Consider the following 224,006-nt stretch of genomic DNA (forward strand, 5'->3'; position numbering starts at 1 on the left):
ATGAAGATGGTCACCAGGACCATCACCATGAACAGGGAGATCGTGAGGATCCGGTTGGAGTCGCTCATCTCCTGTGCGAGCGTGTTCACTTCGCGCCCCCGTTCATGATGTCGTCGCGCAGCTCGGCGGACTGCGTGTCGAACTTGCGGGCCGTGAAGCGGTTGTAGGCCCACGTGACGTAGAAGGTCACGGCGAACTGGCTCAGGCCCAGGACGAGACCCAGGTTGATGTTGCCGAACAGGACGATGCCCATGAAGTCGCGGGCGTAGGCCGACAGGAGCACGTAGACGAGGTACCAGGCCAGGGCGGCCAGCAGGACCGGGACGGTGAAGCGGAACAGGGTGCGCTTGAGTTCGACGAACCGGGGGTCGTCGTGCATCGCGGCGATGTCCGCTTCGCTGACCTCGGGCGGTGGTCCGTTGTCTTCGGGGGTTGTGGTCATCGAACCTTCCTCCTTGAAGGGCAATGCGTGTCGCGGTCGTGACCGGCTCGGGTCGACTCGGTGACGTGTGTCACCTGGGAATCTAGGGCCTTCGGGGGCCCGCGAGAAGCACCGTTGTCAGGCGTGTCGCCGGGAAGCCGCCGTCGTGCGGCGAACCGGCGCTGAGACGCCGGTGAACGGGCGGCGAGCGGTCGGCGAGCGGTCGGCGCGGGAATTCGGGCCCCGACGATGAATCCGGGCGCGCGGACTCGTCTGTAGTCAGTAGGCCCCGAGACTTGAAAGCAGCGTGAGCCCATGGCGAGCAAGATGATCTTCCTGAACCTGCCCGTCGCCGACCTGAAGCGCGCGCAGGACTTCTACACCGCCCTCGGCTGGCGCGTCAACGCCGACTTCTCCGACGAGAACGCCGCCTGCGTCGTGGTCGACGCCAACATCTGCCTCATGCTGCTCACCAAGGACTTCTTCACGACCTTCGCCGAACGCCCCATCGCCGACACGGTCGCCTACTCCTCCGCCGCCTACGCCCTGGCCCTCCCGAACAGGGACGCCGTGGACGACCTCACCGACGCCGCCCTCCTCGCCGGAGGCACCGAGGAGACGCCCATGAACGACCGCCGCGTCCAAGAGGCCGAGATCGGCATGTACGGCCGCACCTTCATCGACCCCGACGGCCACCAATGGGAGCCGTTCTACATGCCCTACCAATAAGAGCCACACAGGAAACCGGAAAACGCCGACGGCCGCCCCGCAGGACGCGGGGCGGCCGTCGGCGCGGCTAGGGCCGGTGGCGCCAGGCTTCGAGCAGCGCTTCGGGGCCGAGGCTCTGGAGGCCGCCGACCTCGCATCCGGACCGGGCGACCGCGAGCATCGGCGTGTCCTCGTCGGCGCCGGGCAGCTGGGAGCGATGGGCGATCAGCGCGGCGAAGTCCCGCTGGTCGAAGGGCTTGCGCTCCAGCCACTTGATCGAGCCGACGACGGTGACGCGCTTGGCCACCGGTTCGCGGTCGGCGCCGACGATGTCGATCTCCGGGTTGTTCGACCTGGTCCAGTAGCCGCCGACCGCGTCGGTGCCTTCGGGCAGCAGCTCCGGGGAGAGCCGCCACAGGGCGTCGCGGACGACCGGCTCGACCGCCCGTCCCCGCCACGAGGTCCAGCCCTGGCGGATCGACTTGAGCACCAGGTCCCCCCGCCCGCGCTCCACCTTCGAGATCGCCCCGGCCAGGAAGTACAGCCAGAAGCGCAGGTAGGGGTCCTCGATCCGGTACCGGGTCTCCTTGCTCGCCCGCGTCGAGAGGGGCACTTCCGCCTTCACGATGCGCCGCTCGGCCAGCACCTCCAGCGACCGCTTCAGCGTGGTCGGGGCCAGGTCTCCGGCGGCCCGCCCGATGAGCCCGAAACTGCGCTCGCCGCTCCCGATGGCCCGCAGCACTTGGCGCGCATGCGCTTCGGAGGGGAACTCCGCGGACAGCGAGCGCTCCGCGCTCACGAGCAGCGGCGAGGTCGGATGCCGCAGGGACGCCTCCAGGAACTCCCACAAGGAGGTGCCGGGCTCCCAGCGTTCGAGGACCAGCGGGAGCCCGCCGGTGACCAGGAACGCGTCGAACGCCTCGGCGGCTCCGAGGCCGGTCCGCTCGGCGATCTCGGCGGGATTGAACGGCGGGACGACCAGCTCGGTCCCCCGCTGGTAGAAGGGGCGGCCGTACGTGTTGACCTGCTCCATGACGGCCAGGTCGGACCCGATGAGGACGAGCAGCACCGGGAGCCGCGAGAACCGCCGGTCGAAGGCCCGCTGGAGCGCGCCCTCGAAGCCGGGGTCCTGGGCGATCAGATACGGCATCTCGTCGATGACGACGATGCTCGGGGAGTCCTCGGGCAGGATGTCGGCCAGGGAGTTCAGGGCGTCGGTCCACCGGTCCGGAATCCCCTCCGGCGCGAACTCCGCGGCCTCCGGGAGCGTCGACTCTCCGACGGCCTGCGCGAAGGACCGCAGGTCGGCGCCGTTCGAGAGGCCCTCGGCGGTGAAGAAGACATGCGGCACCCCGGAGCGCTCTGCGAACTCCTCCACGAGCCGGGACTTCCCGACGCGCCGCCGACCGCGCATGATGAGCGCCCGCCCGGGACGCCCGAGCCCGCCGCCGGACCGCACCAGTTCGAGCAGCTCGTCGAGATGGGACAGCTCCGACTGCCTGCCGATGAACCCGTTCGCCACCGCTCCTCCTCGCTTCGAGTGCAGAAGACTACCGGATATGACACTATCAGTTTCGGTAGTCTTCTCGACGGTAGTCTTCCCTCGACGACGTGTGCCCGGCGCCGAAAGCGCCGGGCACAGGCCGTCAGCGGCGTTCGCCTATTCGCGGTACTCGTTCGGGAGGCCGAAGAGTGGGAAGAGGCGGGCGGTGTCGAGGAAGTAGTTGAGGCCGGCGATGTGGCCGTCGCGGAGTTCGAGGACGGTGATGGACCAGGGGGTCCAGAGGCCGGGCTCGTCGGAGGGCTTGTAGTGGCCGAAGGCGGGGAGGCCGTTGGCGCCGACGGGGACCAGGCGGGAGTCGCGGCAGGCGGAGCCGGTGCCGAGCATGAACTCGGCGACGCCGGCGCGGCCCTCGACCCAGAGCGGGAACGGCGGCATGGAGAGGTTGACGTCCTGCGTGCAGAGCGCCGTGAGGGCCTCCATGTCGTACGCCTGGAAGGCCGAGACGTAGCCGTCGACGAGCTTGCGGACGTCGGCGTCGTCCATGGGCGGCGCGTCGGCGGCGGGGTCGGTGTTGACCTTCTCCATGGTGGCCTTGGCGCGCTGGAGGGCGCTGTTGACCGAGGCGGGGCTCAACTGGAGGGCCTCGGCGGTCTCGGCGGCGGAGAAGCGCAGGACCTCGCGCATGAGCATGACGGCGCGCTGCTTGGCGGGCAGGTGCTGGACGGCGGCGACGAACGCGAGGCGGAGCGTGTCCTTGGCCTCGGCGGCGGCGGCCGGGTCGGCGCCGAAGGCCATCGAGTCGGGGATGGGCTCGACCCACATGTAGTCGGGCTCGGGCGCCGGCAGGGGCGAGCCGGCGTCCGAGGCGGGGGCGAGGTCCATCGGCCGGGCCCGGCGCTGGGGGCCCTTGAGCATGTCGAGGCAGACGTTCGTGGTGATCTTGTACAGCCACGAGCGCAGCGAGGAGCGGCCTTCGAAGGACGCGTAGGACTTCCAGGCGCGCGTGAACGCGTCCTGGACGGCGTCCTCGGCCTCGAAGGAGGAGCCGAGCATCCGGTAGGCGTAGGCGCACAGCTCGCGCCGGTGCGGCTCGAACTCGGCCAGCACATCGTCTTGGACTGCGGTGTTCATGGAATCAGCCTCGCATACGGGACCGACATTCGCGACCACGGCCGCGCGATCGGCGGAGCAGGTCGGCGCGTGCGGACGGTCTCCCTTGTGGCCGTGGCGGGTTCAGGCGCGCTTCTGGTGGTCGGCCATCCAGCGCTCGAACGCGTCGGCGCTCATCGGCTTCGCGAAGTGCCAGCCCTGGCCCGCGTGGCAGCCCCAGCCTTCGAGCTGCTTGCGCACGGCCTCGTCCTCGACGCCCTCGGCGACGACCTCGACGTCCAGGGCCCGGCCCAGGTCGATCGTGGTGGAGACGATCGCGGCGTTGTCGGGGTCGTCGATGAGCGTGGTCACGAACGACTTGTCGATCTTGATCTCGGTGACCGGCAGGCGCCGCAGGTGCTGCATCGAGGAGAACCCGGTCCCGAAGTCGTCGAGGCTGATGCCCACGCCGAGGTCGGAGAGGCGCTGCACGTTCTGGAGGACGCGCCGCGGGTCGGCCATGAGCGCGGACTCGGTGATCTCCAGCTGGAGCTTCTCGGCGTCCACCCCGTAGGCGTCGATCCGCTCGGTGAGGAAGTCGGTGAACTCCGGGGACTGGAGGTCGCGGACGGAGACGTTCACGGCCATGCGCAGGTCGTAGCCGTGCTCCTTCCAGGCGCGGAGCTGGCGCAGGGCGATGTCCACGACGCGTTCGGTGAGCATACGCATGACCGAGGAGTGCTCGGCCGTCTCGATGATCTCGGCGGGGTTGACGACGCCGCGCTCGGGGTGGCTGTAGCGGAGCAGTGCCTCGGCGCCGATGACCGCGCCGTCGGCGAGGCGCACCTGCGGCTGGTAGAAGAGGTTCACACCGGGGGCGTCCGGGTGGTCGAGGGCGCGGCGCAGGTCGCCGAGGAGGTGGAGGCGCTCGGGCGAGTGGTGGTCGAACTCGGCGCCGTAGCGGGTGTAGGACCCGGCGCGCTGCTTGGACTCGTACATCGCGATGTCGGCGTGGCGGAACAGGGTCTGGAAGTCCGGGCCGTCGTCGGGGAAGACCGCGACGCCCACCGAGCCGTCCACCTCGATGCTGACGTCGGCGAGGACGATCGGCGCGTCGAGGCGGGCGCGGATCTCGCGGGCGCACTCCATCGGGTCGGTCATGCCGTCGAGCTCGGACCACACGAACGCGAACTCGTCGCCGCCGAGGTGGGCGATCTCCTTCCCCGGCGGCTTGTCGGTCGTGAAGCGCTTCGCGAGCTCCACGAGGAGCTGGTCGCCGACCTCGTGGCCGAGCGCGGAGTTGACGTCGGCGAAGCGGTCCAGGTCGAGGATGAGGACCGCGACGGCGGTCTTGGTCTCGGCGGCGTCGGCGAGCTTGCCGTCCACGACCTCCTGGAAGCCCTTGCGGTTGAGCAGGCCCGTGAGCGGGTCGTGGTCGGCCTCGCGCTCGCGGTCGGCGGCGGTCTGGAGGATGCGGTAGACGCTGAAGATCGGGATGGCCGAGGCGGCGACGAGCCACCAGGAGGACATCGCTGCTGTCGCCAGGATCGGCGCGATGGCGATCTGCGTGGCCCGCAGGGCCCATTCGCTCTTGAGCCAGTCCAAGGCCAGGTCGCTCCATCCGATGCCGGTGCGCAGGGTCTGTCGCCCGGCCACGAGGGACGTGGACGTGAGGGTCCAGGCGGTGCCGGCCGCGAAGACGGCGAGGAGTTCGAGGGCGGCCCCGGTCCAGGCCATGCCGCCGGAGATCGCGTTCCAGACGGTCCAGGCCACGCACAGGGCCAGGCCCTGCTGCGAGACGTTGAAGATCGTCCGCCACGAGGAGGAGTGGATCTGGAAGGAGAGGACGAGGATCGCGCCCGACTGGACCACCAGGGCGGGGAGGAAGCCCCAGGTGATCATCGTGGCGAGCACGTAGACGAGGTAGATCGAGGCGATCGGCGACATCCACAGGCCGCCCCAGCGGGTGGGGCGCAGCTCGGCGATGAGCGCGAGCCCGGCGGTGAGCCAGAACGCGAAGGGCACGTCGAACCAACCGCTGTCGAACGCGTTCGCGCGCACGGCGGTGAACCCGGCGCCGACGATCGCCAGCACGGCGACGGCCGACATGTAGCCGTAGTACCGGCCTGGATGCTCTTTAGGCGCAGTGTTGCGCATGAGCGTCGTGGCCATATCGCTCCTCCCACTGCCACACCGTTCCGAGGCGACGCGCCAGAATCACCGCGGCCCGGTCGTGGCCGACTCCTCTGTCATATCGCGATTTTCGCTCCCAGACAACGCTGGGGGCACATGCGGCACACTTGTGACCAGGCGCGACATGTCCGTGACAGAAACCGTTCTCCGCACGTCGGCGGCAGGGTACCCCGAGGTCGATTTCGGACCCGGCGGCCCCTTCGGGCGGACCGGTCCGTGCCGCGCACGCGGCGAGGGGCAAGCTTCCACGAGATGACTCTGCCTGGTTCTAACGAGCATCCCCCCCGACTGGAATACGGATCGTTACCGACTTGTGATCATTCCGGTTCGTTCTCGTCGCCGGAATCCTCGGACTGCGAGGAAAACTCGCCGACGCCGTGCTCCAGGAACCGGTCGAAGTCCTCCCCCGGAACCACGGTGACACCGAGTTGGACGGCTTTGTCGTATTTCGAGCCCGGCTTGTCGCCCGCGACGACCGCGCCGGTCTTCTTCGAGACCGAGGACGAGGGCTTCCCGCCGCGCGCCTTGACGGCCGCGGCGGCGCCCTCGCGGGTGTAGCCCTCGATGCCGCCGGTGATGACGACCGTGACGCCCTCCAGGGTCTGCGGGAGCGCCTCGGAGGGGTCGGGGGCCTCGTCCTGCATGCGCACGCCCGCCGCGCGCCAGCGCTCGACGATGTCGCGGTGCCAGTCGACGGCGAACCAGTCCTTGATGGCGGCGGCGATGGTCGGGCCGACGCCGTCGACGGCGGCCATCTCCTCCTCGTCGGCCTCGGCGATGCGGTCGAGGTCGCGGAAGTGCTCGGCGAGGGCCTGCGCGGAGACGGGGCCGACGTGGCGGATCGAGAGGGCGTTGACGACGCGCCACAGCGGCTGGGACTTGGCGGTCTCCAGGTTCTGGAGCATCTCCTCGGCGTTCTTGCGCGGGAGGACCTCGCCGGTCTTCTTGTCGGGCTGGCGGGCGAAGGGGGTGACGACCTTCTGCTCGCCGGTCTTCTCGTCGATCTTGGGGAGCCCGGAGTCGGGGTCGCGGACGACGACGCGGATCGGCAGGAGCTCGTCCATCTTCAGGTCGAAGACGCCGCCTTCGTCGGCGAGGACGGGGGCCGCGTCGAGGGGCTGCACGAGGGCCGCGCAGGCGATGTAGCCCATGCGGTCCACGTCGAAGCAGGAGCGGCCGGTGGCGAACGCGAGGCGCTCGCGCAGCTGGCCGGGGCAGGAGCGGGCGTTGGGGCAGCGCAGGTCGATGTCGCCTTCGGCGGCGGGCGCGAGGACGGCGTCGCATTCGGGGCAGCGCTCGGGCATCGCGAACTCGGTCTCGTCGCCGGTGCGGGCGGGGACGACGGGCGCGACGATCTCGGGGATGACGTCGCCGGCCTTGCGGACGACGACGATGTCGCCGATGAGGACGCCTTTGGCCTTGACCTGGTCGGCGTTGTGGAGGGTCGCGAACTCGACCTCGGAGCCGGCGACGCGGACCGGGTCGAGGACGGCGTAGGGGGTGGCGCGGCCGGTGCGGCCGATGGAGACCTTGATGTCGAGGAGGCGGGTGTTGACCTCCTCGGGCGGGAACTTGAACGCGACGGCCCAGCGGGGGGTGCGGCTGGTGGCGCCGAGGCGGCGCTGGACCCCGATGTCGTCGATCTTGACGACGATGCCGTCGATCTCGTGGACGAGCTTGTGGCGCTTGCCGCCGAACTCGTCGATGTAGGCGAACGCCTCGTCGATGGTGGGGACGACGCGCCAGTAGGGGCTGGTCGGCAGGCCCCAGGCGTCGAGGGCGGCGTAGGAGTGGGACTGGGAGTCGGGCTCGAAGCCCTGGAGGGCGCCGAGGCCGTGGGCGATGAAGGAGAGGGGCCGCTCGGCGGTCTTGGTGGCGTCCTTCTGGCGCAGGGACCCGGCGGCGGCGTTGCGGGGGTTGGCGAACGGGGCCTTCCCGGCGGCGGCCTGGGCCTCGTTGAGGCGCGCGAAGTCGGCGCTGGGGAAGTAGACCTCGCCGCGGACTTCGAGGAGGTCGGGGACGGGGAAGCCGTCTGCGGCGGTGAGGCGCTGGGGGACGGCGGCGATGGTGCGGACGTTCGCGGTGACGTCTTCGCCGGTGACGCCGTCGCCGCGGGTGGCGGCGCGGGTGAGGCGGCCGTTCTCGTAGACGAGGTCGACGGCGAGGCCGTCGATCTTGACCTCGCAGAGGTAGCGCTCGCCGGGGACCTCGGCGGTGATGCGGTCGGCCCAGGTCTGGACTTCTTCGAGGCTGAAGACGTCCTGGAGGCTGAGCATCTTCTCCAGGTGGACGACGGGCGTGAACGCCTCGGAGAAGGTGCCGACGATCTCGGACGGCGAGTCGGCGGTCTTGAGCTCGGGGAAGGCCGTCTCCAGGTCGACGAGTTCGTGCATGAGCTCGTCGAACTGGCTGTCGGAGACGATCGGCTCCTCGGTGTAGTACCGGCGCCGGTGCTCGGTGATCTCGTCGGCGAGCGCCTCGTGCCGGGCGCGGGCGCTCTCGAAGTCCTGGTTCGCGTCAGTCGTGCTCACGGCCCCATTGTGTCAGCCGGGTCCGACGTTTCGCGGAGGTCGAAGCCTTATGCAAGCGGTCACTTTCCGTTCACGTGCTGATTGCCTTCCACACCCTTTGGGCCGTGAGAATCAGGCCCGTGCCACCCGCCCGCCCCCGCCCCGTCCTCACGAAGGAGCCCAGGTCTTGGTGACTCTTCAAGGTTCCAACCGCCGCAGTTTCCTGCGCCGCGGCGCCGCGGACGGGGGCTTCGCGTCCGCCGCGGTGGCGGGCCTCGCGGCCCGGGCCGCGCGCGCCGAGGACGGCCTGCGGGCGCGCCCTGCGCCCGGGAACGGCGGCTACGGGCCGCTGCGGGAGCTGACGCGGACCGACGGGGCCTCGGGCTTCTCGCAGACGCTCAGGCTCCCTGAGGGCTTCGACTTCGCGGTGTTCTCGGTCGCGGGAGCCTTGATGGACGACGGCGGCGCGGTGCCGCCGGGGCACGGCGGTCTCGCGTGCTTCGCGACGGGCGCGCGCGGCGAGTGGCGGCTGGTGCGCGGCCACGGCGTGCGGGGCGTCCCGGAGCCTGCGGCGGGCGAGGCGAAGCACCGGTACGACGCGCTCGCGTCGGGCGGGACGACGACGCTCGCGGTGTCCTGGAAGGACGGCGTGTTCGCGTCGGAGGGGTCGCGGCAGTCGCTGTCGGGGGCGGTGGCGAGCCGCTCGGGCGGGGCGGCCCCGTGGGGCGCGTGGCTGGCGTGCGAGGAGACGGTGTCGGGGACGGGTGCGGGCTGGGAGGCCGCGCACGGGTACGTCTTCGAGGTCGCGGCCGGGGCCGACGAGGCGTCGGAGCCGGTGCCGCTGAAGGGCATGGGCCGCTTCGTGCACGGCGGGGCGGCGGTGGACCCGCGGTCCGGCGCGGTGTACCTGACGGAGGACCAGGCCACGGCCGGGTTCTACCGGTTCCTGCCGGAGGCGCTGGGGCGACCGGCCGAGGGCGGGCGGCTCCAGATGCTGAAGTTCGCGGACGAGTGGAACCGCGACACGCGGACCGGCCGCCGGGCCGGGCGCACCGCGTACGTCGAGTGGGTGGACGTGGACGAGCCCGACCCCTCGGGGGCCGAGGGCGACCCGTTCGCGGTGTTCGACCAGGGCTGGGCGAAGGGCGCGGCCGTGTTCGGGCGGCTCCAGGAGTGCTTCTACGCCGACGGCGCGGTGTACGCCGCGTCGGTCTCCGGCGGCGACGAGGGCGAGGGCCAGCTGTGGGAGTTCCGCCCGCGAGGCGAGCGCGGCGGCACGATCAGGCTGGTGTTCGAGTCCCCCGACGCGGCGCTGCTGCCGTTCCCGGGCGGGATCGCGGTGTCCCCGCGCCAGGGCCTGGTGCTGTGCGAGGGCACGCGCTCCTCGTCCGTGCTGCGGGGTCTGACGGGCGAGGGCGAGGTCCTCGACGTGGCGGCGCACGACGGCGCGGCCGAGTGGGGCGGGGCGGCGTTCTCCCCCGACGGGAGGGTGCTGTTCGCGAACCTGCGCGGGCGCGCCCGCGGCGACCGGGGGGAGCCGGGCCGGACCGTGGCGATCTGGGGCCCCTGGGAGCAGGGCGTGCTCTAGCGACGACTTGACCCTCCGATAGGGCCGGCCCCGCGGTGATGACCGCGGGGCCGGTCTTCGTTCCAGGCCGTGGGGGCGGTTCGGGGCGTAGCATTTCACCATGCGTTGAATTCTCGTGCTACGGTGAATTCATCAATCGTTGAATTACTTGGAGGCACCGATGCCGCCCGCCCCCGCGATAGCCGTCGCCGACCTCGTGGTCGACCGCGGCAGGAAACCCGTCCTCAAGGGCGTCTCCACCGAGATCGCCGCCGGGACCGTCACCGGCCTGCTCGGCCCCTCGGGCTCGGGCAAGACCACGTTCATCAGGGCCGTCGTCGGCACCCAGAAGGTCAAGGGCGGCACCGTGACCGTCCTCGGCGAGAGCGCGGGCGCCAAGCCCCTCCGCGGGCGCGTCGCGTACGTGACGCAGGACGCCTCGATCTACCGGGACCTGTCCGTCAAGGCCAACGTCGCCTACTTCGCCGCGCTCTACGGGCGCGACCGGCACGAGGCCATGCGCGCCATCGAGCGCGTCGGCATGGGCGACCACGCCGACAAGCTCGCCGGGAACCTCTCCGGCGGCCAGAAGACCCGCACCTCGCTCGCGTGCGCGCTCGTCATCGAACCGGAGGTGCTCGTCCTCGACGAGCCGACCGTGGGCCTCGACCCGGTCATCCGCGAGGAACTGTGGGACCAGTTCCGGGCCCTCGCCGCGGGCGGGGCCACGCTCCTGGTCTCCAGCCACGTCATGGACGAGGCCGACCGCTGCGACCGGCTCCTGCTGCTGCGCGAGGGCGCGTTCATCGCCGACGACACCCCCGCCGCGCTCCGCGAGTCCACCGGGACCGCGAACCTCGAAGCGGCGTTCCTCCACCTCATCCGCGAACTCGAAGGGGCGCGGTGACATGTCGCTGCGGATCACGTTCATCACCGCCGGGCGCATCCTGCGCCAGCTCCTCAACGACCACCGCACGGTCGGGCTCATCCTCGCCGTGCCCGCCCTCATCATCGCCCTGATCAGCGCCATCATGGACGACGCGCCGCAGGTGTTCGACAAGACCGGCCTGATCCTGCTGGCCGCGTTCCCCTTCATGCTCATGTTCATGATCACCTCGATCACGCTGCTGCGCGAGCGCACCGGCGGGACCCTGGAGCGGCTCATGACCACGCCGACGGGGAAGCTCGACCTGGTCGTGGGCTACGCGCTCGCGTTCGGGACGGCGGCCGCGACGCAGACGGCCGTCGCCGCCACCGTCGCGTTCGCGTTCCTCGGGCTCGACACCGCCGGGCCCGTGTGGGCGGTGTTCCTCATCTGCATCGTCACCTCGCTGTTCGGGATGGCCTTGGGGCTGTTCGTGTCCGCGTTCGCGACCACCGAGTTCCAGGCGATCCAGTTCATGCCCGTGTTCGTGGTGCCGCAGCTGTTCCTGTGCGGGCTGATCTGGCCGGCCGACCAGATGGCCGGGTGGCTCCAGGGCGTCTCCGACGCGCTGCCGCTCACCTACGCGGTCAAGGCGCTCGCGGAAGTGCAGGCGCACACCGAGGTCACCTCGAACATGTGGGCGGACCTCGCGGTCGTGCTCGGTGCGGTGGTCGTCGCAACCGTGCTCGGAGCCGCGACGCTCAGGCGGCGGACCGACTAAGGTCGTCCCGTGGCGAGAACGAAGCGGACCGGACGGCGCACCGGGAACCCCGACACCAGGTCGGAGATCCTGGGCGCCGCCCGGCGCCTGTTCGCCGACGAGGGCTTCGAGTCCGTGTCGATGCGGCGCATCGCGGGCGAGGCGGGCGTGGACCCGTCCCTGATCCACCACTACTTCGGGTCCAAGGACGACCTGTTCATGGCCGCCATCGAGATCCCGTTCGACCCGGCCCCGGAGGTCGCCGCGGTCCTGGAGAGCGGCGAGGTCGAGGACGCCGGCGAGCGGCTCATGACGGCGTTCGTGGCGATCTGGGAGGGCCCGCACCACGAGAAGCTCCTCGCGGTGCTGCGTTCCAGCCTCTCCAAGCCCGCCATGTCGTTCGTGCTCAAGCAGCTGTTCGAGCACCGGATCGTCAAGACCATCGAGCGGACCCTCGGCGACCGCGTCGACCACATCCCGGTGCGGGCCTCGTTCATCGCCAGCCAGGTGTTCGGCCTGGTCGTGGCCCGGTACATCTTGAAGCTCGAACCCGTGGCGTCGCTCGGGCCCGAGCAGCTGGCCGAGACGATCGGGCCGACCATCGACCGGTACCTGACGATGCCCGTGGCGCACCTGACCCGGGATTCTTGACGCCGAATTGACGTGACGGGCCCTCACGAGCCCTCGGCGGCCCGGCGGCCCGCCCCTAGACTGGCCGCATGCCGATCGTCGACAGCGCCGCTTCCGTCAGTCGTCTTGCCCGCCTTTGCTTTACGGGCCGGGGCTGACCACAGGCAATCCAGCGGTATCGGCGTATGCCGCAAGGCGACGGTCGTAGGTAACGAAGGCATGCAGTTCGTCGCGAAGCAGATCCGCGGTCGCGAGGTGCAGCGCGTCGAGCGACCGGAGCTGCGGGTACCGGTACTCGGCGGCCTTCGCGCGCACGGCCGCGGTCATGTCGAGGCGGTGAACTCGCCCGAGCACCTGCGGGAGGTCCTCCAGCAGATGCGGTGCATCGCGATGCAGCGCTCTCGCCATCTCGACTTCGAGCAGCGCACTTGACACCTTGGGTGCTTCGACTCGCTCGCCAAGCCATTTCACCAGCGCGGCGGACTCGGCCTCGAACTTGAGCAGCTTGATGACAGCGCAACTGTCGAGATAGATCACCAGCGCTCCTCGTCACGCGCGGCGATCATCCGTTCAGAGAGCGGCGGGTCGGCCGGGTCGCCGTCGGGAACCGTGAACGGAGTCTCGTCGACCGCCTGCACGACCGAGCCCTCCGCGATCCAGCGCGCCAGCAGCGAACTCGTCGCGGGCTCAGGCGTCATCCGCACCACGGGCTTGCCGTGGTCGGTCACGATGACCGTCTCGCCGTTCCGCACACGACGCACGATCTGCGCCGTGTGGTGGCTCAGCTCGCGCAATCCGATGGTGTCCATGCCAGAATGTTACCACATTTGTGACACGTTCATCCCGCCCAGACCCACGAGCAGGGCGACCAGGTCAAGAGGATCAGCTCATGGGCCGCGATCCTCTAGGCACTCACGTCGAAGAGGGAGCCGACCGCGTAGGTGACGACCATCGTCGCGGCGCCGACGGACATGATGCGGAGCATCGCCGGGCGCCGGGGCGCGCCGCCGAGGGTCGCGGAGGTCCAGCCGGTGACCGCCAGCGCGGCGACGACGGCGACGGCGCAGCCCCAGACGCGGACGCCGCCGGGCAGGAGCGTGATCGCCAGGAGCGGCAGGAGCGCGCCGCACGTGAAGCTGATGAACGACGAGAGCGCGGCGTGCCAGGGGTTGGTGAGGTCGTCGGGGTCGAGGCCGAACTCGACGGCGGCGTGGGCGCGCAGCGGGTTGCGAGCCGAGAGCTCGCGGGCGGCGGTGCGGGCGGTCGCGGCGGAGAGGCCGCGGCGCTCCAGGTTCTCGGCGAGCTCGTCCTCGGCGGCCTGCGGGTCCTTGGCGAGCTCGCGGCGCTCGGCGGCGACGAGGGTCGCCTCGGTGTCGCGCTGGGTGGAGACCGAGGTGTACTCGCCTCCGGCCATGGAGAAGGCGCCCGCGACGAGACCGGCGACGCCGGAGACGAGGATCGTGGAGCGGTCGGCGGTCGCGCCCGCGACGCCGATGACGATGCCCGCGGTCGAGACGATGCCGTCGTTCGCGCCGAGGACCCCCGCGCGGAGCCAGTTGAGCCGGTTGCCGATCGAGCCGATCGCTTCATCGCCGTGTGCTTCCACGCCCTCAGTGAACCACAAGGTTGCATGACGTGGGGCTGCTCACGGGATGCGTCAGAACGGGCCCCCGCGGGGTGTTACATGCGGGCCTCCTGGTCCGCAGTCCTACAAGGGATTCCCGTGCGGCGGGCCTCCGCTACCCTCGGGAATCCCCTCAGACGGAAGGGTCTCGATCATGAGCGAACCCGAAGGCGCCCCTGCGCCGCAGGAAGATCCGGCCGCCGGCGACTCCCCCGCCGCAGCGCCCGACGCGCCCGTTGAGACGCCGACGCCCCCGCAGCCGCGGGCCGAGTCGCAGGCCGAAGCGCCCGCGCCGGTGCAGCAGGCGGGCCCGGTGCAGCAGGGCGTGCTCGTCCCGGCCCCGCCGCCGCAGGCGCCGCACCAGCACCGCGGCGCCCCGTACCAGCAGCCGTACTACCCCGCGGCCCCTCCCCCGCCGCGCATGATCCTCCCGAACCCGCGCTGGCACCGGCCGGAGCTGAGCGCGTCGCAGGCCACCGTGATCCTCGTGTTCGCCGTGGCGCTGTTCGGCGCGTGGGCGGCGTTCCCCGGCGGCGGGGTCGGGATCGGGTTGGCGCTCACCGGGATCGCGCTGGTCGCGGTGCCGCTCCTGACGTCGGGCGGGGACCTCCTGCCGCGGCTGCCGGGCGCGGTCCTGGTGGCCCTGCTGTGGTCGGTCGCGGCGGTGCGGGACGCGGGCTGGGTCGTGGCCCTGTGCGCGCTCGCGGCGTTCGCGCTGACGCCGCTGGCCCTGGCGCCGCAGCGGCGCATCGGCGGGACGGCGCTGGCGATGTGCATGGCGTGGCTCGAAGGCATCGCCGAGTCGTTCAAGTGGGCGCGGCGCGGCGCGGCCGAGCGGGATTCGCGGAACCCCGGGACGGTGCGCGTCGCGTGGACCGCGGGAATCACCGTGGCGCTGCTGCTGGTCTTCGGCGGGCTGTTCGCGGCAGCGGACTCGACGTTCGCGGATCTCGTGGCGCGGCTCCTGCCGGACCTGAACCCGGTCGAGGTGTTCCTGCGGCTGCTGCTCGCGGCGATCCTGGTGCCGCTGGTCCTGGTGTGGGCGTACGCGGCGGCGGCGCGGCCGAGCTGGGACGCCGAGGGCGAGTCGGAGCACCGTGTGGTGTCGCGGTTCGAGCTGGCGATCCCCTTGGGCGCGTTGAACCTCCTGTTCGCGGTATTCATCGCGGTGCAGTTGCGCGTGTACTTCGGGGGCGAGGCGTACGTGATGGACACGGCCGGGCTGACGTTCGCGGAGTACGCGCGGCACGGCTTCTGGCAGTTGAGCGTCGTCGCGGTGCTGTCGCTGGGGCTCATCGCCGTCGCGGCGTGGCTGGCGCCGAAGCGGGCGCGGGCCGACCGGATGACGGTGCGGGTCCTGCTGGGCCTGCTGTCGCTCATGTCGATGGCCGTGGTGGCGTCGGCGACGTACCGGATGTTCACGTACACCGAGACGTACGGGCTGACGCGGCTGCGGATCTGGATCTTCACCGTGGAGTTCTGGCTCGCGGTCCTGTTCGCGCTGGTCCTGGTGGGCTGCTGGAAGCTGCGCGCGGCGTGGCTGCCGCGGGCGGTGCTCGCCTCGGGCGCGGTCGCGCTCCTGGGGCTCGCGGCCGTGAACCCCGACGCGCTCATCGCGCGGTACAACATCGACCACGACCACCAGCTGGACCTGAACTACCTCAGCGGCCTCTCGGCCGACGCCGCGCCGGAGTTCGCGGGCCTGTCGGACGAGGAGCGCGACTGCCTGCTGGGCGGCGACGAGTTCGACGACGACCGCGACGTCATGGCGTGGAACTGGGGCTACCAGCGCGCGGTCGAGGCCGCGAAGGGCGCCGGGGAGCCGGAGCCGTTCTGCACCTTCGCCGACCGCGGGACCGCGACCGAGGAGGCCGAGGTCGACCTGACCCAGCCGAACGCGGACCCGGCGGGGTTCTGGCACTGGAACACCTGCGCGGAGTACAACCTCGCGCAGATGACGGAGTTCTTCGGGACCTCGGCCACCGGGGACCGGGGGCTCGTGGCCGACGACCCGTCGCAGTACGCGGAGGACCTCGATCCGGCCGCGGGCCTGGGCGACCGGGTCCTGCACTGCGGCTACTACGGGCCGGGCTCGAAGTACCTGATGATCGAGACGTACCGGTGGCCGTCCGCCGCAGAGGCGGTCGCGGGCGTCGAGGGCATGCGGGCCGACCGGGAGGCGGACCCGCTGTACGAGGTGACGCCGTTCGAGGGCGAGTCCTCGGCGGGGTACACGACCGCGATCGGCCAGGACGACCTGGAGTACGCGACGGCGTACGACGAGCTGGTGGTCCTGGTGAGCATCTCCGACGCGGGCGTCGGCACGGACGCGACGGAGGCCGCCGGGCTCCTGTCCGTGCAGTCCTGGGAGCTGTTCACGGTCCGCGGCTGAACGTCCGGTCTGGACGTTTCGCGCAGCTCTGTTGCATGTGCGTAACATGTCTGGTTAGTTTCGTCCCATGCTCCGAGTGATCGGCGCGGGCCTGCCGCGCACCGGGACGATGACCCTCAAGCACGCCTTGGAGACGCTCCTCGGCGCGCCGTGCCACCACATGTCGGAGGTGTTCGCGCACGTGGACACCCACCCGGCGGGGTTCCTCGCGGCCGCCGAGTGCGGCCCGGCCGACTGGGACGGGCTGCTCGGCGGGTACGCGGCGGCCGTGGACTGGCCGACGTCGGCGTTCTACGCCGAACTGGCCGGGGCGTACCCGGACGCGGTGGTGGTGCTGTCGCGGCGCGACTCGTTCGACACGTGGTGGCGCAGCTGCAACGACACGATCTTCACGGGCATGGACTCCGACGGGTTCGCGACCCCGGAGTGGACGGCCATGATCGCCGCGCTGTGGGAGAAGACGTTCCCCGGCGCGCCGCGCACCGACCGGGAGGCCGTGGCGGCGGCGTACGAGCGGTACCACGAGCGGGTCCGGGAGGCCGTCCCCGCGGACCGGCTGGTGGAGTTCACGACCGGCGCGGGATGGGAGCCGCTGTGCGCGGCACTCGGCCTGCCGGTCCCCTCGGAGCCGTTCCCGTGCCTGAACACGGCGAAGGAGTGGCACGAGCGCACCGGGGCCGTGCCGCCGGGCGGCATCGGCAGGGAGTGAGCGGGGCGGGCAGGCGGGCCGGCGGGCGGGCCGACGGGCCGGACGGCCGCCTGGACGCTAGCCGTGGAGGCGCTTGGCGGCCTCGCGGCTCGCCTCCATCGCGAAGCGCGCGTAGTCGGGGCTGGCCCCGGCCATGCCGCAGGTCGTGGAGACGCTGACCTGGCGGGCGAGCTGCTCGGGCGCGAACCCGAGGCGGCTCCACAGGGCCTGGACGCGGTCGGCGGCGGCCTTGTCGACGTCCGGGCGCTCCTGCCCCAGCGGCGGGACGACGCCCGCGATGAGGAGCCCGCCGCCGTCGAGGTACTCCCCCAGGGCGTCGAGGCGCGGCACGTCGTCGAGGCCGAAGGACGTCAGGTCGATCGAGACCGCCCGGGCCCCGGCCTCCTGGAGCAGCGCGACCGGCGCGTCCGGGGCGCAGCAGTGGACCACGAGCGGCACGCCGACCGCGTCGGCGACCTCCCTGATCCGGTCCCGGGCCACCTCGACCGGCACGCGCCGGTAGAAGTCGAGCCCCGACTCGGTGTTGATCCGCGCGGCCAGCGCCGCGGGCAGGCTCGGCTCGTCGAGCTGGATCGACAACTCGGCCTTGGGCATCCGCGCCTGGGCCGCCGCGACGTAGCCGCGCAGGCCCTCGGCGAGCGATGAGGTGAGGTCGGCGACCGCGCCGTGGTCGGCGAGCATCGCGCCGCCGGTGCGGCGCCACAGGTTCGCGGCGAGCGTGAACGGGCCGACCGCGGTCAGGCGGACAGGGCCGTGGGCGTTGACCTCGTGGAGCGCGTCGAGATCGCGTTCGAGGAAGTCGGCGGCGCGGCGCGCGTCGATGCCGGGCAGGTCGGCGATCTCCCAGCGGAAGCCCCACCACTGGACGGGGAGCCCGGCGAGGAGTGACGCGCCGCGGCCGATCATGTCGGCGCCGAGGCCGCGGCCCGGCAGCTCGGGGAGGTAGGGCCATTCGGGGAGCTCCCCGAAGACGACGTTGACGGCCTCGGCGATGTCGGTCCCGGGCAGGGAGCCGACGCCGGTGGCGACCCCGGTGGGGAGCGCGCCGGACGGGACCTCAGACACGGGCCGCCTCAAGGGGCTGTGTTTCGGACGCGGCCTCGGAGGACGAGGAGGCGTCGATGGTGCCGGACGCGAGGACCGCGTCGCCTTCGGCCGCATCGGGGTCGTAGACGACGAGGGCCTGGCCGGCGGCGACGCCGAACGCGGGCTTGTGCAGGAGCGCGGTGAGGCCGCCGTCCTCCACGGTGACGGTGGCCGGGTAGACCTCGCCGTGGGCACGGAGCTGGACCTCGGCCTCGAAGGAGCCGGTGCGCACCGAGGCGAGCCACACGGGCGCGCCGGTGCGGATGCGGTCGACGCGCAGGGCCTCGCGGGGGCCGACCTCGACGCGGTTGTCCACGGGCGTGATGGAGAGGACGTAGCGGGGCTTGCCGTCGGCGGCGGGCCGCTTGAGGCCCAGGCCGTGGCGCTGGCCGACGGTGAACTGGTGGGAGCCGTCGTGGCTGCCGAGGACCTCGCCGGTGGCCTGGTCGACGATGTCGCCGGTGGCGCTGCCGAGCTTGTTCTTGAGGAACCCGGCGGTGTCGCCGTCGGCGATGAAGCAGATGTCGTGGCTGTCGGGCTTGCGTGCGACGGCGAGCCCGCGGGTCTCGGCCTCGACGCGGACCTGGTCCTTGGGGGTGTCGCCGAGGGGGAACATCGAGTGGGCGAGCTGCGCGGGGGTGAGCACGCCGAGCACGTACGACTGGTCCTTGCCGGGGTCGACGGCGCGGCGCAGGAGCCCGTCGTCGCCCTTGCGGGCGTAGTGGCCGGTGGCGACGGCGTCGAAGCCGAGGGCCATGGCGCGGTCGAGGACGGCCGCGAACTTGATCTTCTCGTTGCAGCGCAGGCACGGGTTCGGGGTGCGCCCGGCCGCGTACTCGCTGTAGAAGTCCTCCACGACGTCCTCGTGGAAGCGCTCGGCCATGTCCCACACGTAGAAGGGGATGCCGATGACGTCGGCGGCGCGGCGCGCGTCGCGGGAGTCCTCGATGGTGCAGCAGCCGCGGGCCCCGGTCCGGTAGGTCTGGGGGTTCTTCGACAGCGCCAGGTGGACGCCGGTGACGTCGTGCCCGGCCTCGACGGCGCGGGCCGCGGCCACGGCCGAGTCGACTCCGCCGCTCATGGCGGCCAGTACTCGCAGTTTCACGCTTCCCATGCTAGCTATGTGAGCCCGGCGGTCTTGGCGCGGCGGACGGCTTCGGGGAGGGCGGCTACAAGGGCGTCGACGTCGGCCTTCGTGGTGGGCCAGCCGAGCGTGAACCGCAGGGAGGAGCGGGCGTCGTCGGGGTCGGCGCCCATCGCGAGCAGCACGTGGGAGGGCTGGGCGATGCCCGCGGAGCACGCCGAGCCTGTGGCGCATTCGACACCGGCGGCGTCGAGGAGCATCAGGAGCGCGTCGCCTTCGCAGCCGGGAAACGACAGGTGGGCGTTGCCGGGGAGGCGGTCGGCGGGGTCGCCGTTGTAGACGGCGTCGGGGACGGCCTCGCGGATGCGGGCCACGAGGTCGTCGCGCAGCAGCGCGAGCCGCTCGGCCTCGACCTCGCGGGTGCGCACGGCGTGGGCGACGGCTTCGGCGAGCGCGGCGATCCCGGGCACGTCGAGGGTCCCGGAGCGGATCTCGCGCTCCTGGCCGCCGCCGTGGAGGAGCGGCACGGCGGTGACGTCGCGGCGCAGCAGGAGCGCGCCGGTGCCGGTGGGGCCGCCGAGTTTGTGGCCCGAGAGCGTCAGGGCGGCGGCGCCGGAGGCGGCGAAGTCGACGGGGACGTGGCCGACCGCTTGGATGGCGTCGGTGTGGACGGGGATGCCCTTGGCGGCGGCGAGGGCGGCGATCTCGGCGATCGGCTGGACGGTGCCGACCTCGTTGTTCGCCCACATGCAGGTGATGACGGTGATCTCGGCGGCGCGCTCGTCGAGGAGCGCGGCGAGGGCGGCCGTGTCGATGCGGCCGATCGCGTCCACCGGCAGCTCGGTGACGTCGGCCTTCTCGTGGTCGCCGAGCCAGGCGACCGCGTCGGCGACGGCGTGGTGCTCGATCGCGGTGGTGACGACCCGGTTGCGGCCGTCGGCGCGGCGGGCCCAGTGGATGCCTTTGACGGCGAGGTTGTCGGCCTCGGTGCCGGAGCCGGTGAAGATCACCTCCCCGGGTTTGGCGCCGAGGGCCTCCGCGATGCGTTCGCGGGCCTCCTCGACGGTGCGGCGGGCGGTGCGCCCGGAGCCGTGGAGGGAGGAGGCGTTCCCGAGGGACTGGGCGGTGCGCACGTAGGCGTCGAGCGCTTGGGGGAGCATCGGCGTTGTGGCGGCGTGATCGAGATAGGCCATGGCCTCTCTATCGTACGGCGCGTTCCGGGTCACGCCCTCCGGCAGCGGCGTCCGGTGGAAGCGTGTTCCGGTCCGTGAGAACGCTTGAGCCGGTCATGGGATGTCGCCCGCGGACCCGATGGTGGGCCCGCGATAGAATCTGACGAATCCTCCTACCTTTCCGGTATACAGGATTCGCCGCCCCGGACCGGGCTGTGAAGCGACCGCGCAGACCGTGTCGAGAGAAAGTGTGTGCCTATGACGCCAGAGCTCGCCGAAGCGCTCCGCGCAGGGCCGTTCCACACCGCGCTGCGCGTCGCCATTCAGACCAGCGGCCTCGGCCTCGACCGCATCCGCCACCGCCTCTCCATGCGCGGCATCACCGTCTCCACCACGAGCCTGAGCTACTGGCAGTCCGGCCGCTCCCGCCCCGAGCGCGCCGAGTCCCTCGCCGCCGTCACCGCGCTCGAAGACCTCCTGGAGCTCCCCGCCGGGTCCCTGCGCGTCCTCCTCGGCCCCAAGCGCGCCCGCGGCCCCCGCTCCATCCGCGGCCAGCTCCCCCGCCCCGACGCGGTCCTCGGCGGCGACGCGGTCCGCGAGCTGTGCGACAAGGTGCCCGCGTCCCGCGAGCACACCCTCGACATCCTCAGCCAGCAGGTCATCGTCCACGTCGACTCGCAGTGGCAGGAGTCGGTCTTCGAGCTGTCGATGCTCGTGCGCGCCAGGCGCGACGACGTGGACCGCTACATCCTGCTCTACCGCGGCGACACCGGCTGCGACATCGACGACATCGAGTTCAAGCCCGTCCGCGACTGCACGGTGCCCAACGTGCTGCGCCACGACGACGCCCCGGTCGCCTTGGCGGAGATCGTGTTCGACACGCCGCTGCCGAAGGGCGCGACCCATCTGTTCGAGATCGTCGTGCAGGGCAACGGCGGCGTCTCCAGCGGCCACGGCAACGCGTTCCGGTACCCGGTGGACCAGTACTCGCTCCAGGTCCGGTTCGCCTCCGACGCGATCCCGAAGCGGGTCTACCGCTTCGCCCAGTCGAGCCTCCAGCGTGAGAAGCGCGAGACCGGCGACCTCCAGCTGGGCCCGAACCGCACGGTGGCTCTCGCTGAGCCGGTGCCGCGCCCGGGCGCGCTGGGCATCGGCTGGGACATCAGCTGACCGGACTCCGAACCGTATATCCTATAGGATATATGATATAGGAAAAGGGCGCCTGCGGCTCGAAGCCGAAGGCGCCCTTGGAGTCTGTCGACTAATCCTGGTTGCGGAACTTCTGGACCGCCCACCAGGTGCCCGGGAGCAGGAGCGCCGCGAAGACGAGCTTCACGAAGTCGCCCGCGAGGAACGGGACCATCCCGGCGTCGAGGGCCTGCGAGGCGCTCAGGTCGAGGGCGAAAGCGAGGTAGGGGACGCCGAACGCGTACATGATGACGTTGCCGACGACCATGAGCCCCACGGTCTTCACGATGGTCCGGTCGCCGCCGCGCTTGGCGAGGAAGCCGACCGCGACCGCGGCGGCGAGGAAGCCGATGATGTAGCCGAAGGTCGGCATCGCGTACCCGGAGGTCCCCTCGGTGAACCACGGGACGCCCGCGGCGCCCGCCACGAGGTACACGCCGAGCGCGAGCGCCGCGCGCAGCGGGCCGTAGGCCGCGCCGACGAGGAGCACGGTGAACGTGGTGAGCACGAACGGCACCGGGCTGATCTGCGGGATCGTGAACGCGACCTGCGCGGAAGCGCCGACGGCCCCGGCGCCCGCGAGCACCAGCACGGCGTCCCGCACGACCGCAGCAGCCCGCGTCGAGGCGGGCAGGAGGTCGGCGAGCACGCTGGGAGCGGCGATCGTGCCAGTTGAGGCGACCATTGCGGATTCCTCCAACATCATATGTAGGTTCTCTATAACGAGGGGCTCCGGGAAGCCTAACTCACGACTGTTACGAACGAGTGACGGCCTTCCGGTCCACGGGACATCGCGACCCGGCAACACTCGGGAGGTTCGCGGCGATTGCCGCAAATCGGGCGCACCGAGTCGCCCCCGGCTTCAACGATGCCAGCGGGGTCCGACTGTCGCACCCACCGGGCACCTTTGAAGCCGGGGGTGACTGCGAACCCGAGAACCCTTCGCGCACAACGCGGCCGGTCCGCCCGAGAGGGCGGACCGGCCGCGCCGGTGGTCCCTTACTTGCGCTTCTCGATGTCGTCGAGGGCCTGCGGGAGGACCTGGAAGAGGTCGCCCACTACGCCGAAGTCGGCCATGCCGAAGATCGGGGCGTCGGCGTCCTTGTTGACGGCCACGATGACCCGCGAGGTCTGCATGCCCGCGCGGTGCTGGATCGCGCCCGAGATGCCCGCGGCGACGTAGAGCTGCGGGCTCACGGTGGTGCCGGTCTGGCCGACCTGGAACTTGTGCGGGTAGTACCCGGCGTCGGTGGCCGCGCGCGAGGCGCCGACCGCGCCGCCGAGGGCGTCGGCGACGCGCTCGATGAGCGCGAAGTCCTCCGCCGAGCCCACGCCGCGCCCGCCCGAGACGACGATGCGCGCCTCCGACAGGGCCGGGCGGTCCCCGGCGGGCTCGTCGACCCGCTGGACGACCCTGACGCGCTGGTCGTCGCTCGACACCGTCGCGTTCACGGCCTCGACCGCGGGCGAGCCCGGGGCCGGGGACGGCTCGGTCGCGCCGGACTTGACAGTCGCGAGCGTGAATCCCTTGGTGGGCTTGGACGTGACGATCACGGCGCCCGCGAAGGCGTCCTGGGTCGCGTTGCCGTCGGCGTCGAGGCCGGACACGTCGGTCATGAGCCCGTTGTCGAGCGCCACGGCCACGCGCGCGGCGAGGGCCTTGCCCTCGTCGGTGCTCGGCAGCAGGAAGACGCCGGGGTTCGCGCTGCGCGCGAGGTCGGTGAGGACGGTGGCCTTCGGGTCGACGAAGTAGTCGTCGGCCCCGGGGGCCTCCACGCGGTAGACCTTCGCGGCGCCGTACTCCCCCGCAAGCGCGGCGGCGGCGTCGTCGAAGGCGATCGCGGAGACGTCGCCGAGGGAGCGCGCGAGGGTGAGGACCTCGGCGGCGTGCTTGCCGGAGTTCGGTACGTACACGAGGATGTCGGTCATCACGGGCTCCTAAATGAACTTCTCGGCGGCGAGGAACTCGGCGAGGGCGGACCCGCCCTGGCCTTCGTCGGTGACGATCTGGCCCGCGGAGCGCTCGGGGCGCGCGGCGGCCGCGACGACCTCGTTCCAGGCGGCGGACGGACCGGCGGCCTCGACGCCCAGGTCGGCGAGGGTGAGGGTCTCGACCGGCTTGCGCTTGGCGGCCATGATGCCCTTGAGCGACGGGTAGCGCGGGGTGTTGATGGTGTCCCACACCGAGACGATCGCGGGCAGGGGCGCGTTGAGCACGTCGTACCCGTTGGCGCGCTGGTGCTCGACGGTGATCGAGGACCCGTCGGTCTCGATCTTGCGGGCGCCGGTCAGGGCCGGGGCGCCGGTGCGGGCGGCCAGGAGCTGGGGCATGACGCCCATGTTCGAGTCGGTGGACTCGGCTCCGGCGATGACGAGGTCCCACTCCAGGCGGCCGAGCGCGGCGGCGAGGATCGCGGAGGTGGTGAGGGCGTCGGACCCGCCGACGGCGTCGTCCTCGACGTGGACGGCCTTGTCGGCGCCCATCGCGAGGACCTTGCGCACGGTCTCGGTGGCCTGGCCGGGGCCGAGGGTGAGGACGGTGACCTCGCCGCCGTGGGCCTCCTTCAGCGCGAGCGCGGCTTCGACGGCGTATTCGTCGAGCTCGCCCATGACGTTGTTGGCGCCGTTGCGGTCCACCCGCAACTGGGCGTCCAGTTGTCTCGCGAGCCCCGAGTCGGGGACCTGCTTGACCAGAACCACGATGTTCATAGACCAACCTCCGAGGTCGTTCTTGGCGACTTGGCGACACAGTAAAGGGCCTTCACCCGACCCTGAGCCTAGGGCCGACTATATCCTACGAAGTTACCAACGAGTAACACCACGGAGGGCGCAACACCCCGAGCCGTTGTTGTACGGACGGCGGCAAGCAGGCATGATTGGGGACATGATCCGCGCGTTCGTCTTCCTGTTCTTGGCGCACCTGGCGCTGGTCATCGCCGCGCTCGCCGATTGCCTTGGGGGCGAGCACCAACCCAGGAAGCTCACCCGCGGATGGTGGGTCGTCATCATCCTGCTCGTGCCGGTCGCCGGCGGCATCCTGTGGTTCTCGATCGGCCGGGCGCGCCCGCCGCGCCCGCAGCCGGGCACGGGCCGCACCGGGAACACCGGCGGGCCCAGGAACCCCAAGGGCCCGGTGGCCCCCGACGACGACCCCGACTTCCTGCGGGACATCGACCGCCGCCTGCGCGACGAGAACAAGGAGGACTGAGCCCTCGGGCTCAGGCCGACTTCTCGCGGCGCGGGCGCATCGTCGTCCGCCGCGGCGTGGCCTTCGTGCGGGGCACGAGCGTCGGGTTCACGTTGCGGCGCACCACGTCGGCGGTGATCTCCACCTTCGCGACCTCGTCGGCGCGCGAGGGGATCTCGAACATGACGGGCTGGAGGACCTCCTCCATGATCGCCCGCAGGCCCCGCGCGCCGGTGCCGCGCAGGAGCGCGGACTCGACGATCGGTTCAAGGGCGTCGGGGGCGAACTCCAGCTCGACGCCGTCGAGTTCGAGGAGGCGCTGGTACTGCTTGACCAGGGCGTTCCGCGGCTCGGTGAGGATGCGCAGGAGCGCGGCCTTGTCGAGGTGGTCGACGGTGGTGAGGATCGGCAGGCGCCCGACCATCTCGGGGATGAGCCCGTACTTGAGCAGGTCGTCGGGCATGACCTGGGAGACGATCGCGTCCCCTTCGGCGTCCTCGGCGTGGAGCGGGGCGGTGAAGCCGACGGTGCGCTTCCCGATGCGGCTCTTGATGATCTCCTCGATCCCGGCGAACGCGCCGCCGCAGATGAAGAGGATGTTCGTGGTGTCGATCTGGATGTGGTCCTGCTGGGGGTGCTTGCGCCCGCCCTGCGGGGGGACCGAGGAGATCGTGCCTTCGAGGATCTTCAGGAGGGCCTGCTGGACGCCCTCGCCGGAGACGTCGCGGGTGATCGACGGGTTGTCGGCCTTGCGTCCGGCCTTGTCGATCTCGTCAATGTAGATGATCCCGGTCTCGGCGCGCTTGACGTCGAAGTCCGCGGCCTGGATGAGCTTGAGGAGGATGTTCTCCACGTCGTCGCCGACGTACCCGGCTTCGGTGAGGGCCGTGGCGTCCGCGATGGCGAACGGGACGTCGAGCATCCGGGCGAGGGTCTGCGCGAGGTGGGTCTTGCCGGAGCCGGTGGGGCCGACCATGAGGATGTTCGACTTCTGGAGCTCGACGTGGTCGCCGCCGCGGATCGAGCCGAGCTCGTCGAGCTGCACCCGTTTGTAGTGGTTGTAGACCGCGACCGCCAGCGCGCGCTTGGCGTGGTCCTGGCCGATCACCCACTGGTCGAGGAACTCGACGATCTCCTTGGGCTTCGGCAGGTCCTCCCAGACCACCTCGGCGTCCTCGGCGAACTCCTCTTCGATGATCTCGTTGCACAGGTCGATGCACTCGTCGCAGATGTACACGTTGTTCGGACCCGCGATGAGCTTGCGCACCTGCCGCTGCGACTTCGAGCAGAACGAGCACTTCAAGATCTCGCTGTCACCCAGGCGTGGGGCCATCGCGGTAACTCCCTCCCTCGGCGGCATGCGATCCAGGGCCGCCGAGCGTGCGTGCATTGCTCCGTTGATTCAGGACGAACCGGTGTCTCGATCCAGTATTTCGCATTTGCGGCCACGGCGCCAGGGCAGTCTCAGACCGTGATGGCGGGTCCGGTACCGGGCGGCGGGTGCGCCAGCGCCACGGTATCGCGGACGGGCAGGGCTCGGGGGCGATCGGCGGGAGACGGGGGTTCGGGGGCCGCGGGGAGGCGCGGCGGGCCGGGCGGGCCCGCCGCGCACTGCCTGCGGGTGCGCGTCCTACGCGGCGGCTTCGGCCGGCAGGGCGTTCTTCTTGCGGTAGGTCAGGACGTTGTCGACGATGCCGTACGCGACGGCCTCTTCGGCGGTGAAGATCTTGTCGCGCTCGATGTCGCGGCGGACCTTCGTGACGTCCTGGCCGGTGTGGCGGGCGAGGATCTTCTCCAGCTGGTCGCGCATGCGCATGATCTCGCGGGCCTGGATCTCCATGTCGGACGCCTGGCCGAAGGTGCCTTCGGTGGCGGGCTGGTGGATGATCACGCGGGAGTTCGGCAGCGCGGTGCGCTTGCCGGGGGTGCCGGCGGCGAGGAGCACGGCGGCGGCCGAGGCGGCCTGGCCCATGCACACGGTCTGGATGTCCGGGCGCACGTACTGCATGGTGTCGTAGATGGCCATGAGCGCGGTGAGCGAGCCGCCGGGCGAGTTGATGTACATGATGATGTCCCGGTCGGGGTCGTTGCCCTCAAGGACGATCAGCTGGCTCATGATGTCGTTCGCCGAGGTGTCGTCCACGGGGGACCCGAGGAAGATGATGCGGTCCTCGAACATCTTGTTGTACGGGTTCATCTCCTTGATCCCGTACGAGGTCTTCTCGGTGAACGACGGGACGATGTAGCGGGCCCGCGGGTCGAACGCTCCGGACTGGGCGTGGATGTCCATCATCAGGTTCCCCTCCTGGTTGGTCTAGTTGCCCTCGGCGGGGACTTCGGAAACCCGCTGGACGACGTGGTCGATGAAGCCGTAGTCCTTCGCCTCGGCGGCGGTGAACCAGCGGTCGCGGTCGGAGTCGCGCTCGATCTCGTCGATCGTGCGGCCGGTGTGGTGGGCGACGCGCTCCTGGAACATCTGCTTGGTGTAGAGCATCTGCTCGGCGAGGATGGCCACGTCGGAGGCGGTGCCGCCGATGCCGCCGGAGGGCTGGTGCATCATGATGCGCGCGTGCGGGAGCGCGTAGCGCTTGCCCGTGGTGCCGGCGCACAGGAGCAGCTGGCCCATGGAGGCTGCCATGCCCATGGCGATGGTCTGGACGTCGTTCTTGATGAACTGCATGGTGTCGTAGATGGCCATGCCGTCGTAGACCGAGCCGCCGGGCGAGTTGATGTAGAGCTTGATGTCGCGCTCGTCGTCCTCGGCCTCCAGCAGGATGAGCTGGGCGCAGAGGCGGTTGGCGAGCTCGGAGGTGACCTCGGAGCCGAGGAAGATGATGCGCTCCTTGAGCAACCGGTCGAAGACCATGGCGTCCAGACCGGGTTCGGCGGCGCCGCCACCGCCGCGGCGGGCGATCGCGTTGACGACGTCCTTCTCCAGCTGCGAGGAGAATGGAATCGAATGCTCCATGTCTTTGCACCTTCGTTCTGTCTCGGCGATATGGGCTCAGCTTTGCGGCTGCCAATCCAGACCTTAGCCCGTCGGGGCGACGATCGGACGCGCCTGGGCTCCGTGTTCGCTTCCAGCGGAGCGCGGCGGAGGACCAGTGTGGGGCATCGATGCGAGCGGATGCGCGGACCTGGTGTCCGTCGCGGCGGGGCGAGGTGTGCGGGCCCACGCGCGGAGGACCCGGCGCGGGGCCGGGTCCTCCTGGTCGTGCGGCTAGGCGGTGACGCGGAGCAGCAGGTTCGGGCTGCCTTGGGCGTCGGTGATGGCGCCGGTGGTGGCGGCGCCGGTGAGGGCGGCGGCGACCTGGGCGGGGGTTGCGGTCGGGTGGGCGGAGAGGTAGACGGCGGCGGCCCCGGCGACGTGCGGTGAGGCCATGGAGGTGCCGCTGAGCGCGGACGGGGTGCCGAGGAGGTAGGGCGAGGTGATGTCCTGGCCGGGGGCGAAGAGGTCGACGCAGGAGCCGAAGTTGGAGAAGTCGGCGCGGGCGTCGGCGTCGGTGGAGGCCGCGACGGTGATGGCGGCGGGGGTGCGGGCGGGCGAGACGCCGCAGGCGTCGGCGGTCTCGTTGCCCGCGGCGACGGCGTAGGTGACGCCGGAGGCGATGGAGGCGGCGACGGCCGCGTCGAGGGCGTCGCTGAGGCCGCCGCCGAGGCTCATGTTGGCGACGGCGGGTTTGACGGCGTTGGCGGTGACCCAGTCGACGCCTTGGATGACGCCGGCGGTGGTGCCGGAGCCGAGGCAGTTGAGGACCTGGACGGGGACGATGGTGGCCTGCTTGGCGACGCCGTAGGTGGTGCCGCCGACGGTTCCGGCGACGTGGGTGCCGTGGCCGTTGCAGTCGAGGCCCTGGAGGCCGGGGAGGATCGCGGAGTAGCCGGTGGCGGTGCGGCCGGAGAAGTCGGCGGTGGGGGCCCAGATGCCGGTGTCGATGATGTAGGCGTGGACGCCCGCTCCGGCGTTCGGGTAGGTGTAGGACGCGTCGAGCGGGAGGGTGGCCTGGTCGATGCGGTCGAGGCCCCAGGACGGCGGGTCGGTCTGGGTCGCTTGGAGTTCGATGGCCTGGTTCTGCTCGACGTAGGCGACGTCGGGGTCGGCGGCGAGGCGTTCGGCCTCGGAGGCGGTCATGGTGGCGAGGACGGCGTCGAGGGAGTCGAAGGCGGTCTCGACGTCGCCGCCGAAGTCGTCCACGACGTCGGCGGAGGCGCCGTCCTCGAAGGCGACGATGTAGGAGCCGGGGATGGCGTCGGGGCTGTCGGCGCCGAGGATCTCGGCGGTCTGGGCGGAGGCGGGGGCCGCGGCGAACCCGGCGGCGCCGAGGGCGGCGGCCGCGGCGGTGACGAGGAGGCGCCGTGCGGGGGAATGCATCACCATGAAAGGTCACCCTTCAGGAGAAAACGGGCTATGGCATCTGTCACAAGGTACCAAAATATTGATAGATTTGGTTACCTCGCAGTAACGGATTTCCGACGATCCCTCATACGTCCCCAATGGAGTCAATTGTGTCCGGTTCCCCTACCGCCCGTTTGCGTCTGCTCGGCATCCTCTTCTGGCTGGCCGGCGGCGCCGTCCTCACCCTCGGCTGGATGGGCATGGCCGAGCTGGCCTACGTCGACGGCCAGATGCCCTTCCTCGTCTCCGGCGGCGCCGCCGGGCTCGCGCTGGTGCTCATCGGCTCGACGCTCGTGGTCGTGTCCGCGCTCTTCGAGGCCGCCGAGCGCACCGCCCAGCGCACGGCCGAGCTGCTGAAGCAGGCGGCCGACGAGGCCGTGGAGGCCGCCGCGGCGGCAGAGCGCGCCGCGAGGACCGAGCCCGTGAAGACCGAGGAGAAGGCCGCCGCCGCGAAGGGCGACTGACACCGGGCTCTCGAAGAGCGCGGCATTCGAGTATCCAAGCACCGCAGCAGTGCCCGCGGGCCCCGGAAGAGCGCGTTCGGGGTCTACAAAAGCACTGGTGGGGACCTACTGTCGCGCGCTAGTCGAAAGTCTGGTAGTTTCGGGCAAGCGCTTGACCGAGTGACCTGTGGCACTCGCATCCCCTTACTCGAAATGAGAGCTCAATGAAGAGAAGACTCGTCCTCAGCGCCGGCACCGCCGGTGCGGCGGCCCTCCCCCTCAGCGCCTGCGGGTTCATCGGCGGGGGCGACGACGAAGGCGGCGCCGACAAGCTCAAGTTCTGGCTGTCGGGCGACGCCAACCAGGGCGGCGGCTTCCAGAAGATGGCCGACAAGTACTTCGAGGAGACCGGCGTCGAGATCGACATCGACGACATCCCCTACGACGACTTCGGCACCCGCCTGCGCAACGCGGCCCAGGCCGACGGCCTCCCCGACCTCGCCCGGGTCACCGCGATCGACCCGATCTGGATGGACCAGCTCGAAGACCTCTCCGACCTCGCCGCCGAGCGCGGCGTCATGGAGAGCCTCCTCGCCGAGAACGAGGAGGGCGCCGTCCCGACCTTCCTCACCGACCTCACCGCCGTGGGCCTCTACGTCAACAAGAGCCTCTTCGACCAGGCCGGCGTCGCGTACCCGACGACCGCGGACGGGCTGTGGACGTGGGATGAGTTCATCGCGGCGGTCAAGGAGGTGAAGGCCGCGACTGGAGCGCGCTACGGGCTCGTCATGGACCCGTCCTCGCACCGCCTTCGTTCCTTCATGTACCAGTTCGGGTCCGACGGGTTCACCCTCGGCGACGACTGCACGTACTCGACCAAGGAGGCCGAGACGACCGCGGCGCTCCAGTTCTTCGCCGACATCAACGACGACGACGTCATGCCCCGCTCCGTGTGGGTCTCCGGCGACGACGCGAACGCCCTCTTCAAGTCCGGCCAGGTCGCCGCCTACTACTCCGGGTCGTGGCAGGTCGCCGACTTCCAGGCGAACATCGCCGACTTCGAGTGGGCCTCGGCCCTCATGCCCGCCCAGACCCGCCGCGCCACCAACCTCGGCGGCGGCTACATCGTGGTCTACAGCGGCGAGAAGTCGCAGGCCGCCCTGGACTTCCTGAACTGGCTGTTCGCCCCCGAGAACTACACCGAGATCTCCGAGATCTCCGGGTTCCTCCCCGTCGTCCAGGGCCTCGACATCGACTACGGCGACGCCCAGGCGAGCTTCGACCTCTACAACGACGAGATCGCCAACTCCGCCGACGCCGCCGCCGCGCAGGAGCGCAGCGCCCTGGAGATGGTCTACAAGGGCCAGACCTCCGGGTCCGACGCCGACCCGCTCAAGGACGAGGCCGTGAAGCTCGCCAACGGGGAGCAGGACGTCGCCACCACCATCGCGAACATCATCGCTTCGCTCAACGAGAACATCACCTGCGAGTAGACCTTGACGGCCACCGCCATCGCGGACGAGCGCCGCACCGGACCGCGCAAGCGCCCCGGTGCGGCCCCCCGCCGCCCCCGCTACCGGTCCGCGCCCCTGGTGCTCGCCGGACTCAACATCGTCCTGTTCGGAGTGTTCTTCGTCTGGCCCGGCAGCCTGGGCCTGATCTACTCCTTCACCGACTACACCGGGATCGGGACGTACGACTTCATCGGCCTCGCCAACTACGAGAAGCTGTTCGGCGACCCGACCTTCTACCAGGCGCTCGTCAGGTCCCTGCTGTACACCGTGCTGTCCGTGCCGCTCGTGTACGTCATGTCCCTCACGGTCGCCTCGCTCCTGGTCTCCAAGTACGCCAAGGGCGGGTCGGTCGCGAAGATCGTGTTCTTCTTCCCGTGGCTCATCTCCCCCATCGTCGCGGGCGTGGTGTGGCGGTGGATGTTCGGCGAGAGCTTCGGCTTCGTCAACTACGTCGTCACCGAGCTGGGCAACGACCCGCTCGCATGGCAGACGAACGCCGACCTCGCGCTCATGGTCGTCGTCATGGCCGCGACCTGGGGCGGCACCGCGTTCAACATGCTCATCTTCATCGCGGCCCTCAAGAACGTGCCCCGCGCGTACTACGAGGCCGCCGAGATCGACGGCGCCAATGCCTGGCAGCGGTTCCGGCACATCACGCTCCCCTCGATCGCCCCCACCTCGTTCCTCGTGGTGCTCCTGTCCTCCCTCGGCGCCATGAAGGAGTTCGCGATGGTCCAGGCCCTCAACGGCGGCGGCCCCGGCACCTCCAACGTCATGCTCACGCAGTACATCTACGAGACCGGCTTCAAACGGGCCGACGTCGGATACGCCAGCGCCGTGTCCATGGTCCTCATGGTCATCCTGCTGTCCATCGCGCTGCTCCAGATGTGGGTCAACCGGAGGCGAGCCGAATGAGCACCCTGACGACCGCCCGCCCGAGCGCCCGCCGCGCCAAGAGGGCCCGCGAGGTCGGCGCGTCCGTGCCGCTGACGGCGTTCCTGTGGCTCCTCGCCGCCGTGTACGCGTTCCCGATGCTGTGGTTCCTGCTCAGCGCCTTCAAACCCGGCTCGGAGCTGTTCCGGTACCCGCTGTCGTTCCTGCCCGAGGACCCGACGGTCGCAGGGTTCGAGAAGGCGTGGGGACGCTTCGACTTCATGCTGTACTTCTCGAACACGCTCGCCGTCGCCCTGACCACCACGGTCCTGACGGTGATGGCGAGCGCGATGTGCGGGTACGCGCTCGCGAAGTACCGGGACCAGCGGTGGGTGCGGGTCTTCTTCGTCTGCATCCTCGCGACGACGATGCTCCCGACGGAGGTCATCCTCTCGCCGACGTTCATCGTCATCCGCGACCTCGGCATGTACGACTCGTTCGCCGGGCTCGTGGTGCCCTCGATCCTCACGGCCACCGGCGTGTTCATGTTCCGGCAGTTCTTCCTGTCGGTGCCCGACGACATCGTGGAGGCCGCGCGCATCGACGGCGCCCGGGAGGCCGGGATCTTCTTCCGGATCATGCTGCCGATGTCGCGGCCGATCATCATGACGCTGGCGATCTTCTCGTTCCAGTGGCGCTGGAACGACTACGTGTGGCCGCTCATCGTCGTGGGCGACGAGCGGAAGTTCACGCTCCAGATCGCGCTGCGCAGCATCGTGGGGGCCGAGAACATCGACTGGCCGCTGCTGCTCGCCGCGTCGGTGATGTCGATCCTGCCGCTGGTGCTCATCTTCATCGTGTTCCAGAAGTACGTCATGAACGAGGACATCAATGCCGGACTCAAGGACTGACTTCGCCGCGGCCGTGACCGCGGCCGCCGACGCGCACGCGCGGGAGGTGCTCGCCGGGGTGGACGCGCTGCTGGCGTCCGACCCGCACCACCGGCAGGTGATGGGCGCGGCGAAGGCGCTCGCGGCGTGCGCGGTGAACCCGGCGTCGGCGTTCTTCGCGTCGGCGCAGGCGCGGGAGGCGGCGCGACGGCTCGTGGACCATCTGGCCGGGATGCAGGCCGGGAACGGGCTGTTCGACGGCGAGAACTTCGCGTCCCCGCCGGACACGGCGTTCACGGTCAACGACCTGTGCGACACGTACGCGCTCTTGGCGATCGACCCCGGAGGGCTCGGGGGCCTCGGGGACGCTCTGGCGGATATCGCGGCCCGGGCCGCCGGTCCGCTGCGCCTGGGCGGGGTGCACACGCCGAACCACCGGTGGGAGCTGTCGTCTGCGCTCGCGAAGCTGCACCGGCATTGGCCGGACGGGCGGCTGGTCGCGCGGGTGGACGAGTGGCTGGCGGAGGGCGTGGACATCGACGCCGACGGCTGGTATTCGGAGCGGAGCCCGAACTACGCGCTGTGGGTGTCGAACCCGGCGCTCGTCGCGATCGGCGAGCATCTGGGGCGGCCGGAACTGCTGGATCTGGTCGAGCGGAGCCTGGAGGCGGTCGCGGCTGCGGCGCTGCCGGACGGGACCGTGGAGACGGTGCACTCGCGGCGGCAGGACCAGAAGGGGACGATTCCGCTGGCGCCGTTCCTGATGCAGTTCCGGCGCTTCGCGATCCGGGGCGGGCGCGGGGACTTCGCGGCCGTCGCGGAGGGGATCGCGGGGATCGCGGACCCGGCGAGCGCGCTGACGGAGATCCTGCTGGAGCCGGACTTGGCGGGGCCGCTGCCTGAGGCCGAGGCCCGGAAGGCGGGGACGGCGGTGTCCGCGGGGGCGGGCTTGGCCGTGGCGCGCGACGGGGACTTCGCGGTGACGGTGTACGGCGGTTCTGACTACGCCGCGCACGGGCGCATCCGCTCGGGGCTGGCGACGAACCCGACGTTCCTGCGGGTGTTCGCGGGCGGGGCGGTCCTGGACTCGGTGCGGCTGTCGCGGGACTTCTTCGGGCTGGGGCCGTTCCGGGCCGACGGGCTCGCCGCAGATGGGAACACGTTCCTGTTGCGGGAGAAGGCGAGTGCGGCGTACTACGGGCCGCTGCCGGAGGGGTTCCGGCGGGCGGACGCGGTCTACGCGCTGGCGGATGAGGGCCGGTTCTCGGCGGCGATGGACTTCGCGCGCCGGCCCGCCGAGCCGGTCGCACTGGAGACGCGGATCCAGGTGACCGTGGGCGAGCGCGAGGTGGCCGTGAGGATCGAGGCCGATCCGGGGCGGGTGCGGCAGGTCCTGGAGCTGGCGTTCCGCGAGGGCGGGGAGCTCGAAGGCGTGCGGCCTGTCGAGGGCGGGTTCGAGCCCGAGGGGAACGGGGCGGTCTACCGCGCCGGGGCGGACCGGATCTCGGTCGAGGTGGACGCGCGCGGGGTGTTCACGCGCGGGTACCACCCCGGGGAGGACTACACGCACCTCGGCGGTACCGATGCGGCCCAAGGGATGCGGCTGTACGTGCCGCTGCCGGGGTCGGGCCGGTGCACGCTGGTGCTGCGGGCCGGATGACGAGACGGAAGCGGCGCCCTCCCGGTGGGAAGAGCGCCGCTTCGTGTTCTGCGGGTCTACATTGCGCCGGTCATGTAGAGGGTCGTGCCGACGACCGTCATCAGCAGGGCCGATCCGGGGTGCATCCAGATGGAGGCGCGGATGTCGTGCTTGCCCCAGACGAACCAGATGCCCGGGAGCAGGAAGATGATCTTCGAGGGAACCGTCCAGATCGCCCAGAAGTGGTAGATCGAGAACAGCGCGGTGTTGAACAGCGGCGCCCAGCGGCCGAGCTGCGGGAGGCGGGGCAGGAGGAAGCCGCGGAAGTAGTACTCCTCGATCAGCGGCAGGAGGAACCCGGTGAAGCCGCCGAAGATGAGCATGGTGGTGACGATGGTGCCCTTGTCGTACGCGTCGAGGTAGGTGGTGCCGGAGCTGCCGGAGCCCTCGAAGGTCACCCAGGTGAAGAAGGTGTCGTAGGTCCAGGCGTCGAGCGGCGCGAGCGAGAGCGACACGACGGTCATGTACAGCAGGAACCCGATGCCGATGAGCGTGATCTTGCCGCGGGAGAACGGCTTGTCGCGGTAGCGGACCACGCCGCCGCGCATCGTGTACTTGCCGGTCGCCTGCTTGCCGAGCCAGAACAGGCCGAACCAGATCGGGAGGAGCACGACCATGAGGCCGATGGCCCAGGCCGCGAAGATCGGGAGGCCGACGGCCCGGGTGAAGGGCGCGCCGATCCAGGCGTAGGCGGCGACGATGAGCGCGCCGGGGACGAGGTGGAGGGCGATGGACAGGGGGACGGAGTGCTTGTCGGCGAGGAGCTTCGCGACGAAGCCGTTCTGCTTCGCGGGGGCCGCGTGCTGCGTTTCGTTCATGACAGGAATGTTCGCGGGCGGCGCTGACACGGCCCTGACACGCCGCTGACGGGATTAGGCGCCGAAGTACGCGGCCCTGACGGCGTCGTCGCCCAGGGTGTCGGACCCGGAGCCGGAGACGGTGATGCGGCCCTGCTGCATGACGAAGGCGGTGTCGGCCTGGGCGAGGACGCCGGCGTTCTGCTCGACCATGAGCACGGTGGTGCCGCGCTGGTTGATGAGCTTGACGGCGGCGAAGACCTGCTCGGTGAGCTTGGGCGAGAGGCCGAGCGAGGCCTCGTCGATGAGCAGGAGCCGCGGGGAGGACATCATGCCGCGCCCGATGGCGAGCATCTGCTGCTCGCCGCCGGAGAGGGTCCCGGCGAGCTGGTCGGCGCGCTCTTGGAGGCGCGGGAAGATCGCGTAGACCTCGCGGAGGTTCTCGCGCAGGCGGCGGGCGTCGCGGCGGATCGTCCACGCGCCGAGGCGGAGGTTCTGCTTGACGGTGAGCGCCGGGAAGACATGGCGCCCTTCGGGGACGAGCACGATCCCGGCCCGCACCCGGGCCCCGGGCGGTCCCTTGAGGACTTCGCCGTCGTAGCGGATCTCGCCGCCGGCGACCGGCAGGAGACCGGCGAGGGTCATGAGGGTGGTGGACTTCCCGGCCCCGTTCAGGCCCAGGAGGACCGCGTTGGAGCCCTCCTCGACGGCGAGGTCCACGCCGTGGAGGACCGGGACGGAGCCGTACCCGGCGCGCAGGTTCGCGACCTCAAGCAGTGCCATTGGACTTGCCTTCCGCCATGAGGGGCCATTCGGGGGGCTCGGAGGCGAACTGGACGGTGTCGTCGCCCGCGTCGTCCTCTGCGCCTTCGGGTTCCGCAGTGCCGCCGAGATAGGCGGCGATCACCTCGGGGTGGCGCTGGATCGCCTCGGGCTCGCCCTCGGTGAGGAGCTCGCCGAAGTTGAGGACGTACACGTAGTCGCAGACCTCGGCGACCAGCGGCACGTGGTGCTCGATCATGAGGATGGTGAGCCGCAGGCGGTCCCGCAGCTCGCGGAGGGTCGAGGCGAGGCCGAGGGCCTCCTCGGGGCTGAGGCCGGAGGCGGGCTCGTCGAGCATGAGGAGCTTCGGGTCGGTCGCGAGCGCCATCGCCATGTCGCAGGTCTTGCGCACGCCGTACGGGAGCTCCCCGGCGCGCTCGTGGGCGACCTCGTCGAGGCCGAAGTACTCGATGATCTCGGCGGCGTCGCGGCGCAGCTCGCGCTCGCGGTGCCAGGTCCCGGCCAGGCCGAGCATCCCGGCCAGCGCGGAGTACCCGGCCCGCTGGTGCTGGGCGAGCATGACGTTCTCGGTGACGGTGAGGGAGTCGATGACGCCGAGGTTCTGCCAGGTGCGGGCGATGCCGCGGCGGGCGCGGCGGTGGGTGGGCAGGTGGGAGACGTCGCGGCCGTCGAAGTAGACGCGGCCGCCCTGGGGCTGGTAGATCCCGGTGAGGCAGTTGAAGCAGGAGGTCTTGCCCGCGCCGTTGGGGCCGATGAGGCCGACGATCTGGCCTTCCCGGACGGTCAGCGACAGGTCGTTGAGGACCTGGAGCCCGCCGAAGCGCAGACGCAGTCCGTCCACTTTGAGGAGTTGCCTGCTCATCGGTTGCCTCCCTTCGTGAGCCAGCGGGTGGCGGGTCTGAGGAGCTGGCCGAGGCCGCCGGGGAAGAACCGGAGGACGATGAGGAGCATCACGACGACGATGAACGGCGGCGGCACGTGGTAGACCGCCTCGTTGAGGAACGGCGGCTGCCAGGGGAGCCCGGCGAGGAAGTTCGGGAGGGTCAGCGGCAGGAGCGCGAAGAACGCGGAGGCGAGGATGACGCCCAGGCGCGAGCGCAGGCCGCCGACGACGGTCATGAGGACCCACACGAGGGCCACCTGGAACTCGAAGTCCATGGCCTGGACGACCTGGTTCCAGTGGGCGAACAGGCCGCCCGCGAGGCCCGCGGCGAGGCCGGAGAGGCTGAACGCGGCGAGCTTGTAGCCGGTGACGTCGATGCCGAGGGTGGAGGCGATGCGCTCGTCGTTGCGGACGGCGGCGAGCGCGCGGCCGGCTTTGGTGGAGACGAGGCGCCAGTCCGCGTAGAGGACGAGGGCCAGGACGCCGAGGCACAGGAGCGCGAACGCGTGGTCGGAGGCGACGAGCGCGGGCCGGGGCGCGAATGCGCCCGCGCCGCCGCCGGTGAACTCGCGCCAGTTGAAGATCGTGGTCTCGGCGGTGAGGCCGAACGCGAGGGTGACGAGCGCAAGGTAGAGGCCGGTGACGCGGAGGGCGACCATGCCCACGACGGCGGCGGTGACCATCCCGGCGAGGGCCCCGGCGGCGAGGCCGAAGCCAAGGGGCGCGCCGAGGCGGGAGGCCATGAAGGCGGCGGCGAACGCGCCGATGCCGACGAACGCCTGGTGGCCGAGGGAGATCTGCCCGGCGTGCCCGGTGAGCGTGTTGATGGACAGGCCGATGATCGCGTAGATCGCGGCGCGGCTGATGCGCTGGGCCCACACGTCGCCGCCGAGGAGCAGCGGGAGCGCGGCGAGGGCGAGGAGCGCGATCACGATGGTGATGCGCAGGGCCAGGCCGAAGCGGCGGGCGGTCTTGATGCGGCCGAAGGTCATCGTGGCGGTCGCCATCATGCCTCCTTTCCGAGGAGGCCCTGCGGGCGGATGAGGAGGACGAGCATGAGGAGCGCGAAGACGCCGAGCTCGGCGGCGCCGGGGACCTTGAGCTGCTGTCCGAGGAGGTAGATGCCGAGGTTCTGGACGACGCCGATGGCGATGCCGCCGACGAACGCGCCGGGCAGGCTCGTCATGCCGCCGAGGACGGCGGCGGCGAAGGCGGGCACGAGCATCGTGAGGGTCATGAACCCGGGCGTGAAGATCCCGACGGGCGCGTACAGGAGCCCGGCGATGCCGCCGAGGAGCGCGGCCATGCCCCACACGAGCCGCGAGATCGCGACGGGGCTGATGCCGACGACCTGTGCGGCGCGGGTGTCCTGTGAGGACGCGAGGACGGCGAGTCCGAGGTCGGTCTTGAAGAACCAGGCCATCGCGGCCGCGAGCACGGCGAGGACGGCGAGGAGGATGAGCTGCTGCGGGAGGATGCCGGCGCCGAGGATGTTCACGCCGGTGCCTTCCATGAGGGGCGGCATGACGCGCGGGATGGGCTGTCCGAGGAGGACGATGATCGCGATCGTGAAGAGCGCGACGCCCACGAGCGCGACGAGCATGATCGTGCGGGACGCGGACTCCAAGGGCCGCACGATGACCCGTTCGACCGCCAGGCCCATGGCGACGGCGGCGGCGAGGCCGCCGACGATGCCGGTCCAGTACGGGAGGCCGAGGTTGACGACCAGGTAGAAGGCCGCGAACGCGGCGACGCCGCCGAACTCGCCCTGCGCGAAGTTGAAGACGCGCTTGGCCTTGTAGACGAGGACGATGCCCACGGCGAGCAGCCCGTAGACCGCGCCCTGGAAGATCCCCAGTGCGAAGAAGGCGCCCATCAGAATCCGTTCACGAAGGCGAAGTCGGTCTCGTAGTGGCCGCCGCCGGAGCAGACGTTGCGCAGGACGCTCACCTGGGTGGCGCCGAAGGGCCCGTTCTTGTAGTTCAGGTCCGGGAAGACGCCGGTGGAGAACGAGGACCCGGCGACGGCGTCGAGGAAGGCGCCCCGGTCGAGGTCCTCCCCCGCCTTCTCCAGCATCTGGTGCAGGACCTTCGACTGGCCCCACATCATCCACGTGACGTCGTCGGCCTCGATTCCGGCCGCGTCGACCGCCGCGAGGAACTCGGGGTCGTACTCGCCCGCGTCGGCGAACGCCGGGGTCGGGTTGAAGAACCGGGCGCCCTCGGTGGAACTGGCTGCGCTGCAACCGGTCGAGGCGACCTGGTCGAGGCCCATGGAGACGCCGACGCCCACGAACTGGGGGCGGCAGCCGGAGGCGGCGGCCATCTCCAGGTAGAACGTGGGGCTGGTGAGGACGAAGACCGCGTCGTAGTTGCCGACGGTGCCGGTGCAGAGGTTCCCGGCGGCGGAGGAGCCGCGCTCGTTCTTGTCGGGGCGGAAGACGTCCACGTCGCCGAACGCGTCGGTGAAGCCCTCGACGGCGTCGTCGAAGTTCGGGGTGTTCGTGACGACGGCGGCGACCCGGGACGGGTCGGTCACGCCCAGCTCGTTCTTGATGTACTCGGCGAGCATGGGGGTCTGCTGGTGGTAGGTCATCGAGGCCGCGAAGTACGTGTCGAGGGAGCCCATGCCGGTCTCGGTGACGCCGGTGGACAGGTACGGGACGTCCTCGCTCGCGGCGTACTGGGCGCACGCCTGGATCTGGTCGGTGCCGCCCGCGCCGATGAGCGCGAACGCCTTCTGCTCCTCGGCCATGGTCTGGCAGACCTGCCGGGCCGTGGAGGGCCGGTACTGGTCGTCGGCGAACACGGTCTCGACGGTGCGGCCGAAGATCTCGACGGGCTTGCCGTCGTTCCCGTACTGCCAGTACAGGTCCTTGCCGGTCTCGAAGGAGTCCTGGCGCAGCGGGGCCGCGCCCGTGAGGGGCGCGTGGATACCGATGGTGATAGTCGAGTCGGTGACGCCGGTGGTGTCGCCGTTCCCGGCGTTCCCGTTGTCGTTCCCGCCGCCGCCACCGCCGCCTCCCCCGCCGTCGTCGGCGTCGCCGCCGGTGCCGCCGCCGCCAGAGCCGCCGCTCTCGTCGGTGCCGCCGGTGCCGTCGGTCCCGGTGCCGTCCTCGCCGCCGAGGCCGGGGTTCTCGCCGCCGGCTTCCACGAAGTCGTCGTGGACGCCGTCGTACTGGCCGCACGCGGGCAGTGCGAGGAGCGCGGCGGCCGCCAGCGCGAGTGCGATGCGCCTGCGGCTCATGGGCGTTCACCCCGCCCGGTGAGGCGCTGCCAGAGGCCCGCGGGGACGGGCAGGGCCCAGCCGCGGCGGTCGAGGTTGTGGGCGCGGATGCGGTCGATGGCGCCGCTGCCGCCCGCGGCGGCCCCGGAGGCGCCCATGACGGCGTAGAGGAGGTAGGCGGCGACGAGGCCCGCGGGGATGAGGGTCCACACGTACCAGGGGGCGACGGGCTCGAACGGCTCGTACGCGGCCGGGGCCATCTCCTCCGCGGAGGTGGCCTCGGCGGTCGGGGACTCGTCGGCGCCCTCGCTGCCGCCGCCTCCCGAGCCGCCTCCGCCGCCGGAGGACCCGCCGCCGCCGGTGGCGCCGGAGCCGTCGGTCCCGGGATCGGCCGCGCCGTCGTCCTCGGGCGTGCCGGGGATGTAGGAGAAGGCCGCGCCGAGGCGGTAGGCGGTGGCCTCGTACTCGTCCACGGGGGTCTCGGTGTCGTCGCGCAGCGGGAGCTTGAGGTTGACCTGCCACGTGTCGATGGGGGTGGCGTCGTCCATGACGGGCATGAACATGACGCCGTAGTTCGCGAACGGGTCCTGGCCCCAGTCCTTCGCCATGGCGGTGAGGTCGAACGTCCAGGTCGGGAGCGGGACCTCGACGACCTCGGGGCTCTCGCCGCCGTTCTCGGCGGCCTCCTGGGCGGCGGCGAGGAGGGCTTCGGCCTCGGCGACCGCGTCGGGGTCGGGCTCCTCTCGCACGCCCTCAACGCAGCCGTCGCCGACGGGCGGCTGCACGTCCCACATCTCGGCCTCGCCGGTGGACCACGCCTCCGTGATGGGGCAGGCCTGGATGAGCTTGGCGAGGGGGTTGAAGGTGGGCGAGTCGCCCGCGTCGTTGCCTTCGGCGACGGTGAGGGTGAACGCGGTGACCTCGGAGCCTTCGGGGACGCCGCGCTCGGCGAGGTTGAAGGACAGGGACGAGACCTTGGTGTTCTCGCCGAGCTCGACGGCCACGGGCATCGTGGTGGCGGCCTGAGGGTTCGGGAGTTCGACCTGCTGGGCGAGCGGGCCGAGTTCGAGGGTCTGGTCGATCTGGCGGGTCCAGTACCAGGAGACGGCGTCCGCGCCGTAATCAAACTTAAGGTCCTCGCCTCCGGCGTCGTCCTGGGCGGCGGCCGGGGCGGGCCAGGCGAGGAGGGCCGCGGCGAGCGCTGCTGCGCCGAGTCTGGCCGCGATGGAACCCGATCGGGTGGGAATCATGGGGGGCACTCCCAGGGACGTTGCGTCGTTGCATCGAAGAGGTTAGATACACACCATAGGCGAAAGTGACGACCGTCTCTACCCGCGAGTAGCAAAAAATTCCGGCCAGACCCCTACCAAGCCGGTCCAATCATCTGAAAAGGACAAGGGGCCCAACGCTTTCGCGTTGGGCCCCAAGCAGTTCGGGTGCGGAGGTGCAGCTAGTTGCGGTCCTCGGCGTCGCGGTCGGCGGACTCGTCAGAGTCGCTCTCACCGGCGGTCTCGGCCTCGGCCTCGGCGGCGGCGCGGCCCGGGAAGAGGTCCTCCTCGGTCAGCTCCGCGCCGGACGCGTCGACGACCGACGCCTCCTTCACGACCTCTTCGAGGGCGAGCTGCTGGCGCAGCGACGCGGCGATCTGCTGGAGGCCGCCGTTCGTGCGCAGCTCGTCCACGAAGCGCTGGAACTGGTCCTGCGGGACGCCGCGCTGCTGGGCCTGGCGCACGACCTCGGCGGTCATGAGCTCGCCCGAGACCTCCAGCTCGCGCTCGCGCGCGATCTGGCCCAGGACGATCGACTGGCGCAGGTTCGACTCGACGTCGTCGCGCAGCTCCTGGTCGAACTCCTCGGCGGTCTTGCCGGTCATCTGGAGGTACTCCTCGAAGCCGCCCGCGACCTGCGCGACCTGCTCCAGCAGGTGCCCGCGGGTGTGGTCGACCTCGTCGGAGACGGTCTTCTCCGGCAGCGGCAGCTCGACGGCCTCAAGGAGGGCTTCGAGGGTCTTCGCGCGGGCCTCGTTGGCCTTCGCGGTCTTGCCCTGGGTCTCCAGGCGCTCGCGGGTCGCGCCGCGCAGCTCCTCCAGGGTGTCGAACGGGCTGGCCATCTCGGCGAAGTCGTCGTCCAGGTCGGGCAGCTCGCGCTCCTTGACCTGCGTGACCTTGACCTCGACCTGGGCGGTCTCGCCCTCCTGCTCGCCGGCGAGGGTCGACTCGATGGTCTTCTCGTCGCCCGCGGACATGCCGATGAGGGCCTCGTCCAGGCCGTCGAGCAGGTTGCCCGAGCCGACCTCGTGGCTCATGCCGGTGACGGAGCCGCCCTCGACCTCTTCACCGTTCTGGGTGGCGCGCAGGTCGATCTGCACGAAGTCGCCGTCCGCGGCGGCGCGCTCGACGGCCTTCAGCGACGAGAAGCGCAGGCGCTGGGACTCGATGTCCGCGTCCACGTCCTCCTCGGAGACGTCGCCGGCCTCGACGGTCACCTTGAGGGACGCGAAGTCGGGGAGCTCGAACTTGGGGGTGACGTCGGTCTCGACGGTGAACTCGAAGGGCTTGCCCTCCTCGATCGGCTTGACCTCGGTCAGCTCGGGGCGGCCCAGCGCGTTCACCTCGTTCTCGGTGACGGCCTTGTTCAGGTTCGCCTGCACGGCCGGGTCCATCGCCTGGGCGTAGACCGAGTCGCGGCCGACGCGCTGGTCGATCACCTGGCGGGGCGCCTTGCCGGGACGGAAGCCGGGGACCCGGATCTGCTGCCCGACGCTCTTGTACGCCTCGTTGATGTAAGGCGCCAGCTCCTCGAACGGCACCTCGACCGACAGCCGCACCCTGGTCGGGCTCAGGGTCTCGACAGTGCTCTTCACAGACGTACTCCTCGATCAGTTCTCACTCGATTGCTTTCGCGTCGGCCGGATGGCTGATCCGGACCGGTGGGCCGCCGGCAGCGCAGCACGAACCCCCGCTCCGATCGAGTCTAGGTCGTCGGGGGGTCGGGGCCCCGCCGGGTGTGGTCGATATCGCCGCGCGTCACTGTTGAGCTGCGGCGCGGCCGGCCCGGGCGGCGGAGGCCGAGATCGCCTAGACTACGGCCTGCAATCGTTCTCCCGAGGAGTTCAGCATGGCTACCCCTACGTTCCTGGTCTTCACGAAGACGACAGGTTTCCGGCACGACTCCATCCCCGCGGGCGTCGAGGCGCTGCGCGGCGTCGCCGCCGCGCTCGGCGGGGAGGTCGAGCACACCGAGGACGCGGCCGTCCACGACCCGGCCGAGCTGGCGAAGTTCGCGGCCGTCGTGTGGCTGTCGGCCTCCGGGGACGTCCTCGGGGAGCTGGAGCGGGCCGCGCTCGCCGACTACGTGACCGGGGGCGGCGGCTGGATGGGAATCCACGGCGCGTCCACGGCCGAGCGGTCGTGGCCGTTCTACAAGGAGCTGGTGGGCGCCCGGTTCATCGGCCACCCGCCGGGGTGCACTCTCGGCGAGATCGACGTGGTCGTCGCGGACCACCCGGCGACGGCCCACCTGCCGAAGCGGTGGTCGTGGACCGACGAGTGGTACAGCTTCGACGCGCGGCCCGAGGGCGTCGAGGTGCTCCTGGAGGCCGACGAGTCGACGTACGAGGCGGGCGACCTCGCCATGGGCGCGCCGCACCCGCTGGCGTGGCACCGGCGGCTCGAAGCGGGCCGGTGCTTCTACACGGCGCTGGGGCACGACGCGGCGGCGTACGAGGACCCCCGGTTCCTGGCGCACCTGACGGGCGGCCTGCGGAGTGTCGTTCACGGCGAGTGATCCGGCCCACGCGAGGGGATGCGCTACACTTGTGGCCGTTCCGCTTCGAGCGGACGCGCGGGTGTAGCTCAATGGTAGAGTCTCAGTCTTCCAAACTGATTGCGCGGGTTCGATTCCCGTCACCCGCTCCATAGTCCCGCAACTCGGTGCCGGCCCGCAAGGCGGGCATTTCGCGTATGCCGACAGAACGCCTCGGGCCCGATCGGGCCCGAGGCGTTCCGCGACTTTCAGCCCTTCCTGAACGCGGCGTTGCATTCGCGCTGGAGCGCCTCGTCCTCCCACATCGCGTGCTGCGGCGCGGCGTTCGAGCACACGATCGTCCCCCACGCCCCGACCCGCGCCGAATGCGCGACCGCGTCCCGGCAGATCCCGGCCCCGACCGGCCCCTCCTCGAAGCGGCCGTCCCGGGGCGTGTACCCGACCCAGCCCTCCCCGAAGTAGAAGGGCACGCCGAGGCGCTTCGCATGGTCGGCGGCGGCGTCGATCCAGTCGCGCAGGCGGTTCGCCATGGCGATGCGGTGCTCCCCGTAGTGGTCGTACAGGTAGCGGTCGAAGGCCGCCGGGTCGCACCAGTCGTGGACGTAGATCTCGGCGGGCTGCATGATCGAGGCCTTGAGCTTCCACCCGTTGGCTTCGGGCAGGGCCCAGTCCTTGAGGTCGGGCGCGCCTTCGCGCAGCAGGCGGGCCGCGGCGTCCTCCTGGGGGAACTCGGCGACGGGGCGGCGCAGGCCGAACTCGGCGATGAGGTCGTCGAGGACGCCGTACACGTAGGGATGGAATCCGAGCGCGGTCGCGTTGCGGGGTAGGCCGCGCATGGAGGCGACGGGCACGCCGCCGTAGTTCGGGGCGCACGGGACCTCCGGGTGCCGGGCGAGGAACGCGGCGATCCCGCGCTCAAGCCGGTCCCGCAGCTCCACGACCGCGTCCTCGACGCCGGGCAGCCCCGCGGTGAGGTGCCCGATCTGGACCTCGTTGTGCGGCTCGACGCAGGCGATCACGTGGGCGAGCCCGTGCTCCCCGAGGTAGTCGACCAGATCGGCCTGGGCCTGCGCGAGCACCGTGATCCGGTCCTCCGGCGCGACGGCGTGGAGGGCCTCGTACCAGGCGGGGCCGTCGGCGAACGCCGGGCTCTGCTGGTACTCCCAGGACGAGGCGATGACCTTGACGCCGTGGCGGTCCGCGGCCTGGAAGAACGCCAGCAGGTGCGCCTTCGCGTCGATCACCGTCGGCTCGCGCACGTCGTACCAGCGGACCCGCGCCCCGTACTCCCCGCCGAGCGGCTCCAGCCGGAGCGCCGACGTGTCGATCCCCGACCTGAAGATCAGGAACGGCATGGCGCAGATCCGGACGGCGTTGTACCCCAGCTCCACCGCCCGCGCGAACGCCGCGTCCAGGTCTTCGAACGGCTCGCCGGGACCGGTCCGCACATACCAGGAGAAGTCCCAGAGCGTCATCGAAAGCCGTTCGGGCAGGTCACCCGGGGTCGCATCATTCATGAATCCTCCTCAATGGTGAGTCGGGTCTCTTTGACCCGGATGACTGTCACAGATTCGACGGCTATCCCGTCCTCCCTTCGACGCAGCGCCGGATCGACCCAGACCCCGGCACTGCGGGCCCGGGGAAGGAGTTCGAGCCGGACGGAGCGAAGGGAGGTGACGTCGATGTCCCAAGGGCGGCCGTGCCAGAAGTGGTCGCTGATGAGTCGGCCGCCCGAGTAGGCGCGCGCCGTATCGCCGGTCCATTCGACGCGCAGCAGGGTCCGATCGGCGGTCGGCTCGGGCAGCTCGACGTGGACGACGGCCGCACCGGAGTAGTCCTCGGGAGCGCTGAGGCGCCCCATGGGCCCGCCGTACCGTGGAGCGGCCGCGGGCCCGTGGCCGGGGCGCAGGTCGGCGAGGAGCAGCTCCGAACCGGCGCCGGGGACGTTGAGTGCGTATGCGCGCCAGAGGGATGCGGGGTGGGTGGGGCGGGGGGTGGGGGGCCCGGAGAGGATCGCGAGGTCCACTCGCTCCCGGTCGGCGTGGACCACGAGGTCGTCGCCGTCGGCGTAGACCGGGGCGTCGGCGAGGACCAGGCGGGCGCGCCCGGCGACATGCAAGCGGTAGAGGCGGTTCGCGCTCGCGTCGTCCAGTACCAGGAGGCGCACGCCGTCGAGGTCGATGAAGCAGTCCGGCCCGGGAGGTCCGGGCAGGTCCGCCGTCGTGCCGTCGCCGAGGACGAGTTCGACCGGCACGCCGTCGGTCGCCGCGAAGACGACGAGGTCGCCCCCGCCTTCGGGGAGGGGGATTCGGGTGAGCAGTTGGACTGTGGCGCTTTGGAGTTCGAGGGCGTCGGTGAGGGGGTAGCGCAGGGGCCAGACGAGGGAGCGGCCCGCGGGGAGGTCGATCGGGGCGGTGGGCACCGTGATCGCGGCGTCGGGGAGCTGCACGGTGAACTGGACGCCTGGCTGGGCGGGGAGCCGGTGGTGGCGCGGCTGGTAGGTCGTGGCGAAGAGGTAGCCGCTGGTCCCGTCGGAGCGCACCGACCAGCGCAGGCCGCCGGGATCGTCGCCGATGTGCGGCGCCATGCGCGCGAGGCGGTGGCCGTCGGCGTCGAGCCACAGGTGCTGGCGGCGCAGCAGGTGGTGGTGCGGGCGGATCTGGCCGTGCTCGCCGATCGGAGCGCCGAAGTCGTACGTCAGGGACGGCACGTCGTTCGGGTACCCGGTCGCCTGCGACTCCTGCTGCGTCCCTTGGGGTCCCGTACGCTGGGTGCCGCCCGCGTACATGTAGTAGCCCTGCCAGGCCGAGCCGGACCCGAGCTTCGCGAGGGCGACCGCCGCGACGTCCTCGGGTTCGACCAGCGGACGCCGGTGGTACGCCACGTGCATGCCGCCGCCGAGTTCGCAGGTCGCGAAGGGCACGTCATCGCGGTCGGCGGCCGGGCCCGCGGCGACGCCGTCGAGGGCCTCGCGGAGGTCGGCGCCGACGGTGAGGTCGTCGCGCGTGGTGCTGTACCGGAAGTGGACCGGCGCGAACGCGGGCCACTCGGTCGTCGCCTCCTCCCAGAAGCCGTCGGCGTACGCGCCGAAGACGGGCAGGAGCGTGTCCGGGACCTGCGCGCCGCCCCAGCCCGTCGCGGTCCAGATCGGCACGCGCAGGCCGAGTTCCTCGGCCATGGCGCGGAGGGTCGCGAGGTGGCCGGGCTGGTCGTACAGTTCGTTGTCGACCTGGGCGGCGATGACCGGCCCGCCCGCGGCGTGCGTGAGGCCGCGGAGCCGCCCGATCGTCTCGGCGTAGAGCGCGCGCACGAGCGCGAGGTACGCCGGGTCGTCGGTGCGGGCCTTGAGGTCCCGTTCCAGGAGCCAGTCGGGGAACCCGCCGTTGCGGTACTCGCCGTGCGCCCACGGACCGAGACGGATCACGACGTCGAGCCCGTGACGGGCGGCGAGTTCCACGAACGCGCGCAGGTCGAGGTTCCCGGTCCAGTCGAAGCGGCCGGGCTCGGGCTCGTGCGCGGCCCAGAAGACGTACATCGCAACGGAGTCGAGGCCGCCCGCGCGGGCGTGGCCGAGGGTCTCGTCCCACCGCTCGCGCGGAAGCCGCGAGTAGTGGATCTCGCCGGTCCGCGGCATCCACGGGCGGCCGCCGCGCTCGATCCAGCGGCTCGTGACCTCGATGTCGCCGCCCCCGAACGGCAGGTGGCCGCGGATCGGCGGCGGCGGGGCGGAGACGCGGATGCTCCGGGTCATGATTCCTCCTCGTCGAGCTCCGCGAGTCGGGCGCGGAGTGCTGCGATGCGCTCGTCATGGGCGGCTTGGAGGTCGGTGGTGAAGAGGAGCATCTCCGGGAGCGACGTCGCGAAGTAGTCCACTGTGGCTTCAACGGCGGCCCGGGTTTCGATGTGCTCGGCGAGGCCGTCGCGGAGCGCTCGGGCGGCGGCGGTGTCGCCGAGGCGGCGCAGGGCCGTCACGGAGGCCGCGGTGTGCCCGGAGTACGCCTGGACGCGCATCCCCTGGAAGTCGCCTTCCTGGTGCGCCGCTTCACGCCAGGCCGCGCGGGCCGCTTCGGCGTCGCCCGCCGCGGCGAGAGCGTCGCCGAGGACGAGATGCAGGCTGGCGGTGTTCGCGAGCGGGTGGCGGGCCTCGCCGAGGTTCGCGGCCGGGGCCAAGGCGGCTCGCGCGTGGGCCACGGCGGGCGGGACGTCCCCGGCGGCGAGGGCCGTGCGGGCGAGGGCGAGGTGGGCGTCCTCCCAGGCGGCGAGGACGCGGCCTTCGCCGCCTTCCCAGGGCTGGAACGCGCGGCCCGCAAGCAGGTCGAGCGCGTCGGCGGGCCGGTCCGCGAGGGTGAGGAGTTCGGCGAGCTGCACGGTCAGGTCGTCGCGGGAGTCGATCAGGTCGCGGCGGTCTTCCAGGGCCGCAAGGCGTGTCGCGGGATCGACGCCGCGGCGGGCGTCGAGCTGGTCCGCTTCGTAGAGGAGGCGGGCGTCGTCGGGGGCGGCGGCGCGGGCGCGCGCGTACCACTCGGCGGCGCGCTCGGGGTCGCCCTGGACGTTGTGGGCGGCGACGCCGAGATTGCGCAGCACCACCGGGTCACCGGTGGGTGCGGCGGCCTCCCATGCGGTGACGGCCTCGGCGCGGCGGCCCGCGGCGTAGAGGCGGTGTCCGGCGAGCGCGGCGAGGACGGGGTCCCCGGGGCGGTGCGCGCGCAGGCGCGCGAGGGCGTCGTCTTCAGTGCGGGAGGGGAAGCACCAGGTGCGGTCGAGGTCGCGGACGCGTTGCAGCGCATGGTCGGCGGCGGCCTCGTCGCCGCGGGCGAGGGCGAGGTCGGCGCGGTGGAGCCAGGCGATGGGGGCGACGTTGACCTGGCCGGGGGCCGGGGCGAGGGTCGCGGCGGCTTCGAGGCAGTCAATGGCGGACTCGTCTTCGCGGATCGCGAGGTATTCGAGGGCGACGTCGAGGGCGATCGTGGGGTCGGCGGTGGGTTCGGCGTCGAGGCCGAGGCGGGCGGCGAGGTCGCGGGCCCAGGCGTCGAGGGGGTTGCCGCGGAGGGTGTCGGCGGTGACGGCGGCGGCGCGGTCGCGGTCGCCGCGGCGGAGGGCGGCGACGGCGAGGAGGTTGCGGGCCTGGGTGTGGCGGGGGCTGCGGGCGACGAGGTCGGCGAGCGCGGGTTCGGCGTCGAGGCCCGCGGCGAGGTCGAGGCGGGCGGCGGCGAGCGCGGCGGCGTCGGTCCAGGTCTGGTCCCAGGCGGCTGTGCCGAAGGCGGCCTTGGCTTCCGCGGTGCGGCCTTGGCGGGCGAGGACGAGGCCGAGGCGGTAGTGGGCCTCGCCGTCGCGCGGGTTGGGGTTGCGGCGGGTGAGGCGGGCGACGGCGGTGCGCAGGTGGGTCTCGGCGTCGGCGAGGCGGCCCGCGCGCATGAGGCGTGCGGCGAGCGCGGTGTTGCAGCGGGCGTCGCCGGGGTCGCGGCGCAGGGCTTCGCGCCAGTAGGGCTCGGGGGCGCGGGTGGCGTGGCGGTACTGGTCGAGGTGGAGGCCGGTGAGGTAGAGCTCGTCGGTGGAGGCGATCGCTTCGGGGGCAGGGGGTTCGGTGGCGGGGTGGGCGGTCGGGGGTTCGTCGGGGGTCGGGCGGGGGCGCCAGGTCACGAGGGTCCGGCCGTCGTGTTCGACGGCGAGTTCGAGGGCGGTGGCCTCGACGGGTTCGGGGAGGTTGATCTGTTCCGTGTAGGGGGTGCCGGGGGCGAGGTCCGCGGTGGTCTCGTGGAGCGTCCGGTCGGCGGTGCGCAGGAGGATTCGCGCGCCGGGCCGTGGGGCGGTCACGGCGGCGGCGATCCGGACCCGGGAGCCTTCGGCGTCGAGGCGGACGGCGGCGTCCAGTGTGGCCTGGTGGACGGGGCCGGTGTCCTGGATCGGGTACCAGTACTGGGAAAAGGTCTTGGTCTCGCCGGGCCGCAGGTGCGAGAAGTCGGGCTGGTTGTCGGTGAACACTCCGGCCATGAGCTCCACATAGGGCCCGTTCGTGTCGGTGAGGTGGGCGTCCCAGGCCCACCCGAAGGGCGCGTTGCCCCAGGTCCACTGCTTCTTGCCGGGGGCGGTGCGGTGGTCGGCCCAGTGGACGAATCCGGCGCGGGCGGCGTGGTCGTAGCCGCCGAAGAAGTCGTCGTCGGTGCCGAGGCACATGTAGGAGGTGGGGACGGGGATGTTCCGGTACCAGTCGAGGCGGTCGCGGCCGGGGCCGCGGGACGGGTAGTCGACGCCGTAGTAGCGGCCTCGGGCCGCGGGGAACGTGGTCGTGGCGCGCTTGGCGTGGTCGGCGACCACATGGACGTCGGTGGGGAAGAACGACTGGTAGTGGTCGCCCGCTTTTGCGGCGACGTTGGCCCACCACAGGAAGGTCTGCACGTCGTCGGTGCGGTTGGCGAGGTGGCCGCGCAGTTCGACCAGGGCGCTCCCGGGGCGCAGGCGCACGCCGTGCATTCCCTGCATGCGCGCGAAGGGGTCGTGGTCGGAGCACCAGGCGGTGACGGCCCCGTCCTCGTCCTCCTCGATCAGGGCCTCGACGGGGAGGTGGGTGGCGGGGCGGTGGTGCTGGGGCCAGTTGAACTCGACGCCGCCGGAGACCCAGGGCCCGGCGAGGCCGACGAGCGCGGGCTTGATGACGTCGTTGCGGTAGAAGAAGTCGTGGCCGCGGGTCTTGTCGAGTCCGATGTGGATGCGCCCGCCGAGGCCGGGGAGGATCATGAGCCGCACGTACTCGTTCTCCAGGTGGACCGCGTCCCACTCGCGCGGGGCCTTCTCGCGCGAGACGGCGTCGATGAACGGCAGCGGGTAGACCGCCCCGGAGGAGCCCTGGTAGACGCGCCGGTCGAGGTAGGCGGGGTACCGGTCGGGGGCGGCGGGCGCGTAGGTGTCGATCGCGACGGGTTCGCGCCAGGCGCGCACGGGGCGGCCGGCGAGGGCGGCGGGGGCCTCGGGTAGGACGATCCTCGACTCTGGTGCGGGCATGGTCTCGACCGTACGGGGCCTTGACGTGGTCGTCCATGGCCGATTCAATGAAGCGCATGGACGAATCGACGGCCGGTATCCGCGATGGCTTCGCCGGGCAGCGGATGCTCGTGGTGCCGCGCGGGACGGTGGCGAAGGCGCTGCGCCACCCGGTGGCGGGGAAGCTCCTGGTGACCGACGCGGGCTGCTACCCGCGCGCGGCCGGGCACCGGCGCTCGCGCCCGAACGGGGCGCGCGAGCACGTGCTGCTGGTGTGCACGGACGGCGCGGGCTGGTGCCGGGTCGGCGGCGAGGAGGTCGCGGTGGGGCGCGGCGGGACGGTGCTGCTCCCGGCGGACCGCAAGCACGTGTACGGTGCGGCGCAAGCGGACCCGTGGACGCTGTGGTGGTTCCACTTCACGGGCTCGGACGCGCCTGACCTGGTGCGGGCGGCGCACGCGGCGGCGGGCGGGCCGGTCACGCACCTGCGCGATCCCGCGCCGGTCGCGAGCCTGGTCTCCCAGGTCATCGACGCACTGGACGCGGGGCTGACGACGGCGGGCCTCATGCGGGCGGCGGGCGCGGCGTGGCACGCGCTCGCGCAGGTCGCGGCGACGGGCCGCCGCGAGCCGGGCCCGAGCCTGAGCCCGCTGGAGCGGGCGGTGGAGCACCTGCGCGAGACCGCGCCGCGGCGCACGTCGGTGACGGCGCTGGCGGCGATGGTGGGCTTGAGCGCCTCGCAGTTGAGCGCGCTGTTCCGGGAGCGGCTCGGGTTGTCGCCGTTGCGGTTCCAGGTGCAGTTGCGGATGGCGCGGGCCCGCGAGCTGCTGGACGGGACGTCGCTGCCGGTGGCGGCGGTGGCGCGGGAGGCGGGGTACGACGACCCGATGTACTTCTCGCGGCAGTTCGCGCGCCAGCACGGGTTGACGCCGACGGCGTTCCGCGAGCGCGGTCCGGTCGGCTAGGCGGTCCCCGGAGGCCCGGCCTCCGGGGACCGGGGGGCTAGACGCCGAGCCAGGACTGGGGGCCGGCGTACGTGTCGAGCAGCGTCGGCAGGGAGGCGGCGCTGTCGAGGGTGTACGAGTAGTAGTCGGACGGGTTGAACGCGGAGCCGCTGGTGATGCGGTCGCCGGTGCAGTCGACGCAGACGCTCCCGGACTGGCGCAGCTGCGCGGTCGAGTCGGGGTAGTACGGGTTGTTGACGTTGTCGAAGTAGGAGTTCTCCAGGACCATCTTGGTCGAGCCGCGGGAGTAGTTGCCGTACCCGGTGATGTCCTGGAGGTAGTTGTTGTACAGGTGCGCCAGCGCGACGTTGTCGGTGCTGGGGTTGCGCTGGTTGGTGCCGTGGATCCAGTTGTGGTGGATGGTGATCCGCGCGGTGACGTTCTCGGTCCAGCCGATGCCGAAGGACTTGTTGCCGGGGCCGAGCTCGTTCCAGGAGACGGTGAGGTTGGTGGTGTCCTTGCGGGAGTCGATGATGCCGTCGTTCATGTTGTAGATGCGGTTGTGGTCGATCCAGACGTTGGACGCGGTGTCCATCTGGATGCCGTCGTAGTCGTAGTCCTTGTCGTCGGGGTCGTCCTCGGGCATGAGGGTGTCGCGGATGGTGAGGTTGCGGATGATGACGTTGTTCGTGCCGGCGCCGAGGAAGAAGCCGCCGCCGACGATCTGGCCGGAGGTGCCGACGCCGATGACGGTCTTGTTGGAGCCGACGCTGATCTCTTTGCCCTTGGGGCTGATGTTGATGGCGGCGGCGACGCGGATGGTGTAGGCGCCGGAGGCGGCGGCGTAGCGTTCGAGGTCGGCTTGGGTGGTGACGGTGACGGTGGTGCCGCCTTGGCCGCCGGTGACGCCTTGGCCGAAGCCTTCGAGGCGGTCGACGTTGGCGGGGCGGGCGCCGACGGGGACGAGTGCGAACTGCTGGTTGGCGGCGCCGGTGGGGGCGTGCTGGGAGATCCTGCCGCCCTTGGCGGTGGACCATTCCCAGACGTCGAGGGCTTTGCCGGTGGCGCGGCTGACGAAGGTGGCGTAGCCGCCGCTCTCGGTGATGGCCCACTGCTGGTTGGTGGAGCCCGCGTCGCCCCACTGCTGGACCTTGGCGCCGTCGGCGGTGGAGCCGGACTCGACGTCGAGGACCTTGCCGGAGAGGCGGACCTGGATCTTGTAGTAGCCGCTTCCGGCGTCCACGAAGCGGAACTGCTGGTCCTGGGAGCCGTTGGCGTCCCATTGGACGAGTTCGGCGCCGTTGTCGAGGGAGGCGGCGCGGATGCCGAGGACGAGGCCGGAGCTGCGGGACTGGAGGTGGTACCAGGTGCCGGTCTCGAAGGCCTCGGCTCTGGCGGTCTGCCAGAAGTTGAGGGAGGCGGCGGCGAGTGCGGCGGCGAGGAGTGCGACGAGTGCGAGCGCGAGGCGGCGCGGGCGCGCGGACGTGATTGCCATGCGGGTGTCCTTGTCGGAGTCGGGTTCACGGCCTGCGACATGCCGGGAATCGAAGGTCGTGAGTATTTACTTTCATCAATTTACATAACCGGGGCGCGGGCACGCAAGAGCGGGCCGCTGGACGGGACCGCTGTTGCGAGAGGCATTCAGACTGATCTAAGGTAAGGCTTACCTAAACAAGGAGGAGCCCGTCTTGACCCCCCGTACCACCCTGCGCCCCAGGGCCGCCGCGATCCTGGCGGGCGCCGCCGGGCTGATGATGGCCGCCTCCTGCACCACCGACGCCCCCGCCGCCCCGGAGGACGCCGCCGAGCGCGAGGCCCAGGTGAGCGAGCAGTGCCAGGACGCCGTGGTCCCCGAGCTGCCCGAGCTCCCGCCCGTCGCCGAGGGCGCCGGCACCCAGACCGTGGCCACCGGCTTCGGCGACGTGGACCTGCCCGTCGCCCCCGAGGCCGCGCTGGGCATGTACACCACCGACGTCGACATCCTCATCTGGCTGCGCTACCCCCTCGCCGCGAGCCAGCCGATCCGCGGCGACGCCGGGTACACCACGTTCCCGTGCTTCTTCCCCCAAGAAGCGCTCGCCGACGTCGCCACGTTCGCGAACTACCCCGAGTACGACTACGAGTCGGTGCTCCTCGCCGAGCCCGACTTCATCCTCAACGGCCTCGGCTACGACCCCGACGTCGTCGCGCGCCTCCCCGAGATCGCCCCGACCTACAGCGTGGACGCGTTCGACGGCCGCCCGTGGATGGAGCATTTCGAGGAGACCGCCGCCGCCCTCGGCCGCACCGAGTACTTCGAGGAGTGGAAGGCCCTCTACGACGAGCGGGTCGCCGAGGTCCGCGCGAAGATCGAGGACCCGGCCGCGATCACCGTCGCCCCGGTCGGCTACTGGGAGGACCAGTTCCAGACCGGCTGCTACGCGGGCGTGGAGTGCCAGGTCTTCGAGGACCTCGGGCTCACCGTCGCCCCGACCTCCCTCGCGAACGACCGCGAGGGCGAGGCCCTCAGCGGCGAGACCGTCGGGCGGATGGACGGGATCGACTACGCGTTCATGATCCGCAACACCGGCGAGGAGGGCGACGCGCAGTTCCAGCAGCTCCTGGACGACGCCGCGCAGAACCCCCTCTGGGCCGACCTCGACTTCGTGCAGGGCGACGGGATCGTCGGCTACGAGATGGAGATGACCTTCGGCTCCCCCAGCGGCCAGCTCGCGTTCCTCGACGTCGTGGAGCGGGCGGTCCTCGGATGAGCATGCGGGTCATGCACACCGTGGCCGACGCCGACGAGGACCGGCTCACGGCGCCGGGGCCATGACCGCGACTGAGACCGAAGCCGTCGCGGCCCCGTCGCGACGGCGGCGGCGGGTCCTCGGGCTCGCCGCCGCCGCGGCCGCGCTCGCGGTCCTCGTCGTCCTCAGCCTCGTGTTCGGGTCGAAGCCGCTGCCGCTCATCGACGTCGTCACCGCGCTCGGGCGCGACAACGGCGACGCGCACGTCATCGTCGTCGGCCAGCGCCTCCCCCGCACCGTCCTCGCGGTCGTCGTGGGCCTCGCGCTCGCGGTCGCCGGGGCGCTCATGCAGGGCCTCACCAGGAACCCCCTCGCCGACCCCGGGCTGCTCGGGGTGTCGGCGGGCGCGGCGCTCGGCGTGGTCCTGGCCGTGCGGGCCGTCCCGGGCGCGGACGGGCTGCTCCAGACGTGGGCGGCGTTCCTCGGGGCGGTGGTCACCGCGTGCGCGGTGTTCGCGATCGGGTCGCTGGGCGGGCGCGGGCGCTCGCCCGTGACGCTCGTCCTCGGCGGCGTGGCGCTCGGCGCGGTCCTCCAGGGCATCGCGTCCACAGTGGTGCTCTTGAACGCGGACGCGTTCCTGACGATGCGGTCCTGGCAGGCCGGGTCGGTCGCCGACCTGGGGTGGCCCGCGGTGGGGACCGTGGCGCCGTTCGCCGCGGCCGGGCTGGTCCTCGCAGCGGTCGCCGCGCGGGGCCTGAACGCGACCGCGCTCGGCGAGGACCTCGCGACCGCGTTGGGCGGCAGCCAGTGGCTGACGCGCGTCGCGGTCGTCGGCGCGGTGACGCTGCTGTGCGGCTCGGCGACGGCCGCGGTCGGCGTCGTGTGGTTCCTCGGGATGATGGTCCCGCACCTCGCGCGGTGGATCGCGGGCCCGGACCAGCGGTGGATCCTCGCGTACAGCCTCCTCCTCGGGCCGTGCCTCATGGTCGCGGCCGACGTCCTCGGGCGGGTCGTCGTCGCGCCCGACGAGATCCCCGCGGGCGTGGTCACGGCCGTCATCGGTGCGCCCGTGCTCATCGGCATGGTGCGCAGGAAGAAAGCGAGCGGCCTGTGAGGCGCTATGTCGTGCTCCGCGCGGGCGGGGCGTACTCGTCCCGGTCGCTCCTGCGGGTCGCCGCCGTCACGGCCGTCCTCGCGGCGGTCACCGTGCTCGCGGCCGTGGTCGCGCTCGGCCTCGGCGAGATGCGGGTGTCCGCAGTGGACGTCGTCAGGGCGCTCATTGGGGACGCCGGGACCGCTGTCGAGACCGTCGTGGTCCAGTGGCGGCTCCCGCGGGTGCTCCTCGGCGTCGTCTTCGGGGCCGCCCTCGGGCTCTCGGGCGCGATCTTCCAGTCCCTCACCAGGAACCCGCTGGGGAGCCCCGACGTGATCGGCTTCGACTCCGGCGCGTACACCGGCGCGGTCGTGTCGATCATCGCCGTCGGCGGCACCGCCCTCGTCGTCCCCTCCGCGCTCGCCGGGGGCATCGCGACCGCGCTCGCGGTGTACCTGCTGGCGTACCGGCGCGGCGTCCACGGGTTCCGGCTGATCGTCGTCGGCATCGCCGTCACCGCGCTCCTCGGCTCGGTCAACACCTACCTGATCCTCAAGGCGAGCCTGTGGCAGGCGCAGATGGCCGCCGTGTGGGGCGCGGGGAGCCTCAACGGCCTCGACTGGGCCGACGCGCGCATCGGGACCGCCGTGGTTCTCGCGCTGGTCGTGCCGCTGCTGTGGCTCGGGCGGCGGCTGCGGATGCTCGAACTCGGCGACGACGCCGCCGCGGCCATGGGCGTCGCGGTGGAGCCGGTGCGGCTCGCGCTCGTCGTCGTCGGCGTGTCCCTCTCGGCGGTGGTCACCGCGCTCGCGGGCCCGATCCCGTTCGTGGCGCTCGTCGCCCCGCAGCTCGCGCGCCGCCTCGCCCGCGCGCCGGGCGTGCAGCTCGTGCCCTCCGCGGTCATGGGCGCGTTCCTGCTCCTCACCTGCGACATGGTCGCGCTCAACGTCCCGCCGATCGCGCTGCCGGTGGGGCTCATGACGATCATCCTCGGCGGCGCCTACCTCGTCTGGCTGCTCGTCGCGCAGTCGCGGAAGGAATTGCGATGACCCTCGAAGCCGCGAACGTGACGTTCGGCTACCGCGACCGGCCCGTCGGCACGGGCCTCGACCTCGCCGTCGAGCCGGGCTCGTTCACCGCGATCGTCGGCCCCAACGCGTGCGGCAAGTCCACGCTCCTGCGCGTCCTCTCCCGGCTCCTCAAGCCCACCGAGGGCGCGGTCCTCCTGGACGGCAAGGCGATCGCGCACCAGCCGTCGAAGCAGGTCGCCAAGCGGCTGGGATTGCTGCCGCAGTCCTCGACCGCGCCCGACGGGATCACCGCGCAGGACCTCGTCGCGCGCGGGCGCTACCCGCACCAGAGCGCCCTGCGGCAGTGGAGCCGCGCCGACGAGGCCGCCGTCCGGGAGGCCATGGCCGCCACCGGGACCGAGGACCTCGCCGACCGGCTCGTGGACGAGCTCTCCGGCGGCCAGCGCCAGCGGGTGTGGGTCGCGATGGTCCTCGCGCAGCAGACGGAGCTGCTCCTGCTCGACGAGCCGACGACGTTCCTCGACATCGCCCACCAGATCGAGCTGCTCGACATCTTCGCGGGCCTGAACGACCAGGGCCGCACCGTCATCGCGGTCCTGCACGACCTGAACCAGGCGGCGCGGTACGCGTCGCGGATCGTGGCGATGCGCGGCGGCGCCGTCTACGCGGAGGGCACCCCGGCGGAAGTCATCACCGAGGCGACCGTGGAGGCCGTGTTCGACCTGCCGTGCAAGGTGGTGCCCGACCCGGTGGCGGGGACGCCGCTGGTGGTCCCGCTCGGGCGGGCGCAGCGGGGCTGAGGTCTTGAGCGCGCTATACCGTTGAGGGGACCCGCCCCGCCGCCGCCCGGAGGACCCTCATGGACGAGCCCGCCCTCGCCGACCTGCCCGGATCGACCCGTGCCGCGGTGCTGACGCTGTCGGGCATGTGCGGGGTGGGGCTGGTGTGCGCGTTCGTCCTCGCTTTCGCGCTGGTGGCGCTCGCGCAGATGCGCGCGGGCGGGACGGCGGTGCCCGCGGGGGCGGGCCCGGCGCTGTACCGGTTCGCGGCGGGGACGGCGGCGTTCGCGGTGTGCCGGGGCGCGCTGGCGGCGATGATCCTGCGCCGCAGCAATACCGCGCGGAAGCTCGCGGGGCTGGTGGAGGCGGCGGCGATCGCGCTGGGGCTGCTGTCGTGGTACGGCGGGCCCGGGTTCGAGGGGCCGCGGGTGGGCTCGCTCGCGGTGGCCGCGGACGCGGCGTCGTGGTTCGGGGCGACGGCCGGGATCGGCGTGTCGCTGGCGGTGGTGCTGCTGCTGTGGTCGCGCGCGTCCGAGGCCTGGTGCAGCGCTTAGGGGATGATCGAGTCGACGTACCCGCCGTCGACGCGGACGGCCGCGCCGGTGGTGGCGGACGCGAGCGGCGAGGCGAGGTAGGCGACGAGGTTCGCGATCTCCTCGGGCTCGATGAGGCGGTGCAGGAGCGACTGCGGCCGGTGCAGGCGCATGAACTCGCGCTGGGCCTCGTCCCACGGCAGGTCCTTGTCGACGAGCTGGTACACGAAGTCCTCGACGCCGCCGGTGTGCGTGGGCCCGGCGATCACGGCGTTGACGGTGACGCCGGTCCCGGCGGCGGTCTTCGCGAAGCCGCGCGAGACGGCCAGGAGCGCGGTCTTGCTGGTGCCGTAGTGGATCATCTCCTCGGGGATGACGATCGCGGAGTCCGAGGCGATGTTGAGGACGCGGCCCCAGCCGCGGTCGGTCATGCCGGGCAGGTAGGTGCGGATGAGGCGCACGGCGGAGAGGACGTTGACCTCCCAGTACCGGCGCCATTCGTCGTCGGTGATCTGCAGGGCCGGGCGGGCGCCGAAGATCCCGAGGTTGTTGACGAGGACGTCGACGGCGGGGAGGGACTCGGCGAGGACGGCCGCGCCGTCCTCGGCGGCGAGGTCGCCGGGGGCCGCGAAGTAGTCGCCGCCGGTCTCGTCGGCGAGGCGCGCCACGGCCTGGTCGACGGTGGCGGGGTTGCGGCCGTTGACGCCGACGCGGGCGCCCGCGGCCGCGAGCTGCCTGGCGATGGCCTCCCCGATGCCCTGGGTGGAGCCGGTGACGAGTGCGGTCCTGCCGTCGAGGTCGATCGCGATCATGGCGCCGACTCTACCTGCGGGCCGGTGGGCTTGGGCCGGTTCGGAGTCAGCGGCCGGGGTCTTCGAGGCCGAGGTCGCGGCGGGGGTCGCCGACCATGGTCGCGGGGTCCACGATCCGGTCGAAGTCCGCGGCGTCCACGCCGAGGCCGATCGCGGCCTCGCGGAGCGTGGTGCCCTCGTGGTCGGCCTTGTGGGCGATCGCGGCGGCCTTGTCGTACCCGATGTGGGGGCTGAGGGCGGTGACGAGCATGAGCGAGCGGTCGACGTGCTCGGCGACGGCCTCCCGGTCGAGCTCGATGCCCTCGACGGAGTGGAGGCGCAGCGTCCCGCACACGTCGCCGAGGATGCGCGCCGAGTGGAGCACGTTCTGGATGACGATGGGCCGCATGGTGTTCAGCTCGAAGTTCCCCTGCGCGCCCGCGGCGGCGACGATGGAGTCCTCGCCGATGACCTGGAGGGCGACCATGACCGCGGCCTCCTGCTGGGTCGGGTTCACCTTCCCGGGCATGATCGAGGAGCCCGGCTCGTTCTCGGGCAGGCGCAGCTCGTGCAGGCCCGCGCGCGGGCCCGAGGAGAGCCAGCGCATGTCGTTGGCGGCCTTCATGAGCGCGACGGCGACGCCGCGGAGCGCGGCCGAGACGGCGACCATCCCGTCGAGGGAGCCCTGCGCGGCGAACTTGTTCCGGGCGGTCACCAGCGGGAGGCCGGTGAGCTCGGCGAGCTTCGCGGCGACGGCCTCCCCGAAGCCGTCTGGGGCGTTGATGCCGGTGCCGACGGCGGTGCCACCGGCGGCGAGTTCGCAGATTGCGTCAAGGGACTGCTCCAGGCGGGAGGCGGCGTCGCGGAGCTGCGCCTCCCAGCCGGACCACTCCTGGCCGACGGTGAGGGGCGTGGCGTCCTGGAGGTGGGTGCGGCCGATCTTGACGACGTCGGCCCAGCGGCGGGCCCGGTCGCCGATGGCGGCGGCGAGCGCGAGGACCTGCGGGAGGGTGCCGTCGCGGACTTCGAGGAGCGTGGCGACGTGCATCGCGGTCGGGAACGTGTCGTTCGTGGACTGCGCGAGGTTGACGTGGTCGTTGGGGTGGACGATCCGGTCGCGGCCGAGGCCGCCGGCGAGGAGCTGGCTGGCGCGGTTGGCGACGACCTCGTTGACGTTCATGTTCGACTGGGTGCCGGACCCGGACTGCCAGACGTACAGGGGGAACTCGTCGTCGAGGGAGCCTTCGGCGACCTCTTCGCAGGCGTGGACGATCGCGGCGGCGAGGTTCGGGTCGAGGCGGCCGGCCTCGGCGTTGACGAGCGCGGCGGCCTGCTTGACGATCCCGTAGGCGCGGTAGAGGGCCACGGGCATCCGGTCGTCGCCGATCGCGAAGTGCTGGAGGGCGCGCTGGGTCTGGGCGCCCCAGTAGTGCTCGGCGGGGACGTCGATCTCGCCCATGGCGTCGGTCTCGGCGCGGGTGCCGGTGGCGCCGGTGCCGATCGGGAGGTCGTGGTCGGCCTTGGGGAAGGGCATCGTGCACCTCGCGCTGACGGGTCGCCGCACGGGGCCCCGCACGGGGTGCCGATCCTACCCCGCGGCGGCGGCCTCGCACGTTGTGTATCGAAGTTGGTCAATGTATCCTGTTGGGACCCTCACGGAAGTTCCACTGGAAGTTTCGGCTTGAGCGGTCTCACCGTTGACGCCGGCCCGCCGGGCCGCCCCACACCGTCGATGATGGACTCGCCCTGGTCAGACAAGGACTGGCACCATGGCATCATCGATCGCACCCGGCTCCGCGCCGCCCTCCCCCGACCCCCACGTCCACCGCCCGGGGCGCTCCCGGCACCGCCGCAGGCTGCGGTTCGCACTCGTCGCCCTCGCGTCGGTCGCCCTCGCCTCGGCGCTCGCGCTCTCGACCCGGTTCAGCGCGGAGGCGCAAGTGCAGGCAATGTCCGAATGGGACGGCGAGGACTGCGCCGTCTCGATCCCCGGCACCTGGGCCTCCAGCGCCCTCCTCCCCGACCCGTTCACCAGGCTCGACGGCACCCGCGTCACCACCCGCGGCCAATGGGAGTGCCGCCGCTCCGAGATCAAGGAGCTCGCCGAGCGGACCGTCTACGGCGACAAGCCGCAGCCCGACTCGGTCACCGGCACCGTGACCTCCTCGCGGATCACCGTCAACGTCAGCGACGACGGCCGCAGCACCAGCTTCTCCGCCACGGTGCAGCTCCCGAGCGGGACCGGGCCGTTCCCGGCCGTCATCGTCTACGGCGGCTTCGGCGCCGACACGCAGACGATCCTCTCGTCCGGGGCCGCGGTCATCAACTACGACCCGGGCGCGGTCGGGGCGGAAGGCACGCCGCGCAACAACAAACAGGGCGCGTTCTACACGCTCTACGGCGCGACCAGCTCCACCGGCGTGCTCATGGCGCAGGCATGGGGGGTGAGCCGCATCATCGACGTCATCGAGCAGTCCGGCGGGTCGATCCTCAACAACTCGACCGGCGTCACCGGCTGCTCCCGCTACGGCAAGGGCGCGTTCGTCGCCGGGGCCTTCGACCAGCGCATCGACCTGACGATGCCCATCGAGTCCGGCTCGGGCGGCGTCGGGGCCATGCGCTCGATCGCCCAGGAAAGCGGTTCACAGCCGCTCAGCAGCGCCTACGGCGAGCAGCCGTGGCTCGGCGACGCGTTCAGCGCCTACACCGGCAACCCGGCCGGGCTCCCGGTCGACACCCACGAGATCGTCGGCATGATCGCCCCCCGGGGCCTGTTCATCATGGACAACCCGCACGTCGAATGGCTCGGCGCGCGCTCCGGCGCGGTCGCGGCCCTCGGCGGCGCGGAGGTGTACAAGGCCCTCGGGGCCGGCGCCAACATCTCGTACCACTCGAACGTCGCCGACGGCACCCACTGCGCCACCCGCAGCGAATGGCGCACCCCGCTCCAGCAGTCCATCAACGCCTTCCTCAAGGGCTCCGGCACCCCGCCCGGCGTCATCACCATGCACCCCAACAAGTCCGCCAACCTCTCCCAGTGGCGCACCTGGACCACCCCGACCCTCGGCACCGGCGACCCCGGCTCGACCACGACCCCCGCCGATACCACCACCCCGCCCGAGACGACCCCGCCGCCGACCGGCTCGGGCTGCACCGCCCGCGTCGAGACGGCGAGCACCTGGAACGGCGGCTGGCAGGGCAACGTCCACGTCACCGCCGGAAGCACCGCGATCACTGGCTGGCGCCTCACCTGGACCTGGCCCGGCGCCCAGCGCATCACCAGCTCCTGGAACGCCGCCGTCACCACCTCCGGAGCCGCCGTCACCGCCGACGACGTCGGCTGGAACGGCGCCATCCCCGCCGGCCAGACCCAGAACGCCTGGGGCTTCATAGCCTCCGGCACCACTTCCACCTCGACAGTGACCTGCACGGTCACCTGACCCGACACCCACGGAACACAGCGGGGGCCCGGGGCGAAAACCGCCCCGGGCCCCGCCCACCCCGCCGGGCGATGTCGTACCCAGCGGGCACGGTTGTAGCCGGGGGCGGCCAACCGCGCCTCGCCACTAGGCGTGCCCGAAAACCGCCGCTCACCCGCGCCTCGCCTCCGCTGTCACACCCACCAGGCATTGTTGAAGCCGGGGGCGCCTGGCGGCGCCGCCCGATCCGGCGCGCCCTCCGGCCGCCCACCCCCTCGCCCCACCTCACCGCGCCCCGGCTACTTACCGGCCGACCGGCTCGAATTCGTCACATCCGGCTCCCGCGATGTGAGCCGGGATCACCACTCCTTGGTACGTTCGCGAACGTGTCCGAGCCTGCCCAGTCGACGATCAGCATGCGGCGCCTGTTCGTGCCGATCTACGGCCCGACCGTCCTGATCTCCATCGGCATGGGGGCGGTCGTCCCGCTCATCGCGCTCTACGCGCTCGACCTCGGCGCCAGCGTCACCCAAGCCGCGATCATCGTCGGCCTCATCGGCTTCGGCCAGCTCACCGGCGACCTCCCCGCGGGCTCCCTCGCGCAGCGCTTCGGCGAGAAGCCCGTGCTCCTCGCCGCGTGCGTCGTCGAGGCCGTCGCGCTCCTCGTCGCCTCGCAGACCACGTCGCTGCTGGTCGTCTCCGCGTGCGTGTTCGCCATCGGCCTCGCCTCGGCCGTCTTCGGCCTCGCCCGCCACGCCTACCTCTCCGAAGCCGTCGCGATCGCCTACCGCGCCCGCGCGCTCTCGACGCTCGGCGGGACGTTCCGCATCGGCTCGTTCATCGGCCCGTTCGTGGCCGCGGCCCTCATCGCGCAGTTCTCGATCGGCGCGGCCTTCGCGTTCGCCGCCTGCACCAGCCTCGCGGGCGGCCTGCTCAGCCTCCTCCTCCCCGAACTCCCCGGGGACGGCGCGAGGCGCAAACCCGCGCCCGAGGCCGAACCCGAAGCGCGCCTGAGCCTCTGGCAGGTCATCCGCGACCACCGCAAGGTCCTCGCGCACCTCGGCTCCGGCGTCTTCCTCATCATGATCGCCCGCGCCTCGCGCACCGCGATCATCCCGCTCTGGGCCGCCTACCAGGGCCTCGACGCCACCACCACGAGCATCATCGTCGGTATCTCCGCGGGCGTCGACATCCTGCTCTTCTACCCCGGCGGCGCGATCATGGACCGCTTCGGCCGCATGTGGGTCGCCCTCCCCGCCATGCTCGTCATGGGTGTCGGCTTCCTGATCCTGCCGCTGGCGGACACGGCCATCCTCATCGGCGTCGTCGCCTGCGTCATGGGCCTGGGCAACGGCGTCTCCTCCGGCATCGTCCTCACCCTCGGCTCCGACGTCGCCCCCGACCAGGGCCGACGCCAGTTCCTCGGCGGCTGGCGCCTCTGCGCCGACCTCGGCAACGTCGCGGGCCCCGGCCTCATCAGCCTCGTCGCCCTCGCGTTCCCCCTCGGCGCCGCCGCCGTCGCCCTCGGCCTCATCTCCTGGTTCGGCGTCGGCTGGCTCGCCAAATGGGTCCCCGTCTACGACAAGTCCCGCGACGCCGTCCCCGCGAAGGTCTGAGCGGGCTCCGGGCCCGAAAACCGCTTCCGCCCGATGGGAGGATCGGGACATGCCAGCCGATCCGCTCACCGCACGCGCCAGAACGCTCTGGCAGACCATCGCCGCCGCGCCCGTGACGTTCCCCGACTCCGGCGTCCGGGTCGTCGCCTCCCCCGGGTCGCGGATGTGCCCGCCCGGATGGGTCGGGATCGTGGCGCTGGGCGGCTCGGCGATCGCGACCGTCCCCGCAGAAGACGCGGTCGCGCCCGTGCAGCACGCCCTCGACGGAATCGACACCGCATCGCTCACCCGGCCCGAGACCCTGCGGACCGCGCTCCCGGTCGCATCGGTCCTCGGCCCGGCGACCCTGGCCTACCTCGCGGAGGACTCCTTCGTCCTCCCCCGCTCCGACATCGCCGTCGAGCCGCTCGCCCCCGACCACCCCGACCTCCGCGCGCTGCTGGCGTCGGCCAGCGCCGACGACGCGGACGAGAGCGGGATCGACGAGATCACCTCCCCGGCGTTCACCGTGCGCGAGCACGGGAAGGTCGTCGCGGCCGCGGGCTACCGCACCTGGCCCGCCGCGACCGCGCACCTGTGCGTCCTCACCGCCGAGGCCGCCCGCGGCCGCGGCCTGGCGAAGCGGGTCGCCGCCGCCGCAGTGGGCGACGCGCTCGCCGCTTCCCTACTGCCCCAATGGCGTGCCCGCCCCGCGGCCTCCCGCCGCGTCGCGCGGGCGCTCGGCTTCCAGGAGCTGGGGAACCAGTTGAGCGTCGCCTTGGACCTCGACCGACTCGCCGAATCCGGCCCGGCCTGATCATCCGGTCTTCGTCGCCGCGCGGCGGACTGGCGTGCTCCCGCCGGAGCCTCGCACGGCTCGGTTCATCCGAAGCGGGCGGACGTCCACTCGCCGATCGACTGCTCGGTAAGCACCACGTCGAAGGCCGCTTCGGCCGCGCCGAGGAGGAACGCGTCCGGGCCGAGGGCCGAGGCGATCAGCTCGGGCGGGTCGTCGCGGCGGAAGCCCATGAGGCCGGCCTCGAACGCGGCGGCGAAGGGGCCGGGGGCCGCGCGGCGCAGCTCAGGGGCGAGGCCGCCGAAGGAGACCACTTCGGGGTCGAGGATGTTCGCGAGACCGGCCGCGCCGTGACCGAGCGAGGCGGAACACTGCTCCACGGCCGCACGGGAGGCGGGGTCCACGAGGGCGTCGATGAGGTAGGCGCGCGGGTCGTCGGGTTCGGGGCGGCCGAGGAGGCGCGCGACCGCACGGCCGTCGACCGCGACGTCCCAGCATCCCGTTGCGCCGCAAGGGCACGGCACCGCGGGGTCGCCGAAGGGCGCGTGGCCGAACTCGCCGCCCGCGCCCGTCGCGCCGGTCACGGCGAACGCGTGGTCGACGAACACGCCGCCGATGCCGACCTCGATCGTCAGGTACAGGACGGACTTGCCGGGGTGGGCGAGGCGGGCCTCCGCGAGCCCGGCAAGGGTCGCGTCGTTGCCGATCACCTGGGGCACACCGGGAAGCAGGGGCTCGACCTCGACGTCGCGCCAGCCGAGGACGCTGGACTGGCCGATGCGCCCGCGCCGGACCGTGGCCGCCGCCGAGACCGAGACGGCGCGGATGCGCGAGCCGTGCCGGGCCGCGATGCCCTCGACGGCTTCGCGGACGGCGGCGAAGACCGGTTCGGGGCGCTTGGAGCCGTGGCGGCCGGTGGCCGGTTCGCTCAGGGTCCCTTCGAGATCGGCGACGGCGACGCGCCATTCGGCCTGGCGGATGTCGACGACCGCGACGAGGGGGCCGTCCGGGTGGGCGTGGAGCGTGGTCGTGGGGCGGCCGCGGCCGGTCGGCGGGGCGGGCTGCTCGGCGATGAGGTCGAGGGCGCGCAGGCGCGAGCTGATCTCGGTGGCGGTGCCGCTGCCGACGCCGAGGACGCGGGCGGCCTCGGCGCGCGTGACGCCGGGCCGGGCGCGCACCAGGCGCAGGAGGTCGAGCGCGCCGCTCCAGCGGGCGGCCTCGGCACGTCCCACTTTGATGGGCCCGGAGTCCGGGTCTTGGGCTTGCGCCATGCCACCTCCAGCGTTTATCCTCGCGCTACGAGTTTAAATGATCCCCGGAGGGCTTCATGCGAAGCTACAGCAACCCCGCGGCCGTCCTGTTCGACATGGACGGCACCCTCGTCGATTCCGACGGCGCGGTCGTGCGCGCCTGGGCGGCCTGGGCCGCCGAGTACGGCGTCGATCCCCAGGTCGCGCTCGCCGACCCGCACGGCAACCCCGCCCCGACCACCGTTGCCAAGTTGCGGCCCGACCTCGACGCGCCCGGCGTCGCCGCCGCCGCGGCGCGGCAGCTTGAGTTCCAGTACGAGGACATCGCCGACGTCGTCCCCACCACGGGCGCAACGCGACTGCTCGCGGTCCTGGAGCGCTCCAGCATCCCGTGGGCCGTGGTCACCAGCGCCGACGACCGCCTCGCCAAGGCTCGCCTCGGCGCGGCCGGGATCCAGCCGCCGCTCCTGCTCACCATCGACGACGTGGAGCACGGCAAGCCCCACCCCGAGGGCTACCTCAAGGCCGCAGCGGCCCTCGGCTTCGCCCCCGCCGACTGCCTGGTGGTCGAGGACTCAACCCCGGGCCTGGCCGCCGGCCGCGCCGCCGGTGCGATGACCGCGGCGCTCAGAGGCCTCGACGGCGATGTATCTCTCGCAAACCTGGGCGAACTCGCAGACCTCCTGGAGCTGCGGGCCCTCGATGGGTCCTGAGATCGGCACCCGCGCAACGGATCAGGCAGACGACGGCACCGCGGACCGGCCATCCGGCGACACCGCCGCCGAGACATCGGCCAGCACGGCCGACAGCCTTGCCGGGGGTGCAGCCGACCAGCCTTCCCGCAGCACGGCCACCAGGCCCTCCGGCAGCACCGCCGAGGGTGCAGCCGGTCGGCCATCCGGCGGCACGACCGACAGGGCCGCGGGCCGCGCCGCTAGCGCATCCCCCGCCGACGCGGCCGACGGCACCGTCGCCGGTCCGGCCCGAGGCGCCGTCGAGAACGGGGCCGAGCGCCCCGCGGGCGGCCCCGTCGGCAGTGCGCCCGATCAGGCGGTCGGGCGCGTCGTGGCGTTCGCGCAGATCGGGCTCGGCTTTCTCGTCTCCTCGTTCGGGCCGTACCTCGCGGGGATCGCCGTGGAGCTCGACCGGCCGCGCGGGGAGCTGGTGTGGCTGACCATGATGTTCGGGGCGGGGCTCGTGCTCGCCGCCGTGATCGGTCCGGCCGTGCTCCGCAGCGGCGCAGGTCTGGTCATGCGGATCGCGTGCGGGGTCATCACCACGGGCGCGGTCGCCATGGCCGTGACGCCGGACCTGCGCATCGCAGGGCCCGGATCGGTGCTCGTCGGCGTCGGGTGCGCGGCGATCGCGCTCGCGACGCCCTCGCTGCTGCGCGGGCCGGGCGCGGCCAAGCGCATCGCGCTCGCGGTCGGGGTATCCAGTGCGGCCGGGGTGCTCGCGCCGCTCGCGTTCGGGGCCTTGGAGACCGCGGGGATCGCGGGCCGGTGGGCGCTGCTCGCCGCGGTCCCGGTGCTGCTGGCGGGGGCCGTGCACCGCACCGTCCGAGGCGTCGGCGACGCCGCGGAGGCGCGCGGGCGCGTGCCGGTCGGCCCGGCGTCGTTGGGGTGGCTGCGGATCGTGCTCAGTGTCGGATGCGAGTTCTGCTTCGTCGTCTGGGGCGTGGCGCGGCTGGTGGACACGGGCGTGGCGCTCGGCACCGCGTCAGCGCTCGGCGCGAGCTTCGGGATCGGGATGGCGGCGGGGCGGCTCGTCGGGACCAGATTCGTGGACCGGTCCTGGGCCGTTGGCGCCGCGGTCGCGGTCACCATGGCGGGCACCGTGATCGTCTACTTCGGGCAGGACCCGGCGACCGTCACGGCCGGGATCGCCGTGGCCAGCCTGGGCATCGCGCCGCTCTACCCGATCATGCTCGGGAGCCTCGTCAACATCCCGGACCTGACGTCGCGCCACTCCGCCTCCATCGGGTCCCTCGCCTCCGGCACAGCGATCCTCGCCGCGCCAGCGGCGCTCGGATGGCTCGACGGGCAGATCGGGCTGCGGGAGGCGTTCCTCCTGCCGATCCCGCTGCTGCTGGTGCTCCTGCTGCTGGCGAGACGGGCGCGCTGAGACGCCGAAGGCCCCGGATCGTGCATCCTATATCCTATAGGATGCACGATCCGGGGCCGGGCGTGCGATTACTGCTCGGGTTCCTTCTTCTTGGTCGCCGAGAGCGATCCGGCGTGCGCCTTCTCGTCGGGGTTGCCGCGGGTCTTTATGAGGCTCGCGACCGTGACGATCACGAGGACGCCGATCACGACGCCGAGGCTGACCGGGGTGGAGATCTCGGGGATCGACGTGTTCACGTCGACGTGCGCCCAGTGCATGATCAGCTTCGCGCCGATGAACAGCAGGATGAGCGAGAGCCCCAGCGACAGGTACACGAGGCGGTCGAGCAGGCCCTTCACGAGGAAGAACAGGGCGCGCAGACCCAGGAGCGCGAACGCGTTCGCGGTGAAGACGATGTACGCCTCCTGCGTGACGCCGAAGACCGCGGGGATCGAGTCGAGCGCGAACAGCAGATCGACCGAGCCGATCGCGATGAGCACGATGAACAGCGGCGTGACGACGCGGCGGGCGTTCTCCTTCGCGAAGAGCTTGCCGCCGATGTAGTCCGCGGAGACCGGCAGGAACCGGCGCGCGCCGCGGACCATGAGGTTCGACTCGACGTCGGGGTCCTCGTCCCTGTGCCGGAACAGCTGGATCGCGGTGTAGACCAGCAGCAGCCCGAAGATGAGGAACATGAACGAGAACGAGTTGATGAGCGCCGAGCCGAGCGCGATGAAGATGGCGCGCATGATGAGCGCGAGCACGATCCCGAACGTGAGGACCTTGTGCTGGTGGTGGTCGGGGACCGCGAACGTCGTCATGATGATGACGAACACGAACAGGTTGTCGACCGAGAGGCTCTTCTCGATGATGTAGCCGGCGAAGTACTCCGTCCCGGCGGCGTTGCCGTACTGCAAGCCGAACCAGACGCCGAACAGCACGGCGATGGCGATGTAGATCACCGACCAGGCGGTGGCCTCCTTGAACCCGACATGGTGCGGCCGCAGCGCCGCCAACAGCAGGTCCACCGCCAGCAGAACGACGATGAGTCCGATCGTCAATGCCCATGTGAGTGGGCTGATATCGAGCACGCTACCTCCGTCAGATTGCCATCATCACGACTGCGGGTTGACATCACGCGCAGTGCCCCGAATCCTAACGGCAAACCTTGCCATCGACCACGACTACCCCTCACGGGACGCGGTCACACGCGGCCGGCGCGGAACTCCTCCAGGGCGGCGGTCTGCTCGGCCGAGAGCGGGAAGTTCGCGTTGCGCGAGACGGGGTGGATCTCGGCCTGGTCCCAGTAGCGGGACGGGATGCTCGTGGCGACCCCGATGCGGCGCATCTCGGCGTGGAGCGTGTCGTACAGGCCCTGCGCGTCGAAGAGGTAGACGTGCTCGATGGACCAGGGCCGGTACGCGCCCGCGGAACCCGAAGGGCCCCCGCGCGGGCCGGTCATGACCAGGTACGTGTCGAGCTCCTCGGAGTCGGTCATGTCGAGCATGCCCTGGTTGCGGGTGTAGTGCTTGATGTTGACGCTGCGCCCGGCGAGCGGGCCGGAGCGGAAGAACCCGTCGACGACCTTGTTCGCGGCGGGCTCCAGCGCGATGTCGAAGACCTGCGCGGCGATCCAGTCGGAGAGGTGCCCGTGGACGACGGGGCGGCCGACCACGTCGGCGATGCGCTCGTCGATGGCGTTGCGCGCTCTGAGCAGCATGGCGATCGCTTTGATCTCGGCTGAGGACATCGGTGCTCCTTGTGACCCGTCCTCATCGTACCGAGCGCCCGCCGGGCCCGCCCGAATGCGGCCCCCGGACGATTGCCACCGGGCGCTTCCCCTGGCAGGCTATGGCGATGAGCGACTCCGGCGGTGCGACGCCGCCGACCCCCGACGGCGCTCCGCCCTCCGACGCGCCCGCGGGCCCGGCGGACCGGGCCTGGACGCTGTACTACATGACGGACCTCGAAGGGCTGGACCTCGCCTCGGCCGGCCCCGAGCCCCCCGCGGTCGGCATCGACCGCCTCGCCGACGAGCTGAAGGACCTGCTCACCGCGTCCACCGAGCCCCTCGACGGGCACGGGCACCTGGGCCACTTCGCGAAGGCCGCCGAGGAGGCCGCGAACGTGGCCGGGAACCCGAACCTCGTCGCCGGGACCGTCAGGTGGATCGTGACGGCCGGGTTCATGGCCGCCGGTGCGCCCCAGCCGTTCCCGCAGCTCGCCGGGTACTGCGCGTTCCGCACCGCCGAGCACCTCGCCGAAGCGCTCGCCACGGACGCGGAGACCATGCGCGCCAACGCGATCGCGGCGTTCAACGAGTCGCTGCACGTCGCCGACGCGCTCAGTTGCGCCAGCCGGGGCCTGCTCGACACGTGCGAGTCGCTGCGGGTCCTCCAGCAGCGGTACGACGACGGGCAGCTCGACGCGCTCGTGGACGGGTTCACCCCCGACGGGCCGCCGGAGATCGACCTGCCGTTCGCCCCGCACGACCCGGCCCCGGCCGAACCCGCGGAGCAGCCGTGGAGCCCGTTCCAGCGGCGCGCGGACTCCCCCTCGCGCGTCGTCAGACCCGTTGCGGTGCAGCAGGAGCACCGGGCGCCGAAGGAGGAGGCGGGGTTCCTGTTCTTCCGCGACCACGAGCGCACGCACGGCGGGCGGCTCGCGCCCGGGTGCCTCGACCAGTGGTGGCCCGCGCCGATCCGCGTGGGCGGCAGGCGGTTCGCGACGGCCGAGCACTACATGATGTGGTCCAAGGCGAAGCTGTTCGAGGACGAGCTGGCCGCGGCGGCGATCCTCGCCGAGGACGACCCCGAGCGGGCGAGGGCCCTGGGGCGCACCGTCACCGACTTCGACCTGCACGTGTGGGAGCGGCACCGGTTCCAGATCGCGGTGCGCGGCAGCATCGCCAAGTTCGGGCAGCGCGGGGAGCTGCGGAACTTCCTGCTGTCCACAGGGGAGCGGATGCTGGTGGAGGCGAGCCCGGACGACCCGGTGTGGGGCATCGGCCTGGAGGCCGACGACCCGCGCGCGGCCGACCCGCGGACCTGGCAGGGCCAGAACCTCCTCGGGTTCGCCCTGATGACGGCCCGGCGGCACCTGCGCGCGGCCGGATAGCGGAACGCCCGCTCCGACCGCATCGGAGCGGGCGCTGTGGTTGCGCTAGACGGCGTTCCAGCCGCCGTCGCTGGCGAGGACGACGCCGTTGGTGTTGCTGGCGTCGTCGCTGAGGAGCCAGGTGATCGCCGCGGCGAGCTGCTCGGGCTGGGCGGGCTGGCCCGCGTTGACGAAGTACGGCTGGAGGCGCTCGATGCCGAGCTGGGACTTCGGGGTCGCCTCGATGTTCGTGGCGACGCCGCCGGGCGCGACGGCGTTCGAGCGGATGCCGTCCTTGCCGTAGACGACCGCGACGTGCCGGGTGAGGCCGACGACCGCGTGCTTGGAGGCGGTGTAGGCCGCGCCCGCCGCGGAGCCGCGGATGCCCGCCTCGGAGGAGACGTTGACGATGGAGCCGCCGCCGGAGGCGGTCATGACCGGGAGCGCGGCGCGGATGAGGCGCAGCGGGGCGGTGAGGTTGACGCCGAAGACGCGGTCCCAGGTGGCGTCGTCGACCTCGCCCGCGGGCAGGAAGCCGTCCATGATGCCCGCGACGTTCGCGAGGCCGTCGATGCGGCCGCCCGCGGCGGCCACGACCTGGTCGATCACGGCCGCGGAGGTGAGGTCGCCCGCGACGGCGCGGATCTCGATCTCGGCGCCGAGCTTGTCGAGGCTCTCCTGGTTGACGTCGGCCGCGACGACGGCGGCGCCCTCGGCGGCGAGCCGCAGCGCGGTGGCGCGGCCGATGCCCGATCCGGCGCCGGTGACGATGACGGTCTTGCCGGTGAAGCGGTCGTTCGTTCCCATGAGTCCCCCTTTGGTCCCTGCCGCCCGGCGGGGCGGCCCGTGTCGCAGTATTCCTCCGGGCGGGGCCCGGAGGCGGCGTTTCACTCGATCCACTGCTTTAAGTCAAGTGACTGACTTAAGATTAGCTCGGTGGAGGCGGGGGTGCGCCAAGGGTGAAAGCTATGAAATCGGTCATCCTCCCGCCGGGACCTCGGCCGGGACGGGCTCCGGGAGCGGGGCCCGGCGGCGCTTGAGGTGCAGGTAGCCGAGGGCGAGGACCGCGATCCCCAAGGGCAGCAGGAGGTACCAGGCCAGGGCCGTGCCGATCAGGGCGGTGCAGGCCGTCGCGAAGACGGCGCGCTGCCGGGCCCGGCCCTGGAGGAGCTTCACGGCGGCGGCGCACGCGAGAACCGTGACCGCGGCCAGGACCGCGGACGTGGCGCGCATCTGCTGGTCCAGGCCCAGGCCGAGCGCGGTCGTCGTCGCGAACGCGGTGCCGGTGAAGGCCGCGAGCAGGAGCAGCGCCCGGTGCGGCGTGCGGCCCGGCTCGTGGCCCTTCGCGAGCGGCGCGGGCATCGCGCCGTCCCGGGCGAGCGCCGCGCCCAGGCGCGAGGCCCCGGCGATGAACGTGTTCATCGCGCCGAGGCTCAGCAGCGCCGCGCACACGGCGGTGAGCGGGGCCGCGGCCGGGCCGAACGCGTACGCGAGCAGGTCGGTGAGCGGCGTCGCCGAGGAGCCTGCGGAGGAACCGAGGACCCCGGCGGTCGCGGCGGCGAGGGCCAGGTAGATCGCGGCCACGACGGCCAGCGCGAGGGCCGTGACGCGGCGCAGCTGCCTTGCGGGGTCGCGGAACTCGCCGGAGAGGTGGCTGGCGGCCTCCCAGCCGGAGAACGCGTAGAACAGGACCGCGGCGGCCGAGAGGATGCCCGGGATGCCGTTGGGGGCGAAGGGGGTGAGGTTGGCGGGGTCGAAGTGCGGGAGCGCGGCGGCGCAGGCGGCGGCGAGGAGCGCGGCGAGGAGTCCCATGAGGACGAGCTGCGCACCGCCGGAGAGGCGCAGGCCGATGTGGTTGGCGGCGAACGCGGTCGCGAGGAGGACCGCGGCAATGGCGACGACGGCGGTGTGGCCGAGGCCGAGGGCGTCGGCGATGTAGGCGGCGCCGACGAGCGCGGCGGAGCTGGCGCCGACGGGGATGACGCTGAAGAACCACCAGCCGCAGACGGCGGCGGCGCGGTCGCCGAAGGCGGCGCGGGTGAAGGTGGCGACGCCCCCGGCGTCGGGGCGGCGGGCGGCGAGTTCGGCGAACGTGGCGGCCACGGGGATCGAGAGCAGCAGGAGCGCGACCCACGCGACGATCGCGGCGGGCCCGGCCGCGGCGGCGGCGAGGCCGGGGAGGGCGAGGACGCCGGGGCCGAGGATCGCGCCGAGGTAGAGGGCGGTCCCGCGGGCGGTGCCGAGGGAGCCGGTGGAACGGGTGGTCATGTCGGTCAACGCTAGACGCGCGGTCGGGCGTTCCGGGGTACGGCCGAACGGGCGGCCGGAATCGGGGCGATAATCCGTGGATGGACGAACTTGACGCGTCGATCGTGCGCCTCCTCCAGTCGGATGCGCGGCTGTCGAACCGGGAGCTGGCGCGGCGCCTGGGCGTGGCGCCCTCGACGGCGCTGGAGCGGGTGCGGGCGCTCACGCGCCGCGGGGTGATCCGCGGGTACGGCGCCGACGTGGACTTGAAGGCGCTGGGGCGCAACGCGGAGGCGCTGGTGTCGGTGCAGCTGGGCAAGCACCAGCGGGCGAAGTACGAGCAGTTCCGCGAGACCGTCGGGTCCTGGCCCGAGGTGGTGACGCTGTTCGTCGTCTCCGGCGGGAGCGACGTGGTGCTGCACGTGGCCGTGCGCGACGTCGAGCACCTCCACTCGTTCCTGGTCGACCGGCTCGGCACCCGGCCCGAGGTGGCCCGCTTCCAGACCTCGATGGTGTTCGGCCGCGACCACAACCGGGTCCTGGAGCCGATGCCGGAGGAGTGAGCACGCCCGGTCCAGAATGTGCGCATGAGCGAACTCCTGCCGCATGAGGACCCCGACCCCGCGCGACCCTGGCTGGACTACCGGGGCTCCCGTGAACTCGACCCGGCGCCGCGGCGCGGGTTCCCGTCCGCGAGGGCGTACGAGCCGGACCCGGACATGCCGGGGCACTGGGCGGCGGTGCGGGACGCCGCGGAGGCGGGGCTGCGGGACGCGGCCGGGTCGCCGGTGACCGAGCCCGCGATCGCGGCGGCGATGCGGTCCTATCTGGATGGCGGCGCGGACCCGCTGGGCGCGGCGGCCGCGCTGGAGATCGCCTCGGCCGTCACGAGCCTCTACGAGGTGTCGCGGCGGTACGCGCAGATCGAGGTGTGGACCGGGGAGCACGGTGCCGCGTTCGCGGCCGAGGCGCTCATGCGGCAGTGCGAGATCCGGGTCGTGAACCAGCACGGGAAGAACTACTCGCGGGTCGCGTGGCGGGGCGAGACCCCCGCGGTCGTGTGGGCGCCCGCGAAGCCGCTGGGCGCCGAGTGGGGCCGCGGCACCGAGTGCCGCCAGCTGCGGACCGTGCTGTCGGCCCTGCCGGAGGAGGAGTACCGGCCCTTCCGCGCGGTGCTGGAGCCGTACGGGCGCAACCACAGGCAGCGGCTGGTCCGCGCCTACCTCATGCCGACCGAGCGGGACTGGGCCGCCGAGGCGCTCGCCGAATGGCGCGAGCGCGACTCCAAGACGTGGCGGGACCAGAACCGCCTCGCCGGGATCGCGTCCTCTTTGGATGAACTGCGGGAGGCCGGGCTGGACCTGCTGTCGAACATCGGCGGCCACGCCCCGGCCGTGGCGGCCCTCGTGGAGGCGTTCGGCGCCGAGTGCGCGCCGCTGTTCGTCGCCTCCGTGGAGGCCGGGACCCGCGAGTACCAGGGCAAGGCCACGATCCACGAGGTCATCGCCGGACTCCCCCACGACGCGGCCGTCGCGTACCTGCTGGGGAACCTCGTGACCGAGCGGACCGGGCCGCTCGTCCGATCGGCCGCCGAGCGGTTCCCGCGCCGCACCCTCCGGGTGATCGCGCGGCTCGCCGCGGACGCGGACCCGTCGCTGCGGTCGCGGTTCGCGCACGTCGTCGCGTCGGTGCCCGCGCTCGGGGCCGCCCGCGAGGCCGCGCCCGCCGACGTCAGAGACGCGGTCGACCGGCTCACCGGCCTCGCCGACGCCCCGCCCGAGGCCGCCGAGCTGCACGCGTTCCTCGCGGGCCCGCCGTGGACGCGCAAGGCCCCCAAGCGGAAGAAGCTCATAGTGGACATCGCTCCGTCCGGTGAGGACGGACTGGTCTGGCGCGAGGGCGAACGGGACCGGTGGCGCGAGAGCCCCGACGCCGTGCAGCGGCGCCTCGCCGAGACCGGGGAGCCCGCGGAGGCCCTTGCGGCGCTGGCGAAGTCAGCGAACGGGCACCGCGCGCTCCCGCCGCTGGCCGGGCCCGCGGCGGCGCGCGTCGCGGCCGACTGGCTGGTGCGCCTGCGGTCCACGCGGCTGAGCGTCGGCGACTGGCTCGACCGTCACGGCCTCGACGCGGCCGTGTGGATCGCGCCCGACGCGGTCGGCAGGGCCGGGAAGCCGCGCAAGGCCGCCGAGGCGGTGCTCCGCGACGTCGCGCGCCGCTTCGGCGACGCGATGGTCCTGGAGGCGGTCGCGCGGTACGGGGAGGAGGCGGCCGCGTCGGTCGCCGAGATCCTCGCCGTCGACCCCCTGGACCTCGACGGCCGCAAGGCCCCGAAGGTCCCCGAGTGGGCCGAGCCGGTCCTGGGCATGCCGGTGCTCCTGCGCGGCGGGCGCGAACGGCTGCCGCGGGAGGCGCTCGCGCACGTCGTGGGCGCGATGGCCCTCGACTCGCCCGCGATCCCTTACGCGGGGCTCGACATTGTCAAGGAGCAGTGCGACCCGGCGAGCCTGAGCGCGTTCTCGTGGGCGGTCCTCGAATCCTGGGAGATCAACGACGCCCCCGCGAAGGACGCGTGGGCGCTGACGCAGCTCGCGCGCTTCGCCGACGCCGACGCGGTCGCGCGCCTGGAGGCGCTCGTGCGCGAATGGCCCGACCGGAGCCTCTCCAAGCGGGCCCTGAACGGCCTCGAAGTGCTCGGCGCCGTCGAGTCCGAGCACGCCCTGCGGGCCGTCCACCGCCTCACGCGCTTCCGCGGCTCCAAGGCCGTCAAGGCCGCCGCCGTCAACCAGCTCGAACTCGTCGCCGCCGGGCTCGGCCTCGACACGGAGCAGCTCGCCGACCGCCTCGTCCCCGACACGGGGACCGCGGCGGTCGCCGCCGAGCAGGCGACGCGGCTGGAGCGGGCCATGGCCGACGGCCGGACCTGGGCCGTCGCGGAGTTCCGGGAGCACCTCCTCGCGCACCCGCTCCTCGGAGAGCTGGCGCGGCGGCTGGTCTGGCAGGCCGACGGCACCGCGTTCCGGATCGCCGAGGACGACACGTTCGCCGACGCCGAGGACGACGCGGTCGAGCTCCCCGAGGGGGCCGCGGTCCGGCTCGCGCACCCCGTGCTCCTCGGCGGCGCACTGGACGCGTGGGTGCGCCAGCTCGCCGACTACGAAGTCCTCCAGCCGTTCAACCAGCTCGGCAGGCCCGCGCACACGGCGGCCGGGCTCGCCCCGCTCGAAGGCCGCAAGGCCCGGACCGGGCCGCTCCACGGCCTCGCCAAGAGCACCTGGAGCGCCGTCCGCGACGGGTCCACCACGGTCGCGATCGAGCGGCGCTTCCGCACCGGCACCGTCCGCGCCGACTTCTCCCCCGGCTACGGCGGCGGCCCGTACTTCGACGCCGACGCGGTCCAGGTCCTCGACGCCGTGCGCCTCCCCGCGGGCCTCGACCCGGTCTCGTTCAGCGAAGCCGTCGCCGACCTCGGGAAGGCCGCGAAGGCGTGACTACTCGGCGGCCTGCGCCGCCGCGCCCGGGAGATGCTCCAGGGCCGCGGTCAGCAGGCCGCCGACCGCCGTGATCCGGTCGGCCATCGCCTCGGGGTCGAGCGGGTCCTCCCCCTCGGTCACCCACAGGTACACCATCGCCCCGAACCCGCCGGTGATGAACGCCGCCAGATCGTCGTCGAGCCGCCCCGGCAGCACGTCCCCGAACCTCGCCCGGATCGACTCGCTCCGCAGCGGCGACAGCAGCCCGCTCACCTCCCGGTTGAGCGCGAACGCGCTCGCCGAGTTGAACATCGCCCGGTAGAACCCCCGATGCGCCGCGAAATGCCGCGCCAGCGCGAGCGACCTCGCCCGCCCCGTCGCCGTCTCGGGCGCGGCCCGCCACGGCTCGAACAGCTCCCTGCGCGCCAGGTCCAGCGCCGCCTCCAGCAGCAGCCGGTCCCGGTCGCCGTAGTGGAGGTACACGAGCTGGCGGCTGACGCCCGCGACGTCCGCGATGTCGGACACCGGCACGTTCGCCGTGCCGCGCTCGCTGACCAGCGCAATGGCCGCGCCCAGCAGCGCGGCGCGCGTTCGTCGCACCCGGCGGTCCTTGGCGGGTGAGGGAGGGTCGAATCTCACTCGACGAGGTTAGACACCTGTTAACAAATCGACAAGTATTCGATGATTTGAGCGGGCCCCGCTCCCGGAACGGTCAGATTCGATCCACGAATCGAAGCTGGGCGATCAGGTCGGAGAGCTTCGGTTCTCGCAGTTCCGTACGCCAGTACCGGCGAAGGCAATTCAGTACATATCCCCCGAAACGCTGCGTCAGATCGGCGTCTACGGAACTCGCACCGTGGGCCAGGACTGAGTCGTTGCGCGCCTCGACCATTCCCCGCAGATGGCGAAGCGCGTCCACCTCGCCGAGGCCCAGTCGTTTCATGACCTTCGCATCGACAGCGCTCAGCAGCAGCGCCGCGTCGATCAGCCCCACTCGCCACGGCAGTCCGCCCTCCTGCGGGTACACCTGACGGGACAGGTTCCGGTACCTGGATTCCAGCTCCGACGGGTCCCGGTGCAGCCGCGACCAGTCTGGGTTGCCGCACGAGAAACCCGGGGCGAGTCCTTCGAGATGTCGGCAGAGCAGATGCTCCAGCGTCCGGTAGTAGAGGAGGATCGCGAACTCGCGGCGGCCGTGGTGCTCGTAGTGCTTCCCGACCAGATAGAAATTGAGCGTGAGGTTCGGCCCCGACCGGTCGACGTCGAGTTCTCCGAGAAACCGCAATTGCGTGCGCAATCGGCCGATCACTTCGGAGGGCGGGCTGTAGAAGGGGTTCGACAATTGGGACGTGAGCCCCTCCATGTGCTCAGGCAGATGGTCCAGGTCGAAATCGCACCAGGCCTGGTAGCACTTGGCGAGGTCGCGGCCGAACCGCGCCTTCGCCGCGCGGTCCGTGGTGTTCGCAAGCTCGGAATAGCGCTCGTGGGCGGCAGCGAAGGCGCCGTGCCGGAGCAGGTGCTCCGCTTCATCCATCTCACGGTCGCCGAACAACCGCGTCGGGTTCGGCAGCAGCGCGAACCGGTCCGTTCCCGGTGCGGACTGCTTCAGCCACGGATCGGCAATGCCTTCGATGTAGCACATGGGAAGATCCAATTGCGACGCCGCGAGCGCCGCTGACGCGCTCATGACCTTCTTGCCCCCAGTGATGTCGACGAGGAACTTCAGCTCGTCCGATCCGCGGCGGTACTTCTCGACGACGGTCTTGATGCCGTTGTAGATCTCTAGAGGGTCACTCGGGTCCACTGAGAGCCATTCGAATCGCGATGCGGTGAGGCCAAGCGTGCTCTGAATGAAGTCGATCCCTTCGATCGCCTGCTTGGTGCCGATGACCAAGAGGCGCTTGGGCTGAACGTATTCGTACGCCATCACGGTCGTCTCCGGCGAGAATCCGGACAGGCTGATGAGCAGCTCCACCTCTCCCGCCGCTGATCGATCGGACGTTTCACGGATCTGCTCGATCATCCTGGGCAGCATCTCAACTCGCTTGTACTTCCGAGCCTGCTCGGCCGGAGCCCCTTCGCCGTCGTACGGCTCGACGCCCTGGATAATGCGCTGATATCGAAGATTCATGTGCTGCAACGAATCCGTCATCAAACCAGCGTAGCCAAGATGGAACCGGCGCGCATAGTCCTCGAATGTCGACGTTCACCCGATCGGGTGAACACGAAGCGTGGCATGCAAGCCGCGCCGAGTTCCGATACCGTAGACCGATGCAGTCTAGCGGTGGACGGACCGACACCGAGCGTGAATCCTTGCTGCGTAAGGCTTCCGCCGGCGAGACCGTCAAACTGGAAGTGAAGAAGCTCCTCGAACTCTGGGGCGCCGAGCGGCGCTCTCCCGATGTGGTGCGGCAGATCCGGTCCGATCTCCACCACCGTAACCTCACGACGGAGCCTCCGTTCACCGAGGTCTGGATCGGCAGCGAGGTGTCCCTCGTGCCGAGACCGGCCGGCGAAGCGCCGCCGGAACCCGCCGACGGCGATGAGGACGAAGAGTACGACCTGCCCACGGCCAGTTCACTTCAGATCAAGGCCCTGCCGCAGGCGAACAAGCATGTCGAGTGCGTCCACGTCGACGTTCCCATCCCCAACGTCGTCACGACGATGACCCACTCAGACTATTCGCAGCTCGGCGTCATCGATGGGGACGGCCGGTTGATCGGCGCGATCAGCGAACGGAGCATCGCCCAGGCCGCCGTTCGCGGCAGCCTCGGAACCGTCAAGGAAGCGTACGACGACACCATCCGGCATCTGCGCCCCGAAGCCCTCCTCTTCGATGTCGAAGGCGAGATCAGGAGTACCGGGTTCGGCATCGTCTGCAGCCCGGACGGCAGGCCCTGCGGCATCATCACCAGCGCCGACCTCGCCGAAGAATTCGCCTCCCGCCTCTTCCCACTCATGACGATCGAGAGCATCGAGCTCCGGGTCCGAAAGCGGGTGCTGTCGCGATTCACGCGGGAGCAGCTCCAAGCTGCAAATGCGATCCCGAAGCACCGCAACAGCAGCGACGTACCGACTCTCGGAGCCTATCGCCGGTTGCTGGACGGAGCCCATTGGGCGAAGCTCGATTGGCGGATCTCCAAGTCTTACTTCCTCAAGATGATCAAGAAGACCACCGACATGAGGAACCACCTCGCTCACTTCTCCCCCGATCCGCCCAATGAATCCGAACTCACCGAAGTCACCCGCTTCGAGGCCACCCTCCGGAAACTGACCTGATCCCCCGCCTCCAACCGAATACGCTCCGATCCCCCACCTCTCAGCATTCCCCCATCGCATCAGGAGCACCACCGATGAAAGAGACCCTTACCCAGCGCGACCGCGTTCTCCTCCTCGCTCTGCTCGTCCACGACCCCTCCTTCGACATCGCGAACACGCAACTACGCTCGGCCTTCGGAATCGGAGTCGAGAAGGCCAACCGCGAGCGGCTCTCTAGAGCCGGATACCTGAACTCCATCCAGGCCAAAGGCTCCACTGCGAAGCTCTACACCCTGACCCCCAAGGGACGCGAGCGTGCGATGTCGGAGCTCTCCAACGATGCCGACCCGAAGTCCACCGTCAACCTCCGAGTCGTCTACGCCGTCTTCAACTCCATGCATCGCTTCCTCCGCCGCAACCACCTCGATGCCGACGCAGTGTTCGAAGCGCAGGACGGCTCGTTCGACGACGCCATCGACGCGGAGCTCTCGAACTCGATCCAAGACGAGTACCGCCGACTCGCAGAAGGCCGGTCCATGTGGGTCCCGCTGCGGACGCTCCGAGCAGCCCTCCCAGACATCTCCCGTGAATCGCTCGACGAGACGCTCACCGCCCTCTGCAGCCACAGGATCGTCCACCTGACCAGCGAATCCAACCGCAAGTCCCTGCGAGACGCCGACCACGAGGCCGCGCTCAACATCGGCGGAGACGCCAAGCACTTCATTGCGATCGAGGCCGGATGACACCTGAAGAACGACGCGCGCTCGAACACCTCAGTCTCGACTTCACGGTCCATCGCGGTGCCATCTGGAGCGACGCGAAAACGCATGTTCACCTTCACAACTCGAAGACATATCAGTACCTCAACAGCGGCCTCGACAGGGCGGCGAAAGCCCGGTACACCAGCGCCCCGGGAGCCGTGATCTTCGGGGAGGACGGATCGGGCAAGACCCACCTCCTCAGGCAGCTTCGCATGTCCACCACCGACCGACATGGATTCTTCATCCAGTTCGACGCCGATTTCAAAGGCTCGTTCGAGCAGGCGGTACTTCATTCGTACTCGGCGAGCCTCATCCGACGAATAAACAACCGCCATACCCAGATTCACCTGTTTCTGCAACAGCTTCTCAAGTTGGCGCAGATCGACGAGTCCGACAAGATGCTCATCCTCGACGACGCACCGACGCGCGAGTCAGTCGATGCGGTCGTCCATTCGATCGGATCGAAGTACGACGAGATCGACGACATCTGCCGTGACGCGCTGAGAGTGCTCTGCCTACGCGCGTCTCAGAACGGCACCCACCGCATCCTCGCTGACAGGTGGCTGGCCACCGAGAAGGAATCCCGACGAGGCGAACGCGGGAGATGGGGCATCAGCGCCACCAGGCGCTCTCCACGTGAGATCGTTTTCGCGATCGCCCGAATCCTCGCCCTCTGCGGCCCGACCTTGTTCGCAGTGGACCAGCTCGACACCCTTGTGAAAGAAGTCGAGGGGCAGACCGACTCTGCATCACTCGATCGGAATCGGAAGCGTCTGAGCGAGCTCGCACACGGCCTGATGAATTTCAACGAATACTCGCGCCGGACCTTCACCGTGGTCTCGTGCTTGCCGAGCTCCTGGGAACAGCTCCAGGCATTCGGGGTCAAGTCGGTGGACGGACGGTTCCATACGGCGAAGATCCTCGATTCGAACCTCACCCCGGATGCCGCCCGCGCCATCGTGACCGCTCATGTGGAGCAGGGTCTGGTCGGAACTGGGTTCAAGCCGCCGCTCCAGACGTGGCCCGTGTCGAAGGAGGCGTTCACGGCGTCCGCCGGTATGAGGCCGCGTGAACTCCTCCGGGCGGTCGTCGACCACGTTCAGGCATGTCTCGATTCGGGCGAGTTCGAACTGCTCACCGAGTTCCCGGGACCGGAGACGACCACTGAATCGGACCCCGTCGCACCTTCACCGGATGCAGTCGAAGCTCGCTACCGGCATCTCCTCGCGGAAGCCAGCATCGACGACCTGACAGGCTCGGCCACTGAGGACGAAACAATGCCCGAAGTGCTCTCCTCAGCGTTCCGCTGCTTCGGCATGGAGCAGCAGAAAGACCTCGAAGCCGTTCCGGGATTGAGCGGGAGACAACAAGGCGTGCACGCAGAGGTCACGTTCGGAAAGCGCCGTCTTGCCGTGCGAGCCTTGGCCGCATCTGGCGGTATGCCGTTCAGGGGTCGTATCAACTGGCTCACGGAGCAGTCCGGCCTGACCGAGGCCGGTGGTGCCGAGGCGGTACTGATCAGGACCTCGGACCACCCGCTCCGCGCTGCCGGGCTGACAAGAATCGCGAAATTCACGAAGGACGGCGGCAGAGTCGTACAAGCCGATCCCAACGAACTGCGCGTCTTCAAAGCCCTCCACGCCCTGTACGACGAATCGCCTCCGGGCCTGCGAGACTGGCTCGCGCGCGCCCGACCCGCCGGTAGCACTCGGCTGATGCAGGGGATCTTCGACGAGCATGGGGGCCAACCTCCGCCTGCGGGGGCGCCAATGCTCCCTTTTCCGAATGAGGTCGAGGAAACCGCGCAGCGGATCGTTCTCGGCCGCTTCGAAGACGACACTGAAGCAGAGATCGAGCTTGAGGCACTCCGCAAGCACGTAGCCGTGTTCGCCGGTTCAGGGTCGGGGAAGACGGTCCTCCTGCGGCGACTGATCGAGGAGGCCGCGCTCCGCGGCGTCTCCTCGATCGTCCTGGACCCGAACAACGACCTGGCGAGACTGAAACTGCCCTGGGACGTCACTCCCCCGGCTTGGACCCCTGCCGACAAAGGCAAGGCGGCCGCGTACTTCGATGCCGTCGAGGTCGTGGTTTGGACGCCGCGAATCGAGAAGGGGCGCCCCATCAGCCTCCAGCCGCTTCCCGATTTCGGGGCGGTCCTCGACGACATCGACGAGTTCGGGGCGGCACTCGACACGGCGGTGGCGACGCTCGCGCCCCGCGCGAAGGTCGACGGCAACACCAACAAGCATGAGCAGGGCCGGGCCGTCCTCCGCGAGGCGCTCGCACATTATGCACGTCGGGGCGGCGAGGATCTCGGGGGTTTCCTGCAACTGCTCGCCGAGTTCCCCGGCGACGTGGTCGCGAGTCTGCCGAAGGCGCCCGACCTCGCCGCAGAGATGGCGCAGACCCTTGAAGCGAACCGCATCAACGATTCACTGTTCGGAGGGACCAATCCGCCGCTCGACCCGGGCGAGCTACTCTCCCCGTCCGAGGGATCACGTGCACGGATCTCGGTGATCAGCCTCGTGGGGCTTCCGGACACGCAGCAGCGTCAAGGCTTCGTCAATCAGCTCCAGATGGCACTGTTCGCGTGGATCAAACGGCACCCTGCGGTCGGACGGCCGCTCGGCGGGCTGTTCGTGATGGACGAGGCGCAGACCTTCGCGCCTTCGGGATCGATGACCCCCTGCACCGGAAGCACGCTCGCGCTCGCGTCCCAAGCGCGCAAATACGGGCTGGGACTGGTCTTCGCGACGCAGGCGCCGAGGGGCATCCACAACCAGATCGCCGGAAACTGCGCCACGCAGCTCATCGGCTATCTCAACAGCCCGACCCAGATCGCGGCGGTCAAGGAAATGGTGAGCGCCAGACAGGCGAGAGCCCTCACCAGCACGTCGCTCAGCGCCGGGGAGTTCTACCTCCGCACCGAAGGACAGCAGCTCCGGAGAGTCGTCGCGCCGATGTGCCTGAGCTTCCACCCGTCGAGCGCGCTGACTCCCGAGGAGGTCATCGCGCTGGCGAGGGAATGAGCTTCACTCGAAGCCGAGGGCGTCGACGTACAGCCAGGTGCCGCCGAGGCGTTCGAAGGCGCTGTTCTCGGTCTGGGAGTCGGGGCCGTCGGCGTCGGTGTAGCGGGCGCGGAAGCGGACGGTGCCGGTGGTGTGGAGCGGGGTGCCGCCGGTGGTGTCGAGGATGTCGAGGCCGGTCCAGGTGCGGGCGTCGGCGGCGAGGTCGAGGCGGTCGGGGCGCGTGCCGGGGTGCCAGGTGCGCAGGAGGTAGGGCTCGTCGCCGACGGCGAAGGCGCTGTAGCGCGAGCGCATGAGCGCCTCGGCGGTGGGGGCCGCGGCGGCGCCGGTGTGGAAGCGGCCGCAGCAGGCGGCGTAGGTCTCGCCGGAGCCGCAGGGGCACTGGGTCGGGCGGGCGGGCTTGCGGGTGCGTCGCGGCATACCGGGATTGTCCCGGAGGCGCCGGACCGGCCCGGAGGCCGGTCCGGCGGGAGGTCTAGCAGTCCTCCAGGTAGGGGGTCACGACCTCGGCGTACGCGGCCTGGCCGGCCGCGTTCGCGTGGAAGGACTCGACGTTCCCGGTGTAACCGAGGATCCACGGGTCGGCGGTGCAGACCTCGTGCCCGGCGAAGGCGTCGCGGACGTCGGCGAACGCGAAGCCGTGGTCGGCCGCGACGCCCGCGGTGGTCTCGGCGAGCAGGTCGGCGGTCTCGTTCAGGAGCGCCTGCTCGGCCGGGGTGATCGCGAGCGTCCCCGCGCAGGAGGTCTCGGCGAACAGGCGCGGGTTGCCGACGACGGTGACGTCGGCGCGCGGCGCCAGGTCCTCGACCTGCGCGTACAGGTCGTCGAGCTCGGCGGGGAGCGACGTGGTGATAATGTTCTGCGCGTTCGCGATCGCGGCCTCGCACAGGGCGGTGTCGGTCCCGGCGCACGCGCCGAGGACCGAGGAGAAGCCCGCGTCGTTGCCGCCGACGCCGATGGTGACCTCGCTGGTGCGCCAGGTCAGGTTGCCGAGCTGGTCGGCCACGACGTCCTCGACGCGGGCGCCGGAGCAGGCGTCGAACGAGAGCCGCGCGCCGGTCGCCTCCGCTGCGAGCACCGGGTAGGCGTTCGCGGAGCGGTAGCAGGTGGTGTCCTCGTAGTCCCCGGCGCCGACGCCGGAGACGTAGGAGTCGCCGAGGGCGGCGTACCGCGGGGTCCACCAGTCGGCCGAGGCCGGGCTCGCGAACGCGGCGGCGCCGATGCCGGCGGCCGCGGCGAGGGCAGCGGCGCGGACGAGGACGCCGCGGATCGTGCTGGGAGTTGCGGACATTGGTCTCCTTCTGGATGCCACGCGGCGGTTCACGGGTGGGGCCCCCGCCGCTGGTGCCGCCATTCTAAGGGCCGCGGTCCAATGTGTGTGTCCACGTTGGGGCGCAACGGGAACCGGCCCACGGGGGTCCCCCGCGGGCCGGTCCGGTGCAGCAGACTCGAACTAGTAGTCGAGCAGCGGGAGCACGACGCCGGTGTAGGCGTCCTGCCCGGCGGCGTTCGGGTGGAAGGACTCGACGTTGCCGGTGTAGCCGAGGATCCACGGGTCGGCCGAGCAGACGCCGTGGCCGTCGAAGGCGTCGCGGACGTCGGCGAAGTCGAAGCCGTGGTCGGCCGCGACGGCGGCGGTGGTCTCGGCGAGCAGGTCGGCGGCGTCGTTCAGGAGCGCCTGCTCGGCCGGGGTGATCGCCAGCGCGCCCGCGCACGCGGTCTCGGCGAACAGGCGCGGGTTGCCCACGACGACGATGTCGGCGTCGGGGGCCTTGGTCTCCACCTGGGTGTAGAGGTCGTCCAGTTCGGCGGGGAGCGAGGTGGTGATGATGTTGCGCGCGTTCGCGATCGCGTTCTCGCACAGGGCGGTGTCGGTCCCGGCGCAGGCGCCGAGGACCGAGGAGAAGCCCGCGTCGTTGCCGCCGACGCCGATGGTCACGTGCTCGGTGTTGACCGGGCGGAGGTGGCCCAGCTGGTTCGCGACGACGTCCTCGACGCGGGCGCCCGAGCAGGCCTCGAACCAGAGGCGCTCGCCGAGGGCGGCGGCCGACTGGCTGGCGTAGGCGTTGGCGGAGCGGTAGCAGCCGTCGTCGGCGAGGTAGTCGCCGGCGCCGACGCCCGAGGCGTACGAGTCGCCGAGCGCCGCGTACTGCTGGATCGTGACGTCGGCCGAGGCCGGGCCCGCGAGTCCGGCGACGCCGAGACCGGCGGCCGCCGCGACGGCGGCGATGCGGCCGAGCGCGCGGCGGGACTTGCCTTCCTTGAAGGACACAGGGTCTCCTTGTTGTCGACAGGGCCGACGGGAGGCGCCGTTCGGGCGGCCCCGCCGGAGGACCGCGTCATTATAAGCAGTGAAGTCCATTGTGTCGCAATAGAAACGGTGTGTGATGTAGCGTCCCCGGGGACGGGGCCCGGGTGCGGTCCTGGTGGCGGACGGGAGCCCGAAACGGTTTCCTGTCGCCGGAAACTGTTTCCGGTGAGCGGCTATCATGTCGGTACACGACATGGACGAGGTGCACCACATGAGCGATCCGGCCCGCCCCCGCGCGACGCTGTCCGAGGTCGCCGCGCGCGCCGGCGTCTCGAAGGCCACGGCCTCCAAGGTGCTCAACGCCCGCCCCGGCGTCGCCGAGGAGACGCGGCGGCTCGTGCGCGAGGCGATCACCGAGCTCGGGTACGTGCCGACCACCGGGCCGCGCGAGACCCCCGGCGGGCAGTCGATCCACGTCGTGTTCGACACCATCCTGAACATGTACGCCGTGTACGTCCTCGACGGGATCATCAGCGGCGCACGGGACCTCGGCGTCGCGGTGGTCACCAGCTCCCTTGAGGAGGGCGGGCCGGGGCATCCGGTGCCCTTGGGCGCGGACCGGATCAAGGAGATCGCCGCGCAGGGCGCCGCGGGCCTGGTCGTGGTCACCGCGGAGCTCACGGGCGAGGAGATGACGGCGTGCGAGCAGGCCGACCTGCCGCTGGTCGTCATCGACCCGGCGAACCCGCTCGACGAGCGCGTCACCAGCCTCGGCGCGACCAACTGGGCGGGGGGCGTGCAGGCCACGCGGCACCTGCTCGACCTGGGCCACAGGCGGATCGGCTTCGCGGGCGGGCCTGTGCAGTCGGTCCCTGCGCGCGAGCGCCTGCACGGCTACCGGGAGGCCCTGGAGTCGGCCGGGATCGAGCTCGACCCGGCGCTCATGGGCTCGGGCAAGTTCGAGGAGTCGACCGGCGCGGTGCTCACCGACCGGATGCTCGGCCTGGCCGACCCCCCGACCGCGATCTTCGCGGCCAGCGACAGCATCGCGGTGGGCGTGCTGCGCAGCGCCCGGCGCCACGGCCTCGCGATCCCCGGTGACCTCAGCGTCGTCGGCTTCGACGACACCTACAACGCGATGTGGATGGAGCCCCCGCTCACCACCGTCAAGCAGCCGCTGCGCCAGATGGGCCGCGTCGCCGCCCGCACGGTCATCGAACTCGCGGCGGGCAAGGTCCCCGACTCCCACCACGTCCAGCTCGCGACCACGATGGTCGTCCGAGACTCGACCGCCCCGCCGAGCCGCTGACGGGGAGAGAGCTTCGCCGGGCCACCGACAGCGCGAGCGCCCCGCCTGGCCGCTGACTGCACAACCGCCCCGACGACAGCGCGCGCCCCGTCCGGCCCCTGCAACCACGACCATCCCACCCGGCCGCTTACAGCGCGGGCGCTCCGCCCCGGTGCCCGGCGGGCTCCGCCGGACCTCCCCAGCGCGATCTTCCCAGCGCGCGGGCTAGTCGCCGTAGGAGTCTTCGAGTGCTTTCTCGTACGCGGCGAGCGTCTCCACGAACACGACCAGCTCGGTCGCGCTCAACGGCGCCAGCGCCTTCCGCCAGGCGGCGGCGCTCCCCGACAGCCACGACTCGATCTCCGGGCGCATCTCAGCGGTGATCGAGACGATGCGGCGGCGGCGGTCGGCGTCGTCCTCGCGCCGCTCCAGCACGCCCTTGCGGCTGAGGTCGCCGACCATGAGGCTCACAGTCGTGGGCGCGACTTCGAGGCGCGAGGCCAGGTCGTTGACCGTGGCGGGGCCGTCGAAGAGCAGCAGCGCGAGCAGTGACAGGTGGCGCGGGCTCAGGTCGAGCGAGCGCACGCTCTCAGGAACCGGGAGGCGCTTCGCGCGCCCGACCATCCGCGGCATGAGCAGCAGCAGTTCCCGGATCGCGTCATCGACGCCCCAACGCGCGGCCACGGTCGCACCCCCGAATTCCCCTTGAGGTCAAAATATCTTTGCTTTCAAAGCAAAGGTGTATTACCTTTGCTTTGAAAGCAAACAGTTCCCACCGTCATGCTACCCGAGCGCACGCCCCGTGCGCTGCGGTCGCATGCCCGAAACCAGGAGCGACACCCATGAACGACTTCGACGGCACGGCACTGGACGGCATGAATCTGGACAGTGCGATGCTCGACGGCACCGTGCTCGTGACCGGCGCCCGCGGCAACATCGGCTCGCGCGTCGCGAGCGCCCTCACCCGTGCGGGCCACGCGGTCCGGGCCTCCGGGCGCAGCATCGACGGCCTCGCGGTCCCCGAAGGGGCCGAGGCCGTCACGCTCGACCTCACCGAGCCCTCGGGGGCGGCCGCCGCGCTCGACGGCGTCCGCACCGTGTTCCTCTACCCGACGTTCGGCGACATCGGCGGCTTCCTCGCGGCCGCCGTCGAGGCCGGAGTGGAGCACGCGGTCCTGCTCTCCTCCCCCGCCGCGTACGACCCGGTCGAGCACGCCGGGCCGATCGGCGCCGCGCACCAGGCGATCGAGGGCGCGGTGCGGGCCTCGGGCCTGCCGCACACCGTGCTGTACCCGTCCTGGCTGGGCAGCAACGTCTTCCGCGACTGGGCCGGGCAGGTCCGCGCCGGGCGCGTCCCGATCGCGTTCCCCGAGTGGCAGATCAACCCGATCCACCTCGGCGACGTCGCCGAGGTGGCGGTGGACCTGCTGACGCGCCCCCAGTTCCGCGGGCGCAGCCTCGTCCTCACCGGGCCCGAGTCGCTGACGCAGCGCCAAGCGGTCGCCGCGGTCGCAGCCGAACTGGGGAGGCCGGTGGAGGTCGAGGAGCTGACCCGGGAGCAGGCCCTCGCCGGGCGGCCCGAGTGGTTCCCGGAGGCCATGTTCGACTCGCTGCTGGACGTCGCGGCGAACTTCGGCGACACCCCGGCGACGGTGAACAACAACGTCGAGCGCGTGCTCGGGCGACCGGCGCGCACGTTCGCGCAGTGGCTCCACGACGAGCGCGGCCGGTTCGACGCGAGCTAACGGAGGCGGGGCCGGGCCGCCGCACGGCGGGCCGCGTTCGACAAGCGGCCGGGGCCGGGCGGCGGGACGGCGGGCGGCGTTCGGCAGCGGCCGGGCAGCTGCACGATGGGCCGCGTCTGCCCCGCAGCAGGGGCCGGGCGGGCCGCGACGGGGATTGACTTCCCTCTATCGGACTCTACGATGTGGGAATGATCCTGGTCGAACGCGAGATCCGCACGGCCCCTGCCGAAGTGTGGGCCGTGATGAGCGAACTCGACCGCTGGGCGGAGCTCCTGCCCACGGTCGGCGGCGTCGAGAGGCTGAGCGGCCCCGGCCCGATCGACGTGGGCGCCCGGTTCCGGGTCGCCCAGCCGGGCCTGGCAACCGCCGTCTACGAGGTCACCGAGTGGCGGCCCGGCCAGGGCTTCACCTGGGCGGCGACGTCAGGGGGCGTGCGGACCGAAGCGGTCCACGAAGCGCGCGCCGACGGCGAGGGCCGCACCCGGCTCGCCCTGAGCATCACCTGGACGGGCTCAGGGGCGTGGATCGCGCGAATCCTGTTCTCCGGCAAGGCCCGCCGCTACATGGCCAAGGAGGCCGAAGCCTTCGCGGCGCTCGCCGAAGGCCGCTGAGCGGCCGCCGTAGGGAACGCTCCGAGATCTGAGTGCCCGGCGGGCCGAGCCCTCGGCCCGCCGACGGGCGGGCATTGCCATGTAAGCGCTCGCACGCTATGCTGACCCGACATCATTATATCGATTCAATTCGATGTGTCGATGGCATTGGAGACGGTCGCGGCTGCCCGGCACGCTGCGCCTCCGCCTCCGGCACCTCCGTACGGCCTTGCGCCCCTTCACCACCGATCACGCGGAGCACACATGCGCACCATCCACTCACGACCGACCAGGCACCGGCGCCTCCGCTGGGCCGCCCTCACCACGACCGCGCTCGCGGGCCTCGCCGCCCTCGTCGCGCTCCCCCAGGTCTCGGCCGACGCCGCGACCGTCCGCTACGAGGCCGAGACCTCCCCCGCGGTCTGCGAGGGCACCATCGACTCGAACCACACCGGGTACTCCGGCAGCGGGTTCTGCAACTCGAACAACGCCGTCGGCGCGGCCGCGCAGTTCACGGTCACCGCCTCGGCCGCCGGCACCGCCGGCCTGTCGATCCGGTACGCCCACGGCGCCACCGACACCCGCTCGGCGGACATCCTCGTCAACGGCGCGGCCGTCCAGACCGGCGGCGACTTCCCCGCCACGGGCGCGTGGACCACCTGGACCAACAAGACCGTGAACGTCCCGCTCAACGCCGGGAGCAACACCGTCCGCATCGCCGCGACCACCGCGGCGGGCCTGGCGAACATCGACTACGTCGAGGTCACCGACGGCACCGCCACGCAGACCGGGCCCATCATGGAGGACCTCGGCCGCGGCGTCACCGTCGTCCCGGCGAGCGGCGGCAACCTCGTCAGCTGGCGCCTCCTGGGCACCGACACCGCGAGCACCGCGTTCAACGTGTACCGCAACGGGACCCTCCTCAACAGCTCCCCGATCACCGGCGCCACCAACTACCTCGACACCGGCGGGTCCGGGACGTACACCGTCGCGCCCGTCAACGGCGGCAGCGTCGGCGCGCAGGCGGGCGCCGAGGCGGTCTTCAACTCCAGCGGCTACCGCGACATCCCCATCCAGGCGCCCAGCGGCGGCACCACCCCCGACGGCGTCGCGTACACGTACAGCGCCAACGACATGAGCGTCGGCGACCTCGACGGCGACGGGCAGTACGAGTACCTCGTCAAGTGGGACCCCTCGAACGCCAAGGACAACTCCCAGTCCGGCTACACCGGGAACGTCTACATCGACGCGTACGAGCTCAACGGCACCCGCCTGTGGCGCATCGACCTCGGCCGCAACATCCGCGCCGGGGCGCACTACACGCAGTTCCAGGTGTACGACTACGACTCCGACGGCGACGCCGAGATCGCCATGAAGACCGCCGACGCCACCGTCTCCGGCACCGGCCAGGTCATCGGCAGCTCCAGCGCCGACTACCGCAACTCCTCCGGGTACATCCTCAGTGGACCGGAATATCTGACGGTCTTCAACGGCGCCAACGGAGCGATCCTCGACACGATCAACTACCAGCCCGCCCGCGGCACCGTCTCCAGCTGGGGCGACAGCTACGGCAACCGGGTCGACCGCTTCCTCGCCGGGACGGCCTACCTCGACGGACAGCATCCGAGCATGGTGTTCGCCCGCGGCTACTACACCCGCAGCGTCATCTGGACCGTCGACTTCAACGGCACCGATCTCGTGTCGCGCTGGGTCTTCGACTCCAACAGCGCCGGGAGCCAGTACACCGGCCAAGGCGCGCACAGCCTCTCGATCGCCGACCTCAACGGCGACGGGAACCAGGACGTCGTCTACGGCGCCATGGCCGTGGGCTCCTCCGGGTCCGCGCTGTACACCACCGGGTTCGGGCACGGCGACGCGCTGCACGTGAGCGACTTCGTGCCCGGCCGCGCCGGGCAGGAGGTGTTCATGCCGCACGAGAGCACCTCGCAGCCCTCGTCGAGCCTCAACGGCGGCAACGGGGCGATCCTGTTCCAGACCCCCGCGTGCTGCGACAACGGCCGCGGCGTGGCCGCGAACGTCCTCGCGTCCAACGCGGGCGCCGAGTACTGGTCCTCCAGCGTCAGCGGCCTGCTCAACGCCTCCGGCGCGAACATCGGCGCCAAGCCCGCCTCGACCAACTTCGTGTCCTGGTGGGACGGCGACGGCGAGCGCGAGCTGCTCGACGGCACCGCGATCACGAACTACCCGTCCGGGACGCTGCTCTCGGGCTCGGGCGTCGCGTCCAACAACGGCACCAAGGCCACGCCGGGCCTGTCCGCGGACCTGTTCGGCGACTGGCGCGAGGAGGTCGTGTGGCGCACCAGCGACAGCTCGGCCCTGCGCATCTACGCGACCCCGTACACCACGAACCTGCGCATCGCGACGCTCATGCACAACCCGCAGTACCGCGTCGCGATCGCCTGGCAGAACACGGCCTACAACCAGCCGCCGCACCCGAGCTTCTACATCGGCAGCGACGTCACCAGCTACCCGTTCCCCTCGATCAGGGCGGCGTGAGGACCCTCCTCCCCCAGAAAACCGGGGCCCGGACGCGCGCGTCCGGGCCCCGGCCTGTGTCCGCCGTCTCCGCGGAACGGGCTTGCGGTTGACGTAGCGTCAACCCGTAACTTCGAGCGGGAAGGAGGCCGACATGCGGACCTGGACGACGACCGAGGTCACCCGCCTCACCGGCGTGACCTCGCGGACGCTGCGCCACTACGACGCCATCGGCATCCTCCAACCGGTCGCGACCGGCCACGGCGGCCTGCGCCGCTACGGCCAGGCCGAGCTGCTCCGCCTCCAGCGGATCCTGCTGCTCAAGCGCCTCGGGCTGCGCCTCGACGTGATCGCCGAGATCGTCGACGGCGCCCTCTCCGAGGCCGAGGCGCTCAAGCGCCACGCCGAGCAGCTCGACGAGGAGCGCGAGCGCCTCGACCGCCTGGCCGCCACGGTCGCCGCCACCATCCGCCAACTCGAAGGAGACCAGACCATGACACCCGAGACCTGGTTCGACGGCCTCGACGCGGGCAGGCACGCCGAGTACGAGGCCGAGGCCCGCCGCCGCTGGGGCGACGCGGTCGTCGACGCGGGCGACGCCGCCGTCAAGGCCATGAGCCCCGACGAGCGCCGCGCCATCCCCGCGAAGTTCGACGAACTCCACCACCGCCTCGCCGCCCTCCGCGAGGCCGGCGAACCCGCCGACTCCCCTGCGGCCCAAGCCGTCGCCGCCGAGCACTACGCCTTCATCGCCCGCCTCTGGGGCACCGTCCCCACCGCCGAGGCCTACACCGGCCTCGCCGCCCTCTACACCGACGACCCGTCCTTCAACGCCACCTACGACACCGTCGCCGAGGGCCTCGCCGCCTACCTCCGCGAGGCGATGGAGGCCTACGCGGCGGCGAATCTGTAGGTCACCGATGAATCCGGAGGCGACGCGTCGTCACCACTGGTGCAGACCGAGCGAACTGAGGAGCGAACGCACATGACCGAACCCGGTGCCGACTTCAAGCCCGTGACCGACCTGGTGGCCGGGCTGCTCGCGGGCGTCGAGGACGCCCAGTTGGCGGCCCCCACCCCGTGCGAGGAGTACCGGGTGGGCCACCTGGTGGACCACTTCCTCGGCCTGACGCTGGCGTTCACCGCCGCCGCCCGCGGCGAGCGGGGCCCGTACAACGACACCCCGCCCGCGGCGCCCTCCGCGGAGCCGCCCGCGGACTGGCGTCCCCTGCTGGCCGAGCGCCTCCAGACCCTCGCCGACGCCTGGGCCGAGCCCTCCGCCTGGGACGGCGACGCCACCGCCGGCGGCGTCACGTTCCCCGCCGCCATCATGGGCCTCGTCGGCCTCAACGAAGTCGCCGTCCACGGCTGGGACCTCGCCAAAGCCACCGGCCAGCCCTACGACCTCGACCCCGCCGCCATCACCACCCTCACCGCCTTCGTCGCCCAAGACGCCGACGACCAAGAGGCCCGCAACGGCATCTACGCCCCACCGGTACAACCCGCCCCCGACGCCACCCCGCAGGACCGCTTCATCGCCCTCACCGGCCGGAATCCTGGCTGGACGCCCTAACGGCGCGCGAGCACTGCATCGAGTGTGTCCGCGCCAACGACAGGAATGCCGTATTGCCGGGCTTTGGACGCCTTGCCTGACATCGAGTCGGGGTCGGCCGCCACCACGAGCGCGGTCTTCTTGGTGACGTTCGGGGCAACCGTGAGTCCGGCAGCCCGGAGCCGGTCGGCCCAGAACGACTTCGACTCGGCGAACGCCCCGGTGAGGACGGCGATGTCTCCGCGCCGGAGGCGGAACTCCGCTTGGGGCAGTGTTGGAGCCGAGCCGTCCTCTGCCGCACGGAGTGCCGCATCGACTTCCACTGCGGGTAGCGACAGGAGTGCGGCGACGCGATCCAGGTCGTCCCGCTCGGCGCTGGAGACGAATCCGTCCTCCAATGCGACCGTCGCGAGCGAGTGCAGGTAGCCGCGGTGGAGCCGGATCGCGGCATCGCGCCCGATGCCGAGGCCGGACGCCAACGCCACGAGCGAGTCCGCCTCGGTCGCCGAGATGTGCCGGTCCACCAGGGCACGGTCGAGGAGCGCGAGGTACATGTCCGCCTGCGGCGGGTCCGGGATTCGAGGGAGGTGGTCGACCAGCCTGGCGAGAAACGCCCCGCCGTCGGCGGCGCCGATGCCGCGGTGAACCGGCGCTGTCGCCTGCGCTGGGATCAGGGGCCACCGGGCCTCTGACAGGCCCGCGGCCCGCTGGTCCCACAGCGGCACCTGTCCCATGCTGTTCAGATAGAGGGCGAGGAGTTCCGTGGTGGCGAGGACATCCGACATGGCCTCGTGAGGGCGCTCGTTGGCGATTCCCGCGGCGGAGCAGCAGTCAGCGAGGCTGCGTCCCGCGTCGGGGAGGAAGTAGTCCGCCCACTGCATGGTGCAGACGCCGAAATGCCCGAGGTCCGGGATTTCGCAACCGATACGGAGGAACTCGTGTGAGAGCAGGCGGCCGTCAAATGCGAGATTGTGCGCGACCGGGACGCGGTCCCGGAGGAGCTCGACCACGTCTCCCGCGACCTGGTCGAACGTCGGGGCCTTCCGCACATCGGCGGCGCGGATGCCGTGCAGCTCTTGCGGTCCGAGGTCTCGTTGGGGGTTGACCAGCGTCTCCCAGGTGGCAGTGGCCCTGCCGTCGCGATCGAGCTGCGCTATAGCGATCTCCACGATCCGGTCCTTGTTGAACAGGCCGGTCGTCTCCACATCGATGACCGCGTACATCGGCTCTCCCGTCGTGTCACGAACCAGAGACACAATGTAGCCTCCCCCGGTCAAGCGCGGCTCCCCTGAACGGACGGGACCATCGGCCTGCGGGACAGCGCGAACCGTCCCACGGGCCGATGGTCTTTTTAAGACGGTGTGGCGCCGGTGATGGTGAGTTCGTAGGGGAACGGGTCCCCGACGCCGGTCTGCCACATCGTGTAGTTGCGGTGCACCGAGGGGGTGGCCGCGACGACGAGCATCATGTGGGTCTCGCCGGTCTGGAGCGAGAAGTTCGCGGTCTGGCCCGGGGAGTAGAACGGGCTGTAGCGGACCGAGAAGTCGGCCTTGACGGCGACGAGGCGGAAGCGCCAGTCGGCGCCCGCGAGGCTGGAGGCGCCGGTGAGGCCGACGCTGACGTTCGAGGTGGTCGGGTTGAGGCGGATCATGTTGTGGCCGTACTGGCGCGGGGCGTCCGTGGCGTTGATGCGGTAGCGGTTGGAGCCGAGGCTCGTGAGCGGGTCGGTGTGGAGCGGCCGGTAGCTGCCGCCGCCGCGCCACAGGTCGGAGCGCATGGCCGCGCCCTGGTCGAAGTCGTAGACGACCTGCCTGGAGGTCATCTCGCCGATGAGCGTGGCGAATTCCTGCTGGTCGAGTTGCAGCACGCGCTTGATCGTGTCGATCGGGTGCTCGCCCTGCCGGGCCTCGAACCAGAGCCGGTCGACGGCCGCGGCGCCGTACAGTTCGGCGATCGTGTCGAACATCAGCCAGTCGCCGTAGTAGGTCTCCTGCGCGAGCCAGCGGTACTGCTGCCGGTCCACGAAGTACCCGGACCCGACGACCACCTCGGGCCGCTGCAGCCGCGCCATGTAGTTCGCATGGGCCTCCCACACCGGCCCGGCGACTGGGTTGCCCGCGCCCCAGCCGCCGCCGTTCCCGTTGGCGATGTTGATGTCCACGGCGTAGGACTGGAGGATGTGGTTGAACTCGTGCGACTCGACCCAGTCGTCCCAGGTCTTGTCGTACGGCAGGCAGATGTGGCCCACCCCGATGTCGTCGGGCCCGGCCCAGTTCGCGGGCGGCAGGAAGCCGTTCGACCAGGTGCCGCACAGGTACAGGTTGATCCGGTAGCGCGACCCGACGCTGTGGTCGGCCGGGTCCACGAAGTCGACCTGGTTCACGTAGTAGTCGTAGATCTCCTCCATGTGGTTCGCGACCCACTGCGGGTAGTTCGCGTAGCCGTGCTGCTGTCCCCACGCGACGGCGTCGATCGCGTCGCCCCAGCGGACCGTGAAGTTCGCCGACTCGACGTAGCTGTCGGTCTCCGCACCGGCCTCGATGAGGAACGCCGGCGTGCGGGTCTGCTTCTGCTGCTGCGGGTTCCCGGTCGGCGTCTCCGTCGGCTCCCCGGCCGTCGGGGTCTGCGTGGGCGTCGAGGTCCCGCCGCACGCGATGCCGTTGACCTTGAAGCCGGTCGGGATCGTCCCCGTCCCGGTGACGGTCATCCCGAACACCTCGCGGGTCTGCCCCGCCGCGATCTGCGCATCGCAGGCGGCGGCCGATGCCGGGTCGGCCGCCACGAACGCCAGCGACGCCGCCAGCAGCGCCCCGCACGCCGCGAACACCGCGGCGGCCCTTCGCCGCAGCCGCACTCGCGCACGCCCGTCCTTGGGTATGACTTCCATCGGTTGAGCTCCTAAGAACCAGGGGGCTCAGCCGTCCCCGGTTGTCGAGGACCCGAACCCCCGCAACCGGAGAGCTCGTACGGACGACTACCCAAACATTCAAGTAGATCGATATGAAGGCAATCCCCCACCCAAAGCAACCCGAACCGCCCGCCGATCCCGGGAGCCTCGATCTTCGCAACACGACTCACGGAACGTGAGCCCTTGATACGTTCTGCTCATGGACATGAAACTGACAATCGAGTTCTTCACACTGGGCGTATTGATCGCAGCGCTCTCCTGGCCGCTCTCGTTCGCTTCAGGGGCAATGGCTCAGCGGTTCTCCATCACCTCAAGCATCGCGATGACCGAACAGAAACGGAGTTTGCCGTCGAGTCGCTCGAAGCGAATTCCGTCCAAGATCACTGCACGCATCGCAGTGTCGCTATTGTTCGCAATGCTGTCTGCGATCACTGCTCTTCCGTACTTCGCTTCAGCGATGTATCTCTACCGCAACGAGATCGAGCCGATTCCGTGGATCCTCGCAGTCCTCCTCGCATTGATGCTCATAGGAGTTCACGCCTACTCGGTCTCGCCATTTGCGGAGGATTTCAAGATCCAAGGCGTCGTGCCTCCCCTGTACGGATTCAATGTGTCTCGTAACGTTCGCAGGGCCATAAGCAGCTCAGGAGCACAGAAATTCGCTATCCGCATGTCGTGGCGGATCGCTGCCGACAAGACGACCACGCTCCTCGCCGCGCTGGTCATGGCCTCGATACTTCCGATCCTGTTCTACAACTTTCCGGACCTCGAATACCACCAACAGGCGTACATCACGGGGACGACGTTGAGCCTCATCGCCGTTGGCGTCCTCGGGTTCGTCTTCAAGCGTCGGACCGCTCTCGCCGGATGCGTTCAGCAATGCGTTCCGATTCTCACCCCCGCAGCAGGACGGAACGCGTTCACCGAATTCGCTCCGGATCAAACGCTGACATGGATCCGGAAATCGGCCGCGGAGATCGAGAGAACTGCGTGGCGGATCGACAAAGCCGACAGGGTCACGAACTCGGCTGATCGTCGATCCGACGCCTCTGCGCTACGCAATATCGCTGCGCAGCTCAACGCGATGGTCGGCGATCCCGGAGGGACCTCCGAGGCTGCGAGGCGAAGGGCCCGGCTGCTGATCTCCGACGCGGTCACCCTGATCATCGGCGCGGAGAACGGCGCAAAGCACGAAGAGATCACCAGGAGATACCCAGGGAGCGGCACGCCTTCACGGCGTCGCCCGCCCACCGGATTGGCACGGTTCTGGAGGTCTCTCAACGAGACCAATCCAGAGGTCATCACCACCGGTCGATGGGTTCTCCTGGTGATCGCCGTCGTGATCCTGATGGCGATCGGTCGGCTCAGTGTTGAAGGGCTGGCCTCGGTGTTCAACTGATCGCCTGTCCAGGCCCGGGATTCAGCCACGACCCCGATCAGTGACGCTCCGAATCCAGGCCAGGAGGCGGTTGAGTTCGGCCTCCTCGTCGTTGTACCAGTTGACGGACCAGGCGCGGTAGAGCTTCCAGCCGAGACCCTGGAGGACCTGTTGGCGGAGGATGTCGCGGTCGCGGGCAGAGCGGGAGGAGTAGTACTCCTCGCCGTCGCAGTCGATGCCGCAGAGGTAGCCGTGCGGCCAGTCGGGGTGGCGGATGGCCAGGTCGACGCGGTGGCCGGTGGTGCCGACCTCGTAGTCGACGGTGTAGCCGCGCTCGATGAGGCGGGCGCCGATGTGCTCGGCGAGGCGGGCACCCGGCTTCTCGTGGCCCGTGGCCTCGCCGTGGACACCGCCGTTCGTGCAGTACTCCAGCCAGCGGCGGAGCATGTAGCGGCCGGGATTGCCGTGCTCGTCCGCGGAGATGTCCCCGGGGAGCATCGAGGTGAAGGTGACGAGCTGCTCGCGGGCACGGGTGAACAGGACGTTCAGCCGTCGGCGCCCTGCCTTGCCGTTGACCGGTCCGAAATGCTGGTGGACGGGCCCGCCGGGCTCCTTCGGGCCGTACACGGTGGAGATGAAGATGACGTCGCGCTCGTCGCCCTGGACGTTCTCCAGGTTCTTCACGAACAGCGAGTCGATGCCGTCGCCCTCGACCTCCCAGCGGAGCTGATACGAGCGGAGTGCGTCGTCGGCGACGGCGCGCTCGTGGAGGAGGTCGTTGATGAGGTTGCGCTGCTGCACGTTCATCGCCACGACGCCGAGCGAACGATGGGCGTCCGTCCGGGCGAACCGGGCCACCGCGTCCACGATTGCCTCGGCCTCGACATGGTTGAGGCTCTTCTCGTAGAGGCCGTCGGCGAGGTGTTCGAGCCGCACCCCCATGCCGTCGCGGTCTTCCCACGCGGAGGGGAAGACCACGAGCTGGTCGTCGTAGATGATCCTGTTGGAAAACGCAATGAGGCTCGAATTGCGCGACCGGTAGTGCCAGCGCAGGCGGCGTGAGCGCGGGAGCGCGCGCCCCGCCATCTCCAGGACGGACTCGGCTTCCTCCGTGAAGTCCTCGTCGTCATCATCGGTGCTCGCGGCGGTGGAGCTGAAGAGGTCCGACGGCGGGAGCTGGTTGTTGTCGCCGACGATCATGACCTGTTTTGAGCGCAGGACGGCGCCGAGGGCGGCCCCGGGGAGCATCTGGGAGGCCTCGTCGATGATGCACAGGTCGAAGCGGGTGTCCCGGCTGAGGTACTGGGAGACGGCGAGCGGCGACATCATCCAGCAGGGTTTGAGTTCGAGCAGCGCTTGGGCGGCGCGCCGGGTCACGTCGCGGACCGAGTGCCGGTTGCGCTGGAGGTCCTTGACGTGGGCGAGGAGTCCCATCTCGGTGTAGTCGGATTTGCGGCCCCGGTTGACGCCGACCGGCGGCCGGGCGCCTTGGTAGAGCTTCGCGGCGAGCTGGGCCGCCGCGGTGCTCTGAAGGAGGTTGTCGGCCTGAGCGAGCCGGTCGCGCAGGTCGTCGAGCTCCGTGCCGAGGAACGCGCGCAGCAGTTCGCCGTGGGCGGTGAACACGTCGGTCGCGAGGCCGCGGTAGAGGTGGGCGAGCACGAGGGCGTGCGGGTGCGCGACGGCGTGGAGCCGGAGCCATGAGGCTACGGCGCCGAAGCCGAGTTCACTGAGGCGGACGGTGCGGTGGTGGACCATCGAGTGGGATTGCAGCCCTGCGCGGTCGGCCGCGAGTTCGGCCGCGTGGACGGCGCGGAGCTCGCAGTCCTGCGTGGCTGCGACCCAGCCGGAGTCGGCTCCGGTGGCGCGGTGCAGGTCGGCGATCACGTCGCGGCCGGACTCGGCGGCGTCGGCGTAGGCGGTGAGCCGTTCGGCGGTGTCGTCGAGGGTCCGTGCGGCGAGCAGTTCCGCGAAGACCCGGCTCAGTGCGGGCTCGGTCTCGCAGAGGTCCAGGGCGGTGAGTTCGCCGCGGAAGGAGGCGGTGTCGGTGTCGGGGCCGCGGAGTCGGGCGCCGAGGAGGTCGCGCAGGGGGTCGGCGTCGATGGAGGCGAGGTGGGCGAGCATCGCGTCGACGGACTCGGAGAGTTCCGTCGCCCGTTCAGGTGTGGTCGTCGCGGGATGCTTCAGCACGGTCGCGCAGGATGCCAGGACGGGCAGCAGTCCGTCCATCTCGGCGAGGGCGCTGCGGCGCGCGGCGACGGCGTTCGGGAGGTCGTCCACGGTGACGCGGTAGTCGGCGATGTCGATGCGCGCGAGCGTGGTGAGCAGGTCGGTGTCGCCTTCGAGCATGAGCCTCCGGAGGTTGCGGTACTGGATCCCGCCGAACCGGCTGTCGATGTCCTTGAGGTAGCCGACGAGTTCGCGGTGGAGGTCGAGCCGGGTGTCGAGCCCGGTGAAGACGGGGCCGAGGAGAGCGTGGACGCCGGGGTCGGCGATCAGGGCGTCGGTCGCGTCCCGCCAGGCGGCGAGGCGTTCGAGGCCCGCCGCCGCGCCGGGGGCGTCGAAGGGCTTGGGGACGAGTGCCACGCTGCGGTAGTGCTTCTTGGCGGCGCGGTAGGCGCTGCCGAGTTTGCCGATGGCGCCGGTGGACTCCAGGATCTGCGCGGCTTCGTGGGAGGCCCCGGGGTCGGCTTTGCGGTCGAGGCGGAAGAGCGCCGACAGCTCGTCGCGTTCGGCGCGGAGCGCTTCGATGCGGTCGATGACGGCCGACAGGTGCTGCCAGGCCCCTTCTGCGGTGTTCGCGGGGTTTCGCAGCCGGAGATAGGGGACGCAGTCGCCTTCGAGCGCTCGGGCGGCCGCGTCCAGGTCCGGGCAGTTGCTCGCGCCGATCCAGGGGAGGTCGGGCCGGAGCATCGCGAGGGACTCGGCTGCGGCCGCGCCCGCGTCGATCCTGGCCGATCTGCTGCGGCGTTCGTTCTGGTGGGCTTGGACGTCGAAGTTGCCGAGCTGGAGGCGGCGGGCGGCGTCCGCACCCAGGTCGAGCACGCGGTGCAGGGCGGCTGAGGCGGGTTCGCGCACCGACTTGGCGAGTTCGGCCCGTTCTCCGGCGGACTTTTCGCACGCGGTGAGGAGCGCCCGGAGCGCTTGACCGCGTCCGGTGCGGATGAGTTCGGTGACGAGTGCGGCGTCGAGCCCTGAGCGGAGCGCTTCGAGTTCGCGGGCTCGTGCGGCGAGGTCGCGCGGGGAACCGTCGGCGAGATCGGCGAGGGTGAACCCGCGGTCGGTGAGCACGCGCTGCTGGGCAGCGGCGGCCTCGAACCGCTCGGCGGCTCTCGCCGCGGCGCGCAGGTGCGTGTCGGTGGCGGACCTGTCGAGCGGGCCGGTGGCGATCCCCCGCCAGGACGATTCGGGGTCGGCGTTGGCCAGTGCCTGCTCGAACGAGGCCGCGGCCTCGACGATCGCGGTGATCTCGTGTCCGGCGAGGTCGCCGGTCCGGCAGGGGGCGGGCAGGTCATCGGCGGCGAGGCGGAAGTCGGCGGCGGAGGCGACCGCCTCGGACAGCACCTCGTGGACAGTGAGGCCGGTGCCGCCGAACGGGGTCGCGAGGAGGTCGAGGTACTCCTGGAGGCGTCCGCGGTGCCGGTTGAAGGTTTCGAGGTGGGCGCCGTAGCCGCGCGGTTCGGGGGAGCCGGGCATCTCGATGCGGGATTTGACCTGTTCGCGGAACGCCTGGCGTTCGGACCGGTCGGCTTGGAGGGTGAGCAGGAAGTCGAGGAGGCCGCGCTCGGTCAGGCGGGCCCGGACCACTTCGAGTGCGGCGGTCTTCTGCGCGACGAAGAGCACTTTCTTGCCCTGTTCGAGGGCGGCGGCGATGGCGTTGACGATGGTCTGGGACTTGCCGGAGCCGGGAGGTCCCTCCAGGGCGAAGCTCTCGCCCCGTGCGAGGTCGATGAGGGTGCTGACCTGGGAGGAGTCGGCGTCGGCGATGAGCAGTGGCGCGAGTTCGCGGAGTTCGGGACCGTCGACCGGGTACTCGGCGGCGAAGTCGCCGATGCCCGAGGCGCCGGCGGAGCTGATGAGCAGTTCGAGGGCCGGGCCGTCCTCCAGGGTCCAGCTCGCGGGGTCGAGGTCGTTGAAGACGGCGACCTGTGTGGAGTTGAAGGTACCGAAGGCGACGTATCGATGGAGTTTGGGTGAGAGCTGGCTCGGGACCGCCGCGGCGACGGCGGCGAGGTAGCGCTCGACGTCGCCGTCGAAGTCGTCGGGCAGTTGGACTTTGAGCTCCCGGCGGAGTTTCTCCGAGAGCACGAGGTTGGGTTCGGCCCGTTCTGCGATGCCCGCTGCCGTGTATCGCTGCGTGCGGCGGTCGAATTTCAGTGCGACGGGCAGGAGGAGGAGCGGGGACGTCGAGACCGCACCGGCTTTGGCCGGGTCGGACCATTCGAGGAATCCGAAGGCGCAGTAGAGGCTGTTGATGCCCGCTTCCTGCTGGGCGGTCCGATCGTCGTCGTAGACCTTGTCGAGGTTGCGCCGCATTTGCTCGGGCAGTGCGAGCGTTTGGATCTCGCGGTCGGTGTGCCTGCCGTCGGCGTGCGCCTTGTCGGGTCGGGGCAGTTCGAAGTCGGGGTCGACGCCGTTGTCCCTGGCGTGTCGCCGCAGGTCGTGGAGGGCGGGGTCGAACTGGTTGATGCGCTTGGAAAGTCCGAGGCGCTCGCGGAGGCGGTCCTTGAGTTCTCGTTCGGGGTCCTTGCGCATGGCGCGGCCGGCGGCTTCGCGTGCGAGCCTGGTCTCGACGTCGGCGAGGTACTGCTCGTCGGTGAACCTGGCTTCGTTGAAGGCGCTGAGGAACGGTTCGGACTGCTCGTCGGCGGGCGGGTCGGGGATCGGAGGGAGCGGGACGAACTCCATCGGGTTGCCGCCGGTGAGGTTGTCGTAGAGGACCTGAGGGAGTTCGTCCACGACGCGCAGGTAGCGGTTGTTCCTGCCGTCAAGGCGGGTGTTGACGAGCGGGTTGCGGCGGGAGAAGTTCAGCAGGTCTTCGCGGATGCGGTCGAGCTTGATCGCGGCGAGTTCGCGGTGGCCCAGCGGGCTCGGGGGAAGGGAGGGGTCCATGGCGCCTTCGGAGGTCGAGGGGTTGCTCAGGGGTGGCAATCGTACCGGAGTTCTCTTCGGACACACGCGCGCAGTCACCCGAAGGTGTCGGAGAGCGACCGTTTCGGCCGCTCTCCGACGGCGGGTCGGGCGTCAGCCGGAATGGGCGCCGTAGGCGTCGATGGCGGCGGCGGCTCGGGCGGCTCTGGATCGGAATCCCTGGTCGACAACCGCATCGAGGAGGTCGTCTCGGGTGGTGCGGCGGCGGTTCAGGGACTGGCGGAGCCAGTGCTGCCATTCCGGGTTCGCTTCGGCTTTCGCCACGGTCTTCGCCTTCCACAGCGGCATCGGGCGGAGCCCGGGCAGGTGCGGGTTCGTGCGGTAGTCCTCGGGCCTCGGCAGGAACTCGCGGATGGAGGCGTCGGTCCATCCGCGGACCTTGAGGATCGGCTGGGTGATCCAGACCGTGCCCGTCGGGATCGCCCGGGCATTGGATCGCGGCCTCGACTCGCTGCGGCGGTTGTCGTTGGTGTAGAAGCGGTCTCGTTCGGCCGGTGTGGAGGCTTCGGCGTAGCGTTCGGCCATTGTGGGGCGCTTGGGTCGGGTCGTGCGGCGCTGGATCTCGGATTCGTCCAGCACGACTCGGGTTCGGTGCTGCGGCTTGCACATGGTGTGTCCCCCGTTCAGGTGTTCCTGCGGGAGAGGTTAGTTACTGGTGAGTAGATGTTGGTGGCGACACGCCGGGTCAGTTGACGCGGTCGGGGTGGGTGTAGAGGTTCATGGTGTCGCCGCGGACGAAGCCGGCGAGGGTGAGGCCGGATTCGTCGGCGAGGTCGGCGGCGAGGGAGGAGGGGGCGGAGACGGCGGCGAGGATGGGGATGCCGGCCATGACGGCTTTCTGGACGAGCTCGAAGGAGGCGCGGCCGGAGACGGCGAGGACGTTGCCGCGCAGGGGGACGAGGTCGTGCTGGAGGGCCCAGCCGATGACCTTGTCGACGGCGTTGTGGCGGCCGACGTCCTCTTTGGCGGTGAGGAGTTCGCCGTCGGCGGTGAAGAGGGCGGCGGCGTGGAGGCCGCCGGTCTTGTCGAAGATCTTCTGGGACTTGCGCAGTCGCGCGGGGAGGTCGGCGAGGACGTCGGCGTCGACCACGGTGGCGTCCTCGGCGAGGTCCCAGACGGCCTTGGTGCGGACGTCGTCGAGGCTGTCCTTGCCGCAGACGCCGCACGCGGAGGTGACGGTGAAGTTGCGCTTGGCGGACTTCGCGGGCGGCTCGACGCCCTGGGCGAGGGCGATGTCGAGGAGGTTGTAGGTCTGCTCGCCGTCGGCGTCGACGCCCGCGCAGTAGCGCATGGTCAGGACGTCGGCGGGCCCGGTGATGACGCCTTCGGACAGGAGGAATCCGGTGGCGAGGTCGAAGTCGTCGCCGGGGGTGCGCATGGTGACCTGGAGGGATTCGCCGCCGACGCGCAGTTCGAGGGGCTCCTCCACGACGAGCGTGTCGATGCGTCCGGTGCGCTCGCCACCGGCGAGGCGGGTGGTCTTGCGGCGGACGGTCACGCGGCCCATGGTCGTTCCTTAAGTTGCCTTCAGGCGGCTTCAGCCTGGGTTCAGGTGGTCGGTGGTTCTCTTGCCTGCATAGCTCGACGGGGGCCGGGGCCGCAAGGGCCGCGGTCGAAGGTCACGGTGAGGAGGGAGCGGGGGTGTCGGCGGCGCTGTCGGGCTCGAAGCGGACGACGATGGACTTGGAAGTGGGGGTGTTGCTGAACTCGGCCACGGAGTCGAGCGGGACCAGCACGTTCGTCTCGGGGTAGTACGCGGCGGCGCAGCCGCGGGCGGTCGGGTAGTGGACGATCTTGAAGTGCGGGGCGCGGCGGTCTCCGTCGGACCATTCGCTGACGAGGTCGCGGTAGTCGCCGTCGGTCAGGCCGAGTTCGGCGGCGTCGTCGGGGTTGACGAGCACGACGCGGCGGCCGTCGTGGATGCCGCGGTAGCGGTCGTTGAGCCCGTAGATCGTGGTGTTGAACTGGTCGTGGCTGCGCAGGGTCTGGAGCAGCAGTCGGCCGGGGCCTGCTTCGGGCGAGGTGACCGGGTTGACGGTGAAGTTGGCTTTGCCGGTGGCCGTGGGGAAGACGCGCTCGTCGCGCGGCGCGTGCGGGAGGGCGAACCCGCCGGGGACGCGGGCGCGGGCGTTGTAGTCGGCGAAGCCGGGGACGACCCGTTCGATGCGGGCGCGGATGCGGTCGTAGTCGGCGGCGAAGTCCTCCCAGGGCGTGTCGTCGGCGTCGCCGAGGACGGCGCGGGCGAGGCCGGCGACGATGGCGACCTCGCTGCGCATGTGCGGGCTGAGCGGGGCGACGCGGCCGTGGGAGGAGTGGACGATGCCCATCGAGTCCTCGACCGTGACGAACTGCTCGCGGCCTCCGGGCGCGTCGACATCGGTGCGGCCGAGGGCAGGGAGGATGAGCGCGCGGGCGCCGGTGACGACGTGCGAGCGGTTGAGCTTCGTGGAGACGTGCACGGTGAGGCGGCAGCCGCGCATGGCGTCCTCGGTGGCGGCCGTGTCCGGGCTGGCGGAGACGAAGTTGCCGCCCATGGCGAAGAAGACCTTGACGCGGCCGTCGCGCATCGCGCGGATCGTGCCGACGGTGTCGAGGCCGTGGTCGCGGGGCGGCGCGAAGCCGAACTCGGCGCCGAGGGCGTCGAGGAACCGGTCGGGCATCCGCTCCCAGATGCCCATGGTGCGGTCGCCTTGGACGTTGGAGTGGCCGCGCACGGGGCACACGCCCGCGCCGGGGCGGCCGATGTTGCCGCGCAGGAGGAGGAAGGAGACGATCTCGCGGATCGTGGGAACCGCGTGCCTGTGCTGGGTCAGGCCCATCGCCCAGCAGACGACGATCTTGTCGGCGGCCAGGACCATGGCGAGGAGGCGTTCGATGTCGGCCGGGGACAGGCCGGTGCGGCGGACGGTCTCGGCGAGGGCGGCCGCGTCGTCGCCGCCCGCGTGGTGGGCGGCGAAGGCGTCGAAGCCGTGCGTGTACCGGTCGATGAAGTCGCGGTCGATCACGCCGGGCGCGGCGTCCTCGGCGCGCAGGAGCATCCGGTTGAGGTGGCTGAACAGGGCGAGGTCGCCGCCGACCTTGATCTGGAGAAACAGGTCGGTGAGGTCGGTGCCGCGCCCGGCGAGCCCGCGGGCGGTCTGCGGGTTCTTGAAGCGCTGGAGCCCGGCCTCGGGCAGGGGGTTGACCGTGGCGATCTTCGCCCCGGCGCGCTTGGCCTTCTCCAGGGCCGTGAGCATCCGCGGGTGGTTGGTGCCGGGGTTCTGGCCCGCGACGATGATGAGGTCGGCCTGGTACAGGTCGTCGAGGAGGACGCTGCCCTTGCCGATCCCGATGGTCTCGGCCAGCGCCGAGCCCGAGGACTCGTGGCACATGTTCGAGCAGTCGGGGAGGTTGTTCGTGCCGAGTTTGCGGGCGAGGAGCTGGTAGAGGAACGCGGCCTCGTTGCTCGTGCGCCCGGAGGTGTAGAACGCGGCCTCGTCGGGACTGTCGAGGGCGGTGAGTTCACCGGCGATGAGCGAGAAGGCCTCGTCCCAGGTGACGGGCGTGTAGTGGGCGGCGCCTTCGGCGAGGTACACGGGTTCGGTGAGGCGGCCCTGCTGGCCGAGCCAGTAGCCGGACTTGTCGGCGAGGTCGGCGACGGGGTGGGCGGCGAAGAAGTCGGGGCCGACGCGCAGGCGGGTGCCTTCTTCGGCGACGGCTTTGGCGCCGTTCTCGCAGAACTCGGCGGGGTGGCGGTGGAGGGGTTCGGGCCAGGCGCAGCCGGGGCAGTCGAAGCCGTCGGTCTGGTTGATCTTGCGCAGGAGGGGGAGTCCGCGTCTGATCCCGGCGGCGGAGCCGACGTGCCGGACGGAGTTGAGGACGGCGGGCAGGCCGACGGCGTGGTCTTTCGGGGGGTGGACGGTGGGCGCGTCCTGCGCGGGGTCGGTGTCGCGGGCCTTGCTCATCGGGCCAGTGTAGGCCGCGTGGTCGGGGCGTAGGCGGGAACGAGGCCGCGGCGGGCCCGTCGGGGACGGGGTGCGCCGCGGGGGCGTCTTCTCCCGGAAGGGGTGACGAATCGTCACGAGTGCGGATGAAGTCCCAGTTCATCGGGTATCGGGGCGAATCATCGCGGACCGTTCGGGCACTTGTGTGCAGGTAGGCTGAGCCGTGCGGATCGGCGCGCGTCCTCTACTGCGGACCCGCGAGGGCGTCCTCATTGGAAGGCGGTCGGATGCACAGGTCGGAAGCGGAGCCCCCGGGTCGCGGGCGGCTGCACGGGCGGCTGCTCCAGATCCTGGGGGCGTTCTCGGGCGTGGTCGCGCTGATCGCCATGTGGCAGCTCGGGGTGTTCGGCGGCGGTGCGGACCGCGAGCCGGTGAGCGCCGTGGACGGGCCGACGACGGCGTGGCCGTCGGCGGCGGAGGAGAGTTCGAGCGCTGCGGCGGTCGCGGAGACGGCGAGTTCGGCCCTGGAGACGCCGTCGGAGTCGGTGTCGGAGGCGGCGCCGTCCGAGTCGCCGTCGGGTGCGCCGACGACGGCCGCGGCTTCGTCGGATGCCGAAGCGCCGCATGAGGAGGAGTCGTCGGTGGAGGGGGCCGCGTGCGTCGCGTACCTCTCGGAGGACGGGTCGTGGCAGGACACGGTGGACGTCTCGGTCGCGGTGGTCAACGTCGGGGACGAGCGGCTGGCGTCGTGGGAGATCGACCTCGATCTGGACGATGTGGACATCTACCACTACTGGAACATGGACGACCTCGGGCGCGGCTGGTTCGGGTCGAAGAGCTGGAACGGGCGGCTGGACCCCGGCGAGGACGCGGTGACCGGCTTCCAGGCGGAGGTCGACGGGCGGTACGACCTGCCCGATTCGGTGCCCTGCACGGCGTACGAATAGCTTCCCGCGCGGCCGCTTCGGACGATACCCTCGTGCAAAGCGGTTTGGAGGCGGCTATGACCGAGTTCGAGCACGTCCAGGTGGTCACGACCACCGATTCTGCCGAGTCCGCGACCTTGTTGGCGCGCAATGCCGTCGAGGCCCGGCTCGCCGCCTGCGCGCAGGTCTTCGGGCCCCTGTGCAGCATCTACTGGTGGGAGGGGAAGGTGGACACCGCGCAGGAGTGGCGGGTGGTCCTCAAGACGACCGCCGCCGCCTACCCCGAGCTGGAGGCCCATATCAAGGCCGGTCACGGCTACGAGGTCCCCGAGGTCGTCATGCTCCCGATCACCGCCGGGAACCCCGAGTACCTGGAGTGGATCGACGCCGAGACCGCCCGCGCCTGAACTGTCGGACCCCGCGGGCACACTTGCCGCGACCGGTGGAAGCCGAGGCCGTGCCGCCGCCATGCGCCGGACGGCGGCACGGACGGAGGTCAGGCGGTCTGGAGTCCGAAGCCGAACGCGAAGAGGGGGTCATAGCCCGGGTCGCCGACGTTGAGCGGCTCGTCGTCGGTCTGGTGGGGCCAGGTCACGGGGAGGCGTCCGTTGTAGGGGGTGGCGCCGAAGAGCGGGTCCGCCACGCCGGCGCCTTCGCTGCCGGGGAGCCATGCGGCGACGAGTGCGTCGACGCCGCTGCCCGCACCGGTCGCGCCGAGGTGCGGTTCGATCTCGACGGGGCGTCCTGAGACGACGATGACGACGCATTCGACGGCGCCGCACACGGTCGCGATGGCGGCGGCGTCCGCTTCGGAGACGGCCATGTCGTGGTCCCCCGCGCCCGCGTCGCCGACGCCTTCCGCGTAGGGGTCCTCGGCGACGACGACGATGCCGACGTCGGCGCCTTCGACGGGCGCGGAGGCGTCCTCGCTGAAGGTGACCGCGGCGTCGGGGGCGACCTGTTGGATGCCCGCGAGGATCGTGGTGCCTTCGGTGGGCGGGTTGAGCGAGCCCTGCCAGGAGGCGGTCCAGCCGCCGGTCTGGCGGCCGATGGAGTCGGCGCCGGAGCCGGCGACGTAGATCGACTCCTGCCCGGTGAGCGGGAGGAGGTCGCCGTCGTTGCGCAGCAGGGTCTGCGAGGCGGCCGCGGCTTCGCGGGCGACCTCGCGGTGGGCGTCGGAGCCGATGTCGGCGGCGCCGGCGGTGTCGGCGTCGGGGTGCTCGAAGAGGCCGAGGGCGAACTTCTGGGCGAGGATGCGGGAGACGGCGTCGTCGATGCGCTCGACGCTGACGCCGCCGGACTCCACTTCGGCGAGCAGCGCGGCGATGAAGGCCTTGTACTCGAAGGGGACCATGACCATGTCGACGCCCGCGTTGATCGCGGTGCGGACGGCCTCGTTGTAGTCGTCGCTGAGCTGGTCGACCGCCTGCCAGTCGGAGACGACGAACCCGTCGAAGCCGAGTTCGCCCTTGAGGACCTCGGTGATGAGGTACTCGTCGGCGTGGGCCTTGACGGGGCCGCCGCCGATGTCGGTGGAGGAGAACGAGGCCATGACGGAGCCGACCCCGGCGTCGACGGCGGCCTGGAAGGGCGCCAGGTGGATCGAGCGGAGCTCGTCCTCGGTGAGGGTGGTGACGCCCTGGTCGAGGAGGTAGTCCTCGGTGGTGGAGGAGCCGTAGGCGGTGCCGCCGTCACCGACGTAGTGCTTGGCGGTGGCGAGGACGCTGGTGTTCGCGGCGAGGTCCTCGCCCTGGTAGCCCTGGACGACGGGCCCGGCGTACTCGAAGGCGAGGCCGGGGTCCTCGCCGTAGGACTCGTAGGTGCGGCCCCAGCGGCTGTCGCGGGCGACGCACACGCACGGCGCGAACGTCCAGTGGATCCCGGCGGCGCGGGTCTCGGCGGCGGTGACGGCGGCGGCGCGCCCGGCGAGGCCGGGGTCGTGGGCGGCGCCGAGGCCGATGTTGTGGGGGAAGACCACGGCGCCGGGGATCGCGGTGTTGCCGTGGACGGCGTCGATGCCGTACATGAGCGGGATGCCGAGGCGGGTGTCGAGGGCCTGGGCCTGGTGGCCGTCGATCATCGCGGCCCATTCCTCGGCGGTAGAGAAGAGGGCTTCGGAGCCGCCGTTGAGGAGGGAGCCGATGCCGTACTCGGCGACGTCGGTCGGGTACGGGTCGATCGCGCCGACGGTCACCTGCGTCATCTGGCCGACCTTCTCCTCGATCGTCATGCGGGAGAGGAGGTCGTCGACGCGCTCGTCGACGGGGAGGCTCGCGTCGAGGTAGTCGCCGTTTCCATCGGCGGGTCCGTCGTCGGTGCCGGGGACGACGAGCAGGACCGTGACGACGGCGGCCGCGAGCGCGGCGGCGAGCACCGACCACAGGATCGCGGGACGGCGGAAGAGTGTGGGCAGGCTCGCGCCCATGTGTCGGCTCCTAGAAGGGGTGAGCGGGTGGACAAGTCCCAACCGTGTTCCACAGTAACGGAAGAGCGCTCCCACGTCTATGGGCCGGACCGTTTGGAGGACGGGTGCGAGGTGCGGAGGCCGGGGTCAGGTGCGGAGGCCGTCGAGGACGATGTCGAGGTAGCGGGCGGTGGCGTCGCGGCTGGCCTCGGCGGTGAGCTCGGGCATGCGGCAGGACACGAGGCTGATGAAGTTGAGGAGGTCCGCGCCGTCGACGTCGGTGCGCATCGCGCCTTCCGCTTGGGCGCGGCGGACGGTCCGCTCGAAGCGGTCGAGCCAGGTCGTCGTGAGGTCGCGCAGCTCCTCGTCGGCGTCGCGGTGCTCGGCGAGCCAGGGGCGCAGGGCGGAGGCGAGCGCGCCGAGTTCGGGTTCGCCGCAGAAGCGCACGAGGCGCACGAGCGCGTCCCACCCGGTGAGGCCGCCGGGGTCGGACTCGGCGAGGGCGATGCCGCGGCGGAACATGTCGGCCGCCAGCGCGCGGATGAGGCTGTGCCGGTCGGGGAAGCGGCGGTAGAGGGTGCCGACGCCGACGCCCGCGTGCTGGGCGATCTCCTCCATGGGCACGTCGGGGCCGCGGGCGCTGATGAGGGCGGCGGCGCCCGCGAGGACGCGTTCGCGGTTGCGGCGGGCGTCGGCGCGCAGCGGCGCTTCTGGGTTCGCGGTCACCCCGCGATGGTACTGGACGATTTTCTTCCGCTTATGCTAGCGTCAGAAAACGGACGATATTCTTCCACTTGTATCGGAGACGGCACATGATCCTCGTGACCGGAGCGACGGGCTCCACCGGCAGGCACCTTGTCGCGCAGTTGAAAGCGCAGGGCGCGCGGTTCAGGGCGCTGGTGCGGGACGCCGCCAAGGGCGAGGCCCTCGGGGCCGATTACGCGGTCGGCGACTTCGACGACCCCGCGTCGCTCGCGGCGGCCATGGACGGCGTCGACCGGATGTTCCTCGCGTCCCCTGGGGCGCAGCCGGAGACGGAGGACGGCGAGCAGCCGATGGTCCGCTGGGAGCGGAACGCGATCGACGCGGCGAAGGGCGCGGGCGTGCGGTACGTGGTCAAGCTGTCGGTGCTGAACGCGCGCGTCGGGGGCCGGATGTCGGAGGGCGGGCACGGCGAGGCGGAGGCGCACCTGAAGGCCTCGGGTCTGGAGTGGACGATGCTGCGGCCCGGCGGGTTCATGCAGAACTTCCTGAGTCCCGCAACGGTCCTGTGGGACGAGCAGGGTGCGCTGATCGGTCCCGACGGTCCGGGGCGGATGGCGTTCGTCGACTGCCGCGACATCGCGGCGTGCGCCGCGGTCCTGCTCACGGGTGCGCCGGAGCCCGTTGGCACGCTTCAGATCACCGGACCCGAGGCGCTGTCGTACGCGGCGATCGCAGCGCACCTCAGCCGCGGCTGGGGCCGCCCGGTCGGGTTCAACCCGCACGCGGAGGAGGCCGTCGCGGCGCGGCTCCTCGGCTTCGGCCTCGCGCCGCAGCAGGCCGCGGAGCTGGCGTCCCTCTACGGTTCGATGGGCCGAGGGGACTTCCAGGAGGTCACCGGCGAGGTCGAACGGCTGACGGGCCGGCGGCCGCGCGCGTTCACCGAGTTCATGGCCGCAAACCCGGAGGACTTCCCGGGCCTGGAGGAGTAGGGTCCCCCGGTGACCTTCCAGACCCGCGCGCGACGCGTGCGCAACCCCGACCTGCCCATGGGCCAGCGGTACACGGCGCTGCGGTGCGCACTTGAGGAGTACCGGCAGATCGGGTTCCATGCGTCGTGGGCGTTCCTCACCGGGACGGACGGCCGGGCCGAGCTCGATGCCGAGACGCTCGTGCGGGCCCTGGACCGCCTGGAGGCCAGCCGGAACGCACGGATCGCCGAGAATGCGGTGTTCGCGCGGCGGCGGGCCGAAGCGAAGCGGGCCGGGCGGCGCGAGCCCGAGGCCGAGGAGGCCCGGTACCGGCGCGGGCGGCGCTGGCCGGGGCCCGACGCCCTTGAGGCGTCCAGGTTCGCGGTCGCCTTCGAGTGGCGTCGGATCGGACCGGGGGCGCGCGATCGGCTCGCCCCTCTCCACCGCCACTTGGAACAGGTCGTCGCCGCATTCCTCGACGGCCCCTTCGACCGGGCCGAGCGGCAGCTGCTCGCGCAGATGAGCGGGGACTTGGCGGCGATACGCAGGGAACTGCACGACCTCGGCCTGCGGTCGCCGGCGCTCAACGCGTGGCGGGTCCAAGAGATCATCAGCCTCGACACCTTCCCGCTGGTGCGGCGCGGGTGGGGCGGGGATGTGGAGGACGTGGCGCGGATCTTCTGGGCCACGAGGAGCGGGATGGCGTACCTGCCCGCGCTGTACACGCGGGAGCAGACCGACTGGTGGGTCAGGGAGGTCATGGTGCCGCAGTCGGAGGTGCTGGTGGCCGAGCACCGCGGCGTGCCGGTCGGGTTCGCGGCCTTGGAGGGAGACCTGCTGGCGCACTTGTACATCGAGCCGGGCGCGCAGGGCCGCGGGATCGGGGAGGCGCTGCTGGACCGGGCAAAGCGGCGGCGGCGAACACTGGACCTGCGGGTGTTCGCGGCGAACACCGGGGCGCGCGCTTTCTACGCGCGGCACGGGTTCAGTGAGATCAACGCCGACGACGGGTCGGGGAACGAGGAGGGCCTGCCGGACCTGCTCCTGCGGTGGCGCCGCTGAGCGGCCCCGTCGCCGGGGCCGCCCAACGTGATCCCTAGTAGACGCTCGATCCGATCCAGTCGTCGTGGCCGTAGCCGACGGGGTTCGCGTAGCTGCGAGCGGCGGCCGTGATCGCGCTGGCCGCCGTGCCGCACGCGGTCAGGACCAGGGACGATCCGGTCGCGGCGCCGTTGAACCCGATGCACAGGTTCGAGTGCCCGGCGGGGTGGATGCCGTTGGCGCCGAAGACGAACTCCTGGTTGAGGCCGCCGTGGCAGTCCCACAGGACCAGCGGGGTCCCGGCCTGCATGCGGCCCCCTTCGACGTCGACGCAGCGGTCGTGGGAGAGCTCGACGTGGAGCGAGCGCGCCGCCTCGTCGTACCAGAAGCCCTGGTTGCGGCCCCCGTGGCAGGTCCAGGAGACCAGGTCGGTGCCGTTGCGGGAGTCGTAGCCCTCGGCGTCGACGCACAGGCCCGTCGAGGTGTTCTTCAGGTCCTTGAACTCGAAGAGGCCCTCGTAGAGGACGGCGTTGTTCGTGCTCCCCGGGTCGACGCACGTCGAGGTCGCCCAGTCGGGGTGCTCGTAGAACTCGGTGATGCACTCCGCGAAGGCGCCGTGCCCCAGGTAGTTGGGGTGCAGCGACTGCCGGAAGGCGTTCTCGGAGGGCAGGACGCCGACCTCGACGTACACGCCGCGGGCCCAGGGCTGGGCCTCGCACACGCCGTGGCCGTCGAAGAGGCGCTGCGCGTTGAGGTACCGCGCGCCCTTGCCGAGGGCCGCGTCGCGGACGCCGTCCTCGAACAGGGGCACGGCCTTGTTGCGCGCGAAGGCCGCGTCGGCGAGGTAGAGGAGGCAGCCGCCGGAGTACCAGCCGGGGAAGTCCGGGTTGTCCTCGACGTCGGGGCCGCCGGGGCTCGGGTAGGACATGACGACCAGGTCGTAGTCCGTGCCGAGGTAGCCCGCGTCGGTCATGGTCTGGCGGACCGCGTCGATCGCGGTCTCGACGCCGTCCTGGGTGACCTCGACGCGCGCGGCCCAGTCATCGGTGTGCTCGTCCCAGCAGGGGCCGAGGAACAGGATGCGGTTCGTGACGCACTCGGTGGCGGTGGGGCCGAACTCGATGCCGCCCGCGTCGTTGGCGCCCACCACGATCCACACGAGCTCGACCTTGGTGTTGCGGGCCTTGATCGCGAGGTTGTCGCCCTGGTTGAGCTCGTCCCACTGGTGCTCGCCGGAGCCCTCGACGAGGTGCGGGGAGGCGCCGCCGGAGCAGGAGACGTTGTACTGGACGTCGCTCTCGATGCCGGTGCGGAACAGGGCCTGGTCGTAGGAGCGGTCGCACCAGTTGCCTTCGCGGTGCGTGTCCGGGTCGTAGTTGCCGACGCCTTCGCCGGAGATCTCGCTGTCCCCCATGGAGACCAGCGAGGTCTGGCGCTGGTCGAGGGGGCGGATGCCGGGGGCGCCGTAGAGGGCGGTGGCCTCGGCGGCACGGATCGCTTCGAGGTTCGCGGGGAGCGGGACGATGTCGGGGCGTTCCTGGGCTTGGGCGGGAACGGCCGCGGCGGACAGGGTGAGGGTGGTCAGCGCCGCAGCGAGGATCGCTGCGGCCCAACGTCTCCGGGGTGTGGACATGGCAGTCTCCTGTTCGGAAACATGGATGGCCGTCGATGGCCCGTAATCAGGAGACTACCGTTACCCGTCAGTAATGTGAAGCTTGTCTGCGTTGTCATACATCGGTGTCGTCAGAATTCGGCGCCGTCAGGCTTTTCGGGCCTTCAGTTCCGCACGGCCGCGGCCATCCGCTCGACCGCCTCGGCGAGGATCTCCGGGGACGTGCCGTAGTTCAGGCGCACATGGCCCTTGCCGCCGGTCCCGAACGGGAGCCCCGAGTTGAGCGCGACGCGCCCGCGCTCCAGGAACACCGCGGCAGGGTCGTCGCCGAGGCCGAGGGCCCGGCAGTCGAGCCACGCGAGGTACGTGCCCGGCTGCGGCCGGTACCGCACCTCGGGCAGGCGCTCGGCCAGCAGGTCCGCGAGCAGGCGCCGATTCTCCTCCAGGCCCGCCAGGAGCGCGTCGAGCCACGGCCCGCCCTCGCGGAACGCCGCGGCGTGCGCGATCGAGCCGAGGTGGCTGATGCTGCTCGACATCTTCTCGGGCATCCTCTCCAGGTCCGCGACGGCCGCGGTCCCGGCGATCGCGACGGCCCCGCGCAGCCCGGGGAGGTTCCAGCCCTTGGCCGCCGAGGTCAGCGCCAGGCCCGTCTCGGCGCCCTCCGCGGTCAGGTACGGCACGAAGACCGTGCCGGGCGCGACGAGCGGCCCGTGGGCCTCGTCGGAGACGACGCGCACGCCGTAGTCGGCGGCGAGGCGCGCCACCCGCTCCAGTTCGTCTCTGGTGTGGACGGTCCCGGTCGGGTTGTGCGGGTTGCACAGCAGGTACGCGGCCTTTCCGCCGCGCCCGAGCGCCAGCTCGAAGGCCGCCGCGAGGGCCGCGAAGTCGATGCGGTGGTCGGGGCCGAGCGGCGCCTCGATCACCTTGCGGTCGTTGAAGACCGGGAACGCGTGGAACGGCGGGTACACGGGGCTGTTGACGACGATCGCGTCGCCGGGCCCGGTGACGGCCTTGAGCATCTCGACCACGCCGAGCATGATGTCCGGCACCGTGCGGATGCGGCCGCGGTCCAGGTCGGTCCAGTGCCAGCGCTCGGCGGCGAAGGCCGCGACGGCGACGGCGTAGCCGGTGCCGGAGGGGTAGCCGGTGTCGCCCGCGGCGATGGCGTCCGTGACGGCCTTGGCGATGGGTTCGGCCAGGTGGACGTCGAGTTCGGCGACCCACAGGGGCAGCACGTCGGGGTCGTAGTGCCGCCATTTCTCGCTGGTGCGCTGGCGGAGCTGGTCGAGGGTGAGCTGCCGGAGCGGGTCGCCGGGCAGGTCGGTGGAGGCATTGGTGGTCGCGCTCATGCACAGAAGGTATCGGAGTTCTGTCGTCGTGTCACCTTGTGCGGCAGGGATCTCCGCCAGTGGCCGGGGTCACGTCCCGTCCGCTTGTAGTTCGTACTACGAACTATTATGGTTCGTAGTGCGAACTACTTTATCGGAAGAGGCGTGACCATGACAGAGCAAGGCAGGACCGTGGCGGTCGTCGGCGGCGGATACGGCGGCGCGGCCGTCGTGAAGGCCCTCGACGAGCACGCCGACGTGGTGCTCATCGAGCCCAAGGACGCGTTCGTCCACGCCGCGGGCGCACTCCGCGCCCTCACCCGGCCCGAGGAGTGGGCCGCGCAGATCTTCTTCCCCTACAGCGGGGTCCTCAAGCGCGGCAGCCACCTCCGCGAGTACGCCGCGGCGGTCGACGCCCGGGGCGTCACCCTCGCCTCCGGCGGGCGCGTCGAGGCCGACTACATCGTCCTCGCGACCGGCTCGGCCTACCCGTACCCGGCGAAGACCCGGACCGACTCGACCGCGGAGGCATTGGACCACTTCAAGGCGACCCACGCCGAGCTGGCAGGGGCCGAGCGGGTGCTCATCGCCGGGGCCGGGCCGGTGGGCCTGGAGCTGGCCGGGGAGATCCGGGACGTGTGGCCCGGCAAGCGGATCACCGTCGTGGACCCCGGCGCCGAGCTGGTCCCCGGGTACACCGCGGAGCTGCGCGCCGAGCTGGTGCGCCAGCTCGCGGAGCTCAAGGTCGAGGTGCGCCTGGGCGCGGCGTTCGACGCCGAGCCGGACGTGGAGCCCGGCCGGGCAGGTGACGTGCGCGCGACGGTGGGCGGCGAGCGCGTGGAGGCCGACATCTGGTTCCGCGCCTACGGTGCGAGCACCAACTCCGGGTACCTCGGCGACGGCCTCGCGCCGCTGAACGGGCGCGGGCAGGTGCCGGTCACCGAGCGGCTCAATGTGGACGGACACGCGAACGTGTACGCGGTCGGCGACCTCACCGACGTGGCCGAGGAGAAGCGGGCCGGGGCCGCCTCGAAGCACGCGGAGGTGGTGGCCGCCAACATCATCGCGCAGGTCAACGGGCAGGAGCCGAAGGAGGAGTACCGGCCGAGCCCGCTGCGGGCGATGCTGCTGCCGCTGGGGCCCGAGTACGGCGTGGGCCAGTTCCCCTCGCCGGAGGGGCCGGTGCTCATGCCGGCGGACCAGGTCGCGCAGTGGAAGGGCCGGGACCTGATGAACGGCCGGTTCGCCGACATGTTCGGCACCGCCTGAGACCCGGCCGCGGGCCCGTCCGATCGTCATCGGGCCGTGCGGCCGAGACCCCCGTCGCCGTCCGGCGGCGGGGGTTCCGCCGTGCCGGGCTCAGCCCTGGGCGGAGGGGCACTCGCCGTCGTTGAAGACGGCCGGGACCCGGTTGTCGATGACGACCCTGGTGAGGAGGGCGAGCAGCGTCTCGCGGTCGGCGGCCGCGAGGCCCAGCGGCAGCTCGGCGACGCGGCGGTCGATCACCTCGTGGAGCTCCTCGGCGAGCTGGGCGCCCTTGGCGGTCAGGGTGACGCGGGCGGCGCGGCCGTCGGCGGGGTCGGACTCGCGGGTCACGAGGTCGCGCTTCTCGCAGCGGTCGACGAGCCCGGAGATGCTGGACTTGGCGAGGCCGAAGGTCTTCGCCAGCTCGAACATGCCGTGCGGGCGGGACAGGAGCAGGCACAGCAGCGGCGCCTGGGCGCTGGTGAGGTCGAACTCGCGGGCGACCTCGGCGTAGACGGCGTCCACGAGGAACGCCGTGCGCACCAGGGCGGTGCCCATGCTCATCGCCTCGCCCGCGTACTCCTCCATCCCCCAAGCATACTGCGAGGCCAGGGCCGGTGCCGGTGTGCTCGGCCACCCTACGTCGGGGCTCCGACGGCCTCCGGTTCCGGGGCGGTGCGGCGGCGCGCGAGCCGGTCGACGACCGCCAGGCCCGGCGCGGTGAAGCAGGTGGTGGCGACCGCGACGACGACGACCATCGCGTACGCGGCCTGGTCGATGAGCCCCGCGCGCAGGCCGATGTCCAGGGCCACGAGCTGCATGAGGCCGCGCGCGTTCATGTAGCAGCCGATCCGGGCCGCGTCGGCCCACGACTCCCCCGCCGCGCGCGCCGCGGCCGTGCAGGCCCCGAGCTTGCCGAGGAACGCGAGCGCCACGAGCGCGGCGGCCCCGGCGGCCAGGCCCGCGCCGGTGATGAGCCCCAGGTCGGTGTTCATGCCGGAGTGGACGAAGAACAGCGGCAGGAACAGCACGGTGGTGAGCGGCCGGATGCGCTCGGAGAGGGCCTCGGCGGCGGCGCCGCGCGGGACGGCCGCGCCGAGGGCGAACGCGCCGAAGACCGCGTGGACGCCGATGAGCTCGGTGAACCCGGCCGAGGCGAGCAGCGCGAGCGCGGCGGCGACGAGGACGGCGTCCCGGCCCGGGTCGCGGGTGTCGAACCAGTGCCGGGCCCACCGGCGGACCAGGAGCAGGACCGCGGCCAGGGCGGCGAGGCCGCCGACGGCGATGAGCGCGGAGGCGCCGGCGCCGGTGCCGAACGCGGCGAGGACGGCCGCGAGGAGGACCCACGCGGCGGCGTCGTCCAGGGCGCCCGCGGTGAGCGAGACGGAGCCGAAGCGGGTGCTTACGTGGCCGTGGTCGGCGATCATGCGGGCCATCACCGGGAACGCCGTGATCGACAGGAGCAGCCCGATGAACAGGGCCCCGATCCAGGGCTCGACCCCGGAGGGGAACAGGCCGAGGCGGGGGCCGGCCCAGAGCGCGAACGTGAAGCCGAGCGCGAGCGGGACGACCATCCCCGCGCCGGAGACGGCCAGGCCGGTACGGGCGGTGCTGCGCAGCCGCCCGATCGGGAACTCCAGGCCGACGGTGAACATGAAGAGCACCAGACCGATCTGGCTGACCCCGTCGATGACGGCGAGGAGTCCGGGCCCGAACAGGGACGCGTGCGCCTCGGGTGCGAGCGCGCCGAACAGGCTGGGGCCCAGGACGATCCCGACGAGGATCTCCCCGATCACCGGCGGCTGGCCGATGCGGCGGCACACGGCGTGCGCGGCGCGGCAGGCGAGCACCACCAACAGGAGGGCCAGGAGCAGGACGGCGGTGGCACTCATCGGTCAGTCGCCCGCCTTGGCGGGGCTGGTCTCGACGATCTCCACGACGTCGGCGATGGTCTCGGCGTCGTTCATGCGGGTGTCGTCGATGGCGACGCGGAACTCCCGCTGGAGGCCGAGCGCGGCCTCCAGGCGGCTGAGGGAGTCGAGGTCGAGGTCCTCCAGGCGCGTGTCGGGGGTGAGGTCCTCGGGGTCGGCCTGGCACCACTTGGCGACGACGGCGGCGACTCGGGCGGCGTTGGTCATGTTGCGCTCCTTGGGTGTTGTGCGGTGCCGGGCCAGCGCAGCAGCGCCGAGCCCCAGGTGAACCCGCCGCCGAAGGCGGTCAGGAGGACGGTGTGGCCGGGTGTAAGGCGGCCTTCGCCGCGGGCGCGGTCGAGGGCGAGGGGGATCGACGCGGCGCCGGTGTTGCCGACGCGGTCGAGGTCGACCAGGAGGCGGTCGTGGTCGGCGCCGAGCTCGTCGGCGACGGCGCGGAGGATGCGGACGTTGGCCTGGTGGCCGCAGATGCGGTCCACTTCGGAGGGTTTGAGTCCGGCGCGGTCGAGGGCGGCCCGGGAGGACGCGCTCATGTGCGCGACGGCCTGGAGGAAGACCTCGCGGCCGTCCATGGCCATGTAGTAGGTCGCGGGGTCCGGTCGGGGGCGTTCGGTTCCGGTCCCGAGGCGGGCGCGGGAGGCGGAGCCGGGGGCGGCGAGGCTCGCGGCGCCGGTGCCGTCGGCGCCGAGGTCGAGGGAGAGGATCGCGCCTTCCTCGCCGGGGTCTCCGGCGCGCAGGAGCACCGCCCCGGCGCCGTCTCCGAAGAGCGGGTGGACGGTGCGGTCGGCGGGGTCGGTGAGGGTGGAGGCGGTCTCGGCCCCGGCGACGAGGACGCGGCGGGCGCCGGTGGCGATGAGCCCGGCGGCGGTGGCGAGCGCGTACACGAACCCCGAGCAGGCGGCGTTGACGTCGAAGGCCGGGCAGTTCAGGCCGAGCCGGGCGGCGGCGAGCGGCGCGGTAGCGGGGATCTGGTGGTCGGGCGTGTAGGTGGCGACCAGGAAGGCGTCCACTTCGGAGGGATCGGCGGCGGCGTCGGCGAGGGCGGCGCGGGCGGCCTCGGCGGCGAGACCTGAGGTGGGGGTGGTCGCGTCGGCGAAGCGGCGGGAGCGGATGCCGGTGCGCCGCTCGATCCACTCGGGGGTGACGCCGAGGCGCGCGGCGAGCTCGTCGTTGCCGACCTCCCGCTCCGGGAGGGCGCTGCCGAGTCCGATGAGGACGGCGGTCATCGGTCCTCCTCGGGGATGGGGAAGGTGGCGTACTGCCACGGGTAGTGCGGGAGGCGCACGAAGGAGGCGGTGTCGTCGAAGACCGCGGTCCAGTCGACGTCCTCGCCGTCGCAGAACGCGGCGCCGACGCCTTCGGGCGCGGGGGCGTCGCCCTCGGCGATGGCCAGGAGTGCGGCGGCGAGTCCGGCGCGGGTCTGGGCGTGGACGGCGGCGCGGTGCGCGTGGTGGGTGGTGCGGACGGCGGCGCTGTAGCAGACGTCGCGGAGGGCGTGCGTGTGCTCGGAGATCCATGCGGCGCAGTCGCGGGCGCGGTCGAGCAGGGCCGGGCCGGTGGCCGCGGAGAGCACGAACGGGTAGGCGCGGCCGTCGTCGGGGGCGGCCTCGCGGCGCGGGGCCTCGGCGAGGATCAGGTGCGCGTTGGCGGCGGAGATGCCCTGGCCGCTGACCCCGGCGAGGAGCGGGCGGCCCCGCCCGTCGAGGTCCACAGTGGCGGTGGGCACGGCGACGGGGAGTGCGGCCCAGTCGATCTTGGGGTTGGGGGTCTCGTAGTGGAGGCTCGCGGGGAGGCGGCGGTGCTTGAGCGACAGGGCGGTCTTGATGACCGCGGCGACCCCGGCGGCGCCCTCAGTGTGGCCGATGTTGGATTTCACGGAGCCGACGAGGACGGGCCGGTCGGCGGGGCGGTCCTTGCCGAGGACGTCGCCGATCGCGGCGAACTCGATGGGGTCGATCAGGGGCGTGCCGGTGCCGTGGGCCTCGATGAAGTCGACGTCGCAGGCGTCGATCCCGGCGTCCTCGTGGGCGAGGCGCAGCATCTCGGCGTGCGCGTCGATCGAGGGCGCGAGCAGGGACCCGGAGGCGCGGCCGTCGTTGCCGAGGTTCCCGCCGAGGACGAGGGCGTGGACGGGGTCGCCGTCGGCGAGGGCCTTGGCGAGGGGCTTGAGGACGACGGCGGCGGCGCCGTCGGAGGGCGCGAAGCCGTCGGCGCGGGCGTCGCCGAACTTGCAGCGGCCGTCGCGGGCGAACATGCGCGCCTGGGAGAGCAGCAGGTCCTCCTCGGCGTTGAGCTTGAGGTTGACGCCCGCGACGAGCGCGGTCTCGGTCTCCCCGGCGCGCAGCGACAGGCACGCGAGGTGGAGGGCGGTGAGGGAGGAGGAGCAGGCGGTGTCCACGGTGATGCTGGGGCCGCGCAGGTCGAACTCGTAGGCGAGGCGTCCGGAGAGGACGGACCGGAGGTTGTAGATGACGGAGGGCGTGATCGCCTCGGGGCCGCGGCGGGCGATGACGTCCCAGAAGTCGAGGTTCATGTTGCCGACGTACACGCCGGTGCGGGTCCCGGCGACGGCCTCGCGGGTGAGCCCGGCGTCGGCGAGCGCCTCGTAGGCGGCGTGGAGGAGCAGCCGCTGCTGCGGGTCCAGATAGGACGCCTGGGCGGGGGTCATGCCGAAGAACGGCGCGTCGAAGTCGAAGGCGCGCTCCAGGTATCCCGAGCGCTTCGCGATGACCTTTCCGAGCGCGGGCTCGGGCGAGTACATGGCCTCGGCGTCGTAGCGGTCCTCGGGGGTGGGCCCGGTGGCGTCGCCCCCGGCGAGCAGCAGCTCCCAGAGGGCGTCGGTGCCGTCGGCGCCGGGGAAGCGGCAGCCCATGCCGACGACGGCGATCGGTTCGCGGCGGTACTCCATGCGGCTCTCCATTAGGGATGGACGAAATGGGATTCTGGCGGGGCCCGGCCGGGCCGGGCCCCTGGGCGGTCTACGCGTTCAGGTAGATGAGGACCCCGGCCGCGGCGGCCAGGACCCCGAACAGCGGCGCCCCGGCGGCCTTGCCCGCCGGGTCCTTGACGCGCAGGTGCGTCAGGAGCGCGCCGACGGTGAGCGCGACGATCCCGGCCGCGGCGGCGGTGCCGACCCACCAGAAGTCGGTCACGAGCGCGCCGATCGCGAGGCCGGCGCCGCCGAGGAACTCCAGGACGCCGATCCCCTTGTAGGCGTTGTGCGAGATGCCGAAGCGGTCGGCGTCGGCCTTGGCCGGGGGCAGCGTGAGGATCTTGACGATCCCCGACGCCGCGAAGGCGACCGCCAGGACCAGGGCAAGGACGATGGTGGCGATGTTCATCAGTTCTCCGTGTTGTCGGTTGTTGCGTGCATTCGGGCGCCAAGGGGGCCCGCGGGGTCCGCGATGGACCCCGCTCCTTCCCAGGTCTTGAAGCGCCGCATGCCGTACAGGAGGGGGCGCGGCTCGCGGCGGGCGGTCACGCGCGCGACCGACCCGAAGACGACGACGTGGTCGCCGACGGTCTGGGCGCGGGCGACCCGGCAGTCGGCGGTGGAGTGGGCGTCGGCGGTGAGGTGCGGCCCGCAGGGGCCGGGGCGCCACCTGACGTGCGCGAACCGGTCCTCGGCGCCGGAGGCGAACAGCTCGGCGACGTGCCGGGCGCCGTCGTCGAGGAGGTTCACGGTGAACGCGCCGGAGGCGAGGACGGCCGCGGCGGTGGGGCCGTGCTCGCGCAGGCACACCAGGAGCGTCGGCGGGTCCAGGGCGACCGAGCACAGGGAGGAGCAGGTCATGCCGATCGGCTCCCCCGCGGGGTCGGCCGCGGCGACGACCGCGACCCCGGTGGGGAACGCGGCCATGAGGGTCCGCAGGTCGCCGGTGGCGGCGCAGGCGCCGTCGCAGGCGTGCGGGGCGGCGGGCGCGGCGCTCATCGCGGCCCGCCGGAAGGCTCGGTGCCGTACGGCGAGTCGGCGTCGAGTTCCTCGACGGTGAACCCGGCGGTGGACGCGTAGTCGTCGGAGATGCGTTGCAGCTCTTCGGGGGTGAACACGTCCTCGATGCGCTCGAAGCCTTCGGGGGCGCGCTGCCAGGCGAGGTCGATGACGCGCTCGGGGCCCATGCGGCGGTTGGCCTCCTGGACGCCGCGGGTGGCGGGGAGGCGCTCGGACTCGTAGCGGCGCAGCGCGGTCGCCACATCTGGTCCCTTGTGGAGATGCCAGGCGATGGCGCGGCCGTCGATGATCGCCTGGGTCGCGCCGTTGGAGCCGACGGGGTACATCGGGTGGGCGGCGTCGCCGATGAGCGTCACGGGCCCGTCGTTCCAGGTCGGCAGGGGCGCGCGGTCGAGCATCGGGTACTCGTGGATCTGCGCCGCGGCGGCCACGAGCCCGGGGACGTCGGCCCACGGGACCTTCCAGTCGCCGAACTGGGCGAGGACCTCCTTCTTGCGGTCGGCGAGGCTCTGCGCGGCCGAGGGGCCGTCGGCGGGGCGGCCGGTGACCCAGTTGACCAGGGCGTTCCCGGTGGCGTCCGCGGGGCGGATCGGGTAGACGACGAACTTGGCGCGGTCGTCGCCGAGGACGGCCATGGAAGCGCCGGTGAGGAACGGGGCGGCGCGGGTGGTGCCGCGCCACATCCACATCCCGTTCGTGTCGGGGTCGCCGTCGCCGGGGTGCATGGCGGCGCGCACGGCCGAGTGGAGGCCGTCGGCGCCGATGAGGAGGTCCGCTTCGACGTCGCCCGATCCGGTGTGGACGGTGACCTGGCTGCCGTTCACGGTGTAGCCGGTGACGGGGCGGCCGGTCTCCACCGTGCCGTGGCCGAGCCGGGCGGCGACGGCGTCGGCGAGGTCCTGCTGGAGGAGGCCCCGGTGCAGGGAGTACTGCGGGAAGCGGTGCCCGGCGAAGCGCCCGCGCGGCTCGGACCAGACGAGATCGCCTCGGCGCGTGTAGAACGCGAGTTCGGCGGTGGTCACGGCGTGGCCCTCGACGGCGGGTGCGAGGCCGAGCGCGTGGAGCTCGCGGACGGCGCTGGGCAGGATGTTCAGCCCGACGCCGAGGGGCCGCAGCTCGGGCGCGGCTTCGAGGACGCGCACATCGCGGTGTCCGGCGGCGTGGAGCGACAGCGCGGCGGTGAGCCCGCCGATGCCGCCCCCGGCGATCACGATCCTCATGCGGGCCTCCCGGCGGGGACGAGGGACTTGGCGGCGGCCGCGTTGTCGCGCGTCATGTCCAGGATGGACTGGAGGAGGCCGATGGAGCCGCCGCCGGAGCCGAGCTCGTAGAGGCGCACCTCCTCCTTGTAGGCCTTGCGGGCGATGCCGAGGTGGCGGCCGCGGAAGACCACGAGGCGGCGCATGACGCGGTGGAGCGCGGCGAGGTGCCGGGCCCACGGCTCGGGGTCGGGCTCCGCGGCCTCGCGCAGGCGCCGCACCAGCGAGGGCCGCTCGCGCCACTGGCCGACCAGGGCCCGCCACCTGGGGAGGGTGTGCTCGGCGGACTCCGCCAGGAACGCCTCGTACGCGGGGTCGTTGTCGTCGGCGGCCCACAGGGCGAGGTCGGCGAGGTAGAGCGGGACGTGCGCGGCGGCGGGGCCGAGCCAGTCGCGCCCGGCGACGGCGACCTCCTCGTAGTAGGGGCGCATCCGCTGCGCGAAGAACTCCGGGGAGACGCGGGCGACCACGTCGGCGATCGAGGTCTCGAAGGCGCCCAGAGCATCTGAGAGGTCGTCGAGGAGCGGCACGAACGCGGGGTCGGCGAGGTCGGTCCCGCCGAGGTCGTCGCAGCGCTCCAGGGCCCGGCCGAGCGCGGGGATCGAGGCGCGCGGTCCTCCCATGAGGACGGTCTCCTGCGGATCGCCGGTGTACATGCGCTGCCTGGGGCCCAGGGGGTTCCACTCGGTGTAGTGGTGGACGGTGTCGCGCGGGATCATGTCGGTGCGCCGGCCGAGCTCGGTGAGGACCGCCTCCAGGCCGGGGACGAGCGGCACGGGCTGCACGCCGTGGCGCTTGACCGAGCCGAGGAGGAGCCCCAGGTCGCGCATGGCGGCGAGGCATTCGCAGAAGTCGAACGCGGCGACCTCGGGGAGGCTGGGGGTGAGCCGCCGCAGGGCCGCGGTCAGGGCCGGGACGTCGGCGGCGGCGTTCATCGCGGGGACGGCGCGCAGGGGCGCGTCGGCCCCGAGCGGGTCCAGCGCGGCCGTGCGGGGCCCGTCGAAGCGGGGGTCGTCGAGGGTGGTGCCGTTGCGGTGCATGCGTTGTCGCCCTTCAGCGGACGGGCCCGGCGGTAGGGGCCGCCGGGCCCGGCGGCGGCTATTTCCCGTGCAGCTCGCGCAGGGACTCGTAAGCGGTCGGGAGGGTCGCCAGGAGCCGGTCGCGCTCCTCGGCGATGCCCGCGAAGACCTCGCGGGCGCCGTCGCCCGCGCGGAGGGCCTGCGTCGGGTAGACGTGGTCGGGCACGAGGTCGAGCCCGGAGAAGATGCAGTAGAAGCTGCCGTTGGTCCAGTAGTTGCGGAACTCGGCCTCGAAGTTCCCGTAGTACGTGGACTCGTCGGCGACCGGCAGGTTCACGGGCATCCCGGCCCGGTACATGTCGACCTTCTCCTGCATCCCCGCGTCGAGCACCAGGTTCTTGTTCTCCCTCCAGAAGGGAGTGTCGTTGCGGGGGGCGAACTTGAAGTGCGCCTGGATGAAGTCGCGGGAGTCGTCGAACATCGTCTCGATCTCGGCGTTGAAGCGCTTGGCGAGGACCGGGTCGAACCGCTTGTCCGGGAAGTGCTTCACCAGCTGGAAGATCGCCGCGTAGATGAAGTAGATGCCCGTGGATTCGAGCGGTTCGAGGAAGCAGGAGGCGAGGCCGACGGCGACGACGTTCTTCACCCAGGTGCGGCGGTTGCGGCCCACCCGGAACGAGATCTGGTTGAGCGCCGTGGTGTCGGGGTCGAGGCCCCACAGGCGGCAGAAGTCCTCGGAGGCGGTGTCGCGGTCGGTGAAGCGGCTGGAGAAGACGTACCCGGAGCCGAAGCGCCCGAGCATGGGGATCTTCCAGGTCCAGCCCGACTTCATGGCGATCGCGGAGGTGTACGGCTCGATGCCCCCGGCCTCGTCGTCGTGCGGGACGGCCGCGGCGACCGCGCTGTCGCACAGCAGGTAGTCGCTCATGTCGAGGAACGGCTCGCGCAGGGCCTGGTTGATGAGCAGGCCGCGGAAGCCCGAGCAGTCGACGAACAGGTCGCCTTCGAGGACCCGGCCGGTCTCGGTCTTCAGGGCGGTGACGAAGCCGCGCTCGTCCCGCACGGCCTCGGTGAAGCGGTCCTGGACGTGGGTGACCCCCAGGGACTTGACCGAGAAGCGGCACAGGAAGTCCGCGACGAGCTGCGCGTCGAAGTGCCACGCGTAGTTGGTCCAGCGGTTGCCGTCCCGGTCGCGCGGCGCGAGCTTGGCGTCCATCGCGGCCGGCTCGCGGTAGCACGCGTAGTCGAACTGCTCGTCGGTGCGCCCGGCGGCCTTGTCGGCGAACCAGTGGTGCGACAGCGGGAGCTGCTCGTGGTTCGGGAGGATGCCGAACGTGTGGTAGAAGTGGTCCGGCCGTCCATTGTGGGTGCGAGATGCGGCCTGGCCCTCGCCTTCGGTGCGCCAGTTGACGAACTTGACGGCCATCTTGTAGCTCGCGTTGCACTCGCGCATCCACTCGTCCTCCTCGATGCCGAGGAACGCGAAGAACGCCTTGTGCAGGTTGGGGACCGTGGCCTCGCCGACGCCGATCCGCGGCACCGCGGGCGCCTCCAGGACGGTCACGTTCACCGTGCCCTGGAACGCCTTGGCCACATAGGAGGCGGTCATCCACCCGGCGGTGCCCCCGCCGAGGACGACCACGTTCCGGATGCGGTGGTCGGTGGGAGAGGTGTCCATGCGCTGGCTCCTGTCCGGCGCACCGCAGCGCGATGCGTCCTGGTGTACGAAACGGGTTCCGGCACCGACGCTACGGAGGGTCACGATTGTTGACCACTCGCGCGATTGTTGCGCGACAACGCCTCCCGGACGGCGATCCGCGTCGGCCGCACCGGACCGGCGCGACCTGCCTCCGCGTGTTCGCCCCGCGAACATGGCCCCCGCTCGATACGATGAGGGTTGTTCACGCGGATGACCCGACCGGCACGGTTCCGAGGCGAAGAGCGAGGCCATGGGAAGACCTGAGCAACCGATCGACCCCGGGCGGGGGCCCCTGGAGCAGTTCGCGCAGCGCCTGCGCGAGCTCCGCGCCGCCGCGCCCGGGAGCACGTACCGGGCCATGGCGTCCCGGGCGCACTACTCGGCCTCGACCCTCGCGCGGGCCGCCTCCGGCCGCGAGATGCCGTCCCTGGAAGTCGTGCAGGCGTACGCCTCCGCGTGCGGCGCCGACCCCGAGGCGTGGGAGCGGCGGTGGCACCGGCTCCAGCGCGACGTCGCGGGCGCGCCCGCGCGGACCGCGCCGCGGGCCGCCCCGCTGCCGTACCAGCTCCCCGCCGACCTCCCCGACTTCGCCGGGCGCGAGGCCGAGACCGCGACGCTCCTGGAAGCCGTCCTGGACGCGCTCGACGAGCCGGACCGCCGCTCCCCCATCGTCATCGGCGTCACCGGTGGCCCCGGGCTCGGCAAGACCACGCTCGCCGTCCACCTCGCGCAGCGCCTCGCGCCCGAGTTCCCCGACGGGCAGCTGTTCATCAACATGCGCGGCTTCGACGAGCGGCGCCTCGCGCCCGAGACCGTGCTGCGCCAGTGCGTGCGCACCCTCGGGCACCCCGACGAGCGGGTCCCCGCCGACTTCGACGAGCTCGCCAGCGCCTACCGGTCGCTGCTGCGGCACCGGCGGTGCCTGCTCGTGTTCGACAACGCGCGGGGCGAGGCCGACCTGCGCCCGCTCCTGCCGGGAACGCCGGGGTGCGTGGTCATCGCCACGAGCCGGGGCAGCCTCATCGGCCTCGAAGGGGCGCGGACGCTCCGGCTGGAGCCGTTCAGCGCCGCGGAGTCTTTGGAGCTGCTCTCGCGGACGGCGGGGGCGGTGCGGGTGGCGGCCGAGCCGCAGGCGGCCGCGGAGCTGGCGGAGCAGTGCGGGAACCTGCCGCTGGCGCTGCGGATCGCGGGGGCGCGGCTGGCGTCGCGTCCGCAGTGGAAGGTGGGGACGCTGACGGAGCGGTTCCGCGACGAGCGGCGGCGCCTGAGCGAGCTGGAGGCCGGGGACCTCCAGCTCATGGAGGCGTTCTCGATGTCGTACCGGGCCCTGGAGGCGGGCGAGCGGCTCGTGTTCCGGCGCTTGGGAGCGCTGTTCCCGGGGCTGGACTTCGGGCCTCTGGTGGCGGCGCGGCTCGCGGGGATTCCGGAGGCCGACGCGGAGGAGCGGCTGGAGACCCTTGTGGACGCGAACCTGGTGGAGTCGCCGGGGCCGAGCCGGTACCAGATGCACGACCTGCTGCGGCTGTACGCGGCTACGAGGTGGATCGCGGAGGACGAGCCCGACGACGCGGCGCGGCGGCTCCTCGCCTGGTACACGGGGACGGCCGCGGCGGCGACGCGGCTGCTCATGCCCGACTGGTTCGGGCTCGACGTCCCGGCGCTGCCGGACGCCTCGGTGCGGACGGCGCGGGACGCCCTGCACTGGTACGAGCGGGAGCGGCACAACATCAACGCGCTGGTGCGGTTCGCGGCCGACGCGGGCGAGCACGACTACGCGTGGCGTCTGGCGTACGCGGCGGGCGGGCACTGCGTCCTGATGCGGCACTGGCAGTCCTACGCGGTCTCGGGAGAGACCGCGCTCGCGTCGGCGCGGCGGACCGGGGACGCGGCGGTGGCCGCGGCGCTCGCGGTGAACCTCGCGGAGGCGTACACGGAGCTGCGGCGCCCGGCCGAAGCGGTTGCGCTGCTGGAGGACGCGGTCGCCCACTACGAGGAGGTGCGGGACGCGGCGGGGCTGGTGCAGGCGCTGTGCGGGCTGAGCCACGCGTGCGTGCGGCGCGGGCGGGTCGACGAGGCGCTGGAGCACGCGCGGCGCGCGTACGACAACGCGGAGCGGGCCGGGACGCCGTGGGGCGAGGGGTCGAGCCTGTGCGCGATCGGGCGCGCGTACGCGGGCGAGGGCCGGTTCGAGATGGCGCTCAAGATGTTCCGGGCGGCGCTGGACCGCTCGGAGGTGATCGGGAACCGGTGGGCGCAGATGCGGTCGTTCCAGGTGATCGCGGAGACGTGCCTGGAGATGGGCGACCACCGGCGGGCCGCCGACGCGTACGGGAGCGCGCTGGCGCTCGCGGGTGAGATCGGCGACCAGTTGAGCGAGGGCCGGTTCCGGTACCGGCTGGGGAACCTGCGGTACGACATGGGGGACACGGCGGGGGCGCGGGAGGAGTGGCGGACGGCCGAGCCGGTGCTCGCGGCGCTGGGGGACCCGCTGGCGACGGCGGTGCGGTTGCGGCTCGCGGAGGGCGCGGTGCGGGTGCCGCGGCCGGTGGGGCGGCATCCGCGGCGGCTTCCGGCATAGCGGGCATTCCAGGTCGGGGGCGGTTGGATCGTCAACGACCCCTTGGGGAGCGTCCCTCGTGATCGCCGGTTCGATGGCGTAGGCTTTAGCCAGCCACGTCCCGCACCGGCGGCGGGACCCTCCGGGGCCGGGTGTCGACCGGCCCCACCGGAGACGCCGCGCGGCCCGGCGCGACGCCCCGGTCCCCCTGTGATCTGCCCATTCATCGCCGATTGGATTGCCGTGAACGAAGCAGCCCCCGAATGGCCTCCCAAGGGGATCGATCCCGACGTGCCCTCGACCGCCCGTGTCTACGACGCGATCCTCGGCGGCAGGGACAACTTCAAGTCCGACCGCGAGGCCGCGGAGGTCTTCGCCGCCCATATCCCCCAGGCCCGCGAGTGCGCGCTGCTCAACCGGGCCGCCCTGGTGCGGGGCGTGCAGTACATGGTGCGGACGGCCGGGATCGACCAGCTCCTCGACATCGGCTGCGGCCTGCCCACGAAGCAGAACACGCACGAGGCGGCGCAGGAGATCAACCCCGAGGCGCACGTGGTCTACGTGGACAACGACCCGATGGTGCTCTCGCACGGGCGGGCGCTGCTCGCCGACGACCGGACCACGACGGTGGTCACGGCGGACCTGCGCGACCCGGAGGGCATCCTCGCCAATCCCGAAGTGCGCGAGGCGATCGACTTCGACCGGCCGGTGGGGCTCATGCTCATCGGGATGATCATGCAGATCGCGGAGGACGAGCGGCCGGACGAGATCATCGCGTCCCTCATGGAGCCGCTCGCGTCCGGTTCGCACCTGTTCATCACGACCTGGCCCGACACGGGCGACCCGGCGCAGCACGCGCTGTCGCGGGCGTGCCTGGAGACCCTCGGGAACGGCTGGTGCCGTCCCGTGGAGCGGATCGAGCGGCACTTCCTCGGGATGCCGCTGGTCGCGCCGGGCCTGGAGTACGTCCCGCGGTGGTTCCCGGAGGACCCCGGGCGCGCCGTCCCCGAGGTCGCGGACATGGAGCCGTTCGAGCGGACCCAGATCGCGGCCATCGCCGTCAAGCCCTGAAACACGCCTGAAACCCTGGGGCGCAACCGGAACCGGTTCTTGACCTGGGTCACGCAGCCACCTTCGGCCCGGTTCGCCCCCGCCGCGTAGGCTCGATGCGGACCGCCGGCGCACCACACGCTCCACCCGCTTGCAGCGTGTTCGAGAAGAGAAGAGACCGCCCATGCCCATGCTTGAGATCCGACGGCACAGCAAGCGCAACGGCGACGAGGCCGTCCACCTCTCGCAGGAGGGGGTCGAACTGGCGCGCTGGTCCGGGACCCTCATGGGGCCCTTCGAGACCGTGGCGACGAGCGTCGCCCCGCGGGCGCGGGAGACGGCCATCGCGATGGGCTTCGCGGTCACGGTCGAGCTCCCGACCCTCCACAATGTGAACGCGTTCCTCAACGAGTCGCAGGCGGCCAACCACGACGTCGGCGCCCCGTTCACCCGCCTCGCGCGCCTGGTCGGGCGCCGCGGCAGCGCGGTCAGCGACTACTCGCACGCGCTGGCCCGGCAGTGGTCCGAGCTCCTCGCCCCGCTCGGCCCCGGGGACGCGGCCCTGGTCATCGGGCACGGCGGCCACATCGAGTGCGGTCTCGTGGCGCTGTTCCCCGAAGCGGAGCACGACGACTGGGGCCCGCTGTTCGGGTACATGGAGGGCGCGCGGCTCCACTACGACACCTCGGCGGGCCGCTTCCACGACATCGAGTTCGTCAGGAACTAGACGGGCGGACGGAGCGGGGGCCGAGGCAAGTCGGCCCCCGTTCCGCGTCTTCACGCGCGGCCGGTGCGGATCGCCAGGCGCGGCAGGTACCAGAGCGCGAACGCGACCGCGGCGACCGCGTAGGCGGCGAGGAGCGGCAGCGGGAACCCGTAGGTGATGCCGGTGTGCTCCAGGTCGAGGTTCGCGAGCGCGTAGGTCATCACGCCGGAGCTGAGCATGTCCTGGAACGTCAGCTGCGTCCAGAACAGGTCCTGCACGTGGACCAGGAGCAGCGCCAGCGCAGCCAGGAGCGCGAAGGGCCACGCGGCCTTGGCGAACGCCCCGTTGGCGCTCCCCCGGCGGCCTTGCGCGACGAACGCCCGGCGGCGGTCCTCCAGGCCCCAGCACAGGGCCGTGAACAGGAACAGCAGCGGGATCGCGATCCACGCCCGCGGCGGGAACGACCCGATCGCGACCCATTCCCCTTCGCCCGCGACGGCTTCGAGATGCGCGGCGGCCAGCGGCCCGGTCCCGACGAACAGCCACGGCGCGAACGGCAGCAGCAGCCACCTCGACGCGTCCCCGAGCGGCCGCAGCGCCCCGACCGCGAACCCGCCTACCCCGGCGGCGACCACCGCGATCCCGGTCGTCACCAGCGGCGGCCCCCACGTGCGCCGGATGACGAACCACAGATCCTGCGCCTCGGGCCCGCCTTCGGCGACCCGGGAGACCCACGGCAGCAGGTAATATCCGACGGCCCCGAGCGCCACGGCGAGCACGAGCAGCGCGACCACCACGGCACCGGCACTGCCCTTCGGTTCCCCGGACCGCCCCGCCTCCGGCCCCGCCCCGATCCCGAACGGCCCGGCACCCCCGGGCCCGCCTCGGTCCGGCACGGCAGCGCCTGGCGGCGACCCCGGCCCGCCTTGGCGCGGCACGGCGAACGCCGACCCCATGGCCCCCGGTCCGCCCTGACCCGGCACGGTCGCCCCGGGCGGCGGCGATCCCGGCCCGCCTTGGCCCGGCACTGTGAACGCGGACCCCACCGACCCCGGTCCGCCCTGGCCGGGCACTGCCGCGCCCGAGGGCGCGGACCCCGGTGCGGCCGAGCGGAACGCGGACGACCCGGGCACGACCGGGCCCGACGGCCCGAACCCGGCGGCCCCCGGCGTCGCCGGCCCGCCGCCGAGCGCCCCGGACCCCGACGACCCGAACCCGGGCGCCATCGGGCCCTGCGCACCCGGTCCGACTCCGGACGCGCCCGGCCGGGGCTCGGCCGCGCCGGACACCGCCGACCCGGGTCCGAACGCCGCCGATCCAGGCGCACCCGGCCGGACATCGGCCGACCCCGGGGCCGCCGGTCCCGTGCCGGGCGGGACCGACTCCGCGGCGGGCCGCGCCGCCCGCGGGAGGACGTCGATGCGGAACCGGGCGGCGGCGAACAGCACCGCGGCCCCGATGCCGAGGGCCGAGAGGATCGCCAAGAGCAGCATCGACTTCGCGGTCGCGCCGCCCACGTCGAGCCCGGCCCTGACGCCGTCGTAGATCTGGCGCAGGGGCATGGGCGCGTCGGGGGGCAGGCCGCTGATCGTGCCGTAGGCGAAGGTCTGGAGCCCGGCGGCGGCCAGGCCGATCGCGGTCAGGGCGGCGGTCGTCAGCACGGCCGCGGTGCGCCTGCCGTCGCCGCGCAGGGCCGCGAGCACGGCGAGCACGCCGGTGCCGATGACGACGCCGGACACCAGCAGCGGCCAGTCGTACACGGTCGCGTCCGAGCTGCGGCCGTCGAGGACGCCCGCGACGAGCCAGGCGACCGTCAGGGCCGCGGGCGCGAACGTGACCGCGGCAAGGGCCCACGCGACGCGCGAGACCGCGCGGACCTTCGCGCCGGCGCGGTGGACGAGCAGCGCCAGCAGCGGTGCGACGACGGCCCCGCCGAGCACCAGCAGCGCGGTCGGGCCGATCAGGTGCGCCATGCCGTTCCAGAACGCGCCTTCGTCGACCACCCGATCGTAGTTCGCACCCCCGACACTCTCGGGCTCGCCGAATCCGAGGCCGCCGAGGCGGCTGAACTCGAACGTGCGGATCGTCGGCAGCACGTACGCGACGACCAGCGCCGCGACCGGAATCGCCAGGAGCGCGAACCCGCCGACGGCGCGGGCCGCGTCGCTGCGCGGCTGCACCTGCGGCGGCGGGAACCCGGTCGCGGGAGGGGCGGGCAGGGGCCAGCGCGGCTGGAGGCGCTGGATCGCGAGGGTGGGGTCGTCTGGGGGCGGTGTCCCCGCCCCGGGCGGAAGGACCATGTGGGCTCCTGCAAGGAATGAGGGATGTGAAGAGAACTCTGTATCACGCGGATTTCCGCTGTGGACACCCGGCCATGTGACGGCGGAGGCGTCCGTGCACGGAGTGTCACGTGGAACCGGGGAGGCGTCGGTTCGGCAACGGCCCGGTCGCGCCCGGGAATCGTGTTGCCGCGCCGCCGCGCCGGTGCTTTGATCGGACCATGTCGGATACCGCGCACTTCCTGGCGTTCGTCGCCGCCTCGCTCATCCTGATCCTCATCCCGGGGCCCTCGGTCATGTTCACCGTCAGCCGGGCGCTGATCTACGGACGGCGGCAGGCGGTGCTCACGGCCTGGGGGAACGCCGCGGGCACGTTCTGCGCCTCGGCCCTGGCGGCGTTCGGGCTGGGGGCGCTCATCCAGGAGTCGGCGCTGGCGTTCGCGATCGTCAAGTACGCCGGGGCGGCGTACCTGATCTATTTGGGCGTCAAGGCGTTCCGTGACCGCAAGGGCCTGATGGCGACGCCGGAGGAGGAGTCGGCGGCGCCGAAGCGGGCGCTCGCGACGGTCGCTGAGGGCTTCATGGTGGGCCTGCTGAACCCGAAGACGATCCTGTTCTTCCTGGCGATCCTGCCGCAGTTCGTGGACCGGACCGCGGGCGCGGCGACGGCGCAGATGCTGATCCTGGGCGGCACGTTCGCGATGCTCGCGGCGCTGTGCGACACGGTGTGGGGCCTGGTGGCCTCGGCGGTCCGCGACGTCTTCAAGCGCCCGAAGCCGAAGCTCGTCCTGGCCCGCACGGGCGGCACGGCGATGATCGGCCTGGGCATCGCGGCCGCGGCGGGCGAGCGCGCCTGACCGGCTGGACCTGCGCCGCCCGGCGGTAGCGCCGGGCGGCGTTCCCGTGCCTCTTTGGGAGCGCTTGCCCATCGAAGGATGTGGATATATAGTGTGTGGACCCTCACCGCGATCCCCATCGGTTCCTCCGGCTCGCGCGGCCCGCTCCGAGGGCCGCAACGGCGCCCCCGGCAGCGTCAAGAGAGGTCTCCATGTCCACAATCTCCTTCCCCCGCATGCGCAGAGGACTGATGGCGGCCGCGACCGCCGTCTTCGTCGCGGCGGCCGCGCTCATCGCGGTCATGATCCCCAGGCCCGCCAGCGCGGCGAGCCTCACCGAGATCACGAACTTCGGGACGAACCCGAGCGCGCTCCAGATGTACCTGTACGTCCCCGACAACGTCGATCCCGAACCGGCCCTGGTGGTCGCGATCCACTACTGCACCGGGTCGGGCCCGGCCATGTACAGCGGCACCGAGTGGGCGCAACTGGCCGACCAGTACGGGTTCATCGTGCTGTACCCGTCGGTGACGCGGTCGAGCAAGTGCTGGGACGTGTCCTCGGCGGCGTCCCTCGCGGGCACCGGCAGCGACACCGTCGGCGTCAAGTCCATGATGGACTGGGTTGACGCGAGGTACAACGTGGACCCCGATCAGGTCTACTCCACCGGGATCTCCTCGGGCGCCATGATGACCAACGTGATGCTGGCGGTCTACCCGGAGGTCTTCGCCGCGGGCGCGTCCTTCTCGGGCGTGCCGTACACGTGCTTCGCCACCACCAACGGCTCGGAGTGGAACTCGGAGTGCTCGGGCGGGACGATCAACCGCACCCCGCAGCAGTGGGGCGACGCGGTGCGCGGCGCCAACCCCGGGTACTCGGGGCCGTGGCCGCGGATGCAGATCTGGCACGGCACGGCCGACGACACGCTGCGGTACCCGAACTTCCAGGAGCAGATCGACCAGTGGACCAACGTCCACGGCACCGACCAGACCGCTGACTACTCCGATGTGCCGCAGGCGAACTGGAACCGGACCCGCTACGGCGGCACCGGGGCGCAGGCCGCGGTCGAGGCGATCAGCCTCCAGGGGGTCGGGCACAACCTGTACTCGTGGGGCATGGCGTCGAAGGCGCTGGAGTTCTTCGGGTACGACACCGACGTCGACCCGACGACCTCCCCGACCGACCCGGTCACGACGCCCACGGGCGGCCCGGCGGGCGGGTGCTCGGCGGCAATCAAGGTCGTGAGCTCGTGGAACTCCGGCTGGCAGGCGAACGTCGACGTCACGGCCGGGTCCGCGGCGATCACCGGGTGGCGCCTGACATGGACGTGGACCGGCGGGCAGACGATCTCCAGCAGCTGGAACGCCACGGTGACCAGCAGCGGCACCGCGGTGACCGCCACCGACGTGGACTGGAACGGCGCGGTCGCCGCGGGCCAGACGAAGACCTCCGCATGGGGCTTCATCGGCACCGGCGCCCCGGCCACCCCGACGGTGACCTGCACCCCGATCTGATCCCCCACCCCCGGGGCGTTCGGGGGAGGGGGCCCCCCCCGAGGCACCCTTGATACCGGGGGCCCACCCGGCACCGCGACCGCGGTGTGCCCGGGACCGGTCCGCGGCGGAGCCGCGGGGGCGGCGCGGCCCGAACGGCACTGTCGGACCCCTGAGGCACCCTTGTACCGGGGGCCCATCGGGCGCTTCGGCATCTGGGTGCCCTCGGGGCGCCGGGGCCGAGTCCGGTCGGGCCGAGTGTCGGACCCGTCGGGCACAGTTGATCCGGGGGTGCCCGAGCGCTCGTCGGCATCGGCGTGCCCGGCGGCGGAGGCGATCGCCGAGCGGGCCGAGCCCGGCAGCGCAGCCGCCGAGACGGAGCGAGCGCCAGGCGCCGCGTCCTAGACTGGCGGGGCTCGCCGGTCGTGATGTTGCGGCCGGGCCGATGTCCGATTGGAGCCGCCCGACATGACCGAATTCCCGCCCGAGGTCCTCGACCGGTTCGCCGGTGAAGGGATGGACCTCCAGCAGTTGTTCTCCGCCGGGGAACTGGGCGCGCGCATGGGCATCGAGGTGCTGGAGGCGGCGCCCGAGCGCGTCGTCGCGCGCATGGGCGTCGAGGGGAACCGGCAGCCGTACGGGCTGCTGCACGGCGGCGCGTCGGCGGTCCTGGCCGAGACGCTCGGGTCGGTCGGCTCGATGCTGCACGCCGGGCCCGGGAAGATCGCGGTCGGCGTGGACCTGAACGTGACGCACCACCGGGCGGTCCGCTCCGGCACCGTCACCGGCGTCGCGACGCCGATCCACCGCGGGCGGTCCACCGCCACGTACGAGGTCGTCGTCAGCGACGAGGACGGCCGGCGCGTGTGCACCGGCCGCCTCACCTGCATGATCCGCGACGCGCCCGGCGCCTAAGGGCGGTCGAGGAGCGTCTGCATGGTCGCGAAGTCGATGCCGCCCTCGACGGCGTCGTAGGAGTCGGACTCCAGAAGGGACACCGTCGCGCGGCGGGCCGCCGCGTAGGCGGCCGAGGCGAGCTGGGGGCCGAGGCTGATGCGGGCCACGCCGAGGCTCGCCAGCGCGGAGGGCGCGGGGGCGCCGGGGCCCGCCATCACGTTGAGGGGCAGCAGGATCGCCTGCACGAGGTTGGCGATCGTGTCGGCGTCGGCGACGCCGGGGACGAAGATGCCGTTCGCGCCCGCCGCCGCGTACGCCGAGGCGCGTTCGATCACGGCCTCCAGGCGGGTCTCCGGGTCGCCGATGCCCGCGAGGTAGATGTCGATGCGGGCGTTGATGAACAGGTCCGGGCCCGCGCCTTCGCGGGCGGCCGCGAGGCGTTCGGCCTGGTCGGCGATCGGGCGGAGGACGCCGGGGGTCGCGGTGTCGGCGTCCTCGATGTTGACGCCGACCGCGCCCGCTTCCGCCACGGCCGCAAGGGTCTCGGCGACGTCCTTCGGGGTCGCGCCGAAGCCGGACTCCATGTCGGCGGTGACCGGCACGTCCACGGCGTGCGCGACGCGCTCGACGAGCGCGATGGCGGCGTCGCGGTCGAGGCGGTCGCCGTCGGGGCGGCCGAGGCTCCAGGCGACGCCCGCGCTGGTGGTGGCGACGGCGGCGGCGCCCGCGTCGGCGATGACCGCGGCGCTGGCGGCGTCCCAGCAGTTCGGCAGGAGCAGCGGCGGGGCGGTGTGGAGGGCGCGGAAGCGCGCGGCCTTCTCGATCGTCATGCGGCAATCAAAGCAGCCGTGTCGCCTCGTGTCTGGCCGAAAAACGACATGACCGTCAGGAGAAGGGGTCAACCGATCGGTTGACCGCGCGGATCAACCGCGGCCTCGGCTGCGCGGGCGATGGCGGCGGGCCCGGTTCCTGCGAGGGTGGTCCCATACCGAGCAGGGAGGAACCCCATGGCGATCATCGAAGTCGAGGACCTGGTCAAGCATTACGGGGACCAGCGCGCCGCCGACGGCGTCTCGTTCACAGTGGAGGAAGGGGAGGTCTTCGGCATCCTCGGCCCCAACGGGGCGGGGAAGACCACCACGGTCGAGTGCGTCGAGGGCCTGCGCGAGCGGGACGCGGGCCGCGTCTCGGTCATGGGCCTCGACCCGGCGAAGGACGCCGCCGAGCTGCGGCAGGTCCTCGGCATCCAGCTCCAGGAGAGCCGCCTGCCCGACCGGCTGCGCGTCGGCGAGGCCCTGGACCTGTACCGCTCGTTCTACCGCTCCCCCGCCGACCCCGACCGGCTGATCGACTCGCTCGGCCTGGGCGCCAAGCGGAAGACCCCGTTCGGGAAGCTCTCGGGCGGGCAGCAGCAGCGGCTGTCGATCGCGCTGGCGCTCATCGGGAACCCGCGCGTGGCGGTGCTCGACGAGCTGACGACCGGGCTCGACCCGCAGGCGCGGCGCGACACGTGGGACCTCATCGAGCAGGTCCGCGACTCGGGCGTCACGATCATCCTGGTCACGCACTTCATGGACGAGGCCGAGCGGCTGTGCGACCGCCTCGCCGTCATCGACGCGGGCAGGGTCGTCGCGGTGGACACGCCCGCCGGGCTGACCGCGCGCGTCAGCGCCGAGCAGCGGGTGCGGTTCCGGCCCTCCGCGGACTTCCCCGACGCGCTCCTGCTGGACCTGCCGGAGGTCGTCGCGGTCGAGCGCAGCGGCCCGCAGGTCGTGGTCTCGGGCACCGGGAACCTCCTCCAGGCCGTCGCGTCGGTCCTGGCCCGCGGCCACATCGTCGCCGCCGACCTGCGCGTGGAGCAGGTGAGCCTGGACGACGCGTTCGTGGCCCTCACCGGCAAGTCCGCACAGCACTGAGTCCACTCAGCACCGATACCGATCGCACTCCCCCGCAACAGAAGAGGAATCCCCCTGATGTCTTCGCTCGTGAAACTCGTCCAGACCGAGGCGCGGCTGTTCGTCCGCGACCCCACCTCGCTCCTCATCGGACTGCTCCTGCCGACGGTGATCCTCGTCGGGCTCGGGGCCGTCCCGATCCTGCGCGAGCCGTCCGCCGACATGGGCGGCGCGCGGTTCATCGACTACTTCGCGCCGTCGGTGATCGTCATGTCCGTGGCCGTCATCGGCCTCACCACCCTGCCCGCGGTGATGGCGGGCTACCGCGAGCGCGGCGTGCTGCGGCGCATGCGGACCACGCCGGTGCACCCGGGGAAGCTCCTTGTCGCGCAGCTGGTCGTGAACGTCGCGGCGGCCCTGGTCTCGGCGCTGCTCGTGGTCGTGGCGGGCCGCCTCGCCTACGGGGTGCCGCTGCCGCGGAACCCGCTGGGCTTCGCGCTCGCGTTCGTCCTCGGGATCACCGCGGTCTTCGCGATCGGTATGCTCGTGGCGGCCGTCGCGAGCACCGCGCGGGCCGCCTCCGGGATCTCGACGGTGCTGTTCATGTCGGTCATGTTCTTCGGCGGCGTGTACCTCCCCCGGTTCATGCTCCCCGAGGCGGTGGCCCGGGTCGGCGACTACGTGCCGCCGGGCGTGCAGACGCTGCTCGACAGCTGGAACGGCGAGAGCCCGGACGCCGTGCAGCTCCTCGTGATGGCGGTGGTCGCGGTCGCCGCGGGCGCGGCGTCGGCCCGGATCTTCAAGTGGGAGTGACGAACATGGGAGCCGAGGCGGCGGTGTCCGAGGTCAGGGCCCGACAGGCGGGGATCTTCGGGTTCTACGGCCGGTTCATGGACGTGGTCCCGTACCTGACGCTCGGCATCGCCGTCGGCCTCAGCTCGCTCATCACCGAGATGCCCCCGGCCGACCGGACCGCCGTCGCGGTCCTGTCGGCCGCGGCCGCGCTCTGGGTGTACTTCGGGTACTCGCGGATGCCCGCGGAGCCGCCGGTCCCGGCGGTGCGGATGACGGTGTACTTCGCGGGGCTCAGCGTCTTCGGGTTCACGTTGATGCGCTTCGACATGCTGTTCTTCGTCTTCGTCATCACCGGGTTCTTCCACGCCGGGCTGCTTCGTCCCCTGTGGATGATCGTCGCGGGGGTCGGCGCGACGTCGCTGGTGGTGAACTCGACGGTGACCGAGGAGCCGAGCGCCGAGGGGATCGCGGTGTACGCGGTGATCGTGTGCGTCCAGACCGCCGCGGTCAGCCTGGGCTTCGTGATGAACGACCGGATGGAGCGCCTCCGCGCCCAGCGGGAGGAGGCGTTCGCGGCCCGCGAGGCCGCCATGGAGGAGAACGCGGGCCTCCACATGCAGCTCATGACGCAGGCCCGCGAGGCCGGCGTCCTCGACGAGCGCCAGCGCGTGGCCCGCGAGATCCACGACACCGTCGCGCAGGGCCTGGCGGGGATCATCGCGCAGCTCCAGGCCGTGGACGCGGCCGACGACGAGCCCCGGCGCCGCCGCCACCTCGACAGCGCCGTGGAGCTGGCCCGCGAGAGCCTCGCGGAGGCGCGGCGCACCGTGCAGGCGATCGGGCCGCCGACGCTCGACACCGCGCAGCTCCCGGAGGCGCTCGCGGAGGTGTCGGCGAAGTGGTCGGCGGCCCACGGCGTCCCGGTGGAGCTGGTGACGACCGGGGACGCCAGGCCGATGCACCCGGAGGTGGAGGTGACGCTGCTGCGGGTGGTGCAGGAGGCGCTCACCAACGCCGCCAAGCACGCCGGGGCGGGCCGCGTCGGCATCACGCTGTCGTATATGGAGGACGAGTTGGCGCTGGACGTGCGCGACGACGGGGCCGGGTTCGCGCCCGGCCGGACCGAGGCGGGGGCGAAGGGCGGGTACGGGCTGTCGGCGATGCGCCAGCGCGTGGCCCGGATCGCCGGGAGCCTGTCGATCGAGTCGGAGCCGGGCCGGGGCACGGTGGTCTCGGCGATCGTCCCGGCGCTCGCGGCGGTGCCCGATGGCGCCTGAGCCGATCCGGGTGCTCATCGCCGACGACCATCCGGTGGTGCGGGACGGGCTGCGCGGGATGTTCGCGCGCGGCGGGGACATCGAGGTGGTCGGCGAGGCGGCGGACGGGCGCGAGGCGGTGGACCGGGCGCTGGCGCTGGAGCCGGACGTGGTGCTCATGGACCTGCGGATGCCGGGCACGGACGGGGTGGCGGCGATCCGGGAGCTGGGCGCGCGGGGCGCGGCGGCGCGGGTCCTGGTGCTGACGACGTACGACACGGACTCGGATGTGCTGCCCGCGATCGAGGCGGGGGCGGCGGGGTACCTGCTGAAGGACGCGTCGCCGGAGGAGCTGCGGCGGGCGATCCGGGCGGCGCACGAGGGCGGGACGGTGCTGGCGCCGTCGGTGGCGTCGGTGCTCATGGCGCGGGTGCGGCGGCCGGGGCCCGCGGCGGCGGGGCCGCTGAGCGAGCGGGAGCTGGAGGTGCTGGCGCTGATCGCGAAGGGCCGCAGCAACAGGGAGGCGGCGCAGGCGCTGTTCATCAGCGAGGCGACGGTGAAGACGCACCTGGTGCACGTGTACGCGAAGCTGGAGGTCAACGACCGGGCGGCGGCGGTGGCGGCCGCGTACGAGCGGGGGCTGCTGACGCCGAAGGGGCGGTGACCCGCCGCGGACCGGGGCGACCCGCGCGCGGTCAGAGAGCGCTCTCTGTCTGCGCGCGGCGATTCGGTCGCCCCGGTCCGCGGGGCCGTCAGGTGACGGTCAGGGTGAGCCTGGTCGGGTTGCCGTCGAAGGCGACGCCGGACTGGTCGGGGACGCCGTCGGGGGTGACGTCGTCGTAGGGGAACGCGTAGCCGATCGGCGAGTTGTCGTGGACGGCGCGCGCGTAGTGGTTGGTGACGTCGTTGGCGTAGAAGTCGGCGACGGGTGCGCCGTTCGGCTGGTCCGGGTGGTTGTGGACGGTGCTGCGGTTGAACGCGGCGGCGAGGCGCGCGAGCGCGGCCTTCTTGGCGTCGGAGTCGCTGGGCACGTTGGCGAACGGCCCGTGGTTGCAGGTGAAGATGTCGCGGTCGTCGGGCTTGGTGAAGGTGGAGCCGTCGTTGAAGACGAGGTTGTCGCCCTGGACGCGGCCGGTGAGGACGCCCCTCCCGCCCTGGAGGTCGATGCGGAGGTCGTTGCCGCGGTAGTGGTCCCAGACCTGGTTGACGTAGCCGCTCCAGTAGCCGTTGAAGGGCATGTCGGGCTGGCCGAAGTAGGGGGCCATGATGTTCTGCGGCGACATGACGCGGAGGATCTTGCCGCTCCCGTCGCGCATGACCAGGGTGTCCCAGGGCTGGCCGTCGGCGGCGGCCTGGGCTTCGAGGTCGGCGGCGATGCTCTCGACCGCGCCGCGGTCGAGGGCGGCCACCGAGTGGTCGCCGTCGCCTTGGAGGCGGAGGGCGATCGGGAGGGCGGTGACGAGGTCGACGTAGCTGACGTTCACGAACAGCTGCACGTCGTTGAAGGTGAACTCGCAGAACGAGGCGACCTTGCCGTAGTTGGCGTCGTTGACGTTCTGGAACGCGGGCTCGACGAGCGCGGGGCCGGGGTTCACGAAGAACTCCAGTTTGGACTCGCGCACGAAGTAGACGCGGGCGCCGTACATGCGCGGCAGCGTCACGACCACGGGCGCCGCGCCGGGCGCGTTGAGCGGGATCGCGCAGTCGACCGGGAGCGGCGTGTTGGTGCTCCCGGGCTGCTCGATGTAGTAGGGGCCCTGGCCGCCGGGGCGCAGGAGCATCATGCGGTCGGTGCCGAACTCGCGGCCGGTGACGTAGGCGTGGACGTTGGCCGTGTCGGTGTCGTTGGCGAGCGCGAGTTCGCAGGTGGCGGGAGCGGCGTCCGCCTCGGGGACGGCCCAGGTGCGCCACCAGGGCGAGCTGGCGGCGACGGCCCCTCCGGCCGCGGTCAGGGCGATCATGGTTCTTCTTGAGACCATCGCGAACCTCCGTGGTGCGGAAATCGAGGAATTCGCACATTAACATGGTTTGTTAAAAGATCAAAGGGGCGAACGCGGAAATACCAGTGTTTTACGGACAGGTCCGGGTCGTGCACCCGGGGTGAGCGCGATCGGGGCCGGGGCGGCGGGTATTGACCTGGGGGCGTTCGGGTTTGTAGAGTACCGATTAGATCGATGTATTGAAACGATTCATTCCCTGGGGGCCTCTTGTCCGCTCTCGAAACCGACCCCGCCCCGGCCGCCGCGCCGCCGCCCGCGCCTCCCGTCGCCTCCCTCAAGGGCGTCGCCAAGTCCTTCGGCGCCGTCCGGGCCCTGCGCGGCGCGCACCTGGACCTCTACGCCGGGGAAGCCCATGCGCTCGTGGGCGAGAACGGCGCCGGGAAGTCCACATTGATCAAGATCCTGGCGGGCCTGTACCGGCCCGACGCCGGGACCGTCGAGCTCGGCGGGGAACCGGTGGCCTTCGGCGACACCGCCGCCGCCATCGACGCCGGGATCGCCGTGATCTACCAGGAGCCCGCGCTCTTCGGGGACCTCTCCGTCGCCGAGAACCTGTTCATCGGGCGACAGCCCAAGGGCCGCTTCGGCCTCATCGACCGCGCCGCCATGCGCCGCGACGCCGCCGCGCTCTTCGCGCGCCTCGGCGTCCCCCTCGACCCCGACCGGCCCGCGAAGGGCCTGTCGATCGCCGACCAGCAGCTCGTCGAGATCGCCAAGGCCATCTCCCGCGACGCCCGCGTGCTCGTCATGGACGAGCCGACCGCCGCGCTCTCCGGCGTCGAGGTCGAGCGGCTCTTCGGGGTCGTGCGGGCCCTGCGCGAGGACGGTGCGGCGGTCCTGTTCATCTCCCACCGCTTCGACGAGGTCGAGGCGCTGTGCCAGCGCGTCACCGTGATGCGCGACGGCGCGCACGTCTCCACCGACCTCCTCGCCGACGTCACCGTGGAGGAGCTGGTGCGGCGCATGGTCGGGCGCGAGCTGGGCGCGATGTTCCCCAAGCAGGAGGTCGAGCCGGGCCGCCCGGTCCTGGAGGTCGCGGGGCTGACCCGGGAGGGATTGTGCCGGGACGTGCAGTTCACTGTGCGGGCCGGGGAGATCGTGGCGCTCGCGGGGCTCGTGGGCGCGGGCCGCAGCGAGGTCGTGCAGGCGGTCTTCGGGATCGCGCCGCGGGACGCCGGGACGGTCACCGTGGACGGCCGGGCGCTCCCGGCGGGGAGTCCGCGGGCGGCGATGCGCGCCGGGGTGGCGCTGGTGCCGGAGGACCGGCGGCAGCAGGGGCTGCTCCTCGACCTGTCCATTGTGCGCAATGCGACGATCACGCGCCGGAACCGCCTGTCGCGCTTCGGGTTCCTCACGGGGGGCGCGGAGCGGCGCGCGGCGGCGGACTGGAGCGCGCGACTGAACGTGAAGTTCGGTGACCTCGCGGACGCGGCCGGGACGCTTTCGGGCGGGAACCAGCAGAAGGTCGTGCTCGCGAAGTGGCTGGCCACGGACCCGAAGGTGCTCATCGTGGACGAGCCGACGCGCGGCATCGACGTGGGCACGAAGGCCGAGGTGCACCGGCTGCTGTCGTCCCTCGCGGCCGAGGGGGTCGCGGTGCTCATGGTCTCCTCGGAGCTGCCGGAGGTGCTGGGGATGGCCGACCGGGTCCTGGTGATGCGCGAGGGGCGGATCGCCGGGGAGCTGGCGCGGGGCGAGGCCACCGAGGAGTCGGTGATGGTGCTGGCGACGGGGGCGGCATGACGGCGATCGCGAAGGCGCGGACGGGGTCCGCGGGGCTCGACCTGGTGCTGCGGTTCCGGGCGCTCGGACTCGTGGTCGCGCTCGCGGTGCTCGTGGGGGCGACGACCGCGCTCAATCCTCGGTTCCTGTCCGCGCAGTCGGCGCGGGACCTGCTGTTCGCGGCGTCGGTGACGCTGCTGCTGGCGTGCGGGATGACCGTGGTGGTCCTGACGCGCGGCATCGACCTGTCGGTGGGCTCGGTGCTGGGACTGTCGGCGTACGTCACCGGGAGCGCGTTGAGCGCCACGGGGATGGGGACGGCGCTCGCGCTGGGGCTGGGCCTGGCGGTCGGCGCGGCGTGCGGGGCGCTCAACGGCGTCGTCATCCACTTCGGACGCGTGCCGCCGCTGGTGGCGACGCTGGGGACGCTGTACGTGCTGCGCGGCGTCGTGTACTTCGTCGCGGGCGGGTCGCGGATCAACGCCTCGGACCTGCCGCGCGGGTTCCTCGGCTTCGGGAGCGGGCACGTGCTCGGCGTGCCGTACCTGTTCGTGGTGTCCGTGCTGGTACTGGCCGCGGTCGGGGTGTTCCTGGGCCGGTACCGGGCCGGGCGGGACCTGTACGCGCTCGGGTCGAACCCGGAGGCGGCGCGCCTCGCGGGCGTCCCGGCGGGGCGGCGGCTGATGACGGCGTACGTGCTGTCGGGCGCCCTGGCGGGGCTCGGCGGGGTGCTGTACGCGGCCCGGTTCGGGACCGTGGACGCCTCGGCGGGGTACGGCATGGAGCTCGACGTGGTCGCCGCGGTCGTGGTCGGCGGCGTGGCGATCTTCGGCGGGTCGGGGACGGCGCTGGGCGCCGGGCTCGGGGCGCTGCTGCTCACCGTCATCGACAACGCCCTGCCGGTGCTGCGCATCGACCAGTTCTGGCAGCAGGCGATCGTCGGCGCTTTGATCCTCGCGGCCATCGCGCTCGACCGGCTCGTGAGCGTCAGGGCCGCGAGGGCACTGCGAACGAAGGGGTCCCATGTCCGCTGACCTGCGCCGCCTCGCGCGGCCCCTCATGACGTGGGACGCCGCGATCATCGCGGTCACCCTGGCGTTCCTGGTCGTCGCGTCGATGACGGTGGAGCACTTCGGGACCGCGCGCAACGCCGGGTACATCATTCTGGACCTGGCGCCGATCCTGCTGCTGGCCTTGACGATGACGCTCATCGTCACGACCGGGGAGATCGACCTGTCGGTGGCGAGCACCGTGGGCCTGACCGGGGCCGCGATGGGCGCGATGTGGAACGCCGGCATGGCGCTGGAGACGATCATGCCGGTGGCGGTGCTGCTCGGGGCGGTCCTCGGGGCGGTCAACGGCCTGTTCGTCACCGGGTTCGGGCTGCCGTCGCTGGCGGTCACGATCGGCACGCTCGCGCTGTACCGCGGCCTGGCGTACGTGGTCCTGGGCGACACGGCCGTGGCGGACTGGCCGCGGCTGTTCACCGGGTGGACGCTCGGGACGGTCGGCGGCGGGCCCGTGCCGAACGTGCTCATCCCGCTGCTGGTCCTGGCCCTGGCCTGCGGGGTCGTGCTCCACGCGACCCCGGCGGGCCGCTCGATCTACGCCGCGGGCGCCAACCCGGTCGCCGCCGCGTACGCGGGGATCGGCGTGGGGCGCTTGAAGTTCTGGCTGTACGTCGCGTCCGGGGCGATGGCCGGGCTCGTCGGCGTCCTGTGGACGCTGCGGTACTCCTCGGCGCGCGCCGACAACGCGGCCGGGCTCGAACTCACCGTCATCGCGGTCGTGCTCCTCGGCGGCGTCTCGATCTTCGGCGGGAAGGGGGCCCTGCCCGGGGTGCTCGCCGCCGTGGTCCTGCTGGTGTCGGTGCAGAACGCGCTGCGCCTGGCGCACGTCTCGACCGAGGCGCTCACCGTCGTCACCGGCTCCCTCCTCATCGCCGCCGTCCTCGCACCGAACGCCATGGGCGCCTTGCGGACCGCACTCCGCAGACGTCGCACCACCGCCACCGGCCGAACCGCATGAAAGGCAGCAACCCCATGAACCGCAGACGCCTGACCCTCCTCACCACCCCGATCCTGGCCGCGGCCCTCCTCGCCGGATGCGGCGGCACCACCCAGGGCGACGACGACTCGGGCGCCGGCCCCGCGGGCGACGCCAGCGCCGACCCGAACGCCGAGTTCGCGACCGGCCTGTCGTTCGCGATGCTCCCGAAGTCGGTGAACAACCCGTACTTCGACGCCTCCAGCACCGGCGCGGAGGCCGCGGCGACCGCCCTGGAGGGGACGTTCGAGTACACCGGGCCCTCGGACGCGTCGGCGTCCTCGCAGGTGTCCTACATCGACACGCTGAGCCAGCAGGCCACCGACGTGATCCTCCTGTCGGCCAACGACCCGAACGCGCTGTGCTCCTCGCTGGAGCAGGCCCGTGCGGGCGGGTCCGTCGTCGTCACGTTCGACTCCGATGTGGATCCCTCGTGCCGGGACCTGTTCGTGTCGCAGGTGGACAGCGACGAGGTCGGGCTGGCACTGCTGGAGATGGCCGCGGAGCAGATCGACGCCACCGGCGAGATCGCGATCCTCTCGGCGACCGCCAACGCCACCAACCAGAACGCGTGGATCGAGGTCATGCAGGCCGAGCTGGAGTCGAACCCCAGCTACGCCGACATGGAGCTGGTCGACGTCGTGTACGGCGACGACGAGGACGAGAAGTCGTTTTCCGAGACGCAGGGCCTCCTCCAGGCCCACCCGGACCTGAAGGCGATCATCTCCCCCACCACGGTGGGGATCGCCGCGGCGGCCCGGTACCTCTCGGGCTCGGAGTTCAAGGGCCAGGTGGCGCTGACCGGGCTCGGCACGCCGAACCAGATGCGCGAGTTCGTCACCGACGGCACGGTCACCGAGTTCGCCCTCTGGGACCCCACGGCCCTCGGCGAGCTCGCCGCCTACACGGGCGCGGCCGCCGCCTCGGGCATCGTCACCGGCGCCGAGGGCGAGGTGTTCACCGCGGGCGACCTCGGCGAGTACACCGTGGGCCCCGACGGCGTCGTGACCCTCGGCCCGCCCACGAGGTTCAACGCGGACAACATCGACGACTTCGACTTCTAATTCCGGCAAGCGCGCAGGCGTGATGGGAGCACGGGTCGAGCCGCCCCCGGATCAACTGTGCCCGCCGGGTACGACATCGCCCCCCGCCGGGCGGCCGCTCGCGCGGCCGCCCGGCCAAGGGGTTATTCGCGGGCGGCCTCGATTTCCGCGAGGGCTTCGCCGGGGACCCGGCGGGGCAGTTCGACCAGGACCTCCGTGCGGCCTCCGGCGAGGCGCTCGCGGAGTTCGCCGAGGCCCTTGGCGGTCACGCGGATCTGCGGCGGGTCGATGACGCGTCGGCCGGTCCGGGGGTGGGAGTGCGACTGGGGGATCTCGGAGAGCCTCCCGGCCGCGATGGCGGACTGGTAGACGCGCCACGAGTGGTCGCTCCGCTGGCGGTACGTCCACCCGAGGTCGCCGAGCGCGGCGAACAGGCGGTTCTGCCCGATCTCGATCGACGGGTCCCGAGAGAGGATCTTCGCGGAGTCGGCGACCGAGAAGTCGCCGCGCCCGGAGGCGAGCACCTCCCACGAGGCCGCCGCCGGGGCGATGTCGGCGAGCTTGATCTGCAAGCGGCGCTTGGCTTCCAGCGCGGCGAGGTAACGGCGGGCCACCTCGATCTCGTCGAGCTCGTCGGCGTCCACAGGGGTCGGCGCGACCGCGACGTCGGCGGCGATCCCGCGAAGGACCACGGCCGTCTGCGCGGCGTCCTGATAGCGCTGCCACGCGCGGTAACCGAGGTGCGGCATGGCGTCCCGCGCGGCGGGCTGCTGAACGGGGGCGGATTCGAGCATGTTCGGCTCCTCTCGGGAGGGCGTCCTCAGCGGCTTCCAAGGACCGTCCTACCTTCGATCATACGTTCGGGGTACGACATTTTCCCCGTCTGCGAGCACCCCGATTTCCGCAGTTCAGCGGGTGAATTTCGGCGCTCCGGGACACCGCCTCCGGCAGTCCTGCCCTACCCTTGGGGGCGACCATCCGCACCCCCCCGGGAGTGACCACTTGGACGACGCGGCCCCGACCCTCCAGGACATCCTGCGCCACCGCCAGCAGGACGACTTCGTCGGCCGCGAAGCGCGGCTCGCCGAGTTCCGCGGCAACCTCCACCTCCCGCCCGCCGACCCCGCCCGCCGCTACATCGTCAACGTCCACGGCATCGCCGGCGTCGGCAAGTCCTTCCTCCTCCAGCAGTTCCGCCGCATCGCCCAGGCCGAGGGCGCCGCCTGCGCGTACGCCGACGAGGAGTACTTCGAGGTCGTCGAGACCATGTCCGCCGTCGCCGCCGACCTCGCCGCCCAGGACGCCCGCCTCACCGAGTTCGAGGCCCGGCTCGCCACCTACCGCCAGCGCCGCACCGAACTCGAAGGCGATCCCAATGCGCCCCTTGGCGACATGCTCACCGCCTCGACGGTCCGCGCGGGCATGGCCCTCGCGAAGTCGGTGCCCGTGGCGGGCGCGATCACCGAGTTCGTGGACGCCGACGCCCTCGCCTCCCAGGCGAACCGCTTCCGCGCCTACCTGGTCCAGAAGTTCGGCAAGAAGGCCGACATCGACCTGCTGCTGTCCCCGGTGGACGTGCTCTCGCGCGCGTTCGTCCAGTCCCTCAACGACATCGCCGCACAGCGGCCCGTCGTGCTGTGCTTCGACACGTTCGAGCGCACCGCACCGTATCTTGAGGACTGGCTTCTCAACCTGTTCTCGGGCAAGTTCGGCGGGCTCTCCGCGAAGGTCGTCACGGTCGTCGCCGGACAGCTCGCGCTCGCCGACAACCGCTGGTCCCCGCTGCGCAGCCTCATCGCGTCGTTCCCCCTCGAACCGTTCACCGAGGAGGAGGCCCGCGCCCTCCTCGCCCAGCGCGGCGTCTCGGACGAATCCGTTGTGGCAGTGATCCTCTCGCTCTCGGGCCGCATCCCGATGTGGCTGGCGACCCTCGCCGAGAACAGCCCCCAGGAGCCCGGCGCGGTCCTCGACCCGACCGAGGACGCCGTCAAGCGCTTCCTCAAGTGGGAGCCCGACGAGGACCGGCGCCGACTCGCCGAGGCCGCCGCGCTCCCCCGCCGCTTCAACCGCGACCTGCTCCCCGCCGAACACGCCGACCTGTTCGACTGGCTCCGCCGCCTCCCCTTCGTCTCCCGCACCGGCGACTACTGGCGCTACCACGACGCGGTCCGCGACCCCATGCTCCGCTCGGCCCGCATCGCCTCCCCGCAGCGGTGGCGCGAACGCCACCAGGCCCTCGCCGACCACTTCGCCGACGAGCGCGACGCGCTCGGGATCGCAGTGGACCAGCGGTGGGACGACGAGCAGTGGCGGGCCCTCTACCTGGAGGAGGCGTACCACCGGCTCTGCGCGGCACCGGCGTCCACACTGCCGGAGGTCCTCGCCCGCGTCGCCTCGGCCGCCGACACGAGCACCGTGCTCGCCCGCCGCTGGGCCGCGATGCTCACCGAGGCCGGGAAGGCCACCGACACCGAGCGCCTGAAGTCGTGGGGGCCGCGCCTCACCGAGCTGCTCAAGGACGAGTCCGACGACACCGCGTTCCTGACCTCCCTGATCGACAGCGGCGACCTCGACCCGGACTCGCTGCGGCTCGCGCTGGTGAACCGCGCCTGGTCGCACCGGACGCACGCCCGGTACGAGGAGTCGCTCGCGGACTGGAACCGCCTGATCGAACTCGACCCCGAGCGCGCCGCCCACTACACCGACCGCGGCGTCGTCTTGCAGCTCATGGAGCGCTACGAGGAGGCGGTCGCCGACTTCGACCGCGCGCGGTCGCTGGCGCCGGAGGACGACAGGAACGTCGCGCAGCGCGGCTTCACCTTCCATCTTCAAGGCCTCCAGGAGAAGGCGCTGGCCGAACTCGACCGCGCGATCGGCATGAGCCCCGACGAGGGCTGGAGCTACGTGCTTCGCGCCTGGGTGCACGACGAGCGGGGCGACGAGGACGCCGCGCTGGCCGACTACGGCAGGGCCATCGAGCTCATCCCGGACGACAGCACCCCGTACGCGTTCCGCGGTTCGATGCACCGGTCGGCGGGGCGCCTGGAGGAGGCCTTGACCGACCTGGGCCGGGCGATCGCCCTCGACGCCGACTACGAATGGGCGTTGGAGCGGCACAGCGACACCTTGTTCGACCTGCGCAGATACGACCTTCTCGTCCCCGATGCCGAGCGGCTCATAGGGCTCGGCGTGGACAGCGAATGGGTCTACGTGCGGCGGGTCATGGGGTACCTGGCGTCGGGGGACGCCGCAGCGGCACTTGCGGAGACCGCCCGGATGACGGCCGAGTCGCCCGCGGACGGCACGCTGCGGTCGCTGCACGGGCTCGCACTGATGTCCGCGGGGCGGCGCGACGAGGCGCACCGCGAGTTCCTCGCCGCGATCGATCCGCTCCGGTCGGAGCCCGACCCCGACCCGATCGAGTCCGGGTTCGGCCGTGTGGTCGACCTGCTGCTCCTCGATCGGTCGGAGGAGGCGCGGGAGCTGCTCGGCGCGACCCTGCGGTTGCAGCCGGACGCCGATGCGATGGAGGGCTTCATGAGCGACCTGGACTTCCTGATCGCCTGCCCCGGGATCGAGGTCGCGGGGGTGGAGGAGTCCCGATCAGTTGCGGCCGAGTACAAGGACCGGCTCCCCGAGGCCGGGTGACCGCGGTGCCGCGAGCGGCACCGCGGTCGACGTGAACTACGCCTTGCCGACGGCCGAGACCAGGGCCTCAGCGAGCTCGACGGGCTTGGTGAACTGGGGCCAGTGGCCGGTCGGCAGGTCGATGTAGGTGACGTCCTTGACCGAGGCGGGCTCCTTGACGAACGGGACGCCCTGCTCGATCCAGGCGAGGACCATGGCCGAGCCGAACTCGCAGCAGATCATGGTGATGGGAACGTCGAAGCGGCGCTCGTCGGAGAGGACCTGCTTGTCGTAGGCGACGCCCTTGGGGGTGGGGATCGACCTGGCGCGGAAGGACTCCCGCAGTTCCGGGGTGAGGTCCACGAGGTCCTCGTCCTCGAAGACGTTCCAGTCGGGGAGCGGGATCTCGCCGTCCACGACCGGGAGTTCGTCGTTGACGACGCCGCCGGGGCCGAGCGGGGCCGAGTCGACGTAGACGACGCGGGCGATGCGGTCCGGGCGGGCGTCGGCGACCGCGTGCGCGACCGCGCCGCCGCCGGAGTGGCCGACGAGGACCACGGGGCCGTCGAGTTCGTCGACCTTGGCGACGACGTAGTCCACGTGGTCGCGCAGGCCGATGCCGGAGCGGTCGGCGTCGACCGACTCCATGCCCGGCAGCGTCAGCGCGTGGGTCCGGTGGCCGGCCTTCTCCAGGGACGGGGTGATCTCGTCCCACGAGGACGCGTCGAGCCAGAAGCCGGGGATCAGAATGATGTCCATGCCCCGACCCTAACGGCACCCGCCGACATTCCGTGCCGGTTCGCGAACCCGCAGGTCAGCGGCGGCAATCGTCCGCCAGGAGTCAACCAGCGCGGAGGGTCATGACGGTGATGTCCGCGTTTGCGCCGATGCGGATCGGGGGGCCGTTGGTTCCGGCTCCGTTGGTGACGTAGACCTGGGTGGCGTGGTGGGTTTCGAAGCCGGTGAGTTGGCCGCTGCGCAGGCGGGAGAGGACGTGGACGGGCCACATCTGGCCGCCGTGGGTGTGGCCGGAGAGCTGGAGGTCGACGCCGTAGCCGGCGAGGCGGTCGACGGCGCTGGGCTGGTGGGCGAGGAGGACGACGGGGCGGGCGGGGTCGCGGTCGCCCAGGGCCGCATCGAAGTCGGGGCCGGTCTCGGTGGCCTGCATGTGGCGCTGCTCCACGATGAGGTCGTTGACGCCCGCGAGGTCGAACCCGGCGAGTTCGACGCGCGTGTTGGGCAGGCCGGTCATGCCGAGCTCCTCGACGCGCTCGTACCAGGCGTCGGCGCCCACGTAGTGCTCGGCGTTGCCGGACACGAAGAACGCGCCGTCGCGGGAGGTGAGCCCGGCGAGGGGCTCGGTGGCCTCGCGGAGCTGGTCGGCCTCGTTGCTGGCGAGGTCGCCGACGAACGCGATGAGGTCGGCCTGCGTGCCGTTGATCCGCTCCACGACGCGGCGGCAGTAGCCGCTGCCGCGGATCGCCGAGAAGTGGGTGTCGCCGACGATCGCGATCCGGTACCCGTCGAACGCCCGGTCCAGGCGCGGCAGCGCCACCTCCACCGGTTTCAGGCGCGGCGTGCGGTAGCCCTCGTAGAGGCCGTCGCCGACCGTGCCGAGGGCGACGGCGGTCGCGCCCAGGCCGATCGCGCGGGAGACGACGCGCCGCCGCGACAGGCCCTCGGGGGTGCCCTCGGGTTCGGCGGTGATCCTCCTGATCGGACCCTTGTTGGACGCGACGCGGCTGCGGCGCAGCAGGAGCCAGCGCACCGGCTCGGCGACGAGAAGGACCCCGGCGAGGTACATGAGGACGCCGAACCAGATCCATCCCGGCCAGCCGACCGCCGCCTGGAACCGCATGGGGGCGTGGACGGACGGCGTGAAGACCACCGCGAGCATCCCGAGCGCCCCCAGGACGCCCAGCCCGGCCCCGCCCGCGAGCCGCCAGCGCGAGCCGCGGCGCGTGGTGTCGCGGACGAGGCGCAGCCACAGGTAGGCGTGGAGGAGGACGAACCCGACGGGGATGGCGATGTCGGGGACGGTCGACCAGAGTGCGTCCACGTCAGCGCCCGGCCAGGGCGCCGCCGTTGGACTGGATGATCTGGGCGGTCACGTGTCCGGCCGCGGGCGAGGCGAGCCAGGCCGCGAGGGCGGCGATGTCGCCGGGGTTGCCGGGCCGCTTGTTGTCGGTCTGTCCGATGAGCATGGTGCGGCGCTGCTCGGTCATGGCGGTGCCGAAGAACTCGGTGTCCTCGATGTAGCCGGGGGCGATGACGTTGGCGGTGATGCCGCGGGCGCCGAGTTCGGCGGAGAGGTCGATCGCGTAGGGGTGCAGGGCGGCCTTGGACGCGCCGTAGCTGCCGGTGCCGGAGCCGCGGTAGGCGGCGATGGAGCTGAACAGGAGGATGCGCCCGTCGTCGTTGAGGATCGGTTTGAGGCCCTCGACGAGGTGGACGGCGGTCATGACGTTGAGCCGCAGGTTCGCGGTCCACGCCCACGAGGTGCGTTGGAGCCCTTCGAGGTCGGCGGGGGCTTTGGCGGCGGTGTTGCCGCCCGCGGCGGCGGCGATGACGTCGATGCGCCCGGCGTGCTCGGAGGCGTGCTGGAGGACCGCGGCGGCCCCTTCGACGGTTTCGAGGTCGGCGGCCACATAGGACGCCTGCTTGCCGATCTTGTCGGCGGCGGCGGCGAGGACGTCCTCGCGGCGGCCGGTGAGGATGACGTCGTCGCCTGCGGCGGCGAGGTGTTCGGCGACGGCGAGGCCGATGCCCGTGCCGCCGCCGCTGACCACTGCGGTGCGTGCCATGCGGTGCTCCTTCGGTCGGGTCCGCCCGACTCTAGCGCGGCGCGGGCTCGGGCGAGGCGAGGCGCATCGTTCGGCGGTGTCGGTCGAGGTGACGTGGGTGTCGGTGGGGTGCGGCCTCGGTCAGGGGCGGGCGGTCTGGACGAGGTCGGGGGCGGCGCCGCGGCGGACGAGGAGGGCGCGGCCGGGCGGGAGCTGGCGGCTGGCGGTGCCGTGGAGGAGGCGTCCTTCGAGGCGGTCGCCGGAGAACATGAGGCCGGGGCTGGACATGTCGCAGAGCTGGCGCAGGAGCGGTTCGTAGACGGCGCGGCTCGCGCCGCCGGTGCGGCGGGCGAGGATGAGGTGGAGGCCGAGGTCGGCGCCGTGGGCGGCGAGTTCGGTGAGCGGCGCGAGGGGGTTGCCCGCGGAGGTGGGCACCAGGTCGTAGTCGTCCACGACGACGAACACTTCGGGGCCGGTCCACCAGGTGCGGTCGCGCAGCTGCCGCGCGGTGACTTCGGGGCCGGGCAGGCGCTTCTTCAGGGCCTCGGCGAGCTCGAACGCGTTCTGTGCGGTGTGCGGGCCGGTGTTGCAGTAGGTCACGAGGTTCCCTTCGGGGACCTCTTCGAGGTGGGAGCGGCGGTAGTCGACGAGGAAGATCCCGGCCTCGGCGCCGGGGCGGCGCACGATCTGGCGCATGATGGCGCGCAGGAGCGTGGTCTTGCCGGTCTGGGTGTCGCCGAAGACGACCAGGTGCGGGTCGGCGGTGAAGTCGATGGCGGCGGGCCGCAGGTCGCTCTCGGCGACGCCGACGACGGGCGCGAGCGCGTACGGGTCGCCGTCGGCCGGTTCGCGAAGGGGCGGAACTAGGTCGCTGAGGGCGAGGTCGGCGGGGAGGGCCTTGACGGGGGCGACGCCGGGTCCGGGCCAGCGGCGGCGCACCGCTTCGGCGAGGTCCGCGAAGCCTTCCGCGAGGTCCTCTGTGGAGTCCGCGCCGTCGATGCGGGGCAGGGCGATGTGCGCGAACCGCTTGTCGGCGGTGAGGACCCGGCCCGGGGCCTCCTTGGGGAGCTGTTCGATGAGCTTGCGGTCGATGCCGGAGTCGAAGGCGTCGGCGAGGCGCAGTTCGACGCGCCCGGAGATCGAGGCGGCGAGGCGGGAGCGGATCTGCGTGGAGTTCACGGCGGTGAGCACGGTGTGGACGCCGAGCGCCGGTCCGCGCGAGGCGATCTCCATGACGAGGTCGTTGGCGTCCTCTTTGGCCTCGGTGAGGCCGCCCCAGCCGTCGATGGCGAGGAGGAGGTCGCCGGGGACGTCCACGGCGCCGTCGGCCGCGGCCCGCCGCAGGCCCGCGGCCGAGTCGATGCCCTTGGCGCGCATGAGGTGCTCGCGGGCGTCGAGGAGCGTCCGGACCTCGGCGAGGGTGCGGGCGACGAGTTCGGGTTCGGCGCGTCCGGCGGCGACGGCGACGTGCGGGAGCCGCGCGAGGCCGCCGAGCGCGCCGCCGCCGAAGTCGATCACGTACGCGGCGAGCGCGTTCGGCGGGTACCGCAGCGCGAGCGAGGAGACGAGGGTCCGCAGGAGCGTGGACTTCCCGGAGGTGGGCGCGCCGAGGACGGCGAGGTTCGCGTCCGCGCCCGACAGGTCCCATTCGAGGGCGTCCTGGCGCTGCTCGCGCGGGTGGTCGGCGAGGCCGAGGACGGCGGCGATCCGGCCGCCGGGCTCGGCGGGCGCGGTGTCGAGCGCGTTGAGGGGCATGGACTCCGGCAGCGGCGGGAGCCACACCGGGCGGACGGGGGCGATGGCGTCGGCCCGCGCGGCGAGGGCGAGGGAGGCGACGAGGACGCGGAGCACCGAGTGCTCGGGGTCGGGCTGCTCCGGGCGCAGGGCCGCGGAGTTGACGAGCGCGTCGAGGACGTTCACCGCGGGCGGCACGGGCCACGGGAGCACCGGGAGGCTCCGCTGCTCGACCTCGCGCGGCGGCGTGTACTTGCCGGAGACCATGGCGGCCTTGAACCTCGTGAAGATCGTGGTGTCCACTTTGAGGTAGCCGGAGCCGGGCTCGGGCGGGAGCCGGTAGGCGTCGGGGACGCCGATGGCCTCGCGGCTCTCGGCCTCGGAGAAGGTCCGCAGGCCGATCCGGTACGACAGGTGCGATTCGAGGCCGCGCAGGTGCGCGGCTTCGAGGCGCTGGGTCGCCAGGAGCAGGTGGACGCCGATGGAGCGGCCGATGCGCCCGACCGCGACGAACAGGTCCGAGAAGTCGGGCTTGGCCGTCAGCAGCTCGGAGAACTCGTCGATGATGACCAGCAGGTGCGGCAGCGCCTCCATGTCGGGGTTCGACTCGCGAAGGCGCGCGTAGGCGTGCACGTTCGGGAGGTTCCCGGCGTCCTTGAGGATCTGCTGGCGCCGCGCCATCTCCCCGTAGAGGGCCTCGGCGAAGCGGTCGACCAGGCCGAGGTCGTCGGCCAGGTTCGTGATCGCGCCCGCGCTGTGCGGCAGGTCGTCGCAGTCCGCGAACGTCGCCCCGCCCTTGAAGTCCACAGTGAGCAGCGCGAGGCGGTCGGGCGGGTGGCGCACGGCGAGCGCGGCGACGAGGGTGCGCAGCGCCTCGGACTTCCCGGAGCCGGTGGCGCCCACGATGAGCCCGTGCGGGCCCATCCCGCCGAGCGCCGACTCCTTGAGGTCGAGTTCCACGGGGCGGCCGTCGGCGTCCACGGCGAACGGGACGCGCAGCAGCGAGGACTCCTCCCGGGGAGCCCAGGTCCGGCGCCAGTCCACATCGGCCGGATCGGCGACGCCGAGGATGTCGGTGAGGCCGTGGACCCCGGTGAGGGCGCGGGAGACGTCGTCGAGCGCGAGCCGCCACGGGCTGAGCGCGCGCGCGAGGGCGGCCAGGTCGGCGGGGTCGAGCCGGTCGGGGCGGCCGGCGGCGGTGGTCTCGGCGACCGCGCCGTCCGCTCTCACGATGCGGGTCACGGTGATCGCGTCGGCGTCCACTTTGATCCGGGCCGCGGTGTGCTCGGGTTCCTGGCGCTGCTCGGCGACGAGGGTCCAGACGTGGACGCCGAGGAGTTCGAGCCCTTCGGCGTCGGGCGCGATCCCCGGCAGGGACACCTGGTGCTCGCCGTCCACGACGACCAGGAGCCGTCGCGCGCCGGGCCCGGGCGGGCCGCCGCGGCGGCGGCGCAGCTCGGCGGCGCGCAGGGCCAGGTCGGCGGCGAGGAGTTCGGCGAGCTCGGCGGTGGTGGGGCAGATGAGCGGGACCGGGGCCTCCGCGGAGCCGGGGTCGGCGAGGAGGTGCGGCAGCCACGACAGCGACGTCCACTGGGGAGCGACCCGGGGGTGGGCGACGATCGCGATCCGCAGGTCCTCGGGCGCGACGAGGACGGCGAGCTGCGCGAGCATCGCCTGCGCGGCGGCGCGCGTGCGCGCGAACTCGCCGACGATCGCGGTCTCGCCGACCTCCCCGACGGGGACGGTGAGCGGCTGGTCGGCGAGGTCCGCATACTGCTCCACCAGTTCCTCTGCGCCCGAATGGCACACGGGGTCGTAGACCACGAGGGGGCTCTGCTCGTCGATCTTCAGCGACAGCGGCCGGCTCAGCGGCACCGAGGCGAGCCCGCACCTGACGTGCAGCAGGTCGGGGTCGGTGGCCCGCCGCTCCCAGCGGCGTCCGGGGTCGCACGCGAGGCCCAGGAGCAGGCCGGGGTGCGGGTGGCGGCGGGCGGCGTGGTCGCGCTGGGCCTTGACGGCCTCGCGGATGGTGCGGCGGGCGTCTTCGAGGTAGTCGAGGTAGCGTTCGCGCTCCTGCCGGAGCTTGCGCCGCGGCCCGGACCGCATGGCCGCGAACAGGACCACGCCCATGGCGACGCTCGCCACGAGCATGAGCAGCCCGGCCGTGGCGTACAGGGGCCGCTGGAGGTTCGACAGGACCATGATCATCGCGCCCGACCCGGACATGAGCGGCATCATGAGCATCGGCGCGCCCATCGCCGCCGACGGCGGATCGCCCAGGGCTGGAGGCGAGGCGAGCGTGATCGGGTCGGTGGCGACCTCGGGCGCGGGACGCCGCGCCGGGCGGCGGACGACCTCGGTGCCCATCAGATCCCGCCGATCATCGCGTACAGGCCCGACAGGTGCCCGGCGAGGGCGATCATCCCGGCGACCAGGAGCGTCTCGGCGACGGCGACCACGCGCCGCCACCACGCGGCCGAGACCGCCGAGCGGGACACGGAGGCCACCGAGACGTAGGCGAGCCCGGCGAGCACCGCGAGCGCGGGCAGCCACGACAGGAGCGGTTCGGAGTGGCCGATCCACAGCCATGCGGCCCAGGCGAGCGCGGCCATGCCGGTGAGGCGCAGCGGGGCGACGTGGCGCACCAGCTCGAAGATCCGGGAGCGGGTCAGGAGCGCGAGCGCGCCGCCCGCGCCCATGAGCGAGGCCCACGGGTCGGCTTGGGCGGCAAGGAGGACGGAGGCCCCGGCGGCGGTGGCGGCGAGGCCGCAGACGGCGCCGGTGAGGCGGGCGTCGGTGGCCCGGAGGCGGCGGGCCAGGTGCTCGTCGCTTGTGGGGTCGCCCGCGCGCACGTCGCGGTCGAGGGCGAACAGGCCCGCGGAGGACATGGCGAGGCGGGGCACGAGGGCGATCGTGAAGAGCGCGATGAGGAGTGCGAGGGTCTCGGCGCGGACGGCGGTGAGGCCCAGGCGGGACCACAGGGCCCAGGCGAGGGCGCCGAGGGCGAGCGCGGTGGCGATGCCGACGGCGTAGGCGGTGGCGAGGCGGGCCCCGGCGCGGGCGACGACGACGAACGCGAGGGCGGCGAGCCCGGCGCCGATCATGCGGGTCGCGGTGTGGGCGTGGCCGTCCGCGGCGAGGACCTCGACGGCGGTGTGGCCGGTGCGAGCGGCCCAGAGGGCGCCGCCGGTGAGCGCGAGGTGGGTCATGAGGTCGTGCTGGCGGGCGGACCACCAGGACATGAGGACGGCGAGGAGGCAGACGAGGCCGCCGGTGAGGAGGACGGCGGCGTCGGCGCCGGGGCTGAGCGCGGCGGCGGCGACGAGGAGCCCGGCGGTGCCGACGGCGAGGAGGCGGCCGGTGCCGGACTCCCAGCGGGCGCCTCCGGCGTCCACGGCGTCCTCGACGGCGTCGCGCACGTCCTCGACGGTGTCGGGGAGGGCCGCGGCGGTGGCGTCGTGGAGGAGGAGCACGCCGCCGTCGGGGACGCGGGCGGCGGCGAGGGTGTCGCCGGGCGCGAACGTCGATCCGTCCATGGTGGACAGGGCCCAGCCGGTGCCGTCCGGGTCGGGCTCGTCGGGCCCGGTGTGGCGCAGCAGCTGCGGGAGGAGTTCGGCGACCGGGAGGTCGTCGGGGAGCGCGAGGTCGCGGGTGGCGCGGGGGCCGACGATCGTGACGGTGCTGTATCGACCGGGCAAGGTGGGCCTTTTCAGTCTTGGTCGTGGGGCGCGGAGACCGCGGCGTCGCGCTCGGCCTGTTCCTGGGCGTCGCGCTCCTTCTGCTTCTGGAACGCTCCGGCCACGGCGATGGCGGCGACGATGAGGGCCACCGCGATCACGCCGATGAGCGCGGCGGGCCACAGGGGCTGTCGCTGCCGCCAGCTCCGGGCGGAGCCGTACAGGACGGCGGCGCGGAGCTGGCGGCGGCGCAGCGCGGCGGCCTGGAGCACGTAGCGCTCGCTCTGGCCGGTGCGCCGCATGACCATCGGCGCGAGTTCGGTGCCGGGGTCGGGCGCCGGTCGGGGGTCGGTCAAGAACCCCACCGGGCGTCGATGCGGGAGATCGCGCCGTTCCAGTTGGTCCCGGCGTCCTCGGTGGCGGTCGCGAGCTTGTTGAACGCGGCCTGGACGTCGGTGAACTCGGATTCGGTGGTGGTGTTGAAGGTCTGGAAGCCGGCGGTCCCGGCGCCGACCCACTTGGGGGTGACGGTGCCGACCGCCGACTGGATCTGCCCGAGGATCGCCTCGAAGCGGCCGCGGTAGGTGTGCTGGACCCCCGCGAGGTTCTGGAGCTCGCCGACGTTGCCGTACAGCTCGTATCCGGTGCCAGGCATGATGGACGGTCCCTTCTAGACGGCGATGTTGATCGGCTTGATTCCGGGGAGGCTCCCGCCCGCGGTGGTGAACCCGGCCTCGTTGGAGTCGTCGGTGGTGAAGCCGTCGGTGCTGGTGGCGCCCTGGGCCATCGAGGAGACCCCGTACTTGTCGGCGAGGGCGTTGTAGGCGGTGACGAACTCGGCCTTGGCGGTCCGGAACGCGGTGAGCGCGTTGCCGCCCTGGGCGTTGACGTCGTTCTCCATCTCCTGTATCAGGGCTTGGAGCTGCCCGAAGAGCTCTTCGACGGAGAGGGAGTGGTCGTTGGCGCTGACGTTGAGCGCATTGGCCTCGGTGAGACCGAACTCGTTTCCGGCCATGGGGGTTCCTCCTTATAGGCAAGGATGTGAATGGCCCGTGCTGGGGAGCGTATCGGTACATGTTGACACGCGCATGAAGCGGAAGTAAAGAGGCGAGGCGGCCCGCGGGCGGGTTCGGGAAGCGGTTCCACGACTCGCGCAACTTCCGTCACTTCCGTTGTGGCGCAAGCAAGACAGTTCATCCGATGTTATTCCAATCATCATGGGTTTCCGATACGCTCATCGCAGTCCACGTCCGCTCCCCCTCTGGAGGACCAATGGATTACATGGGCATGAACCCGGGCCCCGCGAACGCGAAGGGCGGCGAGACGATCGCCGCCGCCGACGCGTACGGCACGCTCCGGGGCGAGCTGCTGAGCATCGTCGACAAATGCGTCACCGCCGCGGGCGAGCCCGAGGTGGTCACCGGGTACGACGAGTTCGGCGCGACCTGGTCGACCGACCTGGCGAAGTCCGCCGAGCACGGCGAGTCGGTCGGCACGACCACGCACCTCACGGTCGGGGACGGCGTCGGCACCGACGCCGGGAACGCCGGCCTCCAGAGCGTCGACGCCCCCGCGCCGAGCGCGCCCGGCATCAACCTGGTCTGAACCGCTCCAAGGAGGACCCCATGGCGAGCATTCCCACCGCGGCCAGCCTCAGCATCCCCGAGTCCAAAGCGGACGTCGGTTCGCTGCGCGAAGGCGCCACGGCGCTCGACGCGAAGTCCGGGGCCATCATCGGCCGCGGCAGCGAGGTCATGGAGCGCATGAACTCCACGGCCGTCGAGTTCAGCGACCTGGTCTCCGGCCACCTGCGCAAGCGCGGGACCGAGGCGGTCGACGCCGCCCGCCGCGCCATGGAGGGCTCGGTGTGGGGCTCGGCCGTCACCGGCCAGTGGGCCGACGCCGCCGAGACGTACCAGAAGCTCGCCGCGAGCCTCCAGAGCCAGTGGTCCGAGGCCGTCGCGGGCGGCTTCGGCGTCACCGCCGCCTCCGCGGGCGTCACCGGCGGCATGCCGAACGACGTGGCCGCGAAGGTCATGGACAACGCCATGGCCGACGCCGGGGCCTCGCAGCTCGCAGGGCTCCAGAGCACCATCAGCGCGGCGTACGAGACGTACAAGGAGGAGGCCGGGAAGGCCGGGACCCGGCTCACGCAGGGCCCGACCCCCGCGAACCTCAAGTCCCTCGCCTCGGGCGGGGGCACCACGTGGGCGCTGTTCAACCTGTTCGGCGCGGCCGCGGGCGTCCCCCCGCTCACCGGCGCGCAGGGCAAGGAGTTCGCGGAGTGGCTGCGCGAGTTCATCAACGAGGACGAGGCGCTCCCGGCCGACAAGCGGCGCATGCTCGAAGCGATCCTGGCGCTGGCGCGGGACGCGCAGGACAAGCAGCGGCACGGCGGCCAGTTGACGGCGGGCCAGCTCGACTTCCTGGAGCAGTTCTTCAAGGGCATGGACCAGCCGTGGACGGAGCACAACCCGGTCCAGACCAGCGTGCTCTACCTGATCCCGGACATCCTCGACCACTCCAAGACCCCGCAGGCCGACCAGGACCTCATCATGGCCGCGATGGGCGGCGGGCTCCTCGCGCTGTCGGACCCGCGGATCGGCGGCGGCGGGACCCGCATGCCCGACTCGATGAAGACGCTCGTGGATCACTTCTTCGGCAAGGGCGACAAACCTCCCTACTCCCATGAGACCGCGGCGCAGCTGCGCGGCCTCGGCGAGTTCTTCGGGGCCATGAAGGGGCGGGGCCTCGACGACCTCGAAGGCGGCAAAGAGTACTCCGCGGCTCTGACACTCGCGATCGCCGACGCCGACCCGGCGTTCCGCCGCAGCGCCGAGGACCAGCTCATCGATATCCTGGAGGTCTCGACCCGCAACCGCGACGCCAACCACGGCCTGCTCACCGGGGGCCTCCAGCACCCCGACTACGGCAAGGACACCCCCGAGCACGTCCTCCGCGGCCTCTTCGGCCCGCAGTGGAAGGACGACGGGAAGGCCGCCGCGGGCCTCATCGACTGGATCGGCGACGACGCGTCCTCCAAGGACCGGGCCGTCGCCGACCGCGCGACCGAGGCCGCGTTCGCCCTGATCACGACCATGACGAACGAGGACAAGGCCGGGCACTGGGACCAGTCGGCCTACGAGTTCTTCACCGACTCCTACGGCGAGATGGGCGGCTTCGAGAACGCCCCGATCGGCGTCGCCAACCCCGAGGTCGCCTTCGCGATGGGCAAGAGCGCCGCCGCCTACCTCGACTACTTCGGGGCCGCCGACAACGGCGGCGACTCCGCGCTGAGCCTGTCGAACCCGGCCTCGCAGATGTACCTGTCGATGGACGACCGCCGCAACTTCGTCGAGATGATCATGGGCAGCCCCGCCGCGGGCGACAAGTTCGGGGAGGCCGTGTACAAGCACGTGCTCTCCGAGGCCGCCTACGCCGACCAGTGGCAGGACCCCACGGCCGCCAAGACCCAGGCCCTGGAGAACGGGATGCTCACCGGCCTGCTCGACCACGGCTTCAACAAGGTCTTCGAGGACGCCCAGGCCGACGCCGACCGCGCCACGTCCCTCGCGACCCAGCACGCGAACTGGACGCGCGCCGGGGCCGCCGCCGCCAAGGAGCTCATCCTGGAGCTCCCCGGCACCCGGTCCCTGGGGAAGATCTCGCAGCAGGCGATCCGCCAGCTCACCGAGACGTTCAAGTGGACGCCCGGCGTCGCCCAGTCCTACGACTTCATCTGGGAGTCCGGCACCAAGCCCGACCCCGCCGACTACAAGCAGACCTGGGACAACAGCAACGAGCAGTGGGACTTCGCCGTCAACCACGCCGTCGCCTCCCAGGCCCTCAAGGACCCCCACTCCGGGATCACCATCGCCGACATCGAGAAGGCCGACCCGCGCCTGGTCGAGAACGGGAAGCTCCGGTCGGCCGCGGACCTCCTGGGCGCCAACGACGCCCCCGTCAAGGGCAGCCCCAAGGAGAACCTCGACCACCGGCTCGCCCGCGAGGAGCTGCACCGCCTGTTCGACAAGGACCTCGCCGCCAAGGTCGAGCGGTACGTGGACGTCTTCAACGACCAGCGCAAGGACCAGTAGCGGCCCCGCGCCGCCGCCCGCCCCACCTCTCCCTTTAGGAAGCCCGACCCGTGACCCAGACCGATCCCCGTGCGCCGCAGCGCGACCTGCCCGACAAGATCCAGTCCTCGCTCGCGGGCCTGCGCGACCGCATCGGCGCCAACCGCGCCGTCGCCGCGACCGCGGCCGTCGTCGCCGTCGTGCTGCTGGTGGCGATCGTCGCCGCCGTCCTCGCCTCCGGCGGCGGAGGCGACGACCGGCCCGCCGCCGACCCCTCCGCCGACGAGACCGCCTCGGCCGCAACTGGAGGGGACGCGGCCCCGACGCTGCCCGCCGACGGCGCCTACCTCGTGCGCCAGGAGGCCACCGGCCTGTGCGCGACCGCCGGGCCCGAGCCGGGCAACGACTCGCGCACCGTCATGGTCCTCGGCGACTGCGCCGCCACCTACCCGGCGAGCTTCGGGTTCGTCTCCGAGGGCGCGGGCGTCTACACCGTGAAGCTCGACTTCGCCCAGGACGACTGGCAGGCGTGCTGGGGCGCCGACGACCCCGCCGACGAGCCCGGATACCTCAGCGCCGGTTACGAATGCGCCGACTCCGACCTCCAGCGGTTCCAGCTCACCGGCGCCGGGGCCGACTCCTACACCCTCGCCGTCCTCGCCTCGGGCCTGTGCCTGGGGCTGCTGGAGGGCGCCGCCGCCGAGGCGGGCGCGGCCCTCGCGACCGCCCCGTGCGCCCCCGACGACCCGAACCAGCGGTTCGCCCTGCTGGTCCCCTGACCCTCCTGTAAGGACCCCTCCTGTGGAACCCTGGCCGCCTCCCGCGCCCCGCGGGCCCCGGCACGCCTCGCAGCACGACCTGCCCGCGCGCCTCCGCGAACGATTCGAGCGGGCGCGGATGCGCCTGGGCACCAGCCAGACCCTCTCGGGGGTCGCCGCCGTCGTGGCCCTCGTCCTCACCGTCGCGGTCATCGCGGCGATCATGACGGCGGGCCGCGACTCCGAGCGCGAGGCGGCGGCGCAGCAGATCGAGACCTCCCTCGACTCCACACCGTCCCCTTCGGACACGCCGTCGGCGTCGCCCTCCCCGAGCCCCTCCCCCTCGCCGTCCGAGACCACCGCCGAGGAGGCCGCCGACGCCCCGCGCGACACCGCCGAGGAACCGGAGGCCGAAGCGCCCGAACCTGAACCGGAGTACCCGGCCGACGGCTGGTACCAGGTCAGGCAGGAGGCCAGCGGCCTGTGCCTGAGCACCGGCCCCGAGCCGTACAACGAGGGCCGCACGGTCGTCGTGCTCGCCTCGTGCGGCTCCGCGAACCCCTCGACGCTCCAGGTCGTCGCCTGGGACGAGGGCGTCTACGTCTTCAACATGCACTTCTCCGACTGGAGCGCCTGCATGGGCGCCGACGCCCCCGCCGATCAGGAGGGCTACCTCATGGCCGCCTACTCCTGCGAGTTCACCGAGACCCAGTTCTGGGAGCTCACCCCGCTCGGCGGCGGCGAGTACACGATCCAGACCTCGGCCTCCGGCCTGTGCGTCGGCATCCTCGACGGCCGATCGTCCACTTCGGGCGAACCGACCGCGACCGACTCCTGCGACTCGGGGAACACGGCCCAGCGCTTCACCCTCGTCTGACCAGGCCCTATATCCTATAGGATATAGGATGTACGATCCGGATCGTATATCGTATATCCTATAGGATGCACGATCCGCGTCAGTTCGCGTCGTGCTCGGTCTGGTTGGCGCAGATGTCCTCGGCGTTGGCCTTGATCCAGTCGAACATCTCCACGAGGCGGTCGCTGGTGCCGCGGCCGACCTCGTTGAGGCCGTAAGTGACCTTCGGCGGGGTGGACGGCTCGACCTCGCGCCAGACCAGGCCGTCGCGCACGAGGGTCCGCAGGGTCTGGGAGAGCATCTTCTCGCTGATGCCGTCGATGCGCTCGCGCAGCTCGAAGAAGCGGAGCTCCCCGTCGCGCAGGGCGAGCAGGACCCAGATGCCCCAGCGGCTCGTGATGTGGTCGAGCACCTGCCTTGCGGGGCAATCGGTGTGAAAGAGCCCACTGCCTTCCGGCGCCGCCCGTACCGCGGCCTGTTTTCCTCCCGGCATGTCATGAGCTTACCTCAAGGTACGTCCTTCCCAGAAGTAAGTTTCGCTCCTACCTTGGGATTCGCACCGTCTACGGAAGGAAACCAAGATGATCGTCGTCACCGGAGCCACCGGCAACGTGGGCCGCCCGCTCGTCGAGATCCTCGCCGCCCGCGGCGAGGACGTCACCGCCGTGTCCCGCGGCGAGGCCGAGCTCCCGCCCGGCGTCGCGCACCGCACCGCCGACTTCACGCGCCCCGAGACCCTCGACGCCGCCTTCGCCGGGGCCGACCGGCTGTTCCTGCTCACCCTCGACCACTCGCTCGACATCGCGGCGATCCTCAAGGCCGCCGACGCGGCCGGGATCGGGCGCATCGTGTTCCTCTCCTCCGAGCGGGCCGTCACCAGGCCGAGCGAGGAGGCCCAGGCCTTCGAGAACGCCGTCACCGCAAGCGGAATCGAGTGGACGATCCTGCGGCCGGGCGGCTTCGCCAGCAACGCCGTCGCATGGGCCGCCGAGACGATCCGCGCCCGCCGCGAGATGGTCATGCCGTTCGGGGACGTCGGGCTGCCGCTCATCGACCCCCGCGACATCGCGGAGGTCGCCGCCGCCGCGCTCACCGAGGACGGCCACACCGGCCGCGCGTACCTGCTCACCGGACCGGCCCTGGTCACGCCCCGGCAGCAGGCCGAGGCCATCGGGGCGGCGATCGGCGAGCCGGTCGCGTTCACCGAGCAGACCCGCGAGGCCGCCTTCGAGCAGCTCCTCCAGTACTGGCCCGCCCAGATCGTGGAGGGCTCGCTCGACGTAATCGGCTCCCCGAACCGGGCCGAGCTGCACGTCAGCCCGGAGGTGGAGCGGCTGCTCGGCCGCCCCGCGACCTCGTTCGCGCAGTGGGCGGAGCGGAACGCGGCGGCGTTCCGCTAGCGCGCACGCGACGAGGGGCCGGTCCACCGCGAAGCGGTACACCGGGCCTTTCACGTCCTCCGCGGCGGGCGCGGCCCTGCGCGCCCAGGGTCGCGGCCGAAGGCGCGGAAGGGAATTCTGCAACGTTGTAGATTTTCCTTGTGTTAGCGGTAATACTCGGTTAGGCTGCCCCTATACATCGATAGGCATGCATACCTCAATCCCATCGTTTTCGGGCGCGACGCCCGCGATCACCGAGAGCCCCCCGGCATCGCTCCCGGCCCGTCGATCCGACCGCCCCTCGCCGAGGAGGGGCAGAGGAGGCCAACCCATGACCACCGAGACCACCGGCCGCAGCAGGCGGCTCACCGCGGCGCTGGCGGTAGCCGTCGCCGCGTTCGTCAGCGCCGCGACCTTCCTGGCCGTCAACGCGAACGCGCAGGCCGACGACCCCGGAGAGGACGTCGCCGCCCGACAGGAGTGCGCCCCGGCGCAGCCGTCCTCCGTGGGCGGCAGCCTCGCCGCCCACGACCCCGCGCTGTGGGCCGGGTGCGCGGGCGAGCCGTGGTACGTCTTCGCCACCGGCGACGCGAACCGCGGCGGCGGCACCCCCTCGATCCGCCGCTCCACCGACGGCGGCCGCACCTGGCAGTCCATCGGCACGGTGTGGAACGCCAAGCCCGCGTGGATCACCCAGCAGATCCCCGGCGTCTCGAACCTCTGGGCGCCCGAGATCCACTACGACGCCGCGCAAGGCCTCTACTACCTCTACTACGCGGCCTCCACCTTCGGCTCGCAGCGCTCGGCGATCGGGCTCGCCACGAGCCCCACGCTCGACCCCTCCGCCCCCGGCTACGGCTGGACCGACAGGGGCGCGGTCTTCCAGTCCTACAACGGGAACGCCTACAACGCGATCGACCCGAACATCGTCGTGGACGACTCCGGCCGCCACTGGATGGTCTTCGGCTCCTGGTGGCAGGGCATCCACACGATCCAGCTCGACTGGCCCTCGGGCAGGCCCGCCGCGGGCGCGACCCCGATCCGCCTGGCCACCAAGGGCGGCGGCATCGAGGCGCCCTCGATGACCAAGCACGGCGACTACTACTACCTGTTCACCTCGATCGGCGCCTGCTGCGCCGGGGCGAACTCGACGTACAAGATCACCGTCGGCCGCTCCGCCTCCCCCACCGGGCCGTTCATCGACGCGTCCGGAGTGGACATGCGCAACGGCGGCGGCACCGTCGTCCTGGGCGCGTACGGAAACAACGTCGCCGCCGGCGGCCAGTCGATCCACCGCGGCGTCATGGCCTACCACGCCTACGGATCGAACGGCGGCTTCACGCTCGACATCGAGCGCATCGAATGGAACGCGGCGGGCTGGCCCGTCCTCAACGGAAGCTGATCGGAGCACCACCAATGACCACGACCCTCACACGCGGTCGCACCCTGCTCGCCACCCTCGTCATAGCGGCGCTCGCGGCCTTCGGCCTGTCGATCGCCACGGCGACGCCGGCCAAGGCCGCCGTCACCACGAACACCTGGTTCACCATCACCAGCGCCCACTCGGGCCTGGCCCTGGACATCCTCAACGCCTCCACCACGACCGGGACGATCCTCAACCAGTTCACCCCGAACCAGTGCACCTGCCAGCAGTTCCGCTTCGTGGACGCCGGATCGGGCTACTACAAGATCCAAGCGCGGCACTCGAACCAGGTCCTTGAGGTGTACGAGTGGAACGCCGCCGACGGCGCCACCATCGCCCAGTGGACCGACCTCGGCGGCACCAACCAGCAGTGGTCGGCCACCGAGCACGCCGACGGCACGTACAGCTTCATCAACCGCTTCTCCGGCAAGGCCCTCGACCTGTGGGAGTGGTCCACCTCGACCGGCGCCCGCATCTCGCAGTACACCTACAACGGCCTGAACGCCCAGAAGTGGCGCCTCGACCCCGTCCCCGCCTCCGGCGAGTCCACGGTCTCGAACCCGCTGCGCACCAACGGCGCCGACCCCTGGATCGAGTACTGGGACGGCTACTACTACATGTCCACGACCACCTGGGACTCCACGGTCACGATGCGCCGCGCCACGACGCTGAACGGCCTCAAGACGGCCGCCGACTCGGTCGTGTGGAACGACAGCGGCACCGCCGCCCGCTGCTGCTCCCACTGGGCGCCGGAGTTCCACCGCATCGGCGGCACCTGGTACCTGATGTACACCTCCGGCAACTCGCAGACGAACTTCGACGGCCAGAAGCTCCACGTGCTCCGCTCGACCTCCTCGACCCCGATGGGGCCGTACGAGTTCATGGGGACCCCGCTGCCGAACCAGTGGAACATCGACGGCTCCTACCTGGAGCTGAACGGCTCGCTCTACCTGATGTGGTCGGAGTGGGTCGGCGCCGACCAGTCGATCCGCATCGCCGCGATGTCGAACCCGTGGACGGTGACCGGCTCGCACGTCACCATCTCGAAGCCGACCTACAGCTGGGAGATCCAGGGCGGCAGGACGAACGAGGCCCCCGCGGTGCTCCAGCACAACGGCCGCACCTTCGTCGCGTTCTCCGCGTCCTCGTGCAACACCCCGGACTACAAGCTGGGCCTGCTCGAACTGACCGGCTCCAACCCGCTCTCGGCCTCCTCCTGGACCAAGACCTCCACGCCCGTGCTCCAGCAGGGCGGCGGCGTCTTCGGCCCGGGCCACAACGGCTTCTTCACCTCGCCCGACGGCACGGAGGAGTGGCTCGTCTACCACGGCAACACGACCTCGGCGCAGGGCTGCGGCTCCACCCGCCAGACCCGCCTCCAGCCCATCACCTGGAACGCGAACGGCACCCCGAACTTCGGGACCCCGCTCCCGAGCGGGGTGGTGATCGCGGCCCCCTCGGGCGAGTAGACAGGACCGGGTAGACAGGACATGGCAACGGCCCCTTCGCATCGCGAGGGGGCCGTCTTCTGCGGCTCAGTCGGCCAGGACCGGTTCGGGGAGGAGCGCCTCCACCACCTGCGCCACGCCGTCGTCCGTGTTCGACGCGGCCGCGAACCCGGCCGCCGCGGCGACCTCGGGAGGCGCGCCGGCCATCGCGTACGACCGGCCCGCCCAGGCGAGCATCGTCACGTCGTTGGGCATGTCGCCGAACGCCACCACCGCCTCGGCCCCGATCCCCCGCTCGGCGCACCAGGCGGCCAGCGCATCGCCCTTGTTCACGGTGTCGGCGTTGTACTCCAGGACCGGGAAGCTCCCCCAGTCCCACCGGACCATGCCGGGGGTCGCGATGCCGCCGAGCGCGTCGCGCATCGCCTGGCCGTGCATGGACCGGTGCTGGACGCGGTACTCCACGACCCCGTCGAGATCGGCGAGCACGTCTTCGAGCGCATCGACGTCGCGCCACGGCTCGCCGTAGTGCCCGCGCGCCCCCGGGGCCTCGCCTTCGGCGATGATCGCGGTCCCGGTCTCGATGGTGAACAGCGCGTCGGGGATTGCGGCGCGGGCGCGGGTGTGGAGTTCGGCCACGGCGGGAGCGGGGATGGTGCGGCGCACGTCGATCGCGCCGGTGGCGGGTTCGTAGAGGATCGCGCCGTTGTTGCAGATCGCGGCGTCCACGGTCTCGGCGAGGCCGGGCACGAAGTGCAGGCCGCGCGGGGTGCGGGCGGTCACGGCGAGCACGGTGACGCCCTGCGCGCGGGCGGCGAGCAGGGCGTGGCGGTTGCGTTCGGAGAGTTGCGTTCGGTCGTCGAGGAGGGTGCCGTCCAGGTCTGTCGCGATGACGCTGTAGTTCTGCACGCCCTGAGTATTCGGTCCGGCGGACCTTTTCCGCAACGGGTTTGGGGGTAGCCTGCGACTCGTCGCGAGCCGCGGGCCACCCCCGTCCAGGTCAGGTCAGGTCAAGTCGTCAGACGTTGTCGCTGCTGCAATAGGCCATGTAGACGTAGCTGGTGAAGGACTCGTCCACGGTCACCGGGGTGGCGTAGTAGCCCGAGCCTTCGCAGCCGCCGAGGGCGGTGGTGTAGTCGAAGCTGAGTTCGTCGATCGGCGGGTTGTAGACCTCGACGGCGTCGACCACGTACAGCGCCGAGGCGTTGGAGCAGTCGAAGGTGAGGAGGGTGCCGTCGGTGCAGTCGCCGGTGTCGGGGGTGACGGGGCGGCCGCCGTTGGCGTCCTCCTTGTCGATGGCCTCGACGCAGTAGAAGTAGTCGACCGGGCCGCCGAGGCCCTCGAACTCCTCGGTGTAGACGTACTGGTACGACTTCCACAGCTCACCGGGCGTCCAGCCGAGGTACTCCTCGCCGCAGACGGTGCCGCCCACCGATGAGTCGGTGAGGTCGCCGAACATGTCGACCTCGGCCCCGGAGTCGTCGGAGACGAGGGTGATGGTCCAGAACGCGGTCGGGTCGGAGCATTCCACGACCATGTCGCCGCTGCCGGTCACATCGGTCATGCAGTCGCCGACCTCGGCGGCCTCCGCGGCCTCCATCTGCTCGTCGGTGAGGACGGTGTCGGTGGCGGAGTCCGTGGTGGTGTCGTTGTTCGCGTCGTTGGAGTCGCCTGCATCGCGAATGAGGGCCTTCACGACCACGACGATGATGCCGACGACGATCACGCCGATGATGCTCAGCACCTTCGCTCCGATGCCGCCGCCGCGGTTCGGCGGGGGCATCGGGGGCGCGCCGTACGGGCCGGGCTGCTGCGGGGCGGGGAAGCCGGGCGGGGGCGGCGGGGTCGCGCCGTAGGGCGGGGGCGGGGCGCTGTAGCCGCCGGGCTGGGGCTGGGACCCGAACCCGGGCTGGGGTTGGGAGCCGTATTGGGGAGCGGAGCCGGGCTGGGGCTGGCCGTAGCCCTGGGCCTGGTTGGGGTCGTAGGGACTGGGGGGCGGGTAGGTCATGGGCTGACTCTCCGTGTTCCGGGCGGGGAGGGGTGGGGCAACAGGGGTTGGCGGTCATCATAAGGGCCGGGTGCGACAGCAAGAAGGCCCCCGCGCTGTGCGCGGGGGCCGTTCGATTCTGGGGGCCTAGCTGCGGCCCGTGGCGCGGAGGAGGCTCGTGAAGTCGGCAGCCCCGAGGTCGAAGACCGGGGAGTCGTGCCCGAGCTTGGAGTCCCGCACCTGGAATCCTGCGGCGGTGTTCCGGGCCTCAACACAGTCAGCGTTGGAAGTGTTGTTGCTCCGGGAACTCTTCCGCCAGGTCTGGCGGCACTCAACACAGTCAGAGTTCGCCGTGTTGCTACTCCGGGTGCTCTTTCGCCAGCCGGTGTATCCCACCATCTAGAAACCCTTCAATCCCTTGCGAGTCAGCCCGCAGGAGGCTGCGGCCTTGATCATACACGGCAAGGTGCTCGGGCTCGACCACGTGGCGGCTCTGGTCGAATGTCTCCACGTACACGAAATCCGGCCCCGCAATGCTCCGCTCATCGGCCTTGAACAGGTCAAATGCAAAAGGAACGATCAAAGGCGATCGGACTACGAGCACCTCACATCCAGGCATCGCGTTCACCTCGATCATCCGATCGATTTGCGCGATTCTGTCCTTTGCGGAGAGCTGATCGAACACGCCGAAGATGCTGGCCGGTACGTATATCTCCGCGGTCGGCGCTCCCGGGGCTCCGATTCGACTGAAGAAGTTGTCCTGGCGCTGCGCCTTCCGCAGCCAGTGCTTGATCTTGCTCGCCGCGCCTTCAAGCGGATCAGGCTGAAGCACCATGTGGAACGCTTCCGTCTGAACGAGTGAGGACGGCAAGACCGGGTCCCACTTGATGAAGGTCCCGTAAGTGCGCTCGGCACTTTCGACGACATACATGTTTCGCTGTTCCAGGTTCATGATCAGCTCGGACCCCCTCAGCAACTGGTGGCCCACATGAAGGATGAAATTCTTGCGGGACTCATCCACGCCTCCGAGATCGCAGATGAGCGACAGGTTGCCGATGTCCGGAAGTCGCGCCCTGTCCAGCCATGCCCGGATCGTGTTGCCGCTCTTGCCCATCACCCTTGCAAATTGGTTCGGAGTCCATCCGGCCGATTCCGCGATGGTGTGGACCTCAGCGAACAGATATGACCGTGCCAACTTCTGGTTCAGGACCGTTCCTGCCATCGCGGCCTCCCTTGCTGCGCGAATCACTGGTAGTAGCGATGATCGCACAAAGACGCCCAAGGACATTCATCACGACTCGTCGCAGTTTCGGGGCCCCGTAACGGGGTTCCATTTCGGTGTCCCGAAATTGAACACCCAGAACGGGACCCCATAATTGAACGCCGGAACTTCAAGGGAGACATAGCCATTGACCAGCCAAAACGTGGTTTATGGTGGTCTCATCGCAGGTTCGGTGGCCCGTCCTGCGACTGGTGGAAGGTCGGGGGGCCGTGCCTCCCAGCGACCAAATGCGGTCCCCCGGCCTCAGAAGTGTCGGGAATCCGACAATCTCTAATGGAGGAAGCGATGTCGTATCCGAGTACCCGTCCGAGGACCGCGCCCGTACCCGACCCGCTGGAGCGCGGGAGGTTCAGCGATGGGGTTCACCAGTACACCGTCTATGCCTCCAGCGCGGACGCGCCCGACTCGTTCCAGGTGTGCGCCAACAACAACCGTGCAGACCTGGTCCTGATCGTCTCGGGCCTCACCTCCCAAGACCTCCATGCCACCTGGGGAGACGAGTGGCGGACCCGCTCGGCGGAGTGGCGCGAGTGGGCGCGCTCGGCGGCGTTCCAGGTCTTCCACAACGGCAGCCTCCCGAAGCCCGCCAAGACGAGGTACTGCAATGGGTAACGGCGTGCGCCCCGACAACGACCCGTACAACCTCCGCTCCGACGGCAAGCCCGGCGTCGACGGCTACCTGGGCGACTTCCGGCGCGGGCCTGCGACGTTCACGCTGTACTCGATCGGCTCGCATCCGGCGCGCAAGCCCAAGATCATCGAGTACCTCCTGGACGTCGAAGACGGGGCCGGGGCCCGCGAGTGCTGCCGGTTCACCGACGACGCCGAGGACGTCCCCGAGTGGGCGCCCGCCTGGCGGCGCGACCAGTGGTGCCCCTGGATCCTCGAACAGTGCCGGGCCCTCATCGCCGAACCCGACACCGCGTAACCCCTGAAGCCGCTCGGCGGCCCGGCGATTGAACCTCGGGCGGGCCGTCGGGCTTCCCGGGCCGGTCGATCTTGGTGGAGGTCGGCCGGCCCTCTCACGTCCTCCGCGAAGCCACCGCCGTGACCGCGAGGGCTGCGAGGCCCATGGCGACGCCGATCCAGATGGGGGCGGTGAGACCCCAGTCGGCGTCGATGGCGAGGCCGCCGAACCAGGCGGAGAGGGCGATGCCGACGTTGAACGCGGAGGCGTTGACCGAGGAGGCGAGGGAGGGCGCGCCTTCGGCGGCGTCGAGCACGCGGGTCTGGAGGACCGGGACCATGGCGAACCCGGCGGCGCCGATGACGAAGACCATGATCGCGGCCGGGACCGGGGAGTGGACGGCGAACGCGAAGACGACGAGGGCGGCCGTGGCGGCGGTGAGGGTACCGTAGAGGGCGGGCATGACGGCGCGGTCGGCGAGGCGGCCGCCGAGGAGGTTCCCGGCGGTGAGGCCGACGCCGAAGAGGAGCATCAGCCATGGGACCGTTGAGGTCTCGAAGCCCGAGACGCGGGTGAGCAGCGGCTCCAGGAAGGTGATCGCGGCGTAGGCGGCGCCCCAGCCGAGCATGGTGATCGTCAGGACCACCCACACCTGCGGGCGGCGGAAGACCGCGATCTCGCCGCGCAGGCCCGCGCCCTTGTCCCCGGCGCGCGCCGGGACGAACGCGAGGATCGCGGCGAGCGCGACCGCGCCGATGACGGTGATCGCCCAGAAGGCGGCGCGCCAGCCGAGCTGCTGGCCGAGGGCGGTGCCGAAGGGCACGCCGATGACGTTGGCGAGGGTCAGGCCGGTCATCATGAGCGCGATGGCGCGCGAGCGCTTCTCGGGCGCGACGAGGCTCGCGGCCATGATCGGGCCGATGCCCATGAACGCGCCGTGGCACAGGGCCGAGACGATGCGGCCGGTCATGAGGGTGCCGTAGGTGGTGGCGACCGCGGCGAGCGCGTTGCCCGCGATGAACAGGGCCATGAGGACCACGAGCATGGTCTTGCGGGGCAGGTTCGCGCCGACCGCGGTCATGATCGGGGCGCCGATCGCCACGGACGCGGCGTAGCCGGTGACGAGGAGCCCGGCGGTGGGGATCGAGACCTTGAGGTCCTCGCCGAGCGGCCCGAGGAGGCCGACCACGACGAACTCGGTGAGGCCGATGCCGAAGGCGCCCAAGGCGAGTGCACCGAGGGCGAGGACGCGGCGGCGCTTGGCCTCCAGGTGGGCCGGGCGGGCCGGGGCGGCGGTGGTCACGGGGTTCCTTCCGGAGCGGGGCGCGGGACCGGGCGGGACCCCGGGGACGAGACGAGGTGTCCCCGGGGCACCGCGGACCAGTATTCCGCGCGTCCGATAATTAGTCCAGTGGTTTGTCCAACCATTCTGAAAACTCCTGGCCGAGTCGAGGCGCGCACGCCGCTGAGCGGGGGCGTCGTAGGCTCGGGGCACCGCAGAAGGAGGCACCGCCATCAGCGAATCACCACTGAACCTGAACGTCGACTGGCACGCGGGGTGGCCCTCGGCCAAGCACGACCCCGCGCCGGAGATCCAGGTGCACGCCGCCGAGCCGCGCACGATCATCATGCGGCAGAACATGTCCGTCAACTACGAGGCCCCGTTCATGTTCCTGCTCTTCGGGAACGACCGGGCGCTCCTGGTCGACACCGGGGCGACCCCCGAGCCGGTGTACTTCCCTCTGCGCCGCACCGTCGACGCGCTCATCGAGGCGTTCCTGGCCGAGCACCCGAACCCGGATTACGAACTGGTCGTGGCGCACACGCACGGGCACGGCGACCACAAGGCCGCGGACGCCCAGTTCGCCGACCGCGAGCGCACCGTCGTGGTCGGCCCCGACCTGGACGAGGTCGTGGCCCACTACGGCTTCGACGACTGGCCGCTGACCCCGCGCGCACTCGACCTCGGCGGCCGCACCGTGGACATCATCCCCGGGCCCGGCCACCACCGCTCGGCCACCGTCTTCTACGACCGGGCGACGCGCCTGCTGCTCACCGGCGACACGTTCTACCCGGGCCGCCTGTACGTGCAGGACTGGGAGGCGTTCGAGGCCACTGTGGACAAACTGGTGGCGTGGAGCGAGGCGCACCCCGTGTCGCACGTGCTCGGCTGCCACGTCGAGATGTCCACGCGCCCGGGCGTCTCCTACCCGCGCGGGTGGACCTACCAGCCCGACGAGGCCCCGCTCCCGATGACCGTGGCGCAGCTGCGCGACCTCCAGCGGGCCGTGAGAAGCCTCGGCGGCGCACCCGGCGAGCACGTCTTCGACGACTTCGAGATCTGGTGGAAGGGCGAATAGGGGGTCTTAGGACCTGCGGTGCAGGGAGAACCGGGACGCGGGACCGAGGGCGGTCGCCGATCCCGTTCCTAGCCTTGGGCGAGCGCGGACCGGAACCGGTCCGGGCCGAACCGAGGAGGACCTTATGACCATCGTGGTCACCGGAGCGACGGGCAATGTGGGCCGCAGCCTGGTCGAGGAGCTGGCGGCGGCGGGGCACCGGGTGCGGGCGGTGACCCGCGACCCGGCGGGCGCGCGGTTCCCCGAGGGCGTCGAGGCGGTCGCGGGCGACTTCGCCGACCCGGCGAGCCTGGAGCGGGCCCTCGACGGGGCGACCGCGCTGCACCTCATGACGACGTACGGGCCGAAGAACGAGACGGTCCCCGGCAGCGCGCAGCTCGCGTCGGCCGCCCTCGCGGCGGGCGTGAAGCGGGTGTCGCTGCTGTGGAACGGGTACCGGGGGGCGGTGGAGGAGGCGTTCGCGGCGCTGAACGCGGTGGAGCTCCAGCCCGGCGAGTTCATGTCGAACGCGCTGACGTGGGCCGAGGAGATCCGCGAGAGCGGCACCGTGAGCGAGCCGTTCGCGCACATCGGCCACGCGCCGGTCCACGAGGCCGACATCGCGGCCGTCGCCGCCGTCGCCCTGACCACCGATGCGCTTGCGGGGCAGCAGATCCCGCTCACCGGCCCCGGGGTGGTGACCGTCCCCGAGCAGGTCGCGGCCATCGCCGCCGCGGCCGGGCGCGACGTGGCCTTCACCGCCCTCAACGAGGACCAGGGCCGCCTCCGCATGCAGGCCCTCGGCTACGACGAAGGCGCCATCGACTACGTCATGGGCTGGCGAGCCGACCCGCCCGGATGGACCCTCCGCCCCTCCGACACGGTCGAACTCGTCACCGGCCGCCCCGCCCGGACCTTCGACGACTGGGCCCGCGAGCACGCCGACGCCTTCCGCTAGCCGCGACGGCGTCGCGGCCCGCGGGGGTGCTCCCCCGCGGGCCGCTTTCCGCTGTCCTGCGTTGCGCTACAGGGCCTTCGCGGCCTGGGCGATGGACTCGGCGATCGGGGTGGTCGGGCGGCCGATGAGGCGGGAGAGGTCGCCGCTGGTGCCGGCGAGGAGGCCGCGGGAGACGGCGTCGTCGATCCCGGCGATGACCGGGGCGAGCGTGGGCGGGAGGCCGACGCTTTCGAGGATGCCGCGGTGGACCTCGGGCGTGACGCGGTTGATCGGGAAGTCCTTGCCGATCGCGCGCGAGACCTCGGCGGCGTACTCCTCCAGGGACCAGGCCTCGTCGCCGCTGAGTTCGTACTCGGCGCCCTCGTGGCCCTCGCCGGTGAGCACCGCGACCCCGGCCGCCGCGTAGTCGGCGCGCGCGGCCGAGGCGACGCGCGAGCCCTCCGCGGCGCTCGTGAGCAGGCCGCCGTTCGCGAGGGACTGGCCGATCGCCTCGGTGTAGACCTCGTGGTACCAGCCGTTGCGCAGCAGCGCGTACGGCACGCCGGAGTCGATGAGGTACCGCTCGGTGATCTGGTGCTCGCGGGCCAGCTCGAAGTCGGCGGCCGGGCCGCCGAGGACGCTCGTGTACGCCAGGAGCGCCACGCCCGCGGCCTTGGCGGCGTCGATGACGGCCTTGTGCTGCGGCACGCGCTGCCCCACCTCGCTGCCGGAGATGAAGAAGACCCGGTCGCCCTCGCGGAACGCGTCCGCGAGCGAGGCCGGATCGCTGTAATCGCCCTGGCGGACCTCCACGCCCAGCTCGCCGAAGCGGGCGGCCTTGGCCGGGTCGCGGACGACGACGGCGATCTGCTCCACGGGGACCTGGTTGATGAGGCCCTCGACCGCGAGGGTCCCGAGCTTGCCGGTGGCACCGGTGACGACGTGCATGTGCTGCTCCTTCAGTGTCGATTGCGACGATCATTTCACTTTCTAAATGAAAGCACAATCAAAATGAAAGTACTATCGCGGAGGTAACATGAACGCATGACCACCCGTCCCGTCCCGCACGTCCTCGCCGAGTTCCAAGACCTCAGCGGTCGCCCCGACCTCGCCGAGTTCGAGGTCCTCGCCGAGGACTGCCCGTCACGACCGGTCCTCGACCACGTGACGGGGCGCTGGGGCACGCTCATTGTGCTGTCGCTCCACGACGGCCCGCGGCGGTTCAGCGAGATCCGCCGCGCCGTCGCCGGCATCAACGACAAGGCCCTCTCGCAGGGCCTGCGCCACCTCGAACGCGACGGCCTGGTGCTGCGCAACGCCTCCGACCGCTTCCCCTCCCGCGTGGAGTACCGCCTCACCGAGATCGGCGCGGGCATGGAGGCGCGGCTGCGCGAGATGGTGTCGTACCTGTACGCGAACATGGGCGAGGTCCTCGACGCCCAGGCCGGATACGACGGCGACCGCGCCGCGCACCGGCCCGCCGCGGCCGAGACCGACGCTTAGGCCGACGCCGAGTCCTACGCCGCAGTGTCCTAACGGTTCGCCCGAACTGCGCGAAACCGCAGGTGGCACCGCACCGGACCCCTAGACTCGGGCCATGGCTAGCGCGCGGGCCACGTTCCTGGGAGGACTGCGTCCGGCCACGGCTATCCCGCTGTGGGTCCGGCTGCTGCCGCTCGTCGCCCTCTTCGGCGCCTCGTTCTTCCTGCTCTTCCAGCCCGACCCGCTCCACGCGGGCATCGCCATGGCCGTCGTCCCCGTGCTCGCCGCGTTCGTGCTCGGGCCGGTCTGGACCGGCGCGATCGCGGTGATGGCGCTCGTCGTCGTGGCCGCCCCGATCCCGGTCGCGCGCCGCTTCGCGGTGGACGACATCGTCGTCGTCGGCATCGTCTTCGCCACGGCCATCGGCATCTCCTGGATCCGCCAGCGCTTCGAGAAGGGCCTGGTCACGGTCCTCTCGGTCTCCGAGGCCGCGCAGCGCGCGGTCCTGCCGGACCTGCCCGAGCGGGTCGGGGACCTCGCGTGCGCGGGCCTGTACCACTCGGCGCAGCAGGGCGCGAGCATCGGCGGGGACCTGTTCGACGTGCGGCCGAGCCCGTACGGGACGCGGCTGATCCTCGGCGACGTGCAGGGGCACGGGCTCGACGTGGTCGGCGCGGCCTCGATGCTCCTGTCGGTGTTCCACGAGGCGATCCTCGACGAGGCGGACCTCGGCGGGGTGGCGTGGCGGCTGGAGCGGCGCATCCTGGAGGACGGCGCGCACGGGTACATCCCGGAGCTGTTCGCGTCGGTGCTGCTCGCGGAGTTCTCCGACGAGTGCGACGAGGTGCGGCTCCTGTCGTGCGGGCACCCGCCGCCGCTGCTGCTGCGGGGCGAGCGGGTCGAGGAGGTCGAGCTGAAGACCGCGCCGGTGCTGGGGCTGCGGCTGGCCGAGCCGGTGCGGCACCGGGGCCCGGCGGCGGTGCCGTTCGAGATCGACGCGACGCTCCTGGCGTTCTCCGACGGCCTGGTGGAGGCGCGGGACGCGGAGGGGCGGTACTACCCGCTGGCGGAGCACCTCGACGGGCTGGTGACGCCGACGCCGCGGGCGCTGGTGGAGTTCGTGTGGGAGGACGCGTCGCGGTTCGCGGTGCGGATGGACGACGACGTGTCGATCCTGGCGGTGACGCGGGTGTACGGGAGCGGTCCCGGCGCGGAGTTATTCAATCGGTTATACGAAGGGTGTTTACAACCGTTCGGTTCTGTGTGAATATCCAAATGATTCGATTGGAACCCCCCGAAGGAGACGACGATGTCATCCCCCCGTCCCCCGCGTGCGCATCGCCCGCGCCGCAACGGCTTCAGACGCGGCGTCGCTGCCGTCGGGGCCGCCGGGCTCGCGGCGGCCGTCGCCGCGCCGAGCCTGCCCGCGCTCACCGCCAGCGCCGAGGAGGCCGACGCCGACGCGGTCACCGTCGTCCTCGACCCGTCCTACCGGCAGGCCGAGTTCGAGGGGTGGGGCACGAGCCTGGTGTGGTTCGCGAACGCCACCGGCGGCTACCCCGACGAGATCCGGAACGAACTGGCGGAGATGGTCTTCGGCGACGAGGGCCTGAACCTGAACATCGCCAGGTACAACATCGGCGGCGGCAATGCCCCGAACATCGACGACGAGTACCTGCGCGGCGGCGCCTCCGCCGTCCCCGGCTGGTGGGCCGCCCCCGAGGGCACCACGCAGGCCGACAAGGACTGGTGGGACCCCGAGAACCCTGAGCACTGGAACTGGGACGCCGACGCGAATCAGCGGTGGTGGATCGACGCCGTCAAGGACGACGTCACGCACTGGGAGGCGTTCTCGAACTCGCCGCCGTACTTCCAGACCGTCTCCGGGTACGTCTCGGGCGGGTTCGACGCGAACCAGGACCAGATTCGCGCCGACACCGTGGACGAGTTCGCGCTGTACCTGACCGAGGTCATGGAGCGCGTCGAGGCCGAGCACGGCATCGAGTTCGACACCGTGGACCCGCTCAACGAGCCGAACACGAACTACTGGAGTACCCAGCTGGGCCCCGACGGCGTGCAGCCCACGGGCGGACGCCAGGAGGGCGCGCACGCCGGGCCCGAGTCGCAGCAGCTGGTCATCAACGCGCTCGCCGAGCGGCTGTCGGCGTCCGAGCTCGACGCGGTCGTGTCGGCGATGGACGAGACGAACCCGGGCACGTTCGTGCGCAACTGGAACGCGTACACCGAACAGTCCCGGGCGAACGTGGAGCAGCTCAACGTCCACACGTACGGCACCGGCCAGCGCACCAGCGCCCGCGACCTCGCGAAGGCCGCGGACAAGCCGCTGTGGATGAGCGAGGTCGAGGGGTCGTGGACCTCCGGCCAGGACTACACGTCGATGGAGAACGGCATCGGGATCGCCTCGCGGATCACCGACGACCTGCGCGAGCTGGAACCCACGGCGTGGGTGCTGTGGCAGCCGGTCGAGGACGTGGCCGCGGGCCACAGCTGGGGCTCGATCCAGCTCCCGTTCGACTGCACCGCGGAGGACACGCTGGAGACGTGCCCGATCAAGGTGAACACGAAGTACTACACGATCCAGAACTTCACGCACTACATCGAGCCGGGCGACCACGTCATCGCCACCGACAGCGCGGCGGCGACCGCGGCGGTCGAGGCGGACGGCAAGGGCGCGAACGTGGTGTACACCAACAGCGCCGACGCGGCCGTGGAGGTCACGCTGGACTTGTCGGGGTTCGAGCGGATCGGGCGGGGCGCCTCGGTGACCCCGGTGGTCACGAGCGCGGACGGCGCGCTGGTCGAGGGCGACGCGGTGCGCGTGCGCGGCGGCGAGGCGACGCTGACGGTGCCCGCGAAGTCGGTGACGACGTTCGTGGTCGAGGGCGTCTCGGGCGTGGACTGCGACGCGGCGCTGTTCCAGGACGGGCACGTGTACCGCTTCGACGGCGTGCAGAGCGGCAAGTCGATCGCGCCGAGCGCGGACGGCGCCGGGATCGTGATCGAGACCGACGACGCCTCCGACGGGGAGCAGCTGTGGGAGGTCGAGCGGCTCACCGAGGGCTACACGAACATCGAGCGGTACTCGATCGTCAACGCGGCCACCGGTTCCCGCCTGGCGATCAGCGACGGGCTCGCGGTCCTGGAGCCCGGCGGGGGCGAGCCCTCCGCGGCGGCGACGTGGTACCTGTCGACCACCGGCGACGGCACGTACGTGCCGGTGAACGTGGGCACGGGCCTGGTCCTGGACGTGTGGGGTGAGGCGACCGCCGACGGGTCGCCGGTGCAGACGTACACGCCGACCTCGGCGCCCAACCAGCGCTGGGGCGTGGTGGACGAGACCGTGCTGCGGGCGCAGCAGGTGAGCGCGTACACCGTGCCCGGGTTCGTGCCGGTCCTGCCGGAGACGGTGCCGGGCGTGTTCCGCGACGGGGTGCGCGGGGCGCTGCCGGTCGAGTGGGACATGCCGCGCGAGTCCGCTTGGAACCGGGTGAAGACGGTGACGGTGTTCGGCGAGGCGGTGGACGCGCTCGGGAACACGTTCCGCGCCAAGGCGAAGGTCAGCGTCGACACGTTCTCCGAGACCGCCCCGGCCTCCGCGAAGACCTACCCGGGGTACTCACCGCCGCTGCCGGAGACGGTGACCGCGCTGGGCGACCACGGGACCGAGGCCGCGGTGCCGGTGATGTGGGAGGCGCCCGCGGAGGGCGCGTTCGACGACTACGGGACCGTGCGGATCGCGGGCACGGCGGTGCTCGTGGACGGGACGGAGCTGCCCGCGGTCGTGGACGTGGAGGTCACCGACCCGGTCGAGGCCAACGCGGCGCTCGCCGAGGGGACGACGGTCTCGGCGACGTACACCGAGCCGGGCTATTCGACCGCGGCGCTGCGCAACGGGGTCCTCACGGACAAGGCGTGGTCGAACTGGAAGTCCGGCCCGTTCAACACCGAGGACACGATCACGGTGGAGCTGCCGCAGGTGCGGGACGTGACCCGGGTCGTCTCCTACTTCTGGAGCGACGGCGGCCGGCCCTCGTACGCCGACACGCTCACCGTGCAGTACCTCGACGCGGACGGGAACTGGGTCGACGCGGGCTTCGCCGACGTGCCGACCGACGAGGTCCCGGTGATCGACGTGGAGGTGAACGCGAAGACGTCCGCCGTGCGGGTGGTCATGACCGCCGGTTCCGGCGGGACCGCGGGGTGGATCATCCTGAGCGAGATCGAGGTCTACGCGAAGGCCCCGGCCGCGTAGCGGGCGGGTGGCACACGGGCGGGGCCCTCATCGCAGGTCGGCGGTGGGGGTCCCGTCCCGTTCCGGGCCCGGATGTCGGACCCCGGATCTAGGCTTGCGCGGTCGCGACAGGGCGACCGAAGGGGGACGACGCCATGACCGACGACCCGGCCGTCGAGCAGACCGACGCACCGATCGCGATCGCGCCGCCGGTGCCGATCCTGCGGATCTTCTCCGTCGAGAAGGCCCGCGAGTTCTATGTGGGCTACCTGGGGTTCGCGGTGGCCTGGGAGCACCGCTTCGAGCCTGACCTGCCGCTGTACATGCAGGTCGAGCGCGGCGCCGCGGTGCTGCACCTGAGCGAGCACCACGGCGACGGGACCCCGGGGACGGCCTGCTTCGTGCCGATCCGCGGCATCGAGGCGTTCCACGCCGAACTCGCCGCGAAGGACTACCCGTACGCGCGGCCCGGAATCGAGGACGCCCCCTGGGGGTCGCGCACCCTGACGGTCGGCGACCCGTTCGGGAACACGCTCAGGTTCGACGAGGCGGCATGACCCCCGGGCCCCGCGGACCGCCTACGCGCCCACGGCGTCGGACAGCGCGGTCAGGGTGTCGAGCTCGTCCTGCGAGAGGTCGAGTTCGGCCGAGGCCAGGAGCGGGGCGAGCTGGTCCAGCTCGCGGGCGCCCGCGATCGGCCCGGCGATGCCCGGGCGGCTGCGGACCCACGCGAGCGCCACCGTGCCGACCGCGACGCCGTGGTCCCGCGCGATCGCCGCGAGCCCGTCGATGACCGCGAGACCGGTCGGGTTCAGGTACTTCGCGGCCGAGCCGCCGCGCACGCTCTGCTCCAGGTCGGCCTCCGTGCGGTACTTCCCGGTGAGGAAGCCGCTCGCCAGCGCGTGGTAGGGGAAGACGCTCAGGTCCTCGGCGACCGCGATGTCGCGCAGGCCCGGCTCGAACGTGGCCCGGCTGACCAGGCTGTACTTGGGCTGCAAGGCGACCGGGCGGGCCGCGCCGGTGCGCTCGGCGATGTCGAGCCACTCGCGCAGGCGCTCGGGGCTGTAGTTGGAGACGGCCACGTGCCTGACCTTGCCGTCGGTGACGAGCGCGTCGAACGCGGCGACGGTCTCCTCCAGCGGGGTGTCGGCGTCGTCGAAGTGCGCGTAGTACACGTCGATCGCCTCGGACTGGAGGCGCCGCAGCGACGCCTCCGCGGCGGCCTTGACGTTCGCGGCCGACAGGCCCTTGAACTCCGGGTGCTGCGAGACCTTCGTGGCGACCATGAGCCGCCCGGGGTGCTTGGCGAGCCACGAGCCGATCGCGGCCTCGGACTTCCCGCCCCCGTTGCCGGGGACCCACGCCGAGTACGAGTCCGCGGTGTCCACGAGCGTGCCGCCCGCGTCGGCGAACGCGTCGAGGATGCGGTGCGCCTCGGCCTCGTCGGTGGTCCATCCGAAGGTGTTGGTGCCCAATACGAGCGGGTAGACGTCGATGTCGGTCCTGCCGAGCTTGGTCATGGCGTGGCCTTCCGTGGTGGGCTCCCGGGGAGGCGCGGCGGCGCGGCCCCGGCCCGGCGCACGCCGGGCGATTTCCGAAGCGATCCTTTCACACGTTCCCGGCGCGCCTCTGCGGTATCCGGACGGCCGTCCGGGCCCGGGCCCTCAGTCGTCCAGCAGCCGCAGGTGGATGCGCATCTCCGTGCCCTGCTCCCCCGAGTAGGTGCGCAGCAGGTCCACGACGCTGTTGACCAGCAGCAGCCCCCGCCCGAACGGCTGCGTGGCGTCGATCGGGCGCCGCCCGGCCATGCGGTCGGTGATGCGGCCCGCGTCGGTCACGGCGCACACCAGCATGCGGTCGTCCGTCCAGATGTGGAGCGCGGCCGTGCCGCCGCCGTGGAAGACGCTGTTGATGAGCAGCTCCGTCACCGCGATCTCCAGGTCGATGAGCTGGATGCCCGTCAGGCCCGCCCGCCGCCCGAAGGCGACGACGAACCACCGGGCGTTGTCGACCGTGTCCACGGCCACGGCCCGCTCGACGGCGAACCTCGGCGGCGGCTTCAGCGGCGTGTTGTAGTCCTCGACGATCCGGCCCGGGTCGAACTCGGCGCTGGCGTGCTCCCCGGCCCGGTCGGTGTAGACCGGGTGGGACGCGCGGAGGTCGGACAGCGCCCTGGCGTCGAGGACGTCGGCGTCGTGCGGGCACAGCATGGCGACGTCGCGCCCGGCGAACGCGTAGTTGACGAGCGCCTCGTGCTGCGCGAACGCGGGGTAGTAGAGGTCGGTGCGGCCCGCCCAGTTCGACTCGCCCACGACCCAGGACCGCTGGCCCGCATGGATGTCGGTGAAGGCGCGCAGCACGCCGGGGATGATGCGGCCGGGGTTCGCCCCGACCTCCGACATGTTCAGCAGCCGGACGCGGTCGACCGAGACGCCCAGGGCCCTCCGCAGCAGGAGGAAGCGCTCCTCGGGGACGGCGATCGCGACGGGTGCGGAGCGGGCGAGCGCCTCCTCGATGAACGGGATCGTGCCGGTGAGGTACTCGTCGTCTCCCGAGTACGTGAGGGCGGTGTGCCTGAAGGGGTCGCCGGTCGCAGTACCGGCATCGGGGGCCAACGCGAGACTCCTTTGACCACAAGGATCTTCATGGAATATTCGCCGAAAGGCGATGCGGGATGACGAGAATCAGTCTAAACCTCCGGCGGCCCCGTTTCAACCACCACTCCACATTGGGGGCATAAGCCCCCGTGACAGACCTGCGGTCCGGGATTATCGTGGAAGCACAGTGGAGAATTTCGGGTACCCGCGTGGACCGGTGCTTGCGATGCCGGTCAGGTACGGGACAAGAGTCGTCTGACGTGCTCCAGCGGACATCGAACGGTGACGGGCCCCCGGGCCCGTCGCGGGAACGGACCCCTCCGCAGCGGGTCGCCCGCATCCCGCCGGCGTCCGCCTTGCCGCTCACGCGGTCCGCTCGTCGAAGCTCCGGTCCGCCCCGGAGGCCGATTCGACCGCTGTTAGGCGGTGACCGTCATGGTTCCACGACCCCCTGCTGCAATCTCCATGCTCGGACGCGGCGGCGACCGGGCGCGCAAAGCGCTGTTCGACCGGCTCGCGGCGCTCCCCGAATCCGACCCGAGGCGCACCGCGGTGCGCGACCGGCTCGTCATCGGCCACCTGGAATTGGCGATGCACATAGCGAAGTGCTACTCGGCCAAGGGAGCCGACGAAACGGAGCTGCTCCGCGCGGCCTTCACCGGACTCGTCCGGGCCGTCGACGGGTTCGACCCCGCGCAGGGCGACTTCCTCGCCTACGCGATCCCGTCCATGATGGACGAGGTCCGCCGGAGGCCCGAGGCCGAGACCGATCCGGTGCCGGTCTCCCGCGCCCTCGCGGCGGCACTGGAGGACCTCGACCGGCGCCTGCGCGAGGCACCCGAAGTCGGAGCCCTCCGGACCTCCCGCACCTGACCCCCTGATCGTCCCGGGGCGCGTGCCGCCCGCCCCGGGATCTCCTCCCGTGGAACCGCTTCCGCCGGAGATATCGAGTGTGATCTATCACTACGTTCGCCGGAATTGCCCGCACTGGTTATGATTCACGGCCATGACGTACATCTTCGACGTGTGGACCTGGGGCCGTGAGGGAAACACGCTCGACGGGACGCTCACGAGCCTCATCGGCGAAGACGTCCGGTTCGATCGCGGCAGCGGATTCGGGCTGCAACTGCTCATGGACGCGTGGTTCCAGGGCTTCGGGGCCACCGACATCGACCCGGCGACGGCCGCGGAGTTCGCGGAGTGCTTCGAGCTCATCCTCGGCAAGCGGGTGTGGATCGACGGCGAGGGCTTCGTGCTCGACGGCCGCACCAAGGAGCGCGTCGAGCCGGAGGTCAACGCCTACAACGAGTACGAGGGACGGATCGACGGGAGCGCGGGCAGCGCCGAGGGGCACGCGTACCTGCTGACCAAGCCCCAGGGCGAGGAATTCCGGCGGCGGGCCGACTCGGTGATCGCGTCGTTCGCGGTCGACCCGGAGGCCGACGGCGGGCAGGCGGGGTTCACGATCCGCGTCACCGACCCGAAGTACCTGGCGCACATGGCGAGCCACCGCAGTTTCCGGACCGCGTTCACCGGCGCGGCGGAGTGACCCGCCGGGGGGAAATGCGCTCGGACGGCGCACCGGACACCGGTAGCATCCCCGGGATGGACGCCTGGGAATGGGACGAGACGCTCTTCGCGGGCGCCGCCGCGCACTACGGGACCGGGCGGATGCCGTACCCGCCGGGCCTGGCCGACGCGGTGCGCGACGCGCTCGGCCTCGACGGGACCGGGCGGCTCCTCGACGTGGGCTGCGGGCCCGGCTCGCTGACCGTGCTCCTCGCGCCCCTGTTCGCCGAGGCCGTCGGCGTGGACGCCGACCCCGGGATGATCGCCGAGGCGCGGCTCAAGGCCCCCGGCATCGACTGGCGCCGCATGCGGGCCGAGGCCCTCCCCGCCGGGCTCGGGACGTTCCGGGTCGTCACGTTCGCGCAGTCGTTCCACTGGATGGAGCAGGAGCACGTCGCCGAGCGCGTGCGCGGCATGATCTGCCCCGAAGGCGCCTGGGTCCACATCGGCGCGACCACCCACCGCGGCGTCGAGACCGGCGAGCCGCTGCCGCTCCCGGCCCCGCCCTGGGACGGGATCGACGCGCTCGTCGCCCGCTACCTGGGGCCGGTGCGCCGCGCCGGCCAGGGCGTGCTCCCGGGCGGCACCAAGGGCTTCGAGGAGGACGTGCTCGCCCGGGCCGGGTACGCCGGGCCCGAGCGGATCGCCCTCGACGGGGGCCGCACCGTCGAGCGGAGCGAGGACGAAGTGGTGGCGGCCGTGCTCTCGCTGTCGAGCTCGGCCCCGCACCACTTCGGCGACCGGCTCGGCGACTTCGAGGCGGACCTGCGCGCGCTGCTGCGCGAGGCGGCCCCGGACGGGCGGTTCGCCGAGCGCATGCGCGGCGTCGAGATCGTGATCTGGCGGCCCTGAACGCGACGCGATAAGGTCTCGTGCCATGACCGAACCCGAATACCGGAGCGTCACGCGGACCCAGTACGACGAGTTCGCGCAGCTCTACTACGACATGTTCAAGGACTCCCTGCGCGAGCACCACTTCGACCGGGCGATGATCGACGCGTTCGCCGAGTTGGCCAAGGGGGCCGACGCCGGTCCCGTGGCCGACATCGGCTGCGGCCCAGGGCATGTCACCGGGTACCTGCACGCGCTCGGACTGGACGTGCGCGGCATCGACCTCTCGCCGGAGATGGTCGCGCTCGCGAAGCGCGAGCACCCCGGGATCGGGTTCGCGACCGGCGACATGAGCGCGCTCGACCTGCCGGACGGCGGCCTCGGCGGCGTGCTGTCGCGGGCCTCGATCATCCACACCCCGCCCGAGCGGATCGGCGGGGTCTTCGCCGAGTTCCACCGGGTGCTCGCCCCCGGCGGGCTGCTGTCGCTCAGCTTCCAGGCCACCGACCGGACCGACGCGCTCGCCCTGCCGTTCGACCACCGCGTCGCGCCCGCCTGGCAGTGGTCGTACCAGCGGGTGTCGGACCTGCTGGCGGACACCGGGTTCGCGGAGGTCGCGCGGCTCGTGGAGGCGCCCGAGGAGGACCCGGTGCGCGGGTTCCACTTCTGCCACCTCGTGATGCGCAAACCGGTCCCGGAGAATTCGTAGGCGCGCTCCCACGCACGGGTAAATCATGATATTTATTAGTATCGATAGATAAGCCTGTCCGCCGTCGGGTTGGGGTGAAGCGGATCCGAGCAGAGGAGTACCTGCATGGCATCCATGCCAACCCGGCCGCGGCGCCTCGCCGCGGCCGTCGCCCTGGCGGCGGCGGTGGCCGCCGCGACGCTGGGCATCGTGACGGCGGGCCCGGCGCACGCCGTCGGCTGCCAAGCGCTCGACTACAAGGTGGTGAGCGACTGGGGCACGGGCCACCAGGCCGCCGTCTCCCTCACCGCCGCCGACGGCGCCGTGGACGGCTGGGAGATCGGGTTCCAGCTCAAGCCCGGCGCGCAGGTGCAGAGCGCCTGGAACGTCGCGTGGTCCCAGTCCGGGACCGCCTTCACCGGATCGGACGTCGGCTGGAACGCCGCCGTCGCCGCCGGGCAGACCCGCGAGCTGTTCGGGCTCGTCGTCTCCGGCTCCGGGGCCGCCCCGGCCTCCTTCACGCTCAACGGGGTCGAGTGCGGCACGGTCGAGCAGCCCACCGACACCCCGAGCGAGGACCCGACCGACGATCCCACTGAGGAGCCCACCGACGAGCCCACCGAGGAGCCGACCGACCCGCCCGGGGACTGCCCGGCCGGGGCCGTCTGCGACGGCTTCGAGGACCAGGCCGGGACCGTCCCGGGCGGCGCGTGGAGCGTCGGGGCGCAGGACTGCACCGGCACCGGTACTGCCACAGTGGACACCGCGGTTGCGAACGGCGGCGGGAAGTCCGTGCGCGTCGACGGCGGCGCGACCTACTGCAACCACGTCTTCGTCGGCCGGGCCCTGCCCGCCGACGCCGAGTGGTTCCGGGTCTACATGCGCCACTCGACGGCCCAGCCGCAGAACCACACCACCATGATCGCCATGCAGGACCGAAACGACGCGAACTCGGACCTGCGCCTCGGCGGCCAGAACTCGATGCTCCAGTGGAACCGCGAGTCCGACGACGCGACCCTGCCCGCCCAGAGCCCCGCCGGGGTCGCGCTCAGCGCGCCGTTCCCCGTGAACACCTGGGTGTGCGTGGAGTACCAGATCAGCGGCGGGAACCTCGCGACCTGGATCGACGGCGAAGCCGTCACCGGCCTCACCGTGGACGGGGTCCCCACCCACGACGTGGACGAGCAGTGGCTCTCCAAGTCCGGGTGGAACCCCGACCTCGCGGACCTGCGGCTCGGCTGGGAGAGCTACGGGAACGACGCCGACACCGTCTGGTACGACGACGTCGCGTTCGGGCCGAGCAGGATCGGCTGCTGAAGCGGGGCCGCCCCGCTCCTGAGGAGAGGCGGGGCGGCCCTCACCGCCGCCGGGCCCACGGCGCGAGCTGCACGACGCCCCAGGCGACCTCGACGGCCAGGAACCCCCACAGGAGGTCCGGGCCGCCGTGCGCGAGCGCGTACGCCATCCACAGCGAGAACAGCACCCGTGCGGCCCCGTCGAACAGGCCGTGGACGCGCTGCGTGCGCAGCAGCCGCAGCAGGGACCACACGAGGACGACCGAGCCCATGAGGTTCGCGTACAGGACCTGCATCGGGTCGAGCGCGGGGAACGCGCCGAGGCCGAGCGCGCCGCTGAGGCCGTCGAGGGCGGCGTGGACGAGGGCGAGGGTCCACGGCGTGGCGAACCCGGCGGTCACCACGAGGTCGTAGACGGCGCTGGCGCGGACCAAGTTGAGGTACGGGGATCGTTGCGACGCAACGGTGTCGGTGGCGGTGGTGTCGTGGACGGCGGTCATGGGGTCGCTCCGTTCGTTCGGGTCGGGCTACCGTAAACGGTGGAGTGCACTCCAAGGTCAAATCGCGAGGGAGCGGTCATGCGAATCGGGGAGCTGTCGGAGCGGTCGGGGCTGAGCCGGGACGCGATCCGGTTCTACGAGCGGATCGGGCTGGTCGAGTCGCACCGGTCCCCCAACGGGTACCGGGACTTCCCCGAGGAGGCCGTGCCGTGGCTCGACTACGTGCGCACGGCGCAGCGCCTCGGGTTCTCGCTCGCCGAGATCGGCAGGCACGGCGCGGAGCTGCGCGAGGCCCCCGACTCGGCGGCGGCGCTGTCGGCGCTGTTCGCGGAGCGGATCACCGCGGTGGACGCGAAGATCGCGGAGCTGGCGTCCCTGCGCGCCGAGCTGGCCGCGCGGGCGGGCACGGGATGCCCGCTGGAGCCGGACCGGGCCCGGCGGCCGGGCCTCAGGCGACGGTGAGCACGGTCTTGCCGCGGGACTTCCCGGCCTTGAGCCGGTCGAGCGCGGCCGCGGCGTCCCCAAGGGGCGCTTCATGGTCGATGAGGAACCGGATCTGTCCCCTCTGGACGGACTCGGCGAGGGACGCGAGCGTCGCGGGCCGGGCGTTGGCGTAGAGGTTCCAGCCGCGCAGGCCCTTGCCGGAGAGCAGCTCGGCGTCGACCGCTCCGTTGGAGGAGACGATCGCGCCGTTCGGCTTGAGCAGCAGGGCGATCGGCTCGATGGTGTCGGCGTCGGAGACGAGGTCCACGACCGCGTCGATGCCGTCGGGGTGCGCCTCGCGCACCTGGTCGGCGGTGGGGCCCGCGGTGAAGTCGACGGTCTCGGCCGCGCCGAGCTCGCGCAGGAGGTCCGCGGTGGCGGGGTCGGCGGTGGCGATCACGCGGATGCCCTGGGCGGCGGCGAGCTGCACGGCGGCCTGCCCGACGCCCCCGGACGCGCCGTTGACCAGGAGCGTCTGACCGGGCCCGGCCCCGGTGCCCTCCACGAAGTCGTGGGCGGCGGCCCCGGCGGTGGGGATCGCGGCGGCGGTGGCGAAGTCGAGCGCGTCGGGGAGGCGGGCGAGCTTGGCGGCCTTGGTGATCGCGTACTCGGCGTAGGAGCCGCGGCCGAGCTGCACGTCCATGAACTGCCCGAACACGCGGTCCCCGGGCTCGAAGCGGGCGTCGGTCGGGCCGGGCTCCCCGGCGCTGACGACCGTGCCCGCGCCGTCGGAGCCGAGGACCAGCGGGAACTCGTGGTGGACCGACCCGCGCATGGCGCCCTCGACGACCTTCCAGTCGAACGGGTTCACGCCCGCGGCCGCGATCTTGACGAGCACTTCGCCGGGGCCCGGCTCTGGGACGGGCAGGTCCGCGACGGTCGGCTCGGTGTGGAAGTCGGTGGCGACGACGGCGCGCATAAGGGGTCCCCTTCGGTCCTGACCGGCGGACGCCCGGCTGCGCCCGGCCTGAATCTACACCGGTGCGTACCCGATCGACGCGGATCGAACGCCTCGCGCACGTATTACCATCCCTAGCCCCCACCCACCCCGGGGAAGATAGCGGCGATCCTCCCGCGCGGGTCCGACAGAACCGGCGCCCCGCGACCCGCGCGTCCCCCGGACGAGGGACACGGGTGAGACGGGAACGACACCGGCGCAACGGGATCGACTCGCATGAATCGGGGCGTTTCGCCAGCGCACAAGGGCCTTGTACGCTTCTCCGTGGACACGGCACCCCCTCTCGCCGGCCTCTGCGCGCGGCCCGTCCGCCCCTGCCCCGACCCCTCCGGAGGTGCCCCCATGCGTGCTTGGATGGATCGCGGTGTGCTGCGCGGCCGGATACACGGGCGTTCGCTCCTGGTCCTCGTCGCCGTGGCGGCGCTCGTGTCGGTGGCGGCGGTGTGGCAGTTCGGGTCGCTGCGCGATGAGCACGACCCGGACCTGGCCGACCCGGACACGCCCGGGGGCCCGCAGTTCACGGCCGCGGCGGAGGCGACGAGCGAGAGCGCCGCGGCGTCGGCCCCGGAGTCCCCCGAGTCCTCCCCCGCTTCGACGGCCGCTGAGCCGACGTCGTCGGCCGCGGCCGAGTCCTCGTCGGCGAGCGCGGCGGACGCCGGGCCGCGGTGCACGGCGTCGCTGTCGCTGGACGAGGAGTGGTCGTCGTCGATCTCGGTGGCGGTGTCCGTGGCGAACACGGGCGCGGAGCCGATCGACGGCTGGGAGGTGCTGCTGGCCCTCGACGGCGTGGAGGTCACCGCCGCGTGGGGCCTGGAGCACCTCGACGGGGACCGCTACGGCGACATCATGTTCAACGCGGCGATCGCGCCCGGCGAGAGCGTGGAGCCGAGCTTCTCGGCGGCCGTCGAGGACGGCTGGACGCTGCCCGCGACGGTCCCCTGCACCCCCGCTTAAGCCTCGGTGCGGATCTCCACCTTGTGGAGCACCGGGAAGTTCACGGACTTGGCGATGAAGCAGTCGCGGTTGGCGTCGTGGTGGAGCGCGGCGGCGCGCTCGGCCTTGGCGGGGTCGGCGATGGTGACGACGGGGTGGAGGACGACCTCGGTGAAGCGGCCGCTGTTGCCCTTCTCCTCGGTCATGGTGCCGGTCGCGGCGTCGGTGTAGGCGGTCACGGCGATCCGCTCGCGCGCGCACAGCGAGAAGTAGGTGAGCATGTGGCATTCGGAGAGCGAGGCGAGGAGCAGCTCCTCGGGGTTCCAGCGCTCCTTCTGGCCGAGGAACGCGGGATCGGCGCTGCCGCGGATGAGGGGCTTGCCGGGGGCGGTGATGTCGTGGTCGCGTCCGTAGTCGAAGTACTTGGCGGTGCCGTTGCCGGTGTTGCCGGTCCATTCGACGGTGACCTCGTAGTGGTGCTCGCGGCCGCTCATGGCGTGCTCCTTCCGTTGCGGTGAACCGAATCGTATCCGGGCCCAGGGCGGTCCTGGCGGGTCATTTCCCGGGGAGGAGGACGGTCTGGCGGTCGGGGACGGCGGCGGCGAGCTTGTCCCACCAGTGGTGGTGCCTGCGGTAGACGTCGGGTTCGCGGTCGGCGAGGAGCGCGGTGAGGCCCGCGGCCTCCTCGGCGAGGGCGGTCCAGACGTCGTCGGGGAGGGGGTGGAACGCGGTGGCCTCGATGCGGCGCTCGCCCGAGTCGTCCGCGACGGTGCGCCACACGCCCGCGGCGAGGCCGTCGACCAGGAGCATCGGGAGGACGTCGCCGTTGTTGCGGATGAGGGTGGTGCGGTACTCGGGCGGGACGGTGCGGGCGCGGTCGTGGAAGGCGAGGAACACGTTGTCCCACATGGCCATCAGGCGCGGGGGCGCGGGCGTGTCCGCGTCGGGGATTGCGGCGCCGGGCAGGTCGTAGAGGACCTCGCCGTTGGGGCCCTGGTGGAGTTCGAGGTCGAGAGGGACGAGGGCCTTCTTGACGCGGCCGCGCTGGACCATCGCGAACTGGGCGACGTCTGCGACGGAGACGGGCCCGAAGCCCTCGATGTGCCGCAGGATGAGGGCGGCGAGCGCGGTGTCTGCGGCGGTGTCGTCGCGGAGGGCGGGCCGGTCGGGGGCGGCGGTGTACTCGACCTTGTCGGTGAAGCTCCAGGGCCCCGCGCCGGGGGCGCGGAGCACGGGCGCGTACTGGCGGATGCCGGGCCACACGGCCTTGGCGGTCTCGGGGTCGAGGCGGTCGGCGAGCCAGGTCTCGCATTCGCGGGCGGTGCGGACCTCGCCTGCGGCGAACAGGGCCTCGTAGAGCGCTTCGGCGAGGGCGTACGCCTCGGCGCCGGTGATCCCGGCGGCGGCGATGCGGCCGCCGAGCTTGGCGGCGTAGAGGGACGGCTCGGTGGCCTCGCGGAACGTGCGGTACTCGTCGGCGGCGACGGTGTGGAGGGTCATGCGGACGGGGTTGCCGCGCAGGACCCGGCCCGCCTTGTAGGCGGCGTCGAGGTCGGCGGGGTCGAACCCGGCGACGCGGTTCCACAGGCCGATGTACCCGGAGACGGGCGACTGGGTCTGGAGGGCGACCGCGCCGCGGACCGCGGACTCGACGTCGGCGGCGGCGCGGTGCAGGAGGGACTGCCGGTCGAGGGTCGCGCGGTTCAACCGCCGGGTCGTGAGCTGCATGAGCCGAGGCTAGCTGGGCCCACCGACACCGGGCCGCGGACCGGATCGGGACAGGGCGCGGGAAGGGCCCGGGACCGGACCCTGGCCGGTCCGGTCCCAGATGGGGGGCGTCAGATCGTGAGGACGTACGCGGAGCAGGAGTCGAGGAGCATCTGGCTGCCCTCCTTGGCCATGTCGTGCTCCTCCTGCGTGGCGCAGTTCTGGGAGATCACGAGGCGGGTGCGGCCCTCGCCGAGGTCGGTGAGGTCGAGGCGCATGACCTCTTCGCCGCCGCCGGGGGTGTCCATGCCCATGACCAGCAGCTTGTCCTCGACGACCTCGATGTAGCGGCCCGTGATCGGGAACTCCTGGCCGTCGGGGGTGACGACGACCGAGGTGTACTTGCCGCCGGGCGACACGTCGAGCTCGACGGACCCGGGCTTGGAGTAGCTCCACGCCTCGTAGTGCGGGTTCTCGGTCCAGGCGCGCCAGACGGTGGCGACGGGGACGTCGACCTCGCCGGTGAGCGTGTAGGGGAAGCCTGCGGTGTTCTCGTTGGCGGTCATCTCGATCCTCCGTGTTCGGGGTTTTCGGTGTATGCACGTGTAGACGGGGCGGCGCGCGGGGATTCATCGCGCCCGCCGAGGCTTTTCCGGAATTTCTTCCGCGGGCTCGGGAGCGGCGGCGGTGGCGGCGGTCTGGGAGAATCGGGCGATGGACGCCGAACTCACCGTGACCGGTTCCGACGACCCCCGTGGGGAACTGGTGCTGCTGCGGAAGTGGCTCAGCCGCGAGGACGACTACCGGGGCCGGGTCGACTTCAAGCCCGCCGAGCCGCGCGAGGGCGAGCTGGGCTTCGCGACGGACGTGCTGCTGGCGGGCATCGCCGCCGGGGGCCTGGACGCGCTCGGGCGGACGATCGCGGTGTGGATCGATTCGCGCCGCTCCCAGATCGAGGTCGAGGTGAGCGCCGCCGACGGCACGCACTGGCGGATCTCCGCGAAGGGCCCGGTGGCGAAGTCGGTCGCGAAGCGGCTCGAAACGCCGCCCGAAAAGCCGCTCGAAAAGCCGCTCGAACCCGGGGAATAGCGATGCGCCTGCCCGACGGCGCGCGCTCGCGCGCCCTCCTCATCGGCACGACCGACTACGAGCACGAGAGCCTCGACCGCGTCCCGGCCGCGCGCAACAACGTGGAGGGCCTGCGGGAGTCCCTGGCGCGGGACGCCGGGATCACGGGCGACGACTGCCGCGCGCTGGTGAACCCGCGCGACCTGGCCGAGGTCGGCGCGGCCGTCGAGGACGCGGCGCGCACGGCCGAGGACCTGCTGCTGGTGTACTACGGCGGGCACGGGCTCGTGGACGGCGACGGGCTGCTCAACCTCGCGCTGCCGCAGTCGTCCCCCTCGCTCCTGCCGTGGAGCGCCATCCCGTTCCGCTTCCTGCACAAGGCGATCCAGAACGCGCGGGCCGCCACGAAGGTCGTCGTCCTCGACTCCTGCTACTCCGGCATCGCGATCGAGCCGCTGCTCGGCCCCGACCTCACCGGGCAGCTGCGGATCAGGGGCAGCTTCACGCTGACCTCCTCCCCCGCGAACTCGCCGTCCTACGCGTTCGAGGGGCGGTACACCGCGTTCACCGGGCTGCTCCTGGACGTGCTGAACGAGGGCGTCGCCGGCGCAGGGGACCTGTTGACGCTCAACGACATCTACACGGAGCTGCTGCACCGCGCCCGGGTTCGCGGCCTCCCCGAGCCGCAGAAGACCGGCACCCACCAGGCCGACACGCTCGCGCTCGCGCCGAACCGGCACCAGGGGCCGCCGCAGCAGGTGCAGGTCGCGGTGCCCGAACCGCGTGCGCGCCAGGCGGTCCCGGCGCCCGCGCCGTCCGCCGACGCGGTGGTCACGGCCGACGAGGTGCGCAGCGTCAAGTTCACGGCGGTGCAGCTTGCCGAGGGGTACGACCAGGACGAGGTGGACGCGTTCCTGGACAGGGTGGTGCTCGCGCTCGTCGAGCCCGCGGCCGGGCCGCAGCGGCTCACCCCCGACGACGTGCGGACCTCGATGTTCACCTCCACGCGCCTGCGCGAGGGCTACGACGTCAAGGAGGTCGACGCGTTCCTGGACCGCATCGAGGCCGAACTCGAACGGCGCCAGGCGGTCGCGGGGGGCCGGGTCTAGCTTTCGAGCGCGGCGACCATCGCGGCCACGCGGGCGCGCACCCGCTCGGGGTCGGCCTCGGGGAGCACGGGTGAGCCGACGACGGCGCGCATGACGCCCATGCCGAGGAGGAGCGCGCCGACGAGTTCGGCGCGCAGCGCGGCGTCCTCGCCGTCGAAGCGGTCCGCCAGGTCGGCGAGGTAGCCGTCGCAGACCTCCTCGTGGAGGCGGGCGCGCACCTCGGGGCGGCCGGCCGAGCGGAGCATGAGCAGCAGCGGATGCTCGCCGCCGTCCCCGGCCCGCTCGCTCAGGACGACGTTCAGGAGCGCGTCGGCGAACGCCACCGGCCCGGTCTCCTTCGCCCCCAGCCCCTCCGGGACCTCGGAGGTGAGCGCCGCCTCGAAGAGGTCCTGTTTGGACCCGAAGTAGCGGAAGATGAGCGTCGCGTCGACCCCGGCGTCGGCGGCGATCTCGCGCACCCCGGTGCCGTCGAAGCCGTGCTCGGCGAAGCGGCGGCGGGCGGCGTCGAGGAGGGCGGAGCGGGTGGCCGCGCGGTCGCGGCGCTTGGGCGCGTTCATGAAGTCAGCATAAGTCCTCACTTGTTGACATATCGCGCGGCCCGGACTAGTCTTTGTCATCGATCGATGACATACGACGAGAGGCGGCACCCCTGTGCGCACCTACCTGATCACCGGCGGCACCGACGGCATGGGCCGCGGCCTGGGCCTGCACTTCCTGGGACGGGGCGACCGCGTCGTCGCCGTCGCCAGCGGCGAGGCCAAGGGCCGGGCCTTCACCGAGGCCGCCGCGCGGCTCGGCGCGGCCGACCGGGCCCGGTTCCTGCGGGCCGACCTGAGCACCGTCGCCGGGATGCGCGCGGTCACCGCCGAGATCGAGTCCTCGGAGGAGCGGCTCGACGGCCTGGTGTTCGCGACCCAGCGGTTCCAGCAGCGGCGCACGCTCACCGCCGACGGCCTGGAGTACACGTTCGCGCTGTCCTACCTGAGCCGCTTCGTGATCGGCCACGGCCTCGTGCCGCTCCTGGACCGGGCCGAGGCCCCCGTGGTCTTCAACCTCGGCGCGCCCGGCGGGTTCCCGGGGCGGATCTTCTGGGACGACACGTCGTTCGAGCGCGAGCCGTACAAGGGCATGAAGGCCGCCACGCAGGCGTCCCGCTCCATCGACCTGCTCGCCGTGGACTTCCCGCGCCGCCATCCCCTCACCCGCGCCAAGTACGTCGTCTACAACCCGATGTTCGTCAAGACCGGCATGGCCGACCCGCTCCCCCAGCCCAAGAAGGCCCTCACCAACGCCATGGCCGCCCTCTTCGCCCAGAGGGTCGAGAAGGCCATCGTCCCCATGGCCGCCCTCATCGACGCCCCGCCCGCCGCCCCCGTCACCGCCTGGCGCCGCACCACCCCGCTCCCCTTGACCGGCAAGGACTTCGACCCGGAGGCGGCGAACCGCCTCCACCGGCTCACCGAGCAGATCCTGGAGCGGGTGGAGGCGGGGAGCGCCTGAGCTAGTCGACGAGGGCGTCGAGGTCGATCGCGTTCTTGACGGCGTCGAGGCGCTGCGTGGAGACCTCGGGGTCGACCCTGGTGCGGTCGATGTGGGCGAGCTCCTGGTTGGCCTCGGCGAAGGGGCGCATGCGGCGCTCGTAGCGGGCGAAGGCCAGCGCGTGGTCGGCGGTGCGGCCCAGCTCGAAGGCGAGGACGTACGCGCCGACGAGGGCGAGGCTGGTGCCCTGGCCGGAGAGGGGCGCGGCGCAGTGGGCGGCGTCGCCGAGGAGGACGGTGCGCCCGGCGGACCAGGCGTCCATCTTGATCTGCGCCATGGAGTCGAAGTAGAAGTCGTCGGCGGTCTTCATGCGCTCCAGGAATTCCGGGACCTTCCAGCCGAACCCGGTGAGGTGCTCGGCGACGAGGGCCTTCTGGGCCTCGGTGTCGCGGTGGTCGTACTCGATGGGGTCGGAGCCGAAGCCGAGGAAGATGCGCAGTTCGCTGTTGTCGCGGACGGTCATGGCGCAGCCGCCGAGGTTGGCGCCGTCGTTGAACCAGGTCTGCCACCGGTCGAGGCCGAGGAAGTTGTCCTGGCTGAAGACCGAGAGGTAGGTGCCGAGGTGGTGGATGTAGTCGGCTTCGGGGCCGAAGGCGAGGCGGCGGGTGTTGGAGTGGAGGCCGTCGGCGCCGACGACGAGGTCGAAGCGGCGCGGGGCGGCGTGCTCGAACTCGACGGTGACGCCGTCGGATTCGTCGCGGATCGCGGTGATGGAGTCGCCGTAGAGGTACTCGACGCCGTCGAGCTTCGCGTGGACGAGGTCCACGAGGTCTTCGCGGAGGATCTCGACGTCCTCGGAGTCGAGGGCGCCGGAGGAGAGCGCGAACTCCTCGGAGCGCATGAGCTCGTTGCCTTCGGGGTCGAGGACGTTCATGCCCTTGGACTCGTTCTTGAGGGCGCGGGCCGCGGCTTCGAGGCCCATGCGGCGAAGGACGTGGAGGGCCGCGCCGCGGACGTCGACGGCCTGGCCGCCGCGGCGCAGGGCCGGGGCGCGCTCGACGACGACGGGGGTGAGGCCCTGCTCGCGGAGCCAGTAGGCGAGGGCGGTGCCGGCGACGGAGGAACCGGAGATGAGGACGGTGGTCATGGCGTGCTCCTGGGATACGTTGTACTGCGCTGACTGGGACCACCGTAGAAAATTCGGCTCTGACCTGCAAATACGCCCGTGATCTGCCCTAGTACAGAGGGGGCGGGGAGGGCCGGGGCGCACTAGGATCTGTCGTAGGACAGCACGAGGGAGGGGCCGCCGTGGCCGCATCGATCGAACCGCCGTACGCACGTATAGCCGGGGAGCTGAGCAGGCGCATCGCCGACCGGGAGCTGCTGCCGGGCGACCGGGTGCCCTCGACGCGGCAGGTCGCCCAGGAATTCGGTGTGGCTCTCGCCACAGCGACGAAGGCGCTGGACGTGCTGCGGTCGGAGGGCCTGGTGGTGACCCGGCCGCGGTCGGGGACGGTGGTGGCGCCGCGGCGCGGGGCGAAGGGGGGCGAGCCCGCGGCGGAGCTGACGCGGGCGCGCGTGGTCGAGGAGGCCGTGGCGATCGCCGACGTCGAAGGGCTGGAGGCGGTCTCGATGCGCGCGGTGGCGGGGCGGTGCGGGGTGGCGCCGATGTCCTTGTACCGCTTCGTGGAGGACAAGGAGCAGCTCGTGGAGCTCATGGGCGACACCGTGTACGGCTCGCGCGAGTTCACTGTGGAGGAGTCCGATCCGTGGCGGGCGCAGGTCGAGTCGATCGCGCGGGAGCTGTGGCGGCTGCACCGCGCGCACCCGTGGCTGGGGCGCATCCAGCCGCTGACCCGGCCGCTGCCGCTGCCGGGGATCATCCGGCTCGGGGACCGGCTCCTCGGCGCGCTGGAGCCTCTCGGACTGCCGCCGCGGCGGCAGTTCGACGTGCACCTGCTGCTGTACACCCACGTGGTGGGCCTGGCGGTGAACGTGGAGCGCGAGGACGAGGCGATGTCGCTCTCGGGCGTCTCCTCGGAGGAGTGGACCGACCTCCAGTACCTGCCGAAGTTCGGCGACGACGCGTTCATGTCCTCGGTGCCGCACTTCGCCCGCCTCTTCGGGCCCGCGGGGTCCATGTCGGACGGTTACGATATGGACCTCGACGCGCTGTTCGAGCTCGGCCTCGGGGTGATCCTCGACGGCGTGGAGGCCCTCGCGGCCCGCTCGGAGTAGCACTTGCGTGCGATTACCCGAACTCGTATACTCGGAATCGAGTAATCGATCCGAGGAGGTCGCATGTCCGGCAGACGCGGCAACCTGACGGCGCTCGCGGTGCTCTCCGTGGCGGCGTCGAAACCCATGCACCCCTACGAGATGGGCCAGGCCATCCGCGGGTGGGGCAAGGACCGCGACATGAAGGTCAAGTGGGGCTCGCTCTACTCGGTCGTCGCGGCCCTGGAGAAACGCGGCCTCCTGGAGGCCGCCGGGACCGCCCGCGAGGGCAACCGGCCCGAGCGCACCGTCTACCGCGTCACCGCCGAAGGCCGCGCCGAACTCGCCGACTGGACGCGCGAGCTCCTCGCCACCGCCGACGGCGACCACACCCGCTTCCGCGCCGGGCTCTCCGTCGCGGTCGTCCTCCCGCCCGACGAGGTCGTGGAGATCCTGCGCGGGCGGCTGCGGGCCCTGGAGACCGGCCTCGCCTCCGACGAGGGCGAACTCCACCGCGTCAAGGGGACCGTCCCGCGCATGTTCCTCATCGAGGACGAGTACGCGCTCGCCACGGCCCGCGCCGAGATCAAGTGGATCTACGCGCTCGTCGCGGAACTCGCCACCGGCACGTTCCCCGAACTCGACCGGTGGCGGGCCTTCCACGAGCAAGGCGGCCTCGACGGCGGCGCCGCCGTATGGGAGCCCGCAGCAGACCGCTCCGGCGACCGCGCCTGACACCCCGCGAGGAGACCACCATGACGAAGAAGGCGACGACCGCGGTCGTCATCGGCGGCGGCGTGGCCGGGCCGGTCACCGCCGCGGCCCTGGCCAAGGCCGGGATCGAGGCCACCGTGTACGAGGCGTACCCCGGGCGGCCCGAAGGGGTCGGCGGGACGCTCGCGCTGGCCGCGAACGGCAAGCGGGCCTTGGGCGTCCTCGGCGCCGACGAGGCCATCGCCGAGATCGGCGATCCGGTCTCGGCCCAGGACCTCACCGTCCGGAACCGGCGCTTCTCCGTGCCGCAGCTCCCCGACGTCGGGCCGATGTGGACGGTCCACCGGGCGGACCTGCACCGGGTGCTCCACGAGCGGGCCGAGGCCATGGGCGTGCGGTTCGCGTTCGGGAAGCGCCTGGAGTCGATCCGCGAGGACGGGGACGGCGCGACCGCCGTGTTCAGCGACGGGAGCGAGGCGGGGGCCGACGTCGTCGTGGGCGCCGACGGCCTGTACTCGACCGTGCGGAGCCTCATCGACCCCGCGAACCCCGGCCCGAGGTACACGGGGATGCTCTCGTTCGAGGCGGTCTCCGACCACGAGGTGCCGGTGGGCCCCGAGGTCATGAACTTCGCGTTCGGCAGGCGCGGGTACTACCTGTACTGGCGCCTGGCGCAGGGCGGCACCCGGTGGGGCGTCAACCTGCCGCACCCGGACCCCATGTCGATCAAGGAGGTCCGCGCGAGGGCGAACGAGGCGTGGCTGGCGCGGCTGCTGGAGCTGTACGGGGACGACGACCCCGGGGCCGAGCTGCTGCGCCGCACCCCGCCGGAGCGGCTCCTCGGGCACGGCTCGCTGTGGATCATGCCGAGCGTGCCGGTGTGGCACCGCGGGCGCGCGGTCCTGGTGGGCGACAGCGTCCACGCGCCGTCGAACAGCTCCGGGCAGGGTGCCTCGCTCGCCGTCGAGAGCGGCATCGAGCTGGCGCGGTGCCTGCGGGACCTCCCGGTGCCCGAGGCGTTCGCCGCGTACGTGCGGCTGCGGCGCGCCCGCGTCGAGGGCATCGCCGCGAACGCCGCGAAGATCAACCGCGCGAAGGCCCCCGGCCCGTTCGCGCAGGCCGTCATGCCGCTCCTCATGCCGCTCGTGCTCAAGACCGCGATGGACCCGGAGAAGACCCTCGGTCCGATCCAGCGCCACCGCCTCGACTGGGACGCCAGGGTCGCGGCAGGGGTATAAACGGTTCCATCCACGACGAACCGGGAGTCCCCATGACCGATCTTCACGTCGTCCTCGGCGCGACCGGCGCCATCGGCGGCGCCGTCGCCGACGAGCTGCGGGCCCGCGGCCACCGCGTGCGGGCCGTGAGCCGCGGCGGCGCCGGCCCCGACGGGCTCGCCGCCGACGTCACCACCCCCGACGGCGCGGCCGCCGCGTGCGAGGGCGCCGCCGTCGTCTACCAGTGCGCGCAGCCGCCGTACGCGCGGTGGGCCGCGGAGTTCCCCGGGTTCACCGACGCGGTCCTCAGCGCCGTCGAGCGGGCCGGGTCCCGCCTCGTCATGGCCGACAACCTGTACATGTACGGACCCGTCAAGGGCCCCATGGGAGAAGACCTCCCGTACGCGGCCGCCAACCCGAAGGGCCGGGCCCGCGCGAAGGTCGCGGAGATGATCCTCGCCGCCCACCGCGAGGGCCGCGTGCGCGCCAGCCTCGGCCGCGCCTCCGACTACTTCGGACCCCGCGGGGTCAACACCATCCTCGGGCCGACGATCTTCGCCGCCGCCGCGGCCGGGAAGACGGCCCGCTGGATCGGCGACCCCGACGTGCTCCACACCGTCTCCTACCTGCCCGACATCGCCGCCGGGCTCGTCACCCTCGGCGAGCGCCCCGAGGCCGACGGGCAGGCGTGGCACCTGCCGGTCCTCGCCGCGCCCACCGGGACGGAGTTCCTGGACATGGTGTGGGACGCCGCGGGCGGCCGGGCGCGCAACGCCGCGCTGCGCCGCGGCATGCAGCGGGTCCTCGGCCTGGTCAACCCGGTCGTCAAGGAGCTCGGCGAGACCTGGTACCAGCGCGACCGCGACTGGGTCGTGGACGACACCGCGTTCCGGGCCGCGTTCGGCGACCCGCCCCTGACCCCGCACGAGGAGGCCGTGGCCGCGACCCTCAAGTGGTTCCGCGCCCAGGCCTGATTCCGCGAAAAGGGAGAAACCGGGCACCGGGGCTTCGTACACTGCGCACATTTCCGTCTTCAATGGAGGGCACCATGACGCAGGAATACGGACAGGCCGGCGCACCGGCGCGGGCGCCCCGGGAGATGAACGGGCTCGCGATCGCGGCGTTCGTCCTCGCGATCGTCGGCTGGTGCAGCCCGATCGGCATCCTCGGGCTGATCTTCGGCTACGTCGCCAAGGGCCAGATCACGCGCCGCAACAACTCCGGCGAGGGGCTCGCGAAGGCCGCGATCATCCTCGGGTGGATCTCGATCATCGCGTTCATCCTGCTCATCGTCATCGGCATCGCCGGAGGCATCTTCGCGAACTGGGACGAGTGGCGCCAGGACTGGAACGAGCACTACAACTAGGAGTCCCGGGCGGGGCCGCGGCCCCGCCCGATTTCCCCGATCCCCCGCCGCCGCCGCGGCGTTCGCCTACGCTTCGGGGCCATGGCATCGAACAGGACGAAAAGGACAGTGCTCGCCTTCGCGGCGGGCACTGTCGCTGCGGCGGCCGTGCTCGCCGCGGCCCCGGCCCAGGCCGCCCCGCAGTACCGGGCCGACCAGATCGCGCGCGTCTCCCCGGTCGCCGTCGCCGTCCAGGCGGGCGTCCGGCAGCAGATCGCCCACGACGACGCCGCGTTCATCAAGGTCCACTTCGAGGACGTCGTCCTCGGCGAGCGCGACACCATCACCGTCGAGCGCCCCGACGGCGGCGAGTCCCGCCGCTACGGCCCGGCCGACGTCCGCGACGGCGGCCTGTGGGCGCTCTCGGTCGAAGGGGACGCCGCCGAAGTCGTGCTCGACGACCGGCCCGACGGGACGACCGCCGCGGCGCGCGTCGCCGAGTACTCGCGGGGCCTGACCGACGCGGAGCTGGACACGCGGCCCGTCGCCGACGAGCCGTCCCCCGAGAGCGTCTGCGGGCGCGACGACTCCCGCAGCGCGCCCTGCTACAAGGACTCCGAGCCGCTCATGTACGACGCGGCGCAGTCCGTCGCCCGGCTCATCATCGGCGGCGAGGCGTACTGCACCGGCTGGAAGGCCGGGTACAACCGCTTCCTCACCAACAACCACTGCTTCAGCACCGACGCGCAGGCCCGGGGCACCGAGGTCCAGTTCGGCTTCGAGTGCGTCGCGTGCGGCGACCGCGAGACGCACGACCCGATCAAGGTGAGCGGCGCGAGCGTCCTCGCCACCGACTACACGCTGGACTTCACGCTGTTCACCGTGGACGACCCCGAGGCGCTCGCCGACCTCCCGGCCCTGCCGATCGCGACCGGCGGCGCGCAGGCGAACGAGAAGGTCTTCATCCCCGGCCACCCGGCCGGGAAGCCGCGCCGCATCGCCGCCGACAGCTCCTCGGAGCCGCAGGGCTCGCGCTGCCAGGTCCTCGACCCGTCGGTGCACGGCCGCGGCTGGAACACCGACCTCGACTACCTGTGCGACACCGAGGGCGGGTCCTCCGGCTCGCCCGTGATCGACCGGTCCACGGGGAAGGTGATCGGCCTGCACCACCTGGGCGGGTGCCCGAACCAGGCGGTCCGCATGGACCGCGTGTACCCGTACATCCGGGCGCACCTGGACGACGACTACTGACGGACGTTTCGCGGACGCGGGCGGCGGGGCACTCCCCCGGCCGCCCGTTCCGTTTCCCGGCGCCGCACGTTTGCGCTGGTTATGGTGATGATCAGTCGATGTGGAGGTTCCCGTGAGCGAGACGCCGACCGAAGAGCCCGCGGCCGCGGCCGCGGATGAGGACGCCGGGGGCGGCGTGCGGCGCGGGGTGTGGGGCGCGGTCCGGTGGGTCGTGGCGATGCTCGCGTGCGTGCTCGCCGTCGTCGCCGTGACCGGCGCGGTCGCCGCCTACTACGCGCGGCTGGAGCTGCTGACGACCGACCGGTTCGTGGAGCGCACCGACGTCATCGCCGAGGACGAGCAGGTCCAGGCCGCCATCGCCACGATGGTCACGAACGAGATCGCGAACGCCATCGACGTTGATTCGATCACGCAGCAGGCGTCGGGCTGGGTCGGCGTCGAGAACCCGCCCGCGTACGTCAAGGACCTCATCGCCTCCGCCGCCGAGAGCCTGCGCGCCTACATCGAGACCGAGGTCAACGAGTTCGTGGCGAGCCCGGCGTTCCTGAAGGTGTGGGACGCGGCCGTGACCGAGGCGCACTCCTCGCTCGTGTCGGCCCTCGAAGGGGACAACACCGGTTCGCTTGTGGCCGAAGGGAACACGCTGACGCTGGACCTGGGGAAGGTCGTGGAGGTCGTCAAGGAGCGCCTGGCGGAGAACGACTTCGCCTATGCCGCCGACATCCCCGCCATCGACGCGCAGTACGTCCTCGTCGACTCCGACCAGGTGCCCGAGCTCCAGGAGCGCACCGACCAGCTCAAGTGGGCCGCCACGTGGCTGCCGTGGATCGCGCTGGCGCTCTTGGTGGTCGCGGTGCTCGTGGCGCCGCGCCGGTGGGTGGCGGCGCTCGTGGTGGGCCTGCTCGCCGCGGTCCTCGCGGGGACGGCGCTGTTCGCGCTCTCGAAGGTGCGCGAGGAGTTCGTGAAGCAGGCCGGGGACGCCTCGTTCGCGCCGCTCACATACGACGCGTTCACCTCGGGCCTCAAGGGGTCCTACCTGGTGATGCTCATCGCGGCGATCGTCGTCGTGGTGGCCGCGGTCGGGGCGATGGTCCTGCGCCGCGAACGGGCGCAAGCGGAAACGGCCTAACGGGGCGAGGTCGCGGCCGCGCCTGGCGGCCGCGCCGACCGCGCGCTTGACGGTGTCGTCCACGGCCGCCGCGTTGAGGACGTCCAGTGCGGCGGCGGTGGTCCCGCCGGGCGTGGTGATGTCGTCCAGCAGCTCGGCCGCGGGCCGGTCGCTCGACTGCAAGTGCAGGCACGCGCCCAGGAGCATCTGGTCGACCATGACGCGCGCGGCGTGCGGGTCCATGCCGCCCTCGACGGCCGCGGTGGTCATCGCGTCGGCGAGGTAGAACAGGAACGCCGGGCCCGAGCCGCCCACGGCGGTGATCAGGTCCATCATCGGCTCCTCGACCGTGACGGTGACGCCGACGCGGTCGAACAGGTCCTCGATCTCGGTCAGGTCGGTGCCGTCGGCGGCGGTCAGCGCGGTCGCGGCCTCGCGGGCGCGGGCGGCGATGTTCGTCATGGCGCGCACGGCGGTCACGCCCTCGGGGAGGTGCCGGGCCATGGTCCGCAGCGGGACGCCCGCGGCGAGGGACACGACGACCGCGTCCCCTTCGAGGGCCGGGGCGATCTCGTCCAGGACGCCCTCGACGGCCCCGGGGCGGACGGCCAGGAGCACCACGTCGGCTTCGGCGACGGCGCTCGCGTTGTCGGTGCCGACCTCGACACCGTACGCGTCGGCGAGCACCGCGGCCCGCTCGGCGGGCAGCGCGGTCGCCCAGATCTGCGCGGGCGGCATCCCCGATTCGAGCAGGCCGATGAGCACGGCCTCCCCGAGATGGCCGACGCCCAGTATCGCAATGTCCATGACGCACCTCCTCCCAGAGCCGCAATGTAACGGGCCCGCCCCACCGCGCTCAGCGTTTCGGACGAATCAGGCCGAACGGAGCGCTTCCGCCATCGCCGTCAGCCACCGGTCGGTGGCGCGGGCCTGGATCGCGCGGGCCGCGGGCGCCGCGAGGCGGCTGGCGAGCGTCCCGGGCACCGAGAACGAGCGGACCGTGAACCGCGTGCGGTCTCCCTCCGCTTCGAGCACGAACGCGGCCTCGCCGCGCTCGGGGTGGCCCGGGAGCGAACCGTGCCCGAAGCCGGTGAACGCCGGCGACTCCTCGGCCCACACCACCCGGCACGGGATCTTCAGGACCCCGGCGAAGCGGAGCGCGACCTCGACGCCGACGGCCGCGCGCGGCCCGGTCGCCTCCGGGTGCAGGCCGCAGCGCTCGTGCAGGCCCCAGGTCATGAGGATCTCGGCGGGCTCCGCGAGCGGCGCGTCCAGGACGGCCGTGCGTTCGAGGTGGCGGTAGCCGGGCGGCATCGGGCCGGCGCGGGTGGCGCCCACCTCGGGGTAGTTCAGTTCCATCGGGGCTCCGATCGGGGGTTGGGGGCCTCGAACAGCACGTGGTCGCGCAGGCGGCCCGTCGCCAGCGAGTAGCAGGGGGTGATGCCCAGTCGGCGGAAGCCGTTGCGGGCCAATACCTTCTGCGAGGCCAGATTGTCGGGAAGCGTCTCGGCGCGGACCTGGTCGAGCCCGAGCTCCTCGAACGCGATCGTCTTCGCGAGCCGCACGGCCTCCGTGGCGATCCCCCGCCCCGTCTCGGCCGCGGCCACCCAGTACCCCACCGAGCACGTGCGGATGTACGGCCCTTGCACGATCGTGTTGAGCAGCAGCCCGCCGACGGGCCGCCCCCGGTCGAGGATCACATACGACCGCCCGGTCCCCGCCGCCGTCCGCGCCAGCGCCGCCTCGATCGCGTCCCGCACCCCCGCCAGCGTGTACGACGCATCGTCCTCATCGGGCTCCCACCGCGACAACAACCCCCGACTCGCCGTCCGCAACGCGGCCACCACCTCCGCGTCCTCCGGCGCAATGGGCCTCAGACTGATCGCAGGCGCAGCAGGCGGCCGTCCCAGCATGATCCCCCTCCCGCACAGACCCCGACCGCCCGAGCCTAACCCCCCACCCAAAACCCGGCGCGACCTTCGGATGGGGTGGGGCGACTTCGGTATGGGATCGGGGGTGGAGCGTTGGAGGGGGCGGGTGGGGCGGATAGGTTCGGGCGATGGCGAGGGAGCGGCGCGGGGCGCGGGGGTGGGCGGCGGATACGGCGCTGTTCGCGGTGGGGGTGCTGGCGTGGCTGTACATCAGCGGGGACCGGGTGCGGCTGGGGGTGCCGTCGCCGGCGTGGCTGTTCGAGGCGGACCAGGTGGCGGGGATCGCGGGGCTGGGGCTGCTGTGGCTGCGGCGGCGGTGGCCGGTGCAGGCGGGGCTCGCGGCGGCGGCGCTGTCGACGTTCTCGGAGACGATCGCGTTCCCGCTGCTGGTCCTGCTGTTCGCGGTGGTGGTGCGGCGGCCGCTGAAGACGGCGGTGTGGGTCTTCGGGGCGGCGTTCGCGGGCTCGGCGGTGTACGCGCTGGTGCGCCCGCAGGAGCTCGGGATCGTCGGGAACCTGGTGTTCGCGGCGGCCCTGTACGGGGGCGTCGCGGGCTGGGGCATGGTCACGCGGTACCGGCGGGCGCTGCGGGCGCGGGCGGCCGAGCAGGAGCGGGACGAGCGCGAGCGGGCCCGCCAGCGGGCGCGGGAGGAGCTGGCGCGGGAGCTGCACGACCTGCTGGGGCACCGGTTGTCGCTGCTGAGCCTGCACGCGGGGGCGATGGAGTACCGCTCGGACCTCTCCCCCGACGAGCTCAAGGGCGCGGCGGGCGTGGTGCGGGAGCAGTCGCACCTGGCGATGCGGGACCTGCGGGAGGTGATCGCGGTGCTGCGCGCGCCCATCGGGGAGCTGCCGCAGCCGTCGATGGCGGACCTGCGGGCGCTCGTGGAGGAGGCGCGGCCGGGCTCGCGGATCGCGTTCTCGTCCACCGCGGAGGGCGAGGCGCCGGAGCGGTCGGGGCGGACGGCGTACCGGGTGGTGCAGGAGGCGCTGACGAACGCGCGCAAGCACGCCGAGGGCGCGGCGGTCGAAGTCGCGGTCTCGGGCGGGCCCGGCGAGGGGCTGGAGGTCGCGGTGGTGAACGGGCCGGGGCGCGACACCGGGCCGGGCTCGGGGCACGGGCTCATCGGGCTGGAGGAGCGGATCGCTCTGGCGGGCGGGCGGCTGGAGTACGGGCCGGTCGGCGAAGGCGGATGGAAGGTGCGGGCGTGGCTACCCTGGACGGCATGAGCGAGCGCGTGAAGGTCCTGGTCGTTGACGACGATCCGCTGGTGCGGGCCGGGCTGCGGCTGATCCTCGGCGGGGCCGGGGACGTCGAGGTCGTCGGCGAGGCCGGGTCGGGCGCGGGGGTCCCGGGCCTGGTGGCCGAGGTGCGGCCGGACGTGGTGCTCATGGACCTGCACATGCCCGGGGTGGACGGGCTGGCGGCGACGGAGCGGCTGCGGGCCGTCCCGGGCGCGCCGGAGGTCCTGGTGCTCACGGCGTTCGAGGCGGACGGGCACGTGCGGCGGGCGCTGCGCGCGGGCGCGGGCGGGTTCCTGCTCAAGGACACGCCGCCCGCCGAGATCGTCGCGGCCGTGCGGAAGGTGGCGGCCGGGGAGCCGGTCCTGTCGCCGGAGGTGACGCGGCGGCTCATCGGGCTGGCGGTCGGCGGCGGCGCCGGCGACCGGCGGGGCCCGGCGCGCGAGCGGCTGCGGGCGTTGAACAACCGCGAGGCCGAGGTGGCCGCGGAGGTGGGCCGGGGCCGGTCGAACGCGGAGATCGCGGCGGCCCTGCACCTGAGCGTGCCGACGGTGAAGACGCACGTGTCGGCGGCGCTCGCGAAGCTGGGGCTGAACAACCGGGTGCAGCTCGCGCTGCTGGTCAGCGATGCCGGGCTGGTGGACTGAGTCCGCTTCTTCCAACCGTTGGAAAATCGCTTCCGGTTCGTGATGGACGGGGCGTAGGGTGCCTGTCGTTGCCTCGACGCAGCCGCAGCACACCTTGAAAGGCGCAGCCGCATGGCACGCTTCACTCCCCCGCGCGACCCCGGCGGGCCGCTCGCGCACCCCAACGACGCCGCCGCCGTCATCGGGTGGCTCTTCAAGTCCCAGTGGCGCACCCTCCTGACGAGCACGCTCGTGTCGTTCGCGTTCCTGGGCTGCCAGCAGTTCGTGCCGTACGTGGTCGGCCGGGCCATCGACGACGGGCTCGTCGGCGGCGACCGGGAGGCCCTGTACTGGTGGTCGGGCGCGCTCGCGGTGTGCATCGGGATCGCGACGGCCACGGGCGTCGCGAGCTTCGTGTACATGATGTACAACCAGATGGACTCGGACTTCCGGGTGCAGCGGCGCCTGGTGGACACCGTCGTCGCGGTCGGCTCGCGGCTGCGGGCCCGGGCGGACGCGGGCGAGCTGGTGGCGATCTCCGCGGCCGACTCGCACGCGCTCGCGGCGCTGTCGATGATGTTCGGGCGCCTCGCGTCCGCGCTGCTGGCGTTCGCCCTCGCGCTCACGATCCTGGCGGGCATGTCGTGGTGGTTCGTGCTCGCGGTGGGCGTGGGCGTCCCGGCGATGTTCGCGTCGCTGCGGCCGCTGTTCTTCCGGCTCGAAGCGCGCGGGCGCGAGCTGCGGTCGCGCATCGGCGAGCAGACCGGGATCGGCACCGACGCCGTCGCGGGCCTGCGGGTCCTGCGCGGCATCGGCGGCGAGGCGCACTTCGCCGGCCGCTACCGGGCGGCCTCGCGCGCGTCGATGGAGGCGGGCATCGCGGTGCGCCGGACCGCGGCGCTCCTGGAGCTGGCGCGGCTCGCGCTGCCGGGGACGCTGCTGGTGGCCGTGCTGTGGCTGGGCGCGGTCCTGACGCTGGAGGGGACGGTCACGGCCGGGGAGTTCGCGGCCCTGTTCGGGTACCTCATCGCCCTGACCAGGCCGCTGGGGTACACGATCCAGGGCGTGGACGCGTTCACGAAGGCCGTGGTGGCCTCGTCGCGGTTCCGGCGGCTCCAGGACGAGCACCCCGAGCCGTCCGAGGGGAGCGGCGTCCCCTGGCCCGCGGGCGCGGCGCTGGAGGACCCGGTCAGCGGGGCGCGGATCGAACCGGGCCTGACCACCGGGATCGCGACCGCCGACGGGCTCGGCGCGACCGGGGTCCTCGACCGGCTCGGCGGGTACGGCGACGAGCCCGCGCTCATCGGCGCGGTCCCCCTGGCGGCCTTCGACACCGCGGAGGTCCGCGCCCGCGTCCACCTCATGGAGGCGCGCGCCCAGCTCTTCAGCGGGCCGCTGCGCGACCAGCTCGACGTCGACGGGAAGCGCACCGACGCCGACATCATGCGGGCCCTGCACACCGCCTCGGCGGTGGACATCGTCGGCGTGGACCCCTCGCTCCTGGAGCGCGACGAGGTCCCCGCCGCCGGGTACGACCTGGGCACCGTCGCGGGCGAGCGGGGCCGGAACTTCTCCGGCGGCGAGCGCCAGCGCCTCATCCTCGCGCGGGCGCTCCTGGCCGACCCGGAGATCCTCATCCTCGACGACCCCGCCAGCGCGTGCGACGCCCAGACCGAGGCGCGAATCGCCGAACGCCTCGCGAGGCACAGGAAAGGACGGACGACGGTGATCGTCACGAACGCGCCGCAGCTGCTGGCGGTGTGCGACCGGGTCGTGTTCCTCCGGGAAGGGCGCGGCACCGGAGCGGACGCGGCCTCGGGGACGCACGCCGATCTCCTTGAGCGCGAGGACTACCGGGCGGCGGTCGCCCGGTGAGCGCGCTGCCGATCGCCTCCCCGGCCGAGACCCGCGCGTACCTGCGGCTCCTCATCGGGCGCCACCGCGCCCGCTTCCTCCTCGTCACCGCCCTCATCGTCACGGCGGCCCTGGCGGGGATGGCCACGCCCTACACCGTGGGCGCGATGACCGACGCGTTCGCCGCGTGGGCGCGCGGCGGCGGCGGGGACCCCGGCGCGGACCTGGTGTGGCAGATCCCGCTGATCCTCGTCTCGGTGCTGGCGCAGGCGGTCCTGACGTGGGCGTCGTACCGGAACCTCGCGGTCCTGTCGGAGCGGATCGTCGCCGACGTGCGCGAGGAGTTCATGGAGCGCACGCTCGCGCTCCCGCCCGCGCAGGTCGAGGCCGCCGGGACCGGGGAGCTGCTGTCGCGCACGAGCCTGGACGTGGGGCAGGTGCAGCACTCGCTGGTGCAGGCCGCGCCGCAGTTCTTCACCGGGTTCGTGACGGTGGCCGTGTACGTCGCGGGCGCGTTCGCCGTCTCGCCGGTGCTCGGGGCCGCGATCCTGGTCGCGGTGCCGCCCATCGTGATCGTGATGCGCTGGTACTTCAGGCGGGCGTTCCGGATCTTCCACGCCGTGCAGGCCGCACGCGCGGACCTGACGTCGGCGGTGGCCGAGACCATCGACGGCGTCAAGACCGTGGAGGCGCTCGGCTGGCAGCGGCGGCGCATCGCGCACACCGACCGGGCCATCGACCGGCTGCTCGACGCCCAGTTCGACTCGATGCGCCTGCGCGGCAAGCTGTTCCCGGTGCTCGACTTCTCGGCGTTCCTGCCGTGCCTGACGACGCTGCTCCTGGGCGGCATCCTGACCGCGAACGGGCAGTTGACGATCGCGCAGACCACGACGGTGGTGCTCGTCATGCAGATGGCGGTGGCGCCGTCGATCGAGATGATCCTGTCGCTGGAGTGGGTCCAGAACGGCAGCATCTCGCTCGCGCGGCTCATCGGGGTGCGCGGGGAGCGGGCGGCGGGCGGGACGGCCGAGCCGGAGCGGGACTCGGACGAGATCGTGGAGCTCAAGGGCGTCACGTTCGGGTACGACCCGCAGAAGCCGGTGCTCACCGGCGTGGACCTGGCGCTGCGGCGCGGCGAGCGGCTCGCGCTCGTGGGCCCGACCGGCGCCGGGAAGTCCACGCTGGCGCGGATCATGGCGGGCATCCACCGGCCCGACCGGGGGGCCGTGCGCATCGGCGGGGCCGAGGCCGACGGGATCGGCGAGGCGGCCCTGCGGCGCTTCGTCATCCTCGCGACGCAGGAGTACCACCTGTTCAACGACACGCTCGCGTCGAACCTGCGCCTCGGCGCGCCCGGCGCGAGCGACGACCAGCTGCGGGAGGCCCTCACGGTCGTCGGCGCGGGCGGCCTGCCGGGGCGGCTCGCCGAGGGCCTGGACACGAAGGTCGGCGGGCGCGACCACGCGCTCACCCCCGCCGAGGTGCAGCAGGTGGCGCTCGCGCGGGTGATCCTCGCGGCCCCGGAGGTGATCGTCCTCGACGAGGCCACCTCGATGCTCAGCCCCAACGCGGCCAGCGACATCGAGCAGGGTCTCAACCGGATCTTGAAGGGCCGCACGGTGGTGAGCATCGCGCACCGGCTCAACACCGCGCACGACGCCGACCGCGTCGCGGTCGTGGAGCGGGGCCGGATCACCGAGCTGGGCTCGCACGACGAGCTCATCGCCGCGGGCGGGTCCTATGCGGCGCTGTGGCGGCGCTGGCACGGCTGAGGACGGGCGAGGGCCGAGGCCACGGGTGGGTCACGGGGCGCACACTGGCAGACTGCTGGCACCGACGATTCTCGACATGACGGAAGCCCCATGACCGACACTGACGCACTGCGCAAGCGCCTCAACGAGATCCGATGGCAGCTCCGGGGCGAGGCCCGCCTCGCCGCCCTGGAGGAGCACCTGGCGGCCGTCGAGGCCGACGGGGACCGGCCGCTGCTGAACGCCGTCCTCGCGGCCCTGGTCGACTGCTACGAGTACTCGACCGACTCGACGCGGCTCCTCGTCCCCTACGCGCGCCTCCTCCACAACCTCGACACCGAGCCCGAGCACTTCGACGCCTCGCTGCTGCGCTCGGTGTACTGGCAGTTCAAGTGGATCGTGTACAAGCTGCGCGACCACCCCGACGTGCCGCTGGCGTCCGTGGAGGACGCCCTCGTGCAGTTCCGCACCCGCTACGCCGAGGCCGGGCACTCGCTGCACCCGTACTACGAGGCCGAGCACTGGGTGGCCTACCACCTCGGCGACGACGAGCGGGCCGCCCGCGCCGCCGCGCTCGTCGACGCCACCGAGCCCGACGACATGAGCGACTGCGAAGCGTGCCGCGTCAACGACATCGGCGACATGGCCGCGTGCGCCGGGGACGACGAGGGCGCCGTGGCCGCCTGGGCGCCGCTCCTGGAAGGCGGCCTGCACTGCGCCCACGAGCCGCACAACACGCTCGCCGACTCGCTGCTGCCGCTCGCGCGCCTCGGCCGCCTCGACGCCGCCCGCGCCAACCACCACCACGGGTACCGCATCAGCCGCGACAAGGACGACATGCTCGGGTTCATCGCCCGGCACCTGCGGTTCTGCGCGCTCACCGGCAACGAGGCCCGCGGCGTCGAGATCCTCGCGGCCGACCGCCGCGCCTTCGCGCTGCCGCTGGAGCCGTCCGTGCGCCTCCAGTGGCTCGAAGGCGTCCAGTGCCTCGCCGGGGCCCTGCGCGCCCGCGGGATGGGCGACACGCCGCTGGCCGGGCCCGAGGACCGCGACTGGACCGCCGACGACCTGCACGCGTGGGCCGACGCCGAGCGGCGCGCGATGTGCGCCCGCTACGACCGGCGCAACGGCTCCACCGTCCACTCCGACCGGTCCCAGGCCCGTGTGGAGCCGGCCGAGCCGTACCCGCACGTGCCGCTGGGCCTCAAGGCGCTCCCGCAGGTCGTCCCGGCCGTCGCCCCCGAGGCCGCCGAAGAGTCGTCCCTTGAGGACGCCCTCGTGCGGGCCAGGCGGGCCGTCGCCGACGCCGAGGAGGACCGCCAGGACCGGTGGCTCGCCGTCGCCCGGATCGCCGAAGCCCAAGGCGCGCAGCTCGAAGCGGCCGACGAGGCCGAGGTGCTCCTCGCGAAGGCCGACCCCGACGGGGCCCTCGAAGCGGCCCAGGACCTCGCCGCACTCGCGGCGGCCCTGTTCGCCGAGGCCGGGATGCCCGGCCGGGCGCTCCTGTGCCGCATCGCGAAAGCGGGCTGGGCGCTCCGGTCCGAACCCGCCGCGTTCCGCGAGGCCGCCCCCGGGTTCCTCGCCGAGGCGGCCGCCATCGCCGACGCCGATCCCGCCGGCGCCTCCTACGTCGACGCCTCCCGCGCGCGCAGCCAGGTCCTCATGGCGCTGCTCCAGGCCGGGCTCATGCTCGGCGAGCGGCCCGGACCGGACCTCGCCGCCGCGTTCGAAGAGGCGGACACCGACCTCGCGTCGCTGGCCCCGGACCGGCGCGCGCTCCTCTCGCGCGCCCAGCTCGCCCGGATGCTCCCCGAGTTCGAGACCGAGCCCGAGGGCCGCATCGAGTCGCTGCGCCGGGCGTTCGAGCTTGCCTGCGCCAACGGGTTCCGCTTCGAGACGTTCATCGGCGCGTTCCAGTACAGCGCCATGCTCAACCAGGCCGGGCGCCTCGACGAGGCGTTCGCGGTCGCCGAGACCGGCCTCGCCGCCGTCAAGCACGACGACCCGCCGTTCCCCGTGGCCGCGCTCAACCTCACCGCCACCGAGTGCGCGATCAACCTCGGCGACGCGCGCACCGCCGAGCACTACGCCGTGCAGGCCGCCCACTGGTACGACCGCGCGGGCGAGACCGGCTGCGCGGGCGTGGCCAGGCACCTCCTCGGCAAGGCCCTCGCGATGCAGGAGCGCGGCGAGGAGGCCGTGGTCATCCTCGAAGCGGCCCTTGCGGACCTGCCGGAGATGCACGAGGACGAGCACTGGCGCCTGCTGGACGCCCGGCGCCTCCTCGCCGAGAGCAGCCAGCGCACCGTCGACGCCCAGGCCGGGCTCACGCACATCCTGGAGGCCCTGCGCCTCATGGACGGGGGGCTCGCGCACCCCAGCCCCGTGTTCTACGCCCAGTCGGCGCACCTCGCAGGGGAGCTGCTCGAACGCACCGGCGAAGCGAAGTCCGCAGTGGACGCCTACGGGCGGTCCGCGGCAGCGTGGCGCGAGCTCGGCTCGCTCTCGGCCGCCGCCAACCCGATCCGGGCGGCCCTGTGGGCGCGCCTGCGCACCGACGACGCGGACCTGGAGGCGACCCTGTCCGAGATGGTGGCGCTCGCGGCCGAGCTCGAAGCCGACTGGCGCGACGCCGGGCACCATGAGCGGTACCGGGACTCGTGCCGCCAGGAGTACGCGAAGACGCTGCTCCAGGAGGCCCGCATGCGCGGCAACGAGGTAGAGGAGACCGACGAGCGGTGGGCCGCGCGGACTCTCGACGTCGGGACCACGGTGCTCGCCGTGGCCGAGGACGGGGAGTACCTCGTCGAGGTCGCTGTGCAGGCCGCGCACAACATGATCGCCGCCCACGAGGACCTGGGCGACCTCGCCGCCGCGCAGGCCGTGGTGGACCGCGTCCTCGCGCGCCTCAGCGACGAGCACGAGGGTCCCGCGAACTCGCTGACCGGGCACCTCGCGAACGTCAAGGAGCGCTTCGAGGAAGAGGACGGCGAGGCAGGCGAGGAGTAGCGGCGGCGCGGGCGATCCGGAGCCGGGCCGGACCCGGACCGCCCGCGCCGCCCCTGTCATTTGCGCGGGAGCGTCTCTGCGAAGGCGATGCCCCGGTCGATCCAGGCGCGCAGGTCCACGTCGGACGCGCAGATGTCGTCGCCGAGCTTGATCCAGCCGGTGACGGTGCGACCGCCCATGACCATGGGCTCGGCGCCGTCCTCGGCGAGCAGGTCCTCGTAGTCGTCCTTGGGGACGCGGACCATCGCGCCGCCCTGGCCGAGGACGGCCGCGGCCATGTTGCCGTGGACCATCCATCCGAGCCCGCCGAACATCTTCCGCTCGAACACGTACGGCCGGTTGTCGATAACGTCGCGGATGCGCTCGGCCAGCCCCTCGTCGTAAGCCATCGGGCCATGGTGCCACCGGGGTCCGACAGAACACCGCCGTTCCAGGTCAGGGGGCAGTGCGGAAGCGGTTGCGGTACTCGGTGGGGGTGGTGCCGAGCTGGCGGCGGAACGCCCGGATGAGCGTGTCGATCGTGTTGAAGCCGCAAGCGGTCGCGATGCGGTCGAGGGTGTCGTCGCCGCCTTCGAGGCGGTGCCGGGCGGCCTCGACGCGCGCGGCCTCCACGTACGCGGCGGGCGTGCGGCCCAGCTCGGCCTTGAACACGCGCGTGAGCTGGCGTTCCGAGAGGTGCGCGAGGCGGGCGAGGTCGCCGATGGCCAGCGGGTCGGCGAGGTGCCCGGCGATGTGGTGGCGCAGGTCCTCGACCCGGCGGGTCGTGGAGACCGGTTCGAGGGGGACGCTGAACTGGCTCTGGCCGCTGGGCCGCTTGAGGTACATGACGAGCTGGCGGGCCACGCGCAGCGCCGCGGCCTCCCCGTGGTCCTCGGCGACCAGCGCGAGCGTGAGGTCGAGGCAGGCGGTGATGCCCGCGCCGGTCCACACGTGCCCGTCGCGGATGAAGATCGGGTCGGCGTCCACCGCGACGGCGGGGTGCTCGGCGGCGAGCTGGGACGCGGTGGACCAGTGGGTGGTGGCGCGGCGGCCGTCGAGGAGCCCGGCCTCGGCGAGGATGTGGGCGCCGACGCACACCGAGGCGACGCGGGCGGTGCGGGCGGCGAGGTCCTTGACACGGGCGACGACCTCGGGGTCGGCGGCGGCGCGCAGGCGCCCGTCGGGGCCGGGCTCGACGCGGCCGGGCACGATGAGCGTGTCGATCGGCCCGGTGAGGGCGTCGAACGTCGTGTCGGGGAGGACGCGCACGCCCGCGAACGTGGCGACGGGCGCGTCGGTCTCGGCCGCCAGGAGCACCCGGTACTCGGCGTCCGCGCCGAGTTCGCGCTTGAGCAGGGCGAACACCTCGGGCGGGCCGGTGACGTCGAGGAGGTCGACGCCGTCGAAGAGCACGATGACGACGAGGCGCTGGTTCACGGGACCCACCCTAACCAGGGCGTGTCCGTATCTGCAAGTCGCACGACATTGCAGACACGCCCGGGCGGTCGTAGCGTGGGTGCCGGGCCGCCACGAGGCGGCCGGAACTCAAGGAGGAACCCATGGGCGCCATCACGTTGCGCGAGGTCATCGGCCTGGACCGGACCCCGGCGAAGCTGGCGGAGTCGACGCTGGTGCTGATCGACTACCAGAACACGTACACCCGCGGCGTCATGGAGCTGGAGGGCTGGGAGGCCGCGCTCGACGCCGCCGCGGACCTCCTCGACCGGGCCCGCCGGGCCGGGACCCGCGTCGTCCACGTCGCGAACGACGGCGGCCCCGGGCCGTACGACTACAGTGCCGAGATCGGGCAGATCCACCCCGCGGTCGCGCCGATCGCGGGCGAGGCGGTCGTGGTGAAGACCGCCCCGGACTCATTTCTCGGCACCGACCTGGGCGGCCTCGTGGACGCCGCGGGGAATACGGACCTGGTCGTCGCCGGGTTCATGACGCACATGTGCGTGGCGTTCACCGCGCAGGGCGCGTTCCTGCGCGGGAACCGGCCCACCGTCGTCGCCGACGCGTGCGCGACCCGGCCGCTGGGCACCGCCGCCGGGGACGCGACCGCGAAGGAGCTGCACACCGCGGCGCTCGCCACGGTCGCGGACCTGTACGGGGTCGTCGTCGTGACCGCCGGCGACCTCGGTTAGGCCTGCTCCCACGCGAAGCCGTCGGGGTCGGTGAACGCCCCGCCGGTGCCGCCGATGGCGATGCGGTGCGAGCCCGAGCCCTCGGGGTCGACGAACGCGGTCTTCTTGAACGCCTTGCGCGGGTAGAGCGCGAACTTGACGCCGCCCTCGGAGGCGAACTCGGTGTACTTGCCGCCGTAGCTCTTCTCCACGACGAGGCCCCGGTCCACGTAGAAGCTCTTGGACGCCTTCATGTCGGTGGTGCCCAGCAGCAGCACCACGTCGGTGTACTTCTTCTCCGCGGGCGCGGTGTCCTTCTTCGAGGAGGACGCGAACTTCAGGACCGTGCCGTCGGGCGCGCGCAGCACCCCGCCGTAGCCCCAGAAGGACTTCTCGGCGGCCTTGACCACCGTGGCGCCGGCGTCGATCGCGGCCTGGAACAGCAGGTCCACGTTCGCGGGCTGGGCGGCGATCAGGTCGATCGTGAAGCCCCGGAACCCGGAGGTGGGCGCGTCGGAGGCGCGGAACCGCAGCGGCAGGTCGGGCCCGAAGGCGGTCGTGTAGAAGTCCTCGGCGGCCTTCGGGTCGGCGGCCTCGATGGTGATCTCTTCGATGTAGGTCATGCTCAAAGGCTATTTCCGGGGCGGGCCCCCGCGCTTCTCGATTCGTGATCGCTTTCGGGGCCCGCCCCGCGAGGGGCTCAGGTGGTGACGCGGAACGTCGCGTCCGACCGTTCTGTGGCGGTCGCGACCGGGTCGAGCCGCAGCAGGTAGTCGTAGTGCCTGATGTACCGGGTCGGGTAGTTGTAGGAGGTGAAGGAGCTCCACGACGAGTCGGCGAGGCCCGCGACCCTGTTGAACGTGGCGTCGGCGCTGAACTGGGACGTCGCCTCGCGCGGGGCGAGCACGAAGTCGTAGTTCACGTGCCGCAGGAAGTATCCGGGGAAGTTCACCGACTCGAACGAGACGGCGCCGGAGGACGCCAGGCCCGGGACCAGGCGGAACTGGGAGTCGGCGGCGGGGCTGACCCCGGCGTCGATGCGCACGTCGAAGTTCGAGTGGCGCACGTACCGGTCCTGGAAGTTGTAGGACTGGAGCCGGTTGAACACCGGCGACTGGAAGCGGCCCAGGACCCGGGACTTCTCGGCGGCGGTGACGTTGAGGACGAAGCCGTGGCGCTTCAGGTTCGCGCCGAGGCTGTACCCCGAGGTCGTGCGGTACCCCGAGACGGCCGCGGGGTTGGTGGTGAGGACCGGCATGTAGCCGCGGCCGGTGGCGTACTGGTCGAGCCACAGCGCCCATTCGGTGCGGTCGTTGAACTTGGCCCACATGGGGCCCTCGACGCCGCCGCCGGTGAGGTTCGCGAGGTCGCCCAGGCGCGTCCAGGCGCCGGTCAGGGAGTTCGCGCCCTCGATGACGATCTGCGAGGTCTTGGAGGCGCGGCAGTAGCGGTAGCCGCCGGTGGAGGCGGGGACCTCGACGATCTGGGTGTCGATGAGCCCTTCGGAGCCCGCGAGGTTGATGTACACCTGCGGGGTGGTGATGGTGCGGAAGTCGGTGGTGCGGGCGCTCCAGATGCGGTGCTTCTTGATCCCGTTGAGGGTCGAGTTGGTGGCCCAGTAGAGCAGGTAGTTCCCGGCGGCGGCGTCCCAGATCGCCTCGGGGGCCCAGGCGTTCCCGGCGTCCCCGATGGAGTTCGCGACGCCGAGGAGCCACGGGAGGGACCAGGTGACCAGGTCGGCGGACTCCCACACGACGAGGTTGCGGCTGCCGCGGTTGGCGGCGTCGTCCCAGGAGGTGCCCGAGCCGATGCGCAGGTCGGTGGCGACGATCCAGTACCGGTTCCCGGCCTGGTTGCGGATGAGCACGGGGTCGCGCACGCCCTGGGTGCCGATCGGGCTGCGGAGCACGATCTGGCTCCGGTTGAGGTCGGTCCAGTTGAGGCCGTTGTCGCTGGCGGCGAAGTAGATCTGCTCGCCGCCGGCGCCCTCGCCGATGAAGTGGACCATGAGGTAGCCGGTGTAGGCGGTCTGGGCCGCGGCGGTGCCGGGGAGCGCGGCGGCGAGCGGCAGCGCGGCGGCCGCGGTGAACAGTCCGCGGCGGCTGAGCCGCGCGGGACGGGATGCTGACATGGCCACTCCAAGTGGGGTTAGGCAGCCGGAACAAGTGATGTGAAGGCTAACATCAACACATTGAGACAGTCAACATCATCTATTTAGTTGACTCTCGGAGGACCCCGTCCATGACATTCGTCAGGGGCAGATCGTGACGCGCGGTCGAGGCGCGGGAGCCCTTCCGGGGCGAAGCTCTACCCATGAGCAACACGAGCAGTCCCCCAGCGGTCGCCCTCGGCGGCCTGCGGAAGCACTACGGCGAGGTCGCCGCCGTCGACGGGATCGACCTCGACATCCGCCCCGGCGAGGTCGTGGCCCTCCTGGGCCCCAACGGCGCCGGGAAGTCCACCGCCATCGACATGATCCTGGGCCTCACCGCCCCCGACGCCGGGAGCGTCCGGGTCTTCGGCCGCTCCCCCGCCGAGGCCGTGCGCGACGGGGCCATCGGGGCGATGCTCCAGAACGGCACGCTCCTGGCCGACCTCACCGTCGCCGAGACCGTCCGCCTCGTCGCCTCCCTGCACCGCAAGCCGATCCCCGTCGAGCAGGCCCTGCGCCGCGCCGGATGCGAGGACCTCGCCGCCCGCCGCGCCAATCGCCTCTCCGGCGGCCAGGCCCAGCGCGTGCGCTTCGCCGTCGCCCTCGTCTCCGACCCCGCGCTCCTCGTCCTCGACGAACCGACCGCCGCCATGGACCCGGCCACCCGCCGCGACTTCTGGAAGGCCATGTACGAGGACACCGCGGGCGGGCGCACCGTCCTGTTCGCCACCCACTACCTCGAAGAGGCCGAGGAGTACGCCGACCGCGTGGTCCTCATGAACGGCGGCCGCATCGCCGCGGACGGCACGGTCGCCGAGGTCAGGGCCGTCGCGGGCGGGCGCACCATCCGCGCCGCCGTCCCCGGCGCCGACGCCGCCGCGCTCCTGGCGCTGCCCGCGGTCACCGCGTGCGAGCTGCGCGAGGGCCGCGCCCAGATCGCCACCGCCGACTCCGACGCCACCCTCCGGGCGCTCCTGGCCGCCCACCCCGGCGCACACGACATCGAGATCGCCGCCGCCGGACTCGAATCCGCCTTCCTTTCCCTCGTCAACGCCTGAGGAGCCTGCGATGAACCCGACCTACACGCGCCTGGAGATCGTGCGGATGCTCCGCAACCCGCGCTTCCTGATCTTCGCGTTCTTCTTCCCGGTCCTGCTGTTCCTGTTGCAGGCCAACGTGTTCGTCACCGGCTCCGGGGCGGAGAAGTCCTCGGCGGTCGCGGTGGTCATGGTGAACATGATCGCGTTCGGGGCCGTGTTCGCGGCCATGAACAACGGCGCCCGCCTCGCCGTCGAGCGGGCCGCGGGCTGGCAGCGGCAGCTGCGCCTCACCCCGCTGTCGGGCCGCGGCTACATGTTCGGCAAGGGCCTCACGGGGATGCTGCTGGCCCTGCCGGTGGTCGTCGCCATCCCGGTCCTCGCGGTCCTCGCCGAAGGCGTGCGCCTCGGCGGCGGCGAATGGACCCGCGTCATCCTCGGCATCTGGATCGGCGCGATCCCGTTCGTGCTGCTGGGCCTGCTCATCGGCCAACTGGTCACCCCGGACACGCTCCAGCCGGTGAACATGGGCGTCTCGCTGGCGATGGGCTTCCTCGGGGGCCTGTGGATTCCCGTGGACGCCATGCCCGACTGGCTGCGCACCGTCTCGCCGTTCCTGCCGAGCTACTGGCTCACCCAGATCGGACGCGGCGCGGTCACCACCGACCTGACGCGGAGCCTGGGCCTGTCGGCCGCGGTGCTCGCGGCCTGGGCGATCGTCCTGGGCGCCCTCGTGGTCTGGCGGTACCGTAAGGACTCGGCCCGGGCCTGACCGGGGAAGACGTGGAGAGGCGAGGGCCCGTGCGACAGGGGAACGGGACCGGCGAGGGCTGGTGGAGCGGCGACTCCACCGGCCCGTTCGCCGGACGCGGCAACCACCGGTGGCTGCTGCTGGCCGTGGTGTTCCTGGCGCCGTTCGTGATCCCGGTGGTCGCGAACGCCGCCAGGGAAGCGGACTGGGCCGTCATCGCGGTGGTCCTGCTCTACGCGGCCTGCTACGCGGTGTTCCCGTGGGCGGTGTCCATGCGCGGCATGGCCTCGCGGGTCGGGTTCGGCGCGGTGATCCTGGGGCTCGGGTGGACGCTGTTCGCCGTGCTCGACACCGGGGGCGTGTACGGCCTGCTGTACGCGATCATCCCGATCGCGATGGGCCTGCCGCTGGGCTGGATGCTCGTCCTCGACGGCGGCACGGTCCTCGCGCTTGGAGTCATCGAGGCCGCGGGCGCGGACGTGGGCGGCGGGTTCGCCTACAGCGACCTGTGGGCGATGTTCGGGATCACGACCACGCTGTTCTTCGTGGTGCGGCTCATCAGGACCGTGCGGAGCCTGCGGGCCGCCAACGAGCAGATCGCGGCGCTCGCCGTCGGCGCCGAGCGCGAACGGCTCGCGCGGGACCTGCACGACATCCTCGGGCACAGCCTGACCACGATCGCCGTCAAGGCCGGGGCGGCCCGGCGGCTGCTGGAGACCGGGCAGGGCGAGGCGCGCGCGATCGAGGAGATCCGCGACGTCGAGTCGCTGTCGAGGTCCGCGCTGTCGGACGTGCGCGCTACGGTCTCAGAGTACCGGGAGGTGTCCCTCGCGGGCGAGCTGGCCGGGGCCCGCGCTGCGCTGCGGGCGGCCGACATCGACGCGGAACTGCCGCGCGCCGTGGACGACGTCGACCCCGCGCACCAGGCCGTGTTCGGGTACGTGGTCCGCGAGGCGGTCACGAACGCGATCCGCCACTCGGACGCGTCCCGCGTGACGGTGACGCTGGGCCGCGACTGGATCCGCGTCGCCGACGACGGGCGCGGCGGCAGCGGCGGCGCCCCGGGGACGGGCCTGCGCGGCCTCGCAGAGAGGCTCGCCGCCGTCGGCGGCGTGCTCGACGCCGGACCGGACCCGGACGGCGGTTTCACCGTGAAGGCGGAGGTCCGATGATCAAGGTGCTGCTCGCCGACGACCAGGCGATGGTGCGCGGCGCGCTCGCGACGGTGCTCGGCCTGGAGCCGGACATCGAGGTGGTCGCGCAGGTCGGCTCCGGGGACGAGGCCCTCGACGCGGCCGCGCGCACCGCGCCCGACGTGGCGCTCCTCGACGTGCAGATGCCCGGCAAAGACGGCCTGACCGTCGCCGCCGAGCTGCACCGGGCCCGGCCCGGGTGCCGGATCATCATCTGCACCACGTTCGGCCGACCCGGGTACCTGGCTCGCGCGATGACCGCGGGCGCGGTCGGCTTCGTCGTCAAGGACGCCCCGCCGGAGCAGCTCGTGGAGGCCGTCCGCAGAGTCCACAGCGGACTGCGCGTGGTCGATCCGGCGCTCGCCGCCGAGTCCCTGGCGACCGGGAAGGGCCCGCTGACCGCCCGCGAGCGAGAGGCCCTGCGCCTGGCCCTCGACGGCGGCACCGTCGCCGACATGGCCGCCTCGCTCCACCTCACCGAGGGGACCGTGCGGAACCACTTGTCAACGGCGATCGGCAAACTCGGGGCGAGGAACCGCGC

199 protein-coding genes, 1 tRNA gene and 2 pseudogenes (3 of these 202 only partly in view) are annotated in these 224,006 nt (G+C 72.0%); 102 read left to right on the forward strand and 100 right to left on the reverse strand.

Features of this window, described 5'->3' with window-relative positions:
* On the reverse strand, positions 1-68 hold the 5' end (the start) of the coding sequence (locus tag ACFFXY_RS18445; RefSeq protein WP_382355506.1) for a monocarboxylic acid transporter. Its footprint begins 1,594 nt before the window's first position; only the first 68 of its 1,662 coding nucleotides appear in the window; the start codon lies at positions 66-68; its stop codon lies off the left edge, out of view.
* Positions 69-85: 17 nt separating this feature from the next.
* Positions 86-442, reverse strand: a complete 357-nt coding sequence (locus tag ACFFXY_RS18450) for a DUF485 domain-containing protein (RefSeq protein WP_382353775.1) — start codon at positions 440-442, stop codon at positions 86-88.
* 294 nt (positions 443-736) lie between these two features.
* Between ACFFXY_RS18450 and ACFFXY_RS18455 the strand changes: the two genes are divergently transcribed.
* Entirely contained in the window at positions 737-1,150 is a 414-nt protein-coding gene (locus ACFFXY_RS18455; protein ID WP_382353778.1) for a VOC family protein, read from the forward strand.
* A 67-nt stretch (positions 1,151-1,217) separates the two neighbouring features.
* Here the strand turns inward: ACFFXY_RS18455 and ACFFXY_RS18460 are convergent, their stop codons facing one another.
* The 4 genes from ACFFXY_RS18460 to ligA form a co-directional block, all read right to left on the reverse strand.
* Complete coding sequence (locus ACFFXY_RS18460; RefSeq protein WP_382353781.1) at positions 1,218-2,651, reverse strand: ATP-binding protein; 1,434 nt, start codon at positions 2,649-2,651, stop codon at positions 1,218-1,220.
* Positions 2,652-2,789: 138 nt separating this feature from the next.
* Positions 2,790-3,764 carry a sigma-70 family RNA polymerase sigma factor gene (locus ACFFXY_RS18465; RefSeq protein ID WP_382353784.1) on the reverse strand — a complete coding sequence of 325 codons (975 nt, stop codon included), beginning with the start codon at positions 3,762-3,764 and terminating at the stop codon, positions 2,790-2,792.
* Between the two features lie 102 nt (positions 3,765-3,866).
* The gene (locus ACFFXY_RS18470; RefSeq protein ID WP_382353787.1) at positions 3,867-5,894 is read right to left on the reverse strand and encodes a putative bifunctional diguanylate cyclase/phosphodiesterase; all 2,028 of its coding nucleotides are present in this window, start codon (positions 5,892-5,894) and stop codon (positions 3,867-3,869) included.
* A gap of 338 nt (positions 5,895-6,232) precedes the next feature.
* Positions 6,233-8,446 (reverse strand): NAD-dependent DNA ligase LigA, encoded by a 2,214-nt coding sequence (ligA, locus tag ACFFXY_RS18475; RefSeq protein WP_382353790.1) that lies wholly within the window; start codon positions 8,444-8,446, stop codon positions 6,233-6,235.
* Positions 8,447-8,615: 169 nt separating this feature from the next.
* Here ligA and ACFFXY_RS18480 point away from each other — a divergent pair, with 169 nt between their 5' ends.
* From ACFFXY_RS18480 to ACFFXY_RS18495, 4 genes are all read left to right on the forward strand, one after another.
* Positions 8,616-10,013 carry an alkaline phosphatase PhoX gene (locus ACFFXY_RS18480; RefSeq protein WP_382353793.1) on the forward strand — a complete coding sequence of 466 codons (1,398 nt, stop codon included), beginning with the start codon at positions 8,616-8,618 and terminating at the stop codon, positions 10,011-10,013.
* A 160-nt stretch (positions 10,014-10,173) separates the two neighbouring features.
* Complete coding sequence (locus tag ACFFXY_RS18485; RefSeq protein WP_382353796.1) at positions 10,174-10,899, forward strand: ABC transporter ATP-binding protein; 726 nt, start codon at positions 10,174-10,176, stop codon at positions 10,897-10,899.
* Between the two features lies 1 nt (position 10,900).
* A complete protein-coding gene (locus ACFFXY_RS18490; RefSeq protein WP_382353799.1) occupies positions 10,901-11,638 on the forward strand; it encodes an ABC transporter permease in 738 nt (245 codons plus the stop codon).
* Between the two features lie 9 nt (positions 11,639-11,647).
* Positions 11,648-12,268 (forward strand): TetR/AcrR family transcriptional regulator, encoded by a 621-nt coding sequence (locus tag ACFFXY_RS18495; protein ID WP_382353802.1) that lies wholly within the window; start codon positions 11,648-11,650, stop codon positions 12,266-12,268.
* Positions 12,269-12,388: 120 nt separating this feature from the next.
* Here the strand turns inward: ACFFXY_RS18495 and ACFFXY_RS18500 are convergent, their stop codons facing one another.
* The 3 genes from ACFFXY_RS18500 to ACFFXY_RS18510 all read right to left on the reverse strand — a co-directional run bounded on the left by ACFFXY_RS18500 (position 12,389) and on the right by ACFFXY_RS18510 (position 13,853).
* Positions 12,389-12,784 carry a type II toxin-antitoxin system VapC family toxin gene (locus ACFFXY_RS18500; protein ID WP_382353805.1) on the reverse strand — a complete coding sequence of 132 codons (396 nt, stop codon included), beginning with the start codon at positions 12,782-12,784 and terminating at the stop codon, positions 12,389-12,391.
* On the reverse strand, positions 12,781-13,056 hold the full coding sequence (locus ACFFXY_RS18505) for a type II toxin-antitoxin system Phd/YefM family antitoxin (protein WP_382353808.1): 276 nt from the start codon (positions 13,054-13,056) through the stop codon (positions 12,781-12,783). The genes ACFFXY_RS18500 and ACFFXY_RS18505 overlap by 4 nt, the downstream gene beginning before the upstream one ends.
* A 95-nt stretch (positions 13,057-13,151) precedes the next feature.
* Positions 13,152-13,853: a VIT1/CCC1 transporter family protein gene (locus tag ACFFXY_RS18510; protein ID WP_382353811.1), complete on the reverse strand. Its 702-nt coding sequence runs from the start codon at positions 13,851-13,853 to the stop codon at positions 13,152-13,154.
* A 172-nt stretch (positions 13,854-14,025) separates the two neighbouring features.
* Here ACFFXY_RS18510 and ACFFXY_RS18515 point away from each other — a divergent pair, with 172 nt between their 5' ends.
* The gene (locus ACFFXY_RS18515; protein ID WP_382353814.1) at positions 14,026-16,263 is read left to right on the forward strand and encodes a DUF4153 domain-containing protein; all 2,238 of its coding nucleotides are present in this window, start codon (positions 14,026-14,028) and stop codon (positions 16,261-16,263) included.
* A gap of 67 nt (positions 16,264-16,330) precedes the next feature.
* Positions 16,331-16,972, forward strand: a complete 642-nt coding sequence (locus tag ACFFXY_RS18520) for a sulfotransferase family protein (RefSeq protein WP_382353817.1) — start codon at positions 16,331-16,333, stop codon at positions 16,970-16,972.
* A gap of 57 nt (positions 16,973-17,029) precedes the next feature.
* Here ACFFXY_RS18520 and ACFFXY_RS18525 read toward each other — a convergent pair whose 3' ends face one another.
* Genes ACFFXY_RS18525 through ACFFXY_RS18535 form a run of 3 tightly spaced genes read right to left on the reverse strand, consistent with a single transcriptional unit; the run spans position 17,030 to position 20,335 of the window.
* The gene (locus ACFFXY_RS18525) at positions 17,030-18,037 is read right to left on the reverse strand and encodes a uroporphyrinogen decarboxylase/cobalamine-independent methonine synthase family protein (protein ID WP_382353820.1); all 1,008 of its coding nucleotides are present in this window, start codon (positions 18,035-18,037) and stop codon (positions 17,030-17,032) included.
* Positions 18,030-19,157 (reverse strand): tRNA 2-thiouridine(34) synthase MnmA, encoded by a 1,128-nt coding sequence (gene mnmA, locus ACFFXY_RS18530; protein ID WP_382355508.1) that lies wholly within the window; start codon positions 19,155-19,157, stop codon positions 18,030-18,032. The genes ACFFXY_RS18525 and mnmA overlap by 8 nt, the downstream gene beginning before the upstream one ends.
* A gap of 20 nt (positions 19,158-19,177) precedes the next feature.
* The gene (locus ACFFXY_RS18535; protein WP_382353823.1) at positions 19,178-20,335 is read right to left on the reverse strand and encodes a cysteine desulfurase family protein; all 1,158 of its coding nucleotides are present in this window, start codon (positions 20,333-20,335) and stop codon (positions 19,178-19,180) included.
* Positions 20,336-20,572: 237 nt separating this feature from the next.
* Here ACFFXY_RS18535 and ACFFXY_RS18540 point away from each other — a divergent pair, with 237 nt between their 5' ends.
* Entirely contained in the window at positions 20,573-21,484 is a 912-nt protein-coding gene (locus tag ACFFXY_RS18540; RefSeq protein WP_382353826.1) for a hypothetical protein, read from the forward strand.
* Between the two features lie 91 nt (positions 21,485-21,575).
* On the opposite strand, the gene ACFFXY_RS18545 is transcribed toward ACFFXY_RS18540, so the two are convergent.
* The 3 genes from ACFFXY_RS18545 to ACFFXY_RS18555 all read right to left on the reverse strand — a co-directional run bounded on the left by ACFFXY_RS18545 (position 21,576) and on the right by ACFFXY_RS18555 (position 24,211).
* Positions 21,576-22,187 carry a biotin transporter BioY gene (locus tag ACFFXY_RS18545; RefSeq protein WP_382353829.1) on the reverse strand — a complete coding sequence of 204 codons (612 nt, stop codon included), beginning with the start codon at positions 22,185-22,187 and terminating at the stop codon, positions 21,576-21,578.
* 314 nt (positions 22,188-22,501) lie between these two features.
* Positions 22,502-23,431: an electron transfer flavoprotein subunit alpha/FixB family protein gene (locus tag ACFFXY_RS18550; RefSeq protein ID WP_382353832.1), complete on the reverse strand. Its 930-nt coding sequence runs from the start codon at positions 23,429-23,431 to the stop codon at positions 22,502-22,504.
* Positions 23,432-23,440: 9 nt separating this feature from the next.
* Complete coding sequence (locus ACFFXY_RS18555) at positions 23,441-24,211, reverse strand: electron transfer flavoprotein subunit beta/FixA family protein (RefSeq protein ID WP_382353835.1); 771 nt, start codon at positions 24,209-24,211, stop codon at positions 23,441-23,443.
* A gap of 175 nt (positions 24,212-24,386) precedes the next feature.
* Here ACFFXY_RS18555 and ACFFXY_RS18560 point away from each other — a divergent pair, with 175 nt between their 5' ends.
* Entirely contained in the window at positions 24,387-24,710 is a 324-nt protein-coding gene (locus ACFFXY_RS18560) for a PLD nuclease N-terminal domain-containing protein (protein WP_382353838.1), read from the forward strand.
* Positions 24,711-24,720: 10 nt separating this feature from the next.
* Here the strand turns inward: ACFFXY_RS18560 and clpX are convergent, their stop codons facing one another.
* The 4 genes from clpX to ACFFXY_RS18580 all read right to left on the reverse strand — a co-directional run bounded on the left by clpX (position 24,721) and on the right by ACFFXY_RS18580 (position 29,067).
* Positions 24,721-26,022 carry an ATP-dependent Clp protease ATP-binding subunit ClpX gene (gene clpX, locus ACFFXY_RS18565; protein ID WP_382353840.1) on the reverse strand — a complete coding sequence of 434 codons (1,302 nt, stop codon included), beginning with the start codon at positions 26,020-26,022 and terminating at the stop codon, positions 24,721-24,723.
* Positions 26,023-26,319: 297 nt separating this feature from the next.
* Positions 26,320-26,982: an ATP-dependent Clp protease proteolytic subunit gene (locus tag ACFFXY_RS18570; RefSeq protein WP_382353843.1), complete on the reverse strand. Its 663-nt coding sequence runs from the start codon at positions 26,980-26,982 to the stop codon at positions 26,320-26,322.
* Positions 26,983-27,003: 21 nt separating this feature from the next.
* Entirely contained in the window at positions 27,004-27,657 is a 654-nt protein-coding gene (locus ACFFXY_RS18575; RefSeq protein ID WP_382353846.1) for an ATP-dependent Clp protease proteolytic subunit, read from the reverse strand.
* Positions 27,658-27,909: 252 nt separating this feature from the next.
* On the reverse strand, positions 27,910-29,067 hold the full coding sequence (locus tag ACFFXY_RS18580; protein ID WP_382353849.1) for a S8 family peptidase: 1,158 nt from the start codon (positions 29,065-29,067) through the stop codon (positions 27,910-27,912).
* Positions 29,068-29,195: 128 nt separating this feature from the next.
* On the opposite strand from ACFFXY_RS18580, the gene ACFFXY_RS18585 reads away from it, so the two are divergent.
* From ACFFXY_RS18585 to ACFFXY_RS18605, 5 genes are all read left to right on the forward strand, one after another.
* Positions 29,196-29,549, forward strand: coding sequence for a hypothetical protein (locus ACFFXY_RS18585; RefSeq protein ID WP_382353852.1), 354 nt, complete (start codon positions 29,196-29,198; stop codon positions 29,547-29,549).
* A 203-nt stretch (positions 29,550-29,752) separates the two neighbouring features.
* Positions 29,753-31,021, forward strand: a complete 1,269-nt coding sequence (locus ACFFXY_RS18590; RefSeq protein WP_382353855.1) for an ABC transporter substrate-binding protein — start codon at positions 29,753-29,755, stop codon at positions 31,019-31,021.
* 18 nt (positions 31,022-31,039) lie between these two features.
* Complete coding sequence (locus tag ACFFXY_RS18595; protein ID WP_382355511.1) at positions 31,040-31,957, forward strand: carbohydrate ABC transporter permease; 918 nt, start codon at positions 31,040-31,042, stop codon at positions 31,955-31,957.
* Positions 31,954-32,826, forward strand: coding sequence for a carbohydrate ABC transporter permease (locus tag ACFFXY_RS18600; RefSeq protein ID WP_382353858.1), 873 nt, complete (start codon positions 31,954-31,956; stop codon positions 32,824-32,826). Before ACFFXY_RS18595 ends, ACFFXY_RS18600 begins: the two co-directional genes overlap by 4 nt.
* Positions 32,807-34,465 carry a hypothetical protein gene (locus ACFFXY_RS18605; protein WP_382353861.1) on the forward strand — a complete coding sequence of 553 codons (1,659 nt, stop codon included), beginning with the start codon at positions 32,807-32,809 and terminating at the stop codon, positions 34,463-34,465. The genes ACFFXY_RS18600 and ACFFXY_RS18605 overlap by 20 nt, the downstream gene beginning before the upstream one ends.
* A 56-nt stretch (positions 34,466-34,521) precedes the next feature.
* Here the strand turns inward: ACFFXY_RS18605 and ACFFXY_RS18610 are convergent, their stop codons facing one another.
* From ACFFXY_RS18610 to tig, 8 genes are all read right to left on the reverse strand, one after another.
* Complete coding sequence (locus tag ACFFXY_RS18610; RefSeq protein WP_382353864.1) at positions 34,522-35,322, reverse strand: CPBP family glutamic-type intramembrane protease; 801 nt, start codon at positions 35,320-35,322, stop codon at positions 34,522-34,524.
* 54 nt (positions 35,323-35,376) lie between these two features.
* Positions 35,377-36,084, reverse strand: a complete 708-nt coding sequence (locus ACFFXY_RS18615; protein ID WP_382353867.1) for an ABC transporter ATP-binding protein — start codon at positions 36,082-36,084, stop codon at positions 35,377-35,379.
* Positions 36,071-36,946, reverse strand: a complete 876-nt coding sequence (locus tag ACFFXY_RS18620; RefSeq protein WP_382353870.1) for an ABC transporter ATP-binding protein — start codon at positions 36,944-36,946, stop codon at positions 36,071-36,073. Before ACFFXY_RS18620 ends, ACFFXY_RS18615 begins: the two co-directional genes overlap by 14 nt.
* Positions 36,943-37,974 (reverse strand): branched-chain amino acid ABC transporter permease, encoded by a 1,032-nt coding sequence (locus ACFFXY_RS18625; RefSeq protein WP_382353873.1) that lies wholly within the window; start codon positions 37,972-37,974, stop codon positions 36,943-36,945. Before ACFFXY_RS18625 ends, ACFFXY_RS18620 begins: the two co-directional genes overlap by 4 nt.
* Positions 37,974-38,843: a branched-chain amino acid ABC transporter permease gene (locus ACFFXY_RS18630; RefSeq protein ID WP_382353876.1), complete on the reverse strand. Its 870-nt coding sequence runs from the start codon at positions 38,841-38,843 to the stop codon at positions 37,974-37,976. Before ACFFXY_RS18630 ends, ACFFXY_RS18625 begins: the two co-directional genes overlap by 1 nt.
* Complete coding sequence (locus tag ACFFXY_RS18635; protein ID WP_382353879.1) at positions 38,843-40,213, reverse strand: ABC transporter substrate-binding protein; 1,371 nt, start codon at positions 40,211-40,213, stop codon at positions 38,843-38,845. Before ACFFXY_RS18635 ends, ACFFXY_RS18630 begins: the two co-directional genes overlap by 1 nt.
* Entirely contained in the window at positions 40,210-41,442 is a 1,233-nt protein-coding gene (locus tag ACFFXY_RS18640; protein ID WP_382353881.1) for a hypothetical protein, read from the reverse strand. Before ACFFXY_RS18640 ends, ACFFXY_RS18635 begins: the two co-directional genes overlap by 4 nt.
* Positions 41,443-41,642: 200 nt before the next feature.
* On the reverse strand, positions 41,643-43,055 hold the full coding sequence (tig, locus tag ACFFXY_RS18645) for a trigger factor (protein ID WP_382353884.1): 1,413 nt from the start codon (positions 43,053-43,055) through the stop codon (positions 41,643-41,645).
* 254 nt (positions 43,056-43,309) lie between these two features.
* Here tig and ACFFXY_RS18650 point away from each other — a divergent pair, with 254 nt between their 5' ends.
* Together ACFFXY_RS18650 and ACFFXY_RS18655 are read left to right on the forward strand one after the other, a co-directional pair.
* Positions 43,310-43,978: a ThuA domain-containing protein gene (locus ACFFXY_RS18650; RefSeq protein ID WP_382353887.1), complete on the forward strand. Its 669-nt coding sequence runs from the start codon at positions 43,310-43,312 to the stop codon at positions 43,976-43,978.
* A gap of 57 nt (positions 43,979-44,035) precedes the next feature.
* A tRNA-Gly gene (locus ACFFXY_RS18655) sits at positions 44,036-44,109 on the forward strand.
* Positions 44,110-44,205: 96 nt separating this feature from the next.
* Here the strand turns inward: ACFFXY_RS18655 and ACFFXY_RS18660 are convergent.
* Genes ACFFXY_RS18660 through ACFFXY_RS18670 form a run of 3 tightly spaced genes read right to left on the reverse strand, consistent with a single transcriptional unit; the run spans position 44,206 to position 50,956 of the window.
* A complete protein-coding gene (locus ACFFXY_RS18660) occupies positions 44,206-45,474 on the reverse strand; it encodes a cellulase-like family protein (RefSeq protein WP_382353890.1) in 1,269 nt (422 codons plus the stop codon).
* Positions 45,471-47,708, reverse strand: coding sequence for a beta-galactosidase (locus ACFFXY_RS18665; RefSeq protein ID WP_382353893.1), 2,238 nt, complete (start codon positions 47,706-47,708; stop codon positions 45,471-45,473). Before ACFFXY_RS18665 ends, ACFFXY_RS18660 begins: the two co-directional genes overlap by 4 nt.
* Positions 47,705-50,956 (reverse strand): DUF5107 domain-containing protein, encoded by a 3,252-nt coding sequence (locus tag ACFFXY_RS18670; protein ID WP_382353896.1) that lies wholly within the window; start codon positions 50,954-50,956, stop codon positions 47,705-47,707. The genes ACFFXY_RS18665 and ACFFXY_RS18670 overlap by 4 nt, the downstream gene beginning before the upstream one ends.
* 56 nt (positions 50,957-51,012) lie before the next feature.
* Here ACFFXY_RS18670 and ACFFXY_RS18675 point away from each other — a divergent pair, with 56 nt between their 5' ends.
* Complete coding sequence (locus tag ACFFXY_RS18675) at positions 51,013-51,900, forward strand: helix-turn-helix domain-containing protein (RefSeq protein ID WP_382353899.1); 888 nt, start codon at positions 51,013-51,015, stop codon at positions 51,898-51,900.
* Between the two features lie 37 nt (positions 51,901-51,937).
* Here the strand turns inward: ACFFXY_RS18675 and ACFFXY_RS18680 are convergent, their stop codons facing one another.
* Positions 51,938-53,374, reverse strand: a complete 1,437-nt coding sequence (locus ACFFXY_RS18680; RefSeq protein WP_382353902.1) for an RICIN domain-containing protein — start codon at positions 53,372-53,374, stop codon at positions 51,938-51,940.
* Between the two features lie 193 nt (positions 53,375-53,567).
* Here ACFFXY_RS18680 and ACFFXY_RS18685 point away from each other — a divergent pair, with 193 nt between their 5' ends.
* The 5 genes from ACFFXY_RS18685 (at position 53,568) to ACFFXY_RS18705 (ending at position 58,065) form a co-directional block, all read left to right on the forward strand.
* Positions 53,568-54,629 carry an ABC transporter substrate-binding protein gene (locus ACFFXY_RS18685; protein WP_382353905.1) on the forward strand — a complete coding sequence of 354 codons (1,062 nt, stop codon included), beginning with the start codon at positions 53,568-53,570 and terminating at the stop codon, positions 54,627-54,629.
* Positions 54,630-54,690: 61 nt separating this feature from the next.
* Positions 54,691-55,722: a FecCD family ABC transporter permease gene (locus ACFFXY_RS18690; RefSeq protein WP_382353908.1), complete on the forward strand. Its 1,032-nt coding sequence runs from the start codon at positions 54,691-54,693 to the stop codon at positions 55,720-55,722.
* Positions 55,719-56,750: a FecCD family ABC transporter permease gene (locus ACFFXY_RS18695; protein WP_382353910.1), complete on the forward strand. Its 1,032-nt coding sequence runs from the start codon at positions 55,719-55,721 to the stop codon at positions 56,748-56,750. Before ACFFXY_RS18690 ends, ACFFXY_RS18695 begins: the two co-directional genes overlap by 4 nt.
* Positions 56,747-57,532: an ABC transporter ATP-binding protein gene (locus ACFFXY_RS18700; RefSeq protein WP_382353913.1), complete on the forward strand. Its 786-nt coding sequence runs from the start codon at positions 56,747-56,749 to the stop codon at positions 57,530-57,532. The genes ACFFXY_RS18695 and ACFFXY_RS18700 overlap by 4 nt, the downstream gene beginning before the upstream one ends.
* A 59-nt stretch (positions 57,533-57,591) precedes the next feature.
* Positions 57,592-58,065, forward strand: a complete 474-nt coding sequence (locus ACFFXY_RS18705; protein ID WP_382353916.1) for a hypothetical protein — start codon at positions 57,592-57,594, stop codon at positions 58,063-58,065.
* Here the strand turns inward: ACFFXY_RS18705 and ACFFXY_RS18710 are convergent.
* On the reverse strand, positions 58,062-58,853 hold the full coding sequence (locus ACFFXY_RS18710; protein ID WP_382355514.1) for an SDR family NAD(P)-dependent oxidoreductase: 792 nt from the start codon (positions 58,851-58,853) through the stop codon (positions 58,062-58,064). The two genes, ACFFXY_RS18705 and ACFFXY_RS18710, sit on opposite strands and share 4 nt — an antisense overlap.
* Before the next feature lie 49 nt (positions 58,854-58,902).
* Entirely contained in the window at positions 58,903-60,369 is a 1,467-nt protein-coding gene (locus tag ACFFXY_RS18715) for a class II fumarate hydratase (protein WP_382353919.1), read from the reverse strand.
* 235 nt (positions 60,370-60,604) lie between these two features.
* Here ACFFXY_RS18715 and ACFFXY_RS18720 point away from each other — a divergent pair, with 235 nt between their 5' ends.
* The 3 genes from ACFFXY_RS18720 to ACFFXY_RS18730 all read left to right on the forward strand — a co-directional run bounded on the left by ACFFXY_RS18720 (position 60,605) and on the right by ACFFXY_RS18730 (position 64,666).
* Positions 60,605-62,275: a glucuronyl esterase domain-containing protein gene (locus ACFFXY_RS18720; protein ID WP_382353922.1), complete on the forward strand. Its 1,671-nt coding sequence runs from the start codon at positions 60,605-60,607 to the stop codon at positions 62,273-62,275.
* Positions 62,276-62,640: 365 nt separating this feature from the next.
* Entirely contained in the window at positions 62,641-63,870 is a 1,230-nt protein-coding gene (locus tag ACFFXY_RS18725) for an MFS transporter (protein WP_382353925.1), read from the forward strand.
* Between the two features lie 49 nt (positions 63,871-63,919).
* Positions 63,920-64,666 carry a GNAT family N-acetyltransferase gene (locus tag ACFFXY_RS18730; protein ID WP_382353928.1) on the forward strand — a complete coding sequence of 249 codons (747 nt, stop codon included), beginning with the start codon at positions 63,920-63,922 and terminating at the stop codon, positions 64,664-64,666.
* A 65-nt stretch (positions 64,667-64,731) separates the two neighbouring features.
* On the opposite strand, the gene ACFFXY_RS18735 is transcribed toward ACFFXY_RS18730, so the two are convergent.
* Positions 64,732-65,916, reverse strand: a complete 1,185-nt coding sequence (locus tag ACFFXY_RS18735; RefSeq protein WP_382353931.1) for an ROK family transcriptional regulator — start codon at positions 65,914-65,916, stop codon at positions 64,732-64,734.
* Between the two features lie 56 nt (positions 65,917-65,972).
* Here ACFFXY_RS18735 and ACFFXY_RS18740 point away from each other — a divergent pair, with 56 nt between their 5' ends.
* Both ACFFXY_RS18740 and ACFFXY_RS18745 read left to right on the forward strand, forming a co-directional pair.
* Positions 65,973-66,608, forward strand: a complete 636-nt coding sequence (locus tag ACFFXY_RS18740; protein WP_382353934.1) for an HAD-IA family hydrolase — start codon at positions 65,973-65,975, stop codon at positions 66,606-66,608.
* Positions 66,598-68,019, forward strand: coding sequence for an MFS transporter (locus ACFFXY_RS18745; protein ID WP_382353937.1), 1,422 nt, complete (start codon positions 66,598-66,600; stop codon positions 68,017-68,019). Before ACFFXY_RS18740 ends, ACFFXY_RS18745 begins: the two co-directional genes overlap by 11 nt.
* Before the next feature lie 68 nt (positions 68,020-68,087).
* Here ACFFXY_RS18745 and ACFFXY_RS18750 read toward each other — a convergent pair whose 3' ends face one another.
* Positions 68,088-69,089, reverse strand: a complete 1,002-nt coding sequence (locus tag ACFFXY_RS18750) for a TerC/Alx family metal homeostasis membrane protein (protein ID WP_382353940.1) — start codon at positions 69,087-69,089, stop codon at positions 68,088-68,090.
* A gap of 113 nt (positions 69,090-69,202) precedes the next feature.
* On the reverse strand, positions 69,203-69,748 hold the full coding sequence (locus ACFFXY_RS18755; protein ID WP_382353943.1) for a hypothetical protein: 546 nt from the start codon (positions 69,746-69,748) through the stop codon (positions 69,203-69,205).
* Between the two features lie 107 nt (positions 69,749-69,855).
* On the opposite strand from ACFFXY_RS18755, the gene ybiA reads away from it, so the two are divergent.
* On the forward strand, positions 69,856-71,115 hold the full coding sequence (gene ybiA, locus ACFFXY_RS18760; RefSeq protein WP_382353946.1) for a riboflavin biosynthesis intermediates N-glycosidase: 1,260 nt from the start codon (positions 69,856-69,858) through the stop codon (positions 71,113-71,115).
* Between the two features lie 45 nt (positions 71,116-71,160).
* Here ybiA and ACFFXY_RS18765 read toward each other — a convergent pair whose 3' ends face one another.
* Together ACFFXY_RS18765 and ACFFXY_RS18770 are read right to left on the reverse strand one after the other, a co-directional pair.
* Positions 71,161-71,901, reverse strand: coding sequence for an SDR family NAD(P)-dependent oxidoreductase (locus ACFFXY_RS18765; protein ID WP_382353949.1), 741 nt, complete (start codon positions 71,899-71,901; stop codon positions 71,161-71,163).
* Positions 71,902-72,072: 171 nt separating this feature from the next.
* A complete protein-coding gene (locus tag ACFFXY_RS18770) occupies positions 72,073-73,362 on the reverse strand; it encodes an APC family permease (RefSeq protein ID WP_382353952.1) in 1,290 nt (429 codons plus the stop codon).
* Positions 73,363-73,442: 80 nt separating this feature from the next.
* On the opposite strand from ACFFXY_RS18770, the gene ACFFXY_RS18775 reads away from it, so the two are divergent.
* Together ACFFXY_RS18775 and ACFFXY_RS18780 are read left to right on the forward strand one after the other, a co-directional pair.
* A complete protein-coding gene (locus ACFFXY_RS18775) occupies positions 73,443-73,904 on the forward strand; it encodes an Lrp/AsnC family transcriptional regulator (RefSeq protein ID WP_382353955.1) in 462 nt (153 codons plus the stop codon).
* Positions 73,905-73,928: 24 nt separating this feature from the next.
* Entirely contained in the window at positions 73,929-76,829 is a 2,901-nt protein-coding gene (locus ACFFXY_RS18780; RefSeq protein ID WP_382353958.1) for a DUF4132 domain-containing protein, read from the forward strand.
* On the opposite strand, the gene ACFFXY_RS18785 is transcribed toward ACFFXY_RS18780, so the two are convergent.
* A complete protein-coding gene (locus tag ACFFXY_RS18785; RefSeq protein ID WP_382353961.1) occupies positions 76,830-77,411 on the reverse strand; it encodes a TetR/AcrR family transcriptional regulator in 582 nt (193 codons plus the stop codon).
* A gap of 112 nt (positions 77,412-77,523) precedes the next feature.
* Entirely contained in the window at positions 77,524-78,963 is a 1,440-nt protein-coding gene (locus ACFFXY_RS18790) for a TIGR02710 family CRISPR-associated CARF protein (protein ID WP_382353964.1), read from the reverse strand.
* A gap of 44 nt (positions 78,964-79,007) precedes the next feature.
* Here ACFFXY_RS18790 and ACFFXY_RS18795 point away from each other — a divergent pair, with 44 nt between their 5' ends.
* From ACFFXY_RS18795 to ACFFXY_RS18805, 3 genes are all read left to right on the forward strand, one after another.
* Entirely contained in the window at positions 79,008-80,090 is a 1,083-nt protein-coding gene (locus ACFFXY_RS18795; RefSeq protein ID WP_382353967.1) for a CBS domain-containing protein, read from the forward strand.
* Between the two features lie 74 nt (positions 80,091-80,164).
* Positions 80,165-80,812 carry a hypothetical protein gene (locus ACFFXY_RS18800; RefSeq protein WP_382353970.1) on the forward strand — a complete coding sequence of 216 codons (648 nt, stop codon included), beginning with the start codon at positions 80,165-80,167 and terminating at the stop codon, positions 80,810-80,812.
* Positions 80,809-83,859, forward strand: a complete 3,051-nt coding sequence (locus ACFFXY_RS18805; protein ID WP_382353973.1) for a helicase HerA domain-containing protein — start codon at positions 80,809-80,811, stop codon at positions 83,857-83,859. Before ACFFXY_RS18800 ends, ACFFXY_RS18805 begins: the two co-directional genes overlap by 4 nt.
* A gap of 3 nt (positions 83,860-83,862) precedes the next feature.
* Here the strand turns inward: ACFFXY_RS18805 and ACFFXY_RS18810 are convergent, their stop codons facing one another.
* The 3 genes from ACFFXY_RS18810 to ACFFXY_RS18820 form a co-directional block, all read right to left on the reverse strand.
* On the reverse strand, positions 83,863-84,276 hold the full coding sequence (locus ACFFXY_RS18810; RefSeq protein WP_382353976.1) for a YchJ family protein: 414 nt from the start codon (positions 84,274-84,276) through the stop codon (positions 83,863-83,865).
* Between the two features lie 55 nt (positions 84,277-84,331).
* Complete coding sequence (locus tag ACFFXY_RS18815) at positions 84,332-85,147, reverse strand: SGNH/GDSL hydrolase family protein (RefSeq protein ID WP_382353979.1); 816 nt, start codon at positions 85,145-85,147, stop codon at positions 84,332-84,334.
* A 162-nt stretch (positions 85,148-85,309) separates the two neighbouring features.
* Entirely contained in the window at positions 85,310-86,128 is an 819-nt protein-coding gene (locus ACFFXY_RS18820; protein ID WP_382353982.1) for an SGNH/GDSL hydrolase family protein, read from the reverse strand.
* 232 nt (positions 86,129-86,360) lie between these two features.
* Between ACFFXY_RS18820 and ACFFXY_RS18825 the strand changes: the two genes are divergently transcribed.
* Entirely contained in the window at positions 86,361-87,416 is a 1,056-nt protein-coding gene (locus tag ACFFXY_RS18825) for a LacI family DNA-binding transcriptional regulator (protein WP_382353985.1), read from the forward strand.
* 204 nt (positions 87,417-87,620) lie between these two features.
* Here ACFFXY_RS18825 and ACFFXY_RS18830 read toward each other — a convergent pair whose 3' ends face one another.
* Positions 87,621-88,028: a MarR family transcriptional regulator gene (locus ACFFXY_RS18830; protein ID WP_382355517.1), complete on the reverse strand. Its 408-nt coding sequence runs from the start codon at positions 88,026-88,028 to the stop codon at positions 87,621-87,623.
* Between the two features lie 209 nt (positions 88,029-88,237).
* Here ACFFXY_RS18830 and ACFFXY_RS18835 point away from each other — a divergent pair, with 209 nt between their 5' ends.
* From ACFFXY_RS18835 to ACFFXY_RS18855, 5 genes are all read left to right on the forward strand, one after another.
* Positions 88,238-89,140, forward strand: coding sequence for an SDR family oxidoreductase (locus tag ACFFXY_RS18835; RefSeq protein ID WP_382353988.1), 903 nt, complete (start codon positions 88,238-88,240; stop codon positions 89,138-89,140).
* Positions 89,141-89,328: 188 nt separating this feature from the next.
* Positions 89,329-89,751, forward strand: a complete 423-nt coding sequence (locus ACFFXY_RS18840) for an SRPBCC family protein (RefSeq protein ID WP_382353991.1) — start codon at positions 89,329-89,331, stop codon at positions 89,749-89,751.
* 243 nt (positions 89,752-89,994) lie between these two features.
* Entirely contained in the window at positions 89,995-92,247 is a 2,253-nt protein-coding gene (locus ACFFXY_RS18845; protein ID WP_382353994.1) for a rhamnogalacturonan lyase family protein, read from the forward strand.
* A gap of 133 nt (positions 92,248-92,380) precedes the next feature.
* Positions 92,381-93,139: a MerR family transcriptional regulator gene (locus tag ACFFXY_RS18850; protein ID WP_382353997.1), complete on the forward strand. Its 759-nt coding sequence runs from the start codon at positions 92,381-92,383 to the stop codon at positions 93,137-93,139.
* Positions 93,140-93,211: 72 nt separating this feature from the next.
* Positions 93,212-93,799, forward strand: a complete 588-nt coding sequence (locus ACFFXY_RS18855; RefSeq protein ID WP_382353999.1) for a TIGR03086 family metal-binding protein — start codon at positions 93,212-93,214, stop codon at positions 93,797-93,799.
* Here ACFFXY_RS18855 and ACFFXY_RS18860 read toward each other — a convergent pair.
* The gene (locus ACFFXY_RS18860) at positions 93,796-95,001 is read right to left on the reverse strand and encodes an exonuclease domain-containing protein (protein ID WP_382354002.1); all 1,206 of its coding nucleotides are present in this window, start codon (positions 94,999-95,001) and stop codon (positions 93,796-93,798) included. The two genes, ACFFXY_RS18855 and ACFFXY_RS18860, sit on opposite strands and share 4 nt — an antisense overlap.
* Positions 95,002-95,129: 128 nt before the next feature.
* A complete protein-coding gene (locus ACFFXY_RS18865; protein ID WP_382354005.1) occupies positions 95,130-96,665 on the reverse strand; it encodes a DUF6055 domain-containing protein in 1,536 nt (511 codons plus the stop codon).
* Between the two features lie 220 nt (positions 96,666-96,885).
* Here ACFFXY_RS18865 and ACFFXY_RS18870 point away from each other — a divergent pair, with 220 nt between their 5' ends.
* Entirely contained in the window at positions 96,886-98,085 is a 1,200-nt protein-coding gene (locus ACFFXY_RS18870) for a hypothetical protein (protein ID WP_382354008.1), read from the forward strand.
* A gap of 21 nt (positions 98,086-98,106) precedes the next feature.
* On the opposite strand, the gene ACFFXY_RS18875 is transcribed toward ACFFXY_RS18870, so the two are convergent.
* The 4 genes from ACFFXY_RS18875 to ACFFXY_RS18890 all read right to left on the reverse strand — a co-directional run bounded on the left by ACFFXY_RS18875 (position 98,107) and on the right by ACFFXY_RS18890 (position 107,156).
* The gene (locus ACFFXY_RS18875) at positions 98,107-103,173 is read right to left on the reverse strand and encodes a DUF4011 domain-containing protein (protein ID WP_382354011.1); all 5,067 of its coding nucleotides are present in this window, start codon (positions 103,171-103,173) and stop codon (positions 98,107-98,109) included.
* A 132-nt stretch (positions 103,174-103,305) separates the two neighbouring features.
* On the reverse strand, positions 103,306-103,791 hold the full coding sequence (locus tag ACFFXY_RS18880) for a hypothetical protein (RefSeq protein WP_382354014.1): 486 nt from the start codon (positions 103,789-103,791) through the stop codon (positions 103,306-103,308).
* Positions 103,792-103,897: 106 nt separating this feature from the next.
* Positions 103,898-104,719, reverse strand: a complete 822-nt coding sequence (gene fdhD, locus ACFFXY_RS18885) for a formate dehydrogenase accessory sulfurtransferase FdhD (protein ID WP_382354017.1) — start codon at positions 104,717-104,719, stop codon at positions 103,898-103,900.
* Positions 104,720-104,831: 112 nt separating this feature from the next.
* Positions 104,832-107,156, reverse strand: coding sequence for an FdhF/YdeP family oxidoreductase (locus ACFFXY_RS18890; protein WP_382354020.1), 2,325 nt, complete (start codon positions 107,154-107,156; stop codon positions 104,832-104,834).
* A gap of 266 nt (positions 107,157-107,422) precedes the next feature.
* On the opposite strand from ACFFXY_RS18890, the gene ACFFXY_RS18895 reads away from it, so the two are divergent.
* Positions 107,423-108,082 carry a cellulose binding domain-containing protein gene (locus tag ACFFXY_RS18895; protein WP_382354023.1) on the forward strand — a complete coding sequence of 220 codons (660 nt, stop codon included), beginning with the start codon at positions 107,423-107,425 and terminating at the stop codon, positions 108,080-108,082.
* Positions 108,083-108,138: 56 nt separating this feature from the next.
* Positions 108,139-108,468, forward strand: coding sequence for a divalent-cation tolerance protein CutA (gene cutA, locus ACFFXY_RS18900; RefSeq protein WP_382354026.1), 330 nt, complete (start codon positions 108,139-108,141; stop codon positions 108,466-108,468).
* A gap of 89 nt (positions 108,469-108,557) precedes the next feature.
* Here cutA and ACFFXY_RS18905 read toward each other — a convergent pair whose 3' ends face one another.
* Together ACFFXY_RS18905 and ACFFXY_RS18910 are read right to left on the reverse strand one after the other, a co-directional pair.
* Positions 108,558-110,486, reverse strand: coding sequence for a glycoside hydrolase family 3 protein (locus ACFFXY_RS18905; protein WP_382354029.1), 1,929 nt, complete (start codon positions 110,484-110,486; stop codon positions 108,558-108,560).
* A gap of 126 nt (positions 110,487-110,612) precedes the next feature.
* A complete protein-coding gene (locus ACFFXY_RS18910; RefSeq protein WP_382354032.1) occupies positions 110,613-111,191 on the reverse strand; it encodes a TetR/AcrR family transcriptional regulator in 579 nt (192 codons plus the stop codon).
* An 86-nt stretch (positions 111,192-111,277) separates the two neighbouring features.
* Here ACFFXY_RS18910 and ACFFXY_RS18915 point away from each other — a divergent pair, with 86 nt between their 5' ends.
* Positions 111,278-112,159 carry an SDR family oxidoreductase gene (locus tag ACFFXY_RS18915; protein WP_382354035.1) on the forward strand — a complete coding sequence of 294 codons (882 nt, stop codon included), beginning with the start codon at positions 111,278-111,280 and terminating at the stop codon, positions 112,157-112,159.
* A 9-nt stretch (positions 112,160-112,168) separates the two neighbouring features.
* Positions 112,169-113,200, forward strand: a complete 1,032-nt coding sequence (locus ACFFXY_RS18920) for a GNAT family N-acetyltransferase (protein WP_382354038.1) — start codon at positions 112,169-112,171, stop codon at positions 113,198-113,200.
* A gap of 34 nt (positions 113,201-113,234) precedes the next feature.
* On the opposite strand, the gene ACFFXY_RS18925 is transcribed toward ACFFXY_RS18920, so the two are convergent.
* On the reverse strand, positions 113,235-114,812 hold the full coding sequence (locus ACFFXY_RS18925) for a ricin-type beta-trefoil lectin domain protein (protein ID WP_382354040.1): 1,578 nt from the start codon (positions 114,810-114,812) through the stop codon (positions 113,235-113,237).
* 143 nt (positions 114,813-114,955) lie between these two features.
* Entirely contained in the window at positions 114,956-116,140 is a 1,185-nt protein-coding gene (locus ACFFXY_RS18930) for a MalY/PatB family protein (protein WP_382354043.1), read from the reverse strand.
* A 150-nt stretch (positions 116,141-116,290) separates the two neighbouring features.
* Between ACFFXY_RS18930 and ACFFXY_RS18935 the strand changes: the two genes are divergently transcribed.
* Positions 116,291-117,388: an NAD(P)/FAD-dependent oxidoreductase gene (locus ACFFXY_RS18935; RefSeq protein ID WP_382354046.1), complete on the forward strand. Its 1,098-nt coding sequence runs from the start codon at positions 116,291-116,293 to the stop codon at positions 117,386-117,388.
* Between the two features lie 90 nt (positions 117,389-117,478).
* Here ACFFXY_RS18935 and ACFFXY_RS18940 read toward each other — a convergent pair whose 3' ends face one another.
* From ACFFXY_RS18940 to ACFFXY_RS18985, 10 genes are all read right to left on the reverse strand, one after another.
* The gene (locus ACFFXY_RS18940; RefSeq protein WP_382354049.1) at positions 117,479-117,952 is read right to left on the reverse strand and encodes a MarR family winged helix-turn-helix transcriptional regulator; all 474 of its coding nucleotides are present in this window, start codon (positions 117,950-117,952) and stop codon (positions 117,479-117,481) included.
* Between the two features lie 50 nt (positions 117,953-118,002).
* Complete coding sequence (locus ACFFXY_RS18945; RefSeq protein WP_382354052.1) at positions 118,003-119,256, reverse strand: cation:proton antiporter; 1,254 nt, start codon at positions 119,254-119,256, stop codon at positions 118,003-118,005.
* 3 nt (positions 119,257-119,259) lie between these two features.
* Positions 119,260-119,502 (reverse strand): acyl carrier protein, encoded by a 243-nt coding sequence (locus tag ACFFXY_RS18950; protein ID WP_382354055.1) that lies wholly within the window; start codon positions 119,500-119,502, stop codon positions 119,260-119,262.
* Entirely contained in the window at positions 119,499-120,521 is a 1,023-nt protein-coding gene (locus ACFFXY_RS18955) for a beta-ketoacyl-ACP synthase III (RefSeq protein WP_382354058.1), read from the reverse strand. The genes ACFFXY_RS18950 and ACFFXY_RS18955 overlap by 4 nt, the downstream gene beginning before the upstream one ends.
* Positions 120,518-122,203 (reverse strand): beta-ketoacyl synthase N-terminal-like domain-containing protein, encoded by a 1,686-nt coding sequence (locus ACFFXY_RS18960; protein WP_382354061.1) that lies wholly within the window; start codon positions 122,201-122,203, stop codon positions 120,518-120,520. The genes ACFFXY_RS18955 and ACFFXY_RS18960 overlap by 4 nt, the downstream gene beginning before the upstream one ends.
* 70 nt (positions 122,204-122,273) lie before the next feature.
* On the reverse strand, positions 122,274-122,636 hold the full coding sequence (locus ACFFXY_RS18965; RefSeq protein ID WP_382354064.1) for a DoxX family protein: 363 nt from the start codon (positions 122,634-122,636) through the stop codon (positions 122,274-122,276).
* The gene (locus tag ACFFXY_RS18970; protein WP_382354067.1) at positions 122,636-123,226 is read right to left on the reverse strand and encodes a flavin reductase family protein; all 591 of its coding nucleotides are present in this window, start codon (positions 123,224-123,226) and stop codon (positions 122,636-122,638) included. The genes ACFFXY_RS18965 and ACFFXY_RS18970 overlap by 1 nt, the downstream gene beginning before the upstream one ends.
* On the reverse strand, positions 123,223-124,467 hold the full coding sequence (locus tag ACFFXY_RS18975; protein ID WP_382354070.1) for a flavin-dependent oxidoreductase: 1,245 nt from the start codon (positions 124,465-124,467) through the stop codon (positions 123,223-123,225). Before ACFFXY_RS18975 ends, ACFFXY_RS18970 begins: the two co-directional genes overlap by 4 nt.
* Positions 124,464-125,546 carry a monodechloroaminopyrrolnitrin synthase PrnB family protein gene (locus tag ACFFXY_RS18980; RefSeq protein WP_382354073.1) on the reverse strand — a complete coding sequence of 361 codons (1,083 nt, stop codon included), beginning with the start codon at positions 125,544-125,546 and terminating at the stop codon, positions 124,464-124,466. Before ACFFXY_RS18980 ends, ACFFXY_RS18975 begins: the two co-directional genes overlap by 4 nt.
* Positions 125,547-125,604: 58 nt before the next feature.
* On the reverse strand, positions 125,605-127,203 hold the full coding sequence (locus tag ACFFXY_RS18985; protein WP_382354076.1) for a tryptophan halogenase family protein: 1,599 nt from the start codon (positions 127,201-127,203) through the stop codon (positions 125,605-125,607).
* A gap of 271 nt (positions 127,204-127,474) precedes the next feature.
* On the opposite strand from ACFFXY_RS18985, the gene ACFFXY_RS18990 reads away from it, so the two are divergent.
* From ACFFXY_RS18990 to ACFFXY_RS19000, 3 genes are all read left to right on the forward strand, one after another.
* Positions 127,475-129,802, forward strand: a complete 2,328-nt coding sequence (locus ACFFXY_RS18990; RefSeq protein WP_382354079.1) for an ATP-binding protein — start codon at positions 127,475-127,477, stop codon at positions 129,800-129,802.
* A gap of 222 nt (positions 129,803-130,024) precedes the next feature.
* Positions 130,025-130,852, forward strand: coding sequence for an SAM-dependent methyltransferase (locus tag ACFFXY_RS18995; RefSeq protein WP_382354081.1), 828 nt, complete (start codon positions 130,025-130,027; stop codon positions 130,850-130,852).
* Positions 130,853-131,015: 163 nt separating this feature from the next.
* Positions 131,016-131,558: a hypothetical protein gene (locus tag ACFFXY_RS19000; RefSeq protein WP_382354084.1), complete on the forward strand. Its 543-nt coding sequence runs from the start codon at positions 131,016-131,018 to the stop codon at positions 131,556-131,558.
* A 50-nt stretch (positions 131,559-131,608) separates the two neighbouring features.
* Here ACFFXY_RS19000 and ACFFXY_RS19005 read toward each other — a convergent pair whose 3' ends face one another.
* Positions 131,609-133,837, reverse strand: a complete 2,229-nt coding sequence (locus tag ACFFXY_RS19005; protein WP_382354087.1) for a hypothetical protein — start codon at positions 133,835-133,837, stop codon at positions 131,609-131,611.
* A 200-nt stretch (positions 133,838-134,037) separates the two neighbouring features.
* Between ACFFXY_RS19005 and ACFFXY_RS19010 the strand changes: the two genes are divergently transcribed.
* The 3 genes from ACFFXY_RS19010 to ACFFXY_RS19020 all read left to right on the forward strand — a co-directional run bounded on the left by ACFFXY_RS19010 (position 134,038) and on the right by ACFFXY_RS19020 (position 137,060).
* On the forward strand, positions 134,038-134,673 hold the full coding sequence (locus ACFFXY_RS19010; protein ID WP_382354090.1) for a LysE family translocator: 636 nt from the start codon (positions 134,038-134,040) through the stop codon (positions 134,671-134,673).
* A gap of 215 nt (positions 134,674-134,888) precedes the next feature.
* A complete protein-coding gene (locus tag ACFFXY_RS19015) occupies positions 134,889-136,166 on the forward strand; it encodes an extracellular catalytic domain type 1 short-chain-length polyhydroxyalkanoate depolymerase (protein WP_382354092.1) in 1,278 nt (425 codons plus the stop codon).
* 447 nt (positions 136,167-136,613) lie between these two features.
* Positions 136,614-137,060, forward strand: a complete 447-nt coding sequence (locus ACFFXY_RS19020) for a PaaI family thioesterase (RefSeq protein WP_382354095.1) — start codon at positions 136,614-136,616, stop codon at positions 137,058-137,060.
* Here ACFFXY_RS19020 and ACFFXY_RS19025 read toward each other — a convergent pair.
* Positions 137,057-137,872: an isocitrate lyase/PEP mutase family protein gene (locus tag ACFFXY_RS19025; protein ID WP_382354098.1), complete on the reverse strand. Its 816-nt coding sequence runs from the start codon at positions 137,870-137,872 to the stop codon at positions 137,057-137,059. The two genes, ACFFXY_RS19020 and ACFFXY_RS19025, sit on opposite strands and share 4 nt — an antisense overlap.
* Positions 137,873-138,049: 177 nt before the next feature.
* On the opposite strand from ACFFXY_RS19025, the gene ACFFXY_RS19030 reads away from it, so the two are divergent.
* The 4 genes from ACFFXY_RS19030 to ACFFXY_RS19045 are packed head-to-tail and all read left to right on the forward strand — an operon-like array spanning position 138,050 to position 141,652.
* Positions 138,050-138,958, forward strand: coding sequence for an ABC transporter ATP-binding protein (locus tag ACFFXY_RS19030; RefSeq protein WP_382354101.1), 909 nt, complete (start codon positions 138,050-138,052; stop codon positions 138,956-138,958).
* Between the two features lie 57 nt (positions 138,959-139,015).
* A complete protein-coding gene (locus ACFFXY_RS19035) occupies positions 139,016-139,750 on the forward strand; it encodes an ABC transporter permease (protein ID WP_382354104.1) in 735 nt (244 codons plus the stop codon).
* Positions 139,751-139,755: 5 nt separating this feature from the next.
* Entirely contained in the window at positions 139,756-141,009 is a 1,254-nt protein-coding gene (locus ACFFXY_RS19040) for a sensor histidine kinase (RefSeq protein WP_382354107.1), read from the forward strand.
* Positions 140,999-141,652, forward strand: coding sequence for a response regulator (locus ACFFXY_RS19045; RefSeq protein WP_382354110.1), 654 nt, complete (start codon positions 140,999-141,001; stop codon positions 141,650-141,652). Before ACFFXY_RS19040 ends, ACFFXY_RS19045 begins: the two co-directional genes overlap by 11 nt.
* 88 nt (positions 141,653-141,740) lie before the next feature.
* Here ACFFXY_RS19045 and ACFFXY_RS19050 read toward each other — a convergent pair whose 3' ends face one another.
* On the reverse strand, positions 141,741-142,949 hold the full coding sequence (locus tag ACFFXY_RS19050; protein WP_382354113.1) for a beta-1,3-glucanase family protein: 1,209 nt from the start codon (positions 142,947-142,949) through the stop codon (positions 141,741-141,743).
* 246 nt (positions 142,950-143,195) lie between these two features.
* Here ACFFXY_RS19050 and ACFFXY_RS19055 point away from each other — a divergent pair, with 246 nt between their 5' ends.
* Genes ACFFXY_RS19055 through rhaS form a run of 4 tightly spaced genes read left to right on the forward strand, consistent with a single transcriptional unit; the run spans position 143,196 to position 147,820 of the window.
* Positions 143,196-144,731: a sugar ABC transporter ATP-binding protein gene (locus ACFFXY_RS19055; RefSeq protein WP_382354116.1), complete on the forward strand. Its 1,536-nt coding sequence runs from the start codon at positions 143,196-143,198 to the stop codon at positions 144,729-144,731.
* A complete protein-coding gene (locus ACFFXY_RS19060; protein ID WP_382354119.1) occupies positions 144,728-145,744 on the forward strand; it encodes an ABC transporter permease in 1,017 nt (338 codons plus the stop codon). The genes ACFFXY_RS19055 and ACFFXY_RS19060 overlap by 4 nt, the downstream gene beginning before the upstream one ends.
* Positions 145,734-146,738 carry an ABC transporter permease gene (locus ACFFXY_RS19065; protein ID WP_382354122.1) on the forward strand — a complete coding sequence of 335 codons (1,005 nt, stop codon included), beginning with the start codon at positions 145,734-145,736 and terminating at the stop codon, positions 146,736-146,738. The genes ACFFXY_RS19060 and ACFFXY_RS19065 overlap by 11 nt, the downstream gene beginning before the upstream one ends.
* Before the next feature lie 14 nt (positions 146,739-146,752).
* Entirely contained in the window at positions 146,753-147,820 is a 1,068-nt protein-coding gene (rhaS, locus tag ACFFXY_RS19070; RefSeq protein WP_382354125.1) for a rhamnose ABC transporter substrate-binding protein, read from the forward strand.
* 122 nt (positions 147,821-147,942) lie between these two features.
* Here the strand turns inward: rhaS and ACFFXY_RS19075 are convergent, their stop codons facing one another.
* Positions 147,943-148,593: a phage antirepressor KilAC domain-containing protein gene (locus tag ACFFXY_RS19075; protein ID WP_382354128.1), complete on the reverse strand. Its 651-nt coding sequence runs from the start codon at positions 148,591-148,593 to the stop codon at positions 147,943-147,945.
* Between the two features lie 208 nt (positions 148,594-148,801).
* On the opposite strand from ACFFXY_RS19075, the gene ACFFXY_RS19080 reads away from it, so the two are divergent.
* On the forward strand, positions 148,802-151,447 hold the full coding sequence (locus ACFFXY_RS19080) for an AAA family ATPase (protein WP_382354131.1): 2,646 nt from the start codon (positions 148,802-148,804) through the stop codon (positions 151,445-151,447).
* Between the two features lie 36 nt (positions 151,448-151,483).
* Here ACFFXY_RS19080 and ACFFXY_RS19085 read toward each other — a convergent pair whose 3' ends face one another.
* The 8 genes from ACFFXY_RS19085 to ACFFXY_RS19120 all read right to left on the reverse strand — a co-directional run bounded on the left by ACFFXY_RS19085 (position 151,484) and on the right by ACFFXY_RS19120 (position 160,635).
* On the reverse strand, positions 151,484-152,185 hold the full coding sequence (locus ACFFXY_RS19085; protein ID WP_382354134.1) for an alpha/beta fold hydrolase: 702 nt from the start codon (positions 152,183-152,185) through the stop codon (positions 151,484-151,486).
* 82 nt (positions 152,186-152,267) lie between these two features.
* Positions 152,268-153,485, reverse strand: coding sequence for a metallophosphoesterase (locus ACFFXY_RS19090; RefSeq protein ID WP_382354137.1), 1,218 nt, complete (start codon positions 153,483-153,485; stop codon positions 152,268-152,270).
* Position 153,486: 1 nt separating this feature from the next.
* Positions 153,487-154,230, reverse strand: coding sequence for an SDR family NAD(P)-dependent oxidoreductase (locus tag ACFFXY_RS19095; protein WP_382354140.1), 744 nt, complete (start codon positions 154,228-154,230; stop codon positions 153,487-153,489).
* A gap of 120 nt (positions 154,231-154,350) precedes the next feature.
* Positions 154,351-158,310, reverse strand: coding sequence for a type VII secretion protein EccCa (gene eccCa / locus ACFFXY_RS19100; protein ID WP_382354144.1), 3,960 nt, complete (start codon positions 158,308-158,310; stop codon positions 154,351-154,353).
* Entirely contained in the window at positions 158,310-159,641 is a 1,332-nt protein-coding gene (locus ACFFXY_RS19105) for an EsaB/YukD family protein (RefSeq protein WP_382354147.1), read from the reverse strand. Before ACFFXY_RS19105 ends, eccCa begins: the two co-directional genes overlap by 1 nt.
* A gap of 11 nt (positions 159,642-159,652) precedes the next feature.
* Entirely contained in the window at positions 159,653-159,976 is a 324-nt protein-coding gene (locus tag ACFFXY_RS19110; protein WP_382354150.1) for an ABC transporter permease, read from the reverse strand.
* The gene (locus ACFFXY_RS19115) at positions 159,973-160,275 is read right to left on the reverse strand and encodes a WXG100 family type VII secretion target (protein ID WP_359947274.1); all 303 of its coding nucleotides are present in this window, start codon (positions 160,273-160,275) and stop codon (positions 159,973-159,975) included. Before ACFFXY_RS19115 ends, ACFFXY_RS19110 begins: the two co-directional genes overlap by 4 nt.
* A 15-nt stretch (positions 160,276-160,290) precedes the next feature.
* Entirely contained in the window at positions 160,291-160,635 is a 345-nt protein-coding gene (locus ACFFXY_RS19120) for a hypothetical protein (protein WP_382354153.1), read from the reverse strand.
* Between the two features lie 266 nt (positions 160,636-160,901).
* Here ACFFXY_RS19120 and ACFFXY_RS19125 point away from each other — a divergent pair, with 266 nt between their 5' ends.
* From ACFFXY_RS19125 to ACFFXY_RS19140, 4 genes are read left to right on the forward strand one after another with little or no spacing between them, the layout of a single operon-like run.
* Positions 160,902-161,225: a hypothetical protein gene (locus tag ACFFXY_RS19125; RefSeq protein WP_382354156.1), complete on the forward strand. Its 324-nt coding sequence runs from the start codon at positions 160,902-160,904 to the stop codon at positions 161,223-161,225.
* A 20-nt stretch (positions 161,226-161,245) separates the two neighbouring features.
* Entirely contained in the window at positions 161,246-163,717 is a 2,472-nt protein-coding gene (locus ACFFXY_RS19130) for a TPR repeat domain-containing protein (protein WP_382354159.1), read from the forward strand.
* Positions 163,718-163,767: 50 nt separating this feature from the next.
* Entirely contained in the window at positions 163,768-164,475 is a 708-nt protein-coding gene (locus tag ACFFXY_RS19135; protein ID WP_382354162.1) for an RICIN domain-containing protein, read from the forward strand.
* A gap of 22 nt (positions 164,476-164,497) precedes the next feature.
* Entirely contained in the window at positions 164,498-165,331 is an 834-nt protein-coding gene (locus tag ACFFXY_RS19140) for an RICIN domain-containing protein (protein ID WP_382354165.1), read from the forward strand.
* Between the two features lie 79 nt (positions 165,332-165,410).
* Here the strand turns inward: ACFFXY_RS19140 and ACFFXY_RS19145 are convergent, their stop codons facing one another.
* Positions 165,411-165,803: a winged helix-turn-helix transcriptional regulator gene (locus ACFFXY_RS19145; protein ID WP_382354167.1), complete on the reverse strand. Its 393-nt coding sequence runs from the start codon at positions 165,801-165,803 to the stop codon at positions 165,411-165,413.
* Positions 165,804-165,891: 88 nt separating this feature from the next.
* Here ACFFXY_RS19145 and ACFFXY_RS19150 point away from each other — a divergent pair, with 88 nt between their 5' ends.
* The 3 genes from ACFFXY_RS19150 to ACFFXY_RS19160 all read left to right on the forward strand — a co-directional run bounded on the left by ACFFXY_RS19150 (position 165,892) and on the right by ACFFXY_RS19160 (position 169,581).
* The gene (locus tag ACFFXY_RS19150) at positions 165,892-166,710 is read left to right on the forward strand and encodes an NAD(P)H-binding protein (RefSeq protein WP_382354169.1); all 819 of its coding nucleotides are present in this window, start codon (positions 165,892-165,894) and stop codon (positions 166,708-166,710) included.
* Positions 166,711-167,020: 310 nt separating this feature from the next.
* Positions 167,021-168,091 (forward strand): arabinan endo-1,5-alpha-L-arabinosidase, encoded by a 1,071-nt coding sequence (locus ACFFXY_RS19155; RefSeq protein WP_382354172.1) that lies wholly within the window; start codon positions 167,021-167,023, stop codon positions 168,089-168,091.
* Between the two features lie 14 nt (positions 168,092-168,105).
* The gene (locus ACFFXY_RS19160; protein WP_382354175.1) at positions 168,106-169,581 is read left to right on the forward strand and encodes a family 43 glycosylhydrolase; all 1,476 of its coding nucleotides are present in this window, start codon (positions 168,106-168,108) and stop codon (positions 169,579-169,581) included.
* Between the two features lie 66 nt (positions 169,582-169,647).
* Here ACFFXY_RS19160 and ACFFXY_RS19165 read toward each other — a convergent pair whose 3' ends face one another.
* From ACFFXY_RS19165 to ACFFXY_RS19180, 4 genes are all read right to left on the reverse strand, one after another.
* A complete protein-coding gene (locus ACFFXY_RS19165; protein ID WP_382354178.1) occupies positions 169,648-170,469 on the reverse strand; it encodes an HAD hydrolase family protein in 822 nt (273 codons plus the stop codon).
* Between the two features lie 109 nt (positions 170,470-170,578).
* Positions 170,579-171,568: a DUF1720 domain-containing protein gene (locus ACFFXY_RS19170; RefSeq protein ID WP_382354180.1), complete on the reverse strand. Its 990-nt coding sequence runs from the start codon at positions 171,566-171,568 to the stop codon at positions 170,579-170,581.
* 126 nt (positions 171,569-171,694) lie between these two features.
* Positions 171,695-171,946 (reverse strand): DUF397 domain-containing protein, encoded by a 252-nt coding sequence (locus ACFFXY_RS19175; protein WP_335987068.1) that lies wholly within the window; start codon positions 171,944-171,946, stop codon positions 171,695-171,697.
* Complete coding sequence (locus ACFFXY_RS19180; RefSeq protein ID WP_382354184.1) at positions 171,906-172,769, reverse strand: hypothetical protein; 864 nt, start codon at positions 172,767-172,769, stop codon at positions 171,906-171,908. Before ACFFXY_RS19180 ends, ACFFXY_RS19175 begins: the two co-directional genes overlap by 41 nt.
* A 345-nt stretch (positions 172,770-173,114) precedes the next feature.
* Between ACFFXY_RS19180 and ACFFXY_RS19185 the strand changes: the two genes are divergently transcribed.
* Both ACFFXY_RS19185 and ACFFXY_RS19190 read left to right on the forward strand, forming a co-directional pair.
* Positions 173,115-173,441, forward strand: coding sequence for a hypothetical protein (locus ACFFXY_RS19185; protein ID WP_382354187.1), 327 nt, complete (start codon positions 173,115-173,117; stop codon positions 173,439-173,441).
* Positions 173,434-173,757, forward strand: a complete 324-nt coding sequence (locus tag ACFFXY_RS19190) for a hypothetical protein (RefSeq protein ID WP_382354190.1) — start codon at positions 173,434-173,436, stop codon at positions 173,755-173,757. Before ACFFXY_RS19185 ends, ACFFXY_RS19190 begins: the two co-directional genes overlap by 8 nt.
* A gap of 94 nt (positions 173,758-173,851) precedes the next feature.
* Here the strand turns inward: ACFFXY_RS19190 and ACFFXY_RS19195 are convergent, their stop codons facing one another.
* Entirely contained in the window at positions 173,852-175,039 is a 1,188-nt protein-coding gene (locus tag ACFFXY_RS19195) for an MFS transporter (protein ID WP_382354193.1), read from the reverse strand.
* A 295-nt stretch (positions 175,040-175,334) separates the two neighbouring features.
* Here ACFFXY_RS19195 and ACFFXY_RS19200 point away from each other — a divergent pair, with 295 nt between their 5' ends.
* On the forward strand, positions 175,335-176,096 hold the full coding sequence (locus tag ACFFXY_RS19200) for an MBL fold metallo-hydrolase (RefSeq protein WP_382354196.1): 762 nt from the start codon (positions 175,335-175,337) through the stop codon (positions 176,094-176,096).
* Between the two features lie 124 nt (positions 176,097-176,220).
* Positions 176,221-177,033 (forward strand): SDR family oxidoreductase, encoded by an 813-nt coding sequence (locus tag ACFFXY_RS19205; RefSeq protein WP_382354199.1) that lies wholly within the window; start codon positions 176,221-176,223, stop codon positions 177,031-177,033.
* Positions 177,034-177,099: 66 nt separating this feature from the next.
* Here the strand turns inward: ACFFXY_RS19205 and ACFFXY_RS19210 are convergent, their stop codons facing one another.
* Complete coding sequence (locus ACFFXY_RS19210) at positions 177,100-177,960, reverse strand: SDR family oxidoreductase (RefSeq protein WP_382354202.1); 861 nt, start codon at positions 177,958-177,960, stop codon at positions 177,100-177,102.
* Between the two features lie 96 nt (positions 177,961-178,056).
* Between ACFFXY_RS19210 and ACFFXY_RS19215 the strand changes: the two genes are divergently transcribed.
* From ACFFXY_RS19215 to ACFFXY_RS19230, 4 genes are all read left to right on the forward strand, one after another.
* On the forward strand, positions 178,057-178,515 hold the full coding sequence (locus ACFFXY_RS19215; RefSeq protein ID WP_382354205.1) for a winged helix-turn-helix transcriptional regulator: 459 nt from the start codon (positions 178,057-178,059) through the stop codon (positions 178,513-178,515).
* A 94-nt stretch (positions 178,516-178,609) separates the two neighbouring features.
* Positions 178,610-179,761: a PP2C family protein-serine/threonine phosphatase gene (locus ACFFXY_RS19220; protein ID WP_382354208.1), complete on the forward strand. Its 1,152-nt coding sequence runs from the start codon at positions 178,610-178,612 to the stop codon at positions 179,759-179,761.
* A gap of 42 nt (positions 179,762-179,803) precedes the next feature.
* Positions 179,804-182,767, forward strand: a complete 2,964-nt coding sequence (locus tag ACFFXY_RS19225) for a glycoside hydrolase (protein ID WP_382354211.1) — start codon at positions 179,804-179,806, stop codon at positions 182,765-182,767.
* A gap of 134 nt (positions 182,768-182,901) precedes the next feature.
* Positions 182,902-183,303: a glyoxalase superfamily protein gene (locus tag ACFFXY_RS19230; RefSeq protein WP_382354213.1), complete on the forward strand. Its 402-nt coding sequence runs from the start codon at positions 182,902-182,904 to the stop codon at positions 183,301-183,303.
* Positions 183,304-183,324: 21 nt separating this feature from the next.
* Here the strand turns inward: ACFFXY_RS19230 and ACFFXY_RS19235 are convergent, their stop codons facing one another.
* Positions 183,325-184,266: an aldo/keto reductase gene (locus ACFFXY_RS19235; protein WP_382354216.1), complete on the reverse strand. Its 942-nt coding sequence runs from the start codon at positions 184,264-184,266 to the stop codon at positions 183,325-183,327.
* A 144-nt stretch (positions 184,267-184,410) separates the two neighbouring features.
* Positions 184,411-185,361, reverse strand: a complete 951-nt coding sequence (locus ACFFXY_RS19240) for an anti-sigma factor RsbA family regulatory protein (RefSeq protein WP_382354219.1) — start codon at positions 185,359-185,361, stop codon at positions 184,411-184,413.
* A 417-nt stretch (positions 185,362-185,778) separates the two neighbouring features.
* Here ACFFXY_RS19240 and ACFFXY_RS19245 point away from each other — a divergent pair, with 417 nt between their 5' ends.
* The 5 genes from ACFFXY_RS19245 to ACFFXY_RS19265 all read left to right on the forward strand — a co-directional run bounded on the left by ACFFXY_RS19245 (position 185,779) and on the right by ACFFXY_RS19265 (position 189,748).
* On the forward strand, positions 185,779-186,216 hold the full coding sequence (locus ACFFXY_RS19245) for a sigma factor (protein WP_382354222.1): 438 nt from the start codon (positions 185,779-185,781) through the stop codon (positions 186,214-186,216).
* Between the two features lie 133 nt (positions 186,217-186,349).
* A complete protein-coding gene (locus tag ACFFXY_RS19250) occupies positions 186,350-186,892 on the forward strand; it encodes a hypothetical protein (RefSeq protein ID WP_382354225.1) in 543 nt (180 codons plus the stop codon).
* Between the two features lie 56 nt (positions 186,893-186,948).
* Positions 186,949-187,764 carry a class I SAM-dependent methyltransferase gene (locus ACFFXY_RS19255; RefSeq protein WP_382354228.1) on the forward strand — a complete coding sequence of 272 codons (816 nt, stop codon included), beginning with the start codon at positions 186,949-186,951 and terminating at the stop codon, positions 187,762-187,764.
* Between the two features lie 25 nt (positions 187,765-187,789).
* A complete protein-coding gene (locus tag ACFFXY_RS19260; protein ID WP_382354230.1) occupies positions 187,790-188,452 on the forward strand; it encodes a class I SAM-dependent DNA methyltransferase in 663 nt (220 codons plus the stop codon).
* Positions 188,453-188,557: 105 nt separating this feature from the next.
* Positions 188,558-189,748 carry a cellulose binding domain-containing protein gene (locus tag ACFFXY_RS19265; protein WP_382354233.1) on the forward strand — a complete coding sequence of 397 codons (1,191 nt, stop codon included), beginning with the start codon at positions 188,558-188,560 and terminating at the stop codon, positions 189,746-189,748.
* A gap of 40 nt (positions 189,749-189,788) precedes the next feature.
* On the opposite strand, the gene ACFFXY_RS19270 is transcribed toward ACFFXY_RS19265, so the two are convergent.
* Positions 189,789-190,226: a hypothetical protein gene (locus tag ACFFXY_RS19270; RefSeq protein ID WP_382354236.1), complete on the reverse strand. Its 438-nt coding sequence runs from the start codon at positions 190,224-190,226 to the stop codon at positions 189,789-189,791.
* 78 nt (positions 190,227-190,304) lie between these two features.
* Between ACFFXY_RS19270 and ACFFXY_RS19275 the strand changes: the two genes are divergently transcribed.
* Entirely contained in the window at positions 190,305-190,688 is a 384-nt protein-coding gene (locus ACFFXY_RS19275; RefSeq protein ID WP_382354239.1) for a MerR family transcriptional regulator, read from the forward strand.
* Here the strand turns inward: ACFFXY_RS19275 and ACFFXY_RS19280 are convergent.
* Complete coding sequence (locus tag ACFFXY_RS19280; protein WP_382354242.1) at positions 190,675-191,628, reverse strand: NADP-dependent oxidoreductase; 954 nt, start codon at positions 191,626-191,628, stop codon at positions 190,675-190,677. The genes ACFFXY_RS19275 and ACFFXY_RS19280 overlap by 14 nt on opposite strands.
* Before the next feature lie 381 nt (positions 191,629-192,009).
* On the opposite strand from ACFFXY_RS19280, the gene ACFFXY_RS19285 reads away from it, so the two are divergent.
* Positions 192,010-192,621: a cellulose binding domain-containing protein gene (locus tag ACFFXY_RS19285; RefSeq protein ID WP_382354245.1), complete on the forward strand. Its 612-nt coding sequence runs from the start codon at positions 192,010-192,012 to the stop codon at positions 192,619-192,621.
* On the opposite strand, the gene ACFFXY_RS19290 is transcribed toward ACFFXY_RS19285, so the two are convergent.
* The 3 genes from ACFFXY_RS19290 to ACFFXY_RS19300 form a co-directional block, all read right to left on the reverse strand.
* On the reverse strand, positions 192,618-193,094 hold the full coding sequence (locus tag ACFFXY_RS19290; RefSeq protein ID WP_382354248.1) for an OsmC family protein: 477 nt from the start codon (positions 193,092-193,094) through the stop codon (positions 192,618-192,620). The two genes, ACFFXY_RS19285 and ACFFXY_RS19290, sit on opposite strands and share 4 nt — an antisense overlap.
* Before the next feature lie 61 nt (positions 193,095-193,155).
* Complete coding sequence (locus ACFFXY_RS19295; RefSeq protein ID WP_382354251.1) at positions 193,156-194,328, reverse strand: winged helix DNA-binding domain-containing protein; 1,173 nt, start codon at positions 194,326-194,328, stop codon at positions 193,156-193,158.
* 110 nt (positions 194,329-194,438) lie between these two features.
* A complete protein-coding gene (locus ACFFXY_RS19300) occupies positions 194,439-194,873 on the reverse strand; it encodes an SRPBCC family protein (RefSeq protein ID WP_382354254.1) in 435 nt (144 codons plus the stop codon).
* Positions 194,874-195,021: 148 nt separating this feature from the next.
* Here ACFFXY_RS19300 and ACFFXY_RS19305 point away from each other — a divergent pair, with 148 nt between their 5' ends.
* Together ACFFXY_RS19305 and ACFFXY_RS19310 are read left to right on the forward strand one after the other, a co-directional pair.
* Positions 195,022-195,396, forward strand: a complete 375-nt coding sequence (locus ACFFXY_RS19305; RefSeq protein ID WP_382354257.1) for an effector-associated constant component EACC1 — start codon at positions 195,022-195,024, stop codon at positions 195,394-195,396.
* Positions 195,397-195,398: 2 nt separating this feature from the next.
* Positions 195,399-196,484 (forward strand): caspase, EACC1-associated type, encoded by a 1,086-nt coding sequence (locus ACFFXY_RS19310; protein ID WP_382354259.1) that lies wholly within the window; start codon positions 195,399-195,401, stop codon positions 196,482-196,484.
* On the opposite strand, the gene ACFFXY_RS19315 is transcribed toward ACFFXY_RS19310, so the two are convergent.
* Entirely contained in the window at positions 196,481-197,041 is a 561-nt protein-coding gene (locus ACFFXY_RS19315; RefSeq protein WP_382354262.1) for a TetR/AcrR family transcriptional regulator, read from the reverse strand. The two genes, ACFFXY_RS19310 and ACFFXY_RS19315, sit on opposite strands and share 4 nt — an antisense overlap.
* Before the next feature lie 94 nt (positions 197,042-197,135).
* On the opposite strand from ACFFXY_RS19315, the gene ACFFXY_RS19320 reads away from it, so the two are divergent.
* A complete protein-coding gene (locus ACFFXY_RS19320) occupies positions 197,136-197,984 on the forward strand; it encodes an SDR family NAD(P)-dependent oxidoreductase (protein ID WP_382354265.1) in 849 nt (282 codons plus the stop codon).
* 1 nt (position 197,985) lies between these two features.
* On the opposite strand, the gene ACFFXY_RS19325 is transcribed toward ACFFXY_RS19320, so the two are convergent.
* A complete protein-coding gene (locus ACFFXY_RS19325; protein WP_382354268.1) occupies positions 197,986-199,110 on the reverse strand; it encodes an FAD-dependent monooxygenase in 1,125 nt (374 codons plus the stop codon).
* A 161-nt stretch (positions 199,111-199,271) separates the two neighbouring features.
* On the opposite strand from ACFFXY_RS19325, the gene ACFFXY_RS19330 reads away from it, so the two are divergent.
* The 7 genes from ACFFXY_RS19330 to ACFFXY_RS19360 all read left to right on the forward strand — a co-directional run bounded on the left by ACFFXY_RS19330 (position 199,272) and on the right by ACFFXY_RS19360 (position 205,836).
* Positions 199,272-200,201: a GntR family transcriptional regulator gene (locus ACFFXY_RS19330; RefSeq protein WP_382354271.1), complete on the forward strand. Its 930-nt coding sequence runs from the start codon at positions 199,272-199,274 to the stop codon at positions 200,199-200,201.
* A 63-nt stretch (positions 200,202-200,264) separates the two neighbouring features.
* Entirely contained in the window at positions 200,265-200,915 is a 651-nt protein-coding gene (locus ACFFXY_RS19335; RefSeq protein WP_382354274.1) for a PadR family transcriptional regulator, read from the forward strand.
* Between the two features lie 20 nt (positions 200,916-200,935).
* Positions 200,936-202,132: an FAD-dependent oxidoreductase gene (locus ACFFXY_RS19340; RefSeq protein WP_382354277.1), complete on the forward strand. Its 1,197-nt coding sequence runs from the start codon at positions 200,936-200,938 to the stop codon at positions 202,130-202,132.
* A gap of 32 nt (positions 202,133-202,164) precedes the next feature.
* A complete protein-coding gene (locus ACFFXY_RS19345; RefSeq protein WP_382354280.1) occupies positions 202,165-203,085 on the forward strand; it encodes an NAD-dependent epimerase/dehydratase family protein in 921 nt (306 codons plus the stop codon).
* Between the two features lie 74 nt (positions 203,086-203,159).
* A complete protein-coding gene (locus tag ACFFXY_RS19350) occupies positions 203,160-203,477 on the forward strand; it encodes a DUF4190 domain-containing protein (RefSeq protein ID WP_382354282.1) in 318 nt (105 codons plus the stop codon).
* 81 nt (positions 203,478-203,558) lie between these two features.
* A complete protein-coding gene (locus ACFFXY_RS19355) occupies positions 203,559-204,707 on the forward strand; it encodes a trypsin-like serine peptidase (RefSeq protein WP_382354285.1) in 1,149 nt (382 codons plus the stop codon).
* A gap of 112 nt (positions 204,708-204,819) precedes the next feature.
* Positions 204,820-205,836 carry a hypothetical protein gene (locus tag ACFFXY_RS19360; RefSeq protein WP_382354288.1) on the forward strand — a complete coding sequence of 339 codons (1,017 nt, stop codon included), beginning with the start codon at positions 204,820-204,822 and terminating at the stop codon, positions 205,834-205,836.
* A gap of 66 nt (positions 205,837-205,902) precedes the next feature.
* On the opposite strand, the pseudogene proC reads toward ACFFXY_RS19360, so the two are convergent.
* The 3 genes and pseudogenes from proC to ACFFXY_RS19375 form a co-directional block, all read right to left on the reverse strand.
* Positions 205,903-206,622, reverse strand: a pseudogene (gene proC / locus ACFFXY_RS19365) (pyrroline-5-carboxylate reductase); the annotation flags it as partial.
* A gap of 66 nt (positions 206,623-206,688) precedes the next feature.
* The gene (locus ACFFXY_RS19370) at positions 206,689-207,174 is read right to left on the reverse strand and encodes a DUF1990 domain-containing protein (RefSeq protein WP_382354291.1); all 486 of its coding nucleotides are present in this window, start codon (positions 207,172-207,174) and stop codon (positions 206,689-206,691) included.
* Positions 207,165-207,728 carry a GNAT family N-acetyltransferase gene (locus tag ACFFXY_RS19375; protein ID WP_382354294.1) on the reverse strand — a complete coding sequence of 188 codons (564 nt, stop codon included), beginning with the start codon at positions 207,726-207,728 and terminating at the stop codon, positions 207,165-207,167. Before ACFFXY_RS19375 ends, ACFFXY_RS19370 begins: the two co-directional genes overlap by 10 nt.
* Positions 207,729-207,874: 146 nt before the next feature.
* On the opposite strand from ACFFXY_RS19375, the gene ACFFXY_RS19380 reads away from it, so the two are divergent.
* The 5 genes from ACFFXY_RS19380 (at position 207,875) to ACFFXY_RS19400 (ending at position 216,227) form a co-directional block, all read left to right on the forward strand.
* Entirely contained in the window at positions 207,875-208,975 is a 1,101-nt protein-coding gene (locus ACFFXY_RS19380) for a sensor histidine kinase (RefSeq protein ID WP_382354296.1), read from the forward strand.
* Positions 208,972-209,634, forward strand: coding sequence for a response regulator transcription factor (locus ACFFXY_RS19385; RefSeq protein ID WP_382354299.1), 663 nt, complete (start codon positions 208,972-208,974; stop codon positions 209,632-209,634). Before ACFFXY_RS19380 ends, ACFFXY_RS19385 begins: the two co-directional genes overlap by 4 nt.
* 111 nt (positions 209,635-209,745) lie before the next feature.
* Entirely contained in the window at positions 209,746-211,488 is a 1,743-nt protein-coding gene (locus tag ACFFXY_RS19390; protein WP_382354302.1) for an ABC transporter transmembrane domain-containing protein, read from the forward strand.
* Positions 211,485-213,239, forward strand: coding sequence for an ABC transporter ATP-binding protein (locus tag ACFFXY_RS19395; RefSeq protein WP_382354305.1), 1,755 nt, complete (start codon positions 211,485-211,487; stop codon positions 213,237-213,239). Before ACFFXY_RS19390 ends, ACFFXY_RS19395 begins: the two co-directional genes overlap by 4 nt.
* Before the next feature lie 90 nt (positions 213,240-213,329).
* Positions 213,330-216,227, forward strand: coding sequence for a hypothetical protein (locus ACFFXY_RS19400; protein WP_382354308.1), 2,898 nt, complete (start codon positions 213,330-213,332; stop codon positions 216,225-216,227).
* 56 nt (positions 216,228-216,283) lie between these two features.
* Here the strand turns inward: ACFFXY_RS19400 and ACFFXY_RS19405 are convergent, their stop codons facing one another.
* Together ACFFXY_RS19405 and ACFFXY_RS19410 are read right to left on the reverse strand one after the other, a co-directional pair.
* Positions 216,284-216,616 (reverse strand): TfoX/Sxy family protein, encoded by a 333-nt coding sequence (locus tag ACFFXY_RS19405; RefSeq protein WP_382354310.1) that lies wholly within the window; start codon positions 216,614-216,616, stop codon positions 216,284-216,286.
* A 46-nt stretch (positions 216,617-216,662) separates the two neighbouring features.
* Positions 216,663-217,643 carry a GlxA family transcriptional regulator gene (locus ACFFXY_RS19410; RefSeq protein ID WP_382354312.1) on the reverse strand — a complete coding sequence of 327 codons (981 nt, stop codon included), beginning with the start codon at positions 217,641-217,643 and terminating at the stop codon, positions 216,663-216,665.
* 122 nt (positions 217,644-217,765) lie between these two features.
* Here ACFFXY_RS19410 and ACFFXY_RS19415 point away from each other — a divergent pair, with 122 nt between their 5' ends.
* Positions 217,766-218,353 (forward strand): isochorismatase family protein, encoded by a 588-nt coding sequence (locus tag ACFFXY_RS19415; protein WP_382354314.1) that lies wholly within the window; start codon positions 217,766-217,768, stop codon positions 218,351-218,353.
* Here ACFFXY_RS19415 and ACFFXY_RS19420 read toward each other — a convergent pair.
* Both ACFFXY_RS19420 and ACFFXY_RS19425 read right to left on the reverse strand, forming a co-directional pair.
* Complete coding sequence (locus tag ACFFXY_RS19420) at positions 218,350-218,955, reverse strand: glyoxalase (protein ID WP_382354317.1); 606 nt, start codon at positions 218,953-218,955, stop codon at positions 218,350-218,352. The genes ACFFXY_RS19415 and ACFFXY_RS19420 overlap by 4 nt on opposite strands.
* 77 nt (positions 218,956-219,032) lie before the next feature.
* Positions 219,033-220,463, reverse strand: a complete 1,431-nt coding sequence (locus ACFFXY_RS19425; RefSeq protein WP_382354320.1) for a glycoside hydrolase family 43 protein — start codon at positions 220,461-220,463, stop codon at positions 219,033-219,035.
* 251 nt (positions 220,464-220,714) lie between these two features.
* On the opposite strand from ACFFXY_RS19425, the pseudogene ACFFXY_RS19430 reads away from it, so the two are divergent.
* The 4 genes and pseudogenes from ACFFXY_RS19430 to ACFFXY_RS19445 form a co-directional block, all read left to right on the forward strand.
* A pseudogene (locus tag ACFFXY_RS19430) lies at positions 220,715-221,542 on the forward strand (ABC transporter ATP-binding protein); the annotation flags it as partial.
* A 10-nt stretch (positions 221,543-221,552) separates the two neighbouring features.
* Positions 221,553-222,293, forward strand: a complete 741-nt coding sequence (locus ACFFXY_RS19435; RefSeq protein WP_382354325.1) for an ABC transporter permease — start codon at positions 221,553-221,555, stop codon at positions 222,291-222,293.
* 29 nt (positions 222,294-222,322) lie between these two features.
* On the forward strand, positions 222,323-223,444 hold the full coding sequence (locus ACFFXY_RS19440) for a sensor histidine kinase (protein WP_382354328.1): 1,122 nt from the start codon (positions 222,323-222,325) through the stop codon (positions 223,442-223,444).
* A protein-coding gene (locus ACFFXY_RS19445; protein WP_382354331.1) for a response regulator transcription factor crosses the window boundary here: on the forward strand, positions 223,441-224,006 show its 5' portion. The gene runs 40 nt beyond the window's last position; 566 of the gene's 606 nt are visible here — the first part of the coding sequence; the start codon lies at positions 223,441-223,443; its stop codon lies off the right edge, out of view. Before ACFFXY_RS19440 ends, ACFFXY_RS19445 begins: the two co-directional genes overlap by 4 nt.
* A protein-coding gene (locus ACFFXY_RS19450) for an AraC family transcriptional regulator (RefSeq protein ID WP_382354334.1) crosses the window boundary here: on the reverse strand, positions 223,969-224,006 show its final stretch. 877 nt of this gene lie beyond the right edge of the window; only the last 38 of its 915 coding nucleotides appear in the window; its start codon lies off the right edge, out of view; it ends in the stop codon at positions 223,969-223,971. The genes ACFFXY_RS19445 and ACFFXY_RS19450 overlap by 78 nt on opposite strands.

Origin of the sequence: Glycomyces mayteni (assembly GCF_042428885.1) — a bacterium.
Classification (GTDB): domain Bacteria; phylum Actinomycetota; class Actinomycetes; order Mycobacteriales; family Micromonosporaceae; genus Glycomyces; species Glycomyces mayteni.

Excerpts from the sequence above, each read along its gene's own strand:
- ACFFXY_RS19300 (WP_382354254.1), bottom strand. The coding sequence starts at position 194,873 with ATGACCGCCAACGAGAACACCGCAGGCTTCCCCTACACGCTCACCGGC.
- ACFFXY_RS18985 (WP_382354076.1), bottom strand. The coding sequence starts at position 127,203 with ATGGACACCTCTCCCACCGACCACCGCATCCGGAACGTGGTCGTCCTC.
- rhaS (WP_382354125.1), top strand. The coding sequence starts at position 146,753 with ATGAACCGCAGACGCCTGACCCTCCTCACCACCCCGATCCTGGCCGCG.
- ACFFXY_RS19160 (WP_382354175.1), top strand. The coding sequence starts at position 168,106 with ATGACCACGACCCTCACACGCGGTCGCACCCTGCTCGCCACCCTCGTC.
- ACFFXY_RS18580 (WP_382353849.1), bottom strand. The coding sequence starts at position 29,067 with ATGGTGATGCATTCCCCCGCACGGCGCCTCCTCGTCACCGCCGCGGCC.
- ACFFXY_RS18485 (WP_382353796.1), top strand. The coding sequence starts at position 10,174 with ATGCCGCCCGCCCCCGCGATAGCCGTCGCCGACCTCGTGGTCGACCGC.
- ACFFXY_RS18550 (WP_382353832.1), bottom strand. The coding sequence starts at position 23,431 with ATGACCGACATCCTCGTGTACGTACCGAACTCCGGCAAGCACGCCGCC.
- ACFFXY_RS19130 (WP_382354159.1), top strand. The coding sequence starts at position 161,246 with ATGGCGAGCATTCCCACCGCGGCCAGCCTCAGCATCCCCGAGTCCAAA.
- ACFFXY_RS19225 (WP_382354211.1), top strand. The coding sequence starts at position 179,804 with ATGTCATCCCCCCGTCCCCCGCGTGCGCATCGCCCGCGCCGCAACGGC.
- ACFFXY_RS19210 (WP_382354202.1), bottom strand. The coding sequence starts at position 177,960 with ATGCACGTCGTCACCGGTGCCACCGGCAAGCTCGGGACCCTCGCGGTC.
- ACFFXY_RS19370 (WP_382354291.1), bottom strand. The coding sequence starts at position 207,174 with ATGGAACTGAACTACCCCGAGGTGGGCGCCACCCGCGCCGGCCCGATG.
- ACFFXY_RS18845 (WP_382353994.1), top strand. The coding sequence starts at position 89,995 with ATGCGCACCATCCACTCACGACCGACCAGGCACCGGCGCCTCCGCTGG.
- ACFFXY_RS19015 (WP_382354092.1), top strand. The coding sequence starts at position 134,889 with ATGCGCAGAGGACTGATGGCGGCCGCGACCGCCGTCTTCGTCGCGGCG.
- ACFFXY_RS18520 (WP_382353817.1), top strand. The coding sequence starts at position 16,331 with ATGCTCCGAGTGATCGGCGCGGGCCTGCCGCGCACCGGGACGATGACC.
- ACFFXY_RS18735 (WP_382353931.1), bottom strand. The coding sequence starts at position 65,916 with ATGGCGCAAGCCCAAGACCCGGACTCCGGGCCCATCAAAGTGGGACGT.
- ACFFXY_RS18490 (WP_382353799.1), top strand. The coding sequence starts at position 10,901 with ATGTCGCTGCGGATCACGTTCATCACCGCCGGGCGCATCCTGCGCCAG.
- ACFFXY_RS19335 (WP_382354274.1), top strand. The coding sequence starts at position 200,265 with ATGTCCGGCAGACGCGGCAACCTGACGGCGCTCGCGGTGCTCTCCGTG.
- ACFFXY_RS19425 (WP_382354320.1), bottom strand. The coding sequence starts at position 220,463 with ATGTCAGCATCCCGTCCCGCGCGGCTCAGCCGCCGCGGACTGTTCACC.
- cutA (WP_382354026.1), top strand. The coding sequence starts at position 108,139 with ATGACCGAGTTCGAGCACGTCCAGGTGGTCACGACCACCGATTCTGCC.
- ACFFXY_RS19120 (WP_382354153.1), bottom strand. The coding sequence starts at position 160,635 with ATGGCCGGAAACGAGTTCGGTCTCACCGAGGCCAATGCGCTCAACGTC.
- ACFFXY_RS18850 (WP_382353997.1), top strand. The coding sequence starts at position 92,381 with ATGCGGACCTGGACGACGACCGAGGTCACCCGCCTCACCGGCGTGACC.
- ACFFXY_RS19155 (WP_382354172.1), top strand. The coding sequence starts at position 167,021 with ATGACCACCGAGACCACCGGCCGCAGCAGGCGGCTCACCGCGGCGCTG.
- ACFFXY_RS18455 (WP_382353778.1), top strand. The coding sequence starts at position 737 with ATGGCGAGCAAGATGATCTTCCTGAACCTGCCCGTCGCCGACCTGAAG.
- clpX (WP_382353840.1), bottom strand. The coding sequence starts at position 26,022 with ATGGCCCCACGCCTGGGTGACAGCGAGATCTTGAAGTGCTCGTTCTGC.
- ACFFXY_RS18535 (WP_382353823.1), bottom strand. The coding sequence starts at position 20,335 with ATGGCCTATCTCGATCACGCCGCCACAACGCCGATGCTCCCCCAAGCG.
- ACFFXY_RS18505 (WP_382353808.1), bottom strand. The coding sequence starts at position 13,056 with ATGGACACCATCGGATTGCGCGAGCTGAGCCACCACACGGCGCAGATC.
- ACFFXY_RS18975 (WP_382354070.1), bottom strand. The coding sequence starts at position 124,467 with ATGAGGATCGTGATCGCCGGGGGCGGCATCGGCGGGCTCACCGCCGCG.
- ACFFXY_RS18955 (WP_382354058.1), bottom strand. The coding sequence starts at position 120,521 with ATGACCGCCGTCCTCATCGGACTCGGCAGCGCCCTCCCGGAGCGGGAG.
- ACFFXY_RS18940 (WP_382354049.1), bottom strand. The coding sequence starts at position 117,952 with ATGGAGGAGTACGCGGGCGAGGCGATGAGCATGGGCACCGCCCTGGTG.
- ACFFXY_RS19295 (WP_382354251.1), bottom strand. The coding sequence starts at position 194,328 with ATGCAGCTCACGACCCGGCGGTTGAACCGCGCGACCCTCGACCGGCAG.
- ACFFXY_RS18780 (WP_382353958.1), top strand. The coding sequence starts at position 73,929 with ATGAGCGAACTCCTGCCGCATGAGGACCCCGACCCCGCGCGACCCTGG.
- ACFFXY_RS18450 (WP_382353775.1), bottom strand. The coding sequence starts at position 442 with ATGACCACAACCCCCGAAGACAACGGACCACCGCCCGAGGTCAGCGAA.
- ACFFXY_RS19405 (WP_382354310.1), bottom strand. The coding sequence starts at position 216,616 with ATGGCTTACGACGAGGGGCTGGCCGAGCGCATCCGCGACGTTATCGAC.
- ACFFXY_RS18815 (WP_382353979.1), bottom strand. The coding sequence starts at position 85,147 with ATGTCCGCAACTCCCAGCACGATCCGCGGCGTCCTCGTCCGCGCCGCT.
- ACFFXY_RS19150 (WP_382354169.1), top strand. The coding sequence starts at position 165,892 with ATGATCGTCGTCACCGGAGCCACCGGCAACGTGGGCCGCCCGCTCGTC.
- ACFFXY_RS18865 (WP_382354005.1), bottom strand. The coding sequence starts at position 96,665 with ATGGAAGTCATACCCAAGGACGGGCGTGCGCGAGTGCGGCTGCGGCGA.
- ACFFXY_RS18860 (WP_382354002.1), bottom strand. The coding sequence starts at position 95,001 with ATGTACGCGGTCATCGATGTGGAGACGACCGGCCTGTTCAACAAGGAC.
- ACFFXY_RS18665 (WP_382353893.1), bottom strand. The coding sequence starts at position 47,708 with ATGACCCGGAGCATCCGCGTCTCCGCCCCGCCGCCGCCGATCCGCGGC.
- ACFFXY_RS19085 (WP_382354134.1), bottom strand. The coding sequence starts at position 152,185 with ATGGACATCATTCTGATCCCCGGCTTCTGGCTCGACGCGTCCTCGTGG.
- ACFFXY_RS18590 (WP_382353855.1), top strand. The coding sequence starts at position 29,753 with ATGAAGAGAAGACTCGTCCTCAGCGCCGGCACCGCCGGTGCGGCGGCC.
- ACFFXY_RS19415 (WP_382354314.1), top strand. The coding sequence starts at position 217,766 with ATGGGCGCCATCACGTTGCGCGAGGTCATCGGCCTGGACCGGACCCCG.
- ACFFXY_RS18715 (WP_382353919.1), bottom strand. The coding sequence starts at position 60,369 with ATGCCCTTCCCCAAGGCCGACCACGACCTCCCGATCGGCACCGGCGCC.
- ACFFXY_RS18810 (WP_382353976.1), bottom strand. The coding sequence starts at position 84,276 with ATGCCGCGACGCACCCGCAAGCCCGCCCGCCCGACCCAGTGCCCCTGC.
- ACFFXY_RS19020 (WP_382354095.1), top strand. The coding sequence starts at position 136,614 with ATGACCGAATTCCCGCCCGAGGTCCTCGACCGGTTCGCCGGTGAAGGG.
- ACFFXY_RS19060 (WP_382354119.1), top strand. The coding sequence starts at position 144,728 with ATGACGGCGATCGCGAAGGCGCGGACGGGGTCCGCGGGGCTCGACCTG.
- ACFFXY_RS19025 (WP_382354098.1), bottom strand. The coding sequence starts at position 137,872 with ATGACGATCGAGAAGGCCGCGCGCTTCCGCGCCCTCCACACCGCCCCG.
- ACFFXY_RS19065 (WP_382354122.1), top strand. The coding sequence starts at position 145,734 with ATGTCCGCTGACCTGCGCCGCCTCGCGCGGCCCCTCATGACGTGGGAC.
- ACFFXY_RS19420 (WP_382354317.1), bottom strand. The coding sequence starts at position 218,955 with ATGACCTACATCGAAGAGATCACCATCGAGGCCGCCGACCCGAAGGCC.
- ACFFXY_RS19050 (WP_382354113.1), bottom strand. The coding sequence starts at position 142,949 with ATGATCGCCCTGACCGCGGCCGGAGGGGCCGTCGCCGCCAGCTCGCCC.
- ACFFXY_RS19205 (WP_382354199.1), top strand. The coding sequence starts at position 176,221 with ATGACCATCGTGGTCACCGGAGCGACGGGCAATGTGGGCCGCAGCCTG.
- ACFFXY_RS19170 (WP_382354180.1), bottom strand. The coding sequence starts at position 171,568 with ATGACCTACCCGCCCCCCAGTCCCTACGACCCCAACCAGGCCCAGGGC.
- ACFFXY_RS18890 (WP_382354020.1), bottom strand. The coding sequence starts at position 107,156 with ATGAGCAAGGCCCGCGACACCGACCCCGCGCAGGACGCGCCCACCGTC.
- ACFFXY_RS18630 (WP_382353876.1), bottom strand. The coding sequence starts at position 38,843 with ATGGGCGCCTTCTTCGCACTGGGGATCTTCCAGGGCGCGGTCTACGGG.
- ACFFXY_RS18615 (WP_382353867.1), bottom strand. The coding sequence starts at position 36,084 with ATGGCACTGCTTGAGGTCGCGAACCTGCGCGCCGGGTACGGCTCCGTC.
- ACFFXY_RS19305 (WP_382354257.1), top strand. The coding sequence starts at position 195,022 with ATGGACGCCGAACTCACCGTGACCGGTTCCGACGACCCCCGTGGGGAA.
- ACFFXY_RS19255 (WP_382354228.1), top strand. The coding sequence starts at position 186,949 with ATGGACGCCTGGGAATGGGACGAGACGCTCTTCGCGGGCGCCGCCGCG.
- eccCa (WP_382354144.1), bottom strand. The coding sequence starts at position 158,310 with ATGGGCACCGAGGTCGTCCGCCGCCCGGCGCGGCGTCCCGCGCCCGAG.
- ACFFXY_RS19310 (WP_382354259.1), top strand. The coding sequence starts at position 195,399 with ATGCGCCTGCCCGACGGCGCGCGCTCGCGCGCCCTCCTCATCGGCACG.
- ACFFXY_RS19075 (WP_382354128.1), bottom strand. The coding sequence starts at position 148,593 with ATGCTCGAATCCGCCCCCGTTCAGCAGCCCGCCGCGCGGGACGCCATG.
- ACFFXY_RS18745 (WP_382353937.1), top strand. The coding sequence starts at position 66,598 with ATGGGTCCTGAGATCGGCACCCGCGCAACGGATCAGGCAGACGACGGC.
- ACFFXY_RS18555 (WP_382353835.1), bottom strand. The coding sequence starts at position 24,211 with ATGAACATCGTGGTTCTGGTCAAGCAGGTCCCCGACTCGGGGCTCGCG.
- ACFFXY_RS19390 (WP_382354302.1), top strand. The coding sequence starts at position 209,746 with ATGGCACGCTTCACTCCCCCGCGCGACCCCGGCGGGCCGCTCGCGCAC.
- ACFFXY_RS19375 (WP_382354294.1), bottom strand. The coding sequence starts at position 207,728 with ATGCTGGGACGGCCGCCTGCTGCGCCTGCGATCAGTCTGAGGCCCATT.
- ACFFXY_RS19285 (WP_382354245.1), top strand. The coding sequence starts at position 192,010 with ATGCGTGCTTGGATGGATCGCGGTGTGCTGCGCGGCCGGATACACGGG.
- ACFFXY_RS19230 (WP_382354213.1), top strand. The coding sequence starts at position 182,902 with ATGACCGACGACCCGGCCGTCGAGCAGACCGACGCACCGATCGCGATC.
- ACFFXY_RS18990 (WP_382354079.1), top strand. The coding sequence starts at position 127,475 with ATGGGAAGACCTGAGCAACCGATCGACCCCGGGCGGGGGCCCCTGGAG.
- ACFFXY_RS19265 (WP_382354233.1), top strand. The coding sequence starts at position 188,558 with ATGGCATCCATGCCAACCCGGCCGCGGCGCCTCGCCGCGGCCGTCGCC.
- ACFFXY_RS18650 (WP_382353887.1), top strand. The coding sequence starts at position 43,310 with ATGGCTACCCCTACGTTCCTGGTCTTCACGAAGACGACAGGTTTCCGG.
- ACFFXY_RS19145 (WP_382354167.1), bottom strand. The coding sequence starts at position 165,803 with ATGCCGGGAGGAAAACAGGCCGCGGTACGGGCGGCGCCGGAAGGCAGT.
- ACFFXY_RS18950 (WP_382354055.1), bottom strand. The coding sequence starts at position 119,502 with ATGACCAACGCCGCCCGAGTCGCCGCCGTCGTCGCCAAGTGGTGCCAG.
- ACFFXY_RS18855 (WP_382353999.1), top strand. The coding sequence starts at position 93,212 with ATGACCGAACCCGGTGCCGACTTCAAGCCCGTGACCGACCTGGTGGCC.
- ACFFXY_RS18980 (WP_382354073.1), bottom strand. The coding sequence starts at position 125,546 with ATGCACCGCAACGGCACCACCCTCGACGACCCCCGCTTCGACGGGCCC.
- ACFFXY_RS18965 (WP_382354064.1), bottom strand. The coding sequence starts at position 122,636 with ATGAACATCGCCACCATCGTCCTTGCCCTGGTCCTGGCGGTCGCCTTC.
- ACFFXY_RS18465 (WP_382353784.1), bottom strand. The coding sequence starts at position 3,764 with ATGAACACCGCAGTCCAAGACGATGTGCTGGCCGAGTTCGAGCCGCAC.
- ACFFXY_RS19325 (WP_382354268.1), bottom strand. The coding sequence starts at position 199,110 with ATGACCACCGTCCTCATCTCCGGTTCCTCCGTCGCCGGCACCGCCCTC.
- ACFFXY_RS18570 (WP_382353843.1), bottom strand. The coding sequence starts at position 26,982 with ATGATGGACATCCACGCCCAGTCCGGAGCGTTCGACCCGCGGGCCCGC.
- ACFFXY_RS18930 (WP_382354043.1), bottom strand. The coding sequence starts at position 116,140 with ATGAGCGCGACCACCAATGCCTCCACCGACCTGCCCGGCGACCCGCTC.
- ACFFXY_RS18795 (WP_382353967.1), top strand. The coding sequence starts at position 79,008 with ATGTCGACGTTCACCCGATCGGGTGAACACGAAGCGTGGCATGCAAGC.
- ACFFXY_RS19185 (WP_382354187.1), top strand. The coding sequence starts at position 173,115 with ATGTCGTATCCGAGTACCCGTCCGAGGACCGCGCCCGTACCCGACCCG.
- ACFFXY_RS19385 (WP_382354299.1), top strand. The coding sequence starts at position 208,972 with ATGAGCGAGCGCGTGAAGGTCCTGGTCGTTGACGACGATCCGCTGGTG.
- ACFFXY_RS18925 (WP_382354040.1), bottom strand. The coding sequence starts at position 114,812 with ATGTCCACACCCCGGAGACGTTGGGCCGCAGCGATCCTCGCTGCGGCG.
- ACFFXY_RS18905 (WP_382354029.1), bottom strand. The coding sequence starts at position 110,486 with ATGGGCGCGAGCCTGCCCACACTCTTCCGCCGTCCCGCGATCCTGTGG.
- ACFFXY_RS18600 (WP_382353858.1), top strand. The coding sequence starts at position 31,954 with ATGAGCACCCTGACGACCGCCCGCCCGAGCGCCCGCCGCGCCAAGAGG.
- ACFFXY_RS18625 (WP_382353873.1), bottom strand. The coding sequence starts at position 37,974 with ATGGCGACCGCCACGATGACCTTCGGCCGCATCAAGACCGCCCGCCGC.
- ACFFXY_RS19095 (WP_382354140.1), bottom strand. The coding sequence starts at position 154,230 with ATGGCACGCACCGCAGTGGTCAGCGGCGGCGGCACGGGCATCGGCCTC.
- ACFFXY_RS18895 (WP_382354023.1), top strand. The coding sequence starts at position 107,423 with ATGCACAGGTCGGAAGCGGAGCCCCCGGGTCGCGGGCGGCTGCACGGG.
- ACFFXY_RS19115 (WP_359947274.1), bottom strand. The coding sequence starts at position 160,275 with ATGCCTGGCACCGGATACGAGCTGTACGGCAACGTCGGCGAGCTCCAG.
- ACFFXY_RS18800 (WP_382353970.1), top strand. The coding sequence starts at position 80,165 with ATGAAAGAGACCCTTACCCAGCGCGACCGCGTTCTCCTCCTCGCTCTG.
- ACFFXY_RS18805 (WP_382353973.1), top strand. The coding sequence starts at position 80,809 with ATGACACCTGAAGAACGACGCGCGCTCGAACACCTCAGTCTCGACTTC.
- ACFFXY_RS19250 (WP_382354225.1), top strand. The coding sequence starts at position 186,350 with ATGACGTACATCTTCGACGTGTGGACCTGGGGCCGTGAGGGAAACACG.
- ACFFXY_RS19235 (WP_382354216.1), bottom strand. The coding sequence starts at position 184,266 with ATGACCAAGCTCGGCAGGACCGACATCGACGTCTACCCGCTCGTATTG.
- ACFFXY_RS18765 (WP_382353949.1), bottom strand. The coding sequence starts at position 71,901 with ATGGGAACGAACGACCGCTTCACCGGCAAGACCGTCATCGTCACCGGC.
- ACFFXY_RS19045 (WP_382354110.1), top strand. The coding sequence starts at position 140,999 with ATGGCGCCTGAGCCGATCCGGGTGCTCATCGCCGACGACCATCCGGTG.
- ACFFXY_RS18470 (WP_382353787.1), bottom strand. The coding sequence starts at position 5,894 with ATGGCCACGACGCTCATGCGCAACACTGCGCCTAAAGAGCATCCAGGC.
- ACFFXY_RS18690 (WP_382353908.1), top strand. The coding sequence starts at position 54,691 with ATGACCGCGACTGAGACCGAAGCCGTCGCGGCCCCGTCGCGACGGCGG.
- ACFFXY_RS19345 (WP_382354280.1), top strand. The coding sequence starts at position 202,165 with ATGACCGATCTTCACGTCGTCCTCGGCGCGACCGGCGCCATCGGCGGC.
- ACFFXY_RS19435 (WP_382354325.1), top strand. The coding sequence starts at position 221,553 with ATGAACCCGACCTACACGCGCCTGGAGATCGTGCGGATGCTCCGCAAC.
- ACFFXY_RS19005 (WP_382354087.1), bottom strand. The coding sequence starts at position 133,837 with ATGGTCCTTCCGCCCGGGGCGGGGACACCGCCCCCAGACGACCCCACC.
- ACFFXY_RS18770 (WP_382353952.1), bottom strand. The coding sequence starts at position 73,362 with ATGACCACCCGTTCCACCGGCTCCCTCGGCACCGCCCGCGGGACCGCC.
- ACFFXY_RS18730 (WP_382353928.1), top strand. The coding sequence starts at position 63,920 with ATGCCAGCCGATCCGCTCACCGCACGCGCCAGAACGCTCTGGCAGACC.
- ACFFXY_RS18740 (WP_382353934.1), top strand. The coding sequence starts at position 65,973 with ATGCGAAGCTACAGCAACCCCGCGGCCGTCCTGTTCGACATGGACGGC.
- ACFFXY_RS18660 (WP_382353890.1), bottom strand. The coding sequence starts at position 45,474 with ATGAATGATGCGACCCCGGGTGACCTGCCCGAACGGCTTTCGATGACG.
- ACFFXY_RS19220 (WP_382354208.1), top strand. The coding sequence starts at position 178,610 with ATGGCTAGCGCGCGGGCCACGTTCCTGGGAGGACTGCGTCCGGCCACG.
- ACFFXY_RS19280 (WP_382354242.1), bottom strand. The coding sequence starts at position 191,628 with ATGCGCGCCGTCGTCGCCACCGACTTCCACACCGAGCCGACCGTCGCG.
- ACFFXY_RS18755 (WP_382353943.1), bottom strand. The coding sequence starts at position 69,748 with ATGTCCTCAGCCGAGATCAAAGCGATCGCCATGCTGCTCAGAGCGCGC.
- ACFFXY_RS18970 (WP_382354067.1), bottom strand. The coding sequence starts at position 123,226 with ATGAGCGCCGCGCCCGCCGCCCCGCACGCCTGCGACGGCGCCTGCGCC.
- ACFFXY_RS18875 (WP_382354011.1), bottom strand. The coding sequence starts at position 103,173 with ATGGACCCCTCCCTTCCCCCGAGCCCGCTGGGCCACCGCGAACTCGCC.
- ACFFXY_RS18605 (WP_382353861.1), top strand. The coding sequence starts at position 32,807 with ATGCCGGACTCAAGGACTGACTTCGCCGCGGCCGTGACCGCGGCCGCC.
- ACFFXY_RS18935 (WP_382354046.1), top strand. The coding sequence starts at position 116,291 with ATGACAGAGCAAGGCAGGACCGTGGCGGTCGTCGGCGGCGGATACGGC.
- ACFFXY_RS18540 (WP_382353826.1), top strand. The coding sequence starts at position 20,573 with ATGACGCCAGAGCTCGCCGAAGCGCTCCGCGCAGGGCCGTTCCACACC.
- ybiA (WP_382353946.1), top strand. The coding sequence starts at position 69,856 with ATGAGCGACTCCGGCGGTGCGACGCCGCCGACCCCCGACGGCGCTCCG.
- ACFFXY_RS18560 (WP_382353838.1), top strand. The coding sequence starts at position 24,387 with ATGATCCGCGCGTTCGTCTTCCTGTTCTTGGCGCACCTGGCGCTGGTC.
- ACFFXY_RS19270 (WP_382354236.1), bottom strand. The coding sequence starts at position 190,226 with ATGACCGCCGTCCACGACACCACCGCCACCGACACCGTTGCGTCGCAA.
- ACFFXY_RS18960 (WP_382354061.1), bottom strand. The coding sequence starts at position 122,203 with ATGGAGTACCGCCGCGAACCGATCGCCGTCGTCGGCATGGGCTGCCGC.
- ACFFXY_RS18945 (WP_382354052.1), bottom strand. The coding sequence starts at position 119,256 with ATGAGTGCCACCGCCGTCCTGCTCCTGGCCCTCCTGTTGGTGGTGCTC.
- ACFFXY_RS18575 (WP_382353846.1), bottom strand. The coding sequence starts at position 27,657 with ATGGAGCATTCGATTCCATTCTCCTCGCAGCTGGAGAAGGACGTCGTC.
- ACFFXY_RS19315 (WP_382354262.1), bottom strand. The coding sequence starts at position 197,041 with ATGAACGCGCCCAAGCGCCGCGACCGCGCGGCCACCCGCTCCGCCCTC.
- ACFFXY_RS18620 (WP_382353870.1), bottom strand. The coding sequence starts at position 36,946 with ATGAGCAGGCAACTCCTCAAAGTGGACGGACTGCGTCTGCGCTTCGGC.
- ACFFXY_RS18835 (WP_382353988.1), top strand. The coding sequence starts at position 88,238 with ATGAACGACTTCGACGGCACGGCACTGGACGGCATGAATCTGGACAGT.
- ACFFXY_RS18670 (WP_382353896.1), bottom strand. The coding sequence starts at position 50,956 with ATGCCCGCACCAGAGTCGAGGATCGTCCTACCCGAGGCCCCCGCCGCC.
- ACFFXY_RS19040 (WP_382354107.1), top strand. The coding sequence starts at position 139,756 with ATGGGAGCCGAGGCGGCGGTGTCCGAGGTCAGGGCCCGACAGGCGGGG.
- ACFFXY_RS18915 (WP_382354035.1), top strand. The coding sequence starts at position 111,278 with ATGATCCTCGTGACCGGAGCGACGGGCTCCACCGGCAGGCACCTTGTC.
- ACFFXY_RS19180 (WP_382354184.1), bottom strand. The coding sequence starts at position 172,769 with ATGGCAGGAACGGTCCTGAACCAGAAGTTGGCACGGTCATATCTGTTC.
- ACFFXY_RS19350 (WP_382354282.1), top strand. The coding sequence starts at position 203,160 with ATGACGCAGGAATACGGACAGGCCGGCGCACCGGCGCGGGCGCCCCGG.
- ACFFXY_RS19010 (WP_382354090.1), top strand. The coding sequence starts at position 134,038 with ATGTCGGATACCGCGCACTTCCTGGCGTTCGTCGCCGCCTCGCTCATC.
- ACFFXY_RS18680 (WP_382353902.1), bottom strand. The coding sequence starts at position 53,374 with ATGGCAATCACGTCCGCGCGCCCGCGCCGCCTCGCGCTCGCACTCGTC.
- ACFFXY_RS18675 (WP_382353899.1), top strand. The coding sequence starts at position 51,013 with ATGGACGAATCGACGGCCGGTATCCGCGATGGCTTCGCCGGGCAGCGG.
- ACFFXY_RS19355 (WP_382354285.1), top strand. The coding sequence starts at position 203,559 with ATGGCATCGAACAGGACGAAAAGGACAGTGCTCGCCTTCGCGGCGGGC.
- ACFFXY_RS19260 (WP_382354230.1), top strand. The coding sequence starts at position 187,790 with ATGACCGAACCCGAATACCGGAGCGTCACGCGGACCCAGTACGACGAG.
- ACFFXY_RS19275 (WP_382354239.1), top strand. The coding sequence starts at position 190,305 with ATGCGAATCGGGGAGCTGTCGGAGCGGTCGGGGCTGAGCCGGGACGCG.
- ACFFXY_RS19000 (WP_382354084.1), top strand. The coding sequence starts at position 131,016 with ATGCCCATGCTTGAGATCCGACGGCACAGCAAGCGCAACGGCGACGAG.
- ACFFXY_RS18840 (WP_382353991.1), top strand. The coding sequence starts at position 89,329 with ATGATCCTGGTCGAACGCGAGATCCGCACGGCCCCTGCCGAAGTGTGG.
- ACFFXY_RS19245 (WP_382354222.1), top strand. The coding sequence starts at position 185,779 with ATGGTTCCACGACCCCCTGCTGCAATCTCCATGCTCGGACGCGGCGGC.
- ACFFXY_RS18635 (WP_382353879.1), bottom strand. The coding sequence starts at position 40,213 with ATGAGCCGCAGGCGCATCGCACTCGCGCTGGCGGCCGCCGCGCTCCTC.
- ACFFXY_RS19215 (WP_382354205.1), top strand. The coding sequence starts at position 178,057 with ATGACCACCCGTCCCGTCCCGCACGTCCTCGCCGAGTTCCAAGACCTC.
- fdhD (WP_382354017.1), bottom strand. The coding sequence starts at position 104,719 with ATGGGCCGCGTGACCGTCCGCCGCAAGACCACCCGCCTCGCCGGTGGC.
- ACFFXY_RS18720 (WP_382353922.1), top strand. The coding sequence starts at position 60,605 with ATGGCATCATCGATCGCACCCGGCTCCGCGCCGCCCTCCCCCGACCCC.
- ACFFXY_RS19125 (WP_382354156.1), top strand. The coding sequence starts at position 160,902 with ATGGGCATGAACCCGGGCCCCGCGAACGCGAAGGGCGGCGAGACGATC.
- ACFFXY_RS19380 (WP_382354296.1), top strand. The coding sequence starts at position 207,875 with ATGGCGAGGGAGCGGCGCGGGGCGCGGGGGTGGGCGGCGGATACGGCG.
- ACFFXY_RS19400 (WP_382354308.1), top strand. The coding sequence starts at position 213,330 with ATGACCGACACTGACGCACTGCGCAAGCGCCTCAACGAGATCCGATGG.
- ACFFXY_RS18790 (WP_382353964.1), bottom strand. The coding sequence starts at position 78,963 with ATGACGGATTCGTTGCAGCACATGAATCTTCGATATCAGCGCATTATC.
- ACFFXY_RS19035 (WP_382354104.1), top strand. The coding sequence starts at position 139,016 with ATGTCTTCGCTCGTGAAACTCGTCCAGACCGAGGCGCGGCTGTTCGTC.
- ACFFXY_RS18640 (WP_382353881.1), bottom strand. The coding sequence starts at position 41,442 with ATGATTCCCACCCGATCGGGTTCCATCGCGGCCAGACTCGGCGCAGCA.
- ACFFXY_RS19030 (WP_382354101.1), top strand. The coding sequence starts at position 138,050 with ATGGCGATCATCGAAGTCGAGGACCTGGTCAAGCATTACGGGGACCAG.
- ACFFXY_RS19340 (WP_382354277.1), top strand. The coding sequence starts at position 200,936 with ATGACGAAGAAGGCGACGACCGCGGTCGTCATCGGCGGCGGCGTGGCC.
- ACFFXY_RS18825 (WP_382353985.1), top strand. The coding sequence starts at position 86,361 with ATGGACGAGGTGCACCACATGAGCGATCCGGCCCGCCCCCGCGCGACG.
- ACFFXY_RS18515 (WP_382353814.1), top strand. The coding sequence starts at position 14,026 with ATGAGCGAACCCGAAGGCGCCCCTGCGCCGCAGGAAGATCCGGCCGCC.
- ACFFXY_RS18545 (WP_382353829.1), bottom strand. The coding sequence starts at position 22,187 with ATGGTCGCCTCAACTGGCACGATCGCCGCTCCCAGCGTGCTCGCCGAC.
- ACFFXY_RS18700 (WP_382353913.1), top strand. The coding sequence starts at position 56,747 with ATGACCCTCGAAGCCGCGAACGTGACGTTCGGCTACCGCGACCGGCCC.
- ACFFXY_RS18830 (WP_382355517.1), bottom strand. The coding sequence starts at position 88,028 with ATGCCGCGGATGGTCGGGCGCGCGAAGCGCCTCCCGGTTCCTGAGAGC.
- ACFFXY_RS18610 (WP_382353864.1), bottom strand. The coding sequence starts at position 35,322 with ATGAACGAAACGCAGCACGCGGCCCCCGCGAAGCAGAACGGCTTCGTC.
- ACFFXY_RS18775 (WP_382353955.1), top strand. The coding sequence starts at position 73,443 with ATGGACGAACTTGACGCGTCGATCGTGCGCCTCCTCCAGTCGGATGCG.
- ACFFXY_RS19290 (WP_382354248.1), bottom strand. The coding sequence starts at position 193,094 with ATGAGCGGCCGCGAGCACCACTACGAGGTCACCGTCGAATGGACCGGC.
- ACFFXY_RS18870 (WP_382354008.1), top strand. The coding sequence starts at position 96,886 with ATGGACATGAAACTGACAATCGAGTTCTTCACACTGGGCGTATTGATC.
- ACFFXY_RS18705 (WP_382353916.1), top strand. The coding sequence starts at position 57,592 with ATGGACGAGCCCGCCCTCGCCGACCTGCCCGGATCGACCCGTGCCGCG.
- ACFFXY_RS19175 (WP_335987068.1), bottom strand. The coding sequence starts at position 171,946 with ATGGTGGGATACACCGGCTGGCGAAAGAGCACCCGGAGTAGCAACACG.
- ACFFXY_RS19190 (WP_382354190.1), top strand. The coding sequence starts at position 173,434 with ATGGGTAACGGCGTGCGCCCCGACAACGACCCGTACAACCTCCGCTCC.